We start from the raw sequence: 220559 nt of genomic DNA on the forward strand, positions 1-220559 counted from the left end.
CGTTCTTCTTGGGTATTTCGGATAGGGCGAGCCGTCGCGGTGGAAATAGCCGTCGACGCCGGCGTGCAGCACCATGTCGATGTCGGGATAGTCGGCGGGGGTGATTGTCGGGCTGCGCGTGCCGACTTCCAGCAGAACCGCCTCGCGGCCGGATCGGTTCTCCAGCTTATGGCCGTTCGGCACGCCCGCCTTGAAGCCGGCGCAGTCGCCGGCGCGCAGAACCGTCTCGCCATCGTCCTCGATCAGCACCACCTCCCCCTCGACCACCATGACGAACTCGTCCTCTTCGGCATGCCAGTGGCGCTGGCTGGACCAGTCGCCGTCGGGCAGGTGCAGCAGGTTGACGCCGAACTGGCTCAGCCCCGCCGCATCGCCCAGCCGCCAGCGGCGGCGCGGCTTGCACGGGCCGGCGTATTCCTCGGGATAGGTGGTGCCGTTCGTCGTCGGCGCACTGTCGATGTCGATCTTGGGCATGGCTCTTCTCGCCTCCGCACGATTTCCGTAAAGCATAGCCACATGAGCCGCACATCAACTCCCGTTATCGATCCTGTCGAACTGACCCGCGACCTGATCCGCATCCCCTCCGTCACTCCCGCCGACGAGGGCGCGATGGATGTGCTGGAGCGGCACCTGACGGCGCTGGGCTTCACCTGTCGCCGACTGGCCTTCGAGGGACCGGGCGGAGAAGGCGTCCATGCGCGGATCGAGAACCTGTACGCCCGGCGCGGGACCGCTTCGCCCAACCTGTGCTTCGCCGGCCATACGGACGTGGTCCCGACCGGCCCCTCGGACCAGTGGTCGTCGCAACCCTTCGCTGGCGACGTGCGCGACGGCGTCCTGTACGGACGCGGCGCGGTGGACATGAAGGGCGGGATCGCCGCCTGGGTCGCCGCCGTGTCTCAGGTGCTGGCCGAAGGCGAACCCGCCGGCTCCCTCTCCTTCCTGATCACCGGCGACGAGGAAGGCCCGGCGCTTCATGGCACCAAGCGGGTGGTCGAGGCCCTGGCGGCCGAGGGCGAGATCATCGACGCCTGCGTCGTCGGCGAACCCTCCTCGTCGCAACAGTTGGGCGATATGATCAAGGTCGGGCGGCGCGGCTCGTTGAACACCTGGATCACCGTCCACGGCAAACAGGGGCATGTCGCCTATCCCGAGCGCGCCGCCAACCCCGCCCCGGTGATCGCGCGGTTGATGGCCCGCCTGAACGACCACGTCCTGGATGAAGGCTACGAGAACTTTCCCCCGTCGAACCTCGAAATCACCACCATCGACATCGGCAATCCGGCGACCAACATCATCCCGGCCCGGGCGACGGCGCGGCTGAACATCCGCTTCAACCCCAGCCATACCGGCGACACCCTGATCGACTGGCTGAACCGCGAGGCCGGCGCCATGCAGGCCGAGACCGGGCTTCAGATCACCCTGGAGCACCTGTGCTCGGGCGAGGCCTTCCTGACCGAGCCGGGCGCCTTCGTGGAGGCGGTTCAGGACGCGGTCGAAGCCGTGGCGGGCCGCCGCCCCGAGGCCTCCACCACCGGCGGCACCTCCGACGCCCGCTTCATCCGCGCCCTGTGCCCGGTCGTGGAACTGGGCCTGGTCGGCCAGACCATGCACCAGATCGACGAACGGGTGCCGACGGCGGAGCTGGAGACGCTGACGGCGGTCTATCGCCGGGTGATCGAGACGGTGTTTGAGCGGTTGTAGCGAGACCTGTGTGACAGATTTTTGCTGAATATGCTTCTACTTGGTCCGCCCTAAACCGGGCCTTCGGATAGTCCGAAAAGGGTGGAAAGCGGACCTGAGCTTCGGCTCGCGATCAGCGTTCTGAGGCCGACTCAGGCCAGCATTCACGTGATACTGAGTTCACAAAGTTAAATGGGATTGGGACGGATATCCTCAAGCGGAGACAGGGGAATTCCTTGGGCCAAAAATAAGGTTTCAGAACTCGATTACAGAGTTTGAAATCAGAATTGATTTACAATTGGTTTTGTAAAACGGCGCATGAGGTGGATAACCGGGTGGATAAACGGGAGTCCAGACCATGACCGCAGTGTCGCTTTATGTGGAACTTAAAGCAAAGCCCGGGAAGGAAGATGCGGTCGCCGCATTCCTAGCCAGCGCGCAGAGCTTGGTTGAAGGCGAACCAGGCACGATCGCTTGGTTCGCGGTCCGCTTCGATCACAGCACGTTCGCGATCTTCGACGCCTTTGATAACGAAGCTGGCCGAGAGGCCCATCTCGGCGGCAAGGTGGCCGAGGCGTTGATGGCGAATGCGGACGAACTCCTCGCCGCTGCGCCACAAATCCGCAAGGCGGATGTCCTGGCCGACAAGCTGCCGGGGTAATAAACTTGCGCGGTTTGCAAGGTGCGGACTCTTGCACCTTCGACCGCCAGCAACTCTACCACGCGCTAGACCATCCGCTGGTCAGTCAGACCAAGCCCGAGCGGGGACAGCGGCCGGCAGTCTAAGTTCCGTCGCTTCGCGCCTTCTAGTCAACCTTCGGACGCGTGCGGGGCCGCTCGCCGCTCGACGTCCCCTCCCGCCGGGCTGAAACCAGGCACTTACAGCCCCTCATCGGTCTTTTTTGTCGAGACGTCAAAAGGGGACCTTCCGAAGGTCGCAGATGGGTCGCTCTGCGACATTGGTTTCCGGCAGCCATCGCACGCCTCGCCTAGCTCCGCTCCAAAAACCGCAACGCCGTCAAAACGTGCGTCTTCATCCCCAGCGGCAGAACCTTTTCGTTCGGTGAAAACTCCGGCGAATGGTTGGGTGCGGATTGGGCGGGGTCCACGCCGTCGGGACTGGCCCCGAGATGGTAGAAGACGCCGGGGATGACCTGCTGGAAATAGCTGAAGTCCTCGGCCACCGTGGTCGCGGGGGTGGCGGGGTTGACGTTCCCCTTGCCCGCCGCCTCGGTCAGGACCGGGGCCAGCCAGGCGGACAGGGCGGGATCGTTAAACACCAGGGCGGCGTTCTGTTTGACGCCGAACTCGGCGGTGGCGCCGTAGGCCTCGGCCACATGATCAATGGCGGTCTCGGCGCGGGCGACCAGGGCGTCGCGCTGGGCCGTATCGAAGGTGCGCAGGGTGCCTGACAGCGTCGCGCTGTCGGGGATGATGTTGTAGCGGACGCCGGCGTTGATCGTGGCGATGGTGAAGACGGTCGGGGTCGTGGTCGGATCGACCGTGCGCGCGGTCAGGGTGTTGACCGTCTCCACCACCTGACCCGCCACCGCGATCACATCGACGCCGCGCCAGGGCCAGGCGCCGTGCGTCTGCTTGCCCTTCAGGCGGATGTCCACACGGTCGGAGGCGGCCATGAAACCCTCGGGCCGATAGAAGACGCTGCCCGGACGGCCCGGCACGACGTGCAGACCGAAGATGGCCTCAGGCTTGGGATCGTTCAGCGCCCCTTCGGCGATCATCAGGGCCGCCCCGCCCTTGGGCTCTCCCGGAGGCGCGCCCTCCTCGGCCGGCTGGAAGACGAAGACCACCGTGCCGGCGATCCGGTCCTTCATCCCGGCCAGCACCTCGGCCGCGCCCATCAGCATGGCCATATGCATGTCGTGGCCGCAGGCGTGGGCCACAGGCACCGTATTGTCCATATAGGTCCCGGTCGCGCTCGAGGCGAAGTCGAGGCCCGTCGCCTCCTGCACCGGCAGGGCGTCCATGTCGGCGCGCAGGGCGACCGTGCGCCCGGGCCTTGCGCCGCGCAGGATGCCGATCACGCCCGTCTTGCCGACCCCGGTGCGAACCTCCAGCCCCAGCGAGCGCAGATGGTCGGCGATCACGCCGGCCGAGCGGGTCTCGGCGAAGCCCAGTTCGGGATGCTGGTGGAAATCGCGCCGCCAGGCGACGACCTCTGGCATGACGCGCTGGACAGCGGCGTCCACGCTGGCCGTATCGACCTGCGCCTGAGCGGCGCCGGCGGCAAGCAACAGCGCCAGTGTGGAAGCGGCGAACAGTCGGCGCATGTGAAGATCCCATGAAATTTTCAGCCCGACGACAGGTGACGGCGCCGCACCCGCTTGTGCAAGCCGTCGCGAACGCCGATTTCTCTCCGCATGGGTGAGAAGGCCTTCAAGAGCGCAAAGACCGAATGGCGCGACGTCGTTCTGGTCTGCCGCAAATGTTCGAAGAAGCTGGACGGCGGCTTCGGCCCCGGCGGCGATCTGACGCTGAAGAAGGCGTTGCGAAAATATCTGCACCTGAAGAAGGGCAAACAGGGTCGCAAGGGCGAGCTGACGGTCGTCGGCGCCGACTGTTTCGACATCTGCCCAAAGGGCGCCGTCGTCGCCGTCAACACGGCCCAGCCCAAGAAGCTGCTGATCATTCCCGCCGGCGCCGACCTGTTCGAGGTCAAGACGCGGCTGGCGCTGGACGACGGGCGGCGGCTGAAGCGGATCGACGCCGCCGACTGATATCCGGCGCCTTTCTTCCGGCGGCCAGCCGTGTCAGAGCGAAACCATGGATGACACTCGCATCGAAAAACGCGTCGGCGTTCAGGCGACCTCGGACCGCATCTGGGATCTGGTCGCGGACCTTTCCGGCTGGAGCGCCTGGAACCCGATCGACAGGGACGTCGAGGGCGCCATCGCCTATGGCGGCCGCCTGACCATGACCGAGGCGTGGCCCGATATGGCCGAACGCCAGGCGGCGGCCCAGGTGGTGGAGTGGCAACCGCGCGCGCGTCTGGTCTGGGCCGAACGGCGCGGCTTCCTGTTCCAGAGCCTGCGCTATATCCAGATCGAGGAACTGGCGCCCGGCAACTGCATCGTCGCCATCGGCATCCGCTTTTCGGGCATTCGCGGCGAGCTGTTCCATGACAAGCATCGCCCGGCGATCAAGGCGGCGTTCGAAAGCGCCGCCCATGGACTGAAGGCGGCGGCGGAGCGCGCCTAACGCCCGTCCTTCATCATGTCGATGACGTTCAGGATCGCCGGACCCAGGATGACGATGAACAGGACCGGCAGGAAGAACAGGATCATCGGCACGGTCAGTTTGGCCGGCAGGGCCGAGGCCTTCTTCTCGGCGGCGGACAAACGTAGGTCGCGGTTTTCCTTGGCCATAACGCGCAGCGCATTGGCCAGCGGCGTGCCGTAGGTCTCGGCCTGAGTCATGGCGGTTGCGACCGCCTTCACCCCTGGGTGATTAGTCCGCTTTCCAAGGTTCTCATAGGCCAATCGACGGTCAGGCAGATAGGACAACTCAGCCGACAAGAGCGACAACTCCTCGGCCAGATCGATCGACGATGGCCCCATTTCCTGACTAACCTTGGTGATTGCGGCTTCGATCGACATGCCGGCCTCCACGCAGATCAGCATCAGATCCAGCGCGTCCGGGAAAGCCTGCATGATGGAGACGCGACGCTTGTCGATCCGGTTCTTCAGATAAATGTTCGGCGCGTAGAAGCCGGCGACCGCTGCCGCCATGGTCGCCGTCACCTTGTTCATCGTGGGCCAGTCCACGACCTTGAGGACGAACAGATAGAAGGCCACCACGATCATGAAGATGAAAGGCGAGGTAAAGCGGAAGAAGTAGAAGGTTGTTAGCGGTTTGGGTCCACGAAGACCGGCCTGCACCATCCGTTCTGCGATCGTCGGGTCTTCAAGCAGTTTGGTTAGATTCAGCCGATCGACGATCCGCTTCTTGAAGCCTTCGTCCGTGTGCCGCAGCCCCCCCTGCCCAATGGCCATGTTCGCCCGCGATCGGCGTTTCAGGTCGTCACGGCGTTCAGCAACGGCCTTCATCCGTTTATCCAGCGCAACCCCGCCCGTCAGGGACGACAAGAGCGTGATCACGGTGGCGAACACCAGCACGCCCACGCCGATGCTGAGCAGGTTCTGGGCATCAGTGATGAAACGGATGAAGGCTTCCATGACCCCGGCCTCAGAACTTGAATGAGATCATGCGCTTCATCACGAAAACGCCCGTGGCCATCAGCCCGACCGCCATCAGCAGCATAAAGTTGCCGCGGAAATCATTGAACAGCGGCATCATGTAACCAGGAGTTGTGAACATGACCATTGTCATGACCGCTGGCGGCAGGGAGGCGATGATGCCGGCCGAAGCGAGCGCTTCGGACGACAGCGCCTTGATCTTTTCGCCCATCATCCGACGGGCACGAAGCACGGTCGACAGATTGGTGAGCGCCTCGGCCAGGTTGCCGCCGGTCTTCTGCTGGATGGCGATGACGATGGTGAAGAAACGCAGCTCGGACGTCGGCATCCGGCCGTACATCTTCTCCAGCGCCTGCTCCAGGGTCAGGCCGACGCCCAACCCCTCGACCAGTGTCTGAAACTCCGGCCCCAGCGGAGCCGGGCTCTCGCGGGCGATGATCTTGAAACATTCGTGGACCGGCAGGCCCGACTTGATGCCGCGCACGATCACGTCGACGGCGTTGGGGAACTCCAACGAGAACTTCTTCATCCGCGACTTGCCGAGGAAACCCACGATCCAGCGCGGCAGCCCCAGACCGAAGATCAGCGCGATGCCGATGACCACCAGGATCGGCAATCCGAAGATCAGCGCGCCCAGGCCGGTCACCAGCCCGACCACAGCCGAGATGATGTAGAAGGTCGTCACGCTCAGGCTTAGGCCTGCCTGTTTCAGGCGCGACGCCAGGGTCGTGCGCGCCTTGCGCTCTCGCCGGTCGGCATCCTGAAGCTGAAGCAGGATCTGCTTGCGGCGCGCCTCGGGCGTGTTGGCGGCGGCGGCCTTGCGGGCGATCGCGGCGCTCTTCTTGGGTTCGCCCAAGCTTTGCGCGCGCTTGACGGCCTGGGCCGACGAATCGTCTCCGCCGACGAAGACCCAGCCCAGTCCGCCGATGGTGATGAAGGCCAGAACGGCGGCGAGAATCGGAAGCATCGTCCTACTCCGCCGCGTCCAGGGCGTCGGCCAGTTCGCGCTCCAGCCCGTAGTATCGGGCGCGGTCCCAGAAGCGGGGACGGGCGATGCCGGTCGAGCGGTGACGGCCGATGATCTTGCCGTTCTCGTCCTCGCCCGTGATGTCGTAGACGAACAGGTCCTGCGTCACGATCACATCGCCTTCTAGGCCCACGACCTCGGTGATGTGGGTGATGCGGCGCGACCCATCGCGCAGGCGGGCGGCCTGGATGATGACGTCGACCGAGCCGACGATCATCTCGCGGATCGTCTTGGACGGCAGGCCGTAGCCGCCCATGGTGATCATGGACTCCATCCGGCTGATGGCTTCGCGCGGGCTGTTGGCGTGCAGCGTGCCCATCGAGCCGTCGTGGCCCGTGTTCATGGCCTGCAACAGGTCGAACGCCTCGGGTCCGCGCACCTCGCCGACGATGATCCGCTCGGGACGCATCCGCAGGCAGTTCTTGACCAGATCCCGCATGGTGATCGTGCCCTGCCCTTCCAGGTTCGGCGGGCGGGTTTCCAGACGCACGACGTGCGGCTGCTGGAGCTGCAGTTCGGCGGCGTCCTCGCAGGTGATGACCCGCTCGGTCGGGTCGATGAAGGCCGTCAGGGTGTTCAGCAGCGTCGTCTTGCCCGAGCCGGTGCCGCCCGAGATGACCAGATTGCATCGCGACGCGCCGATGACGCCCAACACGCGCGCGCCCTCGGGACTGATGGAGGCGTACTCCACCAGATTCTTCATCGTCAGCTTGTCCTTCTTGAACTTCCGGATCGTCAGCGTTGGGCCGTCGATGGCCAGCGGCGGAGCGATGACGTTGACGCGCGAACCGTCCGGCAAGCGGGCGTCGCAGATGGGGCTCGACTCGTCCACCCGGCGGCCGACCTGGCTCACGATCCGCTGGCAGATGTTCATAAGCTGGGTGTTGTCGCGGAATCGGACGTTGGTCAGCTGGACCTTGCCCGCGACCTCGATGAAGACGCGGCCTGCGCCATTGACCATGATGTCGGCGATGTCGTCGCGGCTCAGCAACGGCTCCAGCGGACCATAGCCCAGGACGTCGTTGACGATGTCCTGAACCAGATGCTCCTGCTCGGCGACCGACATGGAGACGTTCTTGATCGCCACCAGTTCGGCGACGATGTCGCGGATCTCTTCCGACGCCGCCTTCTGGTCCAGATGCGCCAGCTGGGCCAGGTCGATGGTGTTCATCAATGCGTTGAAGATCGTCGTCTTCGTGGCGTGATAGTAGTCGCTCTGTTCGCGGACGATCTCGGCGACCGCCTGAGCCTTCTTCAGCTGCTCGAGACCCGCCGTGGCCTTCGGGCCCGTGCCGGCGACGTTGCCGGTGGGACGCGAGGCCTCAGGGGCCGGCTTGGGCTTGGGACGCGACGCCAGAGCGTCCAGACGATCGGCCGGCGCCGGCTGGGTCGGGGCAGACGCGCGGTCGAAGGCGTCGGCCGCCGGCTCCAGATCGTCGTCGGCATAGGCAAAGGCCGATGCGTTGGTCGACGCCGCCATCGGCGCGGCGGCTGGCTGCATGCTGAACACGGACACAGGTTCGCCGCCGGGCGCGGATGCCGGCGCGGGAGCCGGGGCTAGCCGCAGGGGCGCAGGGGCGGCGCCGGGCTGACCTGTGCGTTTGCCGAACATCCGTCAGCGCTTCTTGAACATATTGGCGAACAGGGATTTCGACGCCCCATCCGCCGGCTTGGCCTTCTCCGCCTTGCCAGCCTTCGCCGGCTTGGCCTTGGGTCCCGCCACCATCGGCAGTTCGCGCCGCGACACGATCTGGGCCAGGGTCTGGAAGGCTTCGGCCGACTTGGTCTTGGCGCCGGCGTCCAGGATCATCTGGCCGTTGTTGGCGGCCGCGCCAAAGGTCTTGGCGTCGAACGGAATGATCAGGCTGGGATGCACGCCGAGCGCCGCGCCGAAGTCCTTGGCCGGAATCTCCGGGCGACCCGGCACGCCGACCTGGTTCAGCACCAGGCGCGGCGGCGCGTCATTGGGGCGGCCCTGGCGGATCAGGTCGATCATGTTCTTGGCGTTGCGCAGGGACGCCAGGTCCGGCGTGGCCACGACCACCACCTCGTCGGCGCTGATCAGGGTGCGGCGCATCCACGGCGACCACAGGTGCGGAAGGTCCAGCACGACGAAGGGGGCCGTGGCGCGGATCTGGTTGGTGACCTCCTCGAACGCCTCGGTCGAGATGTCCCAGTCCGTATCGAGGCTGGCGGGCGCCGCAAACAGGCTTAGCTTGTCGGTGCAGCGGACCATCATCCGGTCCAGCAGCGTCGAATCCAGCCGGTCGGGCTGGCCCAGGGCGTCGGCGACGCCGTTCAGCGGGTCCTGGTTGAAGTCCAGGCCGGCGGTGCCGAACGGTAGGTCGTAATCGACGATCACCGTATTGGCGCCGATCCGCTCGGAGATCGCATAGGCGGTGTTGTGCGCCACGGCCGAGGCTCCCGCCCCGCCCCGCGCGCCGACGAAGGCGATGGTGCGCCCGACGAAGGGCTGGGCCGGATCGTTGAACAGGCCGCCAATAGCCGCGATCAGCTGCAGCGGCTGTAACGGCGCGACCAGATATTCACTGACCCCGCGCCGCATCAGCTCGCGGAACAGAATGATGTCGTTGGTCGCGCCGATCACCACGACCTTCGTGCCGGCGTCGCACACCTCGGCCAGCTGATCGACTTCCCACAGCAAAGTCTGAGGGTCTTTCAGGCACTCGACGATGATCAGCGGAGGCGTCGGCTCATGCTGATAGGTCTCGACGGCCGCAAGCACGCCGCCGATGCGGATTTGGGTCGTGGCGCGCGACAGGCGCCGGTCTTGGGCCGCTCGCTCAGCCGAGGCGAGTGTGTCCTGGCGTTCGGCGAAGACATGGATGGCGATGCGCGGCACCGAGACTTCGCCGATGTTGCTGGCGGGGGCCAGACCGGTGAAGGCCAGACCCGTGTCCATCAGACTGGCCTGCGCCTGGGCGACCACGTCACCGACCGGATTGAAGCCGGCGGCGTCGGGCGCATAGGCTGGGGCGGCCGGGACAGGCGCCAAGGGCGCAGCATGAGGCGGCGATTGGGGCTGAGGCGCCGCCCCGGCCGGCATCGCCGACGCCGCGGGCGTGAACTGAAGCGGGCTGCGCGGCGCGGCGACGTCGTCAACCGGGGGCGCGAATTCCATATCGACATCGAACGCGTCGTCGAAGCTGTCGAACTCGCGAGGGGCGGGGGCTGTGCTCATGGGTCAGTTCACCGCGCGGGACACGGCGGTATCCCGGATCAGGTCTTCGCGCTCGGCCGATGTCGGCTTGCCTCCGCGATAGGCATCGAACACTACGGTGCGGCGCCCGGCGTCCGCCGGCGTCATGGCGCGTGGGCGCTGGATATCGCGAGGATCTTCGATCTGGGCCGCCAGATTGGCCGTCACGGCGCATCCGAAGTTCGATGCCGACTGATTGTCGCCTGTCCGGCTCAGATTGCCCCAGTTCGCGCCGCACCGTGGCACCGCCGCACGGATCGTTTGATAGCCCACGACCACAGGAGCGCGCGGATCCGGCGCGGCGTAGCTGACAAGCGTGATCCGGTCCGGCGATACGCCATAGGCTGCCAGGGCCGATTGAACGTCATAGGCGGTCTTCAGCGCCACCGCATCGTTTCCGGCCGGGGCTTCGATCACCATCGGCACGGCATCGACGTAGCGATAGCGTCTGACCAACTCCTGCAGCGCGCCATTCTGCGCCGGGGAAAGGCCGCTGTCGTGAACCGCGAGCGCGATCCGGTCCAGATCAGGCTCGACCTGAAGCTGATAGCGCGATGTCGGCGTCAGCGGCGGCTCGCCGCCCAGGCTGGCGGGGCCGCCGACGCAGGCGCCCAGCGCCAGGGCCGTGGTCGTCAGAAGCGTGGCAATCAGGGTGCGAGTCATGGATGTGCTCACTCGATCACATAGCCCACTGAACCCGCCGGGGGCGCATTCGGCAGCCCGTAGACCTGGTTCAACTGGCCAAAGAGAATGGTCTGGCTGTCCTCGGCGATCCGCAGGCCGTCCGCTGGCGTTTGCATCCGATCGGGCGACGTCGGGCTGACGATATAGGGCTCGACGATGACGACCAGTTCGGTCTCGCCCATGAGGTAGTCGCGCGAGCGGAACAGCGATCCCAGCACCGGCAGGTTCGTGACGCCAGGAAGAGAGTCCACCGTCTGGCGGCTGTTTTCCTGAAGCAGGCCTGCGATCATCATCGATCCGCCCGAGGGAATTTCGATCGTGTTCTCGCTGCGGCGAACCGTCAGACCCGGCAGGGTGATCGACGAAGGCGTCCCCGCGCCAATCGTCAGGCCGCCTTGCGACGACAGTTCGGACACCTCGACCTTGACCTGCAGGCTGATGCGCCCCCCGGACAGAACCACCGGGCGGAAAGACAGGCCAACCCCATAGGGTTTATACTGGACGGTGATCTGACCCTGCGAGTCGCGGCTGGCCGGCACAGGGAACTCGCCCCCGGCCAGGAAGCTGGCGGCTTCGCCGTTGACGGAAGTAAGGTTTGGCTCGGCCAGGGTGCGCAGCAGGCCCACACGCTCGAACGCCTTGAGGGTAGCCTCGCCCTTGTTCAGGCCATCCGATCCAGGCCCCGTGCCGGGTTGAGCGGTATCCCAGTTCACAGAATCCTCCGGGCCTCTGACCGTGAACGGGCACAGGGCTCCGGGCTGCCAGCCCGCTCCAACGCATGGACGCTGCATCTGATAGTTTTTCGTCGTGTCTATCGACGTTCCGGCGCTGATGCCGCCTAGCAGGGCGCCGTTGACGCCCCAGGTCGCCGCATTGCCCAAGAGCCACTGTGCATCACCCAACTGCCCCAGCACCGCCGAGGTATTGAAGCCCAGTTGCTTGATGACATTGCGCTGCACCTCGACCACACGCACCTTCAAGGTCACCTGATCCGAGCCCGGCACGGTAATCAGGTTCAGAACCTTTTCCGGCGCCGAAACGAAGGCGGCGGCGATGCGGCTGGCTTGAGTCGATTGGGCCGGATTTTCGGCGACGCCGCTCAGGATGATGCTGTCGTTGACGGCCTCGGCCCTAACGCCGCCCCCTGGGATCATGCGATCCAGAGTGTCCTGGAGCGCGCTGGTGCCGGCGTCCACCCGAACCCGCAGGCTCAGGATGGTGCGGCCGGCTGCGTCCAAGAAGACGGCGTCGGTCTCACCCGGCGCGATGCCGATGACGGTGATGCGGCGCGGCGAGTGCAGCATGGCCTCGGCCACCTGCGGATTGGACACGATGACATCGCGAGCGTCGGCGGGCAGATCCACCGCGAACGAGGTGCCGCGCGGCAGATTGATCAGACGCTGCGCCGCACCCGTCGATACGGCGGCGCGGGTCTGGGCGACGCCGGCCGGGGCGGCCAAGGTGGCGAGCAGGGCGCAGGCGGCTGCGGCGGCGGCCTTGCGCATCGTGGATCGGCGCATCGGTTGGGTCCTCATGGCACGGCCACCACTTCGGGCGCGCCGCCGCGATAGATGCGCACGGCCTGGGGTTGGGAAACGGCTGCAACGGGGCGGCGCGTGGCGCCGGACGGTCCGGCGGTGTCGGCATAGGATCGCAGCGACAGCGACAGTTCGCCCTCGGACTTGGCCTGGGCGAGCAGAACCGAGTCTTGCGGCCGGACTTCCAGGGTCGCGGTGGCGCCCACCACGGCCTGGGCGTCGTCGCCGACGCGGGTCGCCTGGTCGATGGCCAGGACCTTGATGTTCTGCAGCACGACGCCCGAGGCGAACTTGGACTTGGTCGCGCCCTCGACGGCGCCGTCGCGATTGGTTTCGGCGGTCAGCACCACATCGACGCGGTCGCCCGGCAGGATGAACCCGCCGGCGGCGGATTCCACCGTCACGGCGATGGCCATCGCCCGCATGCCCGGCTCCAGATAGGCGGCCAGATAGCCGCTGTCGCCGGCCCGCACGATCTTGCGCGACACGATCGGCTCGCCGGCCAGAATGGGTTCGCGGACCACCGAGCCGATATAGTCGGACTTGGCGCCGGTCGTGGCCAGCTCCGTCGCCGCCTTTGTCACGCGGTTCACGGCGTCCGTCGCCTTCTCTGCCGCGCTTTCCGCAGCGGGCTTGGCCGGAACCGGGGTAGAGCCGTCGGTGATGAAGACGGGATTCACTTCATCGACGGGCCAATCTTTCCATTCCAGGTCAGCCTCCACCAGACGCTTGCCGGGTTCCAGGTCCTTGGCGGCGACCAGAACCTTGGCCATCGGACGGACTTCAACGGGCGCGGCGGCGGCGGGTGCAGCGGGTTCGTTTGACGACGACCCCATGGCCCGGACCACCAGGGCCAGACCGATTGCCGAGACGGCGGCGATACAGATGACGACGATGCGGGCGGGCTTCATCCAGGATGTCTCCAGCAGGCGCTATGTTTCGGATTCATCCCCCGACGCCTACCGTTAACGATCATGGGCCTTGCGGGTTAACGCTTCCTAAGCGCCGCGAACGCCGGTCAACGGGGTGTCAGCGACCCGAGGCGAAGGTCAGCAGCAGCCCGCTCTCGGGCAGGGCCAGCAGGGCGCCGATGGCGATGGCGACGCCGTAAGGAATATCGCCCTTGGGCTGCATCAGATTGATGACCCAGCCCTGCGACACCGACGGGGCGACCATCGGAAAATACTGACGCGCGGTCATCAGCAGCAGGCAGAAGGCGCCGCCCGCAATGCCGGTGTAGATCAAGAAGGGCGCGACGCCGCTCATCCCCATCCACAGACAGCTCGCGGCCAGCAGCTTGGCGTCGCCGCCACCGATCCAGCCGGCGGCGAACATGCCCATGCCGACCAGCAAGGCCGCGAACCCGATGCCGACATGGATGGCGACATCCATCGGCGCGGCGCCGATCAGAAAGGCGATGGGGAAGAAGGCTCCGATCAGGGCCAGCGAGATCCAATTCGGGATCTTCATGGTGATCAGGTCGTGCAGACCGCCGACGATGACCAGGGCCGGAAAGACGCCGAGCAGGGTGAGCAGCAGGATATCCATGACCGGCATCTTGTTCGACAGGACTTAAGGTTGGGTTTCCACAACGCAAAAAGGGCCGGGACTTGCGTCCCGGCCCTCGCAATGTCGCAGTATTCGCTGTTATGCAGCGTTGTTTGCGGCGTCCAGCTTGGTCGAAACCTTCGTAAAGGTGTTCTTCAGGCTGCCGCTCATGGTGCCAAGGACGGTGATCAGGGCGACGGCGATCAGAGCAGCGATCAGGCCGTATTCGATGGCGGTGGCGCCCGATTCGTCTTTGGCGAAGCGCGAGATGAACTTGGTCATGGGTTGTTCCTTTTTCAAATGGTCTAGCGAGCAACTTGGCGGGGGGAGCCGGTAGCCCGCTTGACCCCCAAACGCAGGATCAAAATGCACGAGGCCCGTTAAATCTGAGTCACGAGGTTTGGTTACGCGCAGATTTACCAAAGAAAATTCTCATACCTGCGCTTCAGCCTTTGTTGAGGATCACGGCTGCATCATGCGCGCGTTCGCGTTCACACGCGCCACTATCAAGAGCCGCCGATGTCTCGCATCCCGTCCTTCCTGATCGCCGCCGCCCTCATCGTCGCTCCCGTCGTCGCCAGCGCCCAGGACGGCGCGCTGAATGTCGAGATCGATCGCTCGACGCGTGTCCAGCTTCGCGGGGCCGCCGCCTCTATCATTGTCGGTAACTCTCAGATCGCCGATGTGTCACTGGTGGACGCAAACACCATGTTCATCGTCGGCAAGGGTTATGGCGTCACCGAGGTGGTCGCTGTCGACGGCGTGGGCCGCACCCTGTTTAAACGCGAAATCGTAGTGACCGGCGGCTCGACCGGTTCGGTTCGAGTCTGGCGGGGCGCCCAGGCGACCGAAATGGCCTGCGGCGCCTCCTGCACGCCCAGCGTCCGATCCTCATCCTCGTCGGCCGCCGCCGCTTCGACCGCGCCCTGACTTCTGTCATGCCGGCCTGGAGATCATCGACATCGCATCCGGCGCGCTCGAAGCGCAAACGCGAAGGCGCGGCTGCGGTCGAGTTCGCCATGGTCGCCATTCCCTTCTTCCTCATGATCTTTTCGATCTTGGAACTGGGCGTCGTCTTCATTCTGGATTCCGTTCTGGAAACGGCGACGATGGAGAGCGGTCGCCTGATCCGAACGGGACAGGCCGAGGCGAAGGGGTTCGATAAGGCGGCGTTCAAGACCGAACTTTGCAATCGCATGATCCTGTTCAAGAACGATTGCACCAGCCGCGCCACCGTCGATGTGCGGGTCATCCCGGCGTTCTCGAAGCCGGACACCACCGATCCGGTTGCGAATGGCGGACTGGACGACACCAAAACTATCTACAATGGCGGCAAACCAGGAAACATCGTTCTGGTGCGTGTCTGGTATGTCCATCCCCTCGCCACACCCTTCGTTAGCCAAGCCGTGTCGCGTGTTGGCACCGGCAAAGTTTTGCTGACGGCTGCCACTGCTTTCCAGAACGAGCCGTGGAATGCGTCCTAAACCCAGCAGGCAGTTTGGCTGGCGTATGCTAGCGCTCGATACCCGCGGTGTCGCTGCAACCGAATTCGCCTTCCTCGCCCCGATCCTGATCATCATGTATTTCAGCATGGTCGAATACTGTCAGGCCTATATGGCGTTAAAACGTACTGACCACGTCGCGGCGATGGTCGCCGATCTGACATCGCAGAATGACAGGATTACTAAGGCCCAGATGGGTGACGTCTTCGCCATCGGCAATGTAATTATGTCGCCCTTTGCTGCAACGACCCTGAGGCAGAGGGTGAGCAGCGTCACCCGCGTAGACACCAACAGCTACCGGGTCGATTGGAGCATTGGGGATGGGATTACGACCAAGTTGACAGTGGCGGAGGCGAAGATCCCCGCCGACATGCTGGCCGCCAACGAGTCGGTCATCATCGCCGAGGCCAACTACGATTTCGACTCGCCCTTCGATCAAATCGCGCCCTCAGCCACTCGCTTCAAGCGAATGGCCTATTTGCGTCCTCGCACCACAGATTTGATCGTCTGCACTGACTGCTAGGCTCAGACGCCGAGCAGCGCCTGTAGCATCGCTGAAATCTTGACGTCCGTTTCCGCCTCTTCGGCGGCCGGATCGCTGTCCGCGACGATGCCGGCCCCGGCGAGGGTGCGATAGTTCCAGACGCCGTCTTTCCGTTCGAAACCGGCGGTTCGGATCAAGACCGATGCGGTCAGGGCGCCGCCGTCCGCGATCAGGAACAACGACCCGCACCAGGGACCGCGCGGCGGTTCGTGCGCGGCGATCACCTTCATCGCCTGATGTTTGGGCGCGCCGGTGATCGAGCCTGGCGGGAAGGTCGCTTCCAGCAGCTCGGCCGGCCCCACCGCTGTCTTGGCCTCCCCCGTCACGGTCGAGACCAGATGATGCACCGTCGGGTGGTGCTCGACTTCGAACAGCGTCTCCACCTGGACCGAGCCGGGCCGTGAGACGCGCGCCAGATCGTTGCGCATCAGATCCACGATCATCAGGTTTTCCGCTCGATCCTTGAGGCTGGCCCGAAGCTCGCTCGCCAGGGCCTGGTCCTGATCGGGGTCGCTCGCACGCGCGCGCGTGCCCTTGATCGGGCGCGCCTCGATGTGGCGGCTGGCGGGATCGAAGGCGAGAAACAGTTCGGGGGAGTTCGACACCAGCACCCGATCCCCGACCCGCCAATAGGCCCCGAACGGCGACGCCCGCTCCTTTTGCAGTCGCAGGAACACCTCGAACGGATTGCGGCCGGGACTCAGCTTTCCGGACCAGGCCCGGGCGAGATTGGCCTGGAACAGCTCCCCCGCCCCGATGCGCTCCACCACATCCGCGACCGCGTCGCGGTAGGCGCTTGCCGGCGCCTCGGCCTCAAACTGGTCGGCCGGCGCGGATGGGGTCACGACCCGCGCGGCCGTCGCCAGCCAGGTCAGGGCCCGCTCGGCCGCCGCTGTGGCCTTCTCCGCCGTCGCGCCTCTTCCCGTGGCGAACACCGAGCGCTCAAGATGATCGAAGCTCAGCATGGCGGGATAGCGGGCCAGCATCAGGTCGGGCCAGATCGTCTCGCGCGGTCCGGTGGCCGGCCGGGCGCCGGCGTCATAGGCGGCCAGACCGACGACCCCGGTGGCAAACAGCGGATCCCGCAGCGCCTCGAACGGCGCGGCGTCATCCACCGGGCCGACCCGGACCACGTCCGGCGCCTGGGCGACGTGGGACCACCGGCCGCCCGGCCCGCCGCCCGACAGCAGGGCCAAGGCGCCGTCATCGCCGCCGAGACCCGCCGCCACCGCGACCGGATCGATCCAGGGCGCGGCGCGCGTGACGGTGTGGCTGAAAACCTCGCTCACGCGGTCAGCCGCTCCAAAATCCGGTCGCGACGCGCCGTATCGACGCCCAGCGCCTCTTTCAGATAGGCGTCCACCGAGCCGTGCCGCGCCTCGACCTCGGCGAAGGCGACCTCCAGATAGGCGGCCTCGACACCCAGGAAGGCGACGATCGCGTCGTCCGACGCGACCCGACCCGTCATCCTGTGCAACTGTTTGGCGATGCCGGGCGCCCGGCCCGCCAGATCGACGGCGGTGTTGGTCAGCAGATAGTCCTCGACCATGTCGTCGCGCGACACGCCCAGCAGATGGTGGGTCAGGGCGGCGAGAAACCCCGTCCGGTCCTTGCCCGCCGCGCAGTGGATCACCACGGGCCGGTCTTGATCCGCCAGCGCCTGAAAATAGCGGCCGAACACATCCTGATGCGACGAGTCGAACGGAAGGCTGCGATAGGTCTGGGTCATGAAGCGCCGGCCGGAGTCCGGCGTTAGGTCGGCGGTCTTCAGAAAGGTGAGGTGCGGCGCCTCGGCCCCGTCGTCCACGCCGCCCTCAATGACCTCCCCGCTGAAGCCTTCAGGCCGGCGCGACGGCTGATCGCGGCGCTCGCCGGGTCGGCGCAGATCGACCACGGCCCCGATGTCCAGCGCCCTCAGCCGCTCCAGATCCGCCTCGCTGGCCCGCGCGTGGTGGGCCGAACGCAGCAGACGGCCGGGCTTTACGCGCCGCCCGGCCGCCGTGGCGTAGTCGCCATAGTCCCGAAAGTTGTCGATGGCCTCGAAGGCGTGAAGGCGGTCGGTCATGACCGCGCTTCTAGCCTATGTTCACCGCTCTGGCAGCAGGCCCGCCATCGCATCCAGATAGGCGACGAAGGCGTCGCGTCCCTGATCAGTCAGACTGGCCTCAGTCAGCGGCTTGCGCCCGTTGAAACTCTTGGAGACGGCGACGAACCCCGCTTCTTCCAGCTTTCGCAGATGGACCGACAGATTGCCGTCCGTGGTCTGCAACCGGGTCTTCAGGGTGGTGAAGTCCGCCGATCCGGCCCCGGACAGATAGGCCATGATCCCCAGCCGGATGCGCCCGTGAATGACGTCGTCGATCCGGCTGATGTCGAAGTCGTCGGCCATGCTCAGACCACCTCCGATGGTTCCTGACGCATCAAGACGATGCCCGGGACCAGGGCCACCGCCAACAGGATCACGGCGAAGACCGGATAGATCGTGGCGCTGCCCATGAACCAGGCGACGGCGACCGCGCCGACGTAGGAAGCCAAGGCCGTGTAGGACATCCAGCGCGTCCGTGTCATCGCCGCGCCGATCATCCAGGCCGAACCATAGGCGACCAGAACCACCGTCGGCATCACCGCCATCCAGGACCACTGGCCGGTCTTGAAGGACAGAGCGACGAGCGCCAGCCAGGTGACGAAGATCCCGTAGCCCACGCCCTCCCAAGCCGCGCCGACCGCCTTGTTTCCGGCGGAGTTGACGCCGGGCTTGGTCTTGATGCGGCCGATCAGGACAGTCAGGGCGACGGCGAACACGACCGCTGCGACGATCCACACCCACAGCTGGGACCAGGGATTGAGCTGCACGAGGCCGGATTGGATGGCCCATTGGACCAGACTGGTCATTCCGAACACGATGCCGGCCGTCACGAGGATCGGGCCGGCTAGAAGCGGCGCATGCCGCCCTTCGTGGGCCAGGCTGCGCATATAGGCGATGTCGTCCTGAATGGCTTGGGTCTCGCGGGTCATGATGCTCTCCTCCTCGAACCGTTGAGGCAGCATCGCTCATTCTCTTTGTTTTGTAAAGTTCTTTCTTTTTAGGCCGCGTTGCGTATGAAAAAAGGGCGAAGCCTTCGGCTCCGCCCCTCGTTCGACTTGGCGTCTTTAGCCTATAGTCGCGGCGCGCCGCGTCCACGCAGTCCGCCGGCCACCAGGGCGATGACGAACAGGATAATGGCCACGACGGCGACGAACTTGGCGATCTCGAACGAGAAGTTCGCAATGCCGCCGAAGCCGAGAACGGCCGCGACGAGGGCCACGACGAGGAAGATAATTGCCCAGCGCATCATGGGTTTAGCTCTCCTGAGTTGATGTTGCCGTCGGCGACCCGGGAGCCGTTCGTCGGTCTGCATCATCAACGCCAGGGTCGCCCGGCCGTTCCATCGCCTATCGACGGCGACGCCGCGAATAGCCGCCCTGATCCATCTTGCGATCCGCGACCATGCTGGCGACGATCGCCGCCAAGGCCGGGTTGCGCAGCAGCAGGAAGGCCGCGCCCAAACCGCCCACGGCGCCCACGACCGGACGCTCGCGCACGATGTGGATGATCTTGCCCAGCAGGCCTTCGGGCTCGTCCTCTTCGTCCGCCTCGTCGTGCTTGTCGCCCTTCAGAAAGACCAGCGCCACGATCAGGGCGACCAGGGCGAACAGACCGAACGTCACGGCCGCCGCGCCGAGCGGCGTCAGCGTCAGGCTGAGCGCATAGAAGATGGCCACGCCCAGAAACACGACGGCCAGAAACACGCTGGCGGCGACGACGGCCGTCGCCACCAGCTTTTTGACGATGCTCTTGAACATCAGCGGCGGCGGCCGGCCAGAAGCATGCCCAGGATGACGCCGACGCCGAGCGCCACGGCGGTCGATTGCAGCGGACGCTCCTGCACGCGTTCGACGACATAGCGTTGCGCCTCGTCGAAGCGTTCGGCGGCGTCGTCGTAATATTCGCGACCCTTCACGCGGGCCTCGTCATAATAGCTGCGGGCCTGCTCGCGGACTTCGTCGCTCTTGGCGCGCAGCTTGGCTTCGGCCTCGGCGGCCTTGTCGCGCAGGCGTTGGGTCTCTTCGCGGGCGCCGGTCTTCAGATCCTCCTTGAGGGTCTTCAGGTCGGCCTTGATGTCTTCTCGGGCCTTGGTGGTGGCCATGGTGCGCGCTCCGTTGAAAGCTTGGCGGTAGAATAGAGAACCCCGTGTTGCAACGCCACATGCGCAACGAGGTTCCTTTAGTTGGGTCGGGCGTGCGCCTCTCGCCACGGGCTTTTCGCCGCACTAGAACGGTGACCATGACCCAATGGCTGTTCGCGCCCCGCCCCGCCCCGTCCTTGCCGATCGTCGGATCGGACCAGCGGTTCCCCGTTCGCCGCATCCTGTGCGTGGGCCAGAACTACGCCGCCCATGCGCGCGAAATGGGATCGGACCCCGACAAGCAGACGCCCTTCTTCTTCACCAAGCCGGGCGACGCCATCGTCTCGGACGGCGCTAATCCATCCTATCCGTCGGCGACCGCGAACCTGCACTACGAGGCCGAACTGGTCGCCGCGATCGGGCCGAGTGAGGACGGCGGAGTCGCTATTGTCGGCTGGGCCGTCGGCTGCGACCTGACCCGCCGTGATCTTCAGGCCGAGGCCAAGAAGGCGGGCCGCCCCTGGGACGCCGCCAAGGGATTCGATCAGTCCGCGCCCTGCGGCCCCATCACCCTGGGCGCCCTGCCGTCGCCCGACGGCGCCATCCGCCTCAGCGTCAATGACGAAACCAGACAGGACAGTGTCCTGAACGACATGATCCTGAACCCCGACCGGATCGTCGCGGCCGCCGCCGCCCTGTGGTCGCTGCAAGCCGGCGATCTGATCTTCACCGGCACCCCGTCCGGCGTCGGTCCGGTCAAGCCGGGCGACCGCGTCGTCGTGACCATCGAAGGGCTTGAGACGCTCAGCTTCGAGATCCAGCCATGATCCTGCACGGCTATTGGCGCTCGGGCGCCAGCTACCGCGTTCGCATCGCCCTGAACCTGAAGGGGATCACCTACGACAACGCCGCTCACGACCTGCGCAAGGGCGAACAGAAGACGCCCGACTATGTGGCGTTGAACCCGCAGGGCATGGTTCCCGCGCTTCAGGACGGCGACCTGATCCTGACCCAGAGCCCGGCCATTCTGGAATGGCTGGAGGAAACCCACCCCGAACCGGCCCTGCTGCCGAAGGGGGCGAACGACCGGGCGACCGTGCGCGCCATGGCCGCGCTGATCGGCTGCGACATTCATCCGCTCAACAATCTGCGCGTGTTGAAGGCCATCCGGTCTGAGTTCAACGCCGATCAGGCCGCCGTAGACGCCTGGGCCGCAGGATGGATCGCGCCGGGCTTCGACGCGCTGGAGGCGCTGGTCGCGCGTCACGGCGCCGGCTGGAGCTTCGGCGACGCCCCGACCCTGGTCGATTGCTATCTGATTCCACAGATGTATTCGGCACGACGCTTCAACATGGTCCTGTCGCCCTGGCCGCGCCTGCTGGCGGTCGAACAGATTGCCATGGCCCACCCCGCTTTCGCCTCGGCCCACCCGGACTTGCAGCCGGACGCCGACGCCTGATTTTCGCCTCAGTGCGCATATCAGCGGTGGATAAGTAGGGTTCGCTTAAGGTCTCGCTCAGCGTCCCTTAAGCATTGGCGATCATAGTGTCGGGCGTGTCGTATTCCCCCGCCACACCTTCGGCGTCGTCGCCCATCCATCGCCTGGCCCTCGCCGTGGTGACCGAGCCCGAGCGCGCGCCCGGCGCCTTCATGAGCGCGCCCTCCGGCGCCCGCGAAGAAGCCATGCGTTTCCTGCTGCAAACCGGGGCCGACGCCGGGGTCAAACTGATCGCCACCCGGCCCGAGGGCGACGGCGAACGCCTGCTGGGTCAGGCCTGGCCCTTCCCCTCGCCTTTCCAGGTCACGGTCCGCACCGTTGCGCTCAACGAAGGTCTGGACCGGGTCGAGGCCCGCGCTCGCCGTTCGCTGGAGCGGATGGGCCTGCCGCGCGGCGATGTTCTGCTGATTTCCAACGCCGCCGATCTGGCCGGCGCCGAGGGCCGCGCCCTGTGGGACCGGGCCCGCAGCTTGAAGGATCGCGGCCTGTTCCGCCGCATTGGCTTCTGCGCCACGATTGAGGACGGGCCTGCGCTTCTGGCCCGTCGCCTGGAAGCCGATGTGGTCCAGGTGCCGTGCAGTCTGCTGGACCAGCGCGCGGCGCAGGACGGCGTGCTGGAAGCCATCGCCGACACGGGCGCCTCGGTCCACCTGTCTTCGGTCTTCGCCGGCGGCCTGCTGTTTGCGGGCGGCGACGATCTGCCCGCCGAACTGGCCAGTCATGCCCAGGCCTTGTCGCGCACGCGCCGGCGTCTGGCCGAGCAGCGCTGCGATCCGATGCAGGCGGCTCTGGGTTACGCCCTGGCCCTTCCCGGCGTCGACAAGGTCGTGGCCAGCGTCGCCTCCGCCGCCGAACTGCGCGCCATCCTGGCCGCCGCCCACGCCCCCTGTCCCAATCTGGACTGGGCGGCTTTGGCGCTCGAGGCGCCGGCGGCCTTCACCGCCGACGCCCGCGCCCGGATCAGTAGCGCAGCCTGATCCCGACATAGCCGGACCGTCCCGGCTCGCCGTATCCGAACACCTGCTGATAGTGTTCGTCGCCCAGGTTCTCGATCCGCGCCGTCAGGGTGACCTGATCGGTCAGTTCATAGGCCGCGTTCAGATTGGCGGTGACGAAGCCGTCGCGCGCCACGGTCGAGAAGCCGCCGCTGTCGTCCTGATCGCCTTCCGCCCGCACCGTCAGGGCGCCGGACAGACGGTCGCCCGTCCAGCCCAGGGTCGCCGAACCCGCGTGTTCCGGCACGCGCAGCAGGCGCGCGCCTGTCGTGCGGTCCGTCGCGTCGGTCCAGGCATAGGCCAGGGTCAGGTCGAACCCGCCGCCCAGAAGGGCGCGGCCTTCCAGCTCGAACCCGTCCGAACGCGTCTTGGCGACGTTGATGTAGCGACCGGCCGAATAGGTGATCTGGTGCTCGACGTTCAGGCGATAAAGGGTCGCCCGCCCGTCGAACCGACCGTCGGCCGAGGCCCAGCCCAGGGCGATCTCGACGCTGTCGGCCGTTTCCGGCTTTAAGTCGGACCGAGGCGCAAAGCAGAAGTCGCAGACCGCCTGGCTGACCGTCGGCGACTTGAAGCCCGTGCCGTAGGCGCCCGACAGGATGAAGCCGCCGGCCAGATCATAGGCCGCCGACACCCGCCCCGTCGTCTTGGAGCCGAAATCGTCGGTGTCGTCATAACGCAGTCCGCCGGTCAGGTTCAGCGCGCCGACATCGTATTGGGCCACGCCGAACACCGAGGTGATCGACAGGTCGCGCGACAGGCCCGACGACAGGGCCGCCGAGGCCTCGTTCCGCTCCACGCCGAACGCATAGTCGATGTCCTGCGCCTGGCCGTTCGCCTGCCAGCGATAGGCCTGACGGTCGCCGGTGAAGGTCGAGCCGAAGCCGCCGCTGACCGAGCTGCGATCCAGATCCGACGCCGAAACGCTGAACTGATGCGTCAGGCCGAACGCCTTGGCCGTCACCCGGCCGAAGCCCGACCACTGCTCGCCTTCCTGGGTGTCGTCGGTGTCGGCCAGCGCATAGTTCGGCGCCGGGAACCCGTCGATATCGGCCTTGGATTTGTTCCAGCGCACCGATCCATCGACCTTGACCGCATCGGACAGGACATAGCGGCCCTTGGCGCCGAGCGTCGTGCTGCGGAACCCGTCGGCCTCGGTGTTGCCGTCCGCCTCGTCCGCCGCCGAAATCCCGTCAGTGTCGAACCGTGAGGCATAGGCGCTGAAGGCGTAGGTCTCGTTGGCAACCCCGGCCGACAAGCGGCCGCGCACGGTGTCGAAGCTGCCGGCCTCGGCTTCGGCGCGCAGGCCGTCGATTTCTTGCGTCGTGAAGGAGATCACCCCGCCGATGGCGTCGGATCCCCACAACGACGACTGCGGGCCGCTCAGCACTTCGATCCGCGCGATATCGGCCAGTTCGAAGCTGGAGAAGTCATAGGCGCCGTTCGGCTCTGCCGCATCGTTGACCGGCGCGCCGTCGACCAGAACCAGGGTCTTACCCGGCGTCGCACCGCGCATCCGCACCTGGGCCACGCCGCCGAAAGCGCCCGAACGCGTCACCGACAGACCCGGCACATCGGCCAGGATGTCGGCGGCGAAGATCGCGCCGCGCTGTTCGATGGTCTTGCCGTCGATGACGCGGGCGCCGGGCGTGTCGGCGACAATGGCCGGGATGCGGGTGGCGGTGACGATCACCTCGTCCAGCTGGGTCGCGTCCTCGGCAAAGGCAGGCGCGGCGAAGGCGGCCGCAATCGCCGCCGTCGAAAGAAGAATGGAACGCTTCATTGAGCGATACCCCGTGTTCGGTCCCGCGAGTGCGCGCGAGAGACCGCCATGAGCGAACCGACCCGCCAGACCGCTTGAGGGTCTGGACGGCGCAAGATCGGGTCGCTTCCACGGAGAAACCGCGCTGCTGTCTGGTCCCGGACAGGAGCGAGCGACGTCGGCGGCCAGGTCTCCTGGCTTGCGGGTCGTAAACCGCCATCCTCGCCTTCCCAGTCACCCAGTGGCGCCGGGATCGAAACCCCGGACGGACGACGCTCTCGCCGCCTACAGTTGCGGGCACAGCCACGGCGTCACACCGTGTTCCCTTAACCGCCTGAAGCGGCCTATCGCAGGGCCGACAAGCCTGTGCAAGAGCCGGTTAACGGCCTTGAGCCGCCGGGCGCGATCCGTCACCCTGTGGCCACATGAACGAGCCCGTCTCCCACCCCCCTGAAATCGCCGCCTCGCTGGAAGGCGCGACGCCGTTCATGGCGCAATATCTGACAGCCAAGGCGGGCCAGCCGGACGCCATCCTGTTCTTCCGCATGGGCGACTTCTACGAGCTGTTCTTCAAGGACGCTGAGGTCGCGGCTGCGGCGCTCGGCATCACCCTGACCAAGCGGGGCAAGCATCAGGGCGAGGACATTCCGATGGCCGGCGTGCCGGTCCATGCGATGGAGGGCTATCTCGCGCGGCTGATCCGCATCGGCCACAAGGTCGCCATCTGCGAACAGCTGGAAGACCCCGCCGAGGCCAAGAAGCGCGGCGGAAAGGCCGTGGTGCATCGCGGCGTGGTCCGGGTCGTCACCCCCGGCACCCTGACCGAAGACAGCCTGCTGGACGCGCGCGGCGCCAACCGTCTGGCGGCGGTCGCGGTGCGTAAAGGTCGGGCGGCCGTCGCCGTGGTCGAACTGTCGTCCGGTGCGGTCGACAGCGTCGCCTGCGCCATCGAAGATCTGGGCGCGGCGCTGGCCGCCTTCCGGCCGTCCGAAGTCCTGGTCACCGACCGGATGTATTCGGACGAAGCCACCCGCGACGCGCTGGACGGCTCAGGCGGCGTGGTCCAGGCGCTGGCCAGCGCCATCGCCGAACCGCAGGCCGCGCGGGCGCGGGTCGAACGCCTGTACGGCGTCTCGGCGCTCGACGGCTTCGGCGCCTTCGAGGAGGCCGAGGTCTCGGCGCTGGGTCTGATCGCCGCCTATCTGGAGACGACCCAGGCCGGCAAGGTCCCTGCCCTGGCCCCGCCGCGCCGTCTGGGCGAAAGCGGCTTTCTGGCCATCGACCCGGCGACCCGCGCCAGCCTTGAGATCGACCGCACCCAGCGCGGCGAGCGCGAGGGCAGCCTGCTGGCCTGCATCGACCGCACCGTCACCTCGGGCGGCGCCCGGGCCCTGGCCGAACGCATCGCCCGGCCCCTGCGCGATCCTTTGGCCATCAACGAACAGCTCGACGCCGTCGAATGGCTCTTGGAGCGCCGCGACCTGCGTCGCGACCTGCGCGATGCGCTGAAGGCCTCGTCCGACATCGCCCGCGCCGTCGGGCGATTGGCGCTGGGTCGGGGCGGCCCACGCGATCTGGCCGCCGTGCGCACCGGCCTGTCGATCGCCGAGGGCGTCGCTGGCTTGTTCGTGGGTCAGGTCGATCCCCTGACCGGCCAGCCGCGCCGCATCGCCTCGGCGCTGGACCGCCTGACCCTGTCGCCAGACGTCTCGCGGCTGAAGGCCGACCTGATCGACGGCCTGGTGGACGAGCCGTCCCATCTGGCGCGCGACGGCGGCTATGTGCGCCCCGACTATCGCCCCGAACTGGACGCCGCCCGCACCCTGCGCGACGACAGCCGCCGCGTCGTCGCCGATCTTGAGGCCCGCGCCGTCGCCGAGTCCGGCGTGCCGTTCAAGATCAAGCACAACGCCGTCCTGGGCTATTTCCTCGAAACCAGCGCCAAGGCCGCCGAATCCTTGCTCCGCGCCGGGCCCGACAGCCCCTTCATCCACCGCCAGACCCTGGCGGCCCAGGTTCGCTTCACCACCGTCGAACTGTCGGAGCTGGACGCCAAGATCAGCCAGGCCGGCCACCGCGCCCTGGCCATCGAAGGCGAGACCTTCGAGGGCTGGCGACGCGAGGCCGCCCGCCTGGCCCAGCCGCTGCAGGCCGTCGCCGAGGCGCTCGCCGAACTGGACGCCCACGCCGCCCTCGCCGAATGGGCCCAGGAAGTTGGGGCGACCCGCCCGATCGTGGACGACACCCTGACCTTCTGCGTCGAGGCCGGCCGCCACCCGGTGGTCGAGGCGGCGGTCAAGGCGGGCGGCGATCCCTACACCCCCAACAACGCCCGGCTGGACGGGTCGGGTCAGGACGGATCGCGCCTGGCCATCGTCACCGGCCCGAACATGGCGGGTAAATCGACCTTCCTGCGCCAGAACGCGCTTCTGGTGATCCTGGCCCAGGCCGGCGCCTTCGTCCCCGCCCGTTCGATGCAGCTGGGCGTGGTGGACCGGCTGTTCAGCCGCGTCGGCGCCGGCGACGACCTGGCCCGCGGCCGCTCCACCTTCATGATGGAGATGGTCGAGACCGCCGCCATCCTGACCCAGGCCACGCCGCACAGTTTCGTCGTTCTGGACGAGATCGGGCGCGGCACCGCCACCTACGACGGCTTGGCCATCGCCTGGGCCACGGCCGAGGCCCTGCACGAGACCAACCGGGCGCGCACCCTGTTCGCCACCCATTATCACGAGCTGGCCCAGCTGGAGACGCGGCTGGACCACGTCTGCAACCTGTCCATGGTCGCGCGCGAGTGGAACGGCGAACTGGTCTTCCTGCACGAGGCGGCGCCCGGCGCGGCCGATCGCTCCTACGGCGTCCAGGTCGCGAAACTGGCCGGCGTGCCCGGCTCCGTCGTCGCCCGCGCCCGCTCGGTGCTGAACCGGCTGGAAGGCGAAAAGGCCGCCGCCGCCCGCCTGGACGACCTCCCCCTGTTCGCCGTCGCCGAGCCCGAACCGATGCGCGGCCCCTCTCCCGTGGAACTGGCCCTTCGCGACGTCGACCCCGACGAATTGACCCCCCGCGAGGCGCTGGAGGCGCTCTATCGGCTGAAGGGCCTGGCCTGATGTGACGAAGGCCCGGACGTCGCCGTCCGGGCCTTGCTTGAAGTGTCGATCCGTTTCGGATCAGGCCTGCATCATCCAGCCTTCGACATCCATCGCCGCCTGACGGACGGCTTCCGAACGGGTCGGGTGAGCGTGGCAGGTGCGGGCGATGTCCTCCGACGCGCCGCCGAAGCTCATGGTGATGGCGGCCTCGTGGATCATCTCGCCGGCCTGCGGGCCCATGATGTGGACGCCCAGCACCTTGTCGGTCGCGGCGTCGGCCAGAACCTTCACGAAGCCGTCGGTCTCGTGATTGATCTTGGCGCGGCTGTTGGCGGTGAAGGGGAATTTGCCCTTCTTGTACTGAACGCCGGCCGCCTTCAGCTGGTCCTCAGTCTGACCGACCCAGGCCACTTCGGGGAAGGTGTATACGACGCTGGGCACCAGCGCATAATCGACGTGGCCATATTTGCCGGCGATGGTGTCGATCACGGCGACGGCGTCCTCTTCCGCCTTGTGCGCCAGCATCGGACCATGGGTCACGTCGCCGATCACCCATACGCCGTCCGCGACCTTGAAATGGTCATGGTCGATGAAGCCGCGCTTGTCCGGCGTCACGCCGACGCTCTCCAGACCCAGACCGTCCGTATACGGACGACGGCCGATGGCGACCAGCACAACGTCGCCCTTGATCGTCTCGGCGGCGCCGCCGGCCGACGGCTCGACGGTCAGTTCCACCCCGTCCTTGCCCGACTTGGCGCCGGTGACCTTGGCGCCCAGTTTGAAGCTCATGCCCTGTTTGGTCAGGGTGCGTTGGAAGGCGGTGGCGACCTCGGTGTCCATGCCGGGCGTGATCCGGTCCAGGAACTCCACCACCGTGACCTCGGCGCCCAGACGGCGCCAGACCGAACCCAACTCCAGACCGATGATGCCCGCGCCGACCACGATCAGCTTCTTGGGCACGGCCGGCAGCGACAGGGCGCCGGTGGAATCGATGACCTTGCCGTCTTCAAAGGCGACGCCGGGCAGCGGGGTCGGCTCCGAGCCGGTGGCGATGACGATGTTCTTGGCGTCCAGCGTCTGGACCGAACCGTCGGCGGCCGTCACCTCGACCCTACCCTTACCGACGATCTTGCCCTTGCCCTTGATCCAGTCGGCCTTGTTCTTCTTGAACAGGAACTCGATCCCCTTGGTCAGGGCCGTGACGCTGTCGTCCTTGGCCTTGTGCATCTGGTCCAGGTGCAGCTTGGGCTGGACCTCGATGCCGATCTTGGCGAATTCGGTGTTGGCGGCGTTCCACAGTTCCGACGCATGCAGCAGGGCCTTGGACGGCATGCAGCCGACGTTCAGGCAGGTCCCGCCCAGCGTCGAACGCATCTCAACGCAGGCGACCTTCAGGCCCAGCTGGCCCGCCCGGATCGCGGCGTTATAGCCGCCAGGGCCTCCGCCGATGATGACGACGTCGTAGGCGGCGGTGGCTTCGGCCATGGTATCCTCTGGTCTTCTGGCGCGCGGAGAAAGGCGCGCGGACACTAGCGCCGACCCCGCACGGGTCAACCGCTGGAGCCCATATGGGACCGCGTTTCGACCAATTGGAGAGGCGGATACCACGAAAAAGGGCCGGACGTCGCCGCCCGCGCCCTTCGATCATGCCTGACCGGCGCGCTCAGAGCTTGAAACGCACGCCCAGGAAGACGTTGTAGCCGAACTTCTCGTACTCGTAGGTCCGCTCCTTGACGCCGTAGTAGCGCACGCCCGCGCTGTCGGTCAGGTTCTTGGCCTCGCCGAACACTTCCACCCCATTGCCGAAGTCGTAGCTGGCGGTGAAGTCCAGCTGGCCGCGACCCTCGACATAGAGGTCCTTGCCGGGGTTGGTCGCGTCGATCGCCTCGAGGAAGTCGCTGCGGTGCGTATAGGAAACGCGCGCGCTGAAGCCGTACCGTTCGTAGAACAGGGCGGCGTTATAGGTCTCGTCCGACTGACCCGGCAGCACGAAGGTGTCGCGACCGGCGAAGGCGCGGCTGGTTTTGATCTCCGCATCCGTCAGCGTGTAGTTGGCGAAGACGCCAAAGCCCGACGCCCAGCCCGGCAGGAAGTCGAACGTCTGCTGCCAGTTGAACTCGATGCCGGCGATATGGCCGTCACGGGCGTTGCGGGCCTCGGTGACCTGGGCGACCGTGGTGGTCGGGGTGACATAGGGCACGCCGTCCGTCACCAGAGTGAAGCGGTAGTTCGACAGGTCCTTGTAGAAGGCGTTGGCCGAAATCACGCCCAGCGGACGCAGATAGTATTCCAGCCCCGCATCGACGTTGTTCGACAGGGTCGGCTTCAGATCGGGATTGCCGCGCGTCACCGTCGTGCGGCCGCTGTCGGTGGTTTCCAGAACGCGCGGAACGATGTCGGTATAGTCCGGGCGCGAAATGGCGCGGGTCAGGGCGAAACGACCGACCAGCTGATCGCTGAAGCTGTGGCGCAGCGTCAGGTTCGGGAAGACGTCGGTCTGGTCGCGCTCGACCTTGACCGGGCTCTGGGCGCCGGACAGCGCCACGCTGGTCGCCGCCCCTTCAAAGTCGGTCTTCTCGACACGCAGGCCGACCAGCACATTGGTCGCGCCGATATCGAACCGGGCCTGGCCGTAACCCGCCAGAATGTCTTCCTGCGCCGTATAGTCGGCGGTGATCGACTGCGGAATGCGGCGCACGCCGGCGGCCGGGTCGGGGTTGGTCGAGCCCGCGCGGACGCGATCGAAATAGTCCGTCACCAGACTCGCATCGAACTTGAAGCCCAGATTGTAATCGTAGTTCTGCGACGGACGATCGCTCAGCAGCGGGGCCAGGGCGCCGGAGCTGGCGGCCGCGCTCCGGTCGCGGAACCGCTCTTCATCGGCCGTGACGTCGCGGGTGCTGTATTTGGCGCCGAACTTCAGCTCGACCTCGCGGCCGCCGATCACGGTCGGCAGTTCGAGATTGGTCTTGAACGCCACATCGTCCTGCTCGGTCGTGTTCGAGCGGAAGGTGTTTTCCCGGAAGCTGTAATTGTTGGCGTTCAGATAGAAGCCGGTCGGCTCGCTGAAGGCCGAATAGGTCGGATGATAGTGATCCGCCGTGTTGTAGGACAGGGTCGTCGCGCTGGAGCGATAAACCAGCTCGTCGCGGTGCGGATAGGTCTGTTTGCTGTTGGCGAACGACAGGGCGCCGTCCCAGACCGCCCCATTGCCGAACGTCTGCTCGCCGCCCAGCACCAGGGTGGAGATGTCGTTCTCCTGGATGCGGTGACGCAGCTGCTTGTAGATGCGGGCGTTGGTGAAGGTCGCGCTTGTGTCGGTCGAACCCGGCTGAAGCGTTCCGTCGCTATAGGTGAAGTTCAGCGTATTGCGGAACTCGTCGTCGCGGAACTGGGCGTAGGAGCCCTTGACCCACAGACGGATCGCGTCGCTGGGCCGCCATTCAAGCGCGCCGGTCACGGCCTTGCGGGTCCGTTCGGTCTCGTAGTCCTTGAACAGGGTGTTCTCCAGACCCCAGACCTGGCCGCCGCCCTGCGCGGCGTTGCGGTTGATCAGGACCCAGCCGTTCTCGACGTTATCCGGCCGGCGGTTGGTCTCGGAGAAACTGACCGACACCAGGGCGCCGAAGGTCTGGTCCGGACCGAAGACGTTGGAGACGTTCGCGCCCGCACGATAGTCCTGGCCGCCGTAGTCGTTGTAGCTGCCGCCCGCATAGCCGCTGACGGCCAAGCGGCGCTTGTCGAAGGGCGAACGGGTCTTGATGTCCACGGCGCCGGCGATGGAATCGGCGTCCTGGGCGGGCGTCAGGGTCTTGGACACCTCGACGCTGGAGACGATGTCCGAAGGCAGGGTGTCCAGATCGACGGCGCGGGTCGTGGGCGACACCGCCGGAATGGCGACCCCGTCCACCGATACGGCGGTGAAGGCGGCCGGCGCGCCGCGCACGTTGATGTAGCGGCCTTCGCCCTGGTCGCGCTGGATGGCGATGCCCTGAACGCGTTGCAGCGATTCCGCCACGTTGGGGTCGGGGTAGCGGCCGATGGCGTCGGCCGACAGGACGTTGACCGTGCCGTCGGCGTTCTTCTGCTGGTTCAGCGAGCGGGCGACGCCGTCGGTGATGACGCCCGTCACGATCACATCGGCCACGTCCGTCGCAGATTGGACGCCCAGCACGATGGCGACATTGGCGTCTTCGCCCGGCGTCGTCACGACCGTCTGGCTGGTCGAGGGCAGGCCCAGATAGTTGACCTCCAGCACCATGGCACCGCTGGCGGTCGGCAGGGTGAACTCGCCCTGGGTGTTGGTCACGGCCCGCTGGCTGGTCCCGCGCACCAGAACCTCGGCGCCCGGCAGGGGTGCGCCGGCGGCGTTGGTCACCCGGCCGTAAATCACGTCGCCGGCGACCGCAGTTGATGCCGAGGCCACGGCGTCGACATCGGCATGGGCGGGCATGGCCAGCGGCGCCAAAATCATCGGCGCCAAGGCAGCGCCCATCAGCAGGTTCAGTTTCATGTCAGGTCCCCTTCGGCGAGCGACGTTTCGCTTCAGCCGATGGAGGGGCCGCTTAACCTTCGGCGGCGACGCGACCGCGACGATTTCGCGACGCCTCGTTCGCGGTTTTCCGACGGAACGGCGACGCTTGATCCCTTGGCGGAACATCAGTCACTGAACCGACGCCGAACCGTCACGCCCACGCCGTTGACCCACAGGCGGCTTGGCCACAGGGACGCGTCCAGATCGTCTGGAGACCGACATGCGCCCTTCCCTCACCCGCTCGCTGAGCGCCTGCGCCGCCTTGGCCCTGCTCGCCGCCTGCGCCACGCATGAGGTCGATTATCAGGGCGAGGGCGCAGGCTTCGTCGGTCCGGGCGCCCCGGTTATGGCCGTGCTGGAAACCCCGTCGGTCGGCACGGCGGGTCAGGACGCCGCCGACGACCCCGCCGTATGGGCCAGCGCTTCGCCGGTCACGATCATGGGTCAATCCACGCCCGGCTTCGTCGCCGGCACGGACAAGAAATCCGGCCTCTACATCTACGGCTTCGACGGCAAGATCCTGCAGTTCCTGCCCGAGGGCCTGCTGAACAACGTCGATGTGGTCGAGGGCCTATCGGTCGGCGGCCGTCCGCAGGTGGTGCTGGGCGCCAGCGACCGCACGCCGGGCAAGACCGGCATCTCCCTCTACACCTTCGACCCGGCCGGGACCGGCCAGAACGGCGTGCGCTATTGGGGCGCGGTCGCCACCGACGTGGTCGAACCCTACGGCTTCTGCTTTGCGCGGCGCGGCGCCGAGGTTCACGCCATCCTGGTCGGGCACGAGGGCGAGCTTCGCCAGTTCATCCTGGGCGTGGACGCCGCCGGCCAGCCCACGGCGCGCCTGGTCCGCACCGCCGAGATCGGAACCATCTCCGAAGGCTGCGCCGCCGACGAAGCCTCCGACGCCCTCTATATCAACGAGGAGAACGTCGGCCTGTGGCGCTATAGCCTGAACCCGGCCTCGGGCGCGGCCCGCACCCTGATCCAGCCCATCGCCAAGGACATCCTGGTCGCCGACGCCGAAGGCCTCACCACGATCACCGACGCCTCGGGCCGCTACCTGATCGCCTCCAGCCAGGGCGATTCCACCTTCCCCGTCTGGCGCATCGACGGCGCGTCGCCCGAATACAAGGGCCGGTTCAAGGTCGTGGACGGCGCGGTAGACGGCGTCACCGGCACCGATGGCCTGGCGGCCGCCAGCGGTCAGGTCGGCCCCTTCCCCGACGGCCTCGTCGTCATCCAGGACGACGTCAACGATGTCGGCACGCAGAACTTCAAATACATCGACTGGCGCGACATACGACGGGCGCTGGGGCTATAGCTCATTTGCTCAGTCCTCAGACAGGATCGCAGGTTTCGCCATTTTCCTAGTCTGGCTCGCTGTCGATGGGATCGAAGACGTAGTCGAGAAGGTCGCCAGGGCGGCAGTCCAGTGCGGCGCAGAGCTTGGCCAGGGTGCGAAAGCGGATTCCCTTCACCTTGCCTGAACGGAAAAGCGACAACTGGGTCTCGCTGAGCCCGACCTCTGCGGCGAGGTCGCGGGCTTTGAGCCCCTTCCTGACGATCAGGGCGTCGAGGGTTACGCGAACAGGCATCAGATCATCTCGTCGAGTTCGGCCTGCACATGGTCCGCCTGGTCCACGACCCGTCCAAGCAGGAACAGGGCGCCGCCGATCATGCCCAGGGTCATGGCGCCGACATCCCAGTAAAGATAGCCGCCCCGGCTCTCGGCAATCAGACGGAGCAGGTTGGTGACGACAAAGACCTGCAAGACGCCGCCGATGACCAGCATCAGCCCCACCCGACGAAGGGCGCTTGCCAATGTCGGCTGGATCAGGCGGCCCTCCTGCAGTTGCCCCATTGCGCGACCGATAGACCAGACGCCGAACAGATAGCAGATCGACGGCGCCGCCCGGATGATCTGGCCGAGGATGACGTGGCCGAAATCCGGAATCACGCCACGCAGGCCCAGCACCAAGGGGCCGATCACGTGCACCAGGGCCAGGACCACGCTCACGCTGACAACCATGAAGATTGCTAGCCAGCGGAAGCGGCCGCAGAGGCGGCGGAAGCCGGCGATATCGTTTTGAGCCATGTCGGCGCCCTCAAAATCTGAACTCTCTTTAATCTTGACTTAAAGACTCACGATCTGCAACTTTATCTAAGAGTTAAACGGAAACGGGTGGAGAAAGATGGGCGCAGCGATCGAGACGCGTGACCTGACACGCCTGTTCGGACGTCGGACGGCCGTGGATCGGATTTCGATGACTGTGCCGGAACGCGCCTTCTATGGCTTTCTCGGACCGAATGGGGCGGGCAAGACGACGACGCTCAGGATGCTGCTGGGCCTTGTCCGACCCAGCGCCGGCTCCGCCGTGATCGACGGTATGGACGTCGCCCTCGACCGCATCGGCGCCGCGCGCCGGGTCGGGGCGCTGCTGGAGGCGCACGGGTTCTACGCCAATCTTACCGGGCGCGAGAACCTCGAGCTGACGCGCACCCTGTTGGGCGTCGCCCAGACGGAAGTCGATCGGGTGCTGGAGGTGGTCGAGATGGATGACGCCGCCGGGCGCCGAATGTCCGATTATTCTCTGGGCATGCGACAACGGCTCGGCCTCGCACGCGCCATGCTGGGGGCCCCGCCGATTTTGGTGCTGGACGAACCGACCAACGGCCTCGATCCCGACGGCATCGCCGACATGCGTCGGTTCCTGAAGGCGCTGCCGGAGCGGACCGGAGCGACCGTGCTGCTGTCCAGCCACCTGCTGGGCGAGATCGAACAGACCGCCACCCACATCGGCATCGTCAACGAAGGCCGGCTCGTGCTGGAAGGGGAGTTGTCGCGACTGAAGTCGGAACTGGCGCCTGAGATCGCCGTACGCATCGACGATCCGGTCAAGGCGACGGCGGTGCTGCGGGGCTGGGACCTTGCGGTGGAGGCGGGGCAGGACGACGGCGGGCTGACGGCCCGACTGCGCTCAGGCGATGATGCAGACCGCAAATCCGCAGAGTTGAACCGAGCACTGATCGACGCCGGCTTGTCCGTCTTCGCCATCGGGCCGCGCGCCCGCTCGCTCGAAGGGATTTATCGCGACGTCTGCCGACCGACAAGCAACCGCCAACCGGAGACCGTGCGATGATCGCCGTCCTGTCCGTCGAAGCCCGCAAACTCAAACGCTCGCTGGCCGCCCTGCTGGCTCTGGCCGCGCCGACGCTGATCGCCATCTTCCTCTTCTTCAACATGCTGAGAGGCGACAGGCCGCCGTCCTGGGAGATGGTGATGCAGGGATCGATGGCGATCTGGGCCTTCTTCATGCTGCCCATGAGCGTGACGGCCCTGACCGCGCTCGTCGCCCATATGGAGCATGGGCCGCGCGCCTGGGATCACCTGCGCGCTCTCGCGGTGGCGCGCTGGAAAATCTACGCCGCAAAAGCCGTCTGCGTCATCGTCGTGGTTGTTGCGATGAGCCTGCTCAACCTGTTGCTGTCGATGGGCGCAACGGCGGCGGCGGCGGCGATCAAACCCGTGCTGACGCCCACCGGAGCGTTGGATATCGCCGCACAGGTCGCGACCGTCGGAAAGGTGATGTTGGCGGCGATCCTGCTGATCGCGATCCAGCTTTGGACGGCCTTGCGCTATTCGAGCTTCGTCCCGGCGCTCGCGCTCGGGATCGGCGGAACCTTCTTCTCGGTCGTCGCCACATCGGCCAAGCAGGGTGCGTTCTTCCCCTGGCAGATGCCGATCAACGTTCTGGCGGGCGACCTTTGGCGCGTGCACACCGCCCTGGCGCTTGGAGGCGGTCTGGGAACCGTCGTGCTGCTGATCGCAATCGCCCACCTCGCCAGGCGAGAGGTGCTGTAGTCAGACGCCAGGGTCAAACCGGAGGAAAACGATCTTGCTTTACTGATCCTCGTCGAACTTGCGCGCGACCAGATCGGTCAAGGCCTCCATCGCCTCTTCGGCGTCCGGGCCTTCGGCGGAGACGTCGATGCTGCAGCCGATGCCGGCGCCCAGCATCAGCAGGCCCATGATCGAGCGCGCGTCCACCGTCACGCCGTCGCGGGTGACGTGGATCTCGCTTTCGAAGCTGGAGGCCAGTTTGACGAACTTGGCCGAGGCGCGGGCGTGCAGGCCGCGCGTATTGCAGATGTTCAGGGTCGCGGTGACGGTCATTTTTCGCCTGCGAGCACCCAGGACGCGACGGAGATGTATTTGCGCCCGGCGTCCTGCGCATGGGCGACGCAGGATTCCAGCGTCTCGCGCCCGCGCACGCTGGCCAGCTTGATCAGCATGGGCAGGTTCAGGCCGGCGATGACCTCGGCGCGCGTCTGTTCCATCACCGAAATCGCCAGGTTCGATGGCGTTCCGCCGAACATGTCGGTCAGCAGGATGACCCCTTCGCCGTCGTCTACGGCCGCGGCCGCATCGACGATGTCGCGACGCCGACGCTCCATGTCGTCGTCAGGGCCGATGCAGATGGCCGCGACGCCGCGCTGCGGGCCGACCACATGCTCCATGGCGGAGAGAAACTCGGACGCCAACCCGCCGTGGGTGACGATCACCAGACCGATCATGAGGACTTCACTCGCATCCCGCCCCGAACCGTTCCAGGCATTCCCCCGCCCGGCAAGGGAGGCCGGACGCCGCCCTCTATGGACCGCAAGGGGCGTGTCATAGACCCGTCTTTCGGGGTTTCAAAGCGTCTCCAACGCCGCTGCGACCACATCGACGGCCGAAGCCGGTCGAGGGTCCAGCGTCAAAAGGGGCAGATCGACCCCCGCGAAAGCCCGTGTTCGCGGCTCCGGAAGCCGTTCGATCCCTTCCGCGATACAGGCGACGGCCAGCGCCACGCGACAGACCGGGCGTGTTCTGGCGGCCACGATTCCGAGGCCGCGCACCTCGATCCGACCGGCGATGGAGGCCGGCGCTGACGCATGAACGGCCCCGTCCGAGGCCCAGACCTGGGTGTAGTCGTCGCTGACCAGCCGCCAGCCGCGCCGGATCAGCCGCAGCGCCAGATCGCTCTTGCCCGCGCCTGACACCCCCAGGATCATCACACCCTGCCAAGCCCCGCGCCGGCGCACGGCGACGGTGGTGGCGTGGACCGGCTGGCCAGGGCTCACGACCAGCGGCCGACCGCCGGGAAGACGATCTCGAACCGCGCCCCGCCTTCGGCCTTGTTTTCGGCGTGGACGCGGCCGCCATGCGCCTCGACGATCTGACGCACGATGGACAGCCCAAGGCCCGAGTTGGAGCCGAACACCGCCCCCTTTGGCCGCGAGGTGTAGAACCGCTCGAACACCGTCTCCAGGTTCTCGGCCGGGATGCCCGGCCCTTGGTCCTCGACCCGCACGCGGATCGGCAGATCGTCCCCGATGTCCTCCAGCGTCACCCGCACCACGCCGCCTGCGGGGCTGAACGAGCGGGCGTTGTCGATCAGGTTGCGGAACACCTGCCCCAGCGGCCCGTCTCGCCCCATGACCCGCAGGGCCTGTTCGGGCGCCGTCAGCACGACCGGAATGTCGCCCGGCTTGGCCGTCGTCTCATAGACGCCGACGATATCGACCAGCAGCCGGTTCAGATCGACCGGCCGCGGCCGATCGCGCGACAGCTCCGCATCCAGCCGCGAGGCGTTAGAGATGTCGGTGATCAGCCGGTCCAGCCGACGCACGTCCTGCTGCAACAGCGCCGTCAGCTTCTCGCGGTGCGCATCGGTCTTGACCAGGGGCAGGGTCTCCAGCGCCGACCGGATCGAGGTCAGCGGGTTCTTGATCTCATGCGACACATCGGCTGCGAACCGTTCGATGGCGTCCATCCGCGTCGACAGGGTGTCGGTCATGGATTCCAGCGACCGCGCCAGGTCGCCGATCTCGTCCTTGCGATCCTCGAGGTCCGGTAGGGAGATGGCCCGCGCGCGCTGAAGTTTCACCTGATCCGCCGCCGCCGACAGGCGCATGATCGGCCGCGCCACGAACAGATGCAGCAGCAGCGATCCCAGGAGATTGACCCCCAACGCCACCAGGGCGAACGGGAACAGGGCCTGCCGCTGGGCGCCCAGGATTTCGTCCACGTCCCCGGATTCGACGGTCAGCACGCCCAGCACCTGACGCACATGGCGTACAGGAATTGATACGGAGACGACGCGGTCGCCCGATTCATTGCGGCGCAGCGTCGATTGGGGCGAGCCGTCCAGCGCCGCCGCCACCTCGGCCGCCAGTTCGCTGTCGGCGCGGGCGACCCGGCGCTCGGACAGCAGATTAGCCTTGGCGGCGTCCTCGGTCGCCGCCCCCGCCGGCTTCGCATCGGGCAGGGGCCGCCCGCCGATGGCCTCGGTCACCTGATAGCTGTCGACCAGCAACAGGCCGTTCACATCATACAGCCGCACCCGCTGGCCCGCCGGAATGAAGCGATCGGTCAGCCAGATCGATGCGCGGATAGGGTCCAGTTCGGGCGTCGGCTCGCCCCGCGTCACGCCTTCTTCGCGCAACACATTGGCCAGCAGCTCGGCCTGGACCGTCAGCGATTCCTGACGCGCCTCGATCAGGCCCGGACGCCATTCATTGATCGCCAGCGCCCCGCCGAACAGGATCAACAGGCTGAGCAGATTGAGCACCAGGATGAAGCCGCCCAGCCGCGATCCGCCGAAGCGGAACAACGGCCGGCGCTGGGGCTCCTCGTCGGGCTCGCGCCCGCCCGGTTCAGCTCTCGCGGTAGCGGTAGCCGACGCCATACAGGGTCTCGATCGCGTCGAACTCATTGTCCACGGCGCGGAACTTCTTGCGCATCCGCTTGACGTGGCTGTCGATGGTGCGGTCGTCGACATAGACCTGGTCGTCGTAGGCGGCGTCCATCAGGTTGTCGCGGCTCTTCACGAAGCCCGGACGCTGGGCCAGGGCCTGCAGCAGCAGGAACTCGGTCACGGTCAGCTTGACGGGCTTGCCGTCCCAGGTCGACTCATGGCGCGCCGGGTCCATCGACAGCTTGCCGCGCTTGATCGCCCGGCCCGAGACTTCGGCCGCCGATTCCGGCTCGCCGCCGTCGGCGCCCGTGCGGCGCAGCAGCGCCTTGACGCGCTCGATCAGCAGACGCTGGCTGAACGGTTTGTGGATATAGTCGTCGGCGCCCAGGTTGAAGCCCAGGATCTCGTCGATCTCCTCGTCCTTGGACGTCAGCATGATGACCGGAATCTGGGAGGTCTGGCGCAGGCGACGCAGCACCTCCATCCCGTCCATGCGCGGCATCTTCACGTCCAGGATCGCCAGATCGGGCGGCGAGGATTCCAGCGCGGCCAAGCCCGAGGCCCCGTCGTGATAGGCGGTGATCTTGTGGCCATGGCTTTCCAGCGCCAGCGAAACGGACGCCACGATGTTCTCGTCGTCATCGACCAGAGTGATGTTGGCCAAGGGTGTCTTCTCCTGAACTTTACGTTCCCGCGAGCAAGAACGCACAGCAAGCGTAACCGTTCGATCTCGGTCACATTAGGGCTAGAGCGTTTCGGCTCGAATGAAAATCGCCTGCAACCCGAAAGCGGTTCGGTGACAGCCAGATGGTCACGGCGGCGCCTCTTTTCAACGCGCACGCGCCGTCCTTCCGGAGCGCCTGGAAACATTCCGGCTTCGAAAACCTCGCCTTAAAGGCTTGGGGTGCAGGATCGGCCCATGGCGGGTCCGATCCATTACGAAGTCTATGTCCGCAAGAGCGCCCCGTCATCGTGGACGCTGCTGATCGCGACCGAAGACCGCAAACACGCCATCGAGACCGCCGAGGAGCAGCTTCGCGACCGTCTCGCTATCGCCTCGCGCGTAACCAAGGAGACGCTGGACCCCGAAACGATGGAGTTCAGCTCCCTGACCATCCTGACGCTGGGCGCGCCGGAGGAGCGAAAGAAGAAGGTCGCCGACAAGGCGGTCCCGCCGGCCTGCAGCAGTCCGGCCGAACTCTATTCGCCCCATGCCCGCGCCCTGATCGGCCGGGTGCTGGAGGACTGGCTGAAACGCGAGGGCGTGACCGCCTTCGAACTGCTGCATCGCCCGGATGTGGCCGAACGGCTTGAGGCGGCCGGGGTCGAGCTTCAGCACGCCATCCAGAAGGTCGCGGTCCCCGAAAGCCAGGCCACGGGCCAGGAGGTGCACGGCGTCGTGCGCCACTACCAAAAGCTCACCGAACAGGCGATGGCCCGGCTGCGCAAGGCCGGACGCGACGGCCTGTTCCCCGCGCTGGACGACCGCTCCATCGCCGATCTGGCGCATCGGCTGACCGGCGCGCCGGATCGGGCGCTGCGCATGGGCGGCGTGATCGCCGGCGCGCTGAAGGATCGGCGCGGCGCCCGCGATCGCCTGACCGTGCTGATGGATTTGATGGACGCCGCGCCCGCCGACGGCCCGCCGCGCGCTCTGGTCGTGGTGGTGGTCGAGCAGATCGTCGCCGAAATGCTGGCCGTGCGCACCAATCTGACCGAGATTCTGGGTCCGTCGCTGGACCAGGGCGCCAATCTGGCGGCCATCGTCCGCATGGTTGCGCCGGAGGAGATGGACGCCCTGTTGCGGATGGACCCGCGCCTCGCCCTGATGATGCCCCAGGTCGAGGGACCGGCCGCGCGCCTGGGCCTGCATCTGGCCTCGGGCGAGTTTCCGCTTCTGGCCGCGTCCCTGGCTCGCCTTGTCACCCGCGAACTGACCAGCCAGCGCCGCCTCCGCCCCCACGATCCGGTCGGAGAGATCGACATCCTGCGTCTGCTGGCCATGGCCCTGACCGCCTCGGCCGGTCGTCTGCTGACGCTGGAAGAGGTCCAGATCGCCTTCGTCGAACGCTCCAAGAGCCTGGTCACGGCCGATTTCGTCGGCGCCTACGTCAATCCTTGCCCGACGGTTCTGGCCGAGGCCGAGCAGCTGACCCGCCTGTGCGAGAACGTCACCGGCGGGGCCAACAAGCGCGCCGCCGCGCGCTGGCTCAGCGCCTGTATCGGCTCGCTGCGTTTCGAAACCGAGATCCGCCAGTCCGTCCCGGGCGGCCCGACCGCCTCGCACAAGCTCGCGACCCTGGCCCGGCTTCAACGCTCGGTTCAGGCCGCGCATCTGGCCGATCACGACCAGACCCAGATCATGGACGCCATCGGCGCGGTCGGCGCCAATCTGGAGGCCGACGCCCATCTGATCGCGCAGATCGTCCGCGCCCAGGCGGCTGCGCCTCAAAAGCTGACAGCCCTGCTGAAACTGGCCACCGGTGAAGCCGGCCCGCTCGGCCCCGTCGCCGACCGCGCCCGCGCCGAGGCCATCAAGCTGCTGCGCTCGCCCGATGTCCGCACCGCCCTGACCGCCGCGCCGCAAAACGTCGCGGCCTTGCGAGGCCTGATGCAACAGGCGGGCCTGGCGGCCTAGCCGGCCTCAGTCGAAGATGTCGAAGATGCTGTCGCGCTTCTTTTTCTTGTAGCGATAGTCGTCGTCGCGATGCCGGTCGTCGCGGTATTTGTCGCTCCGGTAGCCTCGATCGTCGCCGCGATACGGCTGTGACGCCCCGCCGCCCCACGGTTGGGCCTGAGGTTGGGACGGGGGCTGGGCATAGGGCTGAGGCGGCGGCGCATAGGCCTGCGGCGCGGGCGCGACCGGGGCTGTGGCGCGGCCCTCCTCGACGGCGGCGGCCATCAGCTTCTCCAGCTCGCCGCGATCCAGCCAGACGCCCCGACACTCGGGGCACATGTCGAACTGGACGCCGTTGCGCTCCAGCGTCTGCATGGCGGCGTTGTCGTTGGGGCACATCAGAAGAGGCATGTCGGGCTCCGATCGAAAAAGAATGGGCGGTCGATGCGACAGGCCAGGAGGGGAAAGCTTCGCCGCATCGACACGCCCTTGCGGTCCGACATCGCGTCGCACGATCCGGCGCAAGGAAGGGGGACGCCGGACCGCGAGAACGCCAGAGGGGCCCGTTCCGCCTCTTCAAGCTAGGCGCCGTCGCTTCCCGCCGCCATGCGTCGCGGGGCCGCAGGGGGCTTGGCCGCCCCTGCCATCCTATGGGCGATGACGATTGCGCGCCTTTACCGTGCCTTACGACCGACCAGCGACCCTTTGCCGGCCATGGTCGTAAACCGTGTTAGAATGGCGCCCCGGTCTTTGACATCTTCGCGCGCCGCCAGAACCCGCGCCGAATTAGACAGATTAGACGAATTAGACGGTGTTTTTGTCAGCGGACCCGCCTGCCAAAGCGCACGGATTGCACTCGAAAATTCTAGCAGACTTGTCCGGCGGCCCAGCCCGACGACCAGGCCCACTGGAAGTTATAGCCGCCCAGCCAGCCGGTCACATCGACCGCCTCGCCGATGAAATACAGCCCGGGAACCGCCCTGGCCTGCATCGTCTGCTGGTCCAGCGCGGCCGTATCGACCCCGCCCAGCGTCACCTCGGCGGTCCTGTAACCTTCGGACCCCACCGGCTTGACCGCCCAGGCGTTGACCGCCTGATCCAGCCGCCGCAGCACCTTGTCCGACAGGTCCGCCAGATTGCCCGACGCCCCTTCGCGCTGGCACAGGCTCTCGGCCAGACGACGCGGCACGATATGGCCCAGCGCCGTGTGCACGGCCTGTTTGCCGTTCGACGTCCTGGCCGCCTTCAACTCCTCGAACACGTCGCGGTCGGGCGCCATAGAGGCCACCACCGCTTCGCCCTCGCGCCAGTAGGAACTGATCTGAAGAATGGCCGGACCCGACAGGCCCCGATGGGTGAACAGCATGGCCTCGTTGAAGCTGGCCTTGCGCGCCTTGGCCCCTTCGGGCGCCGAGGCGACCGAGGCGTCGACCGCCACCCCCGCCAGCGGCGTCAGCGTCTCCAGCAGTCCCGCCTCGAACGTCAGGGGGACCAGCGCCGGCCGGGTCTCAGTGACGCGAATGTCGAACTGGCGCGCCACCTCATAGGCCCAGCCGGTCGCCCCCATCTTTGGGATCGACTTGCCGCCGGTCGCCACGACCAGCGACGCCGCCGTGACCTGCGATCCGTCCGACAGGATCGCCGTAAAGCTGTCGCCGGATCGTGCAATCCGCTCCACCCCGGTCTTCAGGCTCAGGGTCACGCCCGCCGCCGCCATGTCGTCGGTCAGCATGCGGACGATCTGCTTGGCGCTGTCGTTGCAGAACAGCTGACCCAGCGTCTTCTCGTGCCAGGCGATGCCGGCCCTATCGATGCGCTTGACGAAGTCGTGCTGGGTGTAGCGGCGCAGGGCCGAGGTCGCGAACCGGGGGTTCTCGCCCAGGAAGTTCGCCGGCCCGCAGCCCAGATTGGTGAAGTTGCAGCGTCCGCCGCCCGAGATGCGGATCTTCTCGCCCGGCCGGTCGGCATGGTCCACCACCCTGACCCGGCGTCCGCGTCGCCCGGCCTCGATGGCGGCCATCATCCCGGCCGCGCCGGCCCCGACCACAAGGACGTCGACGAGGGCGTCCGAAGACGCCCTCGTCACTGGGAACCTCGCGGTTCCAGCCTCGGGGAGAGCTTAGTAACGGTAGTGATCCGCCTTGAACGGGCCTTCGACCGGCACGTTGATGTAGTCGGCCTGGTCCTTGGTTAGGACGGTCAGCTTGGCGCCCAGCTTGGCCAGGTGCAGCATGGCGACCTTCTCGTCCAGGTGCTTGGGCAGGGTGTAGACCTTGTTCTCGTACTTGTCGGCATTGGTCCACAGTTCGATCTGGGCCAGCGTTTGGTTGGTGAAGGACGCCGACATCACGAAGCTGGGGTGGCCAGTGGCGTTGCCCAGGTTCACCAGGCGGCCTTCCGACAGCAGGATGATCTTCTTGCCGTCCGGGAACTCGACGTGGTGGACCTGCGGCTTGATCTCGTCCCACTTGAAGTTCTTCAGGCCGGCGACCTGGATCTCGGAGTCGAAGTGGCCGATGTTGCAGACGATGGCGTTGTTCTTCATCTGCCGCATGTGATCGACGGTGATGACGTCCTTGTTGCCGGTCGTGGTCACATAGATGTCGGCGCGGCCGGCGGTGTCGTCCAGCGTCTGGACCTCATAGCCTTCCATCGCGGCCTGCAGGGCGCAGATCGGGTCGATCTCGGTCACGATCACGCGGGCGCCGCCCTGGCGCAGCGAAGCGGCCGAGCCCTTGCCCACGTCGCCGTAGCCGCAGACCACCGCGACCTTGCCCGACAGCATGACGTCGGTGCCGCGACGGATCGCGTCGACCAGCGATTCACGGCAGCCGTACAGGTTGTCGAACTTGGACTTGGTGACGCTGTCGTTGACGTTGATGGCGGGGAAGGGCAGCTCGCCCTTTTCGGCCATCTGATACAGGCGGTGCACGCCCGTGGTCGTCTCTTCCGACACGCCGCCGATGGCGTCGCGGATGGCCGAATAGAAGCCGGGCTTCTCAGCCAGATAGCGCTTCATGACCTTGAAGAGGGCCTCTTCCTCTTCGTTCTGCGGGTTCGCCAGAACCGAGATGTCCTTCTCGGCCTTCGGACCCAGCACGCACAGCAGGGTCGCGTCGCCGCCGTCGTCCAGGATCAGGTTCGGATAGCCGCCGTCGGCCCATTCGAAGATCTTGTGGGCGTAGTCCCAATATTCTTCCAGCGTCTCGCCCTTGGTGGCGAAGACCGGCGTGCCGTTGGCGGCGATGGCGGCGGCGGCGTGGTCCTGGGTCGAGAAGATGTTGCACGAGGCCCAGCGCACTTCGGCGCCCAGGGCTTCCAGCGTCTGGATCAGGACCGCCGTCTGGATCGTCATGTGCAGGCTGCCGGCGATGCGGGCGCCCTTCAGCGGCTGGCTGGCGCCGAACTCGTCACGCAGGGACATAAGGCCCGGCATTTCGGTTTCCGCGATCTCGATTTCCTTGTTGCCCCAATCGGCCAGGGTGATGTCGCGAACGATGTAGTCGGTCATGGCTTGGGCTCCTGGCCGCAATGAGTTTGGGCCCTCATAGCCCGGCGCGCGCCGAGTATCAACAAACACATAAAGATATCCTTATGCGATCCAGGCTCAGCAGTTTCTTAAATCCTGGCCGGTAGAGACCTCACCATGGAACGCCGCGCTCTTCTCGGTCTCGCCGTCGTCGCGACGGCCGCCGCCTCGACCTCCGCCCGCGCTTCGAGCGGCGGCGCGGCGCCGTCGGCCGACACCTATATCCGCCTGCCGGTCATCACCGCCTCGATCCTTCAGGCGAACGGACGTCGAGGCGTGCTGACCATCGAAACCGGGGTCGATGTGCCCGACGCGGCCCTGCGCACCCGCGCGCAGCAGTCTGCGCCGCGCCTGCGCGCCGCCTACAACACCGCCGCCCAGCGCTTCGCCAACGGCCTGCGCCCCGGCGTCGCGCCCGACATCGACCAGCTGTCGGCCGCGCTTCAGGCGGCGACCAACGCCACCCTGGGCCGCCCCGGCGCCCGTCTGCTGCTCGGCACCGTCATGGCGGTCTAAGTTCCGCCTCTACAGGAACGAATAGGGGTCCACATCCACCGTCAGGCGGACGGACCCCGGCACCTTCACCCGCTGAAGCCAGGCCCGCAGGAAGGCCTGGAGGTTCACGTCCCGATCGGCTCGCACCAGCAGCCGTTTGCGCCGGCGTCCCCGCACCAGGGCGAGCGGCGCATCGGCGGGGCCATAGACCTCCAGCCGCTCGGCGTTGGGAATGGCCTGGGCCAGGTCGTTCGCCGTCTTCTCGACCGCGGCCGCATTCTCGCTGGACAGGATGATCGCCGCCAGCCGGCCGTAGGGCGGCAGGGACGCCGCCTCGCGCTCGGCCATTTCCGCCTCGACGAAGGCGTCGCGGTCGCCCGCCGCCAGCGCCATCAGCACCGGGTGCTCGGGCGTCCAGGTCTGAAGCAGCGCCCGCCCCGGCCGATCCGCCCGACCCGCCCGACCTGTCGCCTGGGCCAGAAGCTGATAGGTCCGCTCGGCCGCGCGCAGGTCGCCGCCCCGCAGGCCCAGATCCGCATCCACCACGCCCACCAGCGTCAGGCGCGGGAAGTTGTGGCCCTTGGCCGCGGCCTGCGTCGCCACCAGAATGTCGATCTCGCCGTCCGTCATCTTCTGGATCAGGGCGCGGGCCGATCGGGCGTCCGGCGCGGTGTCGGAGCTGAACACCGCCGTGCGCGCCTCGGGGAACAGCTGGCGCACCTCTTCCTCGACCCGCTCGACCCCCGGCCCCACCGAGACCAGCGAATCCTCGGCTCCGCATGAGGGACACAGTTTGGGACGCGCCATGGAGAAGCCGGTCAGGTGACAGACCAGCCGCCCGGTATAGCGATGCTCGACCAGCCAGCTGTCGGTGTCCGGCGCCGTCAGCCGATGGCCGCAGACGCGGCACAGGACCACGGGCGCATAGCCGCGCCGGTTCAGGAACAGCAGGGTCTGCTCGCCCCGCGCCAACGTCTCGCCGATGGCCAGGCGCAGCGGCTGCGACAGCCAGGTCTGCGGGTCGGGCGTGTTCTGTCTCAGATCCAGCAAGGCGATTTCCGGCAGGACCGCCGTCCCGTGCCGCGCGCCCAGCTTCAGCCAGTCGTAGCGCCCGCTCTGCGCATTCCACAGCGTCTCCAGCGATGGCGTCGCCGAGGCCAGGACCACCGACGCCCCCTCGATCCGCGCCCGCGCCACGGCCAGGTCGCGGCCGTGATAGACCAGGCCTTCCTCTTGTTTGAATGAGCCGTCGTGCTCCTCGTCCACCACGATCAGGCGCAGATTGACGAAAGGCAGGAACAGGGCCGAGCGCGCTCCGACCACGATGTTGCAGCGCCCGGCGACCACCGCCTCCCACACCTGGCGGCGGCGTGGCGGGGCGACGCCGGAATGCCATTCGGCCGGGGCGGCGCCGAACCGCGCCGTGATCCGCTCGATCAGGGCCTGGGTCAGGGCGATCTCGGGCAGCAGGATGAGGATTTGCGCGGCCGGATCGGCCCGCAGCACCCGCGCGATGGCCTCCAGATAGGCCTCGGTCTTGCCCGATCCCGTCACCCCGTCCAGCAGGAAGGGGCGAAAGCCGCCGCCGCTCACGCCGTCCGCCATCGCCGTCGCCGACGCCGCCTGGTCGCCGTTCAGCGCGGCGGGCGCGTGGTCGGGATCGGGCCGGTCGAACGCCGCCTCGGCCGCGATCTCGATGATCTCCAGCACGCCCTCGTCGATCAGACCCTTGACCACGCCCGACGACACGCCCGCCGCCCGCGCCAGATCGGCCGGCGGCATGGCGCGATCGCCCAGGGCCTCCAGCACGCCGGTCCGCGCCGGGGTGGCGCGCGAGGGCGACCGCTCGCCCACCCGACGCACCCGGCGCTCCGGCCGGGGCCGGGGCGCGCGCAAGCCCTTCAACGCCGTCGCCGCCATCTCGCCCGGCGCCGACAGGGTCCAGCGCCCGGCCCATTCCACGAAGTCCATCACGCCCGCCGGCAGGGTCGGATCGTCCAGTCGGCTGTCGATCGCCTTCAGCCGCCGGTTCGATCCCGTCGTCTCGAACACCTCGGACACCACGCCCCGGATCAGGCGCGGCCCCAGCGGCACGGCGACCTGATCTCCCCGCGCCAAATCTCCGTGGGCCAGGCTCAGCGTCTCGGGAACCTCGTAGTCGAAGGCCTCCGGCACCGGCAGGGGAATGAGGACCGAGGCGACTTTCACCGAACTGCGCCCTCGGCTATGAAGCCGCCCATGAAACTCTTTCTCGATACCGCCGACGTCGCCGTCATCAAGGACATGGTCCCCACCGGAATGGTGGATGGCGTCACCACCAATCCGTCGCTGATCGCCAAGTCGGGTCGGAACATCGCCGAGGTCATCGCCGAAATCTGCGCCCTGGTCGAGGGGCCGATTTCCGCCGAGGCCGTCTCGCTCGATTTCGAGACCATGGTCAAGGAAGGCGACAAGCTGGCCGCCATCGCCCCGAACGTGGTGGTGAAACTGCCCCTGACCTGGGACGGCCTGCGCGCCTGCCGCGTCTTCACCGACAAGGGGATCAAGACCAACGTCACCCTGTGCTTCTCGGCCGCCCAGGCCCTGCTGGCCGCCAAGGCCGGCGCCACCTTCGTCTCGCCGTTCGTCGGGCGTCTGGAAGACAATGGCGCCGACGGCATCGGCCTGCTGGAAGAAATCCGCGTCCTGTATGACGTGCACGGTTTCGAGACCCAGATCCTGGCCGCGTCCCTGCGCAACGTGGGCCATGTCGCCGCCGCCGCCGTCGCCGGGTCGGACGCCGCCACCTTCGGCGCCGACACATTCAAGGCCTTGGTGAACCACCCGTTAACCGACAAGGGTCTTGATGCCTTCGTGGCGGACTGGGCCAAGACAGGCCAGTCTATTCTGTAGCATCGCGGTTCCCGGAGAGGTCTGTTTGAGCGGCTCATTGGACCTTTTCGAAACGTCGGAATCGGACGCAACGCCCCACATCGGCGACGGCTTGCATTGGCCGGACGTGCGCGGCTGGCTGCAGACCCATCCTCAGACCCTGCTGGACGACCGCTCCCTGCTTGAAGAGATCGGTCTGCGTCCGCACGGCCGCAACGTCGTCGAGTTCGGCGCCGCCGCCCTGACGCGGCTGGAGGCCGTGGTCGAGCGCGAGACCGGCGCCCGGCGCGAGATCGAACTGGTCGCCCGCGCCAACTTCGCCGCCCAGACCCAGACGCACGTCGCGACCCTGGATCTGATGGAGGCCAAGAACCATTCCGACCTGGCCCGGCGACTGGATGCGGCGGCGCAGGGGCGGTTTGGGTTGGCCGGCGCCGCTATCGCCCTCGAAAAGCCCGGCGGCGTGCCCTTCGGCTGGCGCGCCTTGGAAGAGGGTGACGTCGACAATCTGCTGGGCGAGCACGGCCTGACCTGGCTGGGCCCGATGATCTCGGGACTGAATTTCTTCGGTACGGCCGAGGATCAGGTGCGATCCATCGCCCTGGTCCGCATGGCCCCGCACCTGACGCCGGGCGGACCGCCGCGCCCCTGCATCTGCGCCTTCGGCTCGCCCGAGCCCGAGGGCTTTACTCCGAACATGGGCTGCGAACTGGCCGCCTTCCTGGCGCGGGTGACGGAGCGGATGGCCGAGCGATGGCCGGTTCTGAACTAACAGCCTCCGACGCCCTGCGCGCCTGGCTGGACCATCTGGCGCACGAGCGTCGACTGTCGCCGCGCACGCTGGAGGCCTATGGCCACATCGGCCGGCTCTATGTCGCCTTCCTCGAACACCATCGCGGCGAGGCGCTGTCGCTCAAGGACATGGGCACGATCACCGCCGCCGAGGTCCGCGCCCACATGGCCGAGCGCCGCTCAGGCGATCATGCCCTGGCGGCCCGGTCGCTGAGCCAGAGCCTGTCGGCCATTCGCGGATTTCATGCCTTCCTCGATCGGCGGTTGGACACCCCCGCTTCACAGCTGGCCCTGGTGCGCGGCCCCAAGGTCAAGCCGTCCCTGCCCCGGCCGGTGACCGAGGATCAGGCGCGCGGGCTGTTGACCGAACCGGACGCCGATCCCGACGCCGAACCGTGGGAGGCCGCGCGCGACCGGGCGGTGCTGACCCTGCTCTACGGCTGCGGCCTGCGCATTTCCGAAGCCATGTCCCTGACCCGCGCAGATGCGCCGCTGGGCGAGACGCTGCGCATCGTGGGCAAGGGATCCAAGACGCGGATCGCGCCGATCCTGCCCGCCGTGCGCGAGGCGGTGGACGCCTATCTGGCCCTGCTGCCCTTCCCGCTCCAACCCGCCGACGCCCTGTTCCGCGCCCGACGCGGCGGCCCCTTAAGCCCCCGTCATGTCCAGGCCTTGGTCCAGAAGCTGCGCGGCCGGCTGGGCCTACCCGAACGCACCACGCCTCACGCATTACGCCACAGTTTCGCGACCCACCTGCTGGGCGCCGGCGCCGACCTGCGATCCATTCAGGAACTGCTGGGCCACGCCAGCCTGTCGACGACCCAGAAATATACCGGCGTCGACGCCGATCGCCTTTTGAACGCCTATGCGGCCGCCCATCCCCGCGCCTAGCGACGCGGCGCGGGCGGAGCCGGCGGCGCGCCGACGTCGGGCTGGGACGGCATCAGGTTTCGACCCAGCGCCCGTTGATCCGGCACGGCGTAGCTGATCGGCAGGGGACAGTTGTTCTGGTCGCGCCGGTCCAGCAGCAGATAGCGCCGGACCTGTCCGTCATCGAGCGAGCGATCCAGCGTCATGGCGTCGGCGCCGCCTTGCCGAGCCTGCATCAGTTGATCGCCACAACGCTGCGTGTCCGCCCTTGGTGCGGAAACAACAACAAGATCACGGCCGGTGATCGCGCTGGACGACGCCGCCGCAGGGTCGGAAAAGGCCAGCATCAGCAAGATCAGCATCGCATCCTCCTGTTTCAGCTGGGACGATACGCCGACAACCCCCGATTGGCCAGACAGCGCCGAGCGCCGGGCGGGAAGAGGCAGCCGCGCTGAGACACGACGGACAAGAATATGTCTCAGGCTCTTCGCCAAAAGCGCGTAGCCTACCCTGCCCTGGCGAATGCCCGAGGAGGACAGCCAAGTGCGGCCAGGGATTGGCGAAGGATCGAGCGTGAAAACGTCGCGGCGCAAGACGCTGGGCCTGCTGGCGGCTGTTCCTTTTGTATCCGCCGAGACCGCCGTCCCGGCGGACCCGCCCGATCAGGTCCGGCTCTTGCAAAATCTGCTGACGCGGATGGGCGTCGGCGTGCGTCTGAACGGAAGCGTCCAGCAGGTCTTCGTCATCGACACCGGCGCCGAGCGAAGCGCGGTCTCGGCCGAGCGGGCCCAGGCCTTGGCCCTGCCGCCCGGCCGCCCCGTCGTGGTGCATGGAATCACGGCGGCCGAGGTCACGCCGACCGTCGAACTGGCGCAGATCGAGATCGGACGCCGACGCTTCACCGATCTGACCCTGCCGGTCTTTCCACGCGACGCCCTGGGCGCCGACGGCCTGCTGGGGCTGGACCTGCTGTCTCGCTTTCGCCTGACGCTGGACGTCAACGCCCGCCAGGTCGCCCTGTCGCCGTCAGGCTCGACCAGCATCGCGCTGACGACCAGCCCCGACGCCACCCGGCCTCAGCAACAGGACGTTCTGGTCGCTGGTCGTCGCGGTCGCTTCGGTCAGCTGATCCTGACCCGGATCGAGGTCGCCGGCGTGGAGGTCGCCGCCTTCATCGACAGCGGCGCGCAATATTCGATCGGCAATCTGGCCCTGATGCAGGCGATCGACATCGGCCAGGCCGCCGCCCCGTCCGAGCCTGTGCGCATGGTCGGCATCGTCGGCGGCGCGGTGACGGCCCGCACCGGCACGACGCCCGCCCTGCACATCGCGGGACGATCGCTGGGACCGACCCCGCTGCTGTTCGCCGAACTGCATGTGTTTCGGGTCATGGACCTGATCGACAAGCCCGCCCTGCTGCTGGGCGCCGATATCCTGAGCCGGTTCAGCCGCATCACCCTGGATTACGGCCGCAGCCGGGTGGCCTTCGGCGGCGTGCTGCGCCGTCGTGCGCCCATCTGATCAGATCGCCTTGATCGCCCCGCCGTCCAGTCGGATCAGAGAGCCGGTGACATAGGCCGCCAGGGGACTGCACAGGAAGGCGGCGGTCGCGCCGAACTCCTCGGTCGTGCCGATGCGGCCGACGGGGATGGATTTGACCGATTCCGCCCGTGCCTCTTGCGGCGTCGTGCCGGTGCGCTCGGCGGTCGCCTGGTCCAGCCGTTCGATGCGCGGCGTATCGATCCGCCCCGGCAGCAGGGTGTTGACCGTCACCCCGTCCGGTCCGACCTCGTTCGCCAGCGTCTTGGCCCAGGCCGCGACCGAGGCCCGCAGGGTGTTGGACACGCCCAGCGCCGCCGACGGCTCGACCACCGTGATCGAGGCGACGTTCAGGATCCGCCCCCAGCCGGCCGCCCGCATGGCCGGCAGCACCCGATCGGTCAGGCGGAAGATCGACAGCACCATCGACTCGAAATGATCGCGCCACACCGCAGGCTCCAGTCCCGACACGCCCGACGTCGGCGGCCCGCCGGTGTTGTTCAGCAGGATTTCGATCGGCCCGCCCAGCAGATCCTCGGCCCGATCCACCGCCTTCAACAGCGCCTCATGATCCGCCAGGTCCGCCGCAACCGCGATCGCCTTGCCCGGTCCCGTCGCGTTCAGCGCATCCGCCACGGCCTGAAGCTTTTCCGCATCGCGCGACAGCAGGGCGACGTGCGCGCCCTCCGCGACCAGGGCCGTCGCCACGGCGCGACCCAGGCCGGATGAGCCGCCGCAGATCAAGGCGCGCTTGCCGTTCAGTTTCAGGTCCATGGTCGATCTCCGGCTCCGGTTTCCAGCTCCGCATATCGGACGCCGGCCCGTCCGGCGCAACGCGGCGTTAACCGACGCGGCGCACCTTCGTGTCCGAGCGGCCGCCAGCACCCGTTTGGACAGGCCGGGAAGGGCCCGCCCATGCCGACCAAGATGACCTCCAGCATCCGCCGCCACAGCGATCATTTCGAACCCCAGGACACCGATCCGCACGAGCAGCGTCGCCTGCGCGGCCAGCTGGAGCAGATCGACTACGCCGCCTACATCGCCAACAAGGAGGTGATCGGTCACGCCCTGACCGGCGTGGACGCCGCATCGCTGCAAAAGCTGGCGGTCATGACGGCCACGGCCCGCGCCAAATGGGTGGCGGAATCGCTGCGTCTGGCCCACTCCGGCTCGGCCGTCACGCCCGATCAGGTCGCCCGCCTGACCGCCGCCCGCACCGCCTTCGACGAACTGGCCGAAGCCTATGAGGCGCTGCGCCGCATCATCGAACGGGGCTACGTCGCCCTGAGGTGACCGCATCGCCGGGCGTGTCCGGAACCGGGCGCCCTCATCATCGTTCTGCGGCCATGAAAATCGCTCGCATCGCTTCCATCGCCCTGATCGCCGGCGCAGCCCTGACGATCGGCGCCTGCGCCACCCTGCAACGCGGTCCCGTCGGCAACGCCGCCGTGCCTCAACCCGCAAAGCCGGTTGACCTGAACCGCTACGCCGGCCTGTGGTATGAGATCGGGCGCTACGAAAACGGCTTCGAGCGCGACTGCGAAGGGGTGACCGCTCAATATACGGTGCGCGACGACGGCCTGGTCGGGGTGCTGAACACCTGCCGCCAAGGCGCGGTCGACGGTCCGGAAAAGACCTCCGAGGGCAAGGCGAAGATCGTCGAGGGCAGCGAAAACGCCAAGCTGAAGGTGTCCTTCTTCGGCCCCTTCTACGTCGGCGACTATTGGGTGCTGGACCACGCCGACGACTATTCCTGGTCCATCGTCGGCGAACCGTCGGGCCGCTACCTCTGGCTGCTCAGCCGCACCGCGCAACCCTCGGCCCAGACCCGCGAAACCATCCTGAACCGCACCCGCGCCCTTGGCTACGACCTGACGCTGGTCCGACCGACCCAGCACTGATCGCCCGCCTCAAGCCGCCTCGTCGCCACCTTCAAGGATCATCCATGCGTATTGCAGCGCTCGCCGCCCTGTCGGCCTTTCTGATCTCCGCAGGATCGGCCTCGGCCGAGACCATTTCGACCCACGTCCTGGATTTGGCGCGCGGCGTCGGCGGCCGCGACGTGCCCGTCACCCTGGCGATCAAGCACGGCGACGGCGGCTGGCGACAACTGGCGACCGCGCGCACCGACGAGAACGGTCGCGTCCGCTCGTTCGGCGATCAGGTCACGACCCAGGCGGCGACCTACAAGCTGACGTTCGACATGTCGCGATACGGCGACAAGGACGCCCAGCCCTTCTTCCCCGAGATCGACGTGGTGTTCCAGGTCCGCGACCCCAGCATCCACTACCACGTGCCCGTCGTCGTCAGCCCCTACGGCTACAGCACCTACCGCGGCAACTGAGCCGGGGGGCGGACGGGCGGATTGTATTTGGAGAGGGGCCGATCAGGAACGTCTGGTGGAGCCTAGGTCCGTCTAATCCGACTCCATATTCGTCTGTATCAGTCGTAGGGGCCATTGATCCCATTTCCGTTTTTTCGCCATTACTCCGTATTGTTTCATAGTGCTCTACCGCAATCCAGAGCCGAGGTTAGGGTAACGGTTAGGGTGAGGACCACGCCAGCGAACCCCGGTTCATCCAAGGTTCTCCTTTGGCCCGGCCCATCAACCTACTGAGCGCGCGCTTCGTCGCGACCACTAAGAACGTTGGACTCCATTCGGACGGCGGCGGCCTATACCTCGAAGTCGACAAGGGCGGCGGAAAGCGCTGGACCTTCACCTGGCGAACGGGCGGGACGCGCCGCCAGATGGGCCTGGGCGGCATCCTGCCGACCGACTTGGTCGAGGCGCGCGAAATGGCCGACGGCACCAGGAAGCAGATCGCGCGAGGCCTGGACCCTATCGCCGAGAGAAAGACGGCGCGGGCGAAAGGGCGCACCTTCGGGGAGGCGGCAGACGCCCCCTCGAAAGCGCTGGCGCCGGAGTGGCGTAACGACAACACGCGTATCAGAGGGAATATAGCCTGGGGACTTTGGCCGCGCCCATCCGCCCCCCCCTGTTAGTTGCCCTTGTCACCACGGCCGACGTGATAAGCGTGCTCAAGCCGATCTGGACGACGACGCCGGAGACGGCCTCTCGCACGCGGGGACGGATAGAGCGGGTGCTCAATGCCAAGCGCGCGGCTGGTAACCGAACATGCGAGAACCCGGCGCGCTGGAAGGGGCACCTCTCCACCCTCTTCCCAAAACGGCAGAAACTGACCAAGGACCACCACCGAGCCATGCCGTTCCAAGAGATCGGCGACTTCATTCCCCTGTTGCGCAGCCGTCCGGCGCTGTCGGCGCAGGAGCTGGAGTTCACAATCCTGACGGCGGCGTGGACGAACGAGGTGCCAGGTGCCCGGCGTGCAGAGTTCGACACGGCAAGAAGGTTGGAGGGTGCCGGCCGAGCGCATGAAGCTGGGCGTCGATCACAGGGTGCCCTTATTCGCGCGCGCCGTCGTCCTGCTGGAGCGCGTCTTCGCCGAGATGCCGGATCCTGTTGGGCTGGTGTCTTCGCTGACGCCAAGGGCGACCAGCTATCCGATGCGGCGATGTCGCGCCTGCTGAAGGTGCGGAAGGGCTTTTCGGCCTACAGCGTCCACGGCTTCCGCTCGACGTTCCGCGATTGGGCAGGCGGGGCGACGACCTTCCCCGAAGCTGCGGCTGAAGCTGCCCTATCGCATCAGGTCAGCTCCGAAGTGGAGCGCGCCTACAAGTGGGGCGACGTGCTGGAGAAGCGCCGAAAGATGATGGAGGCATAGGCGGGGTATTGTGATCGGCCGAAGGCTGCCAATGTTTTGGAGATGAAGCGCGCATGATGGACCTTCCGCGCCCGCCACCGCCACCGCCACCGCCACCGCCACCGCCACCGCCACCGCCACCGCATGTTCAGCAGATCATCAGCGAGCCAAGCGATAGCTTCGCACGCCAGCCAACTGACGCGGAAAGACAACTCGCCCAAGCCGAGAGAGCGAACGATTTGGCGGCTGAGGCGAACAACATCGCCCAAGACCAAAAGTGGTCGGGCTTGCTGGGCGTCGCGGACGGTTTGGCCAGCGCGCTTTTCGCGGGTTGGGCTGCGCTTGCTGCGTCCAGGGCGGCTAAAGCCTCCGAGCAATCAGTCCTGTTCGCCAAGGCTCAAACGCAGCCTCATGTCACCGCAGTGTCTGCCCACAAAGTCGCCTCACCGCGGAGCAGAGCCCGCAGTGCCATGTCCTATTACGAAACATCGGACAGGCACCGGCATTTGAATTCTCCTGCCTATCAGCCGTGATCCTCCGACCCGTGAGATCGGCTGTAAGTTTGCCAGCCGCTCCCGACGAAGTCGTTCCGACCACCACACTCGGCGTCGGAGGGAAAAGCGAGATCAAAGCGGATCGTCCGTTTGCACTAAGCGAAAGTTAGGTGGCGGACATCTCGCAGAAAAAGCAGGCTGTGTTCGTGATCGTGCGGACGAGTTATCGAAACACGTTTGGCGATTTGACGATCGAAGAGTTCGCGCTTGAGAGCGGCTGGCGAGACGGGGATCCAAAGTTCGTGCCCGCCAGACTATTTTACTGATGAGCAAGGGAACGTAGCTGGGCAGCCCGCACAGCCGGTGCGTGGCTAAGCACACTCTCCAGCTCCTCGCGAGGAACAAGCGTCCGTCCGCGCCCCATGCCCGGGTTTATGCTGGCGGCTCCGTCTCGGGAAGCATCCGCACCCTCAAGCCCGAGAACGGTCCGATTCCTACGGTTTATACCGACGACGCCACGGTTAATAACCTGGGCGCCGAGGTCACTGAACAGCGTCTGGCCATCATCGACTTAGAGACCCAGCAAGCGCTGGCTTCCTATCAGCTGATCGCGGCGGCGACAGGCGGCAAGCCCGTGGAAACCTGTTGGAATGGTGGGGTCGGCTAGCGTTGCTCTGAGGAGGCATGACTACGGCGCTGGCCCAATCTGCTCGGCGAGTACTTGTTCTACGAAACTATCGGAATGGACAGCGTGTCGATGTGCTGAAGGCCGATTGCTTCGCCGCCGTGCTGCTCAACTTCAATCGAGACTGATGGAGCTACAGGTCTTTCGCCGGTCCGTTCGGTTCGTCCGGCTCGCCGTCACCATCCTTGTCGGTGAAGCGACCAGACCCGCCCCAGCTCTCAAATTGGGCTGAGAAGGCGAACAGCGCGCCAGCTAGGACGACCGCGCCGACTAATAGCAGGATGATTTCCATATCAGGCCTCGCCGTCTTCGTGCCGGTTTGGCTGAAGCGACATGGCGCCAATCTGCGTTACGGCGATCAGTATCAGAAGAAGCATCGTAGTCATGTCCATGAGAGGCTAGCGCCTCACGGCCCCGCCAGGTTCCCCCAAAGCCGCCAACGACTGTTCCACCACGGCATGACTATCGAAGGGGCGGATGCTCGACCAGCGTGAACTGCCTCTGTTCTGGGGCCTGTGCGGCGGCTTCGGCATGATTCCGACCTACGGGTTGAAAGGCGCAACGAGCGAGGCGCGGGTGCGGGCCTGGCTGTCACTGCGCATCGGCGTCTTCGCCGGGCCGGTGGCGGCCGAGGCCGCGACGCCGTCGATCGTCGCCCTGGTAAAGGTGCTGGACTTCCGCGTAGTGGCGCTCGCGATCGGCTGGATGGCCGCCAACGACCCGCGCGGCTTTTTCAATCTGGTGGGGCGCATCATCAAGGCCGGCCTTCGGGCGGCCGTGGAAAGCAAAAAGGCGTCGTCATGACGCATCATGCATGGGTCGTTCTTACGGGGATGCTCTTCCTGTCGGCAGGTGAGTGATGACGGTCGTGTTCCGACTACTTGGGCCGACCTATCACACACGGATCTCGAGCAGCTTGTTCCTGCGATCCGTCGTCTTACTGATCGCGATCTTCCTGATGGTCAGGGGGGCAACGACAGTGTTTCCGGGGCGGCTGGTCCGCGTCGAGCATATGTCGCCTCTGCTGCCACTTGGCGCGCTTTGCTCGCTGGCTTTCTCCCTCATCGTTCTGGACTTCGTGCAGCGCGATCGCAGCCCTCCGCCGTAGAGCGTCATGGCGATCCGCCTCTTCACCTTGATCCGCCGCGACGATTGGGCGGCCGAGGCAGCGATGAAGATGCCGCCGGCAGGCCTGCTCGATCGGCCCGTTTCAGATCAACCGCACCAAGGGCTGCGCATCACCGTCATCTGCTTCGCCCTGGTGATGTTCGCCGCCGCCCTGACGATCTGGTTCAACAGCCTATTCGCCTGACGAACCCAGTTCGCCACATTGACAATCTAGAGTAGGTGCAGACAAATAACCTAAATCAGGAGAGTGGGTCATGAAAATTGCAGTCGTTGGCGTAGCGCTTGGCGTTCTAGTCGCTGGACCGTCTCTAGCTCAATCCAATCCCACTCAACCTGAGCCTCCGCAGATTGTTAGCCTGTGCGACCGCAGTTCGGATACGATAATCGGATAGCTAATGTGGCGATGGACCGCGTCCGCCTTAGCGAGTCGGAGTTGCAGGATTGGCCGACTGGCAACGAATGGCGTGAGCGCAAACAGCGCATGGATCGCGCAGAAAGATTAGCTCACCTAGTGAACCAAGGCCGGTGTCATAATGCTCACAGCGTCGCTTTGTCGGAAGGGGATAGAGCAATGGCCAACCGCATCGCTTCCGTTTGCAGAGGCGAGCCCTAGCCGGCCTGTTCAGCTGACGAACCGGGTTCGTTCGCGGTCGAGGTTTCGAACGCCAAGGTCCAGCCCCCCGTGCAGATAGTCTTGCTCAGTCGTAATGAGGGCCATCTACCTCGGTTGCGGAAAGGTCGAGGCCGCTCCGTTGGGCGACGAGATCGAACCGTTTAAAGAACGCCAGGGCCTCGTTCGGAGTTATAGTGATGTCGAACGCGCGCAGCGTTTTGGCGCCGGCTCAAATGCCTGGCGTCTGTCAGGTACGCAACCAGCGACAGGTCGGTGACAGGTTTGTCCGCTGATCCCACTCGAACTGATACTGAAGGCGACGACCGGTTCGTCATGCTTGGGGTTACCCATGACGACCAGATGCTCGCTGATCGAGAGCTTGTCCGAGACATCTGCGGCTACCGAGCCTTTGAAGTCGTCGTAATGAACGCCTGCGGTGAAAGTGCTCATGTCAGAACTCCTCGGCGTTGATAACCTGATCCTCATCTGAGGTCAGTTCCGCGAGGATAGTCGTTAGGACCGCGCGAATGTCGTCCGAGGGCAGTTTGGAGCTGCTCTGAAGATCTGCCAACTGCTTCTTCATCGTTCGATCTCCGAACGCGAAGGCGAAGGTAGTAAGTCGATCCGCGAACGATCAGGCCAGAAGATTGCCGTCGCCGACCATGGGGTGGCCGTGGAGACGGTCGAGGTGTCCGTTCAGGCGGTGTGTGCGGCGAGGTGGTGCCGCAGCCTTGAGTCGGTGAACTGACTGTAGGCGAACGCTTTTTCGAGGGGTCTTGGAAGCCGTATGTAGCAATGTGGTGTCTGATTTATCGCCTGTTTCCGTCCAACCCCTTGTGGAGCAAGGATTTGGTGGAGCCGAGGGGATACGAAACACCCCTTGATTTCACAGGGCTTTTTTCCGGCAGGTGTTACAGGTGAGGCAGGCAGATGTAGCAGTGATCGCGGATCGCGGAAAGCCTACAGCCTGCAAGTCCGCACGAGTTCGGCGTAGTCGAACCCATCGGGCGCACCGTTCAGGAAGTCCAAAATCCTTTCGGGATCGCTGGCGATGTCGCTCATCATCTCGTGCTCGCGGTCCTTTCTCTCGGCAAGCTGCCGAAATCGCGGGTCCGCGTAGATCGCCTCCAGAGCCCTAAGCGCCGCCTCGTCCTGGGCGCGGTGATAGGTGTAGGCGCGGCCTTCCTTGAGGACCTGATCGAGGACAATCAACTGGCCCTGAAGCTGCACCGATGGCTCGTCGGTGATGGGAGGCTGATGTCAGTCTTCTTCCCATCGAACTCGATCCAGGCGTGAGAGGTCATCACGTCGCCCGTGCCATCATTCACATAGCCCACGACGACCGGGGCGGTGATCGAGTGCTCACGCAGGAGGTATGTCGAGAGGAAGAACGCCATCCGGTAGCACATGCCTGTAGCCTGCGTGGCGACAATGAACCGCTCATAGGTCTGCATCGCGGCATTTGCGACAAGCCGCTCGGGGGCGCTCAATCCGCTCCGCCATTCGGCTAGGCGTGCGGCTCTCTTCTTCGCTTCGCCCACGGCAGCCCCCGTTTTCAGTGATTGTCGAAATCGTTGTAGGGCGTCTCCAACGCCACGGCGCAGTAGATTTCCAGCACGGCCTGCCGAACTGGGTCGCGCTCTTCGACGTAACGGAACTCCATCGCACGCACCCTCGCCTTGGCCTCAAGGAACGCGAGCTTGAAATCAGGGTCTGCCGCAAGCGCGGCCCGGCTACCTTCGCCTGCTCGGTACGTCGCTTTGAGTTTCCCGGTCGCCTCCCGAGCAAGGCGGAACGCGAAGGCGGCGATCCCGTGATGCGCGCCCGGTCGGCAATGGCCACCGTAACGCGCCTTCACGTCATTGGTCCGACCTACGTACAGGTGTCGGCCATTCTCGGAGAACACGTACACCCCAGACACCTTCTCACGGGGCCACGGCTGGTCGGTACGTCGGGGCTCCTGTGCCATCAGGCGTTCAAAACTTGGATGAAGGGCCTCGGCCACGGCGGCGAAGTGCGGGTGCATCTCTAGGCTCCGACTGCCGCTCTTGAGCGACGCTTCGGCTTGGCCGCTGGCGCGAGAGGAACCGCCCGCTTCTCGTATAGCTCGAAGAGATGTTCCACCCGCTCGCGCTCGGATTTGAACGCGCTGCGCCGGTACAACCGATCTACCGCAACGTCTAAGGCCAAGTGGGCGCGGCGAAGATCGGGGTGCATTAGGTCCGCGTCATAAAGATCGGCGAGCGAGTTCCCAGGAAACTTGTTGCGGGCGTCCAGGACGGCCTGAGCGAGCTTCGCGATAGCGGCCTTCTTGGGAGCGTCCATCTCAGGCCAAGGGAAGCTATTGTAAATCGAAGGAGAGTAGCTGTAGTCGCTCTTGAGCCTACCTCCGACCGTTCGCATCCAGGCCATGTGCATCGCGGACGATAAGACGCCGAGACAGGTAAGGTCTGCGCCAGGGATGATCTGAAGTTTATTTGACGCGATTACATCAGCTCCTAGCATCGCGACAGGAACGTACTCGCGCGTCTCGGACGACACTTCGGGAAGACACAGGTATCCTACGCTAGGCTGGCGATCCTGAGTGAACAAGGTCGGAAACTTGGCAAACGCCTTCACGCTCGCCGTGGGGCTCGCGAGCCGCGCCGCCTTCACCCGCTCAAGACGGACGACTATCGGCGGGGAAGCTTTCAGTTCAGCCGGGTCCGCATCCTTCAGCCAGAGGCACCACCGCCACTCTCCCGACACGAGTTCGTCGCCCCCGACATAGGGACGGAGCCACTTCTTCGCCTTCGGGTCTTCGGCGAGCAACCTGGTCCGCTCCTCCTCCGTCAGGATCAGGTTGCTGTTTGTGATGTAGCCGCCGCCCGGCTTTTTCAGGCGAGCGCCATCGGTCGGCTGACTTCCCTTGTGCATGGGCAGGCGGTCCGGAGGTGTCCGACCCCGATGCGGGAGTGCGTACTGGGGGCTGTCAATGAGGTAGCCGTTGATCCGGCCAACCGTCGAAAGGTGCGGCTCGCCTCTCACGCTCTCATAGTCGTAGATCGCATAGGACGTAGGCGGCTTGAGCGTCATGCCAATGATGACGCAGTGAACCGCCGCCTTGCCCCGTGCCTCGCTATTCCATTGAAAGGTTCGGTGGGCGAAGTTGATGAAGGCACCCGCAGCGAACATGGGGGGCCACAAGATGCTCGCCTGCTCGCCCTGCGTGATGGAGTTGGTCGATACCAGCGCGATGCGGATGTCGCGGTTGCCTTGGGCGTAGTCCACCGCCTTCTTGAACCAGCAGGTCACATAGTCCAGCCGGTTCACCTGGCCCTTGGTTCCCCACACCGCAGCCATGTCTGCCTGTTGCGCCTTGCTGCGCCACTGATGACCCACAAAGGGCGGATTGCCGACGATGTACCTGCACTCACTCGCGGGCAGCACATCCTGCCAGTCGAGCGCCAGTGCGTTCCCTGGGTGGATGTGCGGAGACTTCTTGAGCGGGATGCGGGTGAACACCTGCCCGAACTCCAGGCCAAGGCGCGTGTTCATAATGTGGTCCATCATCCACATGGCCACTTCGGCAATGCGAGCGGGGAACTCCTCGAACTCGATCCCGTAGAACTGGTCTACATCGACCCGCGATAGGGCGGTCGCGTCCAGCTGAAGCTGTCCTGTGTCATCCAGCGCGCGGATCGCCGCGAGTTCCAACAGGCGGAGTTCGCGATAGGCAATGATGAGAAAGTTTCCACAGCCGCAAGCCGGGTCGAAAACCTTTATTTGACCAAGCTTGTCCAGAAAGGAGTTAAGTTCTTTCGCCTTGTTTCGCTTAAATTGAATGATCCTTTGCAACTCTTCCTTTAGTTCATCGAGAAACAGAGGAGAGATAGATTTCAAAATGTTCTTCTCGCTCGTATAGTGAGCTCCAAGGCGACGCCGTTCCTCCTTGTTCATCACAGATTGAAACAGAGAGCCAAAGATTGCTGGAGATACTGCCTCCCACTTGAACTCGGACGCGTCAATCAGCGCCTTCCGCATGGTCGCATTGAGGGCAGGTATCTTCAATGGTTCCTTGAACAAGTCTCCGTTGATGTAAGGGAACCGAGCCAAGTCTTCATCGAGCGTCTTTGGGCGGTCGGCTTCAGGTTGATCTAGAACTTGGAACAGTTCGGAAATCTGCGCGCCGAGGCCGTAGCCGTCTTCGCTGCTCCGATCCTTCAGCCAAGTCTCGAAGATGCCGCGCGGCTCGAAGATGCCGGTATCATCAGCAAACAGGCAGAACAACAGGCGGACTAGAAACCGCTCAAGCTCGTGTCCCTTGTAACCCGATGCCTCCAGCGCATCGTGTACAGCCCCCATCAACTCCGAGGCTTTGATGTTTACATCTGGCTGGTCGAGAAAGGTCCGCTTCTGTCGCCCAAGGATGAACCCAAACGCCTCCACATACTTAGGAAGATCCTTAAGCTGGAACTTCCACTCTTCCCTCTCTTGCAGATCGTAAAGTTCAAAGTTCTGAAAGTCACAGAGGAGGATGTACCTGGGATGCTCATTTGGCTTTAGGCCGCCACAATAGTCTAGCGCCTGCGTCTGTGCCTTGGACAAATCCTTCCCGGCGCTCTTTTGTTCAACAACTAGATATCCAGGCCAAAAAAGGTCGATAAATCCCTTCGAGTTGTCGAGCTTGTTTACCTGTTTCTCGTAAACAGCAACTCGCTTGCGCGCGACGCCAAAAATCTCGAAGAACTCATTGTAGAAGGTTTGCGTCTCGCCCTTTTCATAGGATGACTTTGCGTGTTCGTTAGCGAACGTCGCTGCGCGAACCCGCACTTCATTCCAGCTAAGCCGCATACCGAACCCCCACGCCCGCCGCCGAATAGGCGCGGGCCACGTCAATGCACATCGGGAAAAGTCCCCCGGCTGGAACATAGCCCGAGGCCAACGAGAACCGCCAGAGTGCGCGTGGCACACTCAACGACCTGTGGTTGCTGCGCCATCGCGAGCCCCCACCCTGAGGCCCAGACAAGCGCCGTTCCCCCACGTCCCCCAGGCTAGATGTCGTGGGCGACGATCAGGCCCTCGCGGCGCATCTTGGCAACGAAGGCCGGGGCGTCGCCCGTGAGATGACTTCCGTCTTCCTGGACCTGCCCATCGTTCTCTGCGGCGAAGATCGCCATGCCCGTCATCTCGATCATGCGCCGTAGCATTTCGCGGCCTATTCCCTGCCGTCGATAGCTACCGCCCATCCCGTCGAGAAAGGCGTGAACCAGCTTGAGGCTGTAGCCAGAGGGGTCTTCCATAAGGCTGAAAGCCAGCGCCCCTATGCGCTCCCCTCCTTGGTCAGTGGCGACTGCCTCGTATGCATCTTCGTCAATGAGGATGCTCACGACCCTGCCATCCCGACACACAAACTCTTCTTCCATGGCCACCTCCCTGCTTCAGAAGGGTATACCCCGGCGAGACAGCGGCGTGAGACGGCGCAAGCGTACCAATAGGGTTGACTTCGGATTTTGAGACAGGGTAATTCTCAAACTCAAGAGCCTATTGAGACAGGAGGCCGCAATGGCGACCGTCGGTTATGCCCGTGTCAGTTCCACGGGACAGAGTTTGGAAGTCCAGAATGAGCAACTTCGCGCCGCAGGGTGCGGCAAGGTGTTCTCAGAGAAGGTCACGGGCACCACCACCGAGGGCCGCGACCAGTTGGAGGCCGCGTTGGACTACGTGCGGGAGGGCGACGTGCTGATCGTCACGCGCCTTGATCGTCTGGCGCGCTCCCTTGTCGATCTGCGCAAGATCATCGACCGGCTTACCGCCAAGGGCTGCGCTTTCCGCGCGCTACAGCAGGGAGCCATTGACACCACCCGCTCCGATGGCCGGCTCATGCTCAACATCCTCGCCAGCTTTGCGGAGTTCGAGACGGACATCCGCAAGGAGCGGCAGATGGAAGGGATCGCCAAGGCGAAGGCCGCAAACGTGTACAAAGGACGCAAGCCATCCGTCCCGGTGGAGGAAGTGCGGCGACTGGCAGGCGAAGGCGTCGGTCCCACAGACATTGCGAAGCGGCTGGGGATCGGGCGGGCGTCGGTCTATCGCGCATTGTCACCAGAGGCCGCGTGACCCAGACACTTCACGACCTGGAGCCGGATGGGCCACGTCCGTCCGCAGCCGAACTCTTCCGGCGTTCACAGTTCACGGGGAGCGAGCTTCGGAACTTCCGCCACCTGGACCCCGAGCGGACCTTGGCGGGCGACACAGGCGCGGCGCTCCTGTCCCGCATGGTGGCGCTGGCAGAGGCCCATGAGGTGCGGCAGCGGGCGCTACAGCCCGACGCCGTGAAGTCCAGGGGCCTGACCGCATCAACGCTGCTGGCGAACCTCGCGAGCCTCGCGCTCAACCGTGTGGACGACACGCGCTTCCTTGCCGTGCCGTTCAATCGGAACGCCTACGCGAACACTGACCTCAGCCTGTCGGCCATGTCGCTGCTGCGGGACGCCATGCTTGCGAACGGACTGATTGAAGGGAGCGCGGGCGGGCAACGTATCAGGCCGGACGATACGTCCTTCGGATGGCTGACGCGCATGAGGGCGACACCGGCGCTCCGCGCGATCTTCGCCGATTGCCGCATTAGCTACACCTCCATACGGCGAACTGTGGGCGACGTGCTGATCCTGCGGGATCGGAAGGCGGGCGTTCCCATCGAGCCGCCGGTTGACGTGGAGATGACGCGTCAAACGCTGGCGAGCATGAACAAGCGCATTGAGGCCGCCAGGATCGAACTGCCGCAGGACGCTTGGGCGCGTGTGACCCCTGGCACAATCGACGCCATGCACCTTGACGATGAGGACCGCGCGCCCGCCGGTGATCTTGCGGGCAAGTCTCTGGTCCGGCTTTTCAAATACGATTGGAGGCAGGGCGGACGGCTCTACGGCGGCTGGTGGATGAGCTTGCCCAAACGGGAACGGAAGCTGCTGACCATCGACGGCGAGCCCGTGGCGGAACTCGACTACGGCCAGCTTCACCCTTCGATCCTCTATGCCCGCATCCACGAAGAGCTAGACGGCGACGCCTACACGGTCGGCGATTGGACATCCCCGCCGATGCGGGAGCTTGGGAAGACGACGTTCGCCAGGATGTTGAACACGACCACCGAGGATGGAGAACCACGCGCGATCCAGATGGCAGATGGGGATGCGGACAAGCTGCCACCCGGCGTCACCTGGGAAGATTACCTTCCCACCTTCCAGCGGAAACTAGCGCCGATTTCCGAATGGTTTTGGATTGGCGAGGGCCTGCGACTGCAACGGGAAGATAGTGACGTTGCGGTTTCCGTTCTGGAGACAATGGAAGAGCACGGCGTCACAACATTGCCGGTACATGATAGCTTCATCGTGCCTAAGCAGCATAGGCCAATCCTGCGCTATGCCATGACGAAAGCCTATAGAGAGAAGTTCTACTATCACCCCATCATCAAGTGAGGATTGAGAACCAATCGAGCCGGGGGGGAGGGAACGCCGGGGGGGGACATAACTAAGAGACGTAAGCCATCCCTCGCGCCCGCCTCACTCCACAATCTGAAACCGGCCCCGAGCCGCGCTCCCGGTCCATCCCCGCCAAGCCCCGCAGAAGCCCGCTGGAGCCCTGTCCGTCCACCCGCGAGGCAGGTACATGGGGCGAAGTTTGCGCCCGTCTGGAGCCCTCCCCTGCCGAACCACGACCGTCCCTATGGACCGAACCACGACGCCCGGTTCGCCCTCCACCAGCGCCAGCCCCGCGCCGACAAGCTGGACGCCCGGCAGCGGACCATCTGCCAAGCCGACCCGGCCTATGCGCAGGCCCTACGGAAGCGCGTCTCCAACGAAGGCCGGTTCTCAGCGTTCATGGCGGGCCTGCCGTCCTACATCGACATCAACGGCCTGTGTCCGCGATGCGGCAACTTCCGGCGGCGTACCCGTGACCGATCCTGCTACGCCTGCCATCTCGCCCGCAGCGGCGCGAACTTTGAGCGGATGAAGGCGGGGCTCGCGCCCGTGGTCCAGCGGAGCCGGGACAGTCACCTTGACCTGTTGGAGCGGCGGCGAGCGGAGCGGGAGGACGATCACACAGTCCGCCAGTTCGGCGACATCACCGCGAAGTGGTGGCCAACGGGCAAGCTGGAGGTCACGTTCGGCGACGGCTACACTGAACCCGACTTCACCAAGCTCAAATGGCAGGAGTGCATGAACGCCCTGGAGATATACCCCGGCCTTCGTGACGTGCTGCGCTGGGCGGGTTGGTCCGTGGATTAGGCTGCGGTGAACACGCCCAGGCTCAACCCGCCAGGTACGCGGCCCGCAGCCTCCTTCCATCGCCGGTCGGTCCCAAGCGTGCGGGCGAGATGGGTTAGAAACTGGTGATCGTAGTCCGTCAGGCTGGGCTCATTGGCAGGCGCGAGGGCGAGGCGAACGAGTAAGCCCAAGGCCTCGGCACACGCGGCGCGGGCCTCATCTGCGATGTCGAGATAGGTGTAGCCCGCCGTCAGCGCCTCCGCTGCGTGGGAGGTGATGCCGACGCCACCGCCCACCGTCTGGCCCAGGAACTTGGGCGCATCCCCGTTGAAGGATTGCTCCACGATCACGCGCGCCAAGTTCGCGGGTTGGCTGCGCCCGAAGTGCTTCGTGTAGATCGGCTCCAACACAGAACGGACCAGCGCAATGGTGTTCTGTTGCTTCTTCCGCTTTCCGAACCCGAACATTCACGCCCCCGAGATGGCGCACCGCTTAGCCGTCGCCCCTGACGAATGGTGCATAGATCAGGTGGTGCGTAAATCCAACATGCGGCGACCGTCGCCCTCGTGCCGAAGGTCGCAGACACGTCCGAACATGAGCGCGACCTCGGGAAGCTGGGGGACGCTATCCGCGCGCGCCGCCAAGCCCTCAAGATGTCTCAGGAGGCGCTTGCCGACGCCGCAGGTATCAACCGCACCCACATGGGCGAAGTGGAGCGCGGGAAGCGGAACATCAGCTTCATGAGCATCGTGAAGATTGCGACGGCGATGGATGCAAAGGCATCCGACATCATCGCCGAGGCGGGCTTGTAGCGCCCTCACTTCACGGCCTGAAAATGCACCCCTAACCCGCGCCCATTCCTGGAGCTAAGCCGCCTCCCGCTCCCGATAGGCGGGCGGTGGCGCGGGAAGCTTCAGGCCGGTGACGCGATACTTAGCCATCGCGAGCACCATTGGACGAAGAGGATACGCCAGCGACGATCCGTAGCGGCGCGCGACGGCCTGTCCTCTATGCCCCGTGAACGCGTCATTCACGTCCTCAGGGATTTCCGCCTCACGCGCATAATCCTTGAAGGCGTGTCGGAACGAGTGGAACCGCATTCTGTCGTCCGTCACCTTGATCGTGCCGCGCAGGTAGCGCCCGAACCACTTGGACCAGTTGGCGGTAATGGTCCCGTACTTGTCGGGCCGTAGCTCGGGGAAGATGCGCGTCTGCCCGGCCTCGCGGGCAGCATCCACGAACTTGAGGAAGCCCAGAGCGATCAGATCGGCGTGGATCGGGACACGGCGCGCGCTCCACGCGTTCTTGAGCTTCAGGCCGTCCTTCTTGTCGGCGACGATGCGGATGCACCACACCTCCTGTTCCTCGCCGTCCTGGTCCAGGTACGGCATCTTGAGCACGTCAGAGGGGCGAAGCTGGCCCACTTCATTTAGGCGTGCGCCAGTGTACATCGCTAGGAGCGGCAACCAGTAGGCGGCCTCACCGGCCCCGGCCTCGGGGCGCTCATCGCTGGTGTAGATCGGCGACGCGAAGATCGCCTTCAGGGCCGGAAGATCGAAGGGTTGAACGTCTTCCTCGGGGTCGCCCTTAACGTCGATGGTCACGCCCGACGCCGGGTTTGACGGGATGAGGCGAGCCTTCAACCATGCCACGCGAAGCAGGGCTTTGAAGTTCGACAACTTGGTCCGCGCATTGGCGGGCGATGTCTTCTTCAGCAGCTTTTCGACCCAGCTATCCACCGTCTCGGGTGTGATTTCCTCCACCGGGACGCGGCCCATGTCGTCTTCAAACCACTCGACCACCTTCTTCATCCGGTCGATGGTCTTTTGGTTGTTCTGGTTCGCGGCCCACCTATCGACAACCGCGCTCAGCGGCGTTCCTCGGGCGGGCGTTGGCGCTGGTGCGTTCGCCTTTGTCGCTGCTGCCTCGGCAAGGCGCTCCTGCCGGGCAAACTCGCGCTCCTCGCGCTGATTGTTCTCCCAACGCTCGCGCGCGGCCTCCACAGCATCACGGATGCGCTGCTCTTCCGGGGTCAGGTCCTCATAGTCGGGGTAAGTCTCGGCCCAATAGGCATCGTTCTCCCGCTCCCACTCAAACTGCTGTCGCTCGCTCTCCTCACGCTCGGCAGGGGTCATCGTTCTGCGCGGCAAGGCGGGCTTGTCGGAGGTGGGGGTTAGCTTCGCCCGTTCGGCGGCGAACTCCTCATCCCATGCGATCTGCTGGAGACGTTCGAGCGGCTTCGCCGCCTCGAAATCCATGGTCCCCAGGGATTTCCATTTTTCCCGCGTGGGAGCGTAGATTTTTCGGAGGTCTTTGGGGATCGCGCGGCGGGCGTAATAGACGGCGCTACCGGGACGGCGGGTGGGCTTCGACATGCTGCTACATCCTATAACAGACGTAACACCCGACCGTCATAAGGCCTTGGCAAGGGGGCTTTTTCCAGGTTCCCCGAGGGGGAGAAGGTGCCTGGTGGAGCCGAGGGGAGTCGAACCCCTGACCTCGTCATTGCGAACGACGCGCTCTACCAACTGAGCTACGGCCCCGTTTCCAGCGTGGGATCGGGTTTCACAGGCGTGGCGGACATAGAAGGCGGGCGGGCGTGGTGTCAACGGGCTTGTGCGCGCAAAGCGCGCAGGTCGGACACGGACGTTGTCGGAGCAGGGGCGAACAGGCTAGAAGCGCCGATCCAAGCAGGAGTTACCGTTCATGGGCTATGCGCTCGTCTGGTTGATCAACACCATCATCAGTCTGATGATCTGGTTCATCATCGCCCAGGCCATTCTGAGCTGGTTGGTGGCGTTCGACGTCGTCAACTACCGCAACCGCTTCGTCTATTCGGTCGGGACCTTCCTGGACCGGGTCACCGCGCCCCTGCTGGAGCCGTTCCGCCGCATCATTCCGAACCTGGGCGGCATCGACATCTCGCCCATCGTGGTGATCCTGCTGCTGCAGTTCATCAGCGTGCTGTTCAACCGCACGGCGGCGCCGGCCCTGATCCAGTTGCTCGGCTGAGGCGACACGGCGGGCGGAAATCTGATGCGAGAGGGTTGATCCGCTCTTGCGCCGCGCGCCTTCCTTTCTAAAGGTGCCCGCCCGACCACTTTCGACCACGGTTCATGACCTCGATCACCACAGTCGCCATTCTGGGCGCCGGACAGATGGGCGCAGGCATCGCGCAGGCGGTCGCGCTCGGGGGCTATTCGGTTCGCCTTTATGACGTCGTCGCCGACCGGCTGCCGCTGGCGCAGGGCGAGATCGCGGCCAGCCTGGCGCGTCATGTCGGACGCGGTCTGGTCGATCAGGCCGCCGCCGATGCGGCCCTGACCCGCATCACGACAAGCGACGGAATGGCCGAGGCCGTCGCCGGCGCCGATCTGGTCATCGAGGCGGCGCTGGAAGACGAGGCCGTCAAGAAGGCCATCTATGCGCAGGTCGTGCCGCACCTGGGGCCGCAGACCCTGTTGGCGTCCAACACCTCTTCGATCTCGATCACCCGCCTGGCGTCCTCGACGGACCGACCGGACCGCTTCGTCGGCCTGCACTTCATGAAGCCGGCGCCGGTGATGAAGCTGGTGGAGATTATTCGCGGCATCGCCACCTCGGCCGAGACGCATTCCGCCGCCGTCGCCTTCGCCGAGAGCCTGGGCAAGACGACCACGGACGCCGAGGATTTTCCCGCCTTCATCGTCAACCGCATCCTGGTGCCGATGATGAACGAGGCCATCTTCGCCCTGTACGAAGGCGTCGGCAACGTCGCCTCGATCGACAAGGCGCTGCGCCTGGGCGCCAATCATCCGATGGGGCCGCTGGAACTGGCGGACTTCATGGGTCTGGACGTCGTCCTGGCCATTATGAACGTGCTGTATGACGGCCTGGCCGACAGCAAATATCGTCCCTGCCCGCTGCTGGTGAAGTATGTCGAGGCCGGCTGGCTGGGCAGGAAGAGCGGCCGCGGCTTCTATGACTATTCCGGCGCTGCGCCGGCGCCGACGCGATGAGCCGGTTCGAGAGCTATTCCGATCTGCCGGGTCAGGCGACCATCGCCGCGCGGCCTGGCCGGACGCCTCGGATTCTGGCGTGCCTAGCCGGCGCGGCCTGGCCGCCCCTGTGGTTGACCCTGCCCTTCTGGCGGCCGCACGCCTATCTGCCGGGTCGCGACATGGATTGGCGGCTGGTGGTGATGCTGATCGGCCTGATCACCGTGCCGCTGGCGCTGTATCGCGTGCTGAACGAGCGCAAGCGCGACGGCCGGCCCGGCACGCGACTGGGCGTCGTCTGGCGCTTCATGATGTACGGCGGCCTGGCGGCGGCCCTGGTTCAGATCGTCGTCGCCCTGGGCATGAGCGTAATGGGCTGGTTCGAGGCCGGCGATGTGATGCAGGCCCTGGGCGCGACCGAGACCACCCTGCTGATCTTCGGCGTCGGCGGCCTGCCCATCGCCATGATCGTGGGCGTCAGCTACGCCTTATGGGCCGGGCTCTGCGCTGCCTTCATCGCCTTTGAGGCGCGGCCGGCGGTCAAGGACAGACTGGGCCTGATGCCCAAGGGCTGACAGGCGCACACGACGCCTGAATTCGAGGATTGGGGGATCCGAGAATGACCATGGACGACACGGACAAGGATGCGGCGGAGATCTTGTCGCCCGTTGCGGCGACCTCGCGCATCGCCAGCCTGGACGTCATGCGGGGCTTGGCGGTGCTCGGCATCCTGGCCGTCAATGTCGTCTCGTTCGGCCTGCCGGTCATGGTCTATCAGGACGCGAGCCTGAGTCCATTTCCGGTCACCGGCGCGAACGCCGTAGCGCGCTGGACGATGGACGTCTTCTTCCATCAGAAGTTCATCACCCTGTTTTCGATGCTGTTCGGGGCCTCGATCTATCTGGTCGGGGGGGACCGGGTCGATGCGGCGCGTGGCAAACTGCTGCGGCGCCGCCTGTTCTGGCTGGCCGTCATCGCCCTGATCCACGGCTTGGCCTTCTGGTATGGCGACGTCCTGTTGCTCTACGCCTGGTCGGGCCTGTTCGTGATGCTGATGCGGTCGATGCGGGCCGGGACGTTGATCGGGATCGGCCTGGGCGTGACCCTGTTGCTTGGCGCGATGCAGGCGGGCGCGACCTGGCTGATGGTCGCCGGGCCGCCGGCGATCACCGAGGCGATGAACCAAGGCGGGCCGCACTACACCGCCGCCATGGTGACGGAGTCGATCGCCGCCTATCGCAGCGGCTGGGCCGGGGCGATGGGTGAAAACGCGCAGAACTGGCTGCTGCTGCAGGGCGCCAGCCTGACGATGTTCGTGTTCTCGACCGTGGCTCTGATGATGCTGGGAATGGGCCTGTTCAAGGCCGGCGTGTTCAGCGGCCGGGCACCCAACGGGGTCTATGTCGCCTTGATCGGTGTCGGCGGTGGTGTGCTGGCCCTGCTGGGCTTGCTGGAATGGACTGAGGCGATGGCGCCGGCCGGAACCCACCCGACGCGCGGCCTGGCGGAAGTCGTCGCCTCCTTCCCCGTCTTCGTCACCCTGGCCTATGTCAGCCTGATCGTGCTGGCCACGACGCGAGGGGCGGCGTGGATCACGGCGGCGCTGCGGCCGGTGGGACAGATGGCCTTCACCAACTATCTGACCCAGACCCTGATCATGACGTCGATCTTCTACATGCCGTGGGGGCCGCGCCTGTTCGGACAAGCCGACTATGTGCAGATGTGGGGCCTGGTTCTGGCGGTCTGGGCGCTGCAACTGATCTGGTCGCCCCTGTGGTTGTCCCGGTTCAGCATGGGGCCGCTGGAGTGGGTTTGGCGCTGTCTGACCTATGGCCGGCGGGTGCCGATTTCAAAAGGCGGCTGACGGCGCTTTTATCGCAGGCGCGAAGCGATTAACTGAGGGCCATGGCCGCCCCGGATACTCCCGCCGAAACCTTCAAGCGCGCGCTGGGTCATGCCGCGCGGGCGCTGGCCGAACAGCCCGAGCTGGAGGTGGTGTTCGGGTCCGACGGGCCCAAGCTGTCGAACGGCGTCCTGACCCTGCCCCATCCGCCGCGCGATCCCTCCGGGCCCGAGAGCGCGTCCTTGCGCGGCCAGGCCGACCGGCTGGCGCTGCGTCTGGCCAATCACGATGCGGCGGTGAACAGCCGGATGCGGCCGGCGGACGCCAAGGCGGCCGAGGTGTTCGACGCGGTCGAACAGGCGCGCGTCGAGGCCTTCGGTTCGGAACATCTGGCCGGGGTGCGTGACAATCTGGGCGCCGCCCTGATCACGCGACTGGAAAAGACCGGCGCCCTGCGCATCAATGAGGCCGACCGCGTGCCCGTGTCCGAGGCCGTGGCGCTTCTGGTGCGCGAACGGCTGACGGGGCACCCCGCCCCCGACGGTGCCCGGGCCATGCTTGATCTGGTGCGCGCCAACATCGAGGCCAAGGCGGGCGCCAAGCTGGACGCCCTGGCCGGCACGGCGGGCGATCAGGAAGGCTTTGCGCTGAAGATGCGCGAGGTGCTGCGCGCGCTGGACCTCGACCCCGGAGACGGGCGCGGCGAGGATACGTCCGAAGATCCCGGCGACGAGGAACCGGACCCCCAGGACCCCGCGGCTGACGACGATCAGGACGAGGAAGAAGAGCAGGACGGAGGCGAAGGCTCCCAGTCGATGGAGGGCGACGCCGACGACCAGTCTTCCGAGCAAGAGCGTGAAAGCCGCCCCGAAGGCGCGCCCGCCGATCCCGACGGCGAAGGCGCCGACGACGGCCCGGAACTTCAGGAAGGCCAGCAGCCCAATCGCCAGCAGACGGCCGACGACGGCCGCGCGGTCGATTTCTACCGCGTCTTCACCACCGCCTTCGACGAGGTGGTGGACGCCGCCGACCTGTGCGACCCGGTCGAGCTGGACCGGCTGCGCGCCCTGCTGGACGGCCAGCTGGCCATCCTGTCCAGCGTCGTGTCGCGCCTGGCCAACAAGTTGCAACGCCGTCTGCTTGCCCAGCAGAACCGCTCGTGGGTGTTCGATCTGGAAGAGGGGATGCTGGACACGGCGCGGCTGACCCGGATCGTCACCGACCCGACCGCCCCCCTGTCGTTCAAGGCCGAGAGCGAAAGCCCGTTCCGCGACACGGTCGTGACCCTGCTGCTGGACAACTCCGGCTCGATGCGCGGGCGGCCGATCATGGTGGCGGCGGTCTGCGCCGACATCCTGGCGCGGACGCTGGAACGCTGTGGGGTGAAGGTCGAAATTCTGGGCTTCACCACCCGCGCCTGGAAGGGCGGACAGAGCCGCGAAGCCTGGATCACCGCCGGCAAGCCGCAAAATCCCGGCCGCCTCAACGACCTGCGCCACATCATCTACAAGGCCGCCGATGCGCCTTGGCGCCGGGCCAAGAAGAACCTGGGCCTGATGATGCGCGAAGGTCTGCTGAAGGAGAATATCGACGGCGAGGCCCTGCAATGGGCCCACGGTCGTCTGCTGGCCCGCACCGAACAGCGCCGCATCCTGATGGTCATTTCCGACGGTTCGCCAGTCGACGACTCGACCCAGTCGGCGAATGCGGCCCTCTATCTGGACAAGCACCTGCGCCAGGTCATCGCCGAGATCGAGGATCGGTCGCCGGTCGAACTGCTGGCGATCGGCATCGGCCATGACGTGACCCGCTGGTATCGCAAGGCCCTGACCATCGTCGATGTGGAACAGCTGGCGGGGGCCATGACCGAGAAGCTGGCCGAACTGTTCGAGAACGAGGGCGCGGCCGGTCCCACCCGTCGCACCAAGCGAAAGCTGGCGGCATGAGCCGTTTCGGCCGGTTGGCCAGTGTCTGGATCGCCCTGTCTCTGTCGGCCTGCGCCGCCTCGCTGGGCGCGCCGCGTCCCTATCCGTTGTCGTCGGACGGCTGGACGCCCCAGGTCGCGGAACTGCGAAGCGTCAGCCTGGGCCTGCCCGGCGGCACGCAGTTGGCCGACGGCGTAACGTTCGCCGGCGGCCTGCAGGTCAGCGCCGCGCCGACCTCGCCGCTGCACAGCCTGTCGGACCTGAAACTGACCGGCGACGGCGGCTTCGTCACGGTATCGGACACCGGTGATCTGGTGCGCGGCGACATTCGCCTGGACGCCCGGGGACGGCTGATCGGCCTGGATCATTTCCGCTCGCGTCGGCTGACGCTTCAGGACGGCGCTGCGATTTCCGACAAGTCGGACGGCGACGCCGAGGGCTTGGCCATCACCCCCTCCGGCGATCTGCTGGTCAGTTTCGAGCGGCGTCACCGGATCTGGAACTACGGCCCCTTGTCGGCGCTGCGGACCCGGCCAACGCCGGTGCGCTCGCCCGACTTCGCCTTCACCGAGAACGACGGCATGGAGGGGTTGGCGACTGCGCCCGGCGGCTGGCGCGTTTCTGGCGAGGCCGGCGGCGTCTGGGATTGCGCGGCGGCGAGGTGCATGGTCGTGAGCGCGCCGCCTGCAACCCCCATCCCCGACAGCGAATACCGCATCACCGGCCTGGATCGCGATCCGTTCGGCTACGGATGGTTCGTGGTTCAGCGCCTGTATCGCGCGCCCATCGACATGCGCGCCCGCGTGCGCCGCATGACCCCCGACGGAACGCTGGGACCGGTGTTGATCGAGCTGAAGCTGCCCGGCACGACCGACAACTTCGAGGGGATCGCCGCAGAGACACGCAACGGCAGGACCCGTCTCTACATCCTGTCCGACGACAACTTCAATCCGGCCCAGCGCACCCTGATGCTGGCCTTCGACCTGCGTTAGGCGTCAGGCCGCCCCGGCCCACTGCGTCGGTTGGGACGTAGATTCGTCGGCTTGCAGGGCGCGCACGAAATCGTCGCGCCAGATGCCGACATCGGTGGCGCGCACCACATCCATCAGGGCTTCCCATTTCCGGATCCGCTCGGCCAGCGGCATGGTCAGCGCCTTCTGGATGGCGTCGGACAGCTCTTCGCGACTGTAGGGATTGACCAGCAGCGCCTCACCCATCTGTTCGGCCGCGCCGGCGAAGCGCGACAGGATCAGCACGCCGGGATCGTCCGGGTTCTGGGCGCAGACATATTCCTTGGCCACAAGATTCATGCCGTCACGCAGCGGCGTCACCAGACCGACTCGCGCCGCGCGGTAGATGCCCGCCAGCTGATCCCGGCGGTAGGTGCGGTTCAGATACCGGATTGGCTGCCAGTCCATGTCGGCGAAGGCACCGTTGATCCGTCCCGCCAGGGCGTCCAGCCGTGACCGAATGTCCTGATAACTGTCCACGTCGTCGCGCGAGATGGGCGTGACCTGCAACAGGAAGACCTCGCCCCGCATCGAGGCGTTGTCGTGCAGGAATTGTTCGTAGCCCAGCAGCCGCTCTTCCAGCCCCTTGGAATAGTCCAGCCGATCCACGCCCACGATCATCGACCGGAAGGCCGACGACGCCGCCATCCGGTCATAGGTCCGCGCCCCAAGCTGCGAGTTCCGCGCCGCCAGGAAACCATCCACGTCGATGCCGATGGGGAAGACGCCCGTTTGGACCTTGCGCCCGAAACACTCCAGCCCGCCGACGCCATCCAGCTCGCCCTGGGCCTCGGACACCACATAGTCGGTGAACAGATCGCTCCATTCCTGCGTATGGAAACCGATCAGGTCGAAGTCGAACATCGACTCCACCAGCCGCCGGTGATGCGGCAGGGTCACCAGCAACTGCCGCGCCGGCCAGGGCGTGTGCAGGAAGAAGCCGATCCGGTTGCGAACGCCAAGGCGGCGCAGATCCCGCGCCATCGGGATCATGTGATAGTCGTGGATCCAGATCATGTCGTCCGGCTGGATCAGCGGCGCCAGGGCTTCGGCGAAACGCCGGTTCACCCGCTCATAGCCCTCGCCGTAGGAGCGCTCGTACTGGGCCAGGTCGATGCGGTGGTGGAACAGCGGCCACAGCGTCTTGTTGGCGTAGCCGTTGTAGTATTCGTCGACGTCCTGCCCCTCCAGATCGACGAGCCCTACGGTGACGCCGGCCCGGTCCTCGATCTTCACCTCGCCGGTGTAGTTGTCCACCCGCTCGCCCGACCAACCAAACCACAGGCCGTCGTATTTTCTAAGGGCGGCGGACAGGGCCATCGCCAAGCCGCCGGCGGACCCGGCGGCGGGGTCGGTCGGGGCCGAAACCCGGTTCGAAACAACGATCAGGCGGCTCATGACTTCACTTCACACGGCGACCCCAACCCCGGGGTCCAGACATTAACGCACATCGGTCCAGGAACGGCTCAACAGCACGGCGCAATTGATGATGCCGACGAGGGAATAGGTCTGCGGATAGTTGCCCCACAGCTCGCCATCGTCGATCGAGATATCCTCGCTCAACAACCCTGCAGCCGTTCGCCGGCTCAGCATCTCCTGGAAGATGGTGCGCGCTTCCTCGATGCGGCCGTTCTGGTGCAGGGCTTCGATGAACCAGAAGGTGCAGAAGTTGAAAGCGGTCTCCGGCTCGCCGAAGTCGTCTGGTTCGACATAGCGGAACAGATGGCTACCCTTCTTCAGATCGCGCTCGATGGCGTCGAAGGTCGCGACCTGACGCGGATCGTGGGCGTCGAGGAAGCCCAGGTCGGTCATCTGCAGCAAGGAGGCGTCCAGCTCGCGCCCGCCGAAGCTGGCGGCGAACCGGCCCTCGTCGGGCAGATAAGCCTCCGCCTCGATCCGCTGACGTATGATCTGCGCCCTCTCACGCCAGAAGGCGGCCCGCTCCGGCAGGTTCAGATGGTCGGCCGCCTTGGCCAAACGGTCACAGGCGGCCCAGCACATGACGGACGAATAGGTATGGACCCGCGCAATAGTGCGGAACTCCCACAGGCCCGCGTCGGTCTGATCGTGCATAGCGAAGGCGCGCTCGCCGATCGCTTCGAGTGCGTGGAAATCCTCCAGCGTGCCCGGACGCAGCAGACGCGCGTCATAGAAGGCCTGGACCAGGGGAAGCACGATCTGTCCGTAGACGTCGTGTTGCAGATGTTCGTGCGCCTGGTTGCCGATACGCACCGGCTTCATGCCACGATAGCCCTCGACGCTGTCGATGATGCTCTCGCCGATTCCGGGTTCCAGGCCGACACCATAGACCGGCTGGACGTGGCCGCCCGCGGAATCGTCGACCAGATTCCTCAGATAGACGAGGTAGTTTTCAAGGATGTCGACCGCGCCCAGACGGTTCAACGCCCTCACCGTGTAATAGGCGTCACGAATCCAGCAGTAGCGATAGTCCCAGTTACGCCCGCTCTCCTTGAACTCGGGCACCGAAGTCGTCATGGCGGCGACGATGGCGCCGGTCTCTTCATAGGCGCACAGCTTCAGCGTGATCGCCGCGCGGATCACCGCCTCCTGATAGTCGAGCGGCAGATAGAGTTTGCGAACCCAGTCCTGCCAATAGGCTACCGTGCGATCCAGCGCGCCCTGAACGCCGTGGCCGACATCCTGGTCGTAGCCCTCGTCCGGGCCCAGGAAGAAGGCGTGCGACCGCTCCAGCCTGAATACGCGCTCTTCCAGCACATGCGACACGGGACAATCGGTCGTCAGGCGGAAGGTGACGTCGGCGCACATATAGCGGATGTGGTTGGATCCGGAGGTGTGCGGCGCCCGGCGCGCGCCCCAGTCTGTCGAGGGCCGCAACCGCACCCGAACACGCGGCGTGCCCGACAGAGGCCGCACGATACGGGCGAAGGCCAGCGGCCGATAGGTGCGCGAATGTTTCGGGTGACGCGGGGCGAAGTCGATGATCTCGGCCGACGAACCGTCCTCGGCCGTCATCACCGTGCGCAGAACCGGCGTATTGCGGACATAGGCCTGATCGATCGACTTCACGTCCTCCATCTCGATGGCCCAGAAGCCATGGGCGGGCTCCATGCCGTCCATCAGGGCGGAAAAGACCGGGTCGCCGTCCACCCGCGGCGCGCAGGCCCAGACGAAGCGGCCCTGACGGTCGATCAGGGCGCTGACGCCGCAGTTGCCGATGGGGAACAGATCCAGATTGGGCTTCATCGGTTCAGGCCTTCGCTACGGCTTCAAGCCAGGTGAGCACAGCATCTACATCATCCAGCCGGTATCGGGCCGCCGTCTCACGCTCGGGTCCGACCAGCACGCCGTATCCGCCCAGCGCCGCCGCAGCCTCGAACCCGTATTCGTCGGTCAGATCGTCGCCCAGCATGACCGGGACGGCGCCCTTGAAGGGCGCCTCCTTCATGAAGGCCGTGACGGCCGTACCCTTGTCGGCGCCGGGCGTCTTCAGCTCCAGCACCATATGACCGGGTTGGAGCGTCAGTCCCGTCTCGGCCTGAAGCTCGGCGGCCAGACCCTTGGCGGCGCCGGCCTCATCCGGCGCCTGACGATAATGCAGACCGACCGAGACGCCTTTGTCCTCGACGATCACGCCGGGGCGATCGGCGGCGAACTCCTCGAACGCATCCAGCGCCTGGGCGACGCCGGCGTCGGGCGTCTTGCGTTCAATGGAGCCGTCCTTCAGACGCCGCTCCAAGCCATGCACGCCCGAGCCCGAGACAAGGGCGTGATCGGAAATACGGTCGATCTCGGCGAGAGTGCGTCCGCTGATGATGGCGACGCGGCCCGCCAGTCGCGCCTCGACAGCCTTCAGCGCCGCCGTCCGACGCGCGGTAGGCACGACGGCGTCGGGCGTCGGGGCCATCGGGGCCAACACGCCGTCCATGTCCAGAAACAGGGCGATCCCGTCGGCGACGACGGGAGGTGTCGGGAGCAATAGCGAAGCGGCTCCGGCATCAGACGGCATTGACGATCAAACTCTTTGTTTTAGTTCCCCAGTCGGCGTAACGCGCCAGAGCGGCAAAGGTTGACCAGAAACCGACAAAGTCGTCTGAAAGGGAGGCGGCGCGCGAAACGCACTCATGGCGGATCGCGCTCGTCAAAGAAGGAGAGCCCGGCTGCGGGCCAGAACACTATGACCGAGATCGCTCACTCGACCCCCGACGACATCGCCGTAATGACCGACCGCGCCCGTGAGGTCGTGCGCCTGAACATCGAGGCGCTGGAGGCGCTGGAACGCTCGATCGACGTTTCGCTGGCGCGCGCAGTCGATGTCATCATGAGCCGGCCGGGCTATGTCGTCGTCACCGGCATGGGCAAGTCGGGCCATATCGGCGGCAAGATCGCCGCCACCCTGGCCTCCACCGGCACCAACGCCTTCTTCGTCCACCCGGCCGAGATGAGCCACGGCGACCTGGGGATGCTGCGTCCCGACGTGACGGTGCTGGCCATCTCCAACTCGGGCGAGAGCCGCGAGCTGCGCGATCCGCTGATCTATTGCCAGCGCAACGGCATTCCCGTCATCGCCATCACCCAGCGGCCGGCCAGCTTCCTGGGCCGCAACGCAGCGGTCTGCCTGACCATGCCGAAGGTCGCCGAGGCCTGCCCCAACGGCTTGGCGCCCACCACCTCGACCCTGATGACCCTGGCCCTCGGCGATGCCTTGGCCATGGTGCTGATGGATCGCCGCGAGTTCACGGCCATGGACTTCGGCCTGCACCACCCAGGCGGCGCCCTGGGTATGAGCCTGCAAAGCGTGCGCGAATGGATGGGCGACAATGCCGCCGTCCCCGCCAGCGTCCCATTGAACGCCAGCTTCGGCGACGTGGTCTCGGCGATCACCGAAGGTCGAAAAGGTGCGGTGGCCGTGCTGGACGCCGATGGCGCGCTGGCTGGCATCGTCACCGACGGCGACCTGCGCCGGGCCTTCCAGCGCGACACCACCCATTTGACGGCGGCCGACATCATGGGCGCCAACCCCATCACCGTGGATCCGGATGCGCGGATGAGCGACGTCGTCGATCTGTTGACCGCCAACAAGATCGCCAATCTGTTCGTGGTCGAGGACGGCAAGCCCACGGCCATCGTCCATATCGCCGAACTTATGCAGGCCGGCTACGTCGCCTAGGATGCGCATTCTCTACGACGCCAGCCGGCTTATGAGCCGGGCCGAACGGTCGGCGCCGACGGGCGTGGACCGGGTGTGTCTGGCCTATGCCGAATGGCTGCTCGCCTCGCCCGATCTCACGACCATCCCGGTGCGTGGCCGCAAGAACCGGTTGGTCGCCGTAGAGATCGGCTGGTTCCGGCGGTTCGTGGCCGACCTGCGCGCCAAATGGAACGGCGCCGCCAGCACGGCGGCCGATCTGGCGCACGAGCAGCGGCTGCTCGCCGCCCTGACTTCAGAGCGACGGCCGGCAGCCTCGGTGCTGTGCCCCGCGCCCGCGCCCGAGAAGGAGAAGCCCGCCGACAAGACGCGGGTGTTCAAGCAGTTCTTCCGTTCGCGCCACGTCGCCCCGCTGCCGCAGGCCGACCTGTATCTGACCGTCGGCCACACCACCCTGCACGAGCCGACGGCGTTGGAAGATCTGAAGGCCGCCGGGATCGAACGCGTCGTGCTGCTGCACGATCTGATCCCGGTCACTCACCCTGAATTCTGTCGGCCCGGCGACGGCGACAAACATCATGCGCGGGTCTCAAACACCCTGCGTCTGGCCAGCCGGATCATCGTCAACTCCGCCTATACGGGCGACGAACTTCGCGCCTTCGCCGAGCGCGAGGGCCTGCCGCTGCCGCCGGTCCACGTCGCCCACCTAGGGCTAGAGCCGGCCTTCGTCGCAGGGGACGCCTTTGCGGCACCACGCCCCTATTTCGTCCACGTCGGCACGATCGAGGCGCGCAAGAATTTGGCCTTGCTCTTGACCCTCTGGCGGCGCCTCGAAGAACGGATGGGCGATCAGACGCCGTCCCTTGTGCTGGTCGGTCGCTACGGCTGGGAGAACGAGGCGGTGCTGGATCATCTGCAGCGCTCGCCCAATCTGCAGGGGGTCGTTCACCAGGCGGCGAATCTGTCCGATGCTGTCTTGGCCAGGCTGATGCGCGGGGCCCGCGCCATACTCGCCCCTTCGTCCGTCGAAGGCTTCGACCTGCCCGCCGTAGAGGCCTGCGCCATGGGTCTGTCGCTGATCGCCTCCGACATTCCGCCCCACCGCGAGTTGACGCCGAACGCCGAACTGATCGATCCGCTCGATGGCCTCGGCTGGCTGGCCGCCATCGAGCGCGCGACCAAGGCGGCGCCGATACCCTCGCCCTCCTACAGGGCGCCGTCCTGGACCGAGCATTTTCGCAGCATCGCAGACGCCATCGGCCTTCAGCCCGTTTCGCCACTGGCGAGCGCGCCCAAAGGCTTGTAATCAATCCGCGAACGAGGGCTTTCCAACTTCATGACGCGCACCATCCTGCCGCTTGCCATTGTCGCCATTCTCGGCGGCTGCTCCACCCTGCCCAGAGACGGGCCCTCGGGCGCCTCGGTCAACGCCGGGGCCACGACCGCCTCGGCCCTGGGCAGCTACGCGCTGGTGCCGTTGACGTTCGAAGCGACCGAACGGATGAAGCAAGTTCCGCCGCAGTTCTTCGGTAGTCTCGCCGCAGGATCGAGTGATCAGCCCGCCGACGTGATCGGCGAGGGCGACACCCTGGCGATCTCGATCTTCGATCCGTCCGGTTCGCTTTTCGGAGGAACCCTGGGCGCCGGCTCGGCGTCGGGCCGTAACGCCGCAACCATGTCCGGCGGCAATCAGGCTCTGCCCGGCGCTACCGTTGACCGTAGCGGCTCAGTGACCATTCCGTTCGGCGGGCAGGTTCGGGTTCAGGGCCTGACCTCCACCCAGGCGGCGGCGGCGATCCGGCGCGCCCTGGTCGGCAAGGTCGCCAATCCGCAGGTGCTGGTGTCCATCGCCGGCAATGCCTCCAACACGGTCAATGTGCTGGGCGACGTGCGTCAGCCGGGTCGCGCGCCCTTGGGCGTCAACAGCGACCGCATCCTGGACGTGATCGCTGCGGCCGGCGGCTCGGCTCGCACCACCGACGACCTGACCATCTCGATCCAGCGCGAGGGCCGCACCTATACCGCGCCCCTGTCGGCGGTGACGACAGAGTTCGGCGAGAACGTGCGTCTGCAACGTGGCGACGTGGTCAATGTCCAGTACAAGCCCCGTCGTTTCTCGACCTTCGGCGGCCTGAACGCCGTAGCCCAGGTCGACATGCCGGCCGGTCCCGTGACCCTGACCGGCGCCCTGTCCAAGGTCGGCGGGCTGAACACCAATACGGCCAATGCGCGTCGCGTTCTGATTTTCCGATTCGAACGTCCCGAGGTCGCCCAGGCGCTGGGGATCAATCAGCCCACCACCCCGCGCGGCGTGCCGGTCGTCTATGAACTGGACTTCAGCGACGCCGCCAACGTTTTCGCCGCCACCAACATGGAGGTCATGCCCGAGGACGTGATCTATGTGCCCCTGGCCGGCGCCGCGGAGATGCGCAAGTTCTTCGAGGTCGTTCAGAGCCTGACCCGCGTCGTCTATGACGTGTCGGTGACCAGCACGCTCAACAACAACTAACGTCATGGCCAGACGGCGGGCGCTGCTTTCGGGACTGTTTTCGCACAAGTCACCGGCTGCGCCCGCCGAGGACACGATCGACCCGTTCGAGCGGCCGACCGATCTGGCGCAGGAGCAATCCGACGCCTTGAGCCTGGCCTTGGCTGAAATCGAAGCCGGGGCGCTGGAGATCTACGCCCAGGCCGGGCTGCCCACCCAGCCGGGCCACTATCGTAGCGATCCCGAGACGGGGGACTGGATTTTCTTGGCCCGTCAGATCGAGCCGTCCGAACGCTTCGCCCTGGCCCTGCGGTATCCGCCCGAACAGGGCTGGCGCTTCGCCCGGCTGGAGGATTTGGGCGCGAGGTCGGACCGCGAGGATGTTCAGGCCGCAGCGCGTCTCATGGCCGATGTCGCGACCTTGCGGGCGTCTCGGCGCGTTGTGTTGACCCAGGATCATCTCCTGACCGCCATGGAACTGGGCACCGCCTGGCGCGCCTTGCGCGATGCACAGGCGTTTCGCACATCCCGCCTGACCCTGTCCGTGCCAGAGCCCGCGCGTCCCAAAACGCTCAAGGGCGACAAGCCGCCAAAGCCGCGCTAGAGAGCCCGCCTCCCCGAACTGCAGGCTGCTTCTATGTCCGACGCCCCCGAATATCCGCCCGAAGATCAGCCCGTCGGTCGCATCATCGCCATGCCCGCCGACACCAACCCCGAGGGCGACATCTTCGGCGGCTGGCTGCTGGCGCAGATGGACCTTGCGGGCGCGACCCCGGCGTTCGAACTGGCCTGCGGTCGCTGCGCCACCGTGGCGCTGGACGGCATGGTCTTTCACCAGCCGGTCTCGGTCGGCGACGAGGTCAGCATCTACGCCCACGTCATCGGTTCGGGCCGCACCTCCATCCGCGTCCAGGTCGAGGCCTGGAAGCGGGCGCGGGGACAGCCCCAGGCCGCTTCGGTGCGCGTGACCCAGGGCGTCTTCACCTATGTGGCCATCGACGAAAACCGCAAACCCCGCGCTCTGCCCGGCAAGGCGTAAAGCGCGGCAAGAGGCGCAAATCTTGACCTTGCGCCGGGGCGGGCCTACGTCCCGGCCATGGCCATTCGACGCATCCTCACCATCGACAACGCCGCCGACCTGGCGATCCTCAAGCAGGTATCCAAGCCCGTCGCAGCCGTGGACGACGCCGTCCGCGCCCTGATGGATGATATGCTGGAGACGATGTACGACGCGCCGGGCATCGGCCTGGCCGCCGTTCAGATCGGCGCCCTGGACCGCGTGATCGTCATGGACCTGGGCGACAAGGACGGCGTGGTCTGCGAGACCGAGCAAGAGGCGGCCGAGAACGCGGAGGCGCGCAAGAACCCGCGTTTCTTCGCCAACCCGGAAATCCTGTGGACCTCGGACGAGCTCTACACCTACGAGGAAGGCTGCCTGTCGATCCCCGAGTATTTCGACAAGGTGGAACGCCCGGCCCGCGTCCGCATTCGCTATCTGAACCGTGACGGTCAGTCGGTGGAGGAAGAGGCCGAGGGTCTCTACGCCGTCTGCATCCAGCACGAGATGGACCACCTTAACGGCGTGCTCTTCATCGACCATCTGTCGCGTCTCAAGCGAGACCGCGCCGTGACCAAGGTCAAGAAGGCCGCACGCGACAGGATCGCCGCCTGATGACCAAGATCGTCCGCCCCGAACGTATCGAACGTGCTGCGCGCCGGATCGCGCCGTCCATTCCGCGCGGCCGCTCGCTGATCATCGACGCCTCGGGCCGTCGTCGCCTGACGCGCAGCCAGAAGGTCGGCGTCGCCGGCGTCGCGACTCTGGCCGGCGTGGCCTTGCTGGGCGTGGTGGCGGGCCTGCTGCTGGACCGCCTGCTTGATTTCGACGACGCCCTGGACGCCGGCGGCGAATGGGACGAGGGCGGCGGCGTCTTCACCCGCTGGCAGTAGGCGGCCTAAACCTCTAAAGGCCTGCCCATGCGCCTTGCCTTCATGGGAACTCCCGACTTCGCCGTGCCGTCCCTGGCCGAGCTGATCGCCTCGGGTCACGAGATCGTGGCCGTCTATTCACAGCCGCCACGCCCCAAGGGCCGGGGCCAGAAGCTGACGCCGTCGCCCGTCCACGCCTTTGCCGAGACCATGGGCCTGCCCGTCTTCACGCCCGAAAGCCTGAAGGACGCCGAGGCGATCGACACCTTCAGAAGCCTGGATCTCGATGCGGCCTGCGTCGTGGCCTACGGCCAGATCCTGAAGACCGAGGTGCTGGAAGCGCCACGCCTGGGCTGTCTGAACCTGCATGGCTCCCTGTTGCCGCGCTGGCGTGGGGCCGCCCCGATCCAGCGGGCCATCATGGCCGGTGACAAACAGACCGGCGTCCAGATCATGCAGATGAGCCTGGGTCTGGACGAAGGCCCCATCCTGCTCAGCGAACTGATGGACATTCTGCCCGACGACACAGCCGCCAGCCTGTCCGAACGGATGGCTCATGTCGGCGCGGCCCTGTGGCCCCGCGCGCTGGCCGCCATCGACCGGGGCGGCGTCACCCCGTCCGAACAGGTCGGAGAGCCGACCTACGCCAAGAAGATCACCCCGGCCGAGGCCCGGATCGACTGGACCCGCCCCGCCGCCGAGGTGGACGCCCACATCCGAGGCCTCTCGCCCTTCCCCGGTGCCTGGTTCGAGGCCCCGTCCGAGGCTGGACCCGTGCGGATCAAGGCGCTGCTGTCGGGCATGGCGGACGGATCCGGCGCGCCCGGAACCGTGCTGGACGACGCGCTCACCGTGGCCTGCGGCGACGCCGCCGTGCGTCTGATCCGCGTTCAGCGCGAAGGCAAGGCGGCGCAATCGGCCGAGGAGATGCTGCGCGGCTTCCCCCTGCCCGTCGGGACCGTGCTCGGCTGATGCCGCGCTACAAGCTGACGATCGAATACGACGGCACGGCCTATAACGGCTTCCAGGCCCAGGACGGCCAGCCGACGGTGCAGGGCGCGCTTGAGGCGGCGATCCACGCCTTTTCCGGCGAGCGGATTCGCATCGCCGCCGCCGGCCGCACCGACACCGGGGTCCATGCGACGGCCCAGGTCATTCACGCCGATCTGGACCGCGACTGGCCCGTCGATACGGTGCAGAACGCCATGAACGCCCATCTGGTGCGTCAGGACGTCTGCGTCCTGACGGCCGAATATGCGCCCGACCCCGACTGGCACGCCCGTTTCTCCGCCACGGGCCGGGGCTATCTGTACCGGATCCTGAACCGTCGGCCTCAACCCGTGCTGGAGCGGGACCGGGTCTGGCACGTCAAGAAGACCCTGGACGCCGAGGCCATGCATCGTGCGGCCCAGGTCCTGGTCGGGCTGCACGACTTCACCACCTTCCGCGACGTGGGCTGCCAGTCCAAGTCGCCGGTCAAGACCCTGGACGTGGCCCGCGTCAGCCGCTTCGGCGAAGAGGTGCATCTGGTCTTCCAGGCCCGCAGCTTCCTGCACCGCCAGGTCCGGTCCATGGCCGGGACCCTGGTCGAGGTGGGTCTGGGCCGCTGGACCGCCCACGACGTCAAGGCCGCGCTGGAGGCGAAGGACCGCGCCCGGTGCGGCCCCGTCGCCCCCTCGGCAGGGCTCTATCTCAGCGGCGTGCGCTACGACTGAACCCGCCGGTCAGCCTCGCTGCCGGACCAGCACCTCGGCGATCTGGACCGCGTTCAGGGCCGCGCCCTTCCTCAAATTGTCGTTCGAGATGAACAGGGCGAGACCATGCTCAACCGTCGGATCGGGGCGGACCCGGCCGACGAAGACCGGGTCTTGACCCGACGCCTCCAGCGGATTCGGCACGGCCGTCACCACCACGCCCGGCGCCTGGCCCAGAATTTCCAGCGCCTGCGCCGCCGACAGCGAGCGCTCGAACTCGACATTGATCGAAAGAGAATGGCCGGTGAAGACCGGCACCCGCACGCAGGTGCCCGAAACCGGCAGGCCGGGGATCTCTAGTATCTTTCGGCTTTCGTCGCGTAGCTTCAGCTCCTCGTCGGTATAGCCGTCTTCGCCCAGCGTGTAGTTCAGGGCCACGACATTGGCCGCGATCGGCACAATCCACTTCTCGGGCGCGCCGAAGTCCACGGCCCCGCCGTCGCGGGCCAGGGCCGCGCCCTGCCCCACGGTCGCGCGCGACTGCTCCTCCAGCACGCGGATGCCCTCGATCCCGCCGCCCGAGACGGCCTGATAGGTGGAGACCGTCAGGCGCTTCAGCCCCGCCGCGTCGTGCAGGGGCTTCAGCACCGGCATGGCGGCCATGGTGGTGCAGTTGGGGTTGGCGATGATCCCCTTGGGTAGATTGGTCAGGGCGTGGGGGTTCACCTCGGCGACCACCAGCGGCACCTGCGGGTCAGAACGCCAAGCCGAGGAGTTGTCGATCACCACCGCCCCGGCCGCCGCCGCCTGGGGCGCCAGGGCCCTGGACGTCTCGCCGCCCGCCGAGAAGAAGACGATGTCCAGACCGGCGTAGTCGGCGCTCGCCGCATCCTCGACCACGATGTCGGTCTGGCCGAAGCGGATGATCTTGCCCGCCGACCGGGCCGAGGCGAACAGGCGCAGCGAGGCCAGCGGGAAGTTCCGCTCGGCCAACAGGCCGCGCATCATCTCGCCGACGAGGCCGGTGGCGCCGACGATACCCACGTGGGGCGGGTTGGACGGGGAAAAGGACATGATGGCGTCTCCTGGGAAGGGTGGAGGCGCGGGGTTCAGCCGGATCGACCGCCCCGCGCATCGGCGGGGCTTGGGATCGGGTTGTCGCTAGATCGCGCGCGCACCCGAAACCGCCCCGCCGAAGCCGGTGGTTTTCGAGGTCATCGCTTTAATCGGGCGCTGCGTCACGGCGACGCTCTCTAAGGGTGAGAAACGGTCGTGTAAACGGGCAGTGACGAAAGAATTCACGCAGAGAGAAGGAGAAGCGCCCTCCACACGCAATAAAGCCGCTACCCCTAAGCCCTCCCATCCGTCATCCGCGGGTCAAGCCCGAGGATGACGGACGCGTGGAAACCTCAGACCTTCGACAGGATCAGCGTGCCGTTGGTGCCGCCAAAGCCGAAGCTGTTGGACATGACGTGGGTCAGTTCGCCATCGTAGCGTTGGCGCAGGATCGGCATGCCTTCGAACGCCGGATCGAGATTTTCGATATGGGCGCTTTCGGCCGCGAAGCCGTTCTGCATCATCAGCAGGCAGTAGATGGCTTCCTGGGCGCCGGCCGCGCCGAGCGAGTGGCCGGTCAACGACTTGGTCGAGGAGATCATCGGCATCCGGTCGCTGAAGACGGCGCGCACGGCCTCCATCTCCTTGGCGTCGCCCACGGGGGTCGAGGTGCCGTGCGGGTTCAGATAGTCGATCTTGGGATTGCCGGCCTGTTCCAGCGCGATCTTCATGCAGCGCTGGGCGCCCTCGCCCGAGGGGGCGACCATGTCGTAGCCGTCGGCGTTGGCGCCATAGCCGGTGACCTCGGCGTAGATGGTCGCGCCGCGCGCCTTGGCCCGCTCATACTCTTCCAGCACCACGATGCCGGCGCCGCCGGCGATGACGAAGCCGTCGCGGTTGGCGTCATAGGCTCTGGAGGCGACCGACGGATTGTCGTTGAAGTCCGACGACATGGCGCCCATGGCGTCGAACATATTGGACATGGACCAGTCTATGTCCTCGCACCCGCCGGCGAAGACCACGTCCTGCTTGCCCCACTGGATCTGTTCGACCCCGGCGCCGATGCAGTGGGCGCTGGTCGCGCAGGCCGAGCTGATCGAATAGTTGATGCCGCGCATCTGGAACCAGGTCGACAGCACCGCCGACGGGCCCGACGCCATCGCCTTGGGCACAGCGAACGGGCCGATGCGCTTGGGCGCGCCCTTCTCGACCGTGGTCGCTGCCGCCTGCAGGATCACCTGGGTCGAGGGGCCGCCCTCGCCGACGATAAGGCCGATCCGGTCATCCTTGATCTCGTCCGCCGTCATGCCCGACGACTTCAGCGCCTCTTCAAAGGCGATGTGGCCCCAAGCCGTGCCGTTGGCTAGGAAGCGCGCGGCGCGACGATCGACCAGCTCTTCCCACGGACCGATCTTGGGCGGCGCCCAGACCTGGCTGCGGAAGCCGTATTTGGCGTGGTCGGGGGCATGAACGACGCCCGACCGGGCTTCGCGCAGGGACTGGGTCACCTCCTCGGCGCCGTGGCCGATGGAAGAGACGATGCCCAGGCCGGTGACGACGACACGACGCATGGTGTTTCCTTCTTGATGCTTCCTGGTCCGAGGACCGTCCGCCTTGTTCGCGGTTATATAGGGGCGTTAGCCGCCCGCCGCCTCATCCTTGGCGCCGAACAGGCCGACCCGCATGTCGTTGCAGGTGTAGATGACCTGGCCGTCGGCCTCCAGCACGCCGTCGGCGATGCCCATGACCAGCTTGCGGTTGATGACGCGTTTCAGGTTGATCTTGTAGACAACCTTCTTGATGTCCGGGGTGACCTGGCCGGTGAACTTGACCTCGCCGACGCCCAGGGCGCGGCCGCGACCGGGACCGCCGATCCAGCCCAGATAGAAGCCGACCAGCTGCCACATGGCGTCCAGGCCCAGGCAGCCCGGCATGACGGGGTCGCCGATGAAGTGGCACTGGAAGAACCAGAGGTCGGGATGGATGTCGAGTTCGGCCTCGACATAGCCCTTGCCGTGCTCTCCGCCGTCCGCATTGATCGTGGCGATGCGGTCGAACATCAGCATCGGCGGGGCGGGCAGCTGGGCGTTGCCGGGACCGAACAGCTCGCCGCGGCCCGAGGCCAGCAGGGCCTCATGATCGAAGGACGAAGGATATTGGGACTGGGTCAAGGCGCTTCCGTTTCTTGATACGTTGCGCGCGGGTTACACGACCGCGCCGCTTCGCTCAACAGCGTGCGGTCAGTTGCGACCCGTGCCTGCGGGGCGATTGGCGTTGCACAGCGCCCGCTCCTGGGTGCCGAACACCGCCCGCTGCGCCACGAAACCCTCCAGTCGTCGCGCCCGGACCTTGCACCAGCCCTCTTCGCATTCGTCCAGCATCACCAGGGCGCGCGGCGACAGGCGCGCCCGCACCGACGCCGTCTCGGATCGGCCCGACCGGATCGGCACTTCCTCGGCAGTCGTGTTGAAAACATAGCGCCGGCCCGACGACACCGTGCGGTGGATCCAGGCCACGGCCCCGTCGGGATCGCAGATCTTGCGCCATTCGGTCGTCTCGGCGATCACCTGAACCGGCAGGCCGGCGGCGCGGTATTCCCACAGGATCGGATAATCCAGGCCCGGCCCCTGGCGCGCGCGGACGTGCGAGGACTTCAGCGAAATCCAGCGCGGCACCTCAAGCCCGGTGGGCGTCGGGCGGCCGTCGGGCATGGTCGCGCCGGCGCTTGCCATCACGCCGAGGCCGAGAATGGCTCCAACGAGGGCGATGCGGCGTCGCAGGCTTTGGAAGATGGCGGCGGCTTTGCTAGACACTGATTGGAACGACCCGTCGCGCGGGCTTTGATCCGTCTGAATCGCCGCCCGCTAACCAAGGCCGAGAATGTCTCCCCGCAAGCTTAAGGTCGTATTAACCAGACGCCTGCCCGACGCGGTCGAAACGCGCATGCGCGAGCTGTTCGACGCCGAGCTGAACCTGAAGGATCAGCCGATGGATCGCGCCGCCTTGCAGGCCGCCGTCCAGCGGGCCGAGGTTCTGGTGCCCACCATCACCGACGTCATCGACGCCGACCTGATCAATGGCGCGGGCGAGCAGTTGAAGATGATCGCCAACTTCGGCGCCGGAGTGGACCATATCGACGTCGATGCGGCCGTGGCGCGCGGCATCATCGTGACCAACACGCCCGGCGTCCTGACCGAGGACACCGCCGACCTGGCCATGAGCCTGATCCTGGCCGTCAGCCGCCGCATCGTCGAAGGCGCCCAGGTCGTGGCCGAAGGCCGGTTCGAGGGCTGGACCCCAACCTGGATGTGCGGTCGCAAGCTGTGGGGCAAGCGGCTGGGCATCGTCGGCATGGGCCGGATCGGCCAGGCCCTCGCCCGCCGCGCCAAGGCCTTCGGGCTTCAGGTCCACTATCATAATCGCAAGCCCGTCCCCGCCCTGATCGAGGAAGAGCTGGGCGCGACCTACTGGGACGATCTGGACCAGATGCTGGCCCGGATGGACATCGTCTCGCTGAACTGTCCGGCGACGAAGGACACCCACCATCTGCTGTCGGCCGAGCGGCTGGCCCGGCTCCAGCCCCACGCCATCCTGATCAACACCGCGCGCGGCGAACTGATCGACGAGGCGGCCCTGGCTCAGGCCGTGGCCATGCGCGCCCTGTCCGGCGTCGGCCTGGACGTGTTTGAGAACGAGCCCGCCATCCATCATGGTCTGCTGGGCCAGTCCAATGTCGTGCTGCTGCCTCACCTGGGTTCCGCCACGTTGGAAGCGCGCCAGGACATGGGCGACCGCGTTATCGCCAACGTCATGACCTACCAGAACGGCCACCGCCCGCCGGACCGGGTCATCCCCGCAATGCTTTAGGGCGCAGCCAGCAACCGCTCGGCCGCATCGGGATATTTCTGCGCCAGCCGCGCCGCCCAGTCGGCCTTGAGCGGCAGCGGCGCGCGTACCTCGCGAATGCGGCGTTCGACCAGGGCGGCGGCCTCGCGGTGTGCGGGCCAGTCCATCAGAAATCCCAGCGCCGTCTCGACATCGGCATAGGTCGCGGCGTGAGCCAGGGCGCGGTCCAACGCCTCCACATCGTCGAAGTCTGGCAGGCGCGCCAGATAGGCCCGCAGCACCGGCGCGGACAGGTCGCGCTCGAACATCGCCCAACGCAGGTCTTGCGCCTCGTCCTTGCGGCCCTCGGCTTCCAGAAGGTCTATCGAGGTCGCCTCCCATGCCGGCGTCAGGGCAGGCGGTCCGGCCTGCGGCGATCGCCCGAAGGTCCAGCGTCGATTCCCCGCCGACGGTTTCAGCGCCGCCTCCAGCACCTGACGCGCTTCTGCAATGCGATCAGCGACCAGCAGTCGCTTGGCCATCACCGCCGCGAAATCCGGCGAGCCCCGCTCCTCCGGCGTCGTCATCGACAGCCACAGGTCCAGATCGCCCGCCCGGTCTGCCAGCCGACGCACGACCGTCCGCATGCCGCGCGCGCTGGATGCGGTATCGAGACGATCCAGCAGCCGCCTGGCCAGGTCCGCCGTCAAATCATCGCCGCCCGCGCCGATCCACCGAGCGTATTCGAGCGGTTGCCGCGCCACCGCCTCCGCCAGCAAATCCAACGTGTTTTCATCCGTCCGAACCGCGTCCTCAGCGATCCGCCAAAGGTCCGAGGCCGCCGTTTCGAACGCGTCGGCCAGTTCGCCCTTCTGATCCTTGACCCGCGACGCCAAGCCGCGAAACAGATCGAACCAGCCGATCAATCGCTCCAACCCGATCGCCGGCGCGGCCTGGGCCAGATCCTCGACGATTGCAGCCCGCAGAATCTCCAGATCGCGCAGCAGGTCCGGCCGCTTTCGCCATGACACGCGCGCGCGGCTTGCGGCGATGGTCGTCAATCGCTTGTCGATTTCCACGGCCAGCAGATCCGGCCCGGCCTCGGCCGCCATCACCAGCCTGAGCCGCCGCTTCAGGATCGCATCCGCATCCGCCGCCTGCATCAGCAGTTCGCCCAGACGCTCAGCCCCCAAAGCGCTGAGATTCGCAGCGTTCAGCCGTTTGGGCGAGGCGGGACGTCGGGCCATCGGGCCTCCTTTTCACAAGTCTGTCGGACCGAACTCACACGGCTGTCGAAAACCGCTGGCAGGGGAGGAACCGTCGTAAACGCGCTTCGTTTCCGGCGTCCTGTTCGAGGAAGTGTGCGTTGGACTCCTACTACTGCATCGTCAACCTGCCCGGCGTTCCGGTGAGGGACATCTGCGTCCTCGACGCGGCGAACGACACGGCGGCCAATCAGGCGCTGGAGGGGATCGCCCGCAACTGGGTCGGGTTCGAGACCCTCTATCTTTATTGCGGCGAGCGTCTGGTGACGGTGCTCAGCAACCCGGCGCTGGGCTTCGCTCCGCCGTTGGCTGACTTGGATTTGGCCGACATCCGTTTCGCGACGGCCGCCTGAGCGTCAGCCGCCGCAGACCGGGCATTCCGGATCGGCGGCGACCCGCACGGTCCGCGCCGTGCCCGCCAGACCATCATAGAGCATCAGTCGTCCGGTCAGCGCCTCGCCCGCGCCGGTGATCAGCTTGATGACCTCCAGCGCCGCCATCGACCCAATCACGCCGGTCAGGGCGCCCACGACGCCGACACGCGCACAGGTCTCCGCATCCGGCGGAATCTCGGGCACCAGGCATTGATAGCAGGGCTTGCCTGCGAACACCCCGATCTGCCCGTTCCAGCGGCCCAGCGCGCCCGACACCAGCGGCTTGCCCGCCGCCACGCAGGCCGCATTGACCCACAGCCGGGTCTGGAAATCGTCGGTCCCGTCCAGAACGATGTCGAAGGCTGCGATCCGAGCCGCCGCATTCTCGGCGGTGATCCGCTCGGCGAAGGTTTCGACCGCGACATGCGGATTGAGGCCGACCAGCCGTTCCGACGCCGCCTCGACCTTCGACCGGCCGACCTCCGCCGTCGAAAAGGCGATCTGCCGTTGCAGGTTGGACAGGCCCACGACGTCGTCGTCGATCAGGCCCAGCGTCCCGACGCCCGCCGCGGCCAGATAGAGCGCCGCCGGCGATCCCACGCCGCCGGCGCCGACGATCAGCACCCGCGCGCGCTTCAGCGCCTGCTGCCCCGGCCCGCCCACTTCGGACAGGACCAGATGGCGCGCATAGCGTTCGACTTCGTCTTCGGAAAAGATCACCGCCCCATCTAGCGCCGCAGAGCTTCCGGCGCGAGGGGTCCTTCGCCTATCGTCTCAGGCGGCCATCCGCACGTGTTCGCACGACAGCAGCTTTTCCAGACCGGCGCTGGACAGATCGCTCAACCGCCGTCCGCGCAAGATGTCGGCGGCCTGCTGGGTGCTGAGGGCGCACAGCCGCGCGGGTTCGCGCATCCGCCGCTGCATGACGGGCCGATCATCCAGGACGCGGATGTTGTGATGGCGCGGGTCTTTCCATAGGCGCGACAGCAACCGGTCCACATCCGCACGGGCGCCTTCGATCACCTGGGCCGCCTCGCCCTCGTGGAACAGCATGGCGCTGCCGATCTCGTCGCGGCGGTTGTTTCGCTCCGACGCGCCGAGGATTTCGGCAAGCGATTGGGTCGTGTGGTTGGCGCCACCGATCATTTCACTCACGAAAACGACGCGATAAAGCAAAACCTGTCCCTCGATTTCAAAGAACCGCGAAAGCGGATTGCGCCTTCTAGCCAATATTGGGGTCAAAATAAGACAGCGTTATACCGAGGCGCGGCAGACTTGATGCCGGCTCCCGGCCGCGCCATCTGATCGTCATGACCCAGACCGCATCCAACTTCCCCGACTGGCACGGCACCACCATTCTGGCGGTGCGCAAGAACGGACGCACCGTGATCGCCGGCGATGGCCAGGTCTCGATGGGCCCGACCATCGTCAAGGGCGCGGCCCGCAAGGTGCGCACCCTGGCGGGCGGCAAGGTGCTGGCCGGCTTTGCCGGCGCCACGGCCGACGCCTTCACCCTGATCGAGCGGCTTGAGGCCAAGCTGGAGCAGTATCCTGATCAGCTGGCGCGCGCCTGCGTCGACCTGGCCAAGGACTGGCGCACCGACCGCTATCTGCGTCGGCTGGAGGCCATGCTGCTGGTGGCGGACAAGTCGTCCATCTTCACCGTGACCGGCGTCGGCGATGTGCTGGAGCCAGAGTATGGCGTCGCCGCCGTGGGTTCGGGCGGCAACTACGCCCTGTCGGCCGCCCGCGCCCTGATCGAGGAAACCGATCTGGACGCCGAACAGGTCGCACGCAAGGCCATGAAGATCGCCGCCGAAATCTGCGTCTACACCAATGGCAATCTAACCGTGGAAACGCTTCAGGCCTGACCCGTCAGGCGGGTCAGATCACTTCGGCGATCAGGCCCAGCGCCTTGGCCTCCTGGGCCTCGATGTACCAGTTGGCGGGGGCGCGTTTCAACACCTCCTCCATCGTGACCGACGATCCGCGCACCAGATTCTCGAAACCTTCGTTCTGGATGGCGATGGAGTGTTCCAGCTCGTTCAGCATGGCGCGAACCGAGGCGATGCAGGTCGTCAGCGGCCCCGAGACATGCAGTTGCTTATCCATCTTGCGCTCATGGATCATCACTCGCGCGCCCCGCGTCAGATAGCGGTTCTCCACTGCAAAGAAGCTCATGAAGGTGGCGCCGGCGGAATAGATCGCCGCCTTGCCCAGAAAGACCAGCCGGCGGGACGGATTGATGTCGCTTTGAAAGCGCACGTCCTCGCCCATCATTCGCGTCACCTCCGGATCACCGCCCAGGGTGGACAGTTCGATGACGGTCAGCCCGGTGTCGGGCGCCTCCGCCATCTGCTGGCGGAAGCGGTCGTACATGGCGTAATCGACCGCGCCGGCGAGAAGAATGCGCGGCGTATCGAAAGCTTCGGCCGTCAGAACGCCGCTCGGCGCCGCCTCTGACATCAGAGCTCGGCCGCGGCGGCTGCGTCGTCGCTGATGGGATAGCCCTGGGCCGACGCCCAGGATCGGGCTTCGCGGATCGAGAAAAAGGCCTGGTTCTGCATCCGCCGCGACCCCGCGTCATCGACCAGCTCGCACTCCCACCACCGGATCGTGCGACGATCGGAGGTGTTGCAGGTGCGCGGAACGAGAAGGGCGTGGGGCGTCATGCGCCACTAACGAAACATTGTCCCGGCGGTTCCTTCGAAGCCGAGATTTCGCCTTTAGGAACAAATCATTGTGCGACGCACGAGGGCACGGCACCCGCACCGAGGTGATGGGACAATTTGCGATCAAAGGCCCCTTGGCTTAAGCGCGCGCCATGACCGACGCCGCGCCTCCCCGCCCCCTCGCCCGCAACCCGCGCGGCTTCGCCGACAAGCGCGGCCGTGACCTGACCGCCGAACGGCGCATCGTCGCCAGGGTGTCCGAGGTTTATGAGCGTTGGGGCTTCGAGCCGCTGGAAACCCCGGCCTTCGAATATGCCGATGCGCTGGGCAAGTTCCTGCCCGACGCCGACCGCCCGAACGAGGGCGTCTTCGCGCTACAGGACGACGCCGGATCGGACGAGCCTGGCGAATGGATGGCCTTGCGCTACGACCACACCGCGCCCCTGGCCCGGTTCGCGGCCCAGACCTGGGAAACTCTGCCCAAGCCGTTCCGCCGCTATGCCTATGGTCCCGTCTGGCGCAACGAGAAGCCCGGCCCCGGTCGCTTCCGCGAGTTTTGGCAGTGCGACGCCGACACCGTCGGCTCCGACCGGCCCGAAGCCGACGCCGAAATCATCGCCATGGGCTGCGAAGGCTTGCGCGCCGCCGGTCTGGACGCCGGCCAGGCGCAGATCCGCGTTTCGAACCGCAAGCTGTTCGACGGCCTGTTCGACGCCGGCGGCGTGACCGAGGCCGGTCAACGGCTGACGGCGCTTCGCGCCATCGACAAGTTCGACCGCCTGGGCTGGGAAGGCGTGGTCCAACTGCTGGGCGAAGGGCGTCTGGACGACTCGGGCGACTACACCAAGGGCGCCCAGCTGCCCGCCAAGGTCACGGCCGCCATCGAGGCCTTCCTGGCTTCGGCCAATACCCCCGGCCTGTCGCGGGCCGAAACGCTGGACGCCGTCGCGCGCTCCGGCGACCTCGGCGCGGCGGGCGAGGCGGCGCTGAACGAACTGGCCGCCATCGACCGGGCGCTGGCCGCCATGTCGGTCGGCCAGGACGCCGTGAAGTTCGATCCGACCATCGTGCGCGGCCTGGAATATTACACCGGCGCCGTGTTCGAGGCCGAGCTGTTGCTCGACACGGTTGACGACAAGGGCCGCCCGGTCCGCTTCGGCTCCATCGGCGGCGGCGGTCGCTATGACGATCTGGTCGCCCGCTTCACCGGCCAGAGCACGCCGGCGACCGGCTTCTCCTTCGGGGTTTCGCGTCTGGCCTCAGCCCTGCGCGCGGCGGGACGGGGCACCGAGGACGCCGTGCGCGGCCCCGTGGTCGTCATCGTCTTCTCCGAGGACGACATGGTCCATTATCTGACCGCCGTCGCCGAACTGCGCGCCGCCGGGATCGCCGCCGAGCTTTATCTGGGTCGCGCCGGCATGAAGGCGCAGATGAAATACGCAGATCGACGCGGCGCCCCGGCTGTCGTCATCCTGGGCGGAGACGAGATCGCCGCCGGAGAGGTCACGATCAAGGATCTGGACGCCGGCCGCGTCGCCGCCGCCGCCATCACGGACAACGACGCCTGGAAAGCCCAACGTCCCGGCCAGATGAAAATCCCCCGCGAAGGCCTGGTCGCCGCCATCAAGTCCATTATCGAATAAGCTTCGATAATGACCGGCCCTTGAAATGGGTTATCAGTGATAAGTCGAAGAAAGTTCGACTCTCGCCAAACCGGGCGTTGACGACCGACCGGCCCTTGCGTCAAATGACCTCACTCGAGGGCAAGCGTTGCTCAAGCGCGCAGCACTCGAAGGCGTTTCGGGGAGGAAACGTCCGCTCTTTAAAGAGCGCGAAAGCCCGCTGCGATGTATCCCCCGCAGCGGGCTTTTTCGCGTCTGGTGCTCAGACAAACGCTTATGAAACCTCGACAAATTCTAGATGCGACGTCGAGATCGAGCAGCCCGGTCTCGATATGAAAAAGGCCGGGGCGAACCCCGGCCTTTGCATTCTCGAACAAGCGTCGCCCTACCAGAGGCGGACGCGTTCCTCGGGCGTCAGATAGTATTTCGTGCCCGGCTGAACATCGAAGGCGTCGTACCAGGCGTCGACGTTGCGCAGCGGGCCGATGACGCGGAACTGGGCGGCCGAGTGCGGGTCGGTGGCGACCTGCTGCTTCAGCGCCTCGTCGCGGTACTTCGACTGCCAGACCTGAGCCCAGCCGTAGAAGAAGCGCTGGTCGCCCGTCGCGCCGTCCAGAACCGGCGCCGGCTGGCCGTTCAGCGACAGGTGATAGGCTTCAAGACCCACGGCCACGCCCGAGGCGTCGCCGATGTTCTCGCCCATCGTGAGGCCAGGGTTGATGTGATAGCCGGCGATCGGCTCATAGGTCGCATATTGCGCGCCCAGACGCGCCGTCAGGGCCTCGAAGTTGGCCTTGTCTTCCGGCGTCCACCAGTTGCGCAGCACGCCGTCGCCGTCGGATTTGGAGCCCTGGTCGTCGAAGCCGTGGCCGATCTCGTGCCCGATCACGCCGCCGATGCCGCCATAGTTGACCGCCGCATCGCCATTCGGATCGAAGAAGGGCGGCTGCAGGATCGCGGCCGGGAAGACGATCTCGTTGTTGGCCGAGTTGTAGTAGGCGTTGACGGTCTGCGGGGTCATGCCCCACTCCGACTTGTCGACCGGCTCGTTCAGACGGGCCAGATCATAGTTCCACTCGAACAGGCCGCGGCGCTCGGCGTTGCCGACCAGGTCGTTCGCGCGGATGTCCAGACCGGAGTAGTCGCGCCATTTGTCGGGATAGCCGATCTTGACGGTGAACTTGCGCAGCTTTTCTTGCGCCGCCGCCTTGGTCTCGGTCCCCATCCAGGTCAGGTTGTCGATCCGGTGCGACAGGGCGGTGCGCAGATTGGCGACCAGTTCTTCCATCTTGGCCTTGGATTCGGCCGGGAAATACTGGGCGACGTAGAGCCGGCCCGTGGCTTCGCCCAGCGAGCCTTCGGCGAAGGAGATCGCGCGCTTTTCGCGGGTGCGCTGCTCAGGCTGACCCGACAGATCGCGCGAACGGAACTCCCATTGGGCGTCGGCGAAGCGCTTGGACATCAGCGGCGCCATGTCGTCGGCTGTGTGGAAGGCCTGCCAGGCCTGCAGCAGTTCGACCGGCGTCTCGGCGTAGATGGCCGCGATCTTGGGCATGGCCGTATCCTGACGCACGATCAGGCGCGGCACGTCGCCCAGCTTGGCCGCATCGTAGTAGGCCTGCCAGGCGAAGCCCGGCGCGTCCTCGGCCAGTTTGGCGATGGTGAACTCGTTATAGGTCCGGTCGCGGTTGCGGTTCTCGACCGGGGTCCAGTGGGCCTCGGCGATCTTGGTTTCCAGCGCGACGATCTGGGCGGCGGTTTCGATCGGGTTGGTCCAGCCGATCATCTCCAGCATCCGGCCGACGTAGGCCTGATACTTCTCTTTCTTGTCGGCGAAACGGGCGTCCAGATAATAGTCGCGGTTCGGCAGGCCGATACCCGACTGGCCCGTCGAGACGACGTAGCGGGTCGGTTGCTTGGAATCGATCGTGATGCCGGTGCCGAAGAAGGACGAGCCGAAGCGGCCGGCCGTCTGGCCCATATAGACGGCCATCTTATCATGGCTGTCGGCGGCGCGGATGGCGGCCAGATAGGGTTGCAGCGGCTGGGCGTCCAACTGCTCGATGCGCGCCTCGTCGATGTAGGAGCGATAGGCGTCGGCGACCTTGGCCTCGTCCGATCCGGGCGTCAGGTCGGTGCGGTTGGCCAGGCCCAGCACCAGTTCCTTCATGCGGTTATCCGACAGTTCGCGCAGCAAGGCGAACGAGCCATAGCTGGTGCGGTCCGAAGGAATGACCAGTTTTTCCAAGGCCTTGCCGTTGGCGTATTGGAAGAAGTCGTCGCCCGGCTTCACCGAGGTGTCGCGGCCGGCCATGTCGAAGCCCCAGGTTCCGTAGCGGGGCGCGTCGACGCCCTGCCAACCGGCCGCCGTCTCTTCGCCCGAGAACAGCGAAACGAGGGTGCAGGCGTCGTCGATGCAGGCGTGGTCGTGACCGATATCCTGAGCCAGAACCGAGCTGGCGGGCAGAAGAAGGGCGCCGACGGCGGCCCCGATAAGCAGACGTTTCATCACTATGTCCCTGTTCCCACCCGGCATTTGGATGGTTCGGCGCAGACCCTAGTCCGGCGAGGGGGGGTGTCGCCTTAAAAAAAGTTCATGATTCCGATGCGACCTCTCGCCACGGCGCGGGTATCGGGGTCAGATACGCCGACGCGAGGAGGGCGGATGCACGGTCAGGGCGGCGACTATAAGGATCTGGTGGTGTTTCTGGCGGCCGCCGGCGTCATCGTGCCCCTGGTCAATCGGCTGAAGGTCAGCCCCGTGCTGGGCTTTCTTGCAGCGGGCGTTTTGCTGGGGCCGGACGGCCTGGGCCGGTTCGCGCAAAGCCTGCCCTGGCTGTCATGGCTGACCATCGGCGATCCGGGCCAACTGGCGCAGTTGTCGGAACTGGGCGTCGCCTTTCTCTTGTTCATGATCGGTCTGGAGCTGTCGTGGGAGCGGCTGCGCGCCATGCGCCGGCTCGTGTTCGGCCTGGGACTGATGCAGGTCGTGGTCTGCACCGCCGTGCTGGCGGGCGGTTTCATGCTGATGGGCCAGACCCTGGCCAGCGCCGTAGTGCTGGGCATGGGCCTCGCCCTGTCCTCGACGGCCGTGGTCATGCCCGTACTGGCCGAGCGCGGGCGGTTGAAGGGGACGGTCGGCCGTTCCACCTTCGCCATCCTGCTGGCCCAGGACCTGTCGGTCGCCCCGATCCTGATCACCGTCACCGTCCTGGCGGCCCTGGCCCAGCAGGGCGGCGCGCTGGATCCCGTCGTGCTCGGGCGCGCCCTGTTCACCCTGGTTCCGGCCGCCATTGGTCTGGGTCTGCTGGTGCTGCTGGGGCGCGTGGTGCTGCGGCCGATGTTCCGGTCGGTGGCCAAAGCGCGCAAGGCCGACCAGGGCGGCGAACTGTTCGTCGCCGCCTCCCTGCTGGTCGTGGTCGGGGCCGGCCTCGCCGCCCAGGCCAGCGGCCTGTCGATGAGCATCGGCGCCCTTGTCGCCGGCGTGCTGCTGGCCGAGACCGAGTTCCGGCGCGAGGTCGAGGTTTCCATCGAACCGTTCAAGGGGCTTCTGCTCGGCGTCTTCTTCGTCGGCGTCGGCTTGGGTCTGGACCTGGACGCCATCGCCGCCGATCCGGTCGGCGTCTTCGGCCTGGCCCTGGCCCTGACGATCGTGAAGACCGGCGTCATCTTCAGCCTGGCCCGCTTCTGGGGCCTGGGCGCCCGACCGGCTTTGGAGACGGCGCTCGTTCTGGCGCCAGCGGGCGAATTCGCCTTCGTGGTCTTCGCCACCGGCCTCGTCGAAGGCCTCGCGCCGCCGCAGTTGACCAACACCGTGGCCCTGTCGGCGACCGTCAGCATCTTTTCGATCCCCCTGCTCGCCCTGCTAGGCCAGAAGCTGGCGCGCAAGTCGTCCGCCGCAGGCCAGCCCGTCGCGCTTCCGAAGCTGGAGACGGCCGACGGCGCGGTCATCATCGTCGGCTTCGGGCGCGTCGGCCGGCTGATCGGGGAAATGCTGAAGGCGCACGATCAGCCCTTCATCGCCCTGGACACCGATGCGGGCGCCGTCGCTGCCGGCCGACGTGACGGATTCGATGTCTTCTATGGCGATGCGGGGCGGCGCGAGATGCTCCAGCACTGCGGCGTTCAATCCACCCGCGCCCTGATCGTCACCATGGACGCGCCGACGAAAGTGGACGAGGTGGTCACCACGGCGCGGTCGATGCGCGACGACCTGATCCTGATCGCCCGCGCTCGCGACGACCAGCACGCCATCCGGCTGTATGGACTGGGCGTCACCGACGCCGTGCCGGAGACGACCGAGGCCAGTCTGCAGCTGGCCGAAAACACCCTGGTCGATCTGGGCGTGCCCATGGGCCTTGTGCTCGCCTCGGTCCACGAACGTCGCGATCAGTTTCGCAAGGCCTTTCAGTCGGCCATCCCGATCGAGCGTCGCAATCGCCCCAGCCGGGCACTGCGCCGCACGTTGCGCCCGACGCGCGTCGACCCCGCGCCGGAGTAAGGGAAGCCCCTTACAGACGGTCGCCGGACCCATTTTCGTCATGGTTCCGTGATGCAAGCGCGCCTCTCCATGACTGCATCTGCGGAGCAGAAGCGCCCTTTCGGTTCGATCCAAGGGCTCAGATATTCATTCGAGGTCGCTGCCGGGCCCGCCCCGACCAGAGACCGAAAGTAGAGTAAAAGCCTGATTATATGACAGATACCGTCGCCTCCCTCGCTGTCGAGCCCCGCTTGAACCGCCGCCAGGCCGCCAAGATCCGCACGCGACAAAAGGTTCTGGACGCCGCCCGCTCGCTCTTCGCCGAGCGCGGCTATGAGCCCGCCACGATCCGCGACATCGCCAAGGGCGCGGGCATGTCCACCGGCGCCGTCTTCGCCAACTTCCAGGACAAGGCCGAACTGTTCGAAGCGGTCCTGACCGAGGACATGACGCGTCTGGCCGAGGTGGTCGAGGCCGCGGCGCCCGAAGGCGAGCCCGTCCGCCAGCGCCTGGTCAGCGCGCTGAGCGCCGGCTACCACTCCTCGCTGGATCAACTGCCCCTGTTCCAGGCCATCGTCGCCCGCTCGTGGTTCCAGCCCCTGGCCGCCGAAATGCGAGCCCGCGCCGCGACCAAGAACCTGCTGCTCGCCATCAGCAACATCCTTCAGGATGCGGTGGCCAAGGGCGAACTGTCCAAGGACGCCGACAGCCGCCTGCTGGTCGAGCTGATCTGGGACGCCTATCTGTCGAACTACCGCCGCGCCGCCTACGACGAATGGGACGCGCAGGCCCTGTCAGACCATATGGGCAAGCAGATCGACGTGATCCTGGCCGGCGCCATCGCCGCCAAATAAGCTTGGGCAAAGCCGCCTTCGAAAGGCCGGGTCCGCCAGCGCGGGCCCGGCCTTTTTCGTGAGCGTCAGCTCCGGCGTTTCAGGGTGACGTAGAAGGCGCCGTTTCCGCCGTGCTTCTGGTGGGCGATGGTGAAGCCCGACACCACGCCGCGCAATGCGGGCGAATGCATCCATTCCGCAAAGGCCGAACGGATCACCCCGCCGCCCAACCGACCCTGACCGGTGATGACCAGCACTGCCCGCATTCCGCGCGCCTGGCAGGATGTCAGGAAGCCTCGAAGCTGATCCTCGGCCTCGAACCGGCCGAAGCCATGCAGGTCGATGCGCGCCTCGATGGGATCGCGTTCGCGCGACAGCCGCTGCTTGCGGCGCGGCTCCAGATCCTCGGGCGCGGGCTTGGGCTTGTTCGGCGAAGGTCGCTTTTCCGCCGGCGGCGCGACAGCGGTGCGTTTGGGAGACGCCTTGACCAAGGGGCGCGGGCGCTCGATCGGCGTCACCACGATCTCGGGCGGCGTTTCGGAGCCGGGCGTGACGCGGGCGGCCTTGCGCGTCCTTGGCGTCACGACCGATCCGGCCACGCGGGTCCAGATGCGACGGTCCTCGGGCGTCAATCCGTTCTCGTCACGGCTCGGGCCCTTTCGCCTCATGCCTCGCTGTCGTCCTCGATGGTGTCGCCGGGGCCGGGCTCGTGCGCGAGCAGATCGCCGGGCTGGCAGTCCAGTTCGCGGCACAGGGCGTCCAGGGTCGAGAAGCGCACCGCGCGGGCCTTGCCGGTCTTCAGGATCGACAGGTTCGCCACCGTCACCCCGACCCGGTCGGCGAGTTCGGTCAACGACATGCGGCGTTCCACGAGGACGCGGTCGAGCTGGACGCGGATGGCCATGCGCAAATCCTACTTCGAAACGGCTCAGATCGTCAGTTCGGATTCGCGACGCAGGCGCGCACCCTCGCGGAACACCTCCGCCAGTACGAAGACGATGAGCACGGAAAAGATGGGGGTCAGCAGTTCGCCGAAGCCCTGCGGATCCATGACGCCGGGCGCCAGCCGCTTGGCGACGAAGCCCTGGGCCACCCAGACGCCGCCGGTCACGACCGCCAGGGTCAGGCCGATCTGGCGCAGACGGCGCACATTATCGGGCTGGAACGGATCGCCCATGGTCAGGGTGCGGATGATGCGGCGCAGGCTGCGCAGGATCAGCATGAACCCGCCGAAGTAGGCGGTCGCGGCGCCCAGGCCGAACAGCAGCAGGGTGCGCGTCAGCGGCAGTTGCTTGCCGCCGGAATCTCCGCTGACGGTGATGTTCACATTGTCCAGGGGAATGAAGATCGCGGCGATGACCAGCAACAGCAGCACGCCGGTGATCAGCCAGAGAAGGATGTAGGCGACGTCCAGCACCACCTTCAGCACGCTGGACACCGAACCCGGGCCGAGCGCTTTGATCGGCGCGCCCAGCCAGTTCGGAACGCTTGCCTCGCCTCGCTTCAGCGGATTTGGCGGCAGGGGCAGGCGCATGGTCTTTTTGATCTCAAGCCGGGGAAGGCGGGGCGATGGCCACGCGGGGTCCGGCGAACCCGCGCGCGGCTCTATACATCGCGGTCTTCATACAGGTCGTCAAAGCTCCAGTGATCGAAAAGAAAGGGATCAAAGGGCTTGGAACAGGGTGACGACCAGGGCGGTGGGCAGGGCGGCGATCAGAACGGTGCTGACAAAAGCAGCGCCGATCTTGTCGAGCCACATCGAGGTGTTCATCGTATGCATTGTGGTTCTCCGTCTTTCTTGTTTGGGCGATTATCGCCGTTTGGATTTGTTAGCCGCATGATCGTTCCCGGTTTTCCGGAAGTCCTGAACGCTGCGACCTCGTTCCTGACGATCAATAGATAGGCCGTGCGGGCGAAAGAAGCACGTTACATATCGTTTAACGATATTAAACTTTGGCAATAGACTGTTTCAGGAGCGTGATCGACGATGAATCTCAAGCTTATCAAAGGGATGCGGATCGTCGTGGCGACGCATAACGCCGGCAAGGTTCCCGAAATCTCGGCGTTGCTGGGCGGAAATTACGAACTCGTCACCGCCGGCCAGCTAAACCTGCCCGAACCCGACGAAACGGAGAGCACCTTCACCGGCAACGCCATGCTGAAGGCGCGCCACGCGGCCGAACTGTCGGGCAAGGTTTCCCTGGCCGATGATTCCGGCCTGTCTGTCGCGGCGCTGGATGGCGCGCCGGGCATCTTTTCTGCGCGCTGGGCCGGACCGGGCAAGGATTTCGCCGTCGCCATGAAGAAGGTGGAGGAGCGGCTGGAAGAGATCGGCGCGACGGACCGCGCCGCCTGGTTCACCTCGGCCCTGGCGGTCGCCTGGCCGGACGGCCCCTGCGTGGTGGTCCAGGGCGAGGTTCACGGCCAGCTGACCTTCCCCCCAAGCGGCGATCGCGGGTTCGGCTACGACCCGCTCTTCATTCCGATTGGCGGCGACCAGACCTTCGGCGAGATGGAGCCGGCGGCCAAGGACGCCATCAGCCACCGCACCGTCGCATTCGCCAAGCTGAGAGCCGCCCTGATTGACTGATCCGATTGATCCGGGATCGGACGTCGGCCTCTACGTCCACTGGCCCTATTGCGCGCGCATCTGCCCCTACTGCGATTTCAACGTCGTGCGCGATCGCGGACGCACCGAGGAACAAGCCGGGCTGGTCGAGGCGATCCTGACCGATCTGCGCGCCCAGAGCGCTCTGACAGGCCCGCGTCGCCTGGGCTCGATCTTCTTCGGCGGCGGCACGCCGTCGCTGATGGCGCCCGACGCCGTCGCGCGGATCGTGGCGGCGGCCCGCGACCTGTTCCCGCCCGCCGGCGACATCGAGATCACGCTGGAGGCCAATCCCACGGACGCCGAGGCCGGCCGGTTCGCCGCCCTGGCCGACGCCGGGATCAACCGCCTGTCGATGGGGGTTCAGGCGCTGGACGACGCCGCCCTGCGTTTTCTAGGTCGCGACCATTCGGCGGCCGAGGCCCTGCGCGCGGTCGATCTGGCCCGACGCGCCTTCGACCGACTGTCCATCGACCTGATCTACGCCCGCCCGGACCAGACGCCTGAAGATTGGGCCGCCGAACTGACGGCGGCGCTGGCGCTCGGGTTCGAACACGTCTCGCCCTATCAACTGACCATAGAGCCGACGACCGCCTTTGGTCGGGCCTTCGCACGCGGAACCCTGACCCCGCCGGACGAGGACCGGGCCGCCTCCCTCTACGAAACCACCCAGGACGTCCTCTCCGCCGCCGGCTTTGAAGCCTATGAGGTGTCCAACCATGCGCGCGGTCCCGCCGCCCGGTCGTCGCACAATCTGCATGTCTGGCGCGGCGGCGACTATCTGGGCCTCGGCCCCGGCGCCCATGGCCGGCTGACGCTGGACGGCGTCAGGACCGCGACCGTCGCCCACCGCCGCATCGCCGACTATGTGGCGGGCGTCTCGGGCCTCACGCCCTGGTCCGAGCGCGACGCACAGACTGCAGCCGACGCCGCCGAGGAACGGCTGCTGCTGGCCCTGCGCACCACCGAAGGCGCGCCTGTCGCGCTGCTGTCGGCGCTCGGCCTTTCGCCTGAAGGCGCGCCGGTCGCCGACCTCATCGGCGATGGATTCCTGACGCTTAAGGCCGACCGACTGATCGCCACCGAGCGCGGCCGTCCGGTGCTGGACGGCGTACTCAAGGCGCTGCTGACCTAGGCCTTCTTCAGCCCCAGCATCCCTAACCAGCCGCCGCTGGTCAGAAGGGCGACATCAAGCAAGGCCAGAGGCAGGGGCGTCGAAACCGGCGCAGCGATGAAGCGCGAGCGCCAGTCCGGGCCGAACTTGGCCTTGTAGCTGCGCAGACCCTGGAAGCCGTAGAGCGCCCCGCCCTCTTCGAACACCAGGGCGCCGACGCGGGCGAAGACCGGGGCGATGCGACGATCCTCCAGCCCGGCCAGCGGCGCCATGCCCAGGTCGAAACTGGCCAAGCCTTCGGCCTTGGCCCATTGGGCGCAGCGGATGAACAGATAGTCCATCACCCCATGCGGCGCGTCCGGCCGATGGCGCATCAGATCCACCGCCGCCTCGTCGGGCGAAGTCAGCAGATTGGCGAAGGCGACGATGCGGCCGCCCTCCTTGACCACCGCCAGCGGCGTCAGGTCCAGGTAGTCGACGTCGAAGCGCCCTAGGGAGAAGGATTTCTCCGAGCCCTCGTGCATGGCCAGCCAGGCGTCCGAAATCTCGCGCAGTTCGTCCGCGATCGCTGCGGCCGAACCGGGCGGCAGAACCTCGAACGAGGAGCCTTCACGCTCGGCGCGATTGATGGCCGTGCGCAGGTTCTGCTTGCCCTTGCCCTCGATGGAGAAGCGGTGGGCGTCGATCACAGCCGTTTCGCCAACCTTGCGCACCGCCAGCCCCATGGTCGCCAGATCGCCCAGCACCTCTCCGCTGACCGAATAGAAGACCGCCGCCCCGCCATAGCTGTCTGCCATCTCGGCAAAGGACCATAGCAACTCCAGCCGTTCGCTCTTGAGCCCCGCCGGTTCGCCCATGGCGATCCAGCGCCGTCCCCGCACGCGATAGGCCAGGAAGCTGGAACCCGACGGGCTGAACATCAGCGCCTTGTCGCCCAGCATGGCCAGCCAGGCCTCGGGCGTGGCCGTATCGGCCGTCTGCAGCGCCTGAAGCGCGCGCTCGATGTCGGCCTTGCTGGCCGGTCCGTGACTGTGGGCGCCCGGCGAGCTCAGCAACGAGCGGCCGGCCACCACCAGCGTCAGGATGGCAAGCACCAGTCCCGCTCGCAGAAAGCCGGACGCTTGGCGATCACTCAGGAAGCGCCACCACAGCTCATCATTATAGGCCACGTCGCGATAGGCGAAGAAGCCCAGCCACAGCATGGCCGCCACCACCGCCGTCAGCAGCAGCAGCCAGCTGGGCCGCAGCGGCTCGCTGAGCCGCGAGCGCCGGTTGAAGGCCGTGCGGCATGGCGCCAGCAGGGCGGCGACGACCAGCAGATCCGTCGCCTGCTGCCAGTCCAGACCCTTCAGCACCGAAAACACCGCTCCGGCCGCCAGGACCAGCAGGGCTGCCCAATAGGCGCCGCGCCGACGCCGCCAAAGACCGGCCGACAAGAGCAAAAGAAGGAAACCGGCGATGCTGCCGACGAAGTGCGACAGGTCGATCAGGATCGGAGAGACGACGCCCGTCAGCTGGCGCAACCGACTGTCGAACTCGGGCGTCACCGCAGAGGCCAGCATCAGCGCGCCTGCGCCGAAGGCCAGCACCGCAAAGATCTGGGGCGTCAGCTCGAAGGCCAGACCCGCCAGTCGGCGGATCAGACCGGATGTGTGCCGGGGGCGGCTGGACAAGCGTGGCCTCTCGAATCGCGGATCGCCCGAACATAGACCAAGAATCGTCCAACCGGGGCGCTGCCAAGGTCATTTCGGGGCATACGAAACAATCCGTAACAGAGGGAGTATATAGGGGTGCGGGCGTCGGGTCCGCGTAACTGGGGATGACCCATGAATATCAAGACCGTTCTTCTGGCTGGCGCTGCAGCCGCCTTCATGACCGCCGCGCCGGCTCTGGCGCAAGAAACCACGCCCGCTCCCGCCGCCGCGCCTGCCGCGGCCGCCTCGTCGCAGCAATCGCTGTCGCTGAACCCCGGATCGAGCGTTTCCGGTCCTGACGGCGAGCTGGGCAAGCTGGAAGGCGTTCAGAACAATGCCGAAGGCAAGCAGGAGCTCACCGTTCGCGGCGCCGACGGCCAGCTTCGCGCCGTTCCGCTGAGCGGCATCCGTCAGGAAGGAACCGGCGTCGTGGTCGCCTACACTAAGGCCGAGTTCGACGCCGCCGCTCCGATCGCCGGCGCTCCTGCGGCCCCTGCCGCTGATCCGGCCGCCGCTACCGCGCCGACAGCGGAGCCTGCGGCTGAACCGACCGATCCGGCGACCACCGAACCGGCGACCCCGGCTCCGGACAGCGCCACGCCGGCTCCGACCGAGCCGCAATAAGACAGTCTCCTCAGGCTGAATGACCAAGGGCGGTCGGGTTTCCCGGCCGCCCTTTCGTCTGTCCGCAACCCAGCGGCGACAGTGGCGCAGCAAAAAGGGCGGCTCGTGAGAGCCGCCCTTTTCCTTGTCGACCGACTATCGGATCAAGCGCGACGCTTGACCAGTCCCAGAAGGAACAGCAGCAGGCAGGCACCAAGGAACGCCACGATCAGGGTGACGAAGTTGAAGCCGCCAACCGGCGTGCCGAAGATGTTGTTCGAGATGAAGCCGCCGAGCAGAGCGCCGATGACGCCGACGATCAGGTTCGTCAGCAGGCCGTGATTGCGACCCATGACCTTTTCAGCCAGCCAGCCGGCGACGATGCCGATGACGAGCCAACCAATGATTCCGAGACCCATGCTGTGGTTCCTTCCTTTAAAAGCCAAGCTGTTGCAGTAAATGCGGCTCGGGCCATACGGTTGCGTCATCGTTCAAAGCTTGCCGCAATAAGGTCGAATTCGCCTCTGGCGCGATCCGGCACGGCGATTGCCGTGATCGACGTGTGTCGTCCCGCATCGGGACAGACGTTGAGACGAGGATCACCGTCATGGCCGACGACATCGACCTTCATCTGGGCCGCCGCCTGCGCCGCCGTCGCCGCCTGCTGGGCCTGACCCAGCAGCAGTTGGCCGTCCAGGTCGGCATCCGCTTTCAGCAGATCCAGAAGTACGAATGCGGCGCCAACCGCATCTCCGCCGCGCGCCTTTGGCAGTTGGCGGAGGCGCTGGAAACGCCCGTCGCCTATTTCTACGATGGCTTGGCCGAGGCGATGGAGGCCGACGCGCCGACGCCCAAGGGCGGCGAAGTCTTTTCGCGCAAGGAAACGCTGGATCTGATCCAGGCCTACTATCAGTTGGACGAACGGCCCCGCCGGCGTTTGCTGGATCTGGCCAAGTCCCTGCATGCGGGCGACGCGGCCGCCGCCTGATCTGCGCGTCTCCCCGATCTGCACGTCTCAAGGGGCGCCCATGCCGGCGAAAGCGCGGTAAGGGAATCCCATGACCGAATACGAAGCCTTCGCCATCGAACTGGCGCGCGAAGCCGCGCGCGTGACCCTGCCCTTCTTCCGCTCGGACATCGGGCATGAGGACAAGGGCGGCGCGGCCGGCTTCGATCCCGTCACGGAAGCCGACAAACAGGCCGAGGCCGCCATCCGCCGCCTGATCGCGGCCCGCTATCCCGACCACGGCGTCATCGGTGAGGAGTATGGCGAGGACCGACCGGACGCCGAGCACGTCTGGGTGCTGGATCCCATCGACGGCACCCGCGCCTTTATCGCGGGCCTGCCGCTGTGGACGACGCTGATCGCCCTGCGCACCAACGGAAAGCCCACGGTCGGCGTCATCGCCCAGCCCTATCTGGATGAAATCTTCATCGGCGGCCCGTCCGGCGCGCGCCTGTTGCGCGGCGATACCGAGACGCCGCTGGCCGTGCGGTCCTGTGAGACGCTGACCGACGCCGTGATTTCGACCACGGACCCCGACATCTTCAATGGCGCCGAACTGGGCGCCTGGACCCAAGTGCGCGCGACCGCCCGCCTGGCGCGCCTGGGCTGCGACGCCTACGCCTACGCCATGGTGGCGGCGGGCAAGATGGATCTGGTCGCCGAGACCAGCCTGAAGCCCTGGGACTGGTCGGCCCTCGTACCCGTCATCGAGGCGGCGGGCGGCAAGGTCGTGAACTGGCGCGGCGCAGCGCCGGACGACAGGGGTCAGGTCCTCGCCGTCGGCGACGCGCGTCTGATCGACCAGGCCCTGGTGACGCTGAAACGCGCGGCCGCATGAAGCTCTCACCTGGCGCATATTGACGCAGGTCGAGAGACGGCGTCAGGGTGCGAACGGTTGAGGGGACGGATTTCGATGACTGGGCAGTCCAAACTGGTTGTCGGCGTCGACGTGCCCTGGGTCACGAGTTGGAGCGGCGAAGAGATTACGGGCGCCGCGCCATGCCGAACCGTCGGCGGCCGTCTCGCCCTGATGCAGGCCAGTGCGCCCGGCGCCGGCAAGCCGCAATATTCGAAGAACCATCTGGTCCGACAGCGCCTCACCGTCGCGCGCATGCTGTGCCCGATGTGCGGCGAGCCGACCCAGGAGGGCGATCGCTGGACCCAGATCGCCGCGCGACGTTGCGCCGGTCAGCTCAGGGCGCGCGGCGGTCAGGTTCGAGCGGACATCGCCGACGACCGCGTGATGATCGACGCCGGCTCAATCGCGCCCCTGCACCGTCGCTGCGTCGACCGCTCGATGAAATACTGCCCGCACCTGCGCGCCAGCGACGATGTGATGGTCATGCGCTTCCCGCGCGAATGGATCGTCCTGCCGCTGCTGATCAAGGCCGAGACCGGCCCCGGCGTCGCCGTCGCCTTCCTGCAGCTATGCGGCGTCACCCAGACGATCGACCGACGCTGGCGCGCCGAAACCGCCGCCTAAGCGATCAGACCGCCTTTACGTCCGCCGTCCTCACCGACGGATCGGTGAGCGCGTCGGCCGCAGGCGCGACCAGATCGGCCATGGCGTCGAATTCGTTCAGGAAGACGGCGCGCAGATCGTCAGCCTCCATGATGACCTCGTGCTTGGCGCCGGCGACCTCGACGTAGCGGCCGCGCGGGATGCGTTTAGCGGCCCATTGGTTGGTCTGTTTCCACACCACGTCGTCGGCGCTGGCCTGGACGATCACGACCGGCGCCTTGACCGCCTTCAGGGCCTTGGGCTTCAGCGCGCGCTCGCCGGCGTCCAGCGCAAAGGCCAGCCAGCCATAGGTAGGACCGCCGATGGCCAGGTGCGGACAGGCGTACAGCTGCTGACGCCACATCTCATAGCGGGTCTCGTCCGAGGTCAGGGCGTCCTCGGCGAAGTTGTGGTCGAACGGATCGTCGGGGTCGCCCAGGATATAGTCGCCCGCCTGGCCGTGGCGGATGTTCCAGCGCACCACCAGCTTGACCGACCACATCGACCGTTTGCCGGTCTTGATGCGCAGCATGGGGCTGGACAGGACCGCGCCGGCGAACCGGTCCTCGCCGCTTTGCAGCGACAGCAGATTCAGGCACGCGCCCATCGAGTGGCCGACCATGATCCACGGCTTGGGGCACTGATCCTCATAGGCGTTCAGCAGGCGGTTGTAGTCGTCCAGAAACTCCTCGACCGCACGGGCGTGACCCTTCAGCCGATCCGGCAACAGCCGCGCCGACAGCCCCTGGCCGCGCCAGTCGTGGGTCAGAACGCACCAGCCGCGCGCCAGGAAGTTGCCGATCACCTCATAGTATTTCTCGATGGGCTCGGTGCGGCCGGGGCTGAGCACGACGGTGCCGCGCACCTTTTCCGCTGCGAGATGCGACGGCTTCCACAGCCCGGCGCGCAGGCGCATTCCGCCCGCGCCGCGAAACCAGTCGCCCTTTCCGCCGGGTGGCGGATAGGCGCCGGGAACCCCCATCAGCGGGGCGTTGGCGGCGAAGGCTTGGGCGCGGTTCACTCGGGCTTCCTGAACTTCAAGGTCATGCGATCGCTCTCGCCGATCGCGTCGTATTTGGAGCGGTCGAAGGCGGGGTCCGCCGGTTCGCCGCGCGGCGCCGTCAGGCGCGTGGGCGCCAGGGTGTCGACGCCGAACGGGTGATCCTTGGTGTCTTCCGGATTGGCGTTGATTTCGGACGCCTCGACGAAGACGAAGCCCGCCTCGGCCGCCAACTGGCGCACGAAGGCTTCCTGCACATAGCCGTTGGCCGCGACCGGATCCTGGTCCTCCGCCGGGGACAGTCGATGTTGCTCGACGCCCAGGATGCCGCCCGGGCGAAGGGCGGCGAAGGCGTCGGCGAAGGCCTTTTCCGCAATGCCAGCCGCCATCCAGCCATGCAGGGTCCGCATGAACAGACACATCTCGGCCGTACCCGCCGCGATCACCGGACCGGACCCCGCGCCGAAAACCGAAAACTGCGGCTCGCCATAGAGCTTCTTGTCGCTGGAGAACCGGGTGCGGAACGCGGCGTTCAGCACGGCCTGGGCCGGCTCGGCGGTCGGCCCCTCGGGGAACAGGGCGGCGACATAGGTTCCCGCGCCCTTGGCCAGATAAGGCGCCAGGATTTCGGTGTACCAGCCGCTGCCGGGCCAGAACTCGACCACCGTCATCTTCGGCTGCAGGCCGAAGAACCGCAGCGTCTCCATCGGATGGCGGAAGGCGTCGCGCGCCTTGTCCTGCGCCGTGCGCCACGGCCCCTCGACCGCCCATTCCAACGAGCCTTCCGGCGGCCCGGCCGGCGTGGGCGGCGCGGCCGGCGCCTTTGCGGCCTCGTCCTTGCGCCCGCAAGCCGCCACGCCGGTCAGCCCCAGCGCCGCAGCGCCGCTCAGCAGAAACCGACGCGACAATTCGCTCGCGCTCGCCAGACGATCAGCCATTCAAAACCTCCGCAGGACGCCGGGACCCGCGTCCGACGCACCCTGACGCCTTGGGCTTAATCGGGTTCGCAGGTCCGGTCAAAACGCAAGACGGCCTATTCGGGCTTGCGGAAACGCAGGGTCATCCGATCGCTCTCGCCGATGGCGTCGAAGGCGGCGCGTTCCTCGGGCGTCAGGGTGCGGCCGGACGGATCGTTGCGCGCGGCCGACTGGCGGATGGGCGGCAGGGTCCAGACGCCGAACGGATGATCGTGATCGTCCTTGGGATTGGCGTTCAGTTCGCTGCGCGCCTCCAGCACGAAGCCGGCGTTGCGCGCCTCATGGATCACATAGCTTTCAGGCACATAGCCGGTGGAGGCGACTTCAGCGACATTCAGACCCTCCGCGCTGCGGTGCTGTTCGACGGCCAGCACGCCGCCGGGCTTCAAGGCCTTGAAGAAGGCCTGCAGATACGGCTGGGTCCGGCCGTCGCGTGACCAGTTGTGGAAGGCGCGGGCCACCAGGATGAAGTCGGCGGTTCCGTCCGCCACGCCCATGCTTTCCAGCGGGCGATTGACCGGCACATAACGCCCGCCGGTCGCCGCCGCATAGGGTTCGAGGATGTGCCGCCACCAGCTGGCGCCGCCCGGCTCGATCTCCACCACCGTCATGCTTGGCGTCAGCCCCCAGAAGGTCAGGGATTCATACGGATGACGATAGACGTCGCGCGCCCGGTCGGCGGCGGGCCGGGTCTCGGCGGCGATGGCGGTCTGCAAGGCCGTGTCGTCGGAGAAGGTCGGCATGGCGCTGGACAGGGCCGAGCGCGGCGGCGTCCACGCGCCTTGGGTCTGGGGCGACTGTTGGGCCAGGGCGGGGGCGGCGGACAGCAGGACGGCGACTAGGCCGTAGACGGCAGGGCGCATGATCGAGGGCTCCAGGTTCAGGTCGTTCTCCATAGGCAGGCGGGCCGCCCGCGCAAATGAACTTCGCGAGACACAGGCGGATTTGACGCAAGCAAAATCGTGCGGGCGGCGCCCTTGACGCCGTTTCGCCGGTTCCCATCTTGGCTTCCGAGGACGCCGATTTCGGGTTCTCCAGACTGACGGCGCCGGTTTCGGGTCGTCGATCTGATCTCCCACCGTCCGGGCCAAAACGCCGGGCGGCTCAACCTTGCTGATCCTCAGGAGGATGCTGATGCGTACCTATGATTTCACCCCGCTGTACCGTTCGGCCGTCGGCTTCGATCGTCTGGCCAATCTGCTGGAAAACGCCTCGCGCGCGACCAGCCAGGACACGGGTTATCCCCCCTACAACATCGAGACCACGGGCGAGAACGCCTATCGCATCGAGATCGCCGTCGCCGGCTTCAGCCCCGACGAGTTGAACATCGAGGTGAAGGAAAACCTGCTCACCGTGACCGGCCGCAAGACCGCCAACGACGATACGGCGACGCAGAAGACCTATCTGCATCGCGGCCTGGCCGAGCGCGATTTCGAGCGCCGCTTCCAGCTGGCCGACTATGTCGTCGTCAACGACGCCAACCTAGTCAACGGTCTGCTGTCGATCTCGTTGAAGCGCGAGCTGCCCGAGGCGCTGAAGCCCCGCCGCATCGAAATCGGCGCAGTCCAGCCGCTGATCGAAGGCCAGGCCGAGAAGAAGGCCGAAGCGGCCTAAGCCGCTTCAAGGCGAACTATCAAAGGGCGGCGTTCGCGCCGCCCTTTTTTATGCCGCCAGGTGCGCAAAGGCGGCGACGACCTGTTCATAGGCCGGGCGTTTGAACGGCACGATCAGGTCGCAGGCGTCCGACAGCGGCCCCCAGCGCCAGGCGTCGAACTCGACCTCGTCGTCGGCCGCAAGATCGATCTCGGCCTCGTCTCCGGTGAAGCGGAAGGCGAACCACTGCTGCTTCTGACCCTTGAAACCGCGCCAGGCCTTGGCGTTGTTCATGGCTTCGGGCGGGAAGTCGTACAGGATCCAGTCGTCCGTCCGCGCCAGCAGTTCGATCGAGGTGACGCCGGTCTCCTCATGCAGTTCGCGGCGGGCGGCGGCTTCCAGATCCTCGCCCGCATCGACGCCGCCTTGCGGGAACTGCCAGTTATGCGGACCGGGCGTGGCATGCCGCTGGCCGTACCAGACCAGGCTTTCGCGGTTGAACAGCACGACCCCGACGTTGGGGCGGTAGAGGGAGAGGTCTGTCATCGAGTGGCGAGTGGCGAGTGGCCAGTGGCGAGCCGCTGCGACGAAGAACCGTCTGGCGGTTCAGCGGGGCGCCGCGTGACATGGTCGGTGGGACGGACAAAGCCGCCACTCATCACTCGCCACTCGCCACTCGCCACTTTCCTAACGCCCCGGCCGCATCGACATGGACGAGGCTGGCGCCAGTTGCAGGCCGCGCTGTTCCAGACCGGCGGTCCAGCGGGCGGCGGCCTCGACCGTCACCGGATAGCTGAAGCCGGCCCCCAGGGCCGAACCACGCAGCTTGGCCTGGGCTTCCAGACCGTTCAGGGCGGCGACGATGGCGGCGGGCGACTGGGTCCGGTCGATGACGCGGTCGGCGCTGGCCCGCGCCCAGGCGCCCGGCCGACGCTGGAACGAGCCGTCGTCCAGGAAGGCGACGCCGCGCTGGCGCAGAACGCTCAGGAAGGCGTTCATGCCGGTGTCCGAGCCGGCGAACCGGTCGCCCAGATAGTTGGTCACGCCGAAATAGCCCGTGGCGCGGCTCAGAAGCCAGTCCATCTTGGCGGTCACGTCGTCGGCGCCGCCGTCGGCCAGCAGCGTATACGGGCCGGGGTCGTTGTCGGGATAGCCGGTCGGCTCCATCGGCATTTCCAGCATGACCTCATGGCCCTGCGCGCGCGCCTGGTCGATCCAACCCTGCAGATTGTCGGCATAGGGCACGAAGCTGAGCGTGACCTCCGGCGGCAGGCGTTCAATGGCCGCCCTCGTCGTGACGGCGTTCAGGCCCAGGCCGCCGACGATCAGCGACACGCGCGGCTTGCCGTTCGGTCGGAACGGGCGAGCATAGGCCTGGGCCGGCACACGGCCGTCGGGCGCGATCATCGGCAGGGGACCGTTCGATCCGGGCTGCGAGAGGCCGGCGATGGGAGCCTTGGCCAGGGGCGAGGCGGCATGGACCGGCGCGGTGATGGGCGCGCCCTGACCTGAGACGCTGCCGCCGTCCGGCAGGGTGATGACGGCGTCGCCGCCTGCGGTCGGATCGGCGCCACCCGCCAGATTTTGATATAGCCCCATCGCGCCCATGGAGAAGGCTTCGAAGCCCGTCGGGGCCGGCGCTTGCGGTGCGGGCGCGTCGCGTTCCAGCGCGACATGGGCCGAGGGCGTTCCCGCCTTGGGATCACCCAGAACCGTCAGGAACAGGGCGCTGGCGCTGAGCAGCAGCAAGCCCGCCAGGCCGGCCGCGACCGGCGGCTTCTTCAAGGCGTCGACGACAGGTTTCAGGCTCGGGCCGTCCTTGGCGCGCGGGGCGGTCCCGGCGGTGGCGGCGAGTGCGGATTGGCGTTTGGCGAACATGGGCAAGAGTGGAACCGATCTGGAATCCTACGCCCGCATCATCGCGCGCCGTCGGTTAAGAAACCCTAACAGGCGGTTCACCATGATCGACGCGGTGATTTCTGGGGGCGGCTGTCACGGATCGTGCGTTGACGCGGGCGACTTCGCCCTTCCAGATGCCGACCTCCCCGCGCCGACCCAGGATATTTCAGATGATGAGCCCCGCCGCTGACGACGCCCTGCGTGACGAAGTTCGACTGCTGGGCGGCATTCTGGGCGACATCATCCGCGACGAGGGCGGGCAGGCCCTGTTCGACCATGTCGAGGCGGTGCGCCAGGCTTCGATCGCCTATCACCGCGACCCGGCCTCGCACCCGGCCAAGCGTCTGGAGAAGCTGCTGACCGCCATGTCGGTGGATCAGGCAGCCGGGCTGGCCCACGGATTCGCCCTGTTCTCCCTCTTGGCCAATATCGCCGAAGACCGCTCGACCCGCAGGCGCGCCCAAAGCCAGGCCGAGGCCGGCGCTCGTCCCGACACGCCCGAAGGCGCGCTGAAGCGTCTGGCCGACCAGGGCGTGGATCGCGAGGCTGTGCGCGCCCTGCTAGACCAGTCGCTGATCTCGCCCGTCCTGACCGCCCACCCGTCCGAGGTCCGGCGCAAGAGCGTCATCGACCGTATCGCCGCCATCACCGACCTGCTGGACGCCTGCGACAAGGCCGGCGACGCCTGCACCCTGGACGCCATCGCCGAACCGCTGCGCCGTCAGATCGTCATCCTGTGGGCCACGCGTCTGGTCCGCACCCAGGGCCTGGTGGTGCAGGACGAGATCGACACGGTCGTCTCCTTCCTGGACCGCATCTTCCTGCACGTCGCGCCCAAGCAGTTGTCGGCCTGGCGGCGTCTGCTGGACGCGCCCGAGCTGAAGCCCTTCATGCGCGTCGGCACCTGGGTCGGCGGCGACCGCGACGGCAATCCCAACGTGGACGCCACGGTCATGGCCGCCGCCTTCCGCACCCAGGCGCGGGCCGTGCTGACCTTCTATCTGGACGAGGTCCACGCCCTGGGCGCCGAACTCAGCCTCGCGGCCGAACTGGCTCAGGTGTCGCCCGCGCTTCAGGCCCTGGCCGACGCCGCCCATGACCCCTCGCCCCATCGCGCGGACGAGCCCTATCGCCGCGCCCTGACCGGCGTCTATGCCCGCCTGGCCGCCACCCACGAGAAGCTGGGCGACGCCCCGCCGCCCCGTCGCCCGGCCGTTAAGGCCGAACCCTATCCCGGCCCCGACGCCTTCGAGGCCGATCTGAAGACGCTTCACGACAGCCTGGTGTCGCACCACGGCGGCGTCTTCGCCGACGACCGGCTCAGCGACCTGATCACGGCGGTCGAAGTCTTCGGCTTCCATATGGCGACCCTGGACATGCGCCAGAACGCGGACGTCCATGAACGCGTCGTCGCCGACCTGCTGAAGGTCGCCGGCGTCCAGTCCGACTATCTGGCGCTGGACGAAGAAAGCCGCCTGAAGGTGCTGGCCGCCGAACTGGCCTCGTCGCGCCTGCTGTTCAGCCCCTATGCCGACTACGAGCCGGAAACGCTGAAGGAGCGCGCCATCCTTCAGGCGGCCGCGACCGCACTCGCCGCCTTCGGGCCCCAGGCGATCCGCACCCATATCGTGTCCAAGACGGATGCGGCGTCCGATCTGCTGGAAGTCTATCTGCTGCTCAAGGAGGTCGGTCTCTACCGGCCCGAAGACCCGGCCGCCTGCCCCATCCAGGCCGCGCCCCTGTTCGAAACCATCGAGGACTTGCGCGCCGCGCGCCCCACCTTGGAGCGGCTGCTGCAGGAGCCCTCCGCCCTCGCCGTCGCCCACGCGCGCGGGGTGCAGGAGGTGATGATCGGCTATTCGGACTCCAACAAGGACGGCTCCTACCTGACCTCGGGCTGGGAGCTGCACGAGGCCTCGCGCGCCCTGGTCGAGGTCACGCAGAAGCACGGGCTGAAGCTGCAGCTGTTCCATGGGCGCGGCGGCACGGTCGGGCGCGGCGGTGGTTCGTCCTTCGCCGGCGTCCTGGCCCAGCCCGAAGGCACGGTCCAGGGCCGCATCCGCACCACCGAACAGGGCGAGGTCATCGCCAACAAATACGGCGAGCCGGAGATCGCGCTGCGCAATCTGGACGCCCTGACCTGCGGCGCCATGCTGGCCTCCCTGGGCAAGGGGACGGATCACGCCTTCACCGCCGAACACGGCGCCACCCTGTCGGACCTGTCGGCGCGTTCGATGGCCGCCTATCGCAAGCTGGTCTACGAAACCGACGGCTTTGTCGACTACTACCGCGCCGCCACCCCCATCGCCGAGATCGCCGATCTGAAGATCGGCTCGCGCCCGTCGTCGCGCACCGCCTCGACGCGGATCGAGGATCTGCGGGCCATTCCCTGGGTGTTCAGCTGGTCGCAAAGCCGGGTCATGCTGCCCGGCTGGTTCGGCTTCGGCTCGGCGGTGCAGGGCAAGGACATGGCCGAGCTGAAGGCGATGGCCGAGGCCTGGCCCTTCTTTAAGACGCTGGTCCAGAACATGGAGATGGTTATGGCCAAGTCCGACATGACCATCGCCCGCCGCTACGCCACCCTGGTGCCCGATGCGTCGCTGGCGTCGCGCATCTATGGCGAAATCCGCGCGGAGTGGCAGCGCACCCATGACGCCATCCTGGCCATCACCGGCCATGACGCCCTCTTGGGCGGCCAGCCCGAGCTGGACCGGCTGATCCGGCTGCGCATGCCCTATGTCGAGCCGCTGAACCACGTCCAGGTCGAGCTGATCCGCCGCCGCCGCGCAGGCGACGACGACCCCCGCGTCCGCGAGGGCATCCTTCTGGCCATCAACGGCGTGGCGGCGGGGTTGAGGAACAGCGGCTGACTACAGCCACTTCGTCCGTTTGAACGTCACATACAGCGCCGCGCAGATGGCCGCGATCACGCCCAGAACCGCATAGTATCCGTATTCCCAGCGCAGCTCGGGCATGTGTTCGAAGTTCATGCCGTAGATGCCGGCGATGGCAGTCGGCACGGCCAGAATAGCGGCCCAGGCGGCGAGTTTGCGGGTGATCAGGCCCTGGCGTTGCTGCTCCAGCAGATTGGCGACCTCGAACACCGACGACAGGATGTCGTTCAAGCCCCCCAGCCGGCTGTTCACCCGCCGCACGTGGTCGCCCACGTCGCGGAAGTAGGGCCGCATGTCCGGATCGATACAGGGCAGGTCCAGAGACTGAAGCCGCCCCAGCACCTCTTCCATCGGCCCCAAAATGCGACGGAACTTCAGCAGTTCGCGGCGCAGGGTGAAGAGCCGGCGGATTTCCAGGCGCGACAGGAAGGCGTCCAGCGTCCGCTGTTCCATCTCCAGAACGCTGTCCTCGACATCGTCGACGATGGGAGCATAGGCGTCGACGATGAAGTCCAGAATGCCATGCAGGACGAAGTCCGGACCCTTCTTCAGCTGCAGGGGCGAGGCTTCCAGCTGTGTACGCAGATGGTTGTGGGCGCGAGCCGAGCCGTGCCGGATGCTGACCACATGGTCGTCGCCGACGAAGACGTGCGTTTCGCCATAGGCCAGCCGGTCATCGATCTTCATCGCCGTGCGCGCCACGACGAACAGCTCGCGGCCATAGACCTCAACCTTGGGCATCTGGTGCGCCGCCAGGGCGTCCTCGACCGCCAGCGGATGCAGCTTGAACCGATCGACCAGGATCTCGATCTCGGCGTCCGTGGGATCGTAAAGGCCGATCCAGACGAACTCACCCGGCTTCAACGCCAGCCCCTCGGGCGTCAGCGGCGCCTCACGCACGCGCTGACCGTCGCGATAGACGTAGGAGGCGACGACGGTCATGCGGGGTTCCGGGATCTGCGCGGGTCTCGACCTGCTCTAGGCCAGGTTTCAGCCAAACGAAACGGCCGGCGGATCGCTCCGCCGGCCGTCAGGTTTACGAATCGCTCAAGTCGCGCGAAGCGCGGTAGCGCCCTCGATCAAGAAACAGGGAAGCCCCGGACCTTCAGCAGGGCCGCCACGTCCGGGTCGCGACCGCGGAAGGCGCGATAGGCTTCGGCGCGATCGGTGGTGTTGCCCGGCGCCAGCATGATCGACTTGAAGCGGCCGGCGATGTCCGGATTGAACACGTCGCCCGACTCTTCGAAATAGGCCCAGGTGTCGGCGTCCATCGTCTCGGACCACAGATAGCTGTAGTAGCCCGCCGAATAGGCGTCCGACGTGAACAGGTGATTGAACTGCGGCAGGCGGTGCCGCATCACGATCTCCTTGGGCATGCCGATCCGCGCCAGGCTGGCCTTTTCGAACGCGTCGATGTCGGTCGGCGGCACGGCCTGAGTGTGCAAATCCATGTCCACGATGGCCGAGGACAGATAGCTGACGGTCGCATAGCCCTGGTTGAAGGTGGCGGCGGCCTCGATCTTGTTGACCAGTTCGGCCGGCATGGCCGCGCCCGTCTGATAGTGCTTCAGATAGCCGTCCAGGATCGGGCGGCTCAGCACCCAGTGCTCGTGCACCTGCGACGGATATTCCACGAAGTCGCGTGGCGTATTGCCGTACGACGGATAGGTCACCACCGACGACAGATAGTGCAGGGCGTGGCCGAACTCGTGGAACAACGTCTCGGCGTCGTCCAGCGAGATCAGCACGGGCTCGCCCGGCTCCGGCTTGGTGAAGTTGTTGTTGTTCGACGCCAGGATGACCTTGGAGCCGTCCAGCTGCGAGAAGGACCGATAGGTGGTCATCCAGGCGCCCGAACGCTTGCCCGGACGGGCGTAGTCGTCGGTGTAGTACAAACCGATCAGGCGGCCGTCGCGGCTCTTGTCATAGACCTCATAGGCCTCGACGTCCGGCTCGAAGGTCGGCACCGAACCCTTGGGCAGCTTCCTGAACTGGAAGCCGTACAGGCGCTCGGCCATGGCGAAGGAGCCGGCGCGGACCGCGTTCAGCTCGAAGTAGGGCTTCAGCTGGTTCTGATCCAGGTCGTACTTGGCCTTACGCACCTTCTCGGCGAAGTAGAGGTAGTCCCACGGCTCGATGTCGAAGCCGGCGATCGCCTTCATGTCGGCGACTTCCTCGGCGACGCGGGCCTTGGCCGGCGCCCAGACGCGGTCCATCAGGGCCTGAGCATTGGCCGGGGTCTTGGCCATCGTGTCCTGCATGCGCAGTTCGGCGTGGTTGCGATAGCCCAGCAGCTTGGCGCGTTGGTCGCGCAGCTTCACGATCTCGGCGATGGTCGAGTTGGTGTCGTTGACGTCGCCGTTGTCGCCGCGATTGACGAACTTCTTCCAGACCTGCTCGCGCAGGGCCCGATCGTCGGCGAAGGTCAGGAAGGGATCGACCGCCGATCGCGTGTTCAGGATCGCCCAGCCCTGCAGATTGCGGCTGCGCGCCGCGCTGGCGGCGGCCGCCTTGTTGGAGTCCGGCAGGCCTCGCACGCCCGCCTCGTTGGGGATCAGCGTCCAGGCGTTCTCATCGGCGACGACCTTCTGGCCGAAGCGGGTGAAGGCGTTGGACAGGGCGGTGTTGATCCGGCCCAGCTCGGCCTTGCCGGCCGCGTCCAGATTGGCGCCCGAACGGATGAAGGCGTCGCGGCGACGCTCGGCCAGACGCTTCTGCTGGGCGCTGAGACCCGCCGCGTCCGCGGTGTCGGCGACGGCCTTGACCCGCTGGAACAGCTTCTCGTTGAAGGTGATCTCGTCGGAAGCCGCGGACAGCAGCGGCGACAGCTCGGTGTCGACCGCGTCATAGGCTTCGCCGCCGATGTTGGAGGTCATCACGCCATAGACATTGGACGCCCGGTCCAGCGGCTCGCCGGCCAGCTCCAGCGCCGCCATGGTGTTGGCGAACGTCGGGGCCTCGGGGTTGTTGGCGATGGCGGCGATATCGGCGCGTTGCAGTTCGATGCCTTCCAGCATGGCTTCGCGCAGCTTGGCCGGCGTTACCTTGTCGAAGGGCGGAACGCCGTCATACTTCCCGGTCCAGGCCTGCAGCAGCTCGGCGCGCGGCGTCTGGCGGGGCAGGACGGCGCGGGCAATGCGCGCTTCCTCGGCGACGCTGGCGGCGGACGGCGCCGCAGCAGACCCGCCCGAGGTCGCGCCCGTGGAAGCGCAGGCCGACAGGGCCATCAGGCTGCCGCCCGCAATGAGAAGCTGGCGTCTATGCATGGAATGCTCCGAAACAAGATCATGGTTGCGATACACTTAGGCGCACGGATCGCCCCCGTCACCTGACGCGGGGATAAACTTGTCGCCAATCCGGTTGGATACGTCGTCGCACTGTTCTAAAGCCGGGCCATGGCTATTGGCGTTTTCGACTCCGGCGTGGGCGGCCTGACCGTCCACCGCGAACTGACCCGACGCTTCCCCCAGCGGGACTTCGTCTATCTGGCCGATCAGGCCCACGCCCCTTATGGCGGGCGCGGCGGCGAAGACATCGTCGAACTGACGAAAACCGGTTGCGAGCGTCTGTTCGCGGCCGGCGCCTCCGTCGTCGTCCTGGCCTGCAACACCGCCAGCGCCATTGCGCTTCGCCGCCTGCAACAGACCTGGCTGCCGGGTCTGCGCGAGCGTCTGGGCCGCCCGGTCAACATCCTGGGCATCATCGTCCCGACCATCGAGGCGGCGACCGGCAAGCCCTGGAGTTTCGAGGCCGAGCGCCCGCAGGAGGGCGAAAAGGTCGCCTCCATCGACATCACCGGCGTCTTCTGCACCGCCGCCACGGCCATCAGCCGCGTCTACGAGATCGAGATCGACAAGCGGCGGGAGGACATCGCCGTCTTTTCCGAGCCCTGCCCCGGCCTGGCGGGTCTGATCGAGCTGGGCGCGCCGCCGGAGGAGCTGAAGGTGGTGATCGACGACCACGTCGACGCCCTGCGTCGCCGCATCGGCCGCCACCCGGACAAGGCCATCCTGGGCTGCACCCACTATGAGATCGTCGCCGAACTGTTCGCCCAGGCCCTGCCGGCCGGCACCGTTCTGATCGAACAGCCGACGGCGGTGGCGGATGCGCTGGAGCGCTATTTCAAGGCGCACCCCGAATACGATCTGGGCGACGGCGGGCGTCGCGACTTCCTGACCACCGGCCAGGCCGGGCCTCAGTCGGAACTGGTGTCTCAGTTTTGGGGCGCGCCCGTGACATTCGAACAGGCCTGAGGGCTCAGCAGCCCGGGCAATCCGGCAGCGGCTCGGTCTCCAGCTGCAAGGTCGTATGGCCAATGGCGTAGCGCTTCGCCACGGCCTGGGCCTCGCAGATCAGGGCCGCCGTGTCGGCGCGGTCGTGGACAAGGTGGGCGGTCAGGGCCGTCTCGGTCGTCGACAGTCCCCAGACGTGCAGATCATGCACGGCTCGCACGCCCGGCAGGCCGACCAGCGCCTGTTCCAGAGCCGGCACGTCCACGCCCGTCGGCGCGCCGTCCATGGCCAGATTGACCGAGTCCTTCAGCAGGCCCCAGGTCGACCACAGGATCACGACCACGATCGCCAGGCTGACCAGCGGATCGACCACCGACCAGCCGGTCATCATGATCAGCCCGCCCGCCAGTACCACGCCCAGCGACACGCCCGCGTCGGCCATCATGTGCAGATAGGCGCCGCGCGCATTCAAGTCGTGCTGCGACTTCATGAACAGCAGCGCGGTGCCCAGGTTGATGACGAAGCCGATGCCCGCGACCGCCATGATGACGCCCGACCCGACCGGGGCGGGCTCGTTGAACCGCCGCACGGCCTCGAACGCGATGGCCCCGCAGGCGAAGATCAGCAGCAGCGCATTGGCAAGCGCCGCCAGCACCGTCGCCTTGCCGAAACCATAGGTGCGCCGACCGCCCGCCGCCCCATGTGCGCCGCGTCGCGCCAGCCAGGCCGCGCCGCCCGCCATGGCCAGACCCAGCACGTCCGACAGATTATGCCCGGCGTCGGCCAGCAGGGCGGTCGAGTCCGCGATCAGGCCCGCGCCGAACTCGCACGCCACGAACAGCAGATTGACCACCAGGCCGACGGCATAGCGCCAGTCGCCGGTGTCCACCGGACCGTGGCTATGGCCGACGTGGCCGTGGCTGTGTCCGTGGTGACTGTGAGAATGCCCATGGCCATGATCCGCATGATCGTGGTCATGCCGGTGGCTGGGGCTGTGGTCGTGTGCGGCGTTCATGGCTCGCCTATAAGCCCTCTGGCGAAACAGCCAAGCCGCTACATGATAACGCATTGAATGTTATCATGTAATATCGCGTCAGTGCTGGTGCATGGCGACAATGAGGCCGAGAGCGATCAGGGCCACGCCCAGCACTGCTCCCTCATATCGCGCCCATCGCTCCAGCCGCAGGATCGAGGCGCCGGCGCTGGCCAGGGCCGTGAAGACCGCCATGCCGGCGATGGTCCCCGCCGCGAACACCACCGTCAACAGCGCCAGGGCGCCAAGACCCGCCGAGGCCGAAGACAGATAGATGGGCAGCAGAACTTCGCCCGGCGAGACCGCCATCATGGCGACCAGACCGAGGAAGGCGGCCTTGTCGGACACGGCCGGCTCGGGCGTCTCGACCGCAGGACCACCGGCCATGGCCGGACGCTTCAGGGTCGCGCGCGCCAGATAAAAGGCGCCGAACAGGAACAACAGCACGGCCGCCAGGTGGGGCAGGACGCCTTGAATCCACTGGTCCAGCGCCAGACCCGCCGCCACGATCAGACCACCGACCACCGCCGTCGTGGCGATATGGGCCAGACCCGCCGCCGTCACCGCCATCAGGATCCGCGACGCTCGCCAGCCTTGCGCCCGTCCCACCAGGGTGAACGGCAGCCAGTGGGTCGGCAGGGCCGCATGCAGGAAGGCCGCAACGAAGCCGCCACCCAGCAGGGAAAGCATGACGGACTGTTCAGGGCCAAGGGACATGACCGGCCCTATAGCGTGTTACTTTATAACGGTCGAGAAGAATCGGCGATCAAAGCCAATCGGCGAACGGCTCGCGGTCCAGCATCTCTTCATAGGTCGGGCGTGGCCGGATCACGGCCCACTGATCGCCGTCCACCAGCACCTCGGGGATCAAGGGCCGGCTGTTGTATTCGCTCGACATCACCGCGCCATAGGCTCCTGCGCCGGTAAAGACGATCAGATCCTCGGCCTCCAGCGGCGGCAGCGCGCGGTCCCGCGCGAAGGTGTCGCCCGTCTCGCACACCGGCCCGACCACGTCATAGGACGTCGGCGCGCCCCCGCGCGGATTGACCGGCTGGATGTCGTGGAAGGCGTCGTACAGCGCCGGCCGCATCAGGTCGTTCATCGCGGCGTCCAGCACCAGAAAGCGCCGTCCGTCCGAGCGTTCGTTGACCTGGATCACCTGGCTGAGCAGCACGCCGGCGTTGGCGGCCAGCAGCCGGCCCGGCTCAAACGCCGCCTCGACATCCAGCCCGTTCAGAACCCGCGCGGCCATGGCGACATACTCGGCCGGCGACGGCGGCTCGGTCCCGCCGGAATAGGGCACGCCCAGGCCGCCGCCCAGATCCAGTCGGGTCACGGCATGACCCTGCGCCCGCAGTTTGCGCGTCATATCCGCCAAGACCTCGAAGGCGGCCTTCAGCGGCTTAAGGTCGGTGATCTGGCTGCCGATGTGGCAGGCCAGTCCGACGGGCGTGACATGGGGCGAGGCCGAGGCGCGGGCATAGAGATCCATCGCCTCCTCAACCGGCACGCCGAACTTGTCGCCCTTGCCGCCCGTGGTGATCTTGGCGTGACCGCCGGCCCCCACGTTCGGATTGACCCGAACGGCGATGGCGGGCGACGCGTCCATCATGGCCGCGACGGTGATCAGCCGATCCAGCTCGGCGCCGGATTCGACGTTGATCTGACGCACGCCGACGCTGATGGCGAAGGCCATTTCCACATCGGTCTTGCCGACGCCGGAGAAGATGATCCGGTCGGACGGCACCCCGGCGGCCAAAGCGCGGCGAATTTCGCCCTCGGAGACGGTGTCCGCGCCGGACCCCAGTTTCGCCAGGGTCGCCAACACCGACAGGTTGGAGTTAGCCTTGACCGCAAAGGCGATCAGGGCCTCGCCCAGAGCGTCCCCATGCGCATCTGCGGCGGCGCGCAGCAGGCCGTAATGCCGCTTCAGCGTCGCGGTCGAATAGACATAGGCCGGCGTGCCGACCTCGTCCGCGATCAGCTCCAGCGGCACGCTCTCGGCATGCAGGGCGCCGTCCTTCAGGTCGAAATGGTGCAACTTACCGCGGGTCGTTCTGGGCGGCGCCGGCGCCGATCGGGTTGGACGGGCCGCCGTCGATCGGCACGCTGCTGGACGGACGGTTCATGGTCGCCGGCTCGGGCAAGCCCGGCGCACGGCTGCTGCGCGGCGCACGCTCGGTCTCGCGCACCGGCGATTCCAGATCGGCCATCCGGCCGCAGGCGGAGGTCAGAAGGGCAAGCGCGCCCGCGACGATGAGGGTCTTTTTCACAGGCGGTCTCTCCAGTCGGCGATGCGCGCACGGACCTGTTCCGGCGCGGTTCCCCCATAGCTTTGGCGGCTTTGGCACGAAGCCTCGGCGGTCAGCACCTTGTAAACCGCTTCGGTGATCCCCGGCTCCAGTTTCTGCATTTCTTCCAGCGGCAGTTGCGACAGATCCACGCCCAACCCTTCCGCCCGTTTGACCGCGGCACCCGTCACATGGTGCGCCTTTCGGAACGGCAGGTTCAGTTCACGCACCAGCCAGTCGGCCAGGTCCGTCGCGGTCGAAAAGCCCGCGCCCGCCGCCTGGGCCATCCGTTCGGTATTCGGTTGCAGGGCCGACACCATCGCCGTCATGGCGACAAGGGCCAGATCCAAGGCGTCGAACGCCTCGAAAACCGGCGGCTTGTCCTCCTGCATGTCCTTGGAATAGGCCAGCGGCAGGCCCTTCATCACCGTGGACAGGGCGACCAGCGACCCCATGATCCGGCCCGTCTTGGCCCGCACCAGTTCGGCGGCGTCGGGGTTGCGCTTCTGCGGCATGATCGACGAGCCGGTGGTCAGGTCATCGGGCAAGCTCGCGAAACCGAACATCGGCGTCATCCACACCACGATCTCCTCGGCCAAGCGCGACAGATGCCCGGCCGTGATCGAGGCGGCGGCCAGGCTTTCCAGCGCGAAGTCGCGGTCCGACACGGCGTCCAGGCTGTTGGCCATCGGCCGGTCGAATCCCAGATCCGCCGCCGTCGCCTGACGATCGATGGGGAAGGGCGAACCGGCCAGGGCCGCCGCCCCCAGCGGGCTTTCGTTCATCCGGACGCGGGCGTCGGCGAAACGTCCGGCATCACGGCCGAACATCTCGACATAGGCCATCAGATGGTGACCCAGGGTCACGGGCTGGGCGGTCTGCAAATGGGTGAAGCCGGGCATCAGGTCGCCGGCATGCTGTTCGGCGCGCGTCAGCAGGGCGGCCTGCAGCGCCTTCAACTGCGCCACCGAGCGATCGCAGGCGTCGCGGACCCACAGGCGGAAATCGACCGCGACCTGATCGTTGCGGCTGCGCGCCGTGTGCAGCCGGCCGGACGGCTCGCCGATCAATTCATTGAGGCGCGCCTCCACATTCATGTGGATGTCCTCGAACTGATCGCGGAAGGGGAAGGTCCCGGCCTCGATCTCGGACTGGATGGCGTCCAGCCCGCCCAGGATCGCGTCCGCATCGGCCTGCGCAATGATGCGCTGTTTGGCCAGCATGCGGCAGTGGGCCCGTGACCCGGCCAGATCCTGACGCCACAGGCGCTGGTCCACGCCGATGGAGACGTTGATCGCCTGCATGATCTCGGCGGGGCGCGACGAAAAGCGTCCGCCCCACATGTCTTGACCCGCGGGCTTCACCGGCGCAGTCGAACCGCCGGATGGATTGGCGTCGGAAGAAGGTGTTTCGGTCATGAACGGCTCAAGAAAGGCGATCTGGGCGGTCGTCGGCGCGGTCGTCGTCGTCAGCACCATCGCCGGCGCCGGCGGCATGGCGATGTCGCTATACGCCAATCATCGCCAGAAGGCGCAAGTCGAACAAACCACAACCGCCGCTGCGGCGCCAAAAAGCGACCTGGCGCGCTTCGCGGTCGGCTCCCTGGCCGCGCTGTCGACCCCGGCCGAGGCCAAATCAGCGCCCGAATACGCGTTTCGCGACCGCACCGGGACGGCCGTTCGTTTCTCGGCATTTCAGGGAAAGGTCGTGGTCGTGAATCTTTGGGCGATGTGGTGCGCGCCGTGCAAGGCGGAGATGCCCACGCTTCAGGCGCTGGCGAAGGCCTATGAGACGAACGAGGATCTGGTCGTCCTGCCGATCAACGTCGACGCCACGCCCGAAGCCGCAGCCGAGGCGAAACGCTTCTTGGCCGTCCACACGCCCCTGCCCTTCTACAGTGACGCCAAATTCCAGCTGCCGTTCGAGTTTCCGGGCAAGGGCGCCATGCCGCAGACCATCGTCCTGGACCGTCAGGGCCGCATTCGCGCCGTCATTAAGGGCGAGGCGGACTGGTCCAGCCCGGAAGCCCACGCCCTGATCGATGCGATCCTGGCGGAGGGCGCAGCGCCGCCCCCCGCCTGATCCACCTTAGTTGTTGTTGGCCGGCACGCGCTGGTCGGTCGCGGGATTGATCGCGCCGGGCTTGCCCTCGGCCGCCGCTTCCGCCTGTTCGTTTTCCAGCTTGTCGGCGACCTTGCCGGCGCCGCTCTCGACCGCCTGCGCCGCCTTCATCGCGCCGCCCTCGATCACTTCCCCGGCCTGAGACGCGACATCGGCCGTCTTGTCGGCGGCAGCCTCGGCATGCGCCTCGGTCTTTTCCTGCTCGGCCTGGGTGCAGGCGGCCGCGCCCAGCGTCATTGCGGCGACGGCCGCCATCAGGGCTTTGGTTCGGATCGTCACGACGAAACTCCGGTCAAGGTTGAAAGCTCGACCGGAAAACGCAGCACAACGGCGCAGGTTGCAGGGGGTGTGAGGTGGTGACTGGAGGCGGGATCGAACCGCCGACCTGTGGGTTATGAATCCACCGCTCTAACCATCTGAGCTACCCAGTCCCGGGCCCTGCGCGCGGCCGGGGCCAGCGCGAAAGAGGCGTGCCTATATCGCCGTCGGGCGCGCGGTTCAAGTCGTCTCGGACCAGAACCTGCGGCGATAGAGCGCAAGACGCCTTGCGGCAGGAACGGTAACGCTGGCCTCGCCGTTTCGTAACGACTGCCCAAAGCCCAGCCGGAGTTCGCCCTTCATGCGCCTGATCGTCGCCGCCGCCTCGACATCCCTGCTCGTTCTCGCCGCCGCCTGTGGCGCAAATAGCGAGAGCGCCGGCGCCACGCCTCAGGCCGGGGCCCCGCTGGAAACCCGTCCGGCGAACAATCCCGATCAACAACCAGCCTTCGCCGGCCAGACCCGCGCGCCGGGCGTCAAGACCGAACAGGCCATGACCCACACGGTGGTGGCCTCGGGCCTTGTCCACCCCTGGGGTCTGGCGGCCCTGCCCGATGGTCGCTGGCTGGTGACTGAAAAGCCGGGCCGTCTGCGCATCATCACCGCCCAGGGCCAGGTCGGCGAACCCGTCACGGGCCTGCTCGCCGTCGATGCGCGCGGTCAGGGCGGCCTGCTGGACGTCGTCGTCGGACCGAGGTTTGCGCAGGATCGCATGATCTATTGGAGCTATGCCGAACCCCGCGAGGGCGGCAACGCCACCTCAGTCGCGCGCGGGCGTCTGTCGGACGACGGCTCGCGTGTCGAGAACGTCCAGGTCATCTTCCGCGCCCTGCCCGTCTATGACGGCGACAAGCATTTCGGGTCGTCCCTGGCCTTCGCGCCGGACGGCAAGCTGTTCATCACCCTGGGCGAACGCTCGGACAAGCCGATGCTGCCCCAGGCGCAGGATCTGGGCTCGCACATGGGCAAGACCATCCGCATCAACGCCGACGGCACGGTCCCGCAGGACAACCCCTTCGTCGGCCGCGCCGGCGCCCGACCGGAAATCTGGAGCCTGGGGCACCGCAATGTTCAGGGCGTCGCCGTCCAACCGGGAACGGGCGCCATCTGGACCATCGAACACGGCACCCGCGGGGGCGACGAGGTCAATCTGGACAAGGCCGGCGCCAACTACGGCTGGCCGGATGCGGCCTACGGAGTCGAATATGCGGGCGGCGCGATCAACAGCGGCGCGACGAAAAAGGACGGCACCGAACAGCCCGTCTATTACTGGGATCCGGTGATCGCGCCCGGCGGCGCCACCTTCTATCAGGGCGCTATGTTCCCCGGCTGGGACGGCAATCTGCTGGTCGCGGGCCTGAAGGAAAAACATATCGCGCGTCTGGTCATCCAGAACGACCGGGTGGTGGGTGAAGAGCGCCTGCTGACGGACCTGGGCGAACGCATTCGCGACGTGGCGGTCGGCGCCGACGGATCGGTCTGGGCCATCACCGACGAGCAGAACGGCAAGCTGGTCAGGCTGTCGGCGACGCAGTAGTCTTCGAGGGCCGGGGGACTATGCGGAGCGGTTGACGCTCCAAAGGGAGCAGCGAACCATGCGTATCCTCATCCTTTCCGCCGCCGTCGTCCTGCCGCTGCTTTCGGGCTGCGGCACGATGGGGACGACCAATAGCTATCAGCAGGAGCTGGGCTCTGGAAGCCGCGTGCACGCGCGACCAAGGCATTCTGACACCGACCGGCGTTCAGACAGGCCGTCCGCAGACCGAATACGCCTGCAAGATCACTGGCGCCGCGACCCGTATTCCACCCCGCTGACAGCGAGCACTCGGCCGGCGTTCCCACGCTCTCATACCGCCAGTCCGTCGAAGCATCCGCCTCAAGCGGCCGCGATCACGCGGCTTATTACTTGACGTTGACGTAAACGTAGGGTTCTTGGCGTCCACGCTTGGAACCGCCCTGCCCGTCGTGCCGCGACCTGCCGCACGTTGAGGATGGGCCCAAAGATGGAGACGCACTTCCATGGCTGACGCCTATATCTACGACGCCGTCCGCACGCCGCGCGGCAAGGGCAAGAAGGACGGCTCGCTGCACGAGATCACCGGCCTCAGCCTGGCGACCCAGGTGCTGGAAGCCCTGCGCGACCGCAACGACCTGGACACCTCCAAGGTCGATGACGTCATCCTGGGCTGCGTCACGCCCGTGGGCGAACTCGGCGCCGACATCGCGCGCACCGCCGTGCTCTCGGCCGGCTGGTCGCAATATACGGCCGGCGTCCAGATCAACCGCTTCTGCGCCTCGGGCCTGGAAGCCGTGAACATGGCGACGGCCAAGGTGAAGTCCGGCGAGGCCGACTTCGCCGTCGGCGGCGGCGTCGAGGTCATGAGCCGCGTGCCGATGGGTTCGGACATGGGCGCCTGGCCGACCGACCCCTCCTCGGCCTTCCCGACCTACTTTGTGCCGCAAGGCGTCTCGGCGGACATGATCGCCACCAAATACGGCTTCAGCCGCGACGACGTGGACGCCTATTCGGTCGAGAGCCACAAGCGCGCCGCCAAGGCCTGGGCCGAGGGCCGGTTCAAGAACTCGGTGATCGGCGTCAAGGACCAGCTGGGCCTGACCATTCTGGATCATGACGAGACGATCCGTCCGAACACGGACATGCAGGCGCTCGGGGGTCTGAACCCCTCCTTCGCCATGATGGGCGAAATGGCCTTCGACGGCGTGATCAACCAGCGCTACCCCGAGGTAGAGCGCGTCAATCACGTCCACACGCCCGGCAACTCTTCCGGCATCGTCGATGGTTCGGCCGGCGTGCTGATCGGTTCGCTTGAAGCCGGCCAGGCCCTGGGCCTTAAGCCGCGCGCCAAGATCCTGGGCGGCGCCTCGATCGGCTCCGAGCCGTCGATCATGCTGACCGGCCCTGAGTATGTGACCCGCAAACTGCTGACCAAGCTGGGCATGACGCCCGACGACATCGACCTGTGGGAGCTGAACGAGGCCTTCGCCGCCGTCGTCCTGCGCTACATGCAGGCGCTCGACATCGACCACGCCAAGATGAATGTGAACGGCGGCGGAATCTCGATGGGCCACCCGCTCGGCGCCACCGGCGCCATGATCACCGGCATCGCGCTGGACGAGCTGGAGCGCTCGAACAAGTCGACCGCCCTGGTCACCCTGTGCATCGGCGGCGGCATGGGCACCGCCACCGTCATCGAACGCGTCTGATCCGGGAGCAAATGGATATGGAAAACTTCAAGATCGACGTCGACGCCGACGGCATCGCCCTGATCACCTTCGACGTTCCGGGCCGTTCGATGAATACCCTGACGTCCTCGGTGATGAAGGAAATCCCCGAGCTGGTCGAACGCATCAAGACCGACGACGCCATCAAGGGCGCCGTCATCACCTCGGGCAAGGCCTCGGGCTTCTGCGCCGGCGCGGACCTGGGCGACATGGCCGGCGGCGTGCTGTCGGGCGGCGGCGACCTGCAAAAGGCGTTCGACGCCGGCTGGAAGCTGAACGGCGCCTTCCGTGCGCTGGAAACCTCGGGCAAGCCGATCGCGGCCGCGATCAACGGCCTGGCTTTGGGCGGCGGGCTGGAGTTCACCCTGGCGGCCCACTACCGCGTGGTCGAGAATGACAACAAAATCCAGCTGGGCCTGCCCGAGATCAAGGTCGGCCTGTTCCCCGGCGGCGGCGGCACCCAGCGCCTGACCCGCCTGGTCGGCGTCCAGAACGCCATGATGGCGATGAGCGAGGGCAAGTCCTTCCGCCCGAACGACGCCAAGGGCGCCGGCATCGTCCATGAAGTCGTCGAAAAGGGCCAGTCGGTCGAGGCCGCCAAGGCCTGGATCAAGAACGGCGGCAAGGCCGTGCAGCCCTGGGACGAGAAGTCGTTCAAACTGCCCGGCGGCGGCCCCTATCACCCGGCCGGCATTCAGAACTTCATGGTCGGCAACGCCATGCTGCGCAAGCAGTCCTATGGCAACTATCCGGCCGTGGTGAACCTGATGAAGGCCGTTTACGAAGGCGCCCAGGTGCCGATGGACGCGGCCCTGCGCATCGAGACCCGCTACTTCATCAAGACCCTGATGACGCCGCAGGCCCAGGCCATGATTCGTTCGCTGTTCCTGTCCAAACAGGAACTGGACAAGGGCGCCGTTCGCCCGGCCGGCGTGCCGAAGTCCGATCCGAAGAAGGTCACGGTCATCGGCGCCGGCATGATGGGCGCAGGCATCGCCTATGTGCAGGCGCTGGCCGGCATCGAAACCATCCTGATCGACCAGACCCAGGAAGCCGCCGACAAGGGCAAGGCCCACGTCGAGGAACTGCTGAAGAAGCGCCTGTCGCGTGGTCAGCTGACGCAGGAGAAGTACGACGCCCTGCTGGGTTCGGTCACGGCGACGACCGACTATGACCTGATCAAGGGTTCCGATCTGGTCGTCGAGGCCGTGTTCGAAAACCGCGAGATCAAGGCCGACGTGACCAAGCGCGCCGAGGCGCAACTGGCCGAGGGCGCCGTCTTCGGCTCCAACACCTCGACCCTGCCGATCACCGGCCTGGCCGAGGCCTCGGTGCGGCCCGAGGACTTCATCGGCATCCACTTCTTCTCGCCCGTCGACAAGATGATGCTGGTCGAGATCATCCTGGGCGAAAAGACGGGTCAGGCCGCCATCGCCAAGGCGCTGGACTATGTGCTGAAGATCAAGAAGACGCCGATCGTCGTCAACGACAGCCGCGGCTTCTACACCTCGCGCTGCTTCTCCACCTTCCTGATGGAGGGTATGGCGATGCTGGAAGAGGGCTACGGCCCCGCCCTGATCGACAATGTCGGTCGCATGACCGGCATGCCGCGCGGCCCTCTGGAGATGCACGACGACGTCGCCCTGGACCTGTCCTACAAGATCGCCAAACAGACGGCGTTGGACTTGGGCGACAAATATGTCCCGTCGGAAGGCGCCGACATCGTCGCCAAGATGGTCGAGGGCGGACGCTTCGGCCGCAAGAACGGCAAAGGCTTCTACGACTACGATCAGAAGCCCAAGACGATCTGGAAGGGTCTGGGCGAACTAGCCCCCACCACCAAGGGCATCGATCAGCCGGAAGAGCCGACCGCCTTCGCCCAGATCGACGAACTGAAGACGCGCCTGCTGTATCGCCAGGCCGTCGAAGTGGCCCGTTGCTGGGAAGAAGGCGTCATAGACGATCCGCGCGAAGCCGATCTGGGCGCCATCCTGGGCTGGGGCTTCGCGCCCTGGACCGGCGGTCCGATCAGCATGATCGACGGCATCGGCCTGGCCAAGTTCGTCGAAACCGCAGATCGTCTGGCCGCGACCTACGGCGACCGCTTCAAGGTCCCGCAGTTGCTGCGCGACATGGCCGCGAAGGACGAGACCTTCTACGGCAAGTTCGCCCCGGAGAAGGCCGCCGCCTGATCGGTTGCGGACATGGATGGACTACGGAACGGGCGGCCTCCGGGTCGCCCGTTCTCGTTTAAAAGGCGTTGCTAACCGCTGTACGCCACGATCACGCGTTGCTCAGCCGGAGCCACGATGACGACGCTCCCACCTCGCCCATGGGCGTAAAACGCGTGGTCAGAGCTTATGATCGCATTGACCTTCGACACGGTTTTCGGATCGAGTTTGCAGCGGAAATCATTGCGATCCAGAAAGGCCCCGATGCCGGGCTCTCGGCCGCAGTTATGCTCCCCATGTCCAGACCACAATGGAACGATCGGAGTGCGCTTCCAGTCCCAGTAGGTTCGACGCTCATTCGCCTTTCGCTGAGATGCATTCACCAGCACCGGGCTTTCAGAAGCGTCAGACAGATAAGCCAATCCTCCTTCTTCGACCTTTGAAAGCGAAGCCTTCTCCAGCCGATATATGATGAGTCCGACCTCGTCGGCGCCAGGTCCGAAGCCCCAAGCCGCTTGCTTACGATATTCGATCCATTTTGCCTCGACGCCATGAGGCAAGAGGCTTTGACACCAGACGTATTGGTAGGTCTGCCAACCCGCGAGAGGCGCGCAGACCAAGAGGGCGAGCAAAGCCAGACACCCAAAGCGGTTTCGCATGGCCATCGTTATTGCGCGGCCCTGGGCCAATCGCAATCGCGACCCCGGACAAGAAAAAGACCCGCCCGACACGAGGTCGAGCGGGTCGCTCCGCCGCCCTTCGCGGGGTCGGTGGCGGGTCGCTAGGGGCGACGGAGTAGCGGTGAAAAGACCGGACCGAGGCCGGGACAAACTTTGACAGTCCGCCCAGCCTCGGAGGCTGGCGTCAGCCTTCCAGGTCCTGGCCTTCGTCCGGCTCGGGCGTGCCCAGCAGTTCGTCGGCGATCTTGTTGGTCGAGGCGCGCACGGCCTTTTCGATCGAGGCGGCGATGTCCGGGTTCTGTTTCAGGAACTCGCGCACATTCTCGCGGCCCTGACCGATCCGGGTGGAGTCATAGCTGAACCAGCTGCCCGACTTCTCAATGATGCCGGCCTTGACGCCCAGGTCGATGATCTCGCCCAGCTTGGAGATGCCCTCGCCGTACATGATGTCGAAGATCACCTCGCGGAACGGCGGGGCGACCTTGTTCTTGACCACCTTGACCCGGGTGGTGTTGCCGACCACCTCGTCGCGGTTTTTGATCGCGCCGGTGCGGCGGATGTCCAGACGCACGGAGGCGTAGAACTTCAGCGCATTCCCGCCCGTCGTTGTCTCGGGCGAGCCGTACATCACCCCGATCTTGTGACGGATCTGGTTGATGAACAGGACGATGCATTTCGACTTGGAGATCGAGGCCGTCAGCTTGCGCAGCGCCTGGCTCATCAGGCGCGCCTGAAGGCCCGGCAGGCTGTCGCCCATCTCGCCCTCGATCTCGGCGCGCGGCGTCAGGGCTGCGACGGAGTCGACGACCACGATGTCCACGGCGCCCGACCGGACCAGCGTATCCACGATTTCCAGCGCCTGCTCGCCGGTGTCGGGCTGCGACACCAGCAGGTCGTCCAGATTGACGCCCAGCTTCTGGGCGTAGACCGGGTCCAGCGCGTGTTCGGCGTCGACGAAGGCGGCGACCCCGCCCTTCTTCTGCACTTCGGCGACGGTGTGCAGGGCCAGGGTCGTCTTGCCCGAGGATTCCGGGCCGAAGACCTCGATCACCCGGCCGACCGGCAGGCCGCCGATGCCCAAGGCCATGTCCAGGCCCAGCGAACCGGTCGAGACGCTCTCGATCTCATTCACCTGCCCGGCCTTGCCGAGCTTCATCACCGAGCCCTTGCCGAAGGCGCGATCGATCTGCGCGATCGCCGCCTCCAGGGCGCGTTGCTTGTCGCCGTCGTCCTTGCCCACCAATTTGAGTGCCGCCTGTGAAGCCATTGCCTTCGTCTCCCTTGCCATGATTCCTGTCATTAAGCTTGGGAGAGACCCGCCTGGACCCGCCCCCGTTTCGTGAGGCCGACTATGTGCATGGTTTGTTCCGGTTCACAAGATGTTCTCATTGATCAAAACGAGAACAAATAAATCCTACGACCGTTTTTGACGCAGACTAGAGCGGAAGACGCAGGCTGAAACTGGCGCCCTCGGGGTCGTACGTCATGACCGCCGAGCCGTGCAGCGAACGGTTGATGGTCGAGTCGATCAGGACCGAGCCAAAGCCCTTTCGCCGAGGCGGCGACACCGCCGGCCCGCCGCTTTCGACCCAATCCAGCAGCAGATGGCCTTCCGCCACGGACCAGTCGACCCGCACGCAGCCCGAGGCGTTCGACAGGGCGCCGTATTTGGCGGCGTTCACCGCCAGTTCGTGAAAGACCATCCCCATCCCCAACGTCTGTTGCGCGTTCAGATCGACGGCCGGACCGGTCAGGCGAACCTGTTCCTCGGCATAGGGGGCCAGTTCCTGAGCCAGCATGGCGCGCAGATCGACACGCTCCCAGTTCGCGGCCGTCAGCAGGTTCTGCGTGTTGGACAGGGCCACCAGCCGCGCCTCGAACAGGGCGGTGAAGGTGGCGACATCCGGCGTGCGCCGCGCCGTCTGATGGGCGATGGACTGCACCGTGGCCAGGGTGTTCTTCACCCGGTGATTCAGTTCGTTGATCAGCAGTCGCTGCAAGCGTTCGCTGTCGGCCAGGGCGGCGAAGGCCTCACGGCGATCGGTGATGTCGGTGATGACGCCCGACATCTTGATCGGCCGGCCCGAACGACTGCGGATCAGGCGCCCCCTCAGATGGATCCAGCGGCCCGAGGCCGGCAGACGCCATTCCTGATCATATTCGCCCTCGCCCGCCAGGGCGCGCTCCAGCGCCTGACGATGCAGCGGCAGATCCTCGGGCGACAGACGGTCGCCGATCTCGGTGGCTCCCAGACGGCTGTCCGCGTCGATGGACAGGATTTCGCGCGCGCGGCCTGACATCATCGTCGTCTTCATCGGCAGGGTCGCTTCCCAGAAGCCGACGCCGCCCGCGTCCACGGCCGCCAGGACATTGGCGCGCTGATCCACGATCGAGGCGCCTAGCGCGAGAAACAGCAACGTCACCGCCCCGGTTGTCACCGCGACCGCCAGTACGACCGGCGACGCCCCGCCCTCCACCGGCCCTGCATCGGCGATCGGGGTCAGGATCAGGGCCGCCATGCCGACATGGTGCATGGAGACAATGGCCAGACCCAGGATCACGGCGGCGACCGCGCGCCAGGCCAGGCTCCGCTCCTGGCGAGCCGCAATCAGGGCGGCATAGGCGGCGGCGACCGCAACCAGCACCGACAGGGCGACCAGCACGGGCTGGTAACTCAGGACGGCGTTCATCCGCATCGCCGCCATCCCGACGTAGTGCATGGCGACGATGGATCCGCCCATCAGCAGGGCCGCCGGCGCCAGTCGCAAGGGGCTGGCCTGCGCCGTCCCCGCCGTCAGGAAGGCCGCGGACGTGCCGGCCGTCGCCAGCAGGAAGGAGATCAGCGTCAGGCCGGGATCATAGAAGACGGGTCCTTCGACTTCGAACCCCAGCATGGCGATGAAATGCATCGACCAGATGCTGACGCCCAACGCCAGGGCGGCGACGCCTAACCATCGCAACCGCGTGGCGCCGATCTGGTCGCGGGTTCGATTGAACAGATCCAGAGCCGTCCACGCGCCCAGGATCGCTATGGCCAGCGACAGGACGGTGAACGGATTGACGTGAAGATGGTGCAAACGCGCCGAGGCCCCGAGAAACAGCAGCGGTATGCTTAGCCCGGTTTCATCGCTCGGACGACTGCGAAACGCATCCGGATCAAGCGACCAACCTGGCCCCAACGGCGGTCGCAACAGCCAGCGCCAGGCTCGCCGCGGCGAAGATCGGCAAGGCCCGCCCCGATCGAGGCGCCAGCGGGCGGACCAGCATCGCGATCATCAGGGCGATTGGCCCCACCGCGCCAGGCATATCCATGCCGACCCCCAGGAAGACGCCGTGCCCCTGAACCAGCAACCACCCGCCGACCAGGGCTGTGGCGACGACGGCGGGCGCGAAGGACGCCCACGACCCGAAGCGCGCGCCGATCACCGCCGTCGACGCGGCCGCCAGGGCGGCGATCAGACCGGGCCAAAGCAGCAGGAAGGCGGCTTCCGGCGCCGCCGCCTGCACCCCGCCGCCCAGGATCAGGACCAGGACGATCAGCCCCAGCCAGCCGCCCCAGACGGCGTCTGCGTCCTGCGGTTTCGGCCTCGTCAGGCTGAGCGCCAGAGCGATCACCGTCGCCCCCAGGACCGGCAGGCTGAAACCGCCCAGCGCCGCTGCAATCGCGAAGGCCGCCAGGACAACCCCGGCCGCGCCCCATCGACCCAGCAACCGTCGCCCTGCGGTCAGCATCAGAACCAGGCCGAGCATGGCCAGGACCACGGCGATTTCGAGAACCGGCAGGCGACGCAGCAAGGTGTAATAGAGGTCGGACGAATCCACACGACGGCCGATCGGCCCGGCCAGGACGCGCACCGCCTGTCCCACCACCACCGCACTGGCCAACAGCCACAGGCCATCCGCCGCGCCGCGTAGGACCGGCAGGGCTCTCAAACCCGTCGCATGGCGCGCGCCCCAGGCGGCGAAGGCCGTCGCCAGAACCGCCACGGCCAGCAGCAGCCAGCCGATCTCCGGCGAATGCTGCATGACGAACAGGCCAAAGACGTCGGCATAGACGGCGTTCTGCGTCGCCTGCGGCAGGGCTGGCGCCCGCAGAAGGTCATCGGCCATTTCCAGCGCCTGGGAGCCGATATGCTGCACGCTGCCCTGATCCAGCGCCTGTGGCGTCGAGGACGGCGAATGGTACTGAGCCGGGCGGCCGATGAAGGCCAGGTTGATCCCCGCCAGCTTGCGATCCGCCGCCACGGTGAAGTCCGTGCCGTTAGGCATCAGCCGATAGACGAAGATGGCCAGGGCGTTGCTGGACGGCCCGCCCGTTGCCCTTTGGGTCGCCTCAGCATAGCGGGCGATGGTCTGGGCGTTGCCGGGTCCGGTCTCGAACATCATCGCGCGCCCGCCGCCGCCCCGCGCCTCCAGATTGATCACCGCGCCGATGTCGTCGCGCAGCGGATGTTCGCTGAAGAAGGCCCGCGCCCCGTCCAGATTCAGCTCCTCGGCGTCGGTGAACAGGACCACCAGCGTCCGTTCGGCCCCGCCCCGCGCCCTGATCGCGCGCACGGCCTCCAGAATGGCGGCCACCCCGGAGGTGTCGTCGGCGGCGCCGGGCGAGGTCGGCGAGGTGTCGTAATGCGCCATAATGGCCACGGCAGGCAGGGCCGGATTCCGTCCCGGCAGGACGCCGATGACATTGACGGCCTGGACGCCGCCCGCATTTCCACCCTCCCGCTCGAGCCGCGCGACGGCGGCGGGCGACAGGGCGCCGGTCTGCAGGCTGGGCTGAAGCCCCAGCGCCGTCAGCCTTTGGACAAGATAGGTCTGAACCTGCCGATGCTCGGCCGAGCCGACCGGATGCGGCGCTCTTGCGATCCGGTTCACGTCCATCATGGCGCGCGCGGCCGAGAACTGAACCGCAGGCGCCGAGGCGGGCAGGGGTTTGGGCGTCTGCGCGGTCAGCACCGCCAAGCCCAGGGCCGCCGCAAGGGAGGCCAGAAACAACACCCAACGCATATCCAATCCCCCGATCGCTCTGTTCCGCAATCAGCCCCGAACCGCCGGTGCGTGCAAGGCCTCTATCAGCGTCGCACGACGTTTCGCGCCGTCAGATTGCCCGTGGCCCCGTCGCCGTCGTCCGCGCTGGACCCGAACGGCCAGCCCCGGTCGTCGCCGCAGTAGCGTCGCCCGCCCTCACGCGACCCGATCACCACCGCGCGCGGCCTCAGCCAGCCCGCGCCGGTGAACAGATTGTCCGTAATCTGATTATAGGACGGCGTCTGGTGGCGGATCACGCCGTCCTCGCCGCAGTTGCGGTATAAGAACACCCCGCCCTTGCCGTGCAGCGCCAGACGGTTGCCGACGATGCGGTTGGCGCCCGACCCGTCCACCGCGATCTGTTCGCGCCCGGTGCGAATATCGAAATCATTGTCCTGGATCAGCGCCCCTGCGCTCTCGGCGTCGAGATAGACGGCGGTCGAGGTCGAACGACCCACAAAGCGGGACCGCGTCACCGTGGTGCGTGTCACACCCGGCCCGACGTAAAGGGGAATGGTCCCCACGCCCTCAAACCGAACCCGATCCAGGGTGACGCGGATCGGTGCGGCGGACTGGGCGGCTTGCGTGTGTCCGGCGGTGCGTGACGAGGCCAGCAGATCCCGCATCGATCCCCCCGCTCCCATGCCCCAGATCCGCACATTGCCGACGACGGTGCAGTTTCGGATCGTCACATCGACCGGCCGCGACCACTGATCGCCCTCGCGGCGAGACCAGACGGCGATAGTCGGGGCGATGGTGGTCGCCGGAGCCGGCGCACGGATCGTCCCGCCTCCGCAATCCAGCGACGCTCCTGAACCTTCCGCGCCCTCGATCAGCACGCGGCGGCGAACATCGACGCCTGACAGGTCGGCCTGGCACGTCAGGCGATACGGCTGCGTCGACGGAGCCGTCAGCGCCGCCACCTCTTGCGGCGTGCACGGTCTGTCGGCCGGCGTCTGAAAGGTCAGCAGGGCCAGGGCCAGCGCCGCCGTCATCAGGGCAGAGGGATCGCCAGGGCCGCGCGCTCAGCCGCGCAGCCGGGATTGGTCAGGCCGCTGCGACGCGCGGCCGCCAGCTCGCCCCGCGCCGCCGCCATGTCCGCCTGAAAGGCCGGGGTGGCGACGGCCCTGGCCGCAACATCCCGCCCGATCTGTTCGCCGACCGCGACATCCGTCGGATAGTGCATGGCGCAGACCAAGCGGCTGACCCCGATCTCGTGCCCGATCCGGCGCACGGCCTCCGCCCGGTCCGGCTCCAGCGCCGCAAAAGCCTCGCCATAGGCCGTCGCGACCGCTGCGCTGCCGGACGGATAGGAGGCGCTGCGTCTCGCCGCCGGCGTCAGGGTCTGGCAGGCGCGCCGGTTGGGATCGTCGCCGACCGGCCGCAGCCGCGCCTGGCGCGCCTTGACGCGTTCGGCCGCACTGTTTGCATCGTAGAAGATCCGCGCCATCACCCGGTCCAGCGCTGGCGTCTCGGCCGACCCCAGACGAACACCCAAGGCGCAATCGAAATGTTGCAAGGCCAGCGGCGGACGCAACTCGGCATGGGCGGTCGCCAGCAGCCAACGGTCGCCGTCTTCCAGAGCCACAAGACGCGCCGAGGCCCCCTTGTCCGCAATATCCGCGACAGACCCCGGAGCCGGGGCCGGCGGGACTGCGTTCGTCAATTGGACGACAACTTCATCGCTCAAATAGCCTTCAGCCGGAATCGCGCCGTCCGGCTTGGGCGCCCCGGCGCACCCCACGGCCAGCAGGATCGCCGTCGCCACACCCAGGGCGGCGACCCGCTTCACTGACCGGCGCTCCAGCCCAGCTGGACCGAGGTTTCGCCGGTCTCGGTCGGCGTGGCGACGACCTGCAGCGAGGCGCCGTTCACCGCGTCCGCCGCCGCGCCATAGGCGCGCGTGTCGCCCTGGTTCATTCCGGCGACGGACCGCAGGCCCGCCTTCTCGGCGCGCTCGCGATAGAAGGCGACGACATCGTCCGGCGAAGCGGTGGTGGTGAAGGTCACCAGGCCGCCCGGCCCGGCCTCGCCGCCAGCGGCCAGCGGCTGTCCGTCCACCTGTGCGCCGGGATACACGACGGCGAAGGACGGCGGCCCGTCGGCGGCGGCGGGCGCAGCCCCCCCTACGACGGCGGGCGCTTCGGCTGCAGGAGGCGCCGCATCGGCGACGGTCGGCGCCGACGCTTCAGGCGCAGCCTTGGCCTCGACCGGTTGGGCCGAGCGATCACATCCTGCGAGGCAAAACAGAACCACGACGGCGGAGGCCGCCAAGCGAAGCGTCATCGAAAGGTCGTCCTTGGACCGATGGAAGGTCAGAGCGCCACCGTGGCGCATGGTTGCGGCGGCGGCAAGGCGCCCGCTCAGTCTGCGGCGTCGTCCTGGTCCTCCGAGCCTTCCTTCGCCAGCCGGTCGTTGATCTCGGCGGAATCGGGGTCGTCATCCGTACCCGCAGCCGAACCGCCGCGCAGCGAGCCTGCCCGCGTGTCCGATCCCGAATCGCTGCCGTCCAGCGCGTCAATCAGCGTATCCGCCTTGTGACCCAGATCCGGCTTTTCGCCCATGTCGGCGGCTTCGCGGGCGTCGTCACAATCCGCTTCGGACTTGGGGGAATCGGTGTCGGTCATGGCGCATCGCTCCGCTTGTCGAGATCAGTTTAAAGCGCCTGATCCGGTTGCGGTTCCAGCCCCTCGCCCTTGAACCCCGAGGGACAGACCCGATCTAGGCGTCATGATCCCGTTTTCAGTTCTCGATCTCTCCCCCATCGTCGAAGGCGGCGACGCCCGGCGCGGCCTGGATGAAACCCTGGCCCTGGCCCAGGCCGCCGATCGACTGGGCTATGAGCGGTTCTGGCTGGCCGAACATCACAATATGCCCGGCATCGCCAGCGCCGCCACCGCCATCGTCATCGGCCATGTCGCGGCGGGGACCGAGCGCATTCGCGTCGGCTCCGGCGGCGTCATGCTGCCCAACCATGCGCCCTTGGTCGTCGCCGAACAGTTCGGCACGCTGGAGACCCTGTTTCCCGGCCGCATCGATCTCGGCCTGGGCCGCGCGCCCGGCACGGACGGCGCCACCGCCCGTGCGCTGCGGCGCTATTTCGAAGGCGCAGACCAGTTCCCGCGCGATGTCGTCGAACTGATCCAGTGGTTCGAACCGGCCACCGAAAACCAGCCCGTCCGCGCCGTGCCCGGCGCCGGCCTGCGCGTGCCGATCTGGCTTCTGGGCTCCAGCCTGTTCAGCGCCCAGCTCGCGGGCCAGCTCGGCCTGCCCTACGCCTTCGCGAGCCACTTCGCGCCCGAACTGCTGCTGGAAGCCCTGGCCTTGTACCGGCGCGAGTTCGTCCCCTCGGACCGCCTGGCCAAGCCCCACGCCATGGCCGCGATCAACGTCTTCGCCGCCGACACGGACGCCGAGGGCGTGCGCCTGTCCACGTCGATGCAGCAGAGCTTCGCCCGCCTCTCGACCGGCAAGCCGGGCAAGCTTCCGCCGCCCGTCGACGACATCACCACGATCCTGACGCCGCAACAGATCGCCGGCGCCAAGGGTCGGCTGCTCTATTCCGCCATCGGCGGCCCGGAGACCGTCAAGCGCCAGCTGACCGACTTCATCGCCCTGACCGGCGTGGACGAACTGATGGTCACCGGCATGATGTTCGACAACAACGCCCGCATCCACAGCCTGGAGATGGTGGCCGAGGCGCGTGATCAGATGGCGACGAAAGAGGCGGCCTAGAGGCCCTTCAGGAAATCCAGCAGCAGGCGGTTGATCTCGTCCGACCGTTCCTGCTGGATCCAGTGACCCGCGCCCGGCACGACGATCGAGCGGATCAGGTTCGGCGCCCAGTCCTTCAGACCCGCCTCGTGCCCGCCGGCGTAGTGGCGCACCGGATCGTCCTCGCCGACGATGAACAGGGCGGGCGGGGTGATCTTCTGGTCCTGCACGAAGGCCGTCAGCGACCAGTTCAGGTCCATCGCTCGATACCACTTCAGGGGTGCTTCGAACCCGCCCGCCGAAAAGGCCTGAATGTACTCGTCGAAATGCGCCTCGCTCATCCACGGCGGCAGGATCGCATCGTCGGCGATGGTGTCGAGCAGGGCCACGCCGTCGGGCATGAAGCCGGTCGATCTGCGCTCGGCCGGCGTCGCGCCGTCATAGGCGTAGAACAGTTTCCTCAGCGCCATCGTCGGATCGGCGTCCAGCGCGCGGTGCGCGTCCGGCGCCTGGAACCGGCTGATGTAGAGGTCGCCCAGCCCGGCCCGTTTCGAGATGGCGGCCATGGCGGCGGTGGGCGGTCCCTTGGGTCGGCGCGGCTGGAACGGCACCGACAGGCCCGCCACCGCCGTGAACAGATCGGGTCTCAACAGGGCGCAATGCCACGCCACCGGCGCGCCCCAGTCATGCCCGACGACGATGCAGGACACCTTGCCCAGCGCGCGGACCAGATCGACCATGTCCCCGACCAGATGCAGGATGGAATAGGCCTCCACTCCCTCCGGCTTGTCCGTCCCGCCATAGCCGCGCATGTCCGGGGCGACGACATGATAGCCCGCCTGCGACATCGCCTCGACCTGGGCGCGCCAGCTGATCCCCAGTTCTGGAAAGCCGTGGATCAGCAGGACCAGCGGCGCGTTGTCATCCTCGAACCCGGCCTCCAGAACCTGTTGGACCAGACCGTCGGTCTTGATATGCCGGGTTCGCATCGCTTCCTCCGACGGCGTCTTCGCCGCTCATTATCGTCAGGACGGACATGACCCGCCTCGTCACCTTTGCGGACGGTACGACCGTTCCCGCCCTCGGCCAAGGCACCTGGGAGCTGGGCGACGACCCGGCCTGGCGCGATGAGGAGCAGCAGGCCCTGGCGCGCGGCATCGACCTGGGCATGACCCTGATCGACACGGCCGAACTGTACGGCGACGGCCGCTCGGAGCGGCTGGTGGGCGAGGTCATCGCCGGACGCCGCGATGAGGTCTTCGTGGTCTCCAAGGTCCGGCCCGAGAACGCGTCCGAGATGAAGATGATGCTGGCCTGCGAGAAGTCGCTGGAACGGCTCGGCGTCGAGCGGCTGGACCTCTACCTGCTGCACTGGGAAGGCCATGTTCCGCTGGAAGAGACCGTTGGGGCCTTCCGCGATCTGATCGACGAGGGGATGATCGCCCGCTGGGGCGTGTCGAACCTGGATCTGCGCGCCATGGAGCAGTTGATGGAGATCGAGGGGGGCGAGGACTGCGCCGCCAACCAGCTGCTCTATAATCTCGCCTCGCGCGGGGTGGAGTTCGACCTCTTCCCTTGGATGCAGGCGCGCGACATGCCGATGATGGCCTATTCGCCGCTGGGTCGCGGAGAACTGCTGGAACAGCCCCTGATCCGCGACATCGCCAATCGCCATTCCGCCAGCCCGGCCCAGGTGGCGCTGGCCGCCGTCCTGCGCCACGACGGCGTCATCGCCATCCCCAAGGCCAGTTCCGTCGAACACGTCGAGGCCAACGCCGACGCCCTGGAGATCCAGTTCGACCTGGAGGATCTGGAACGGCTGGATGCGGCCTTCCCGCCCCCGAAACACGCCGTGCCGCTGGATATTATCTAACCGCCGGCGACGATCGCCAGCCGCCGCGCCCGCTCATCGTCTGTATACGGAACAACTGGCCCGCGACCCCAGACCGGATCAGGCCACAGACTGTCGTCGCGGCGGCGGCCGACCACATGGACATGCAGCTGCGCCGTCACATTGCCGATGGCGCCGACGTTCAGCTTTTCGACCGCACTCAGCCGGCGCAACAGCGCCCCGGCCCGCACCGCCTCCTCAATCAACGTGGTCCGCTGTTCGATGCTGAGGTCTTCCAGCTCCACCGCCCCCTCGACGCGCGGGATCAGGATCAGCCAGGGAAAGCGGGCGTCGTCCTGAAGCCGCACATGGCACAGCGGCCATTCGGCGGCGGCCACCGATCCCGACTCGAAGGCTTGCGCGACGGAAAACCCCATCAGTTCAGCCCGTAGATGACGCAGGCGCTGTCGCTCATCACCTGCAAAGGGGGTTGCAGCGCCAGCCGCGCCGCCTCGATCTGGGCTTCGCTGGGCGCCCCTCCTCCGGGCGGAGGGGGCGGGGCTGGCGGCGCGGCATATTCCATGCGCGCTTCCGACCGCGACCCCGTCACCACGATGTCGTCCACCGTCGTCTCCTGCCCGCCGCCTGCGGCGTACGAAGGCCAGCCCGCCAGCACGTCCGTCTGACAGACCCGGCCCGACGGATCGATGATCTTGACCCGGCCCAGGGTCGCGCCCGCATTGGTCGCCGCCGCCTCGGCCCGGCGGCGCGCATCCTTCATCGCCTCGGCCTGCAGATTGGCCTTCCAGCTGTTGTCCGGCTCCAGATTGAAGTTCACCTGTCCGATCGCGGTCGGACGCGAGGCCACGATGGTCGCATAGACCCGCTCGATCAGGCGCACCTCGCGCACCGTCACATTGACCGAAGCGTCGGCCTGATAGCGGGCCACGCGGTCAGCGCGGGTGTTGTCGCGCATCACCCCGTTTTCGTCGCGGTACTGGTCATAGAGCGGGCGCGTGGTGACGCTGGTCTCGACCCGCACCTTGTCGGCGCCATAGGCCGACAAGGCCTGGCTCAGCGCCCGCACCTGATCGGCGGCGGCGCGCGAGGCCTCGGCGACGCTGCGGTCCACCGACTGGAAGCTGGCCGAGACGAAGGCGCGGTTGGCCTGGATCTCGACCCGGACCTGGCCGAGCGACGCGATCACCGGATCGCGCATCCACCAGGGTGCGGGGATATAGCGGTCGCCGATCGTCGCGGGCGGCGTCTGGGCCAGCACAGGCGTCGCGACCGACGCCAGCAGCAGGGCGAAAGCGAATGAACGGCGCATCGAAATCCTCCGGTTGTCGCCGGACCTTCGCAAGCCTGACCAAGGCCGTAAAGCGAGGTTCTTGCGACAGCCGCGCGAGGGGTCTAGACCGCCCGCACGATTAATCCCCTTTCGCACACGCAATAAACGGAGACATCCATGGCTCGCGCGAAGATCGCCCTTATCGGCGCCGGCATGATCGGCGGAACCCTGGCCCACGTGGCCGCGCGCGAAGCCCTGGGCGACGTGATCCTGTTCGACATCGCCGAAGGCACCCCGCAGGGCAAGGCGCTGGACATCGCCGAGGCCTCGGCCGTCTTCGGCCAGGACGTGGCCCTGAAGGGCGCCAATGACTATGCCGACATCGCGGGCGCCGACGTCTGCATCGTCACCGCCGGCGTGCCGCGCAAGCCGGGCATGAGCCGCGACGACCTGATCGGCATCAACCTGAAGGTCATGAAGGCCGTCGGCGAGGGCATCAAGGCCCACGCCCCCAACGCCTTCGTCATCTGCATCACCAACCCGCTCGACGCCATGGTCTGGGCTCTGCAGAAGTTCTCGGGCCTGCCCAAGGAGAAGGTCGTCGGCATGGCCGGCGTACTGGACTCGGCTCGATTCGCCTACTTCCTGGCTGAAAAGACCGGCGTGTCGGTGCAGGACATCCACGCCTGGACCCTGGGCGGTCACGGCGACGACATGGTGCCGATGGTGCGCCACTCGACCGTCGGCGGCCTGCCCCTGCCGGACGCCGTCGCCGCCGGCTTCCTGTCGCAGGACGAACTGGACGCCATCGTCGAACGCACCCGCAAGGGCGGCGGCGAGATCGTGGCCCTGCTGAAGACCGGCTCGGCCTTCTACGCCCCGGCCGAATCCGCCATCGCCATGGCCAAGTCCTATCTGCTGGATCAGAAGCGCGTCCTGCCCTGCGCCGTCTGGCTGTCGGGCGAGTACGGTCTGTCGGACCTCTACGTCGGCGTTCCCGCCCTGATCGGCGCCGGCGGCGTTGAGAAGATCGTCGAGTTCACCACCAACGACGAAGAAAAGGCGATGTTCGAAAAGTCCGTCGCCTCGGTCCAGGGCCTGCTGCAAGCCTGCAAGGACATCGATTCCTCGCTGGCTTAAGCCGCGCGACCATCGAATGACGAAGGGCCTGCGGAGCGATCTGCAGGCCCTTTTTCTTTTCCCTTCTCCCGTTGGGGGAGGCAGCTCATCGCGGCGCGACGTAGCCCATGCCTGCCGCAAACTTGGGCAGCAGTTGCAGCCAGACCGTCAGAGGGTCCGCCAGTTGCGCCACGCCTTCGCCCGACAGCACGACGACGTCGTACTGCACCGTCGCCGTCGGCGTTTCGGCGGCGGTGTGGAAGGCCTTTAGATAGCGGTTGTCGCGGTTCCAGGCGTTGACCGCATCCAGCGTCGCGCCGGCGCCCGGCACCACGGCGCTGAACTGGACCTCGCCGCAGCCAGACGCCTCGCAGCCATAGAAAAAGACCGCCCAGGTCAGGCCCGCATTGGTCACGGTGAAGAAGGTCAGGCCGTTCTCGGTTTGCACAGGCCCGACCCGCCCGCCCAGCCCGGTGATCCACGTCGCGACCTCGGCCGGGGTCAGACCGCGACTGGCCGTCGCCGGCGCCGTCTGGGCGAACGCTCCGCCCGCCGTCAGCGGCGATAAGGTCAAAGCAAGGGCGGCGGCGAGGGCGAGACGGCGCATGAAGACACTCCGAAGGTCAGCCGACACCCTAGCCATCACTCGCGGACGTGCGCCAGCCAGTCCTTGCTTTGCATTTCGTTGAAGCGCGACACGGTGCGCTCGAACTCGAACGCCCCCACCCCTTCGGTATAGAGGGCCTCCGGCTTTGCTGCCGCCAGCACGATCAGCTTGGTCTTGGCCTCATAGAGGGCGTCCACCAGAGTCACCAGACGCCGCGCCTCGTGGTGGTTGGCCGAACTCAGGATCGGCACGTCCTCCAAGAACAGAGTGTGGAACCGCTGGGCGATGGCCAGATAGTCCTGCGGCCCCAGCGGCCGGGCGCACAGGTCATTAAACGTCGCCCGCGCCATCGATCCCACGGTGCGCTGCACCACCACATCGCGGCCCAGTACGCTCAGATGCGCCGCCGCCTCCGGTTCGCCCCCCTTCAACTCGCGCCATAACGCCTCGAACGCCGCGCGGTCGTCCGGCGTGTGCCAGACCTGGGCCGAGGTCATCCGGTCAAGCCGCCAGTCCCGCGCGCCGGCCGTCTCGACCACCACGCAGCGCTCGCGGATGATGTCGATGAAGGGCAGGAAGAGCTGACGGTTGATGCCGTTCTTGTAGAGGTCCTCCGGTGCGCGGTTCGAGGTGATGGCCAGCACCACCCGATCCTCGAACAGGGCTTCGAACAACCGGCCCAGGATCATGGCGTCGGCGATGTCGGTGACCTGCAGTTCGTCGAAACACAGCAGCCGGGCTTCCGACGCGATCAGCTTGGCGATCGGCGGGATGGGGTCGTCGCCCTTATGCGTGCCGAACACGGCCTTGCGGGTCTTCGCATCCCCCTCGCGCCACTGTTTCACCAGGTCGTGGATGCGGGCCATGAAGGCGTGGAAGTGCGCGCGCGTCTTTCGCGGCTCGGGCGTCGCCGAATAGAACAGGTCCATCAGCATCGACTTGCCGCGTCCGGGCGGGCCGTAGAGATAGACGCCCCGCACCTCCGGCGCCTTGCCGAACAGGCCGCGTTTGGCCAGATCGACCTCCAGCCGCTCCAGCGCCGTGATCACGCTCTCCTGCGCCGGATCGGGCGTCAGCACGCCCTCTTCCACGCGGATGTCGTAGGCGTTGCGGATACGGGAGGTCATGGAAGGACTGCTTAAAGCCCGGCACAGTGAAAAGCGATTGCTTCACAGCCCTGAACGCCTATTTGCAGGGCTATCACTACAATGCGCTCAAGCAGCGAGGCCCCGTGGGCCGAGCGGTAGCGCGTCCGAAGGACAAGAAACATGGGTTATCGCGTCGCCATCGTCGGGGCCACGGGCAATGTGGGCCGCGAAATGCTGAACATCCTCGAGGAGCTGGAATTCCCCGTCGATGAAATTCACGCCATCGCCTCGCGCAAGTCCAAGGGCGTCGAGGTCTCCTTCGGCGACAAGACCGTCAAATGCCAGGACATCGAACAGTTCGACTTCTCAAAGGTCGACATCGTGCTGATGTCCGCTGGCGGCGCGGTGTCCAAGGAATGGTCCGAGAAGATCGGCAAGGCCGGTCCCATCGTGATCGACAACTCCTCGGCCTTCCGCAAGGACGCCGACGTGCCGCTGATCGTGCCCGAGGTGAACCCGGACGCCATCAAGGACGCGACCAAGAAGAACATCATCGCCAACCCCAATTGCTCGACCATCCAGCTGGTGACGGCGCTGAAGCCACTGCACGACGCGGCCAAGATCAAGCGGGTGGTGGTCTCGACCTATCAGTCGGTGTCCGGCGCCGGCAAGGAAGGCATGGACGAGCTGTGGAACCAGACCAAGGCCATCTACGGCCTGGGCGACGCCACGCCCAAGAAGTTCCCCAAACAGATCGCCTTCAACGTCATCCCCTACATCGGTTCCTTCCTCGAGGACGGCTCGACCGACGAGGAGAAGAAGATGTCGGACGAGACGCACAAGATGCTGGACCGCGACATCCAGGTCACCGTCACCTGTGTGCGCGTGCCGGTCTTCGTGGGTCACTCCGAGGCCGTGAACGTCCAGTTCGACCGCCCCATCGAACCCGACGAGGCCCGCGCCATCCTGCGCGAGGCGCCGGGCGTCCTGGTGATCGATAAGCAGGAGCACGACGGCTATATCACCCCCGTCGACGCCGCCAGCGAACACGCCGTCTATGTCAGCCGCATCCGCAAGGACCCGACCGTCGAGAACGGTCTGAACCTTTGGGTCGTGTCCGACAACCTGCGCAAGGGCGCCGCCCTGAACGCCGTTCAGATCGCCCAGCTTCTGGACGAGACCGGCGTGATCAAGTCGTCGTCGGGATATCGTTCGATCACGGTCTGATCCTCCACCCCGTCATCCTCGGGCTTGACCAGAGGACCGGATGTTCCGCCGCTGGTGCGAACGAGCGACGCATAGACGCCCGCCGCGCCCGATCCCCGGGTCAATCCCTAGGATGACGGCAAGGGGGTGAAAGGAATACGCGCCATGAGCGCCACCCCCTCTCCCAACGACCCCCGCGCCGTCGGCACGGCCATCGCCTGCTACACCCTGTGGGGACTGCTGCCGCTGCTGTTCATGGCGATGGCCGCGCACGGCTTCGGCGCGCCCGAAATCCTGGCGCACCGGGCGGTCTGGTCGGTCTTCGTTGCCGGCCTGGTCCTGCTGCTGGCCGGGCAATGGGGCGAGGCGCGCCGGGTGCTGGCCACGCCGCGCACCCTGGCCTGGCTGGCCCTGTCCGCGCTGCTGATCGGCACCAACTGGAGCCTCTACGTCTTCGCCACCACCCATCATGCGACGCTGGAGGCCAGCCTCGGCTACTATATCAATCCCCTGCTCAACATGGCGGCCGGCGCCGTGCTGTTCCGGGAGAAGATCGACCGCTGGAGCGCGCTGGCCATCGGTCTGGCCGCCGTCGGGGTCGTGATCCAGACCATCGCCCTCGGGCATGTGCCGATCATCGGCCTGACCCTGGCCGTCACCTTCTGCGCCTATGCGGTGATCCGTAAGCGCGTGCCCGCCTCGGCCCAGACCGGCCTGTTCGTGGAATGTCTGGTGCTGCTGCCCATCGGTGCGGTCTTTCTGGCCTGGTTGACCACCCACGGTCAGGCGGTCGGATTCGCCTCGCCCTCCGGCCTGATCTGGGCGCTGGTGAACGGCCCGGCGACCGTGATCCCGCTGGCGCTGTTCGCCTGGTCGGCGCGGCGTCTGCCCCTGTCCACTGTCGGCTTCATCCAGTTCCTGGCCCCGACGCTACAGTTCGCCTGCGGCGTCGCGACCGGCGAGCCGCTGACCCTGCTGCGGATCGTCTCCTTCGTCTTCATCTGGGCCGGCGCCGGCGTCTTCGCCCTGGCCGCCTTCAATCGCAGCCGCGCCGCACGCGAGGCGTTGAAGACCACGGTGGAACCGGCGTAGCCTTCGCCCATACGGAGGCGAGGCCATGACGACCGCCCAACCGGGCCCCTGCGAAGGCGGACAGGTCCATGCCGCCGCCGAACCGGCCCACCCGCTTTCGGCGGCGCGCAAACGCTGGGTGCTGGCCGCGACGGTGCTGGGCTCCAGCCTGACCTTCATCGACGGCTCGGCCCTGGGCGTCGCCCTACCCGCCGTGCAGCGGGATCTGGCGGCCGGCACGGCGGCGGTGCAGTGGGTGTCGAACGCCTATCTGCTGACGCTTGGCGCCCTCGTTTTGATCGGCGGCGCGGCCGGCGATCGGTTCGGTCGCCGACGGGTCTTTCTGATCGGGGTCGCGATCTTCGCCCTGGCCTCCATCGGCTGCGCCGTGGCCCCCACCGTCCAGGCTCTGGTCGCCGGCCGGGCGATCCAGGGGATCGGTGCGGCCCTGCTGACGCCCGGCGCCCTGGCGGTGATCGGCGCGACCTTCCCGCCCGAGGAGCGCGGCAAGGCCTTTGGAACCTGGGCCGGGTTCGGCGCCCTGACCGGCATGGTCGGGCCGTTGATCGGGGGATGGCTGGCCGACGCCGCCGACTGGCGCGCCATCTTCTGGATCAATGTCCCGCTGGCGATCCTGACCGCCGTCGTGACGCTGGCCGCGACGCCCGAGAGCCGCGATCCCGACGCGCGCGGTCTGGACGGTCTGGGCGCGGTTCTGGCCGTCGCCGGCCTGGGCGCCCTGACCTGGGCCCTGACCGCCGCGCCCGATCTGGGGTTCGCATCGCCCGTGATCCTGGCCGGACTGGTCGGGGGCGCGGCGCTGCTGGCCGCCTTCGTCTGGGCCGAGGCGCGCCAGACCCACCCGATGATGCCGCTGGGCCTGTTTTCGTCCTCGGTGTTCAGCGGAATCAATCTGCTGACCCTGCTGCTCTATTTCGCCCTGGGCGGAGCGATGTTCTTCCTGCCCTTCGATCTGATCCGGGTCCACGGCTGGAGCGCGACCGAGGCCGGCGCCGCCATGCTGCCCTTCGCCGCCGTCATGGGGCTGTTCTCGGGCCTGGCGGGACGGGTCGCCGATCGGTTCGGCGCGCGTCTGTCGCTCAGCGTCGGGCCGGCCCTGGCCGGGATCGGACTGGCGCTCCTCGCCGTGCCTGCGCCGCGCGCGGGCTATGTCGACGGACCGCTGGCGGGCATGACGGTGCTGGCGATCGGCATGACCCTGGCGGTCGGCCCTCTGACGGCGACGGTCATGGGAGCGGTCAAGGCGGGCCACACCGGCGTGGCCTCGGGCGTCAACAATGCGGTGGCGCGCGTGGCCAGCCTTCTGGCTGTCGCCCTCTTGGGCCTGGTGCTGTCTGCGGTCTTCGCCGGGGTCGCCAACCTGCCTGACGCCCGCGCCCAGCTGGCCCAGGTCATGTCGGGTGGAGACATCACACCCGTCGTCCGCGACGCCTTCCATGCGGCGTTCCGGGCCGTGATCCTGACATGCGCCGCCTGCGCGGGCTTGGCCGGCCTGATCGGCCTGCTGACCGCGCCCGGCCCGGTTCAGAAGGCGGCGTAAAGCGCGTCCAGCAACCGCCTGGGCCGGGGGTCGCCGATCAGGTGCGGCGACTGGCGCGTCATCACATAGGCCGCCGACAGTTTCCGCGACGGATCCGCCATGGCCATCGACCCGCCCCAGCCATAATGGCCGAAGGCTTCGTTCGGCCCGAACACCTTCAGCCCGTCATTGCGCATCAGACCGGCCGCCCAGCTGATCGTATAGGGCAGCACCTTGTCCGGCCCATGGATGCGCTCGCGCGTCAGCTGATCCAGCGTCCCCGCCGACAGCACCGACCGGCCGTCCAGCACGCCGCCATTCGCCACCACGCCCAGTATCTTCGCCAGCCCCAGCGCCGTGCCGTGCAGATTGGCCGACGGAATCTCCATCTCGCGCCAGGCCGCCGAACCGCGCCCGCCCGGCGCCGAGCCGCGATCCAGGAAGGCCGCCTGTTTGATCGGATCGATGGTTCCCAGGCTGGGCGCCGCCGTGGGCTTGCGCATCTGCGCCACCCGTCCATGCTCGCTTTCCGGCAGGCCGATCCACAAGTCCAAGTCGGGGAAGTCCTGACGGAGCGCCTGGCCCATCGTCCGGCCGGTCGCGCGGCGATAGACCTCATTGGCCAGATAGCCGACGGTGATCGGGTGATAGCCAGACGCCGTGCCCGGCTCCCACATCGGCGCCTGGGCCGCCAGACGCGCCAGCACCGCGGACACATCGAACCATATCGTCGGATCGACCGCCTCGGAAAAGCCCGGCAGCCCCGACTGGTGGCTCATCAGCTGAGCGACGGTGACGTCCGCCTTGCCCGCCGCGCTGAACTCGGGCCACAGCGAGGCGACCGTCTGGTCATAGTCGATCTGCCCGGCCTCGACCGCGCTCGCCATCAGAATGGCCATCACCGCCTTGCCGGTCGAAAACACCGAGGTCAGGGTCGTATCGGTGAACGGCGTCGTCCTGACCGTATCCGCATGGCCCGCCCACAGGTCGACGACCGCCTCGCCTTCGACCAGCACGCTGAACCGCGCCGCCTGCTCGTTCAGCCCCTCGGGCGCCTCGGTGAAGTTGGCGGCGAACGCGTCGCGCACGGCCTCAAAACCGGGTGCGCAGACGCCGTGGATGTCGATGAGATCGGTCATGGGCCGGTCCTAGCGCGCCCGCCGCCCACGAAAAAGGCCTCCCGCCGAAACGGGAGGCCTCAAATCGTTCGATCCATCGACAGGCTCAGGCCGCGACGACCTCGGTGGCCTGTTCGGCCAGAATGGTCAGGCCTTCGCCGTTCACGTCAGCGAAGCCGCCGTGAACGTCGTACTGGGTCTTTGAGCCGTTGTTATAGACGGTCACCAGACCCTCGCGCAGGGCGGTCATGAAGGGCGCATGGTCCGGCAGAACGCCGAAGTCGCCCTCGACGCCCGGTGCATCGACCTGGTCCACGAGGCCGGAAAAGACCTCGCGTTCCGGCGAGACGAGAGAGAAGTTCAGCTTGCCGGCCATGATCAGGCTTCCGACGCCATCTTCTCGGCCTTGGCGACGGCCTCTTCGATGGAGCCGACCATGTAGAAGGCGGCTTCCGGCAGGTGGTCGTAGTCGCCGGCGACGATGCCCTTGAACGAACGGATCGTGTCTTCCAGCGAGACGAACTTGCCGGGCGAACCGGTGAACTGCTCGGCCACGAAGAAGGGCTGCGACAGGAAGCGGCTGATCTTGCGGGCGCGTGCCACGACCAGCTTGTCCTCTTCCGACAGCTCGTCCATGCCCAGGATGGCGATGATGTCCTTCAGGCCCTTGTAGGACTGCAGGACTTCCTGGACCGAACGGGCGACGTTGTAGTGCTCTTCACCGATGACCAGCGGGTCCATGATCCGCGAGGTCGAGTCCAGCGGGTCCACGGCCGGGAAGATGGCCTGGGCGGCGATGTCACGCGACAGAACGGTCTTGGCGTCCAAGTGGGCGAACGAGGCGGCGGGCGCCGGGTCGGTCAGGTCGTCGGCCGGGACGTAGATGGCCTGGATCGAGGTGATCGAACCCTTCTTGGTCGAGGTGATGCGCTCTTGCAGGTTGCCCATCTCGGTGGCCAGCGTCGGCTGATAGCCCACGGCCGAGGGGATGCGGCCCAAGAGAGCCGACATTTCCGAACCGGCCTGCGTGAAGCGGAAGATGTTGTCGACGAACAGCAGAACGTCCTTGCCCTCTTCGTCGCGGAAATATTCCGCCTGGGCCAGGCCGGTCAGGGCCACGCGGGCGCGGGCGCCGGGGGGCTCGTTCATCTGGCCGTAAACCAGGGCGCACTTGGAGCCTTCGGTCGAGCCGCCGTTCTTGGTCGGGTCCACGTTCACGTTGGACTCGATCATTTCGTGATACAGGTCGTTGCCTTCGCGGGTGCGCTCGCCCACGCCGGCCAGAACCGAATAACCGCCGTACGCCTTGGCGATGTTGTTGATCAGTTCCTGCATGGTGACGGTCTTGCCCACGCCGGCGCCGCCGAACAGGCCGGTCTTGCCGCCCTTGGTGTAGGGGCACATCAGGTCGATGACCTTGATGCCCGTGACCAGGATTTCCGACGAGGTGGATTGTTCTTCGAACGACGGCGCCTCGCGGTGGATCGGGCGATACAGGTCGGTCTTGATGGGGCCCTGTTCGTCGATCGGCTGGCCGACGACGTTCATGATGCGGCCCAGGGTGCCGGGGCCGACGGGCGCCTGGATCGACGAACCGGTGTCTGTCACGGGCTGGCCGCGCGTCAGGCCTTCGGTCGTGTCCATGGCGATGGTGCGGACCATGTTCTCACCCAGGTGCTGGGCGACTTCCAGCACCAGTGTGAAGGGCTCGCCCGTCTTCTGGTCGACGTTCTGGGTGTGCAGGGCGTTCAGGATCGCCGGCAGCTGGCCGTCGAACTCGACGTCCACGACGGCGCCGATGACCTGGGCGATCTTGCCCGTGCCGGCGGCGTTGACGGGAGCGGCGTCCGGAGCGGCCTTCTTGGCGGCGGGCTTGCGGGCTGCGGGTTTCTTGGCGGCGACGGTGTCGGTCATGGTCAGGGTCCGTATCGGAATGTCTGTTCGGTCGGGATCAGAGGGCTTCGGCGCCGGCGATGATCTCGATCAGCTCGGTGGTGATCTGGGCTTGGCGCTTGCGGTTGTACTGCAGCGTCAGGGCGTTGATGAGGTCGCCCGCATTACGCGTCGCGTTGTCCATCGCCGCCATCTGCGAGCCGAAGAAGCCGGCCTGGTTCTCGTATAGCGCGGCCAGGATCTGGGTCGTCAGCGCGCGCGGCAGCAGGGTTTCCAGGATTTCCTCTTCCGACGGCTCGTATTCGTAAACCGCGCCGTTCAGGTCGATCGGCTGGGCATCGCCATCAACCACGGCCGGGATCAGCTGCTTGCCAGTCGGGACCTGTTGGATCACCGACTTGAACTGGCTGTAGAACAGGGTGACCACATCGGCCTGACCCTCTTCGAAGGCCGTGGCGATCATCTCGGCGACCGGCTGGGCCGACGGCAGGCCGACGGTCTTGTGCTCGCTCAGTTCGAAGGTGTGGATCACCTTGTCGCCGTACAGACGCGCCAGCTGGTCGCGCGACTTCTTGCCGACGGCGATGATCTTCACGTCCTTGCCGGCGTTGATCAGGCTGTTGATCCGTTCGCGCGCGGCGCGGATGACGTTGGTCGAGAAACCGCCCGCCAGACCCTTGTCAGCTGTGGCCACCACGATCAGGTGACGCTGGTCCTGGCCCGTGCCGGCCAGCAGCTTGGGCGCATCGGCGCCCGAGACGCCGGCGGCCAGATTGGCGATGACCGAGGCCATCTTCTGCGCATAGGGCCGGGCGCTTTCGGCCTGGTCCTGGGCGCGCTTCAGCTTGGCCGCAGCGACCATCTGCATGGCTTTCGTGATCTTCTGCGTGGCTTTCACGCTTCCGATCCGATTGCGCATTTCCTTGAGGCTGGCCATCCGGCGCTACTCTCTCAGCTTACCAGACGGGTTCAGGCGAAGGTCTTGACGAAGGCGGCCAGGATGTCCTTCAGCTCGGCTTCGAGGTCCGAGGTCAGGTCCTTCTTGGTGCGGATGCCTTCCAGCAGGGAAGCGTGGTTCGCATGGATGCGCGCCAGCAGCTCCTTCTCGAAACGACCCACGTCGCTGACGGCGATGCCGTCGATGTAACCGCGCGTGCCGGCGTAGACCGAGACCACCTGCTCTTCCATCGCCAGCGGCGAATACTGTGGCTGCTTCAGCAGTTCCGTCAGACGGGCGCCGCGCGCCAGCAGCTTCTGGGTCGAGGCGTCCAGGTCCGAGCCGAACTTGGCGAAGGCCGCCATCTCGCGATACTGGGCCAGCTCGCCCTTGATCGAACCGGCGACCTTCTTCATCGCCTTGGTCTGGGCCGAGGAGCCGACGCGCGACACCGAGATGCCGACGTTCACGGCCGGGCGGATGCCCTGATAGAACAGGTCCGATTCCAGGAAGATCTGGCCGTCGGTGATCGAGATCACGTTCGTGGGGATGTAGGCCGAAACGTCGTTGGCCTGGGTTTCGATGATCGGCAGGGCGGTCATCGAGCCCGAACCGTAATCTTCGTTCAGCTTGGCCGAACGCTCCAGCAGGCGGCTGTGCAGGTAGAAGACGTCGCCCGGATAGGCTTCACGGCCGGGCGGACGGCGCAGCAGCAGCGACATCTGGCGATAGGCGACGGCCTGCTTGGACAAGTCGTCATAGACGATCAGGGCGTGCATGCCGTTGTCGCGGAAGAACTCGCCCATGGCGGTGCCGGAGAACGGGGCCAGGAACTGCAGCGGGGCCGGCTCCGAGGCGGTGCAGGCCACGACGATCGTGTATTCCAGCGCGCCGGACTCTTCGAGGGTCTTGACGATCTGGGCGACGGTCGAACGCTTCTGACCGATGGCGACGTAGATGCAGTAGAGCTTGGCGCTCTCGTCGTCGGTCTTGTTGACGTTCTTCTGGTTCAGGATGGTGTCGATGGCGACGGCGGTCTTGCCGACCTGACGGTCACCGATGATCAGCTCGCGCTGGCCACGGCCGACGGGGATCAGGGTGTCGATGGCCTTCAGGCCGGTCTGCATCGGCTCGTGAACCGACTTGCGCGGGATGATGCCCGGCGCCTTGACGTCCACGCGGCGGCGCTCGGTGAATTCGATCGGGCCCTTGCCGTCGATCGGCTCGCCCAGCGGGTTGACGACGCGGCCCAGCAGGCCACGGCCGACCGGAACGTCCACGATCTCGCCCAGGCGGCGCACGTCGTCGCCCTCGGCGATGGCGGCGTCGGCGCCGAAGACCACGGCGCCCACGTTGTCGCGTTCCAGGTTCAGGGCCATGCCCTTCACGCCGGCCTTGGTGAACTCGACCATTTCGCCGGCCTGGACATTGTCCAGACCGTGGATGCGGGCGATGCCGTCGCCGACCGACAGCACGCTGCCGACGTCGGAGACATCGGCTTCGACGCCGAAGTTAGCGATCTGCGACTTGAGGATGGCCGAGATTTCAGCGGCGCGGATGTCCATGACGGGCTCTCTGTTCTTCAGTCTTCTGCGGGTGCGCCGTTCAGGCGCGCATTCTGGGTGGCGGGAGCGCGTTTAGGCGCGCAACATTTTGGTTTCTGAAACGAGCCTAGGCTCGTTTCAGGGCGAACTTCATCTGGTCGAGCTTGGTCTTCAGCGAGGCGTCGAACAGTTTCGAACCGACCTTGACCTTCAGGCCGCCCAGGATCGACGGATCGACGCGTGCGGTCAGTTCCGGCGCCTTGCCCAGGCTCTTGGACAAGGCGCCGGTGATGGCGGCGACCTGTTTGTCGTCCAGCGGCTGGGCCGAGACGACCTCAGCGGCGACGACGCCGGCGTGTTTGGCGTAGCGGGCCTCAAACCCGGCGATCACGGCCGGCAGGTCCTTGGCGCGGCCGTTCTGCGACAGCAGGCCCAGGAAGTTCGTGGTGGTCTGCTCGAACTTGGCCTTGGCGGCGATGGCGACCAGACCCTTGGCCTGATCGGCGGCGGCGATGACGGGTGAGACAGCCAGGCGACGCAGGTCGGCGCTTTCGGTCCAGGCCGCCTTCAGCGACTTCAGGTCGGCGCGGACGGCGTCCAGGCGGCCGGTTTCCAGCGCCAGGTCGAACAGCGCCTGTGCGTAGCGATCGCCGACTTCCGTCGTTCTGAAATCATCAGCCACTGATTAGGGTCCGAGGTCGTTGTGTCAGGGTCGCAACCGACTGCGAGGCTCGCAACGGTCAAAAGCTTGAAATGCTTACGGAAAGCACGACGGAGGCCGTATTCGTAAATACGCCCCCTTCAAGCCGGGCGCCTGATAGCACGGGGTTTCGCCGCTCGCAACATTGCGTGAAGGCGCACCGATGCCGCAGGGCGAGAGCGCGCCGCCGTTTCCTTCCACACAGCGTAGGAAGGGCGACTGCGCCAGGGGGGGGTGCGACCATGACGCAGCACCCCATCGCTTGCTTGGAACCCGCGTCGGCCCTAGCGCTTTCCGCTCAAGCTTTATCCGCCATCTGGAACCCCAATGCTCGACAGCATAACCCCCCTGCTCTCCGATCCGGCCGCCTGGGCCGCATTGGTGACCCTCATCGTGATGGAGGTCGTGCTCGGCATCGACAACCTGATCTTCATCTCGATCCTGTCGAACAAACTGCCCGAGCATCAGCGGCAGAAGGTGCGGCGCATCGGTATCGGCTTGGCGCTGGTCATGCGTCTGGCCCTGCTGTCGATCATCGCCTGGCTGGTCGGCCTGGTGCAGCCGGTCTTCACCGTCATGGGCAATGAATTCTCGTGGAAAGACCTGATCCTGATCGCGGGTGGTCTGTTCCTGGTCTGGAAGGCGACCAAGGAAATCCACCATACGGTCGATCCCACGCCCAGCCACGATGTCATGGACAAGAAGGACGTGGTCATCGCCAACGCCGGCGCGGCCATCTTCCAGATCATCCTGTTGGACATCGTCTTCTCGATCGACTCGATCCTGACCGCCGTCGGCATGACCGAGCACCTGCCGATCATGGTCGTCGCCGTCCTGGTCGCCGTGACCGTCATGCTGCTGGCCGCCGACCCGCTGGCCAACTTCATCAACAAGAACCCCAGCGTGGTCATGCTCGCGCTCGGCTTCCTCCTGATGATCGGCATGGTGTTGATCGCCGACGGCTTCGGCTATCATGTGCCCAAGGGCTACATCTATGCGGCCATGGCCTTCTCGGCCGGTGTCGAGGCGTTGAACATGCTGGGTCGCAAATCCGCATCCAAGAAGGAAAAGGCCGAACTGGCCCGCAGCGAGGCGAACGCCGCCGAGGCCCGCGCCCAGAAGGCCGAGGCCGAAGCCGCCGCCGAGCGGGGCTGAGGCTCATGATGCGCCTGTCGTCCCGGCTCGCCGGCCTTGTCGCCGGCCTGCTGCTGACGACAGGCGTCGCCCTGCCGGTCAGGGCCGAAGTCCCGGTCCAGTCTTACGAGGTCGTGCGGGCCTATCCGCACGACCGGTCGGCCTTCACCGAAGGCCTCTTCTTCCACGACGGCGACCTTTACGAGAGCACGGGCCTTTATCCGTCCTTCATCCGCAAGGTCGATCTGGAGACCGGCCGCGTGGAGCGTCAGCGCGACCTGCCGACCATCTATTTCGGCGAGGGCATGACCACGCTGAACGGCAAGCTTTACAGCCTGACCTGGCGCAACCACATCGGCTTCATCTGGAAGCTGGACGATTTCTCGCCTCTGGGCGGTTTTTCCTATCCGGGCGAGGGCTGGGCCCTGACCACCGACGGCCGCCGTCTGATCATGAGCGACGGCACCGATCAGTTGCGCTTCCTCGATCCCGAGACCCTGGCCGAGACCGGCCGCGTCTCCGTTACCGCCGACGGCCGGCCGCTGGATCAGATCAACGAGCTGGAATGGATCGACGGCGAGGTCTTCGCCAATATCTGGCAGGACAACCGCATCGCGCGCATCGATCCCGAGACCGGCGTGGTCAAGGCCTTCATCGACCTGACCGCCCTGGTCCCCAAGGGCGCCAACCTCGACCCCAACGACGACGTCCTGAACGGCATCGCCTGGGACGCGGCGGGCAAACGCCTGTTCGTCACCGGCAAACGCTGGCCGCAGCTGTTCGAGATCAGACTGCGCTGATCCGCACGAAGAAAAGGCCGGACGCTGCGACGCGCCCGGCCCTCTTCTTTTTCAGCCTCTGCCTGGCTCAGCCGTGCAGGTCGAACCTGTCCAGCTCCATCACCTTGGTCCAGGGGGCCACGAAGTCCGAGACGAACTTCCCTTCGGCGTCGGCCCCGGCATAGACCTCGGCCAGCGCGCGCAGGACGGCGTTGGAGCCGAACACCAGATCGACACGCGTGCCGGTCCACTTGGCTTCGCCCGTCTTGCGATCGCGGCCTTCGAACACGTCCTTGGCGTCCGAGGTCGCCGCCCACTTCACGTCCATGTCCAGCAGATTGACGAAGACATCGTTGGACAGCACGCCGGGCCGCTCGGTCAGCACGCCATGCGTCGCGCCGCCCGTATTGATGTTGATCGCTCGCAGGCCGCCGATCAGCACCGTCATCTCCGGCGCCGTCAGCGTCAGCCGCTGCGCCTGATCGATCAGCAGCGACTCGGCCGGCACGGCATAGCGGGCCTTCTGGAAGTTGCGGAATCCATCGGCGACCGGCTCCAGATAGCCGAAGGATTCAACATCCGTGTCCGCCTGGCTGGCGTCCGTCCGGCCGGGCGTGAACGGCACGCTGGCGTCGTGGCCCGCCGCCTTGGCCGCCTGCTCGACGCCCGCATTGCCGGCCAGCACGATCAGGTCGGCCAGGGACACCTTCTTGCCGCCCGTCTGCGCCTGGTTGAACTCGGTCTGGATGCGCTCCAGCGTCTTCAACACCCGGTCCAGCTGTTCGGGCTGGTTGACGGCCCAATCCTTCTGCGGCGCCAGGCGAATGCGGGCGCCGTTGGCCCCGCCCCGCTTGTCCCCGCCGCGGAAGGTCGAGGCCGAGGCCCAGGCCGTGCCCACCAGTTCGGCGGTGCTCAGGCCCGAGTTCAGCACCTTGGCCTTCAGAGCCGCCGCGTCCGTCGCGTCGATCAGCGGATGATCCACCTCCGGCACCGGATCCTGCCACAACAGGACTTCGCTCGGGACTTCCGGCCCGACGTAGCGCGAACGCGGCCCCAGATCGCGGTGCGTCAGCTTGAACCAGGCCCGCGCAAAGGCGTCGGCGAACGCTTGCGGATCATTCAGGAACCGGCGCGAGATCTTCTCGTATTCCGGGTCGAACCGCATCGACAGGTCGGTCGTCAGCATCGTCGGCCGCTTCTTCTTGGCCGGATCGTGGGCGTCGGGGATGATCTCGCCCGCGTCCTTGGCCACCCACTGATGCGCGCCCGCCGGGGACTTCTCCAGCTCCCATTCGAAGCCGAACAGGTTTTCGAAATAGAAGTTGCTCCACTGGGCCGGCGTCTGGGTCCAGGTGACTTCCAGGCCGCTGGTGATGGCGTCGGCGCCGTGTCCCGTGCCGAAGCTGGAGGTCCAGCCCAGGCCCTGCGCCTCCAGGCCGTCGCCTTCCGGCTCTGCGCCGACGTGGTCGGCAGGGCCCGCGCCGTGCGTCTTGCCGAAGGTATGGCCGCCCGCGATCAGGGCGACCGTCTCCTCATCGTTCATCGCCATCCGGGCGAAGGTGTCGCGGATGTCGCGCGCCGCCGCGATCGGATCGGGATTGCCGTCCGGCCCTTCCGGATTGACGTAGATCAGGCCCATCTGCACGGCGGCCAGCGGGTTCTCCAGATCGCGCGAGTGCTTATCGCCGTCCGCATTGTCATCGCTGACAAGTACGGCCTCATCGCCCGGCTTCACCACCCCGTCCGAGCCGTGGGCATAGCGTTCGTCGCCGCCCAGCCAGGTCGTCTCGCGACCCCAGTAGACGTCCTGATCCGGCTCCCAGGTATCGGCGCGGCCGCCGGAGAAGCCGAAGGTGCGGAAACCCATCGTCTCCAGCGCGACGTTTCCGGTCAGGATCATCAGGTCGGCCCACGAGATGGCCTGGCCGTATTTCTGCTTGATCGGCCACAGCAGGCGGCGCGACTTGTCGATATTGACGTTGTCGGGCCAGGAGTTCAGCGGCGCGAACCGCTGCTGGCCCCGCCCGCCGCCGCCCCGACCATCGCCGACGCGATAGGTGCCGGCGCTGTGCCAGGCCATGCGGATGAACTGGGGGCCGTAATGGCCGAAGTCGGCCGGCCACCAATCCTTGGAGTCCGTCATCAGCGCGCGCAGATCCGCCTTCAGCGCCTCATAGTCCAGCTTGGAAAAGGCCTCGCGGTAGTCGAACGACTTGCCGAGCGGATCGGACTTGGCCGAATGCTGGTTCAGCAGATCGACCCGCAGCTGGTTGGGCCACCAATCGCGGTTCTGAACGCCGCCGCCTGCGACCGACCGGGGCGTCCGGCCGGAAAAGGGGCATTTGGCTTCGTCGGTCATGGTGTTTTCTCCCTGCTGCTCTGGCGCACGACGGCGAGCGATTTTCCATCGCCCTGTAGATGATGGGGTCATACGACACGGGTCAAACGGATAAAGCCAATCGATTATCCTTGGCGTCAGCATAGGACGGGCCTATTTCGCTCCCATGCTCCCCACCCTGCGTCAGCTTCAGTATCTCAAGCTCCTGGCCGAACACGGCAGCTTCTCGCGCGCCGCCGAGGCCGCCCACGTCAGCCAGCCCGCCCTCAGCGCCGGGGTGCAGGAGCTTGAGCGCATCCTGGGCGCGCCGGTGGTCGAACGCGCGCGCGGCGCCGTGATCATGACCGCCGTCGGAGCGGAGGCCGTTCGCCGCGCCGAGGACGTCCTGGCCCGCACCGAGGATCTGGTCGAGGCGGCCAAGAACGCCGGGCGTCTGCTGTCCGGCCGATTCCGCCTGGGCGTCATTCCGACCGTCGCTCCCTTCCTGCTGCCGGCCAAGCTCCCGTCGGTGAAGGCCGCCTATCCCAGCCTGAAGCTGTTCATCCGCGAGGATTTGACGCCCCGGCTGATCGCGGCGCTGAAGGCGGGTCAGATCGACGCCGCCGTCATCGCCCTGCCCTATGATGCACCGGGCATCGCTCACGCTCGCATCGGCGATGACGAGATCATGGCCGCCGCCCCCGCCGACCATGCCCTGGCCGCGCCCGGCCCGATCCGTCCCGGCTCGCTGCGGGCCGAGGATCTGATCCTGCTGGAGGACGGCCATTGCCTGCGCGACCACGCTCTGGCGGCGCTGGACATCGAGGCCCCGCGCGGCGACGACGTCTTTGCGGCCACCAGCCTGCACACGCTGGTCCAGATGGTCGGCTCGGGCCTCGGCGTCTCCTTCCTGCCGAAGATGGCGGTGCAGGCCGGTCTGGCCGACAACCCTGCCGTCGCCATTCGTCCCTTCGAAAACCAGGCGGACGGCGCCCCGCCCCATCGCGAAATTGTCGTCGCCTGGCGCGCCGGCTCCAGCCGCGCCGCCGAGGCCCGGCTGCTGGCCGAGGCCCTGAAGCTAGAGTGAAGCTAGAGTGAAGCTTGAATGAAACTGGGCTGACACCCGATTGATCGATTGACCTGAGCGCCGAACAGGTCGCTTGGAAGCGGATGGCAACCGAAACCGTCTATATCGTCCAGGCCTATGTCCAGGGCCGGGGCAAGGCCCTGCGCGCAGAACCCCAGGTCGGCTGCAAGGACGCCGAAGAGGCGCGTCGCAAGGCCGAACGGCTGGCGCCGTTGCGTCTGGGCGTCGTCGCCTTCGCCGTCTCGGCCGACACCGAAATGGGCGACTACGACGAAGAGCCGACCATCCTCTTCAAATCCGGCCAGCTGCCGCCGCCGTTCAGCGATCCGGACTGACGGCCAGGCAACCCGCCCCGACAGGTCGCGTTTGCCTTCCTGACAACGGATCGGCGCCGCCCCGGGCGTCCGACCGAAGCCCCAGGACGCCCCATGGCCTATCGCACCCTCAATCCCTTCACCGAACAACTGGTCGAGGACTATCCGGAACACACCGAAGACGCCGTCGAGGCCGCCTTGGCCAAGGCTGACAGCCTGTTCCATTCGGATTGGTCCAAGGGCGACATCCAGCCGCGCCTCGCCGTGCTGAAATCCCTGTCGGGCCTTCTGACCGCAAACCGCGACGACCTGGCCCGCACCATGGCCGAGGAGATGGGCAAACCCCTGGCTCAGGGGCAGGGCGAGATCGATCTGTGCGCCGGTATCGCCGCCTACTATGCCGACAAGGCCGCCGACTTCCTCAAGCCCGAAAAGATCGACAGCGAACTGGGCGAGGCCTGGGTCGAGTTTCACCCGATCGGCGTGCTGCTGGCGGTCGAGCCGTGGAACTTCCCGATCTATCAGCTGATCCGCGTGGTGGCTCCCGCCATCGCGGTCGGTAATCCCGTGCTCTACAAGCACGCGGGCATCGTGCCGCGCTGCGCCGCCCGGTTCGCCGAACTGGTGCGCGAGGCCGGCGCGCCCGAAGGCTTCGTCGCCAACCTCTACATCTCATCCGAAAAGGTCGCCGAACTGATCGGCGACGACCGCATCCAGGGCGTGGCCCTGACGGGTTCCGAGGGCGCCGGCGCCAAGGTTTCGGCCCGCGCTTCGGAAATGCTGAAGAAGTCCACGCTGGAACTGGGCGGCAGCGATGTCTTCGTGGTTCTGGACGACGCCGACCTCGAAAAGGCGGTCGCGGCGGGCGTCGAAGGCCGCCTGTCCAACGCCGGACAGGTCTGCACAGGCTCCAAACGCTTCATCGTTCAGAAGTCGGTCTCCGACGCCTTCATCGCCGGCTTCGTCGAGGGCATGAAGACCGCCGTCATGGGCGACCCGCTGGACGAGGCGACCGACCTGGGTCCGCTGTCGTCCGAGGATGCGCTGAAGACCCTGACCAAACAGGTCGAGGAGGCGATCCAGCACGGCGCCAAGGCGGTGACCGGCGGAAAGCCCGCCGACCGCACCGGCTTCTTCTACGAGCCGACCGTCCTGACCGACGTCGCGCGCGACAACCCGGCCTTCTATCAGGAGTTCTTCGGCCCGGTGGCTCAGGTGTTTGTGGTCGAGGACGACGATGCGGTCGTGGCCCTGGCCAACGATTCCCACTTCGGCCTGGGCGGCTCGATCTTCTCGGGCGACACCGACCGCGCCCGCAAACTGGCCTCGCGCATTGAGACCGGCATGGTCTTCATCAACACCACCACGACCTCCATGCCCGAACTGCCGTTCGGCGGCGTCAAACGCTCGGGCTTCGGCCGCGAGCTGGGCGATGTCGGCATCAAGGAGTTCGTGAACCGCAAGCTGGTGGTCGTCAGCGCCGACTGACCACCGCCTTTCGGCAAACGGAAAGGGCCGGCGGATCGCTCCGCCGGCCCTCTTTCTTGTCTGGACGAACCGCGACCTATTCGGCGGCGATCGGCGCTTCGGTTTCCGGGCCGCGCGCCAGGTTGCGCAGCACATAGGGCATGACGCCGCCGGCCAGCAGATAGTCCAGCTCGGTCTGGTTATCGATGCGGCAGCGGACCGGGAAGCGGGCCATCTTGCCGTCCGACGGGCGGAACAGCTCGACCCACAGGTCCTGACGCGGCTTCAGCTTGCCGATGTTGGCGTCCGACAGGCCGCGGATCGTGACGATCTCCTCGCCCGTCAGGCCCAGCTTCAGCCAGCCGTCCTGCTTGAACTGCAGCGGCACGACGCCCATCCCGACCAGGTTGGAGCGGTGGATTCGCTCGAAGCTTTCGGCGATGACGGCGCGCACGCCCAGCAGACGCGTGCCCTTCGCCGCCCAGTCGCGCGACGAGCCGGTGCCGTATTCCTTGCCGGCGAAGACGACCAGCGGACGGCCTTCCGACTGATACCGCATGGCCGCGTCATAGATCGACATGGTGTCGCCCGACGGGAAGTGCTTGGTCACGCCGCCTTCGATCTCGGGCGTGATGCGATTCTTGATGCGGATGTTGGCGAAGGTGCCGCGCATCATGACTTCGTGGTTGCCGCGACGGGCGCCGTAGCTGTTGAACTCGGCCGCCTCGACGCCGTGGTTGGTCAGATAGACGCCGGCGGGCGAGGTCTTCTTGATCGAACCGGCCGGGCTGATGTGATCGGTGGTGATCGAGTCGCCGAAGATGGCCAGAACGCGCGCCTCGACCACGTCCTGAACCGGGGTCAGGTCCATCGACAGGCCGTCGAAATAGGGCGGGTTGGCGACGTAGGTCGAGCTGTCGTCCCACTCATAGGTCTGACCGCCGGTGACCTTGATGGCCTGCCAGTGCTTGTCGCCCTTGAACACGTCCTTGTAGCGTTTGGCGAACATGGCCGGGGTGACGGACTTGCGCTGGATGTCGGCGATTTCCTGCGTGGTCGGCCAGACGTCCTTCAGGAAGACGTCGTTGCCCTTCTTGTCCTGACCGATCGGATCCTTGGTGATGTCGATCCGCATCGAGCCGGCGATGGCGTAGGCCACGACCAGCGGCGGCGAGGCCAGATAGTTGGCCTGGACGTCAGGGTTCACGCGACCTTCGAAGTTGCGGTTGCCCGACAGGACCGAAGTGGCGACCAGGGCGTTGTCGTTGATCGCCTTGGAGATGGCCGGGTCCAGCGGACCCGAGTTGCCGATGCAGGTGGTGCAGCCATAGCCGACCAGGTTGAAGCCTAGGGCGTCCAGGTCCTTCTGCAGGCCGGCGTCGGTCAGATAGTCGGTCACGACCTGCGATCCGGGGGCCAGCGAGGTCTTGACCCAGGGCTTGGCCTTCAGGCCCAGCGCATTGGCCTTGCGCGCCACCAGACCGGCGGCGATCAGCACCGACGGGTTGGAGGTGTTGGTGCAGGAGGTGATGGCTGCGATGACCACGTCGCCGTCGCCGACGGTGAACTTCTCACCCTCGACCTCGGCGCGCGGGGCGTCGGCCGGGCGGGCGAAGACGTCGGTCAGTGCGGTTTCGAAGGCCGGGGCGGCGGTGGTCAGTTCGACGCGGTCCTGCGGACGCTTCGGACCCGCCAGCGACGGCACGACGGTCGAGATGTCCAGTTCCAGCACGTCGGTGAAGACCGGGTCTTCCGAATTCTCGTCGATCCACAGGCCCTGGGCCTTGGCATAGGCTTCGACCAGGGCGACGCGCGCCTTGTCGCGGCCCGTGGCGGTCAGATAGCCGATGGTGGCGGCCGAGACGGGGAAGAAGCCGCAGGTGGCGCCGTATTCCGGGGCCATGTTGGCGATGGTCGCCTGATCTTCGATGGTCATGTTCGGCAGGGCGTCGCCGAAGAACTCGACGAACTTGCCGACCACGCCCTTCTTGCGCAGCATCTGGGTGACGGTCAGCACCAGGTCGGTCGCCGTCGTGCCTTCGGGCATCGTGCCCGTCAGCTTGAAGCCGATGACCTCGGGGATCAGCATCGGAATCGGCTGGCCCAGCATGGCCGCCTCGGCCTCGATGCCGCCCACGCCCCAGCCCAGGACGGCCAGGCCGTTGATCATGGTGGTGTGGCTGTCGGTGCCGACGACGGTGTCGGGATAGGCGACGGTCTTCTTGCCTTCGTCCAGGGTCCAGACGGTCTGGGCCAGGTTCTCCAGGTTCACCTGGTGGCAGATGCCGGTGCCGGGCGGCACGACGCGGAAGTTGTTGAAGGCCGACGAGCCCCAGCGCAGGAAGTTGTAGCGCTCGATGTTGCGCTCGTATTCGCGCTCGACGTTCTGGCCGAAGGCTTTCGACGTACCGAAGTTGTCGACCATGACCGAGTGGTCGATGACCAGATCGACCGGCACCAGCGGGTTGATCTTGGCGGCGTCGGCGCCCAGGGCCGACATGGCGTCGCGCATGGCGGCCAGATCGACCACGGCGGGCACGCCGGTGAAGTCCTGCATCAGCACCCGGGCCGGACGGAAGGCGATCTCGTGCTCGACCGAGCCCTTGTTCTCGACCCAGGCGGCGACGGCCTTCAGGTCGTCTTCGGTGACGGAAACGCCGTCCTCGTTGCGCAGCAGGTTCTCCAGCAGCACCTTCATCGAGCGCGGCAGGCGGGAAATCCCGGTCAGACCGGCTTCCTCGGCGGCGGGAAGGCTGTAATAGGCGTATTTCTTACGCCCGACGGAAAGGTCCTGGCGGGTCTTGAAGCTGTCGATCGACGGCATGGAGAGTTCCTCTGGTCAGCGCCGCCCGACAATCCGGTTGCGCCTTCGCGCGGCAGACGCAGCGGCTCACAGGGCCCCTGCGCGCGCGGCGAAAGCCTGCTGCGGCGACCGTGCCTATAGCCCCGCCGCGCCGCACCGTCCATGTGTCCACACCCCTGACGTGGACATTGAGAAGGGTTCGCAGATTTGGCGTGGCGGGTGAAACGCGATGATCCACGCCCTGACCCTCGCCGGCTTGACCGTGTCGCGCGGCGAGCGCCGATTGTTCGACGGTCTCGACCTGACCTTGCGCGCCGGCGAAGTCCTGGCCCTGACGGGTGCAAACGGGGCGGGCAAGACCAGCCTGCTGCGCGCGATCGCGGGCCTGTTGCGGCCCGACGCCGGGACGGTCGCCTTCCAGGACGGCGACGGCAATCGGCTGGACGAACGACAGGCGCGTGGACGCGAAACCCATTTTCTCGGCCATCTGGACGGGCTGAAGGGCGGCCGAACCGCGCGCGAAGAGTTGGGGTTTCAGTGCGACTGGTTGGGCCACACCCAGTACGGTGTCGACCACGCCGTCGAGGCCTTCGGCTTGAAGCCCCTGCTGGACCTGGAGGTCCGGCGTCTTTCGGCCGGTCAGCGCCGTCGTCTGGCCATGGGGCGGTTGGTCGGATCGCCGCGCGCCCTGTGGCTGCTAGACGAGCCGATGGCGCCGCTGGACGCCCGCTGGCGCGAAGCCTTTGCCGAGCAGATGCAGCGGCATCTGGACGCCGATGGCCTGATCGTCGCCGCCGTCCACGACCCCCTGCCGCTGCCGACCCGCTCTCTCGATCTGGGGGCGCTGAAGTGAGCCGCCGCGATGTCGATCAGGAACCGCGCCCGCCCGGCCTGCGCGGCGCGACGCGCGTGCTGCTGGAGCGCGAACTGGATCTGGCCTGGGGCGGGGGCGGCGGCCCCTTGCTGGCGTGCGGCTTCTTCGCCTGTCTGACCGCCATTCTGCCGCTGGCGGCCGGCGGCGATCCGCGCACGCTCGGCCCCGTCGCCGGCGGCGTCGCGTGGTTGGCCCTCGCCCTGGCGTCCCTGCTGTCGCTGGAGCAGCTGTTCGAGCGTGACATGGAGGACGGGGCGCTGGATCTGCTGGCCCTCGGCCATCTGGCGCTGGAGCAGGTCGTCCTGATCAAGGCCTTGGCCCAGTGGATCGCCGTCGGTCTGCCGCTCGCCCTGACCGCCCCCGTCGCCGCCCTGGCGCTGGGACTGCCCGCATCGCTGACGCCGCTCGTCGCCGTGACCGCCCTGATCGGCGGCGCGGGCTTCGCCTTCACCGGCGCGCTGGGCGCCGCTCTCGCGCTGGGAGCCAGGCGTGGCGGGCTGCTGATCGCCGTCGTCGTCCTGCCGCTGTTCATTCCGCCGGTCGTCTTCGGCGCCGGGGCGTTGGAGCGCGCCGGATCGGGCCAGCCGGTCGGCCCGGCGTTGGCCTTGCTGTGCGCCTACGTCCTGTTCGCCGCCGTCGTCGCGCCCTTCGCCGGGGCCGCCGCCGTTCGCAACGCGCAAGGGTGAGCTTGCCCGCCGCCCCTTCGCCGCGTAAGCGCTGAACCCATGTTCGGCCTGTCCAATCCGCAGCGCTTCATGGCCTTCACCGGCCCGTTGACGCCCGTTCTGTGGGGGCTCGCCGCCGTGCTGCTGGGCGTCGGCGCCTGGCTCAGCTTCACCGTTCCGGCCGATTATCAGCAGGGCGACACGGTGCGGATCATGTTCGTCCATGTGCCTGCCGCCACCCTGGGCCTGGGCGCCTATGCGGCGCTGGGCGTATCCAGCTTTTTTGCGCTGGTCTTCCGCCACGCCCTGGCCGACGCCGCCGCCCGCGCCGCCGCCCTGCCGGGCGCCGCCTTCACGGCGCTCGCCTTATTCACCGGCTCGCTGTGGGGTCAGCCGATGTGGGGGACCTGGTGGGTGTGGGACGCGCGCCTGACCAGCGTTCTGGTGCTGTTTCTCTTCTACCTCGGCTATATCGCGCTGAGAGCCTCGATCGACGACGAGCAAAAGGCCGGACGCGCCGCTGCCGTCCTGGGCCTGGTCGGCCTGATCAATCTGCCGATCGTGAAATTCTCGGTCGACTGGTGGAACACCCTGCATCAGCCCGCCAGCTTCCTGACCCCCGGATCGTCGGGGCTGGACCCCGTCTATCTGCCGCCCTTTCTGACCATGCTGGCGGCCTACGGGGTTCTGTTCCTCGCCCTGTGGCTGACCGCCATCCGCACCGAAATCCGCCGCCGCCGCGTCATGACCCTGCGCGCCCGTCTGGCTCAGGAGGCCTGACGCCATGCTCGACCTCGACATGACCCCCTACGCCGCCTTCGTCTGGCCCGCCTGGGGCGTCAGCGCCCTGGTGCTGATCGTCCTGACCATCCGCGCCGTCGTCGTCTCCCGCAAATGGAAGCGCGAACTGGCCCGGCTGGAAGCAGACCAAGCTCTCTCGTCAGAAGCGGCAGACTCAACCCGTCCTCAAGTAGCGCGAAGCGCGGTAGGACAACAAAAATGAACCGCTGGCTGGCTCTGATCCCGCTGGCGGTCCTCGCGGCGCTGGCGGCCCTGTTCGTCGGCTGGTCGCTGAAGCGCGATCCGGCGTTTAAGCCCGACGCCTTGGTCGGCCAGACCATCCCCGAGACGGTCCTGCCCCTGCTGTCGGGCGATCAGGCGGGACCTGGCAATCTGGACCTGAAGACCGCAGGCGTCGGCCGGCCCATGCTGGTCAATGTGTTCGCCTCCTGGTGCGCGCCGTGCCGGATCGAACATCCCAAGCTGCTGGCGCTGAAGGCGCGCGGCGTCGCCGTGGTCGGCATCGCCTACAAGGATGAGCCGGTCGCCACTCGCGCCTTCCTCGACGAACTGGGCGATCCTTATTCCATGGTGCTGGTCGACCGCGAAGGTCGCGCGGGCCTGGATCTCGGGATCTCCGGCGTGCCCGAGACCTTCGCCGTCGACGCCATGGGCCGCATCACCGCCAAACAGTCCGGCCCCCTGCTGGACGACGCCGACATCGACCGACTGGTCGCCTCCATGCAGGCCCCGCCCCGTCCCGCGCCGACCAGGCGGTGAGGCTGCGTTAACCCTTTTTCGAGGGTTTCCGTTAACCATGTCGGCATGAGCGCGATTCGTCCCGGCCTGCCGCTGAACACGCCCGCCCAGGGTCTTGATCTGCCGAGCGCCCGCAGCGCCCAGGCGGCCTTCTTCCGCGCTGCCCTGAACCAGAATGCGGTGGATCAGACTGCGGCTCCGAAGCCGCCGGTCCCGGCCGCCGCTGTCATGTCCACGATCCGAACCGCCAACCCGGCCCGGCCGGTCGAGGCGCCCCCCGCCCCGGCCCAGCGCGAGGAGCCGCGGATCATGCGTCCCGGCTCCTACCTCGACATCCGGGTCTGATCAGTTCCAGCCGCGGCTGGCGATATACTGCTGCAACGCCTCGATCCGGGTCGCGTCCGACGGGTGGGTCGAGGCGAACTGCGGCGTCTGGGTCTGACGCTGCGCCGCCATCAATCGCCATAGCGCCACCGCTTCCGAAGGCTTGAAACCGGCTCCGGCCATATAGTCCACGCCCAGGCGGTCGGCCTCCAGCTCGTCGCGCCGCGAATAGGGCAGCAGAAGCCCGTATTGGGCGGCCAGACCGCCATAGGCATTGACCGCATCCCCGTATCGACCCGCCGCCCCGCCGACGGCCGCCAGACCGACGCTGGTCACCGTCTGGTTCGAGGCGCGCTCGGCCGCATGGTTGGCGACGACGTGCCCGATTTCGTGACCGATCACGCTGGCCAGCTGGTCGTCGTTCTGGACCAGGGCCAACAGGCTGGTCGTCACGCCGATCTGGCCGGACGGCAGGACGAAGGCGTTGGGGCTGGCCTCCGTGAACACCGCATAGTCCCAGGTCCGACCGCCCAGACCCGCCGCCTGGACCAGACGATCGCCGACGCGCCGGATCCGGTCGACCTGGGCGCCGGTGGTCATCACGCCGGGCTTGGCGATGGCCTCGCGCCAGGCCGCGGTCGATTGCTGCGACAGGGCGGCGTTGTCCACCAGCAGCAACTGATTGCGGCCCAAGGCTTCGTTATAGGCGCAGGCGGACAGGGCCGAGGCCGCGACGGCGGCGGCCAGGACAAGGGCGGAACGGCGGGGCAGGGTCACGGAGCGGCCTCTTCGAGCACAACGAAACAGCAAGGCAAATGGTCGCGCTGGGCTTGGGGTTCCACCGTCAATCGATCGGCGTCGCGCCCAGCAGGGTCCGGCATGCCTCCGCCTCGGCCGCCAGGGCCTTGCGCTTGGCCTCCCCGAACTTCTCCAGCGTGCGGTAGGGCATGGCCAGCCGCACATTGTCCCGCAGCCGGCCGCGATTGCGCTCCAGAAAGCCCCAGTACAGCCGGTTGAACGGACAGGCCGCATCGCCGCTCTTGCTCTTCACGTCATAGCGACACGCCCCGCAATAGTCGCTCATCCGGTCGATATAGGCCCCCGAGGCCGCATAGGGCTTGGACCCCACGATGCCCCCATCGGCGAACAGGGCCATGCCGCGCGTATTGGGCATCTCGACCCATTCATAGGCGTCGGCATAGACGCACATGTACCAGTCATCGACCTGATCGGGATGCACGCCCAGCAGCAAGGCCAGATTGCCCGTCACCATCAGCCTCTGGATATGGTGGGCGTAGGCGTTGTCGCGTGTGGTCTTCACCACGTCGGCGACACAGGCCATGTCGGTCTCACCGGACCAGTAGAACCACGGCAGCTTGCGGTCCGCATCCAGGAAGTTGCGCGCCCGATACTCCGGCGCCTTCAGCCAGTAGATGCCGCGCACGAACTCGCGCCATCCCAGGATTTGCCGGATGAAGCCTTCGACCGCATTCAGCGGCGCCTTGCCCGCCCGATAGACCGCCTCGGCGCGCTTGCAGACGTCCAGCGGGTCCAGCAGGCCCAGGTTGATCGAGGTCGAGATCAGCCCATGCCACATCCACGGCTGACCCTCCGCCATCGCGTCCTGCCAGTCCCCGAACGACGGCAGGACGTCCTTCAGGAAATGCTTCAGCGAGGCCTCCGCCTCCTCCGCCGTCGTGGCCCAGCCGAACCCGTCCAGCGATCCGAAATGGTCGCCGAACAGCCGCTCGACATCCGCCATCGCCTCGCGCGCCACGGCGTTGGGCGGGATGCGCAGGCGATCGGGCGGCGTCACGCCCTTGGCCAGCTTCTTGCGGTTCTCGGCGTCATAGTTCCAGCGCCCACCCTCCGGCTGATCGCCGTCCATCAGAATGCCCGTCGCACGGCGCATCTCGCGATAGAAGAACTCCATGCGCAGCTGCGACTTGCCCGAGGCCCAGCGGCGAAAACGGTCGTGGCTGCTGATGAAGCGGCGATCCTCGCGAATCTCGACCGGCAGCCCCGCCCCTTTCGCAAAGGCGGCCAGATGCTCGGCCAGCCGCCACTCGCCGCATTCGGTCATCACCACCGTTTCATAAGCGCCGTTGTCCAGCGCCCGGGCCAGTTCGCCGGTGATCGAGCCGCTGTTGTCCGCGTCGTCGATGCGCACATAGCGCACATTGACGCCCCGCCCCTTCAGCCGCTCGGCGTGATTGCGCATGGCGGCGAAGACCAGGGCCAGCTTCTGCTTGTGATGCCGGACATAGGTCGCCTCTTCGCGAACCTCGGCCATCAGAACCGTGTCGACGTCCGGGTTCAGATCCTTCAGCGCCGACAGGTCGTCCGACAGCTGATCGCCCAGCACCAGCCTAAGCACGGACATGCGTTATTCCCATCACCGGGCCCATTTGCGAGCGAGAGACTGAAGTCGAGGACGCAGGCGAAGGAACACCCGGTACGCCTGCTCCAACGCCGCAAGGACCAAGGGGATGCGTGCGGCCAGGCCCAGCGGTCGCAACAGCGGGATCGCCCGCCACATCGCCGCGAACGCCGCCGCGCCCGACAGCAGTCTTCCGTTCTCCGTCGCGTGGAATCGCGCCAGCAGCGTCTCGCGATCCAGCGGGCAGCTTGTCTGACCGTCCGACACATCGACGAAGCGGATCGCGCCGCGTCGATCCAGCCGGCGCATCAGGGCGATCTCGCGTCGACACAGGGGGCAGCCGCCATCATACCAGACGAGCAAGGGAGTCATGACGGGCGAAGGCTCTCGGCGACGGCGAACGGGCTCGCCATCCTATACGGCCGTCCTCTACAGTCTGGATCGCAACCCGCCTCGACAGGTGTCCGATGACGATTGAATCCACCGGCCGACATCGCTTGCCGCCGCTTGCCCGCGTTCTGGGTTTCGCTGGCCTGCTGCCCCAGGCGGCGGCGGTCGCCGTCCTTCTTGCAGGCGATGCTGACCAGCAGACCGCCGCCCTCGGCCTGGCCTACGCCTACGCCGCCCTAATCTTCAGCTTCCTGGGCGGCGTCTGGTGGGGACTGGCGGCTGCGACGGGCCTGAAGGCGCCCAAATGGGTCTGGATCGCCTCTGTGGCGCCCTCGCTTCTCGCGCTGGCGACCAGCGTCGTCTGGGCGGCGGGTTCCGATCCGGCCGTGCCGCTTGTCCTGCTGGGCGTCTTCATCGCCGCCAGCGTCCTGGTCGATCTGAAGCTGAAGGCGGCCGGTCTGACCCCCGAGGGCTGGCTCGCGCTGCGCGCGCCGCTGTCGATCGGCCTGGGCGCGCTGACGCTCGTCGCCGGACTGATCTGAAAACATCTCAGGCAGCGGTCAAAAAAAGAATCGGGGCCTGCCGCAACCGACAGGCCCCTGATTTTATTCGTCTCGACTTGGAGCGGGCGAAGAGATTCGAACTCTCGACCCCAACCTTGGCAATGTTGGGGATCAGCATTTCCAGGCTTTTCAGGACGTTCCAAAAATCTGCCTTGTATTTTGTTTTACATAGGTTTTCTTATTTATCCGGTTACGGAGCGTTTCGCCCGGTTTCACTTGAGTTGGTAGCGGAGTGGTAGCGGTGGCTCGGAAATGAGCGTATCTTTGTGTCACCATGACGAAGCAAAAACTCACCAAGCGCGTGGTTGAGAGCGCGCCCGTTCCGGAGACCGGCGAGAGTCGAATCTGGGACAGCGAGATCGCAGGCTTCTGCCTCCGGATCTATCCTGGGACCGAAACCCGACAGGGCCATGCCGCCAAGCCTGTCCGAAGGATGTTCGCCATCAAGTATCGGGTCCGCGGGATCCAGCGCTGGCTGACGCTCGGCGAGCATGGGGATGGGCCGGACAAGCTTACAGCGGATCGGGCTCGCAAGGAGGCGGCGTCGGTGGTGGTCGATGCGCGGCGCGGCATCGATCCCGGCGAAGCCCGCAGGCGCATCGAGGGTCTCACCGTCAAAGGCCTGGTCGAGTTGTATCTGGACAAGGGACCGGACGACAAACCGACCAAACGGGATTCGTCATGGGCCATGGACCGGACGAACCTCGAGCGCCACGTCGTGCCCCTGCTTGGCAAGATGGCGCTTGATACGGTCACCCGCGACCACATCACCGGGATGATCCGATCTATCACGGCCGGGAAGACCGCCAAGGATGTGAAGACCAAACTTCGTGGTCGATCCATCGTAAAGGGCGGAGCAGGCATCGCTGACCGCACCTATTCCACCCTGCGGGCGACCTTCAACTGGGCGATCGACAAGGGCCATTTCGCCGGCCAGAACCCCTGCGCGAAGGTCGAACGCAAGCTCCGACCGGCGGTAGAGCGCTTCCTGTCCGAGTCCCAGGCCCAGGACCTGATCGCCGCGCTCGACGCTCTGGAAGCGGATGCGACGATCTCCGAACGGCAGGGCGCGGTCTATCGGCTTCTGCTTCTGACGGGCGCGCGGCGCAACGAGATCGCAGGCCTGCGATGGACGGAGGTCGACTTCGACCGGCGCCGGCTCGTGCTGCCGCCGAGCCGCACCAAGGCCGGTGGTCGCACGGGGGATCGTCGGATCTCGCTCAACGACATGGCCTTCGGAATCCTGCAGCGTCTCTACAAGACCCGTGGTCGAAGCCAATTCGTCTTCCCGGCCACCAAGGGCGACAACGGATATGCGACCTCCGAGTCCAAGATCTGGCGCGACAAGGTGCTCCCCAAAGCCAAGCTGGAAGGCGTCCGCATCCACGACCTGCGCCACAGTTTCGCAAGCTTCGCCCTGGCCGACGGGGCCAGTCTCCCAATGATCGGCAAGGCGCTGGGACACGCCAACAGTCGCGCCACGGAACGGTATGCCCATCTGAGCGATGACCCGGTTCGGGCCCTCGCGGAGCGGATCGGCGAGCGGTTCAGCGGGAAAAGCTAAGGCGGCCGGAGCACGATTCGCGGTCAGATCAGTATGGCACTATACCCAGAGGATGTCCGGCGACCTGCACACGGCAGGCCCTTGTCATTGAGGAAACCGGGAGGCCGAACCCACCCCGGCCTAACTCGACGGGCCTCCGCCGACACCTGCTCCGAGCCAAGCCCGGGCGACTTGCGCTTCCTTCTACCCAAATCCTAACTAGGCGCACCGGCGGGGAGCGGCGGCCCTCCGGGACTTTTGTGGAGACATCAGGACCCGTAGGTCACGGTTTTCCGCTTAAGAATATCTCTGCCCGAGCGCCTGCATGGTTGTTTCGGGTCACAAGGTTTGCTGCTTTGCCCATCAATCATTATGTCTGGATGCGGGGAGAACACGTCCTCAACGCGATCGCGGCGGTTGCAAAGACCAAGGGCTCCTGAATCACATGGCAATCGGATGGTCCTCGATATTCGAGAATTTCGGTCTGAAACTCGTATCGTCGACGGACAAGAGCAAAGGAGCCTATCTGCCCAATGAAGACCAGCGGGTCGCGCTGGCTGCTGCCGGCTTCACGCCGGGCGATGCCGAGGCCGAAAAGCTGATCGAGATCGAGGTCCTCGGGGAAAAGGACGCTTCGCTTTTGACGTCCTACTACAACTCGTTCCGGAAGGGTTCCGGAAGGGATCCAGAACCTCGCATGGGACGCGGGATCATCAACTGGGCTGAACCCGGCGATACGCTCGTTCTCGGGAATATCGGCACTCGCGTCTATGTCGCTAATGTCGATAAAGTCACTCCAGAGGCCGCCAGAGCCGCATTCGACCGTCGTATAAACCAAGCCTTCAAGCCGAGGGCACGTCTGCTGCAGCTTCTGGGCGACCAGCTCATTGGATCATCCAAGCTTGCAGTATTCGAGCTCGTCAAGAACGCTTACGACGCGGATGCGAGCGAGGTGACAATCACGTTGGGAGATCTTGGCACAGCCGACCCCTGGATCAGGGTGCAGGATAATGGCCAAGGGATGTCACTCGACACCATCCGCGACATCTGGCTTGTCCCTGGAGACGACCATCGGGAAAAAGACCGACAGCAGGACCGTCGTTCACCGCGTTTTCGCCGCCTTCCGCTCGGCGAAAAGGGTGTCGGAAGATTTGCGGTTCACAAGCTGGGCGGCCGAGTACGCATGATAACGCGCGCGGCCGACAGTCGCGAATGTTTCGTCTCGATCGACTGGTCCGATCTGATGTCCAGCAAGTTTCTGGAGGACGCAGCCGTCACCGTCACGGAACGGGAAGCCAAGATCTTCAAGGGCGATGAAACCGGCACCCGTATACGGATAGATGCGCTGAACCAAAAGGACTGGTCCCGGGCTGACGTACGGGACCTCTATCGACAGGTCACCTCGATCTCGTCTCCGTTCTCGGACAGGGGCGACGAATTCACGATCGATTTCAGGGTGCCGGGATTTCAGGCCTGGATTTCGGAACTGCCAGACGCCTCCGAGCTGCTCCAGCGAGCTCCGTGGAAGTTCAGATTCAACTTCGACGGCGACGCACTGACGTACGACTATCACTTCCGGGGCGTCCCGGGCGTTCCTCTCGAGCCACGCCGGGTGAAGCTGACCGAACCTCTCCAGGTTCTGGCGGAACGAGAGCCCGACGATCTCGATGCCGCCACGGGCCCCAGACCCAAACGGTCCGTCAGTCTCCTCGCCGATGAATCCACAGTTCATGGGATCGGGCCCATCAAGGGCACCTTCTACGTCTTCGACCGCGACCGCGAGATCATGTCGCGCTACGCCCAGTCTCGCCTGATTGACCGTTTCCTCGACCAGAACGGCGGCATCCGCGTCTATCGCGATGACATCCGGATTTACAACTACGGTGAGCCGGGAGACGACTGGCTTGGCCTGGATCTCCGCCGGGTCAACAGTCCCTCACGCAGTCTGAGCCGCAACATTGTGATCGGACTGGTTGACCTCGACCTGGAGCAGAGCACCGGACTTAGGGAAAAGACAAACCGGGAGGGGTTTGTCGAAAACGGTCCATACCGCCGACTGAAGCAGGTCATCCTTGGCGCCATCAGCGTCTTCGAAACCGAGCGACGCTTAGACAAGCAGAAGCTGCGGAGTTTGACCGGCAAGGCCCCGAGCGTGGATCGCGAGGTCACTGGTCCGATCCGAGATGTCCGGCGCGTGGCGCGATCCAAGGGATTCCTAGCCGACATCGAGCCTTCGCTGAAGCGGGTGGAACAGGAGTTTCGTCAGCTCAGGGACGACTTCCTGCGCGCCGGCATCTCCCAAGTGGGCCTCGCCGTTGTATTTCATGAGGTGGAACGGGGCATCGGTGCCCTCGCGACCGCCCTGTCGGGGGGGGCTGACATGGCTGACCTTAGGAAGCAGGTCGGCCAGTTGCAGGGTGTTCTGGAAACCTCCGCCCAGTTGCTGCGGAAGGGCGACAAGAAAGCCTATTCGCTCCGGCAGCTCGTTCAACGGACCCGAGATATTACAGCCGTACGATTCAGGGTGCACAATGTGAAGCTGGTTTGCCCCGCGCTCGAGGACGGCGCCGATGATGCAAGCCCGGTCTTTGCCTTTGGGCTCGCGCTAGGCGCAGCGACCAACCTCATCGACAACGCCATCCACTGGCTTAAGGTCAGTATTCCGGACGACAGCCCCCCCGGCTCCCGAAAGATCTTCATGAATGTCATTGCCGGCGAAGGGGGTCGTCCCGTTCTGGTGATTGCAGACAATGGCCCAGGCTTCCGCGACCCCCCTGAGCAGGTCGTTGAGCCGTTCTTTTCGCGGCGGCCAGACGGTATGGGACTGGGTCTCTACTACGCGAACCTCGCCATGAACCTGAACGACGGGGAACTTCTGTTCCCGTCGATGGACGACTACGACATACCTGAAGAGTTTAGCGGGGCTGTGGTTGCGCTCGCTTTCCGCGGGGGAGACTGACCGATGTTCACACCGGCCCGCTATGTGATTGTCGACGACAACCCAACCGAGCTGAGGCAACTTGCGGACAGTCTTCAGCAGGTCGGTGCCCCATGTCTGCCTCTTGTTTACGACGAGGTGAGTGGCATCGATTCCCGGCACCTGCGGGGGGTTCGCCTGCTGTTTCTGGACCTACACCTTACGACCGGCGGTCAGTCAGGCAATGTGGCGCAGGTCGCCGCTGTGATCATTGCGATGCTTGAGGGCGGTATCTCACCGGGCACCCCATATGTGATCATCCTCTGGACGAAACACGCTGAGCAGAAGGACGAGGTCACAACCTATTTGATGGAGAACCTCGAGCCCCTGAAGCGGCCGATCGCCATCCTCAGCCTGAACAAGAACGACTATCTGACCGGTGAGAATGAGGCGATGTCCGCCGAAAACGGTGCGAAGCTGACTGCGGACGTGGCGCGCATTATCGAGACGGATCCCCGCCTGCGAGCCCTGTTGGACTGGGAGCGGGAAGTTCTCAGAGCCGCAGGCTCCACGCTAGCCGAGATCGGCAATCTGGTCGCGGCAGAGGACAGGACCGCGACGCGTTTCTCTGACCGGCTGGACGAAATTCTGAGCCTCCTTGCGTTCGAAGCCGTAGGCAAGTCGAAAGCGAAGGACGACCCCTACAGCGCCGTCAACGCCGCGCTGATGCCGATTTTGTCAGACCGGCTTGGAAACCAGAAAATGACGCCGGAAAGTCGTACGATCTGGGCAGCAGCGGTCACGCGGACAGAAAATGTGCCCTCGCCATTGCTGGAGGAAGCCGCTCGGCTCAACACAATGCTGCATGTGGCCAGCCCGACGGCGGAGGACATCAGTCCAGGGGCCTGGGGTGCAGTCACTCTGATCCCGGAAGCGGAGCTTGCGGATGGGCCCATGCTGCACCGGTTCGTCCAGACTTCGAAACCCATGCTGTCCCAGACTTTCTGCTTGACCGACAAGGCGGAGAAGGCGGCGAGCAAACTGTGCCTGCTTCGCGTCGGCGCGAGCTGCGACTACGCACAAGGCCGCAATGGGCCTGTTCCTTTTGTGTTAGGCGCTATCGTGCCGGCCGCCGCCGCTCGGCGCGAGAAACAGATCCCGCAGGCCGAGATCGCGACACCACCCGTCATAATGGAAGGGTTCGACGGTCCGGTCAGGATACTCTTCAACACCCACCTTCAGATTACGATGGCACCCGACGAGTTCAGCGGTTGGCCCGCCCTTGGTCGATTGCGCGAGTCGCTTCTTATGCAGGTCACGACCTATGCCGCGAGACATTCGACCCGCCCTGCCATCATAAGTTTCCGGCCGGATAAGCCGTTGGTTGTTCCCGAGCCCTGTCCCGTCAGTCAGGAATGACCGGAGCGGGGAGGCGCGCTGGTGTCCGGCAAAAACGCGCAGCGCGTTCTCGGCTTGTTCTTTGTGTCGAATGACGCCACGGTGTCGGAAATCGACCCAGAGGTGATTCATGTCAGACTTCCATACGCTCCGCCTTCAGGCCGGACTTTCGGTCGCCGAGGCCGCCGATCTGGCCGGGTATGACGAGCGAACAGGCTATCGCTGGGAGCGCGGCGAAGCGAAGCCGAGGAAGGCCGTGCTGGAGGTGCTGCGCGCCCACACACCTGCGCCGCCAGAGGACTTGTCGAAGCCAGCCTTGTTTCGGTTTATCGATCTTTTCGCAGGCATAGGCGGACTCCGCCGCGGGTTCGAGAGTATCGGCGGCCGGTGTGTGTTCACAAGTGAATGGGACAAGTTTTCCCAGATTACCTACCAGGCCAATTTTCCTCACGACTCCCACCCCATCGCTGGCGACATTCGCAACGTAGCCGAGGCCGACATCCCGGAGTTCGACGTCCTGCTGGCGGGCTTTCCGTGCCAGCCGTTCTCGCTCGCCGGCGTGTCGAAGAAGAACTCGCTGAACCGGGCCCACGGCTTCGCCGACGAGACGCAAGGGACCCTGTTCTTCGACGTGGCGCGGATCATCGCTCACCACCGTCCGGCGGCCTTCCTGCTGGAGAACGTCAAGAACCTGACCAGCCATGACAAGGGCAAGACCTTCGAGGTGATCAAGGAGGTCCTGCAGGAGCGGCTTGGCTATCACATCAGCTACCGCACGGTGGACGGCCGCGCCTGGACGCCGCAGCATCGCGAGCGGATCTTCATCGTGGGCTTCCGAGATCCGACGGCCTTCTCGATGCTCGATCTGCCCATCCCTGACGCGAAGCCGACCCTCGCCTCCATCCTCCATGGCGCCACCGGCTTCGAGACCCCGCCGATGGAGGACTACAGCGAGGGCTCACAGGGGCCGGCGGCCGCAAAATACACGCTCAGCCAGCACCTCTGGACCTATCTGCAGGACTACGCCGAGAAGCATCGCCTGAAGGGCAACGGCTTCGGCTTTGGTCTGGTGGGGCCAAAGGACGTCGCCCGCACCTTGTCGGCCCGCTACCACAAGGATGGTTCGGAGATTCTGATCGATCAGGGCAAGGGAAAGATCCCGCGCCGGCTGACCCCGCGCGAATGCGCCCGGCTCATGGGCTTCGACCAGCCCGGCCGGCCGCCTATGAAAATCCGGGTCTCGGACACCCAGGCCTATCGCCAGTTCGGCAACGCCGTCGTGGTGCCGGTCATTGAGGCGATCGCGAAGCACATGCAGCCGCATCTGATGACGGCCCTGGCCCGGCAGGAGCCCGAGCGCGAGGTTGCCTGACGTCGTCGACGCCGCAACCCGCAGCCGGATGATGTCCGGCATCCGGGGCAAGAACACAAAGCCCGAGATGATCCTGCGGCAGGGCCTACATGCGCGGGGCCTGCGCTACCGGCTGCATGCGAAGGACCTGCCGGGGAAGCCGGACCTCGTCTTTCCGGCGCGGCGGGCGGTGTTGTTCGCCCACGGCTGCTTCTGGCACGGCCACGACTGCCACCTGTTCCGGATGCCCTCCACGCGACCGGATTTCTGGCAAGCGAAGATCGCCCGCAACCAGGTCGTCGACACGCGCTCGACAGCCGCGCTGGAGGCCGCCGGCTGGCGGGTGGGCGTGGTCTGGGAATGCGCCCTGAAGGGTCGGACCAGGCTGCCTCTGGAAGCGGTGCTGGACGAGTGCGAGGCGTGGCTTAGAGGAAGCGAGCCTGCCCTTGAAATCCGGGGCGCATGACGCGTTCTATCCCGCCGCTCATGCTGCTGGCGCGCATCCCGCCGGTCGCCTATCACAGCACAGACCTCCGGAGAGCCGATGCCGCCACAGCCCGACCTGTTTGACCGGGACGATGCGACCGGCGCCATGCTGGTGGATCTGATGGCCCGCGCGCCGCAGGTGCTGGTCAAGAAGCTGTCGAACAACGACCGGGACTGGGCGCGGCTGCCGAACAAGCACCAGGCCGGCGTCTACATACCGCCCGCGCAGCGCGACGGCGGTTTCTTTCCACCGCTGGCCGCCAAGGCGCGGGACGGGGACGGCGCCGACGAGATCCGCGAGGTCTTCTTTCTGACCGACTGGCCACAGGTCGACGAGCAGCGGAAGACCCGTCTCGTGAACTACACGAGCAAGGGCGCCGAGACCCACATGACCGGCGTGCCGAAGGCCGCGTTCGGCGATCTGGGGCCGGCATCATGGCTGGTCATGGCGCCAAAGCCCGGCGCGGCTGAGCCGACCTACCTGTGTCTGACGATCGATTCCGGCTCTGATGCCGCCGGCGTCCTGACCGAGACCCTGGGCCTCGGCGCCGACTTCGTCGTGGGGGTGTTGTCGCCCGCCGCGGTCGTTGCGGAAGAACGCGACCTGATCATGGATTTCGCCGGGGAAGTCGCCGCCGCCTGGCTGGGCGGTGACGTCGCGCGGTTCGCCGGTGACAGGGCGGTCATGCCGAACACCACTGTGTTGGCGGAGTCGGCGCGCACCGCCTTCCTGCAGGGCCGTGGCATGGCCGCTCTGGATCCATTCGCCCTGGACGCCCCCGGCGACGCTATCCGCGAGATCAGTCGCGTCATCGAGTGGGACCTGTTCCGGGCCTACCAGCGCAAGGAACGCGCGGTCGAACTGGTGCGAGCCGTGTTCGGGGACCAGCCCGCCGAGATGGACATGCGGTCGGTCGTCCGGCGGATGGTCGACAGCGTCGGCGAGATCGACCGCATCATGCTCTCGGCCAGCCAGCAGCGCAAATCCCGCGCCGGATACTCCTTTGAGCACCAGATCGAGGCGATGCTGGTGGCGGGCAAGATCCCGTTCGCGAAACAGGTGGTCATGGACGCGAAGAAGCGGCCGGACTTCGTGCTGCCGTCGCTGAAACACCTTCGGGCCGATCTAAAGGGTCCGGCGAAGGGGTTAATCCTAAGCGCCAAGACGACGCTGCGCGAACGGTGGAAGCAGGTAGAGCGGGAAATGGGCGGCAGCGACCTGTTCCTGGCCACCGTAGACGAAACTATTGCGGCCAACGCCATTGAGGACATGGCCTCGATGAACATCACCCTGGTCGTACCCGAGAGCCTGAAGTCGTCGAAGTCCACCGAGTATGTACGCCACGCCAATGTGGTGGATTTTGCGTCGTTCTTCGGAAGTGAACTGCGCACTATTCGCATGCCCGCCTGGGCTTAACGTAGGACGGTGCTGCGGTGCCCCACCTGCCACCTTTCAGACCTCACTGGATCCGATCGTCGGGGATGGCGCTTTCGATTTCCGGAATTAGTCGAGAGCGATCTGAGGCTTTTTGAAGCCAATGTCTCCCTCGTGCTCTTAGACGTCCCAGACGGATCAGTTCAGTTGTTCCTAACCTGGCCGCCCTATGAGCACGCGGTGTGATGTGGAATCCGCAGCTGTTTGAAGCCTTTAAATGTAGTGCTTGAAGGGCAAAGGCGGCAGGTTGGCGATTGGCGCGGCCGTCAGGATTTCGCCGACGTCGTCTGCAAACCTCAAGGTCACCGGCGTGCCGTCCCCGTAGATGCAGGCGTTGAAGTTTAGCTTGGTGAGACCGAGGACGTCCTGCATGACCTGGGTCAGATCCGCGTCGCCCTTGGTCACCTCGATGGACAGTGGGTTGGGCGCTTCGCGACCTGGATAGGTCTGGAGATCGGGCACGAAGCCGACGGTCCACAAGTAGCCCTTGCGCGGGCTGACCGTCAGAGCCGTTCCCCGCAGGACAGGGCTCCGTCCCTGACGGAAGAGTTTGATCTCTCGCGTCGTCTGAATCCGCACGCCGACGAGCCGTGTGTCAGCTCCCACGGCGCTGGAAAAGCCCCGCCATTCAGCCTCATTGAAATGCTGCTTGGCGTGAATGAAGAGCTCCTTGGGTGGGCGGCCGTGCTTGGCGATGTAGGCCTCGACCACAAGGCCGGCGATCTCCTTCGCCTTCGCCTCATCGAGGTGAAACTCGGACGTCGTCAGGGAATACCAGGGCCCCACGGCGCCCTTGAACACGACGCCGTCTCCGGATCCGAGAAACATCTGGGCGCCGCAGCAGGCGTTCCCTGGCGATCCGGCGGTATCGGTCTTCTTGAAGACGAGACCGATGTAGCAGACGTCCTCTCTGACACCTGCTAACGCCCAGGGACGCCCCCCGGCCTTGAAGAAGGCGGTCGTCGACAGGTTCCAGGCGATGTTGGCGGGATCCTGGAGCATCCGCGGCTTGCCGCCGAGCGCATTGACGCCCTCCGGATCGATCGTTGATTCCCGGACGATCTGAAGAACCACTTTCTGATCGAGCAGCCGCGCCTTGAGCTGGTTGTGGAAATCGACCTCGTACCGGTAGGGCTCGGCGGCGGCGTTGTCCTCTGCGAACATCGACGGCGCCTGTACGAAGTTCCGCGCGGTACGGGCGGAGAACCGTTGGCTGGTTCGGGTCCGTTCGGGCAAGGGAACGATCGACTTCGGCCGACAGAAACGGTGTACGTCGTCCGGTATCACGACAAACCAGACTGCCGGAACGCTGTCCTCCTCGCGGAGGAACTTGCGAATGGCCTGGTCGAAGAGATCGACGGTCTTGTACACGCGCTCGTGGCCGTCCGGGATCCGGATTGTGCTCGATAAGGCCGCCGCTGAAATCGAGATGGTCGCGACGGGGTTGGCGGGCCATTTGGTCTTGAAGGCTGCTTCGAAGCCCGGAAACGCTAGGTGATGCTGCTCCGCCTTGGCGGCCGGGATATATCCCGTGATCTGGGATACCCACTTCTTGTACCGCGCGATCCCTTCGTCCGTGCCGATGACGCCGACTCTCATTTCAGCGGGTTTGGCCTCGTCGATCATGGGGCCGAAAAGGAACAGACCATCCTTAGGGTCGGGCAGCATCTGGCCGTGTCCGAACTGGAGTAGCGGCTCCGTCAGGATCTGCAGGCCCTGGATCGGCTCAGTCATCTGCGGACTCCGCCAGGCCCGCGATCTCGAAGGCCTCGTCCGGTTCCACAGGCGCCTCCGGAGGCGTCTCGTCCTCATCGTCCGGGACCACGGCCCGGGATTTCACGGCGGGATCGGCGCAAGAGACCGGCGATTCAAACAGGACTGGCCGCGCATCCACGACCACCTCTGCGAAATCGCCCATCGGCAGCTTCAGACGGCCGTCCTCGTCACCGATCCAGGCCACGTAGGCAAGCATCAGGTCGCGCCATTGTCCGTTCCACCAGTTTCGGCAGAAACCGCGCCGGAGCTTGTGCATCTTCTCCACGCTATCGAGCGGCGTCTTGCCGTCGTGCGAGAAGATGATGGCCGCCTTCATGACGAAATGGGGCGTGTCCGTCATGACGGGCTTGGCGATGAAGCCGAGGTGCCAATAGACGCCCCGCTTCTCACTCCGGCCCACCATGGCCTTGCGCCTGCGTTTGCCGGTGTGATCGACAAAATAGGCGGTATCCTTTTCGATCAGGTCCTTGGTGAAGAACCATGCGACCGAGTTGTCGGCCATCTCGAACGCGGACAATCCCCTGGCCGCCATGGCGTTGTTCCAGGATTGCCGTAGGAGATTGACGACCATGCGCCGGGCGTCCGCGCGTTTGACGCCGGGCATCGCCGCCGGCATCCCGGCTAACATGTCTTCCAGCGGCAAGGTGTAGCGACGCTCGATGACCTGTTCCGGCAGCGCGAGCGTCAGGTCCACTTCCGTGCCGAACGTCCCCACCAGCCTGAAGTATTTGAACCAGGGGAGACGGGTCTCGGCCATGACGCCCGAGACCGCCGTCTCGGCGACGCCGAGCGAAAAAAGCGACACTTGCGGGGGGAGCGAGACGATAGGGAGCCAGTTCGAGTACAGCTGCTCGGGCTCGATCCGGGGCATTTGATCGGCGTCGGACCGTCGGAGGCACCAGGCTGCGACGTCAGCCGGAGCGATTGCGCCCTTCGGCACGCCGTCACGCTCAAGGACCTGAAAGACTCTCGCCAGGGCGGGAGCCCACCCGGCCTTGAAGTCGATGACGTTCTTGCGGGCGATATTGGCTTTGAAGTCCGAAAAGGGGACATCGTCCACCCTGACCGGCAGGAGGAAATTGGCGATCTTGTCGCTGCGCTCCACCGTGACGGCGAGGTGGATTTCGTCTTTCACGCCCTCCTTGTTCAAGGCGGCGGCGGAAACGACGAGGATGAATTTCGCCGTGTGATGGCGAATGGCGTCTTCGATGTCGTCCCAGAACAGCTCCCCACCGATCAGCTTGGTGACATCCGACCAGACTTCATAACCGGCGCTGGCGAGTTGAACGCCGAGCCATTTTACGAAGTCGTTCTCTTCCGGGTTGGCATGGCTGATGAAGACGAGGCGACGGCCAGGTCCTGCGGGCATTTGAGACGATGGCGAAGTCACGGATGATGGAATCACTCAGGAACCATAGCGTGATTTTCAAAACTCTTCCTGTTTTGTTCCGCCGCGCTGTTTGTTGATCCGTCGCATGCTTCGCCGTCGCGATCTCGCTAGAGGTTGTAGACGGCCTTGAGCCGCGCGACGAGTTGCCCCGCGTCAGGGGGCGTGAGTTTCAGCGCTTTCGGATCAAAGGTTTTGTCCGCCTCGACCGCTTCGACAAAGGCCCGCAGATCGGCGGCGATCCCATCCGGGAGCACTAGGGTCACTGCCGGCCCCAACAGCTGAAGGAGCTTGAACACATCATTGCGATGCTTGGTGACATTCCGGCTATCAACCGGCTGGCCGTCCGCCCGGTCGCGCGCCAGATTGTTGTAGGCGAACGCCTTGAAGGGAATGAGGGTCTGGACGTCGATGACAGGGACGCCCTCCATCTCTGTCGTTCCGTCCTTGAGCAAGGCGTAATAGGCGTCGTCCAGCAGCATGGCCGACAGGCTCTCGACCGTTCCGTCAAGCGGTATGGGCGTGAGGCGCGCGCCCTCCGGCACGGTGATGACATCGGGCAGCCGCGAGAACAGCTCGATCATCGCCGGATAGGTTTTGTCGGAAGGATGGGTGAATCGGAAGAAATCCCTCGCGCCGTCGCTGCGTTCACGGGTCTGATAGCCGCCGGCGTCGATGAAAGCCCAGAAGGCCTGGACGAACTCCGGTTTCAGGGCCTCGAGACAGAGGACCAGATCGAGATCCTTTGTGGCCCGGAACGGCAGACCGGCGCCGGTCATGTGGATCTCGGCCGCCGCGCCGCCGATCAATGTGTACTGGTCCTCGAAGCCCGCGAAGGCCGCCTTGAACACATCAATGCCTACGACCATCCGAAGGGCTCCATGAGGGTGTCGATGGCCTGATCGAGGCGTTCGTCATGACGATCCTCCAGGCTCAGATACAGGGAGAGGCGATCCACTACGGGTCCGTGATGGCAAAGCAGACGGGGATCGTAAGACCAGGTTTCGATGCGGATGGCTTCCGGGTCCCGATCGTCGGCCGGCTGAAGGTCGTGCTGGTAGACCAGCCCCTTCCACTGACGTGCGGAGACCGCCCGGGTTTCATGAACGGGAGGACCGAGGAGGGTGTACTCCGACAAGGCGGATTCCCCGGCCAGCGGCAGCGCCTGGGCCTCGGGAAACGGCCTGACCAGGCGACGGGCACGGACGGGCGACTGAAGCAAATCACGGACCGCCCGCCAGAGGTCGTCGCCCTCCTGCTTGAAAGTGATGCGACGCTCCCGCCCGCGAACATCGATGTTGAGGATGTCATGCCGCTGCAGTTCATCGACCACCCGCCCGGTGCTCATGGCGGAATATTGAAACCGCTCGGCCAGGGACTTGGGCGTCTGGCCATCGAGGTCCTCACGAAGCAACGAGGCCAGGACCACGACCTGGGCGGCCGGGGTCAACTGTTCCACGGCCGGCCGGACCTCTGACCGGAAATACTCACGCAGATCGGCGCCGAGCTCGGGCAGGAACAGCTGATTGCCGGGGACGATGAAGTTGACGCCCTGCTGGATAAGACGCTGGCGATTGGCCGAGCTCAGGGCGTCGGTCAGAAAGACAACCACGAACGCGTCCGATGTCGAGCGGGCGGTCTGGATATGTTTGGCGATCGTCGCCGGCGTTTCTGCGTCCTGGCCGGGCGTGGCGAGAATGAGCAGCTTTCGGCCGAACAGGCTCGTTTCGGCCAGACGATAGCGATCCGTCAGGAAGAACGGCAGGAGGCCCACGTCGGCCTCCTTGAACGTCAATCGGATGTCGAACAGCTGCGTGACGTAGGCCGCCGCATCGTCGAAGAGACGGCCCAGGCTCCCAAAAGATGTCGCGTTCGATAACATTGGACTGCACGATAACACTGGCAATGTTACCATTCAATCTAATGTTATTATTGTTGTCGTGGCGGCGTTTCAGCCACCGGTCCGCCGCCAATCGCCAACGTCAGGCTCGGGGCTCCATTGGAAGAAGGTCCGCGTCACGTTCGAGGTCTTCGCGCCTGAGCCGACGCCCCTCCAGGAGCAGCCAGTCGAGTCGTTCCCGGAGTTGATCGTCAGAAAAGCCGGGCGCCCAGGCGAGCGGCCTCAGTTCGATGAGCGCCTCCTCCTGGCCCATCCGGAACTCCCCCGTCAGGGTGGTCAGTTCGATGGTCAGGCTGATGCTCTGGGACCGATGCCGGTTGTAGTCGTCGATCAGCCCCAGATACTCATAGTTCTGATCTGCGCGCGCTCGCGCAGCGGGGATGTCGACGTCGTGTTTTCGGTTGGGCGCGATATCGGTCACGAGATCACGAAGATCGGAGACGCTCAGCGCATTCTCCGAATACGAGGCGTCGATCGATCGCAGGTCCGTCACGACCTGGCGGCAGTCCTGACAGATGTATACGACCCGATAGGATCGGAACGCCCCCATCCAGCTCTCATCCCCGACACGCCAGAACAAGGCCTGGGGATCGCGCTCGGCCGTGAAAACCATGTGACGATGCAGGCGTCCCGTCCATTTGCCCTTTCCCGAAAGTCGGAGCGCCTCGCTCCGATCGCGCCGGCAGACCTCGCACCGCCAGTCCGGGACGACCCGCCGCCAGGGTGTCTCGACGCCTTGGGAGGTCCTGAAGGCCGCGAGGTCTTCCAGGCTCGGTCTTCGCGAGGCGGTCCGCTTGAGACGGGGCGAAACGCCAAAGCCGTCGTGACGCACCGAGCGTTCCGAAACGATGCCGGGTATCCGATAAAGGCTTTCTGCGTCGTGGCCCTGCTGCGATGCGAGGCGGGGCACGATCGACGTCAGGACGTGTGGGCTCCAGAACTGCGGTGGATTGCCCTGGATGCGATGGCCTCCCGCTTTCAGACGCCCCGCAAGGATGTCGAGAAAGGCGAGGCGGTCCGCAACGTCGCGCTCGACCTCGTTCCAGACGACACGGACCGCCTCATTGTCGATCCCATGCATCCGGTTGGGCTTCACCTGGATGAAGCGCATGATCTCGCGGGGCGAGAAGCTGAAATAGCTGGGGATCAGGTCGCCCAGCCGGCTCTTGGCCTTCCCCTCGGCGGTATTGCAGTCGTTGCAGATGAGCGTTGTGAAGAACCGCATGGTGAGGTCCTTGCAGGCGTCGACGCCGCGCCGGAGGTCCCGGGCTCCCGGGGTCCGGTCTTCCGTGTTCACCAACGGGCGAAGCATCTTTTTGGCGTGGTCGCGCAGGTGGTCGTGATGCCATTCCAGCTGGCACAGAAGGACACCGTTATCGCTGACCCGCGCGATCTCGGGCTTGCGGCGCTGACAGGCCTCACAGACCCAGTCACGCCGGACCTCGGCCCAGTTGCTGTTCAGATTGAGCTTCTGCGCGCCCAGGCTGAGCATCAGGGCCTTGGTTTGCCGGCTCCAGGCGCCGTCTGCCTGGGGCAGCAAGGACTCAAGGTCCTCGTCGGAAACCGCTCTGAGGTCGGGCATGACAAGAGAGAAGGATGCGGTCATCGAGGAATCCGGATGTTCAGGACGAACTGCCTCGAGTGTGCGCCAGATTCGGACGTCCGCTCGCCTTCAACTCTGGGATCTCCAATTCCGAAGCTCGGGGGTCAGGCGCGCCCTGCCGGCGCGCCGCCCGACTCTGCCAAGGGCAGCTCCATCGCGTAGCACCAGTAGATCAACAGGGCCGCGGTCAGCGCCTTGTCGTCCAGTCCCGACGGAAAGGTCGTTCCTGCACGCTCGCCAGCGATTTCATTGACCTGCATCACTGAAAGCGCCTGCGTCAGGCGAGAGCCCAGCACCCGGCCGGCCTCCGGCGAAACCCGAGTCCAGCGCTTGAGGCGGACGCGATTCTCAATCGCCGCGTCGGCTGCGGGTTCCGATGCCGGGGCATAGGCGACATCGCGCCACGGAGCGAAATACTGCGCCTCCGGCCAGAGCAGCCGAGACTGGTCGCTCCACGAAATGACGCCCGGCCTGCTCTGTTCCGGTCGCGAGATCGCGCTTTCGCAGAACGTCCTCAGAAGCTCGAACTTGTCCATATCGGTCTCACCAGGCCCTGAAGAACGACGCCGTCATCGCTGTCTGAGGTTCGGCGCCGGAAGGTCGTTGAGCTCACAAATCAGGGCCCGACAGCGATCGAATATGATCGCTGCAAGGTTCGGCGGATAGACGTGCTCGCTTCCGTGGGCGATCTCGTTGCGAATATGGACCAGCAACTGATGATCGTCGCCCCACTGACTTTTCTGCGGCGGCGATAAAATGTTCCGATCAACCGCATAGCCCAGACGCCTTGCGAGGCCGGGCATCTTCCTGGCGTCAGCACCCAGTCGGGTCTTCAGAGCGAACTCGAGACTGGCCAGGGCCTGGCCGGCGGCGACCACCATCAGTTCATAGTCGAGCCAGCCGTAGATCAAGGCGTTCAGGGCGCGCGCGTAGATCCTGACCACGACGTCCGGCGCGCCCGCAGGCAGCTCCAGATCCGCGACCATGTCGTAGTGGTCGCGGAAGCTCAACGGGCGCAGGCCGTCGACCGGGTCATCCGTCATCACGATCCGGTATCGGGCGTCGGGCTCCAGGGCCTCAGCGTAAGTCTTCATTCGCGCCTGTCCCTTGGCAATGACGCCGCTGTCCGGCTTTGTAGGTCAATGGGCAAGTATGATCCGCTTCGGGACTATCTCCGCAAACTGAAGACCGATGAAGTCGAGCTCTCTTTCGCCGAGATGGAGCGAAAGATCGGCTATATGCTGCCCAAGAGCGCCAGCCTGCCGCAGTGGTGGGCGAACACAACCGACCCGGCCGCGACCCACGTTCAACGCAAGGCCTGGGGCGACGCCGGCTTCGACGCCTTTCTGATCGCCGGCGCCGACCGCGTCCGTTTCAAGCGGGTCCAATCGACCCGGTCCGCCCCCTAGCCTCCGAAGTCGAACGCAGCCTGGTTCTCCGGAACACCAGATTTCCGTTTCCGACGGCTCCTGACGGGCTGATCCGAACCGGTCGCAACCTCAGGCGCCGGTGATCTAGGCGGCTCTTCCAGGGTTCTCCTGACTGGCCGTTTAACCGGCTCCGGCGCCGCCACTATGGCCCGGGGCTCCGGCAAACGCTTTGGTGTCCTCGCCCGTCGCCACGCCAGCAGCTCGCTCTGCCACCATCCGACCCGGTTTTGCGAGACCTGGACGCAGGCCGGGAAATCTCCGGTCTTCTGCATACGCCAGACCGTTGTCCGGCTCAGACCGCAGATCACCTTCACCTGCGACCAGGGGAGAATCCGGTCTTCCAACGCGTCGAAAGGAGGCGGCTCGCTCACACTGTCCATGACACCGCCTCGTCCGCCCGGCGCTCCAGAACCTCGGCCAGCAATCGGGCGTCTCGCGCCGCATCCACCGGATCTCGAACCTCCCAGGTGCGAAGAACGTCCTTCAGGGCGAAACTGACCGCCGGGTCGATCAGCAAGTCCGCCACGCTGGGCGCCCACTCCGTTCTGAACCCTTCCAATCCCGCCTCAGCCATGACGCCGACCCCTGGCCGCGGGCGGGGCAGACGCGCGAAGGTCGCTGACCTGGTTCAAGGCCCAGGCGCGCAGCACGCCGCGCGGATAGTAGGGCCTGTGCCGAACGTGGAGACAGGGAGGGCCGTTGCCTCCGGTGGACCACAGCCTGGCGAGGGTCTCGGGCTTCATGCGGATGCCGAACTGCACCAGGAAGGCGGACGCTTCCTTGCGGGTCAGCAGATCCTCATCGGCGGCGTCAGTCACCGCCGCCACCGGTTCTGTGGCGGGGATCATCGATCAGTCTCCGGCGCACGGCACTCCCGGGAACTGCGGGCGCCCCGCCCGGCCGAGAGCGCGAGGTAGCAGTCAACGGCTGCGGCCACATAGGCTTGCGTCTCCGCTATGTTCGGTATGCGCCCGAGCCGGGCGACGCGATCCGGTCCCGAATTATACGCCGCGAACGCAAGCCGGACGTCCCCAAAGCGGAGCAGCTGCCGGGCCAGATAGTCCGCTCCGCCGTTGAGGTTCTCGATGGGATCGAACCGGTCCCTGACCGCGAGATCCGCCGCCGTTCCCGGCATCAACTGCGTCAGGCCGCCGGCCCCGACCGGAGACACGGCATCGACCCGGTATGCGGATTCCACGATCACCAGGGCATGAAGCATCTTGGGGTCGATGCCGTGGCGCTCGGCGGCGACGGCGATCGCGTCCATGAACGGCTGTGACAGGGGCGGAAGTCGGGGCGTGAGGTCATCGACGCCGGCCACGTCCGACATAGGATGCGCGGCGGGACGGCCGAACAGATCGCCGCCGGCGTTGCGCCAGTCGACCGTTTGAGCGGATGCGTTGCCCGCTGCAAGCGCCAGAGCCAGAACGGCCAAAAAGGATCTCACCATGTCAGGGTCTCCCGAAACACCCCCTCCAGGTCTCGGGTCCGGACGGGTCCAAAATAACGACTGTCGAAACTTCCCGGCGTGTCGCCGAGCAGGAAGAGCTCGTCCGGCGCGAGCCGACGGCAGCCGGTCCAGCCGGGCAGAACCGCGCCGCGCCGATCACGATCCAGAACGTGAGCCACGCGGCCGGGCATTCGAACCGCACTTCCCTGCCGGCAGACGGGATCGCCGCCGACGGCCGCGACCCGTTTGATCAAAAGGACCTCGTCCGGCATGCCGAGCGCGCCCAGGTAGCGCCGGGCGATCGGGGGTTGGGGCAGAGCGACCATCGCGCCCGTCTCCAGCGCGCCGCGCGGATGTCGCAGATACAGGCCACGCGGGACGCTGGGGCTCTCGTTGACCAAAGCCAGGGCTGGCGTCTGCTCGGCAATCAGAGCGCCCAGGGTGAGGAAGAAAACGGTGACGCCGAGCACGGCCCAGCGGTTTCCAGTATCGAGAGGTGTCCAGGTCATGGCCGGTACGGCTCCAGGATCAGGTCGCGGGTGATCATCACGCGGACCGGCGCGCCGGCGCGCAGACGGATCGACGGCCGAACGTCGAGCTCCCGGTCCACAAGCCGCCCCCCGACCTGGGAGCCCTCGATGGCGGCGGCGTCCCCGGCGTCGCCGAGCAGGCCACCTGATCCCTCGCCATCGCCGTCGCGTGCGATCTGACCCAGGGTGGTGATCGCGCCGGCGAACAGGGTTCCGACCAGCAAGGGGAACAGCCGCCGATCGACATGGCCGCGCACGCCCACGGCGCCTTGCGCATCAACGCCGGGCTCACCGGTCAGCACCAAGCTCTTGCCGTTGGGCAGGATCAGCCGGTCCCAGGTCAGGAAGGCCCTCCGGTCGCCATAGGCGCTTTCGCCCTCATGACGGCCGATAAGCCGGGTCCCCTGGGGCAGGACGAGATGGCGGCCGCTGACGGTGTCATAGACATTCTGCGACACCGTCGCGACGACCGGCCCGGCGCGCGCGGTGTCCACCCCGGTCAACAGGACCGCAGGAATGATCGCGCCAGCCTTCAGCTCATAGGGCGACAGCGGCGCCGTCAGGGTGTGGCCATTATAGGTGGCGCCGATGTCCGCAGTGTCCGCACGAGCGCCGGCCGTCGCTGGACCCGTCCCGGCACGCGCGGCAGGAACGGCCCCGGTCGATTGCCCCTCGAAGAACAAGCCCGATCGCGCCGCCTGGTCGCCCGGACTTTGTCCGGTCGCGCGGGTCGTCCGCGATGGCGCATAACCGGCGCTATACCGGGCCGGCGCGGGCGGCGGCGGCTGAACACCAGGCTCAGCCGTCTCGGGCTCGCCCCCATTTCGCGGCTCGGGCAGCCGGTCATAGGTCGCGGGCTGGTCGGTGACAGCTTCGGAGGGTCGAACGGAGCCCCGGGCCTGCTCTTCCCGACCCTCGACAGCGCGGAGCCGGGCGCTGTCGCGCAGTTCCGGCTGGACGACGAAGGCCCAGGCCAGGGAGCCGGAGACGAGGATCACGCCGCCGATCACGATCGTCTGGACGACCGACTTGCGCAGCCGGGTGACCGGCGGACGCGGAGCCCGCATCGATAGGCCAGGCGGCGGCGCCTTGGCCGCGCTGGTCAGGTCGGGTCTGACCTCAGGGCCGACGCCAGACCCTGCCGAAGAAGCGACATCGTCGGGATTGTGGGGGCTATCCTGGAACGCGGTCATCGGGCGGCTCCCTGGAGACGGCGGATACGAACGATCTGGGGGCGTCGATCGCCGAGCCTGAGCTCGGCGCGATCGAAGACGCGATCGACGATGAACAGACCTCCGGCCTGGCGGTAGTTGACCATCTGGGTCTCGCCATCGGCGGCGATCACGAACAGGGCCGGCGCCTCGTCGATCTGAAGATCGGGATCGAAGGTGATGAAGGTGCGCTGCCCGTCGTTGAAGACCGAAGCCGGCGTCCACCGTGCACGGCGCCCTTGCGGCTCTATCCGGTAGCGGGCGTCGATCGGTCCCTCCGGCATCGCCACAGGGTGCGACACGCGGATCTCTGCGGGCTCGACGATCGGCGCCATGGCCGGGGGATCCATCGCCCCGGTGTCCCACGCGATCGCGGCATTGAAGCCTGAGGGGTCACCGCTCTTCAGGTCGATGAAATAGACCCGTCGGTTGGTGGTCAGGACCAGGTTGGTCTCGAGTCCTCGTTGCAGCGGCTTGAGCAGGACGTGGGTTCGCTGACCTGCGCCGTCGCCTGAGCTGGTCTCCCCGATCTGCCAACGGATGGTGTCTCCCGCCGCCTTGGAGATGAGGGTCTCGCCGGCCCCCAGGGTCAGGGTGGTGACCCGCAGAGGCGCGGTCCAGACCTCGAACACCCGACCCGGAGACCAGGCGAACACCTGGACCCCGCCGACGAAGGCGTCCGATCGCGAGGCGGCCCGGGCGTCCAGATTGGCGGCGACGATGGCGCGGCGGCCGGTCATCCCCGTCGTTGGCGCCACGGCCGTCGGCTGCGCTTCATAGGGCGTGCCGACGGGAACGGCGGGCGCCGGGGTCGCATCGGCGACCAGCGCATCATCCATCGGCACTGTCGATTGCGGCAAGGCGACGGCTTCGGCGATGACGGCAGCCTCGGCCATAACGACAGGCGGGGGCGACACCTGCGGCGGCCCGGATGTTCGGCCGAACACGGCGCAGCCGGACAGGCTGAGTCCCAGGCCGGCCAGGATCAGGAAGCGTCGGGGGTCCATGATACGTCCTCGATTTTCAGTCCAAGGGGGTTCTTCATCAGCTCGGCCTCGGTACGGGGCGGCTGGGTCGTGGTGGTGATCAGGGCGCGCCAGCGCTCGACGCCGGCCTGCTGGCCGTTGACGAAGCGGGTCTCGCGCCATTGCAGATCGTAGGTCCGCTCGGTGCGCCGCACGACGTTGAGCACCTCGACGTTGACGGCCTCGCGTCCGACCTCGGCGAACGGGTCATGGCTCTGGGCCCAGGCGTTGAGGAAGCTCGCCGCCTTGGGGGTCATCAGGTCGTAAGCCCGAAGCCAGTTCTGCCGGATGACGATGGGGTCGATGGATTTGGAGCGGACATCGCGCACCCAGCCGGCCAGCGCGTGGCCGATCTGGGCTTCGGTCGGTTCGTAGCGGCCGCCGATCGCCGTGATCCTCTGGGTCTGTCCGAGATCGGAGACCTCGACCACAAAGGGTTTGACGACAGCCCTGTCGGCCTGCACCCACCAGCCCGCTCCGAGGAAACCGGCGAGGACCAGATTGGCGACGGCGATACGGCGCCAGTTCCGGGCATGGGCCAGGGACAGGCCCATGCGGTCGTCCCAGATCTGGCTGGCGCGCTGATAGGGGGTCGTCTCGGGCGCCGAGGCCAGGGCGCGTTTGGGACGAAAGAAGGGGTGCATGGTCAGGACTCCTCGGTTCTCAGGTTGGGAGACAGGACGCCGCTGGTTTCGCCAGCAGGCATGAGGCCGCGCCCGGCGTTGGCGACGAAGAAGGCTTGCAGGGCCTGGGCGCGCGCAGGCGGCTTCGACCCGCCGGACGCAGCCGACCGAGCGGCGGCCTGATGGAAGTCGGACCGGGCGGCCTGGGTCTCCGCGGCGATCTTCTCGGCCGGCCGGCCCGGACGCGCCCCGCCGCCATCGTTGGCCGCGCCGCCGGATCCTGTGGCTTCGCCCGAAGCCGAACCCGATGCCTGGCGAGGCTGCCAAGCCACGGCGGGCTCAGACACGCCGCCAGGGGAAGGCGAGGGCGCGGCTGACATCGCCCCGCCCGATGGTCGACGCGGACCGGACGGCGACGGATTGTCATTGGAGGGTTTGGGAGGCGTCGAGGGCGGAGGCGACATTGGCGGGGTCGGGGATCGGCCGCCTCCAGCGCCGGCCGCGGCCCGGGCCGGGCCAGACATCTTAGCCGCGCCGCCTGCGACCGCCGTGCCCGCACCCGCGATCCCGGCTCCGGCCAAAGCGGCGCTGCCGCCGACGGCGATTCCGGCCGTGATGGCGGCCCCGGCGCCCAGGGCCGGCCCGCCCGTCACCAGGGCCGAAGCCAGATTGGGGATGAACATCGCCAGCATGGCCAGAAGGATCGAGGCGACGAGGATGCTCAACGCTTCGTAGATGTCGGGATTGGCCGAAGGCTGGAGCTGGTCGAAGACGGTTCGGGCCCCGGAGATCACGATGGCCAGGGCGAGCACCTTCAGGCCCGACGACACGACGTAGCCCAAGGGCCGTTCGGCCAGAAAGGCGGACTTGTTCCAGATGCCGAAGGGCAGGAGGATGAACCCGCCCAGAGTGACGATCTTGAACTCGAGCAGGGCGACGATGATCTGCAGCGCCAGCACGGCGAAGGCCAGCATGATGCCGATCATGGCCAGGCCCAGGATCAGAGCGTCTGCCATGTTGCCGACCACGTCGAGCGGATTGTCGACGGGCGCAGGGGTCTCGCCCAACGCCTTCACGATCTCCCAACCCTGGGCCAGGATGGCCCCCGGATTGAGGAAGTCGGCCCGGCTGAGCGATCCGCCCCCGGCCGTCAGACCCAGTTCAATGAACCCGGCGTAGATCGTCTCGGACAGCTGTTGCCAGTCGTTGATCAGCCAAGCGAAGGCTCCGATCAGCAGCACCTTTCCAAAGCCGGAGGCCAGCACTTCGCGATTGGAAGACATCGCCCACTGGATCCCGGTCAGGGCGACGACCAGGACAATCAGGAGCCCGAAGACGCCGTTGACCGCGCCCTGCAGGGCGTCGAACCCGGCCGAGATGGTGTTGGAGAACACCACCATCAGCTCATTGGGGGTTTCCACTCCGACCGACATCGTTCCGCTCCTCAGTCCCGCGCGTGCGACAGGGGATCGAAGGTTGGTGCGGCGGGCGTTCCGGCCGAGCCCGCCCAGCGGCGGCGACGGCCCTCGTCCCCCGAAGCCTGGGTCGCGGCGTCTCTGGCCGTCGCCTCGGCCAGAAGCCGGGACTGGGCCAGCATGATGGTGCGCAGCGCCGCCAGATCCTCGGCGAGGACGGCCAGCATCTGGTTGGAGGACTGGATCGCGGCGGTCTGGCCTGAAGCGGCCTCGCTGGCCGAGAGGGCGCCTGTCAGCCTCTGATTGCGTCCTTGTCCAAGACGTTCGAGCTCGGCCGCCGTGCGCGCAACATCCTCGGCCGTGCGCCTGGCGTTGGCGGTCCGGGCCTGACCCTGTTCCAGAAGTCGCAGCATGTCTGAGCCGGACAGGTCATCGGGATAGAGGCTCTGGAACTGCTGCTCCAGGCCGCTGACCGAGCTGGCGATCCCGCGCGCCGTACGGGCCAGTTCGGCCATGTCGCGCAACGACTGGCTGTTCCCGGTCAGGTGGCTGTAAGGCGAGGCCGCAAGGCTCTTGGCCTCGTTGGCCAGGCTCTCCAGCTGGCGCGCCGCCTGGAGCGCATTTTCGATGTGGTTGCGGGGGTCAAAGACGACCTGTTGTGCAGGCGCCGGGGTCGCGGTCGCCAGCAGGCTGACGGCGACGAGGCCGATGGCCAGTATCTGGACCGGCCTATTCGGCCGCGAGCGGTCGGGCGAAGGCGTCGAAAACAGCATCAACATTGTGCACTCCCTTGGCTGTGAGAAATTCCCGCGCGAATCCGACCTCTCCGGAGGCGGCGAGGATGTCGTCGATGAGGGTCTGGTCTTCCGGCGCGCTGGCCCCGCACAGGGCGAGGGCCACGCCGGTCAGGCGCAGATCGAACAGGCGTCGGCCGCGCGGCTGGCGCCAGTAATAGGCCCGCTTTGGCGTGGCGAAGGCGATCAGCTCAAGCTGGCGGCGGTTCAGGCCGAACCCCTGATAGAGGCGCGCCGAAGACGGTTCGAGCGCGCGGGGGTTGGGGAGGAAGACCTGAGTCGGGCAGCTCTCGATGAGACTGGTCGCGATCGGCGAGGCGGCGACGTCGTCCAGGCTCTGGGTCGCGAACACGACGGCGACCCGCTTCTTGCGCAGCGTCTTGAGCCATTCCCTGATCTTGGCGGCAAAGGCGGTCTCGCCGAGGAAGAGCCAAGCCTCGTCGAGCACCAGCAGTGTGGGTCGACCGTCGAAGCTGCCTTCGAGATGATGGAAGAGCGCCGAGAGGACCGGCGCCACGGCCGAGGGTGTGGCCATCAGGCTTTCCAGCTCGAAGGTGTCGAACCGACTGGGAACCAGCACCTCGCCCTCTCCGTCGAGCAGGGCGCCGTGCGGACCTTTGAGTGTCAGGGGCTCCAGCGCGGCGGCGACCGCCTTGTCCTGCACCAGGGCGCAGAAGACCGTCAGGGTGCGCTGCGCCACGGGGGCGTCGGCCAGGGCCGCGAGCGCCGCCCAGATCTCTTCACGGATCCTTGGCACAGGCTCCAGCCCCGCGAGCCGGACGGTCTCTGCGATCCATTCCGACGCCCAGGCCCGTTCGATCTCCTGGTCGATGCCTGCCAGAGGCTGCAGCGAAAACCGGGCGCCGGGCTCCAGCGCGCGCCAGCAGCCGCCGGCGGCCAGCGTCGCGGCCCGGGCCGAGCGGCCCTTGTCGAAGAAAACCACCCGCGCTTCGGGATAGCGGAACCACTGCAGGGCCAAAAACGAGAGTAGCGCGCTCTTGCCCGAGCCCGTTGGTCCGACCACCATGGCATGGCCGACATCGCCGACGTGGAGCACCAGCCGGAAAGGTGTGGACCCCGTCGTCCGGGCCGTCGCCAGCGGTGGGCCGTCCAGATTGAGGTCCACGGACGGGCCGGCCCAGACCGCCGAAACCGGCAGCAGATCGGCCAGATTCAGGGTCGAGACGAGCGGTCGGCGGACGTCGGCATAGGGCTCGCCCGGCAGGGAGCCAAGCCAGGCCTCCACGGCATTGAGGTCCTCGATCCGGGCCAGCAGCCCCTGAGCGTTCAACGCGGCCTCGATGGCCCGCGCCTTGGCGGCGGCGCCGGCCTCCGTCGCGTCAAGCACGGTCACCGTCAGGGTCAGATAGCCGAAGGCGCAGGCCTCGGCACCGAGGGCGGCCAGCGCCCCATCGCACTCCTCGGTCTTGGAGGCCGCGTCGGTATCGAGGAGCGGCACCTCCTCCTTGGTGATGGCTTCGCGCAGCAGGACACCGACGCCCTTTCTCTTGGCGAACCAGCGCTTCCTCAGTTTGACGATCTCCCGCTCGGCCTCCGGCTTGTCGAGACCGATCCAGCGGGCCGTCCAGCGGTAGGGAAACGGCAGGGCGCCGAGCGCATCGAGCAGGCCAGGCCGGGTGACCGACGGCAGACCGCGTACGGACACGACCTTGAGCCATCGATCGCCCAGTCGCGGAGCGATCCCGCCGGAAAGGTCGGCGTCCGCCAGCCAGGCGTCCAGATACATCGGTGAATCCGGCGCGGCGACCGGGAAGGTCCTCGGCGACACACAGTCGTGCAACCAGGTCAGCAGTTCGGTGTCGTCGAGCGGATCGATCTCGGGCAGGGCGTCCGACAGGAGGTCGAGCGTGGTCGCCGCCTCACGGGTGAAGACCGCCACGGCCTGGCGCCAGTCCGCGCCGCCCTTGGCCAGGCCGTCGAACAGCCAGCGCTCCATTCTCCGCGTCTCGTCGGCCGGCGGCAGCCAAGTCAGGGCCAGGCGAAAATCCGTCTCGAAGGCCGGGTCGCCAGCCTCGAAGCGGCTCCGACGTTCCTCGTCGAGAAGCCAGGCGACATCCAGGTCGAACGCGCTCTCCGGATAGGGGGCGGCCTCACGGCGGCGCGCCTCCATATGCAGGCACCAGCCCGTCCCGAGACGCTTCAGCGCATTGTTCAGACGCGCCCGGACGGCCATCAGCTCGTCCTCGGTCGAGGATTCCAAGTCCGGTCCCCGGAACCGGAAGCCGGTCGTGAACGAGCCATCCTTGTTCAGCACCACACCGGGAGCCACGAGGGCGGCCCAGGGCAGATGATCGGCGAGGGCCGCCGGGCGTCTGCGATGTTCTTCGAGAAAGCGCATCTGCCCCTCACGCGTCCAGATGGCCAGGCAGGGCGAGGTGGCGCCGAAGCACATCGAAGAACCGGCGGTCCGCTCTGGCCGCCCACAACCCGATCGCGTGGGCAACGGCCCACCACAGAAGGCCGAGCCACCAGATCCGCAGGGCAAGGCCGAGCACCACCGCGATCGTCCCCATGGCGATGGCGTAGTCCCGAGGCATCCCCGCCATGAGGACCGGCTCGGTCAGGGCCTGGGCGACCGGAAGATCCCAGCCCTCCGGTCGGCCGTCTTCGAGGGAGCCGGCCATCATCCGATCTCCGCACCGCCGGCGAAGCCGAAGAAGTCGAGGAAGAAGGTCGAGGCCGCGAAGGCGATGCAAAGGCCGAACATGATGCCCAGACCGCGCCGCATCGAGGATCCGTTCTCGCTCATCGCGATTCCGGCCCCGAAGACGACCACCGCAACGACCGCGGCGGCCTGGACCACGGGCCCGGTGATGGACTGGACCACCTGCTGGAGCGGCCCTTCCCAGGGCATCCCTGAACCTCCGGCTAGGGCCGGCCCGGCCATCATCAGGCCGCACGTCATCATCGCGCCGAACAGGCGGCGCCCAAGTCTTCCACGCATGTCTTGCTTCCTGTGTTCAGCGCGTCTCAGCGCGATGCACCACATTGCAAGCAAATATATCCACAGGTTGTCAACTCTGTGGATCGATTATTTTACGCGACTTACAAACGACTATCGAACAACTCGCATAGACTCAAATTACGACTTGTGATGACTTGCGGGCCAAAAGTCGCCCCGACTTCGACGACGACTTCCCACGACTTGGGTTTCGTGTCCGACAGCGCTCGTTGCCAAACGACGCCGCCTCAATTTCAGGTGAAAGATTGGCCTTAGGCCGGGATGCTTATCGCGTAGCCGTCGTCGCCCAACGGCTCGACACAGAGCACAGCCTGGACCTTCCATCCGGTGGCGGTCCGCCAGATGTGGACATCCAATCGATGCCTGGATGATCGTGCGGCGAGGTATCCAGGTGAAAACATTAGACGACTGGCTCCCCCAACTACCCTTTCAAGGTGAGATAGTGGGAGCTTGAAGCAAGACCTCTGAGACGCGCCTTGGGTCTGAAATGCGCCAACAGCGGACTCGCCTGGGCTGCCGGGGAACGCGACATCTAGCGGTCTGTCGCTGTCCGGTCGTCAATGGCGCTATCTGAGTCGCCTGCGAAGGCTTTTGACCGACCGGCGTCGTCGACCGCCACCATAACGAACTCGGCAGTCGCCGACCGACGTCGCTCCCCCGTCAGCAGCCGCTCGGCCCACAGCTGAACCTCGACCGACAACGACGTCCTCCCCACCATTTTCACGCGCGAGACCAGTTCGACCATATCGCCGCCGTCGATGGGCGTCCGGAAGTCGATACGGTTGGTGGCGGCCATGACCATGACCTGGCGCGCATGGCGGGTGGCGGTGACGAAGGCGGCCTTGCCGAGCAGCTTGAGCGCATCGCCGCCGAACAGGGTGCCGTAGTGGTTCGTCGTGCCGGGAAAGACCATCTCAGTCGTGCGGAGCCAGCCGTCGTCAGCCGGCCCCTCGTCTATCGGAGCGGCGAGAGGGGCGTCGTCGCCATCGCCCCTCAGCGCCACCATGTTGAACAGGCCGCGCGTGCACAGCCTGCGTTCGCCGCTCAGCAGGGCCTCGGCGTGGAGCTCGACCTCCACGCCGAGGGACGACCGGCCGACCCTGACGACACGGCCCACGGCCTCGACCATCTCGCCGATCCGGGCAGGCGCGGCGAAGTCGATCCGCTCGCACCCGGCAGTCACCACCGACCGTCGCGCATGACGGCTGGCGGCCAGGAAGGCGACCTTGTCCAGGTGGGCCAGACCGACGCCTCCGAACAGGGTCCCGTGGTGGTTGGCGTCCCCGGGGAACACCATGTCGATCAGGCGGACCATCAGGCGCTCACGGCTTGCGGGTGATCCATGGGCGCCAGGGTGTGGAAATCGCTGGAGTGAAACACCAACGGCAGGATCCCGTCGGCGACCGCCGCCCGGTGAAGGCGGAAGAGGACGATGTCGTGATCGCCGGCGGCGATCTCCTGCTTGACCGAGCACTCCAGCCAGGCCGTCGCGTTTGTCAGAAAGACAGCGCCATCGGGGGTCGCCTCGTAGGCAAGTCCGAGGAAGCGGTCGGTGGTCTTCTGCGCCAATTGCCGTGCAGTTGCGGCGTGGCCATTGCCGAGGAACGAGATCCCGACGCGCTCTTGCGTCCGCAACTGCCGCCAGGTCCCGGAGCCGCGCTTGATGCACACCGACACCAGCGCCGGGTCGAGCGAGACCGCCACGAAGGCGCTGGCGGTCATGCCCACCGGCTCGTCCCTGTCCTTGGCGCACAGCGCGGTGACGCCGGTCGGGAACCGGCCGAAGAGCCGGCGCAGGTCCGCTTCTTCGCTGATGTCGTCCAGAAGGGTCATGGTCTCTGATCTTTGTGGGACGGGCGTCATGCGGGCGCCGTGGCCGTCGAAACGGGCTCTTCCGGTCTCTGGCCGTAGCGCCGCGCGAGAGCGGCGCAGACCATCAGCTGCATCTGATGGAACAGCATCAGCGGCAGGACGATCAGGCCGACGGTTGCGGCCGGGAAGAGGATGTTGGCCATCGGCAGACCGCTCGCCATGCTCTTCTTCGAGCCACAGAAGACGATGGCGATTTCGTCCTCGACGCTGAAACGCAGCAGGCGACTGGCCATCGTCGTGAAGACCAGAACGATCGCCAGCATCACGAGGTCCAGAACGACGACCAGCCCCAAGCTCTGCGGCGTCACCTGGCTCCAGATGCCCGCGACGACACCGGCGCTGAACGCCGAATACACGACCAGCAGGATCGACCCGCGATCGACCAGCATCGTCAGCGTCTTCTGACGGGCCAGCCAGTCGCCGATGAGGGGCCTGGCGCACTGGCCGACGACGAAGGGCAGAAGGATCTGGAGTGCGATGTCCGCCACTGCCTCGAACGACAGGCCGCCGGGGCCGGTGCTCAGCAGCATCGTCACCAGCAGGGGCGTGATCACCACGCCGGCCAGGTTCGAAATCGACGCACAACAGAGCGCCGCCGCCACATTGCCCCGCGCGATCGAGGTAAAGGCGATCGACTACTGCACCGTCGAAGGCAAGAGGCAGACGAACATCAGGCCGGTGGCCAGACCGTTGTCCAGAGAACCCCGTGTCAGGGTCACGATCCCGAGGCCGATCAGGGGAAAGACGACGAAGGTCGTGGCGAAGACCAGACCCTGTAGCCGCCAGTGGGTGATCCCCGTCCAGATCGCCTGCGGAGAGAGCTTGGCTCCATAGATGAAGAACAGCAGGGCGATGGCGGCGTGCACAACCACATCGAGCACGTCCTTGCCCACTCCGCGCGCGGGAATGAGGGCCGCCACCGCCACCATGGCCATGATCGCGAGGATGTAGGGATCGAGCCGCAGCCGGCTCAGAAAACCAGTCATCGCAGTCAGGCCGCGAGTTCTTGCCGAATGATCTCCGCGCCCGCGCCCAGAGCCCTCAACTTGCCGTTGGCGACCGTGCGAGACAGGGGGGTCATGCCGCAGTTGGTGGAGGGATAGAGTTTGTCGGCGTCCACGAATTGAAGCGCGTTGCGCAGGGTGTCGGCGACCTCCTCAGGCGTTTCGACGGTGTCGCTGGCCACGTCGATGGCGCCGACCATCACCTTCTTGCCCCGGATCAGTTCGATCAGGTCCATCGGCACGCGGGAGTGGTGGCATTCCAGCGAGATAATATCGATGCTGGACTTCTGCAGGTTGGGGAAGGTCTCCTCGTACTGCCTCCACTCGGAGCCCAGGGTCTTTTTCCAGTCGGTATTGGCCTTGATGCCGTAGCCGTAGCAGATGTGGACGGCCGTCTCGCATTTCAGCCCTTCGGCCGCCTTCTCCAGGGTGGCGATGCCCCAGTCGTTGGCCTCGTCGAAGAAGACGTTGAAGGCCGGCTCGTCGAACTGGATGACATCGACGCCGGCTGCTTCCAGTTCCCGCGCTTCCTGGTTGAGGATTTGGGCGAACTCCCAGGCCAGTTTCTCGCGGCTCTGGTAGTGGGCGTCATAAAGGGTGTCGATCATCGTCATCGGCCCCGGCAGGGTCCATTTTATCGGCTGATCGGTCTGGGCCCGCAGGAATTTCGCGTCCTCGACGAAGACCGGCCGGGATCGCGATACGGCGCCGACGACGGTCGGCACGCTGGCGTCATAGCGATTGCGGATTCGGACCGTCTCGCGTTTCTCGAAATCGACGCCGTCGAGATGCTCGATGAAGGTCGTGACGAAATGCTGGCGCGTCTGTTCGCCGTCGCCGACGATGTCGATGCCCGCCCGCCGTTGATCGTCCACGGCCAGGCGCAAGGCGTCCTGCTTGCCGGCGACCAGTTCCTCGCCCTGGAGCTTCCAGGGCGACCAGAGCGTCTCCGGTGTCGCCAGCCAGGCGGGCTTGGGCAGGCTGCCGGCGGTCGAGGTAGGCAACAGGGTTTTCATGGCGGATGACTTTGTAAGTTTGGAGAGGGTCAAGCGGCGAACTCGGCGGACCATTGGTCGAGGACGGCGCGGTAGGGCTTGATGAAACGCTCCTCGACGAAGCGGCCCTGTTCGACGGCCAGTCGGCTGCGCTCTTCGCGATCATAGACGATCCGGGTCAGCGAATAGTCCTGCGCCTTCAGGCTCGGCTGGTACTGTTCGGTCGCCGGAGAGTTGGCGTTGTAGATCTCGGGCCGGTAGATCTTCTGGAAGGTCTCCATCGTGCTGATGGTGCTGGCCAGCTCAAGGTCCGTGTAGTCGCCGGTCAGGTCGCCGATGTGGTAGAAGGCGAAGGGCGCGACGCTGTTTCTGGGCATGAAGTAGCGAACCTTCATGCCCATTTTCGCGAAATACTGATCCGTCGGGGAGAACTCGTCGTTGCCGTATTCGAGCCCCAGCACGGGGTGTGCGGTTCCTGTGCGATGGTAGGTCTTGTTGCTCGACACACTCAGGCAGACGACAGGGGCCTTGCGGAAATTATCCCGATAGGCGGCCGAATTCAGGAAATGCCTGAACAGCTTGCCGTGCAGGTCGCCGAAGCCTTCCGGAGCACCGGTATTCGGGTGGGCCTTCATATGCTCGGGCAGGACCACGCTGAAATCGTAGTCACGGACGTAGGAGGAGAAGTTGTTCCCCACGATCCCGTCGATCCGCTCGCCCGTCTGACTGTCGACTATGGTCGTCTGAAGAATCTCGATCAGCGGGAAGGCGTCGCCGCTTTCGTCAGGAGAGACGCGCATCTCGGCGGACACGATCTGGAGCTCCAGCGCGTAACGATCCCCCTTGGGATTGTCCCGATCCATCAGGGAGTTGAAACGGTTGTCGATCATCTGAAGGGTATTCCGCAGGTTCTCCTGACGGCTCTCGCCTCGGGCCAGGTTGGCGAAATTGGTCGTGATCCGCGTGCTCTCTGCGGGACGATAGTCTTCGTCCAGCGCGGTGCGCTTGATGTCGAATGTGAGTTCGCTCTTGAGCATGGTCTCTGCCGCTGATGCTGTGGCGAGACAGCGGACAGGGACGCGCGACCGCCCGCGCGGAATCGTCCCGTCGCGGCGCTCATGCGACCTGACCGGACACCCCGCCGGAGGACGTTATCTGTCGGGGCAGGTCTCCTGGCTCACGGGTCACGGCTTCCGGTCCGGCCTTCCCAACGTCCGAAGACGTCAGTGACACGAGATGGACCTTCGGCTCGCCGCTTACAGTTGCGGGGGCAGCGCCGGCGTCGCACCGGCTTCCCTCTTAGCCACACGCCATCCGAAGACGACGTGCGGACCACGACAGCCTGTACGAAAGCCGACCTGCCAGCCGATGTCAACGATCATATAAAGATATCCTTATAGGTTTATATGACCTCCTCGGCCCGCCGCCCGGATGGACTCGCCCAAAGCGGACCTTACCAAGGTCGCAGATGGGTCGAGGCTGTGTAAAAACGCCTTCCGTCCGAGCGAATTAGGTTAGTCTGCTGAGGTCAGCAGGAGGTGGGCATGAGCCGCTTCGTTCAGGGTGCAGATCGCCGGCAGCCGACGCTGCTTCCCGAGAGTCTGGACGATTACGTGTCCGCGGATAACCCGGTTCGGGTGGTCGACGTCTTCGTCGACGAACTGGATCTGAAGGGTCTGGGCTGCGAGGGCATGACCCCGGCGATGACGGGGCGTCCAGCCTATCATCCGGCCATGCTGCTGAAGCTCTATGTCTACGGCTATCTGAACAAGGTGCAGTCCAGCCGGCGGCTGGAGCGGGAGGCGCGGCGCAATGTCGAGCTGATGTGGCTGACGGGACGGCTGGCTCCGGATCACAAGACCATCGCCGACTTCCGCCGTGAGAACGGCCCGGCGATCCAAGCGGCGTGCGCTCAGTTCGTCGTGTTGTGCCGCCAACTCGGGCTGTTCGGCGCGGCGCTGGTCGCCATCGATGGTTCGAAGTTCAAGGCGGTGAACACCCGCGACAGGAACTTCACCGTCACCAAGCTGAAGAAGCGCATGGAGCAGGTGGCCGAACACATCGCCGGTTATCTCCAGGCCCTCGACACGGCGGACCGTCAGGAGGGCGAGGCCGCCGAGGCCCGATCCGGTCGGCTGGTGGAGAAGGTCGAGTTGCTCCGCGCCCAGATGGCGAAGCTGAAGACCATGGAAGCGCAGATCGAGGCCGCACCCGACAATCAGGTCTCCCTGACCGACCCGGACGCGCGGTCCATGGCCACGTCCGGTCGGGGCAGCGGCATCGTCGGCTACAACGTCCAGTCCGCCGTCGAGGGCGAGCATCACCTGATCGTCGCCCACGACGTGGTCATGACCGGCCACGATCGCGATCAGCTTGCCCGGATGGCGGCAAAGGCCCGAGACGCCATGGGCGTGAAGACGCTCGATGTGCTGGCGGACAGAGGCTACTTCTCCGGCGAGGAGATCCTGGCCTGCGAGGCTCTGGACGTGACGCCCTTCGTGCCAAAGCCCCTGACCTCCGGGGCCAAGGCGGACGGCCGGTTCGGCAAGCAGGACTTCGTCTATCTGCCCGACAAGGACGCCTATCGCTGCCCGGCCGGTGCGCTGCTGCCGCATCACATGACGACCGTCGAGCGAGGCCAGAACATCCACCGCTACTGGGATCGGGCCAGTTGCACCGGCTGTCGCCTCAAGCCTCAATGCACGCCGACCCTGGAACGGCGGATAAGGCGCTGGGAGCACGAGGCGGTCATCGATGCCCTCCAGACCCGCATGGACCTGACGCCGCGCGCCATGCGCATCCGACGAAGCCTGGTCGAACACCCGTTCGGCACCATCAAGGCCTGGATGGGCCACACCCACTTCCTGATGAAGCGCCTGCCCAACGTGAAGACCGAGATCAGCCTCCACATCCTGGCCTACAACATGAAGCGGGTCATGGCGCTGCTGGGAACGAAGCCGCTGATGGAGGCGATCAGGGCCTGAGACGAAGGCGCTCTGCGCCCCCTCCCACTTCCGCCCCGCCGGAGCTCAGCACGTTTTTACACGGCCTCAGTCAGAACCGGCCACTCACAGGTGGCCGGAAAGACGACATTCAGACATGGCGTCATAGTGCAGGGACCGTCGCCGGCGTGTTCTAACGACGCCAAGCTGAGCGATTGGTCCAATGACCGGTTCGCCCCCCGACTGCCGATAGTCCAGGAGATCCGTGATGCGATGTCCGCTAGCCAGTCTTCGCTGACGCCGCCTTGGTCGGCGAAGACTGGCGAAAGTCTATCGACGCCCCCCTCAGAACCCTTTTCTAGGCCGGCGGGCGGCATGGGGGCCTGGCGAAGTGGTGACGTGCACCCTGAATTCCTTGATCAGATCGACTGAGCATTCATTGTGTGTCCATGGCTCCATCCGATCAGCCTCGTTTGTGTCCTAACGGGAGTCCAGTCAGTTCGAGCCGTAGTAGCCCGAGCCTCGCAGGATGTTGGCCCACCGTTCCTTCGAAATGACGTCGATCTTGTCGGGCCAGGAGGAGACGCCAGGACGCAGTTCCGACGCCTTGATGACAACGGCAGGCCAAGCCGCCTGGCCGCCCTCGTCGCGCAGTTCGAACCGGACCGTTGGATCGGCCGCGGTCATGTCGAAATCGACCACGCCGAAGTTCACATCGGCGGCGTAGGCCTGGCGGACGCGGAGCACGGGCCTACCGGTCAGGTAGAGGTCCACGGTGTCCTGAGCCAGAGGCGAACTGACGAACTCGTAGAGGTCGTAGCCGCCACGCTCCGACCACGGCAGGCAGTTCATCTCGCCGAAATGGGTGTCGCCGGACAGCAGGACCACGCCGCCGATCTCCTCGGTCATGATCTGGTCCAGGATCGCGTCGCGCTCGTGGGTGAACGAGGACCAGGAATCCGCCCCTTCGACCTTGCCGTCGTTCCAGCCCGAGCCCGAGATCAGCACCTTGAACGGCGCACGACTGGTCCTCAGTCCGCCCAGCAGCCACTCCCGCTGCGCCTCGCCGAGCATCGTCTTGCCGGCGACATTCGGGTCCATGTTCGGGTCGCGGTAATAGCGGACGTCAAGAAAGAAGAAATCGACACCCCCCTGCGACCAGCGGAAGAAGGCGCCTGGCGTTCCGGGCAGGCCGGCGGACGGGTTGGGCCAATACCGTGCGAACGTCTCCAGGGCGGCGACCTTGCCGGGATGTCGACGATCCTGGTCGTTCAGCCCGTAGTCGTGGTCGTCCCAGATGCAGAACTGGGGCGTGGTCGCCATGAAGCGCCGGATTTCAGGAAGATCGCGCTGGCGGCGGTACTCTTCGGCCAGGATTTCGGGATCCAGACTATCGGCGTAGACGGCGTCTCCGGCCCAGACAAAGAGGTCGGGTCGGGCGGTCTCGACGGCGCGCCAGATCGGCTGAACAGGATAGCGGGCGCGGCGGGCGCAGGACCCGAAAGCCAGCCTGAACCTGGCCGCCTGTTCGGGCGCCGTCGTTATCGCCCAAGGCTCCAGTCCCTGGTCGTCCGGATTCGGTTTTCCATCGACAATGACGCGGTAGGCGTAGGTACGGCCAGGCTCCAGCCCTTCAAGCCGATGGACCTGGGTGAAGTCCTCCACGACATCGGCGGCCAGGACCGGGCTGCGACGTGGGTCCGGGAACTGGGGATCGACGTCGTATTCGATGCAGATCGGCCACGGGCCGCTTGCACGGGTCCAGACGACAGCCTCCTCGCCGCGCGCCCAGCCGAGCACAGGCCCCTGCATGAGACGCTTGATGCCGACCCAGTCGAGGTTTGACTGGGCGGCCGCGACGGCGGGCGAAAGGGCGAGAAGGCTCGCGCCCATCAGGGTACGGCGGTTCAGTGGCGGCATGAGGCGTCCTGTCGCGCGAAGGTGGGTCCGCGCCGCCGCCGGAAATGATCGAGGCGGCGCGGAGGGTCGTCAGAAGGCGTAGCGCAATCCGACGCCATACGTCGCGGGTGCGCCGACCAGACGCGATGCGCCGTTTAGCTCCGGGAAATAGACCTCGTCGGTGATGTTGCGGCCGTAAGCGTAGACCGCCCAGTCGGCCGTCGACGCCAGCTCGACCCGTGCGTTCAATAGGGTATAGGCCTCCGCCGTATTGCCGGGGATGGCGTTCAGACGGTTGGACTCCTCGCCGTGGTGCGAGACGCCCAGGCGCGAGTTGATCCTCCAGCCGTTCGACAGGGTCAAGCCGTGGTTGAACGACAAGGTGGCGGTCACGTCGGGGGCGCCCGGCAAGGGGTCGCCCACCGTGGCCAGGACATCGGCCACACGCGCCGAACTGAACGAGATGATCTCGGAGTCCAGGAAAGCTGCCGACAGATCGACATCCAGGGTCTGGGTGTCGGTCTCGAACAGCACCGCATTAATGGCGAAATCGATGCCCGAGGTCTCGGCCTCGCCGACGTTGGCCCGGCCGTTTGTGTCGTTGGCCAGACGGGTCGTGGCCTGGAGTTCCTCGAACTCATAGGCGAAGGCGTCCAGCGACACGCGCAAGCGGCCGGTGGTCCAGCGCAGACCGGCCTCATAGGCGGTGACCGTCTCGGACTCGAACGGCAGGGTCTCGGCCTGAGTGAAGATCGAAGTGCCGTCGAAGCCGCCGGCCCGATACCCGGTACCGGCCGAGATGAAGACGTTGAGGTTCGAGGTGACGTCGTACTTGGCCGTGATCCGGCCCGAGACGTTGTCGTCCTCGAACTCGCGATCCCAGATGAAGGGGTTGGTGGTGGCGAAGGTGGTGGTGAAGGTCGAGATCCCCCACGGGTTGAGGTCGTCGTTGCGGCCGCTGAACGTCGATTCATCCCGGGTGTAGCGTAGGCCGCCGGACAGTTGCAGCCGGTCGGTGACGTGGAAGTCGATCTGGCCGAACGCGGCGACGCTGTCGCGGGTCTGCTTGTGCAGGTTGTCGTACATCGTTCGCGCCGTGTAGCTGGTCCAGCGGGTGTCGAAGTCGATCTCGTCGGAGACGAGGAACCCGCCGACGATCCAGTCGAACCGGCCGCCTGTATCGTCGCCCAGCCGGACCTCCAACGAGGCCTGGCTCAGCTCTTCATCGGCGTCGAAGCGGGACGCGGGATAGGGCGAGCCGTCGCCGTTGCCTTGGACCGATCGCGTGGTGGCTTGGGCGCCCGCAACGATCGTGAGGTTGAGGTTGTCGCCGAGCTCATGCTCCAGGGTCGCCGACAGACCGTAAATGTCGATGTCCTGCGTGGGATATTCGGCCGAATAGAACTCGTAGGGGTCATCGTTCTCGCCGGCGTTGGCGATGTTGGTGTCGAGCGCCGCCGAGATCCGGTCGTACTGGCGCGTCTCGCCACGATCCCGACTGCCGAACAGTTTGATGGTCAGATCCGTCTGGGGCGCGAGTTCGATCGCCACCGTCGCGCGACCAGCGACGAGGTCCTTGTCGCCGAACCCTTCGCGACGGCCGGGATCGAGGATCGGCGGCATCTGGTTCTGCACCACCCCGCCGACCGAGAGGCGGAAGCCCGCAAGATCGCCGGCCCCGGCGCCGTCCATGAAGCCGCCGCCCTGCTCAGCCAGGATCGCCACCCGCACGCCGACCCTTTCCGTCACCGGGCCGCCGAAGGCGGTTTCGAAGGCGGTGTAGTCATAGCTGCCGTACTCGACCCGGGCGCTTCCCTCCCGCACGTCGGTCGGACCGCGGGTGATGGCGTTGATGACGCCGGCGGTGGTGTTGCGGCCATACAGTGTGCCTTGAGGCCCCTTCAGGACTTCCACGCGCTCCAGGTCGAACAGAGGCATACCCAGATAGGCGTTGGAGGTCTGGTAGACGCCGTCGATGTGCAGGGCGACCGAGGGGTTGCCATTCGGCTTATAGTCATCGGCGCCGCCGATGCCGCGGATGGAGATCAGGCCGTAGTTCGTTCCGCCGAAGGCGTAGTTGACCGAGACGCCCGGAACCTCGTCGACCAGACCGGTGACGCTGTCGATTCCGCGCCGTGCGGCGTCATCGCCGTCGATGACCGTCACCGCCAGAGGCACGTCCTGGATGCGTTGCTCGCGCTTCTGCGCGGTGACGATCACATCGTCGAGTTGGGCCGCGTCGCTCGTCTCGGTTCCGCCCGCTGAAAGAGAAAAGGTTCGCTCGCCCACCGGCGTCGCGATTAGGCCGGATCCGGCAAGGATCTGGCTGAGGGCTTGGGACGGCGACATCAATCCCGAGACTCGGTTGGCGCGCTTTCCACGAACCAGTTCAGGGGCGAAGAGCACCTGAACGTCGGCGGTGCGCGCAAAGCTCGTCAGAGCCGTTTCAAGCGGCTGGCTGTCGATAGAGAAGGCGACCGGCTGATTGGCGGCTGTCTGGGCCATGGCGGGCGCCGAGACACCGAGCGCGGCGACGGCGACACAGGCGAGGAGGCCGCGCCTGAGGGCGCCGGCGAGCGGAGTGGTGTTGGTCATTGTAGCCCCATGAGATGCAGTGCCGGACGTGCGCCGGCTCACTCCCAGGAACGGAAGGCACTGCCCTGATCCCCACCCCGTCTTGGAAATTTCATCGAAGCGTCGCCGTTCAGTCAGAGGCGTCGATCCGCCATGTTCCGTCCGGGGTCTGAACAACGTCTAGATTGAAGCCGTTGGCCAGACCCTGGGCGAACTCCCGCCCTCCGTCGTAGCGGAACGACCCGGAAATCCGCACCTTGCCGGCCCTGTCGTCGCCGATCACCAGATGATCGGAGGAGTAGCGATTGAAGGTCTCGACCACCTCGCTCAAGGGCTTATCGCGAACGACCAAACGCCCCAGGCGCCATGCCGTGGCGCTCTCGACGTCGACAGAAGCAATGCGCAGTTCGGCGCCCTCCCCGGTGCCCCGCTGTCCGGCCGCGAGATTGGCCACTATGCGGGAGCCGTTGCGCCGGTCGGCGACCGTCAGGGCGCCCTCCTCCACGACGATGTCCGGCCCCTCGTCCAACAGGCTGACCTGGAACCGGCTGGCCCCGGCGCTCATCGCCCGATCCCCCGCGATTACCGTCAACGGACGATCGCCATCGGCGAGGACATTGAAGTAGGCCTGCCCTTCCTCGAGGCGAACGCGACGGCGATCAGAGGCATAGTCGAGCCGCAGACGGGTCAGGGGCGCCAAGGTCACCTCCGATCCGTCTGGCAGGGGCGCGGTCATTCTCTGCCCCGCCCCGGTGACGATCAGGGCACTCGCTGGGGACGAAGCGGACAGGACCCAGACACCGGCCCCCGCCGCAGCGACCGCACCTCCGGTCAGGCCGAACAGGGCTCGCCTGCGCGTCACGGCGCCGGATTCAGATTTCAGCGCCCGCGCGCGAAGCGTCAGAACATCCGGCGCGCCCGCTTCAACGCCCAGCGCGCCCCAGGCGACCTGGCATTGGCGATAGGCCTGCCTGTTTTCCGCGTCTGCCTCGATCCAGGCGCGAAAACCCTCTTCGTCTGCCTGGCCGGGTCGCGCACCGCTGTTCATCCGCGCGAACCAGAAGGCGGCGGGGTCGTCATGGTCATCGTTGTCGGGGGTCGGCGGGGCGGGAGACATCAGTCGGAAATCTTTCCCAGATCCTGTCGCAGCGCCGACATCGAGCGCACCATATGCTTTTCTACCGCGCTCACGGAAATCCCCAGCCTTTCGGCGATCTGGGCGTAGGTCAGGTTTTCGAACCGGCGCAGGATAACGATCGTGCGGGCGCGGGGCGGCAGGGCGTCGAGGGCGGCCAGCATCCGTGTCAGCCTCTGACGGCCGGCGACGATGCGCTCAGCGCCCGGCTCCTCGCTCTCGGCAGACAGGGTATCGATATCGACATGTCGCCCTCCTCCGCGTGAAAGCTCATAGCGTCCTCGGTCGCGCGCGATGTTGGCGGCGGCCTCGAAGACATAGCCATCGACGTTGTCCAGGGTCAGCAGATCGGCCCGGCGCAGCAGACGCACGAACAGATCCTGGACCATTTCCTCGGCGTCCGTTCGGGAGCCGGATCGTCGTGCGAAGAAGTTGAGCAGGGGCAGACGCAGTCGCCGAACGAGCGCCGCGAAGTCGTCCGTCCTATCGATCTCTCTGGATCGACCATCCTCGTTCTCGACCTGCTCGATCACCTGGACCATGGCCAGCTGATGCCGGAGATGGGTCACGGTGAAATGTCGTTCTCGCGACAATCCCATAACGGCGTCATCGACGACGGCTTCGGGCCATGGAATGGGGTTTGATCAGATTGCGCGGTTGATCCCGCAATCCCGGCAGTATCTCCTCGCCGCAGCCTGGTTCAAGCGTCGATGTCGCGACCCAGTCGAGGCATAATGCGGATGTAGACCAGTTCTGCCAGCAGCTCGATCAAGGTTTGGGTGACGATGATGGCGGGGACCAGGGGGATGGCCCCGGGCACGACGAGCGCCAGCGGCAAGACCACCAGCGAATTGCGGGTGCCTGCGCAGAAGGCAACCGCTCGACCGGCCTTGGGGGTCAAGCGCGCGACACGCGCCACCACCCAGCCAATCAGCGGAGCCAGCACGGCAAAGGCGATGTAGACCGGAACCACACTCAGGGTTCTGTCGAGGGTTTGCCCGAGTTGCGGCACGACGGCGGCGACCACGATGAACAGAACGAGTGCTGTCGCCGGCACCGGCGCAAGGCCCAGCCCCGACGAGACCCGCTCGCCCGTCGCACTCCGCGCGGCCCAGGCCTGAACCAGAGCGGCCAGAACGAAAGGTATGACGATCAGCCAGATGAAAGCATGAACGAACGGGCCGGGCTGGACGTAGGCCGCCGCCTCGGCCCCTAGGAACAGGCGCAGATAGATCGGCAAAAGCACCATCTGCGCGATCAGCAGAACCGGTGTCGAAGCCAGCAGCAGCCGGGCGTCTGCCTTCCCCAGGTGGGCAAATGTCACGACGTAGTCTATGCACGGGCAGAGCAGCACTATCAGCACGCCAAGACGGATCAGAGGATCGGCCGGCAGGAGCTGGACCAGGCCGAGGACGAGCAAGGGCACGGCGATGAAGTTGACGGCCAGCAAGGCGCCCATGAATCGCAGTTCGCGAAGCGCACGGCCGAGCGCCGCGACCGGAACCTGGAGGAAGGTGACGAACAGCATCAGGGCCAGCGCCGGATTGATTGCGCCTTCCAGGGCCTCGGTGCCCGGGATCAGCAGGCCGACCGCTACGGCCACCAGCACGGCGGCAAAATAGATCCAGACCTGGCGCGTTTCCAGTGTTTCGCGGAGTTCGGCTGTCTTCATGTCAGATCCTTGGTCTTTCGCGTCGCCACGATGAAACCGAACGCCAGCGCAGCGATGGCCAGGAGTTGGGCGAGAACGCCTTCAAGGGTTGGATAGAAGCCCAGCCAGTCGAAACGCGGCAAGGCCAATGGATGCAGGCTGATCAGCCCGGCTTCCTGCAAGGCCGCTACCCCCTTGCCGGCGAGAACCACCGCGAGGGCCGCCATCAGGATCGCGCTGTATTGGAAGAATTTCGCGATCGGCAGGCTGCGGCTGAGGCGCAGCATGATCCAGGTCACGACCACGAGAACCATGGCCGCGGCGCCGATGCCGGCCAGCATCGCCGCACCGCCGCCCTGGGTCCACAGGGCGGTCAGGAAGAGGATTGTCTCGAACACTTCGCGGTAGACCACGACGAAGGCGAGCAGGAACAGGAACCAGGCCGACTTCTTCGACAGGGCCGTCGACAGCTTCTCTCGGATGTAAACCTGCCAGGCGTCGGCCTGCGCCTTGCCGTGCATCCAAAGGCCCACGGAGATCAGCACCACCGAGGCGATCAACGAGCCGAAACCCTCCGTCAGCTCGCGGCTGGCACCGCTGATGGTGATGAGATAGGTCGCCGCTGCCCAGGTCAGTCCGCCGGCGAGCAGCGCCGCCACCCAGCCGCCATGCACATATGGAAGCACATCGGTGCGCTCCGCTTTGCGGAGAAAGGCGATCATCGCCACCACGATCAGCAAGGCTTCCAGCCCCTCGCGCAGGAGGACCGCGAACGCGCCCACGAAGCTGGACGCGTTGCTGGCCTGATCGGGTGCCAAGGCGCGAGCGGCCTCGGCGAACAATCCGTCCAGTGTCTCGATCTCGCCTCGCACTTCGGCGACGGGCGCGTTTCGGCTGATCGCGCCGCGCACCTGGCCCATGGCCGTTTCGATGCGCAGCATGAGGGCGTTGTTGCGCGCCGTCAGCGACGGTTCGACCGGCTCGAAGCCGTCGAGATAGGCGGCGAGCGCGAGATCGGTCGCCTTGCGCTTGTCGCCCGACTCATAGGCCGCCAGACTTTCGCGGAGCTTCTGACGTGCGATGTCGAGTGAGCCCGTCGTCTGTTGGACGACAGCTTCGGGATGCCGCCTCAGATAAGCGGTCAGGGCGTCAGCCTTGGATTGCCCCACGGCGGCGGCCAGGGCGGCCGGCGTGATCTGCGACAGCGCCTTCAGGTCAGGGGTCGTTTGCGGGAGGGGGCGGAATCCTACGCTAAGGCTTTGGCCAGCGATATTCTCCGGTGAGATTGATGTGTTCCCATCCGAGCGGCGAAACATGGGCCAAGAGATCGGGCGATAGCAGCTTTCCATCGCGTTTCTGGTTTGCAACGACCTCGCCGAGCTTCATGGTGTTCCAGAAGATGATGATGGCGGCGAGCAGATTCATGCCGGCGATGCGGTAATGCTGGCCTTCGGCGGAACGGTCGCGGATTTCACCGCGGCGGTGGAAGCTGATTGCCCGCTTCAGCGCATGATGAGCTTCGCCTTTGTTGAGCCCGATCTGGGCACGCCGTTGGAGTTCGGCATCCAGAATCCAGTCGATCATGAACAGGGTGCGCTCGACGCGACCGACTTCCCGCAGGGCTGTCGCGAGCTCGTTCTGCCGCGGATAGGAGGCGAGTTTCCGCAGAATCTGGCTTGGCGCGACGGTCCCGGCAGCAATGGTGGCGGCGATGCGCAGGATGTCGGGCCAATTGCGCTCGATCATGGCTTGGTTGACCTTTCCGCCGATCAACGCTCGCAGGTGCGCCGGGGCGGCCGACGGATTGAACGCGTAGAGCCGTTTGGATGGCAGGTCGCGGATGCGCGGAGCGAACCGGTAGCCGAGAATGGCACATGCGGCAAAGACGTGATCGGTGAAGCCGCCCGTGTCGGTGAACTGCTCGCGGATATGGCGTCCAGCATCGTTCATCAGCAGGCCATCGAGGATGTAAGGCGCTTCGCTTGCCGTTGCAGGAATCACCTGGGTTGCGAACGGCGCATATTGGTCGGAGACGTGGCTATAGGCTTTCAGGCCCGGGGTATTGCCATATTTCGCGTTGACCAGGTTCATGGCCTCACCTTGCTCTGTAGCGACGAAGAACTGTCCGTCGCTCGAAGCCGACGTGCCCATGCCCCAGAACCGGGCCATGGGTAACGCTGCCTGTGCCTCGACCACCATGGCCAGCGCCCGGTCATAGGCTTCGCCCTCGACATGCCACCGTCCAATGCGGATCAATTCCCAGAAGGTGTGGGTGTTTGTCGCATCCGCCATTTTGCGCAAGCCGAGGTTGATCCCTTCCGCCAAGATAACGTTCATTAGCCCGATCCGGTCAGCGCAGGGTGCTCCTGTGCGCAGATGGGTGAACGCTTCGGTGAAGCCGGTCGCCGCATCCACCTCCAGCAGGAGATCGGTGATGCGCGTGGGCGGGATCTGCTTGTA

General features: G+C 66.3%; 224 protein-coding genes, 2 tRNA genes, 1 pseudogene and 2 riboswitches (3 of these 229 running past the window's edge). Of the genes and pseudogenes, 93 read left to right on the forward strand and 134 right to left on the reverse strand.

The features are described 5' to 3' along the window. On the reverse strand, position 1 holds a 1-nt sliver of the coding sequence (locus tag Q9R14_RS10980; protein ID WP_306002405.1) for an MFS transporter. 1304 nt of this gene lie to the left of the window's left edge; only 1 of the gene's 1305 nt is visible here; only part of the start codon is in view: it crosses the left edge, with 1 base visible at position 1; its stop codon lies beyond the left edge, outside the window. Further along, positions 1 to 474, reverse strand: the 5' portion of a protein-coding gene (locus Q9R14_RS10985; protein ID WP_306002406.1) for a cupin domain-containing protein. The gene continues 3 nt to the left of window position 1, outside the view; only the first 474 of its 477 coding nucleotides appear in the window; its start codon is at positions 472 to 474; its stop codon lies beyond the left edge, outside the window. Before Q9R14_RS10985 ends, Q9R14_RS10980 begins: the two co-directional genes overlap by 4 nt. A gap of 42 nt (positions 475 to 516) precedes the next feature. On the opposite strand from Q9R14_RS10985, the gene dapE reads away from it, so the two are divergent. Together dapE and Q9R14_RS10995 are read left to right on the forward strand one after the other, a co-directional pair. Next, positions 517 to 1704: a succinyl-diaminopimelate desuccinylase gene (dapE, locus tag Q9R14_RS10990; protein WP_306002407.1), complete on the forward strand. Its 1188-nt coding sequence runs from the start codon at positions 517 to 519 to the stop codon at positions 1702 to 1704. Positions 1705 to 2041: 337 nt separating this feature from the next. Further along, the gene (locus Q9R14_RS10995; RefSeq protein WP_306002408.1) at positions 2042 to 2344 is read left to right on the forward strand and encodes an antibiotic biosynthesis monooxygenase; all 303 of its coding nucleotides are present in this window, start codon (positions 2042 to 2044) and stop codon (positions 2342 to 2344) included. A gap of 328 nt (positions 2345 to 2672) precedes the next feature. Here Q9R14_RS10995 and Q9R14_RS11000 read toward each other — a convergent pair whose 3' ends face one another. Then, on the reverse strand, positions 2673 to 3974 hold the full coding sequence (locus Q9R14_RS11000; RefSeq protein WP_306002409.1) for an amidohydrolase: 1302 nt from the start codon (positions 3972 to 3974) through the stop codon (positions 2673 to 2675). Positions 3975 to 4064: 90 nt separating this feature from the next. On the opposite strand from Q9R14_RS11000, the gene Q9R14_RS11005 reads away from it, so the two are divergent. Then, the gene (locus Q9R14_RS11005) at positions 4065 to 4421 is read left to right on the forward strand and encodes a hypothetical protein (protein ID WP_153922879.1); all 357 of its coding nucleotides are present in this window, start codon (positions 4065 to 4067) and stop codon (positions 4419 to 4421) included. Between the two features lie 46 nt (positions 4422 to 4467). Beyond that, entirely contained in the window at positions 4468 to 4902 is a 435-nt protein-coding gene (locus Q9R14_RS11010) for an SRPBCC domain-containing protein (RefSeq protein ID WP_306002410.1), read from the forward strand. On the opposite strand, the gene Q9R14_RS11015 is transcribed toward Q9R14_RS11010, so the two are convergent. The 9 genes from Q9R14_RS11015 to Q9R14_RS11055 form a co-directional block, all read right to left on the reverse strand. Then, on the reverse strand, positions 4899 to 5879 hold the full coding sequence (locus Q9R14_RS11015; RefSeq protein ID WP_306002411.1) for a type II secretion system F family protein: 981 nt from the start codon (positions 5877 to 5879) through the stop codon (positions 4899 to 4901). The two genes, Q9R14_RS11010 and Q9R14_RS11015, sit on opposite strands and share 4 nt — an antisense overlap. A 10-nt stretch (positions 5880 to 5889) precedes the next feature. Beyond that, on the reverse strand, positions 5890 to 6867 hold the full coding sequence (locus Q9R14_RS11020) for a type II secretion system F family protein (RefSeq protein WP_306002412.1): 978 nt from the start codon (positions 6865 to 6867) through the stop codon (positions 5890 to 5892). A 4-nt stretch (positions 6868 to 6871) separates the two neighbouring features. Further along, positions 6872 to 8539, reverse strand: coding sequence for a CpaF family protein (locus tag Q9R14_RS11025; protein WP_306002413.1), 1668 nt, complete (start codon positions 8537 to 8539; stop codon positions 6872 to 6874). A gap of 3 nt (positions 8540 to 8542) precedes the next feature. Beyond that, entirely contained in the window at positions 8543 to 10129 is a 1587-nt protein-coding gene (locus tag Q9R14_RS11030) for a cellulose synthase operon protein YhjQ/BcsQ (RefSeq protein WP_306002414.1), read from the reverse strand. Between the two features lie 3 nt (positions 10130 to 10132). Next, the gene (locus Q9R14_RS11035) at positions 10133 to 10810 is read right to left on the reverse strand and encodes a CpaD family pilus assembly protein (RefSeq protein ID WP_306002415.1); all 678 of its coding nucleotides are present in this window, start codon (positions 10808 to 10810) and stop codon (positions 10133 to 10135) included. A gap of 8 nt (positions 10811 to 10818) precedes the next feature. Beyond that, complete coding sequence (locus tag Q9R14_RS11040; protein WP_306002416.1) at positions 10819 to 12351, reverse strand: type II and III secretion system protein family protein; 1533 nt, start codon at positions 12349 to 12351, stop codon at positions 10819 to 10821. Between the two features lie 11 nt (positions 12352 to 12362). Further along, positions 12363 to 13280 (reverse strand): Flp pilus assembly protein CpaB, encoded by a 918-nt coding sequence (gene cpaB, locus Q9R14_RS11045; RefSeq protein WP_185225269.1) that lies wholly within the window; start codon positions 13278 to 13280, stop codon positions 12363 to 12365. A gap of 118 nt (positions 13281 to 13398) precedes the next feature. Further along, positions 13399 to 13917 (reverse strand): prepilin peptidase, encoded by a 519-nt coding sequence (locus Q9R14_RS11050; RefSeq protein ID WP_039244111.1) that lies wholly within the window; start codon positions 13915 to 13917, stop codon positions 13399 to 13401. Positions 13918 to 14016: 99 nt separating this feature from the next. Further along, the gene (locus Q9R14_RS11055; protein WP_045810664.1) at positions 14017 to 14199 is read right to left on the reverse strand and encodes a Flp family type IVb pilin; all 183 of its coding nucleotides are present in this window, start codon (positions 14197 to 14199) and stop codon (positions 14017 to 14019) included. 237 nt (positions 14200 to 14436) lie between these two features. On the opposite strand from Q9R14_RS11055, the gene Q9R14_RS11060 reads away from it, so the two are divergent. From Q9R14_RS11060 to Q9R14_RS11070, 3 genes are read left to right on the forward strand one after another with little or no spacing between them, the layout of a single operon-like run. After that, on the forward strand, positions 14437 to 14847 hold the full coding sequence (locus Q9R14_RS11060; RefSeq protein ID WP_306002417.1) for a pilus assembly protein N-terminal domain-containing protein: 411 nt from the start codon (positions 14437 to 14439) through the stop codon (positions 14845 to 14847). 8 nt (positions 14848 to 14855) lie between these two features. Next, positions 14856 to 15401 (forward strand): TadE/TadG family type IV pilus assembly protein, encoded by a 546-nt coding sequence (locus tag Q9R14_RS11065; RefSeq protein WP_045810666.1) that lies wholly within the window; start codon positions 14856 to 14858, stop codon positions 15399 to 15401. Beyond that, positions 15391 to 15942, forward strand: a complete 552-nt coding sequence (locus Q9R14_RS11070) for a pilus assembly protein (protein WP_306002419.1) — start codon at positions 15391 to 15393, stop codon at positions 15940 to 15942. Before Q9R14_RS11065 ends, Q9R14_RS11070 begins: the two co-directional genes overlap by 11 nt. A 2-nt stretch (positions 15943 to 15944) precedes the next feature. Here Q9R14_RS11070 and Q9R14_RS11075 read toward each other — a convergent pair whose 3' ends face one another. The 7 genes from Q9R14_RS11075 to Q9R14_RS11105 all read right to left on the reverse strand — a co-directional run bounded on the left by Q9R14_RS11075 (position 15945) and on the right by Q9R14_RS11105 (position 20150). Further along, positions 15945 to 17252 (reverse strand): anthranilate synthase component I family protein, encoded by a 1308-nt coding sequence (locus Q9R14_RS11075; protein WP_306002420.1) that lies wholly within the window; start codon positions 17250 to 17252, stop codon positions 15945 to 15947. Then, complete coding sequence (locus Q9R14_RS11080; RefSeq protein WP_306002421.1) at positions 17249 to 18028, reverse strand: tyrosine-protein phosphatase; 780 nt, start codon at positions 18026 to 18028, stop codon at positions 17249 to 17251. The genes Q9R14_RS11075 and Q9R14_RS11080 overlap by 4 nt, the downstream gene beginning before the upstream one ends. 21 nt (positions 18029 to 18049) lie before the next feature. Then, a complete protein-coding gene (locus tag Q9R14_RS11085) occupies positions 18050 to 18352 on the reverse strand; it encodes a transcriptional regulator (protein WP_039243973.1) in 303 nt (100 codons plus the stop codon). A 2-nt stretch (positions 18353 to 18354) separates the two neighbouring features. Next, the gene (locus Q9R14_RS11090; protein ID WP_306002422.1) at positions 18355 to 18978 is read right to left on the reverse strand and encodes a hypothetical protein; all 624 of its coding nucleotides are present in this window, start codon (positions 18976 to 18978) and stop codon (positions 18355 to 18357) included. Between the two features lie 140 nt (positions 18979 to 19118). Continuing rightward, positions 19119 to 19298 carry a DUF1328 domain-containing protein gene (locus Q9R14_RS11095; RefSeq protein WP_039243970.1) on the reverse strand — a complete coding sequence of 60 codons (180 nt, stop codon included), beginning with the start codon at positions 19296 to 19298 and terminating at the stop codon, positions 19119 to 19121. A gap of 97 nt (positions 19299 to 19395) precedes the next feature. Continuing rightward, the gene (locus Q9R14_RS11100) at positions 19396 to 19806 is read right to left on the reverse strand and encodes a hypothetical protein (protein WP_242077850.1); all 411 of its coding nucleotides are present in this window, start codon (positions 19804 to 19806) and stop codon (positions 19396 to 19398) included. After that, positions 19806 to 20150: a YqjD family protein gene (locus Q9R14_RS11105; protein WP_017506144.1), complete on the reverse strand. Its 345-nt coding sequence runs from the start codon at positions 20148 to 20150 to the stop codon at positions 19806 to 19808. Before Q9R14_RS11105 ends, Q9R14_RS11100 begins: the two co-directional genes overlap by 1 nt. Before the next feature lie 137 nt (positions 20151 to 20287). On the opposite strand from Q9R14_RS11105, the gene Q9R14_RS11110 reads away from it, so the two are divergent. The 3 genes from Q9R14_RS11110 (at position 20288) to Q9R14_RS11120 (ending at position 22604) form a co-directional block, all read left to right on the forward strand. Next, positions 20288 to 20956 carry a fumarylacetoacetate hydrolase family protein gene (locus Q9R14_RS11110; RefSeq protein WP_306002423.1) on the forward strand — a complete coding sequence of 223 codons (669 nt, stop codon included), beginning with the start codon at positions 20288 to 20290 and terminating at the stop codon, positions 20954 to 20956. Then, the gene (gene maiA, locus Q9R14_RS11115) at positions 20953 to 21588 is read left to right on the forward strand and encodes a maleylacetoacetate isomerase (RefSeq protein WP_306002424.1); all 636 of its coding nucleotides are present in this window, start codon (positions 20953 to 20955) and stop codon (positions 21586 to 21588) included. Before Q9R14_RS11110 ends, maiA begins: the two co-directional genes overlap by 4 nt. A 95-nt stretch (positions 21589 to 21683) precedes the next feature. Continuing rightward, positions 21684 to 22604: an aldo/keto reductase gene (locus tag Q9R14_RS11120; RefSeq protein WP_306002425.1), complete on the forward strand. Its 921-nt coding sequence runs from the start codon at positions 21684 to 21686 to the stop codon at positions 22602 to 22604. Here the strand turns inward: Q9R14_RS11120 and Q9R14_RS11125 are convergent. Beyond that, the gene (locus Q9R14_RS11125; RefSeq protein ID WP_306002426.1) at positions 22588 to 24405 is read right to left on the reverse strand and encodes a TonB-dependent siderophore receptor; all 1818 of its coding nucleotides are present in this window, start codon (positions 24403 to 24405) and stop codon (positions 22588 to 22590) included. The two genes, Q9R14_RS11120 and Q9R14_RS11125, sit on opposite strands and share 17 nt — an antisense overlap. A 144-nt stretch (positions 24406 to 24549) precedes the next feature. Beyond that, a riboswitch (cobalamin riboswitch) is annotated at positions 24550 to 24759 on the reverse strand. Between the two features lie 50 nt (positions 24760 to 24809). Here Q9R14_RS11125 and mutS point away from each other — a divergent pair. Further along, a complete protein-coding gene (gene mutS, locus Q9R14_RS11130) occupies positions 24810 to 27491 on the forward strand; it encodes a DNA mismatch repair protein MutS (RefSeq protein ID WP_306002427.1) in 2682 nt (893 codons plus the stop codon). A gap of 60 nt (positions 27492 to 27551) precedes the next feature. Here the strand turns inward: mutS and lpdA are convergent, their stop codons facing one another. Both lpdA and Q9R14_RS11140 read right to left on the reverse strand, forming a co-directional pair. Then, complete coding sequence (gene lpdA, locus Q9R14_RS11135; protein ID WP_306002428.1) at positions 27552 to 28958, reverse strand: dihydrolipoyl dehydrogenase; 1407 nt, start codon at positions 28956 to 28958, stop codon at positions 27552 to 27554. A 178-nt stretch (positions 28959 to 29136) separates the two neighbouring features. Then, positions 29137 to 31986 carry a TonB-dependent receptor gene (locus Q9R14_RS11140; protein WP_306002429.1) on the reverse strand — a complete coding sequence of 950 codons (2850 nt, stop codon included), beginning with the start codon at positions 31984 to 31986 and terminating at the stop codon, positions 29137 to 29139. 241 nt (positions 31987 to 32227) lie between these two features. Between Q9R14_RS11140 and Q9R14_RS11145 the strand changes: the two genes are divergently transcribed. Beyond that, entirely contained in the window at positions 32228 to 33328 is a 1101-nt protein-coding gene (locus Q9R14_RS11145; protein ID WP_306002430.1) for a phytase, read from the forward strand. A 46-nt stretch (positions 33329 to 33374) separates the two neighbouring features. Here the strand turns inward: Q9R14_RS11145 and Q9R14_RS11150 are convergent, their stop codons facing one another. Beyond that, entirely contained in the window at positions 33375 to 33602 is a 228-nt protein-coding gene (locus Q9R14_RS11150) for a helix-turn-helix transcriptional regulator (protein ID WP_306002431.1), read from the reverse strand. After that, the gene (locus Q9R14_RS11155) at positions 33602 to 34102 is read right to left on the reverse strand and encodes a DUF2975 domain-containing protein (protein ID WP_306002432.1); all 501 of its coding nucleotides are present in this window, start codon (positions 34100 to 34102) and stop codon (positions 33602 to 33604) included. Before Q9R14_RS11155 ends, Q9R14_RS11150 begins: the two co-directional genes overlap by 1 nt. 97 nt (positions 34103 to 34199) lie before the next feature. Between Q9R14_RS11155 and Q9R14_RS11160 the strand changes: the two genes are divergently transcribed. Next, positions 34200 to 35147, forward strand: a complete 948-nt coding sequence (locus Q9R14_RS11160) for an ABC transporter ATP-binding protein (RefSeq protein ID WP_306002433.1) — start codon at positions 34200 to 34202, stop codon at positions 35145 to 35147. Then, positions 35144 to 35869, forward strand: a complete 726-nt coding sequence (locus Q9R14_RS11165) for an ABC transporter permease (RefSeq protein WP_306002434.1) — start codon at positions 35144 to 35146, stop codon at positions 35867 to 35869. Before Q9R14_RS11160 ends, Q9R14_RS11165 begins: the two co-directional genes overlap by 4 nt. A 39-nt stretch (positions 35870 to 35908) precedes the next feature. Here Q9R14_RS11165 and Q9R14_RS11170 read toward each other — a convergent pair whose 3' ends face one another. From Q9R14_RS11170 to Q9R14_RS11190, 5 genes are all read right to left on the reverse strand, one after another. Then, a complete protein-coding gene (locus tag Q9R14_RS11170; protein WP_017506134.1) occupies positions 35909 to 36181 on the reverse strand; it encodes an HPr family phosphocarrier protein in 273 nt (90 codons plus the stop codon). Further along, positions 36178 to 36582 (reverse strand): PTS sugar transporter subunit IIA, encoded by a 405-nt coding sequence (locus tag Q9R14_RS11175; protein ID WP_017506133.1) that lies wholly within the window; start codon positions 36580 to 36582, stop codon positions 36178 to 36180. The genes Q9R14_RS11170 and Q9R14_RS11175 overlap by 4 nt, the downstream gene beginning before the upstream one ends. Positions 36583 to 36702: 120 nt before the next feature. After that, positions 36703 to 37131 (reverse strand): serine kinase, encoded by a 429-nt coding sequence (locus Q9R14_RS11180; protein ID WP_306002435.1) that lies wholly within the window; start codon positions 37129 to 37131, stop codon positions 36703 to 36705. Next, a complete protein-coding gene (locus Q9R14_RS11185) occupies positions 37128 to 38738 on the reverse strand; it encodes an ATP-binding protein (RefSeq protein ID WP_306002436.1) in 1611 nt (536 codons plus the stop codon). The genes Q9R14_RS11180 and Q9R14_RS11185 overlap by 4 nt, the downstream gene beginning before the upstream one ends. After that, on the reverse strand, positions 38707 to 39411 hold the full coding sequence (locus Q9R14_RS11190) for a response regulator transcription factor (RefSeq protein WP_039243953.1): 705 nt from the start codon (positions 39409 to 39411) through the stop codon (positions 38707 to 38709). The genes Q9R14_RS11185 and Q9R14_RS11190 overlap by 32 nt, the downstream gene beginning before the upstream one ends. Positions 39412 to 39666: 255 nt before the next feature. Between Q9R14_RS11190 and Q9R14_RS11195 the strand changes: the two genes are divergently transcribed. Continuing rightward, a complete protein-coding gene (locus Q9R14_RS11195; RefSeq protein WP_306002437.1) occupies positions 39667 to 41385 on the forward strand; it encodes a hypothetical protein in 1719 nt (572 codons plus the stop codon). Positions 41386 to 41391: 6 nt separating this feature from the next. On the opposite strand, the gene Q9R14_RS11200 is transcribed toward Q9R14_RS11195, so the two are convergent. The 3 genes from Q9R14_RS11200 to ahcY all read right to left on the reverse strand — a co-directional run bounded on the left by Q9R14_RS11200 (position 41392) and on the right by ahcY (position 44875). Further along, positions 41392 to 41775: a zf-TFIIB domain-containing protein gene (locus tag Q9R14_RS11200; protein ID WP_306002438.1), complete on the reverse strand. Its 384-nt coding sequence runs from the start codon at positions 41773 to 41775 to the stop codon at positions 41392 to 41394. 454 nt (positions 41776 to 42229) lie between these two features. Then, positions 42230 to 43450, reverse strand: a complete 1221-nt coding sequence (locus Q9R14_RS11205) for an NAD(P)/FAD-dependent oxidoreductase (RefSeq protein ID WP_371929718.1) — start codon at positions 43448 to 43450, stop codon at positions 42230 to 42232. A gap of 33 nt (positions 43451 to 43483) precedes the next feature. Then, positions 43484 to 44875: an adenosylhomocysteinase gene (ahcY, locus tag Q9R14_RS11210; protein WP_017506126.1), complete on the reverse strand. Its 1392-nt coding sequence runs from the start codon at positions 44873 to 44875 to the stop codon at positions 43484 to 43486. Between the two features lie 135 nt (positions 44876 to 45010). Between ahcY and Q9R14_RS11215 the strand changes: the two genes are divergently transcribed. Then, positions 45011 to 45409 (forward strand): Tat pathway signal protein, encoded by a 399-nt coding sequence (locus Q9R14_RS11215; protein ID WP_306002439.1) that lies wholly within the window; start codon positions 45011 to 45013, stop codon positions 45407 to 45409. Positions 45410 to 45418: 9 nt separating this feature from the next. Here the strand turns inward: Q9R14_RS11215 and Q9R14_RS11220 are convergent, their stop codons facing one another. Further along, a complete protein-coding gene (locus Q9R14_RS11220) occupies positions 45419 to 47596 on the reverse strand; it encodes a primosomal protein N' (RefSeq protein ID WP_306002440.1) in 2178 nt (725 codons plus the stop codon). A gap of 30 nt (positions 47597 to 47626) precedes the next feature. Between Q9R14_RS11220 and fsa the strand changes: the two genes are divergently transcribed. Genes fsa through Q9R14_RS11235 form a run of 3 tightly spaced genes read left to right on the forward strand, consistent with a single transcriptional unit; the run spans position 47627 to position 49942 of the window. Beyond that, complete coding sequence (gene fsa, locus Q9R14_RS11225; RefSeq protein WP_026108568.1) at positions 47627 to 48280, forward strand: fructose-6-phosphate aldolase; 654 nt, start codon at positions 47627 to 47629, stop codon at positions 48278 to 48280. A 37-nt stretch (positions 48281 to 48317) separates the two neighbouring features. Continuing rightward, positions 48318 to 49031 (forward strand): DUF484 family protein, encoded by a 714-nt coding sequence (locus Q9R14_RS11230; RefSeq protein WP_306002441.1) that lies wholly within the window; start codon positions 48318 to 48320, stop codon positions 49029 to 49031. After that, the gene (locus Q9R14_RS11235) at positions 49013 to 49942 is read left to right on the forward strand and encodes a tyrosine recombinase XerC (RefSeq protein ID WP_306002442.1); all 930 of its coding nucleotides are present in this window, start codon (positions 49013 to 49015) and stop codon (positions 49940 to 49942) included. Before Q9R14_RS11230 ends, Q9R14_RS11235 begins: the two co-directional genes overlap by 19 nt. Here the strand turns inward: Q9R14_RS11235 and Q9R14_RS11240 are convergent. Then, positions 49939 to 50283, reverse strand: coding sequence for a hypothetical protein (locus Q9R14_RS11240; RefSeq protein WP_306002443.1), 345 nt, complete (start codon positions 50281 to 50283; stop codon positions 49939 to 49941). The two genes, Q9R14_RS11235 and Q9R14_RS11240, sit on opposite strands and share 4 nt — an antisense overlap. A 211-nt stretch (positions 50284 to 50494) precedes the next feature. On the opposite strand from Q9R14_RS11240, the gene Q9R14_RS11245 reads away from it, so the two are divergent. Further along, positions 50495 to 51442, forward strand: coding sequence for an aspartyl protease family protein (locus Q9R14_RS11245; protein ID WP_306002444.1), 948 nt, complete (start codon positions 50495 to 50497; stop codon positions 51440 to 51442). Here the strand turns inward: Q9R14_RS11245 and Q9R14_RS11250 are convergent, their stop codons facing one another. Beyond that, positions 51443 to 52234: an SDR family oxidoreductase gene (locus tag Q9R14_RS11250; protein ID WP_306002445.1), complete on the reverse strand. Its 792-nt coding sequence runs from the start codon at positions 52232 to 52234 to the stop codon at positions 51443 to 51445. 141 nt (positions 52235 to 52375) lie between these two features. Here Q9R14_RS11250 and Q9R14_RS11255 point away from each other — a divergent pair, with 141 nt between their 5' ends. The 6 genes from Q9R14_RS11255 (at position 52376) to Q9R14_RS11280 (ending at position 56343) form a co-directional block, all read left to right on the forward strand. Next, entirely contained in the window at positions 52376 to 52753 is a 378-nt protein-coding gene (locus Q9R14_RS11255) for a hypothetical protein (protein ID WP_306002446.1), read from the forward strand. A gap of 53 nt (positions 52754 to 52806) precedes the next feature. After that, positions 52807 to 53361 carry a lipocalin family protein gene (locus Q9R14_RS11260; protein WP_306002447.1) on the forward strand — a complete coding sequence of 185 codons (555 nt, stop codon included), beginning with the start codon at positions 52807 to 52809 and terminating at the stop codon, positions 53359 to 53361. Positions 53362 to 53405: 44 nt separating this feature from the next. Next, the gene (uraH, locus tag Q9R14_RS11265) at positions 53406 to 53804 is read left to right on the forward strand and encodes a hydroxyisourate hydrolase (protein ID WP_306002448.1); all 399 of its coding nucleotides are present in this window, start codon (positions 53406 to 53408) and stop codon (positions 53802 to 53804) included. Between the two features lie 248 nt (positions 53805 to 54052). Next, positions 54053 to 54463, forward strand: a complete 411-nt coding sequence (locus Q9R14_RS11270) for an Arm DNA-binding domain-containing protein (RefSeq protein WP_306002449.1) — start codon at positions 54053 to 54055, stop codon at positions 54461 to 54463. Next, positions 54433 to 55203 carry a tyrosine-type recombinase/integrase gene (locus tag Q9R14_RS11275; RefSeq protein ID WP_371929719.1) on the forward strand — a complete coding sequence of 257 codons (771 nt, stop codon included), beginning with the start codon at positions 54433 to 54435 and terminating at the stop codon, positions 55201 to 55203. Before Q9R14_RS11270 ends, Q9R14_RS11275 begins: the two co-directional genes overlap by 31 nt. An 840-nt stretch (positions 55204 to 56043) precedes the next feature. After that, complete coding sequence (locus tag Q9R14_RS11280; protein ID WP_306002451.1) at positions 56044 to 56343, forward strand: hypothetical protein; 300 nt, start codon at positions 56044 to 56046, stop codon at positions 56341 to 56343. A 151-nt stretch (positions 56344 to 56494) separates the two neighbouring features. Here the strand turns inward: Q9R14_RS11280 and Q9R14_RS11285 are convergent, their stop codons facing one another. Next, on the reverse strand, positions 56495 to 56653 hold the full coding sequence (locus Q9R14_RS11285; RefSeq protein WP_306002452.1) for a hypothetical protein: 159 nt from the start codon (positions 56651 to 56653) through the stop codon (positions 56495 to 56497). Between the two features lie 185 nt (positions 56654 to 56838). Here Q9R14_RS11285 and Q9R14_RS11290 point away from each other — a divergent pair, with 185 nt between their 5' ends. The 3 genes from Q9R14_RS11290 to Q9R14_RS11300 are packed head-to-tail and all read left to right on the forward strand — an operon-like array spanning position 56839 to position 57673. Further along, complete coding sequence (locus Q9R14_RS11290) at positions 56839 to 57165, forward strand: hypothetical protein (protein ID WP_306002453.1); 327 nt, start codon at positions 56839 to 56841, stop codon at positions 57163 to 57165. Between the two features lie 55 nt (positions 57166 to 57220). Next, entirely contained in the window at positions 57221 to 57469 is a 249-nt protein-coding gene (locus tag Q9R14_RS11295) for a hypothetical protein (protein ID WP_306002454.1), read from the forward strand. A 6-nt stretch (positions 57470 to 57475) separates the two neighbouring features. After that, positions 57476 to 57673: a hypothetical protein gene (locus Q9R14_RS11300; protein ID WP_306002455.1), complete on the forward strand. Its 198-nt coding sequence runs from the start codon at positions 57476 to 57478 to the stop codon at positions 57671 to 57673. Positions 57674 to 58291: 618 nt separating this feature from the next. On the opposite strand, the gene Q9R14_RS11305 is transcribed toward Q9R14_RS11300, so the two are convergent. The 7 genes from Q9R14_RS11305 to Q9R14_RS11335 form a co-directional block, all read right to left on the reverse strand. Continuing rightward, complete coding sequence (locus Q9R14_RS11305) at positions 58292 to 58552, reverse strand: hypothetical protein (RefSeq protein ID WP_306002456.1); 261 nt, start codon at positions 58550 to 58552, stop codon at positions 58292 to 58294. Between the two features lies 1 nt (position 58553). Continuing rightward, positions 58554 to 58685, reverse strand: a complete 132-nt coding sequence (locus tag Q9R14_RS11310) for a hypothetical protein (RefSeq protein ID WP_306002457.1) — start codon at positions 58683 to 58685, stop codon at positions 58554 to 58556. Positions 58686 to 59062: 377 nt separating this feature from the next. Beyond that, the gene (locus tag Q9R14_RS11315) at positions 59063 to 59332 is read right to left on the reverse strand and encodes a hypothetical protein (RefSeq protein ID WP_306002458.1); all 270 of its coding nucleotides are present in this window, start codon (positions 59330 to 59332) and stop codon (positions 59063 to 59065) included. Next, on the reverse strand, positions 59311 to 59643 hold the full coding sequence (locus Q9R14_RS11320; protein WP_306002459.1) for a lasso peptide biosynthesis protein: 333 nt from the start codon (positions 59641 to 59643) through the stop codon (positions 59311 to 59313). Before Q9R14_RS11320 ends, Q9R14_RS11315 begins: the two co-directional genes overlap by 22 nt. Positions 59644 to 59657: 14 nt before the next feature. Next, positions 59658 to 60128, reverse strand: coding sequence for a hypothetical protein (locus tag Q9R14_RS11325; RefSeq protein ID WP_306002460.1), 471 nt, complete (start codon positions 60126 to 60128; stop codon positions 59658 to 59660). 2 nt (positions 60129 to 60130) lie between these two features. Next, on the reverse strand, positions 60131 to 62935 hold the full coding sequence (locus tag Q9R14_RS11330) for a DNA methyltransferase (RefSeq protein ID WP_306002461.1): 2805 nt from the start codon (positions 62933 to 62935) through the stop codon (positions 60131 to 60133). Positions 62936 to 63135: 200 nt separating this feature from the next. Then, the gene (locus Q9R14_RS11335; RefSeq protein ID WP_306002462.1) at positions 63136 to 63507 is read right to left on the reverse strand and encodes a hypothetical protein; all 372 of its coding nucleotides are present in this window, start codon (positions 63505 to 63507) and stop codon (positions 63136 to 63138) included. A 139-nt stretch (positions 63508 to 63646) separates the two neighbouring features. On the opposite strand from Q9R14_RS11335, the gene Q9R14_RS11340 reads away from it, so the two are divergent. The 3 genes from Q9R14_RS11340 (at position 63647) to Q9R14_RS11350 (ending at position 66369) form a co-directional block, all read left to right on the forward strand. After that, the gene (locus Q9R14_RS11340) at positions 63647 to 64201 is read left to right on the forward strand and encodes a recombinase family protein (RefSeq protein ID WP_306002463.1); all 555 of its coding nucleotides are present in this window, start codon (positions 63647 to 63649) and stop codon (positions 64199 to 64201) included. Beyond that, entirely contained in the window at positions 64198 to 65559 is a 1362-nt protein-coding gene (locus Q9R14_RS11345; protein WP_306002464.1) for a hypothetical protein, read from the forward strand. Before Q9R14_RS11340 ends, Q9R14_RS11345 begins: the two co-directional genes overlap by 4 nt. A gap of 402 nt (positions 65560 to 65961) precedes the next feature. Beyond that, complete coding sequence (locus Q9R14_RS11350; RefSeq protein WP_306002465.1) at positions 65962 to 66369, forward strand: hypothetical protein; 408 nt, start codon at positions 65962 to 65964, stop codon at positions 66367 to 66369. Here the strand turns inward: Q9R14_RS11350 and Q9R14_RS11355 are convergent. Next, complete coding sequence (locus Q9R14_RS11355; RefSeq protein ID WP_306002466.1) at positions 66366 to 66815, reverse strand: hypothetical protein; 450 nt, start codon at positions 66813 to 66815, stop codon at positions 66366 to 66368. The two genes, Q9R14_RS11350 and Q9R14_RS11355, sit on opposite strands and share 4 nt — an antisense overlap. Positions 66816 to 66914: 99 nt before the next feature. Between Q9R14_RS11355 and Q9R14_RS11360 the strand changes: the two genes are divergently transcribed. Beyond that, positions 66915 to 67160: a helix-turn-helix transcriptional regulator gene (locus Q9R14_RS11360; protein WP_306002467.1), complete on the forward strand. Its 246-nt coding sequence runs from the start codon at positions 66915 to 66917 to the stop codon at positions 67158 to 67160. Positions 67161 to 67214: 54 nt separating this feature from the next. Here the strand turns inward: Q9R14_RS11360 and Q9R14_RS11365 are convergent, their stop codons facing one another. Further along, positions 67215 to 68723 carry a site-specific integrase gene (locus Q9R14_RS11365; protein ID WP_306002468.1) on the reverse strand — a complete coding sequence of 503 codons (1509 nt, stop codon included), beginning with the start codon at positions 68721 to 68723 and terminating at the stop codon, positions 67215 to 67217. A 92-nt stretch (positions 68724 to 68815) separates the two neighbouring features. After that, a tRNA-Ala gene (locus Q9R14_RS11370) sits at positions 68816 to 68891 on the reverse strand. A gap of 163 nt (positions 68892 to 69054) precedes the next feature. On the opposite strand from Q9R14_RS11370, the gene Q9R14_RS11375 reads away from it, so the two are divergent. The 6 genes from Q9R14_RS11375 (at position 69055) to Q9R14_RS11400 (ending at position 75085) form a co-directional block, all read left to right on the forward strand. Next, on the forward strand, positions 69055 to 69360 hold the full coding sequence (locus tag Q9R14_RS11375; protein ID WP_017504977.1) for a YggT family protein: 306 nt from the start codon (positions 69055 to 69057) through the stop codon (positions 69358 to 69360). A gap of 104 nt (positions 69361 to 69464) precedes the next feature. Then, on the forward strand, positions 69465 to 70346 hold the full coding sequence (locus tag Q9R14_RS11380) for a 3-hydroxybutyryl-CoA dehydrogenase (protein WP_039243933.1): 882 nt from the start codon (positions 69465 to 69467) through the stop codon (positions 70344 to 70346). Continuing rightward, complete coding sequence (locus Q9R14_RS11385) at positions 70343 to 70900, forward strand: phthalate transporter (RefSeq protein ID WP_137720670.1); 558 nt, start codon at positions 70343 to 70345, stop codon at positions 70898 to 70900. Before Q9R14_RS11380 ends, Q9R14_RS11385 begins: the two co-directional genes overlap by 4 nt. A gap of 44 nt (positions 70901 to 70944) precedes the next feature. Continuing rightward, positions 70945 to 72189, forward strand: a complete 1245-nt coding sequence (locus Q9R14_RS11390; RefSeq protein WP_306002469.1) for a DUF418 domain-containing protein — start codon at positions 70945 to 70947, stop codon at positions 72187 to 72189. 41 nt (positions 72190 to 72230) lie between these two features. Beyond that, positions 72231 to 74114: a cobaltochelatase subunit CobT gene (gene cobT, locus Q9R14_RS11395; protein WP_306002470.1), complete on the forward strand. Its 1884-nt coding sequence runs from the start codon at positions 72231 to 72233 to the stop codon at positions 74112 to 74114. Next, complete coding sequence (locus tag Q9R14_RS11400; RefSeq protein ID WP_306002471.1) at positions 74111 to 75085, forward strand: esterase-like activity of phytase family protein; 975 nt, start codon at positions 74111 to 74113, stop codon at positions 75083 to 75085. The genes cobT and Q9R14_RS11400 overlap by 4 nt, the downstream gene beginning before the upstream one ends. Positions 75086 to 75088: 3 nt before the next feature. Here Q9R14_RS11400 and Q9R14_RS11405 read toward each other — a convergent pair whose 3' ends face one another. Genes Q9R14_RS11405 through otsB form a run of 3 tightly spaced genes read right to left on the reverse strand, consistent with a single transcriptional unit; the run spans position 75089 to position 79061 of the window. Next, the gene (locus tag Q9R14_RS11405) at positions 75089 to 76501 is read right to left on the reverse strand and encodes a trehalose-6-phosphate synthase (RefSeq protein WP_306002472.1); all 1413 of its coding nucleotides are present in this window, start codon (positions 76499 to 76501) and stop codon (positions 75089 to 75091) included. A gap of 42 nt (positions 76502 to 76543) precedes the next feature. After that, complete coding sequence (locus Q9R14_RS11410) at positions 76544 to 78328, reverse strand: glycoside hydrolase family 15 protein (RefSeq protein ID WP_306002473.1); 1785 nt, start codon at positions 78326 to 78328, stop codon at positions 76544 to 76546. A gap of 4 nt (positions 78329 to 78332) precedes the next feature. Beyond that, positions 78333 to 79061: a trehalose-phosphatase gene (gene otsB, locus Q9R14_RS11415; RefSeq protein WP_306002474.1), complete on the reverse strand. Its 729-nt coding sequence runs from the start codon at positions 79059 to 79061 to the stop codon at positions 78333 to 78335. A 198-nt stretch (positions 79062 to 79259) separates the two neighbouring features. On the opposite strand from otsB, the gene Q9R14_RS11420 reads away from it, so the two are divergent. The 9 genes from Q9R14_RS11420 to truA are packed head-to-tail and all read left to right on the forward strand — an operon-like array spanning position 79260 to position 86363. Then, positions 79260 to 80252, forward strand: a complete 993-nt coding sequence (locus Q9R14_RS11420; protein ID WP_161639950.1) for an SIS domain-containing protein — start codon at positions 79260 to 79262, stop codon at positions 80250 to 80252. A gap of 1 nt (position 80253) precedes the next feature. After that, positions 80254 to 81537 (forward strand): glycosyltransferase family 1 protein, encoded by a 1284-nt coding sequence (locus Q9R14_RS11425; RefSeq protein ID WP_306002475.1) that lies wholly within the window; start codon positions 80254 to 80256, stop codon positions 81535 to 81537. 30 nt (positions 81538 to 81567) lie between these two features. Continuing rightward, positions 81568 to 82740, forward strand: coding sequence for a polysaccharide biosynthesis/export family protein (locus Q9R14_RS11430; RefSeq protein ID WP_306002476.1), 1173 nt, complete (start codon positions 81568 to 81570; stop codon positions 82738 to 82740). 4 nt (positions 82741 to 82744) lie between these two features. Continuing rightward, the gene (locus Q9R14_RS11435; protein WP_306002477.1) at positions 82745 to 83323 is read left to right on the forward strand and encodes a hypothetical protein; all 579 of its coding nucleotides are present in this window, start codon (positions 82745 to 82747) and stop codon (positions 83321 to 83323) included. A 33-nt stretch (positions 83324 to 83356) separates the two neighbouring features. Next, positions 83357 to 83758, forward strand: a complete 402-nt coding sequence (locus Q9R14_RS11440; RefSeq protein ID WP_242077814.1) for an acyl-CoA thioesterase — start codon at positions 83357 to 83359, stop codon at positions 83756 to 83758. Between the two features lie 57 nt (positions 83759 to 83815). Next, positions 83816 to 84391 (forward strand): peptide deformylase, encoded by a 576-nt coding sequence (gene def, locus Q9R14_RS11445; protein WP_306002478.1) that lies wholly within the window; start codon positions 83816 to 83818, stop codon positions 84389 to 84391. Continuing rightward, positions 84391 to 84669 (forward strand): hypothetical protein, encoded by a 279-nt coding sequence (locus tag Q9R14_RS11450; RefSeq protein ID WP_017504962.1) that lies wholly within the window; start codon positions 84391 to 84393, stop codon positions 84667 to 84669. The genes def and Q9R14_RS11450 overlap by 1 nt, the downstream gene beginning before the upstream one ends. Positions 84670 to 84696: 27 nt before the next feature. Beyond that, a complete protein-coding gene (gene fmt, locus Q9R14_RS11455) occupies positions 84697 to 85620 on the forward strand; it encodes a methionyl-tRNA formyltransferase (RefSeq protein ID WP_306002479.1) in 924 nt (307 codons plus the stop codon). After that, entirely contained in the window at positions 85620 to 86363 is a 744-nt protein-coding gene (gene truA, locus Q9R14_RS11460) for a tRNA pseudouridine(38-40) synthase TruA (protein ID WP_306002480.1), read from the forward strand. Before fmt ends, truA begins: the two co-directional genes overlap by 1 nt. 9 nt (positions 86364 to 86372) lie before the next feature. Here truA and Q9R14_RS11465 read toward each other — a convergent pair whose 3' ends face one another. The 4 genes from Q9R14_RS11465 to Q9R14_RS11480 all read right to left on the reverse strand — a co-directional run bounded on the left by Q9R14_RS11465 (position 86373) and on the right by Q9R14_RS11480 (position 90211). After that, positions 86373 to 87416 (reverse strand): aspartate-semialdehyde dehydrogenase, encoded by a 1044-nt coding sequence (locus Q9R14_RS11465; protein ID WP_306002481.1) that lies wholly within the window; start codon positions 87414 to 87416, stop codon positions 86373 to 86375. 335 nt (positions 87417 to 87751) lie between these two features. Next, complete coding sequence (gene fabB / locus Q9R14_RS11470; RefSeq protein WP_306002482.1) at positions 87752 to 88969, reverse strand: beta-ketoacyl-ACP synthase I; 1218 nt, start codon at positions 88967 to 88969, stop codon at positions 87752 to 87754. A gap of 66 nt (positions 88970 to 89035) precedes the next feature. Further along, positions 89036 to 89569, reverse strand: a complete 534-nt coding sequence (gene fabA / locus Q9R14_RS11475; protein ID WP_306002483.1) for a 3-hydroxyacyl-[acyl-carrier-protein] dehydratase FabA — start codon at positions 89567 to 89569, stop codon at positions 89036 to 89038. Positions 89570 to 89638: 69 nt separating this feature from the next. Next, positions 89639 to 90211 (reverse strand): SH3 domain-containing protein, encoded by a 573-nt coding sequence (locus Q9R14_RS11480; protein WP_231868706.1) that lies wholly within the window; start codon positions 90209 to 90211, stop codon positions 89639 to 89641. 67 nt (positions 90212 to 90278) lie between these two features. On the opposite strand from Q9R14_RS11480, the gene Q9R14_RS11485 reads away from it, so the two are divergent. Next, positions 90279 to 91265 carry a D-glycerate dehydrogenase gene (locus Q9R14_RS11485; protein ID WP_026108384.1) on the forward strand — a complete coding sequence of 329 codons (987 nt, stop codon included), beginning with the start codon at positions 90279 to 90281 and terminating at the stop codon, positions 91263 to 91265. On the opposite strand, the gene Q9R14_RS11490 is transcribed toward Q9R14_RS11485, so the two are convergent. Next, positions 91262 to 92470, reverse strand: coding sequence for a DUF6880 family protein (locus Q9R14_RS11490; protein WP_306002484.1), 1209 nt, complete (start codon positions 92468 to 92470; stop codon positions 91262 to 91264). The genes Q9R14_RS11485 and Q9R14_RS11490 overlap by 4 nt on opposite strands. A gap of 119 nt (positions 92471 to 92589) precedes the next feature. On the opposite strand from Q9R14_RS11490, the gene Q9R14_RS11495 reads away from it, so the two are divergent. After that, positions 92590 to 92841 (forward strand): hypothetical protein, encoded by a 252-nt coding sequence (locus tag Q9R14_RS11495; protein ID WP_039243907.1) that lies wholly within the window; start codon positions 92590 to 92592, stop codon positions 92839 to 92841. A gap of 3 nt (positions 92842 to 92844) precedes the next feature. On the opposite strand, the gene Q9R14_RS11500 is transcribed toward Q9R14_RS11495, so the two are convergent. Continuing rightward, complete coding sequence (locus Q9R14_RS11500) at positions 92845 to 93582, reverse strand: molybdopterin-synthase adenylyltransferase MoeB (RefSeq protein WP_306002485.1); 738 nt, start codon at positions 93580 to 93582, stop codon at positions 92845 to 92847. Positions 93583 to 93636: 54 nt separating this feature from the next. Then, a complete protein-coding gene (locus tag Q9R14_RS11505) occupies positions 93637 to 94104 on the reverse strand; it encodes a BLUF domain-containing protein (RefSeq protein WP_371929720.1) in 468 nt (155 codons plus the stop codon). 68 nt (positions 94105 to 94172) lie between these two features. Between Q9R14_RS11505 and hslV the strand changes: the two genes are divergently transcribed. Continuing rightward, positions 94173 to 94733 (forward strand): ATP-dependent protease subunit HslV, encoded by a 561-nt coding sequence (gene hslV / locus Q9R14_RS11510; protein ID WP_017504950.1) that lies wholly within the window; start codon positions 94173 to 94175, stop codon positions 94731 to 94733. A 13-nt stretch (positions 94734 to 94746) separates the two neighbouring features. Here hslV and Q9R14_RS11515 read toward each other — a convergent pair whose 3' ends face one another. Next, positions 94747 to 95328 (reverse strand): ClpP family protease, encoded by a 582-nt coding sequence (locus Q9R14_RS11515; RefSeq protein WP_306002487.1) that lies wholly within the window; start codon positions 95326 to 95328, stop codon positions 94747 to 94749. Continuing rightward, positions 95328 to 95534 (reverse strand): hypothetical protein, encoded by a 207-nt coding sequence (locus Q9R14_RS11520; RefSeq protein ID WP_265151161.1) that lies wholly within the window; start codon positions 95532 to 95534, stop codon positions 95328 to 95330. The genes Q9R14_RS11515 and Q9R14_RS11520 overlap by 1 nt, the downstream gene beginning before the upstream one ends. Positions 95535 to 95686: 152 nt before the next feature. Between Q9R14_RS11520 and hisS the strand changes: the two genes are divergently transcribed. After that, positions 95687 to 97177 (forward strand): histidine--tRNA ligase, encoded by a 1491-nt coding sequence (hisS, locus tag Q9R14_RS11525; RefSeq protein WP_306002488.1) that lies wholly within the window; start codon positions 95687 to 95689, stop codon positions 97175 to 97177. A gap of 364 nt (positions 97178 to 97541) precedes the next feature. Here hisS and Q9R14_RS11530 read toward each other — a convergent pair whose 3' ends face one another. After that, positions 97542 to 99665, reverse strand: coding sequence for a M13 family metallopeptidase (locus Q9R14_RS11530; protein ID WP_306002489.1), 2124 nt, complete (start codon positions 99663 to 99665; stop codon positions 97542 to 97544). Positions 99666 to 99821: 156 nt separating this feature from the next. On the opposite strand from Q9R14_RS11530, the gene Q9R14_RS11535 reads away from it, so the two are divergent. Together Q9R14_RS11535 and Q9R14_RS11540 are read left to right on the forward strand one after the other, a co-directional pair. Then, the gene (locus tag Q9R14_RS11535; protein ID WP_371929788.1) at positions 99822 to 101657 is read left to right on the forward strand and encodes a cation:proton antiporter; all 1836 of its coding nucleotides are present in this window, start codon (positions 99822 to 99824) and stop codon (positions 101655 to 101657) included. 191 nt (positions 101658 to 101848) lie between these two features. Continuing rightward, positions 101849 to 102490 carry a TetR/AcrR family transcriptional regulator gene (locus Q9R14_RS11540; RefSeq protein WP_039243898.1) on the forward strand — a complete coding sequence of 214 codons (642 nt, stop codon included), beginning with the start codon at positions 101849 to 101851 and terminating at the stop codon, positions 102488 to 102490. A 65-nt stretch (positions 102491 to 102555) separates the two neighbouring features. On the opposite strand, the gene Q9R14_RS11545 is transcribed toward Q9R14_RS11540, so the two are convergent. From Q9R14_RS11545 to Q9R14_RS11555, 3 genes are read right to left on the reverse strand one after another with little or no spacing between them, the layout of a single operon-like run. Further along, a complete protein-coding gene (locus Q9R14_RS11545; protein WP_306002491.1) occupies positions 102556 to 103137 on the reverse strand; it encodes a Smr/MutS family protein in 582 nt (193 codons plus the stop codon). Then, positions 103134 to 103373 (reverse strand): helix-turn-helix transcriptional regulator, encoded by a 240-nt coding sequence (locus Q9R14_RS11550; protein ID WP_306002492.1) that lies wholly within the window; start codon positions 103371 to 103373, stop codon positions 103134 to 103136. The genes Q9R14_RS11545 and Q9R14_RS11550 overlap by 4 nt, the downstream gene beginning before the upstream one ends. A gap of 24 nt (positions 103374 to 103397) precedes the next feature. After that, entirely contained in the window at positions 103398 to 104003 is a 606-nt protein-coding gene (locus Q9R14_RS11555; RefSeq protein WP_055807460.1) for a DUF2975 domain-containing protein, read from the reverse strand. Positions 104004 to 104456: 453 nt separating this feature from the next. Between Q9R14_RS11555 and rdgB the strand changes: the two genes are divergently transcribed. Beyond that, complete coding sequence (rdgB, locus tag Q9R14_RS11560; protein ID WP_306002493.1) at positions 104457 to 105059, forward strand: RdgB/HAM1 family non-canonical purine NTP pyrophosphatase; 603 nt, start codon at positions 104457 to 104459, stop codon at positions 105057 to 105059. Beyond that, a complete protein-coding gene (gene hemW / locus Q9R14_RS11565) occupies positions 105052 to 106212 on the forward strand; it encodes a radical SAM family heme chaperone HemW (RefSeq protein WP_306002494.1) in 1161 nt (386 codons plus the stop codon). The genes rdgB and hemW overlap by 8 nt, the downstream gene beginning before the upstream one ends. Here the strand turns inward: hemW and Q9R14_RS11570 are convergent. After that, entirely contained in the window at positions 106209 to 107864 is a 1656-nt protein-coding gene (locus Q9R14_RS11570) for a GNAT family N-acetyltransferase (protein WP_306002495.1), read from the reverse strand. The genes hemW and Q9R14_RS11570 overlap by 4 nt on opposite strands. A 153-nt stretch (positions 107865 to 108017) precedes the next feature. On the opposite strand from Q9R14_RS11570, the gene Q9R14_RS11575 reads away from it, so the two are divergent. Then, positions 108018 to 108509, forward strand: a complete 492-nt coding sequence (locus Q9R14_RS11575) for a hypothetical protein (protein ID WP_242077793.1) — start codon at positions 108018 to 108020, stop codon at positions 108507 to 108509. 143 nt (positions 108510 to 108652) lie between these two features. Here the strand turns inward: Q9R14_RS11575 and Q9R14_RS11580 are convergent, their stop codons facing one another. After that, a complete protein-coding gene (locus tag Q9R14_RS11580) occupies positions 108653 to 108907 on the reverse strand; it encodes a GlsB/YeaQ/YmgE family stress response membrane protein (RefSeq protein WP_055754335.1) in 255 nt (84 codons plus the stop codon). A gap of 188 nt (positions 108908 to 109095) precedes the next feature. On the opposite strand from Q9R14_RS11580, the gene Q9R14_RS11585 reads away from it, so the two are divergent. The 3 genes from Q9R14_RS11585 to Q9R14_RS11595 all read left to right on the forward strand — a co-directional run bounded on the left by Q9R14_RS11585 (position 109096) and on the right by Q9R14_RS11595 (position 110977). Next, a complete protein-coding gene (locus Q9R14_RS11585; protein WP_055754334.1) occupies positions 109096 to 109476 on the forward strand; it encodes a helix-turn-helix domain-containing protein in 381 nt (126 codons plus the stop codon). A gap of 70 nt (positions 109477 to 109546) precedes the next feature. Next, positions 109547 to 110332, forward strand: a complete 786-nt coding sequence (hisN, locus tag Q9R14_RS11590; protein WP_306002496.1) for a histidinol-phosphatase — start codon at positions 109547 to 109549, stop codon at positions 110330 to 110332. A gap of 75 nt (positions 110333 to 110407) precedes the next feature. After that, positions 110408 to 110977 (forward strand): hypothetical protein, encoded by a 570-nt coding sequence (locus tag Q9R14_RS11595; protein WP_306002497.1) that lies wholly within the window; start codon positions 110408 to 110410, stop codon positions 110975 to 110977. A gap of 4 nt (positions 110978 to 110981) precedes the next feature. Here Q9R14_RS11595 and Q9R14_RS11600 read toward each other — a convergent pair whose 3' ends face one another. From Q9R14_RS11600 to Q9R14_RS11610, 3 genes are all read right to left on the reverse strand, one after another. Continuing rightward, positions 110982 to 112016 carry an alpha/beta hydrolase gene (locus tag Q9R14_RS11600; RefSeq protein ID WP_306002498.1) on the reverse strand — a complete coding sequence of 345 codons (1035 nt, stop codon included), beginning with the start codon at positions 112014 to 112016 and terminating at the stop codon, positions 110982 to 110984. After that, entirely contained in the window at positions 112013 to 112933 is a 921-nt protein-coding gene (locus tag Q9R14_RS11605; protein WP_306002499.1) for a methyltransferase, read from the reverse strand. The genes Q9R14_RS11600 and Q9R14_RS11605 overlap by 4 nt, the downstream gene beginning before the upstream one ends. A 95-nt stretch (positions 112934 to 113028) precedes the next feature. Continuing rightward, the gene (locus Q9R14_RS11610) at positions 113029 to 113835 is read right to left on the reverse strand and encodes a methyltransferase (protein ID WP_306002500.1); all 807 of its coding nucleotides are present in this window, start codon (positions 113833 to 113835) and stop codon (positions 113029 to 113031) included. 271 nt (positions 113836 to 114106) lie between these two features. Between Q9R14_RS11610 and Q9R14_RS11615 the strand changes: the two genes are divergently transcribed. Then, entirely contained in the window at positions 114107 to 114586 is a 480-nt protein-coding gene (locus tag Q9R14_RS11615; protein ID WP_306002501.1) for an Hsp20 family protein, read from the forward strand. Between the two features lie 48 nt (positions 114587 to 114634). Here Q9R14_RS11615 and Q9R14_RS11620 read toward each other — a convergent pair whose 3' ends face one another. After that, a complete protein-coding gene (locus Q9R14_RS11620; protein ID WP_306002502.1) occupies positions 114635 to 115111 on the reverse strand; it encodes an RNA pyrophosphohydrolase in 477 nt (158 codons plus the stop codon). A 141-nt stretch (positions 115112 to 115252) separates the two neighbouring features. Beyond that, on the reverse strand, positions 115253 to 116443 hold the full coding sequence (locus Q9R14_RS11625) for a divergent polysaccharide deacetylase family protein (protein ID WP_295172837.1): 1191 nt from the start codon (positions 116441 to 116443) through the stop codon (positions 115253 to 115255). Between the two features lie 191 nt (positions 116444 to 116634). Here Q9R14_RS11625 and ppc point away from each other — a divergent pair, with 191 nt between their 5' ends. Then, positions 116635 to 119334 (forward strand): phosphoenolpyruvate carboxylase, encoded by a 2700-nt coding sequence (gene ppc, locus Q9R14_RS11630; RefSeq protein ID WP_371929721.1) that lies wholly within the window; start codon positions 116635 to 116637, stop codon positions 119332 to 119334. Here ppc and Q9R14_RS11635 read toward each other — a convergent pair whose 3' ends face one another. Together Q9R14_RS11635 and Q9R14_RS11640 are read right to left on the reverse strand one after the other, a co-directional pair. Next, a complete protein-coding gene (locus Q9R14_RS11635; RefSeq protein WP_306002503.1) occupies positions 119335 to 120300 on the reverse strand; it encodes a magnesium and cobalt transport protein CorA in 966 nt (321 codons plus the stop codon). Between the two features lie 137 nt (positions 120301 to 120437). Further along, positions 120438 to 122624, reverse strand: a complete 2187-nt coding sequence (locus tag Q9R14_RS11640) for a M3 family metallopeptidase (RefSeq protein ID WP_306002504.1) — start codon at positions 122622 to 122624, stop codon at positions 120438 to 120440. 129 nt (positions 122625 to 122753) lie between these two features. Between Q9R14_RS11640 and Q9R14_RS11645 the strand changes: the two genes are divergently transcribed. Further along, positions 122754 to 123611, forward strand: a complete 858-nt coding sequence (locus Q9R14_RS11645) for a glutamate racemase (protein ID WP_306002505.1) — start codon at positions 122754 to 122756, stop codon at positions 123609 to 123611. A gap of 4 nt (positions 123612 to 123615) precedes the next feature. On the opposite strand, the gene Q9R14_RS11650 is transcribed toward Q9R14_RS11645, so the two are convergent. The 5 genes from Q9R14_RS11650 to argH all read right to left on the reverse strand — a co-directional run bounded on the left by Q9R14_RS11650 (position 123616) and on the right by argH (position 128332). Next, positions 123616 to 124605, reverse strand: a complete 990-nt coding sequence (locus tag Q9R14_RS11650) for a cation diffusion facilitator family transporter (protein ID WP_306002506.1) — start codon at positions 124603 to 124605, stop codon at positions 123616 to 123618. Positions 124606 to 124683: 78 nt separating this feature from the next. Continuing rightward, on the reverse strand, positions 124684 to 125340 hold the full coding sequence (locus Q9R14_RS11655; RefSeq protein ID WP_306002507.1) for a hypothetical protein: 657 nt from the start codon (positions 125338 to 125340) through the stop codon (positions 124684 to 124686). Positions 125341 to 125389: 49 nt separating this feature from the next. Beyond that, the gene (gene lysA / locus Q9R14_RS11660; RefSeq protein ID WP_306002508.1) at positions 125390 to 126664 is read right to left on the reverse strand and encodes a diaminopimelate decarboxylase; all 1275 of its coding nucleotides are present in this window, start codon (positions 126662 to 126664) and stop codon (positions 125390 to 125392) included. 1 nt (position 126665) lies between these two features. After that, positions 126666 to 126896: a hypothetical protein gene (locus Q9R14_RS11665; protein ID WP_066628127.1), complete on the reverse strand. Its 231-nt coding sequence runs from the start codon at positions 126894 to 126896 to the stop codon at positions 126666 to 126668. Beyond that, on the reverse strand, positions 126893 to 128332 hold the full coding sequence (gene argH / locus Q9R14_RS11670) for an argininosuccinate lyase (protein ID WP_371929722.1): 1440 nt from the start codon (positions 128330 to 128332) through the stop codon (positions 126893 to 126895). Before argH ends, Q9R14_RS11665 begins: the two co-directional genes overlap by 4 nt. On the opposite strand from argH, the gene Q9R14_RS11675 reads away from it, so the two are divergent. After that, positions 128331 to 128996, forward strand: a complete 666-nt coding sequence (locus tag Q9R14_RS11675; RefSeq protein ID WP_306002509.1) for a TlpA disulfide reductase family protein — start codon at positions 128331 to 128333, stop codon at positions 128994 to 128996. The genes argH and Q9R14_RS11675 overlap by 2 nt on opposite strands. Before the next feature lie 6 nt (positions 128997 to 129002). Here Q9R14_RS11675 and Q9R14_RS11680 read toward each other — a convergent pair whose 3' ends face one another. After that, positions 129003 to 129314, reverse strand: coding sequence for a hypothetical protein (locus Q9R14_RS11680; protein WP_091750925.1), 312 nt, complete (start codon positions 129312 to 129314; stop codon positions 129003 to 129005). Positions 129315 to 129389: 75 nt separating this feature from the next. Next, positions 129390 to 129466 (reverse strand) — tRNA-Met (locus Q9R14_RS11685). Positions 129467 to 129654: 188 nt separating this feature from the next. Here Q9R14_RS11685 and Q9R14_RS11690 point away from each other — a divergent pair. The 3 genes from Q9R14_RS11690 to Q9R14_RS11700 all read left to right on the forward strand — a co-directional run bounded on the left by Q9R14_RS11690 (position 129655) and on the right by Q9R14_RS11700 (position 134788). Beyond that, on the forward strand, positions 129655 to 130890 hold the full coding sequence (locus Q9R14_RS11690; RefSeq protein ID WP_306002510.1) for a PQQ-dependent sugar dehydrogenase: 1236 nt from the start codon (positions 129655 to 129657) through the stop codon (positions 130888 to 130890). Positions 130891 to 131372: 482 nt separating this feature from the next. Continuing rightward, on the forward strand, positions 131373 to 132578 hold the full coding sequence (locus Q9R14_RS11695; RefSeq protein ID WP_306002511.1) for an acetyl-CoA C-acetyltransferase: 1206 nt from the start codon (positions 131373 to 131375) through the stop codon (positions 132576 to 132578). Positions 132579 to 132595: 17 nt separating this feature from the next. Then, positions 132596 to 134788: a 3-hydroxyacyl-CoA dehydrogenase NAD-binding domain-containing protein gene (locus Q9R14_RS11700; RefSeq protein ID WP_306002512.1), complete on the forward strand. Its 2193-nt coding sequence runs from the start codon at positions 132596 to 132598 to the stop codon at positions 134786 to 134788. Between the two features lie 71 nt (positions 134789 to 134859). Here Q9R14_RS11700 and Q9R14_RS11705 read toward each other — a convergent pair whose 3' ends face one another. From Q9R14_RS11705 to Q9R14_RS11740, 8 genes are all read right to left on the reverse strand, one after another. Then, positions 134860 to 135456, reverse strand: a complete 597-nt coding sequence (locus Q9R14_RS11705) for a hypothetical protein (protein ID WP_306002513.1) — start codon at positions 135454 to 135456, stop codon at positions 134860 to 134862. A gap of 175 nt (positions 135457 to 135631) precedes the next feature. Beyond that, positions 135632 to 136714, reverse strand: coding sequence for a recombinase RecA (recA, locus tag Q9R14_RS11710; RefSeq protein ID WP_306002514.1), 1083 nt, complete (start codon positions 136712 to 136714; stop codon positions 135632 to 135634). Between the two features lie 169 nt (positions 136715 to 136883). Then, a complete protein-coding gene (locus tag Q9R14_RS11715; protein WP_306002515.1) occupies positions 136884 to 138524 on the reverse strand; it encodes an MHYT domain-containing protein in 1641 nt (546 codons plus the stop codon). A gap of 79 nt (positions 138525 to 138603) precedes the next feature. After that, positions 138604 to 140454, reverse strand: coding sequence for a M20/M25/M40 family metallo-hydrolase (locus Q9R14_RS11720; protein WP_306002516.1), 1851 nt, complete (start codon positions 140452 to 140454; stop codon positions 138604 to 138606). Between the two features lie 65 nt (positions 140455 to 140519). Next, positions 140520 to 141470, reverse strand: a complete 951-nt coding sequence (locus Q9R14_RS11725) for a right-handed parallel beta-helix repeat-containing protein (RefSeq protein ID WP_306002517.1) — start codon at positions 141468 to 141470, stop codon at positions 140520 to 140522. Continuing rightward, positions 141470 to 142267 carry a PA-phosphatase gene (locus Q9R14_RS11730; protein WP_306002518.1) on the reverse strand — a complete coding sequence of 266 codons (798 nt, stop codon included), beginning with the start codon at positions 142265 to 142267 and terminating at the stop codon, positions 141470 to 141472. The genes Q9R14_RS11725 and Q9R14_RS11730 overlap by 1 nt, the downstream gene beginning before the upstream one ends. Then, positions 142264 to 142761 carry a hypothetical protein gene (locus tag Q9R14_RS11735; RefSeq protein WP_306002519.1) on the reverse strand — a complete coding sequence of 166 codons (498 nt, stop codon included), beginning with the start codon at positions 142759 to 142761 and terminating at the stop codon, positions 142264 to 142266. The genes Q9R14_RS11730 and Q9R14_RS11735 overlap by 4 nt, the downstream gene beginning before the upstream one ends. A gap of 77 nt (positions 142762 to 142838) precedes the next feature. Further along, complete coding sequence (locus Q9R14_RS11740; RefSeq protein WP_306002520.1) at positions 142839 to 143102, reverse strand: ribonuclease; 264 nt, start codon at positions 143100 to 143102, stop codon at positions 142839 to 142841. A gap of 103 nt (positions 143103 to 143205) precedes the next feature. Here Q9R14_RS11740 and Q9R14_RS11745 point away from each other — a divergent pair, with 103 nt between their 5' ends. Further along, on the forward strand, positions 143206 to 144210 hold the full coding sequence (locus Q9R14_RS11745) for an LLM class flavin-dependent oxidoreductase (protein ID WP_306002521.1): 1005 nt from the start codon (positions 143206 to 143208) through the stop codon (positions 144208 to 144210). Here Q9R14_RS11745 and Q9R14_RS11750 read toward each other — a convergent pair. Continuing rightward, positions 144207 to 145178 (reverse strand): alpha/beta hydrolase, encoded by a 972-nt coding sequence (locus tag Q9R14_RS11750; protein ID WP_306002522.1) that lies wholly within the window; start codon positions 145176 to 145178, stop codon positions 144207 to 144209. The genes Q9R14_RS11745 and Q9R14_RS11750 overlap by 4 nt on opposite strands. 47 nt (positions 145179 to 145225) lie before the next feature. On the opposite strand from Q9R14_RS11750, the gene Q9R14_RS11755 reads away from it, so the two are divergent. Then, complete coding sequence (locus tag Q9R14_RS11755; protein ID WP_306002523.1) at positions 145226 to 146062, forward strand: aldo/keto reductase; 837 nt, start codon at positions 145226 to 145228, stop codon at positions 146060 to 146062. Here Q9R14_RS11755 and Q9R14_RS11760 read toward each other — a convergent pair. Both Q9R14_RS11760 and Q9R14_RS11765 read right to left on the reverse strand, forming a co-directional pair. After that, positions 146059 to 146457 (reverse strand): HIT family protein, encoded by a 399-nt coding sequence (locus Q9R14_RS11760; protein WP_306002524.1) that lies wholly within the window; start codon positions 146455 to 146457, stop codon positions 146059 to 146061. The genes Q9R14_RS11755 and Q9R14_RS11760 overlap by 4 nt on opposite strands. Continuing rightward, positions 146457 to 147350: an SIMPL domain-containing protein gene (locus tag Q9R14_RS11765; RefSeq protein WP_306002525.1), complete on the reverse strand. Its 894-nt coding sequence runs from the start codon at positions 147348 to 147350 to the stop codon at positions 146457 to 146459. The genes Q9R14_RS11760 and Q9R14_RS11765 overlap by 1 nt, the downstream gene beginning before the upstream one ends. A gap of 138 nt (positions 147351 to 147488) precedes the next feature. On the opposite strand from Q9R14_RS11765, the gene mdh reads away from it, so the two are divergent. Further along, positions 147489 to 148451, forward strand: coding sequence for a malate dehydrogenase (mdh, locus tag Q9R14_RS11770; RefSeq protein WP_045809972.1), 963 nt, complete (start codon positions 147489 to 147491; stop codon positions 148449 to 148451). An 85-nt stretch (positions 148452 to 148536) separates the two neighbouring features. On the opposite strand, the gene Q9R14_RS11775 is transcribed toward mdh, so the two are convergent. Then, positions 148537 to 149037, reverse strand: coding sequence for a YbjN domain-containing protein (locus Q9R14_RS11775; RefSeq protein ID WP_306002526.1), 501 nt, complete (start codon positions 149035 to 149037; stop codon positions 148537 to 148539). Between the two features lie 35 nt (positions 149038 to 149072). After that, positions 149073 to 150164, reverse strand: a complete 1092-nt coding sequence (zapE, locus tag Q9R14_RS11780) for a cell division protein ZapE (protein ID WP_306002527.1) — start codon at positions 150162 to 150164, stop codon at positions 149073 to 149075. A gap of 141 nt (positions 150165 to 150305) precedes the next feature. Between zapE and Q9R14_RS11785 the strand changes: the two genes are divergently transcribed. From Q9R14_RS11785 to Q9R14_RS11795, 3 genes are all read left to right on the forward strand, one after another. Next, entirely contained in the window at positions 150306 to 151352 is a 1047-nt protein-coding gene (locus Q9R14_RS11785) for an aspartate-semialdehyde dehydrogenase (protein WP_306002528.1), read from the forward strand. 144 nt (positions 151353 to 151496) lie between these two features. After that, entirely contained in the window at positions 151497 to 152423 is a 927-nt protein-coding gene (rarD, locus tag Q9R14_RS11790) for an EamA family transporter RarD (RefSeq protein ID WP_306002529.1), read from the forward strand. A 25-nt stretch (positions 152424 to 152448) separates the two neighbouring features. Continuing rightward, positions 152449 to 153963, forward strand: coding sequence for a DHA2 family efflux MFS transporter permease subunit (locus Q9R14_RS11795; protein WP_306002530.1), 1515 nt, complete (start codon positions 152449 to 152451; stop codon positions 153961 to 153963). Here Q9R14_RS11795 and Q9R14_RS11800 read toward each other — a convergent pair. From Q9R14_RS11800 to Q9R14_RS11825, 6 genes are all read right to left on the reverse strand, one after another. Then, a complete protein-coding gene (locus tag Q9R14_RS11800; RefSeq protein WP_306002531.1) occupies positions 153948 to 155081 on the reverse strand; it encodes a serine hydrolase domain-containing protein in 1134 nt (377 codons plus the stop codon). The genes Q9R14_RS11795 and Q9R14_RS11800 overlap by 16 nt on opposite strands. Before the next feature lie 85 nt (positions 155082 to 155166). Continuing rightward, positions 155167 to 155436 carry an ATP synthase F1 subunit epsilon gene (locus Q9R14_RS11805; RefSeq protein ID WP_039243854.1) on the reverse strand — a complete coding sequence of 90 codons (270 nt, stop codon included), beginning with the start codon at positions 155434 to 155436 and terminating at the stop codon, positions 155167 to 155169. A 2-nt stretch (positions 155437 to 155438) separates the two neighbouring features. Then, positions 155439 to 156974, reverse strand: a complete 1536-nt coding sequence (gene atpD, locus Q9R14_RS11810) for a F0F1 ATP synthase subunit beta (RefSeq protein ID WP_242077758.1) — start codon at positions 156972 to 156974, stop codon at positions 155439 to 155441. Between the two features lie 37 nt (positions 156975 to 157011). Next, entirely contained in the window at positions 157012 to 157890 is an 879-nt protein-coding gene (locus Q9R14_RS11815) for a F0F1 ATP synthase subunit gamma (protein ID WP_242077757.1), read from the reverse strand. A gap of 32 nt (positions 157891 to 157922) precedes the next feature. After that, positions 157923 to 159455, reverse strand: a complete 1533-nt coding sequence (gene atpA, locus Q9R14_RS11820; protein WP_306002532.1) for a F0F1 ATP synthase subunit alpha — start codon at positions 159453 to 159455, stop codon at positions 157923 to 157925. Positions 159456 to 159561: 106 nt separating this feature from the next. Next, positions 159562 to 160116, reverse strand: a complete 555-nt coding sequence (locus Q9R14_RS11825; protein WP_306002533.1) for a F0F1 ATP synthase subunit delta — start codon at positions 160114 to 160116, stop codon at positions 159562 to 159564. Between the two features lie 345 nt (positions 160117 to 160461). Between Q9R14_RS11825 and Q9R14_RS11830 the strand changes: the two genes are divergently transcribed. Then, entirely contained in the window at positions 160462 to 161289 is an 828-nt protein-coding gene (locus tag Q9R14_RS11830; RefSeq protein ID WP_066629030.1) for a TerC family protein, read from the forward strand. A 5-nt stretch (positions 161290 to 161294) separates the two neighbouring features. Then, positions 161295 to 162068: a glutaminyl-peptide cyclotransferase gene (locus tag Q9R14_RS11835; protein ID WP_306002534.1), complete on the forward strand. Its 774-nt coding sequence runs from the start codon at positions 161295 to 161297 to the stop codon at positions 162066 to 162068. Positions 162069 to 162135: 67 nt separating this feature from the next. On the opposite strand, the gene katG is transcribed toward Q9R14_RS11835, so the two are convergent. Beyond that, positions 162136 to 164406, reverse strand: a complete 2271-nt coding sequence (gene katG / locus Q9R14_RS11840; RefSeq protein WP_306002535.1) for a catalase/peroxidase HPI — start codon at positions 164404 to 164406, stop codon at positions 162136 to 162138. A gap of 145 nt (positions 164407 to 164551) precedes the next feature. Between katG and Q9R14_RS11845 the strand changes: the two genes are divergently transcribed. From Q9R14_RS11845 to Q9R14_RS11855, 3 genes are all read left to right on the forward strand, one after another. After that, positions 164552 to 165451: a hydrogen peroxide-inducible genes activator gene (locus Q9R14_RS11845; RefSeq protein WP_306002536.1), complete on the forward strand. Its 900-nt coding sequence runs from the start codon at positions 164552 to 164554 to the stop codon at positions 165449 to 165451. An 83-nt stretch (positions 165452 to 165534) separates the two neighbouring features. Then, positions 165535 to 165786 carry a hypothetical protein gene (locus tag Q9R14_RS11850; protein ID WP_055807296.1) on the forward strand — a complete coding sequence of 84 codons (252 nt, stop codon included), beginning with the start codon at positions 165535 to 165537 and terminating at the stop codon, positions 165784 to 165786. A gap of 93 nt (positions 165787 to 165879) precedes the next feature. After that, the gene (locus Q9R14_RS11855) at positions 165880 to 167253 is read left to right on the forward strand and encodes an NAD-dependent succinate-semialdehyde dehydrogenase (RefSeq protein ID WP_306002537.1); all 1374 of its coding nucleotides are present in this window, start codon (positions 165880 to 165882) and stop codon (positions 167251 to 167253) included. Between the two features lie 76 nt (positions 167254 to 167329). Here Q9R14_RS11855 and acnA read toward each other — a convergent pair whose 3' ends face one another. After that, positions 167330 to 170056, reverse strand: a complete 2727-nt coding sequence (gene acnA, locus Q9R14_RS11860; RefSeq protein ID WP_091751475.1) for an aconitate hydratase AcnA — start codon at positions 170054 to 170056, stop codon at positions 167330 to 167332. 208 nt (positions 170057 to 170264) lie between these two features. On the opposite strand from acnA, the gene ccmA reads away from it, so the two are divergent. From ccmA to Q9R14_RS11890, 6 genes are read left to right on the forward strand one after another with little or no spacing between them, the layout of a single operon-like run. After that, on the forward strand, positions 170265 to 170888 hold the full coding sequence (ccmA, locus tag Q9R14_RS11865; RefSeq protein ID WP_306002538.1) for a heme ABC exporter ATP-binding protein CcmA: 624 nt from the start codon (positions 170265 to 170267) through the stop codon (positions 170886 to 170888). After that, positions 170885 to 171595, forward strand: coding sequence for a heme exporter protein CcmB (gene ccmB / locus Q9R14_RS11870; protein ID WP_306002539.1), 711 nt, complete (start codon positions 170885 to 170887; stop codon positions 171593 to 171595). The genes ccmA and ccmB overlap by 4 nt, the downstream gene beginning before the upstream one ends. A 39-nt stretch (positions 171596 to 171634) precedes the next feature. Next, positions 171635 to 172354 (forward strand): heme ABC transporter permease, encoded by a 720-nt coding sequence (locus Q9R14_RS11875; protein ID WP_242077748.1) that lies wholly within the window; start codon positions 171635 to 171637, stop codon positions 172352 to 172354. Positions 172355 to 172358: 4 nt separating this feature from the next. Continuing rightward, positions 172359 to 172577 carry a heme exporter protein CcmD gene (ccmD, locus tag Q9R14_RS11880; protein WP_242077747.1) on the forward strand — a complete coding sequence of 73 codons (219 nt, stop codon included), beginning with the start codon at positions 172359 to 172361 and terminating at the stop codon, positions 172575 to 172577. Continuing rightward, positions 172574 to 173134, forward strand: coding sequence for a DsbE family thiol:disulfide interchange protein (locus Q9R14_RS11885; RefSeq protein WP_199060160.1), 561 nt, complete (start codon positions 172574 to 172576; stop codon positions 173132 to 173134). The genes ccmD and Q9R14_RS11885 overlap by 4 nt, the downstream gene beginning before the upstream one ends. Positions 173135 to 173179: 45 nt before the next feature. Further along, the gene (locus Q9R14_RS11890) at positions 173180 to 173458 is read left to right on the forward strand and encodes a hypothetical protein (RefSeq protein ID WP_039243838.1); all 279 of its coding nucleotides are present in this window, start codon (positions 173180 to 173182) and stop codon (positions 173456 to 173458) included. On the opposite strand, the gene Q9R14_RS11895 is transcribed toward Q9R14_RS11890, so the two are convergent. The 3 genes from Q9R14_RS11895 to Q9R14_RS11905 all read right to left on the reverse strand — a co-directional run bounded on the left by Q9R14_RS11895 (position 173459) and on the right by Q9R14_RS11905 (position 176189). Then, complete coding sequence (locus tag Q9R14_RS11895) at positions 173459 to 174214, reverse strand: M48 family metallopeptidase (RefSeq protein WP_306002540.1); 756 nt, start codon at positions 174212 to 174214, stop codon at positions 173459 to 173461. A gap of 67 nt (positions 174215 to 174281) precedes the next feature. Then, positions 174282 to 175820: a cryptochrome/photolyase family protein gene (locus tag Q9R14_RS11900; protein ID WP_306002541.1), complete on the reverse strand. Its 1539-nt coding sequence runs from the start codon at positions 175818 to 175820 to the stop codon at positions 174282 to 174284. A gap of 12 nt (positions 175821 to 175832) precedes the next feature. Further along, positions 175833 to 176189, reverse strand: coding sequence for a DUF393 domain-containing protein (locus Q9R14_RS11905; RefSeq protein WP_306002542.1), 357 nt, complete (start codon positions 176187 to 176189; stop codon positions 175833 to 175835). A gap of 95 nt (positions 176190 to 176284) precedes the next feature. On the opposite strand from Q9R14_RS11905, the gene Q9R14_RS11910 reads away from it, so the two are divergent. The 7 genes from Q9R14_RS11910 to Q9R14_RS11940 all read left to right on the forward strand — a co-directional run bounded on the left by Q9R14_RS11910 (position 176285) and on the right by Q9R14_RS11940 (position 185882). Further along, positions 176285 to 176749, forward strand: coding sequence for a DUF3429 domain-containing protein (locus tag Q9R14_RS11910; protein ID WP_306002543.1), 465 nt, complete (start codon positions 176285 to 176287; stop codon positions 176747 to 176749). Positions 176750 to 177044: 295 nt separating this feature from the next. After that, on the forward strand, positions 177045 to 178334 hold the full coding sequence (locus Q9R14_RS11915; protein ID WP_306002544.1) for a site-specific integrase: 1290 nt from the start codon (positions 177045 to 177047) through the stop codon (positions 178332 to 178334). A 424-nt stretch (positions 178335 to 178758) separates the two neighbouring features. Further along, the gene (locus tag Q9R14_RS11920; RefSeq protein WP_306002545.1) at positions 178759 to 181272 is read left to right on the forward strand and encodes an ATP-binding protein; all 2514 of its coding nucleotides are present in this window, start codon (positions 178759 to 178761) and stop codon (positions 181270 to 181272) included. 3 nt (positions 181273 to 181275) lie between these two features. Next, on the forward strand, positions 181276 to 182649 hold the full coding sequence (locus Q9R14_RS11925) for a hypothetical protein (protein ID WP_306002546.1): 1374 nt from the start codon (positions 181276 to 181278) through the stop codon (positions 182647 to 182649). Positions 182650 to 182758: 109 nt separating this feature from the next. Further along, positions 182759 to 184000, forward strand: coding sequence for a DNA (cytosine-5-)-methyltransferase (dcm, locus tag Q9R14_RS11930; RefSeq protein WP_306002547.1), 1242 nt, complete (start codon positions 182759 to 182761; stop codon positions 183998 to 184000). Beyond that, the gene (locus Q9R14_RS11935) at positions 183993 to 184445 is read left to right on the forward strand and encodes a very short patch repair endonuclease (RefSeq protein WP_306002548.1); all 453 of its coding nucleotides are present in this window, start codon (positions 183993 to 183995) and stop codon (positions 184443 to 184445) included. Before dcm ends, Q9R14_RS11935 begins: the two co-directional genes overlap by 8 nt. A 78-nt stretch (positions 184446 to 184523) precedes the next feature. Continuing rightward, positions 184524 to 185882, forward strand: a complete 1359-nt coding sequence (locus Q9R14_RS11940) for a type II restriction endonuclease (protein WP_306002549.1) — start codon at positions 184524 to 184526, stop codon at positions 185880 to 185882. A 231-nt stretch (positions 185883 to 186113) separates the two neighbouring features. On the opposite strand, the gene Q9R14_RS11945 is transcribed toward Q9R14_RS11940, so the two are convergent. The 7 genes from Q9R14_RS11945 to Q9R14_RS11975 all read right to left on the reverse strand — a co-directional run bounded on the left by Q9R14_RS11945 (position 186114) and on the right by Q9R14_RS11975 (position 193660). Beyond that, entirely contained in the window at positions 186114 to 187634 is a 1521-nt protein-coding gene (locus Q9R14_RS11945; protein WP_306002550.1) for a hypothetical protein, read from the reverse strand. After that, positions 187627 to 189045 carry a toll/interleukin-1 receptor domain-containing protein gene (locus Q9R14_RS11950; protein WP_306002551.1) on the reverse strand — a complete coding sequence of 473 codons (1419 nt, stop codon included), beginning with the start codon at positions 189043 to 189045 and terminating at the stop codon, positions 187627 to 187629. The genes Q9R14_RS11945 and Q9R14_RS11950 overlap by 8 nt, the downstream gene beginning before the upstream one ends. Before the next feature lie 128 nt (positions 189046 to 189173). After that, complete coding sequence (locus Q9R14_RS11955) at positions 189174 to 189872, reverse strand: hypothetical protein (protein WP_306002552.1); 699 nt, start codon at positions 189870 to 189872, stop codon at positions 189174 to 189176. 50 nt (positions 189873 to 189922) lie between these two features. Then, positions 189923 to 190945 carry a hypothetical protein gene (locus Q9R14_RS11960; RefSeq protein WP_306002553.1) on the reverse strand — a complete coding sequence of 341 codons (1023 nt, stop codon included), beginning with the start codon at positions 190943 to 190945 and terminating at the stop codon, positions 189923 to 189925. Between the two features lie 100 nt (positions 190946 to 191045). Further along, a complete protein-coding gene (locus Q9R14_RS11965) occupies positions 191046 to 192569 on the reverse strand; it encodes a hypothetical protein (protein ID WP_306002554.1) in 1524 nt (507 codons plus the stop codon). A gap of 101 nt (positions 192570 to 192670) precedes the next feature. Next, on the reverse strand, positions 192671 to 193102 hold the full coding sequence (locus tag Q9R14_RS11970; RefSeq protein WP_306002555.1) for a hypothetical protein: 432 nt from the start codon (positions 193100 to 193102) through the stop codon (positions 192671 to 192673). A gap of 33 nt (positions 193103 to 193135) precedes the next feature. Continuing rightward, positions 193136 to 193660 carry a hypothetical protein gene (locus tag Q9R14_RS11975; RefSeq protein WP_306002556.1) on the reverse strand — a complete coding sequence of 175 codons (525 nt, stop codon included), beginning with the start codon at positions 193658 to 193660 and terminating at the stop codon, positions 193136 to 193138. Between the two features lie 48 nt (positions 193661 to 193708). Between Q9R14_RS11975 and Q9R14_RS11980 the strand changes: the two genes are divergently transcribed. Next, complete coding sequence (locus tag Q9R14_RS11980; protein ID WP_293827613.1) at positions 193709 to 193975, forward strand: hypothetical protein; 267 nt, start codon at positions 193709 to 193711, stop codon at positions 193973 to 193975. On the opposite strand, the gene Q9R14_RS11985 is transcribed toward Q9R14_RS11980, so the two are convergent. The 18 genes and pseudogenes from Q9R14_RS11985 to Q9R14_RS12070 all read right to left on the reverse strand — a co-directional run bounded on the left by Q9R14_RS11985 (position 193972) and on the right by Q9R14_RS12070 (position 208935). Continuing rightward, positions 193972 to 194376: an AlpA family transcriptional regulator gene (locus Q9R14_RS11985; RefSeq protein ID WP_293827611.1), complete on the reverse strand. Its 405-nt coding sequence runs from the start codon at positions 194374 to 194376 to the stop codon at positions 193972 to 193974. The two genes, Q9R14_RS11980 and Q9R14_RS11985, sit on opposite strands and share 4 nt — an antisense overlap. Further along, complete coding sequence (locus Q9R14_RS11990; protein ID WP_106489357.1) at positions 194364 to 194570, reverse strand: hypothetical protein; 207 nt, start codon at positions 194568 to 194570, stop codon at positions 194364 to 194366. The genes Q9R14_RS11985 and Q9R14_RS11990 overlap by 13 nt, the downstream gene beginning before the upstream one ends. Then, positions 194563 to 194844 carry a hypothetical protein gene (locus Q9R14_RS11995; protein ID WP_293827608.1) on the reverse strand — a complete coding sequence of 94 codons (282 nt, stop codon included), beginning with the start codon at positions 194842 to 194844 and terminating at the stop codon, positions 194563 to 194565. The genes Q9R14_RS11990 and Q9R14_RS11995 overlap by 8 nt, the downstream gene beginning before the upstream one ends. Further along, a complete protein-coding gene (locus Q9R14_RS12000; protein ID WP_306002557.1) occupies positions 194841 to 195431 on the reverse strand; it encodes a lytic transglycosylase domain-containing protein in 591 nt (196 codons plus the stop codon). The genes Q9R14_RS11995 and Q9R14_RS12000 overlap by 4 nt, the downstream gene beginning before the upstream one ends. Before the next feature lie 8 nt (positions 195432 to 195439). Further along, the gene (locus Q9R14_RS12005) at positions 195440 to 195955 is read right to left on the reverse strand and encodes a S26 family signal peptidase (RefSeq protein ID WP_306002558.1); all 516 of its coding nucleotides are present in this window, start codon (positions 195953 to 195955) and stop codon (positions 195440 to 195442) included. Continuing rightward, positions 195952 to 197169, reverse strand: coding sequence for a TrbI/VirB10 family protein (locus Q9R14_RS12010; protein WP_306002559.1), 1218 nt, complete (start codon positions 197167 to 197169; stop codon positions 195952 to 195954). The genes Q9R14_RS12005 and Q9R14_RS12010 overlap by 4 nt, the downstream gene beginning before the upstream one ends. After that, the gene (locus Q9R14_RS12015) at positions 197166 to 198194 is read right to left on the reverse strand and encodes a TrbG/VirB9 family P-type conjugative transfer protein (protein WP_306002560.1); all 1029 of its coding nucleotides are present in this window, start codon (positions 198192 to 198194) and stop codon (positions 197166 to 197168) included. Before Q9R14_RS12015 ends, Q9R14_RS12010 begins: the two co-directional genes overlap by 4 nt. Next, the gene (trbF, locus tag Q9R14_RS12020) at positions 198173 to 198856 is read right to left on the reverse strand and encodes a conjugal transfer protein TrbF (RefSeq protein ID WP_306002561.1); all 684 of its coding nucleotides are present in this window, start codon (positions 198854 to 198856) and stop codon (positions 198173 to 198175) included. Before trbF ends, Q9R14_RS12015 begins: the two co-directional genes overlap by 22 nt. Before the next feature lie 2 nt (positions 198857 to 198858). Continuing rightward, on the reverse strand, positions 198859 to 200268 hold the full coding sequence (gene trbL / locus Q9R14_RS12025) for a P-type conjugative transfer protein TrbL (protein WP_306002562.1): 1410 nt from the start codon (positions 200266 to 200268) through the stop codon (positions 198859 to 198861). 11 nt (positions 200269 to 200279) lie between these two features. Beyond that, complete coding sequence (locus tag Q9R14_RS12030) at positions 200280 to 201029, reverse strand: conjugal transfer protein TrbJ (RefSeq protein ID WP_306002563.1); 750 nt, start codon at positions 201027 to 201029, stop codon at positions 200280 to 200282. Beyond that, complete coding sequence (trbE, locus tag Q9R14_RS12035; RefSeq protein WP_306002564.1) at positions 200980 to 203403, reverse strand: conjugal transfer protein TrbE; 2424 nt, start codon at positions 203401 to 203403, stop codon at positions 200980 to 200982. The genes Q9R14_RS12030 and trbE overlap by 50 nt, the downstream gene beginning before the upstream one ends. Before the next feature lie 7 nt (positions 203404 to 203410). After that, a complete protein-coding gene (locus tag Q9R14_RS12040; RefSeq protein WP_293827632.1) occupies positions 203411 to 203689 on the reverse strand; it encodes a VirB3 family type IV secretion system protein in 279 nt (92 codons plus the stop codon). Beyond that, complete coding sequence (locus Q9R14_RS12045) at positions 203689 to 204009, reverse strand: TrbC/VirB2 family protein (protein ID WP_164952685.1); 321 nt, start codon at positions 204007 to 204009, stop codon at positions 203689 to 203691. The genes Q9R14_RS12040 and Q9R14_RS12045 overlap by 1 nt, the downstream gene beginning before the upstream one ends. Before the next feature lie 550 nt (positions 204010 to 204559). After that, positions 204560 to 205342, reverse strand: coding sequence for an acyl-CoA thioesterase (locus Q9R14_RS12050; protein ID WP_306002565.1), 783 nt, complete (start codon positions 205340 to 205342; stop codon positions 204560 to 204562). Continuing rightward, entirely contained in the window at positions 205342 to 205860 is a 519-nt protein-coding gene (locus Q9R14_RS12055) for a flavin reductase family protein (protein WP_293827584.1), read from the reverse strand. The genes Q9R14_RS12050 and Q9R14_RS12055 overlap by 1 nt, the downstream gene beginning before the upstream one ends. A gap of 26 nt (positions 205861 to 205886) precedes the next feature. After that, positions 205887 to 206885, reverse strand: a pseudogene (locus Q9R14_RS12060) (bile acid:sodium symporter family protein). Between the two features lie 5 nt (positions 206886 to 206890). Further along, positions 206891 to 207919 (reverse strand): methionine synthase, encoded by a 1029-nt coding sequence (locus Q9R14_RS12065; protein ID WP_293827581.1) that lies wholly within the window; start codon positions 207917 to 207919, stop codon positions 206891 to 206893. 29 nt (positions 207920 to 207948) lie between these two features. Next, positions 207949 to 208935, reverse strand: coding sequence for a DUF1852 domain-containing protein (locus Q9R14_RS12070; protein WP_293827580.1), 987 nt, complete (start codon positions 208933 to 208935; stop codon positions 207949 to 207951). Positions 208936 to 209042: 107 nt separating this feature from the next. Then, a riboswitch (cobalamin riboswitch) is annotated at positions 209043 to 209250 on the reverse strand. A 192-nt stretch (positions 209251 to 209442) separates the two neighbouring features. Here Q9R14_RS12070 and Q9R14_RS12075 point away from each other — a divergent pair. Then, positions 209443 to 210882: an IS1182 family transposase gene (locus Q9R14_RS12075; RefSeq protein WP_293827578.1), complete on the forward strand. Its 1440-nt coding sequence runs from the start codon at positions 209443 to 209445 to the stop codon at positions 210880 to 210882. Between the two features lie 453 nt (positions 210883 to 211335). Here Q9R14_RS12075 and Q9R14_RS12080 read toward each other — a convergent pair whose 3' ends face one another. From Q9R14_RS12080 to Q9R14_RS12110, 7 genes are all read right to left on the reverse strand, one after another. Continuing rightward, positions 211336 to 212760 carry an alkaline phosphatase gene (locus Q9R14_RS12080; protein ID WP_293827575.1) on the reverse strand — a complete coding sequence of 475 codons (1425 nt, stop codon included), beginning with the start codon at positions 212758 to 212760 and terminating at the stop codon, positions 211336 to 211338. Between the two features lie 69 nt (positions 212761 to 212829). Then, complete coding sequence (locus tag Q9R14_RS12085; protein WP_293827573.1) at positions 212830 to 215334, reverse strand: TonB-dependent receptor; 2505 nt, start codon at positions 215332 to 215334, stop codon at positions 212830 to 212832. Positions 215335 to 215443: 109 nt separating this feature from the next. Next, positions 215444 to 216430 carry a FecR domain-containing protein gene (locus Q9R14_RS12090; RefSeq protein ID WP_293827572.1) on the reverse strand — a complete coding sequence of 329 codons (987 nt, stop codon included), beginning with the start codon at positions 216428 to 216430 and terminating at the stop codon, positions 215444 to 215446. Then, positions 216430 to 217017: an RNA polymerase sigma factor gene (locus tag Q9R14_RS12095; protein ID WP_293827569.1), complete on the reverse strand. Its 588-nt coding sequence runs from the start codon at positions 217015 to 217017 to the stop codon at positions 216430 to 216432. Before Q9R14_RS12095 ends, Q9R14_RS12090 begins: the two co-directional genes overlap by 1 nt. Positions 217018 to 217148: 131 nt before the next feature. Next, on the reverse strand, positions 217149 to 218120 hold the full coding sequence (locus Q9R14_RS12100) for an arsenic resistance protein (protein WP_293827567.1): 972 nt from the start codon (positions 218118 to 218120) through the stop codon (positions 217149 to 217151). Beyond that, positions 218117 to 219268 (reverse strand): FTR1 family protein, encoded by a 1152-nt coding sequence (locus Q9R14_RS12105; protein ID WP_306002566.1) that lies wholly within the window; start codon positions 219266 to 219268, stop codon positions 218117 to 218119. The genes Q9R14_RS12100 and Q9R14_RS12105 overlap by 4 nt, the downstream gene beginning before the upstream one ends. 82 nt (positions 219269 to 219350) lie before the next feature. Further along, on the reverse strand, positions 219351 to 220559 hold the end of the coding sequence (locus tag Q9R14_RS12110; protein WP_306004149.1) for a Tn3 family transposase. The gene runs 1665 nt beyond the window's last position; the window shows 1209 of its 2874 coding nt (coding positions 1666–2874); its start codon lies off the right edge, out of view; it ends in the stop codon at positions 219351 to 219353.

It is taken from the genome of Brevundimonas sp. C43 (assembly GCF_030732185.1).
In the GTDB taxonomy this organism is placed as follows: domain Bacteria; phylum Pseudomonadota; class Alphaproteobacteria; order Caulobacterales; family Caulobacteraceae; genus Brevundimonas; species Brevundimonas diminuta_C.

Excerpts from the sequence above, each read along its gene's own strand:
- Q9R14_RS11575 (WP_242077793.1), top strand. The coding sequence starts at position 108,018 with ATGAATATCAAGACCGTTCTTCTGGCTGGCGCTGCAGCCGCCTTCATG.
- rarD (WP_306002529.1), top strand. The coding sequence starts at position 151,497 with ATGAGCGCCACCCCCTCTCCCAACGACCCCCGCGCCGTCGGCACGGCC.
- Q9R14_RS11830 (WP_066629030.1), top strand. The coding sequence starts at position 160,462 with ATGCTCGACAGCATAACCCCCCTGCTCTCCGATCCGGCCGCCTGGGCC.
- trbF (WP_306002561.1), bottom strand. The coding sequence starts at position 198,856 with ATGCACCCCTTCTTTCGTCCCAAACGCGCCCTGGCCTCGGCGCCCGAG.
- Q9R14_RS11855 (WP_306002537.1), top strand. The coding sequence starts at position 165,880 with ATGGCCTATCGCACCCTCAATCCCTTCACCGAACAACTGGTCGAGGAC.
- Q9R14_RS11775 (WP_306002526.1), bottom strand. The coding sequence starts at position 149,037 with ATGCGCCGTCTCGCCCTCGCCGCCGCCCTTGCTTTGACCTTATCGCCG.
- def (WP_306002478.1), top strand. The coding sequence starts at position 83,816 with ATGGCCATTCGACGCATCCTCACCATCGACAACGCCGCCGACCTGGCG.
- Q9R14_RS11760 (WP_306002524.1), bottom strand. The coding sequence starts at position 146,457 with ATGGGGTTTTCCGTCGCGCAAGCCTTCGAGTCGGGATCGGTGGCCGCC.
- Q9R14_RS11150 (WP_306002431.1), bottom strand. The coding sequence starts at position 33,602 with ATGCCTGTTCGCGTAACCCTCGACGCCCTGATCGTCAGGAAGGGGCTC.
- Q9R14_RS11170 (WP_017506134.1), bottom strand. The coding sequence starts at position 36,181 with ATGACCGTCACCGCGACCCTGAACATCTGCAATACGCGCGGCCTGCAC.
- dcm (WP_306002547.1), top strand. The coding sequence starts at position 182,759 with ATGTCAGACTTCCATACGCTCCGCCTTCAGGCCGGACTTTCGGTCGCC.
- Q9R14_RS11250 (WP_306002445.1), bottom strand. The coding sequence starts at position 52,234 with ATGGACCTGAAACTGAACGGCAAGCGCGCCTTGATCTGCGGCGGCTCA.
- Q9R14_RS11900 (WP_306002541.1), bottom strand. The coding sequence starts at position 175,820 with ATGTCCGTGCTTAGGCTGGTGCTGGGCGATCAGCTGTCGGACGACCTG.
- Q9R14_RS11585 (WP_055754334.1), top strand. The coding sequence starts at position 109,096 with ATGGCCGACGACATCGACCTTCATCTGGGCCGCCGCCTGCGCCGCCGT.
- Q9R14_RS11330 (WP_306002461.1), bottom strand. The coding sequence starts at position 62,935 with ATGCGGCTTAGCTGGAATGAAGTGCGGGTTCGCGCAGCGACGTTCGCT.
- Q9R14_RS11945 (WP_306002550.1), bottom strand. The coding sequence starts at position 187,634 with ATGACTGAGCCGATCCAGGGCCTGCAGATCCTGACGGAGCCGCTACTC.
- Q9R14_RS11520 (WP_265151161.1), bottom strand. The coding sequence starts at position 95,534 with ATGACGCCCCACGCCCTTCTCGTTCCGCGCACCTGCAACACCTCCGAT.
- Q9R14_RS11595 (WP_306002497.1), top strand. The coding sequence starts at position 110,408 with ATGACTGGGCAGTCCAAACTGGTTGTCGGCGTCGACGTGCCCTGGGTC.
- Q9R14_RS11290 (WP_306002453.1), top strand. The coding sequence starts at position 56,839 with ATGCTCGACCAGCGTGAACTGCCTCTGTTCTGGGGCCTGTGCGGCGGC.
- hisN (WP_306002496.1), top strand. The coding sequence starts at position 109,547 with ATGACCGAATACGAAGCCTTCGCCATCGAACTGGCGCGCGAAGCCGCG.
- Q9R14_RS11065 (WP_045810666.1), top strand. The coding sequence starts at position 14,856 with ATGCCGGCCTGGAGATCATCGACATCGCATCCGGCGCGCTCGAAGCGC.
- Q9R14_RS11985 (WP_293827611.1), bottom strand. The coding sequence starts at position 194,376 with ATGGACAGTGTGAGCGAGCCGCCTCCTTTCGACGCGTTGGAAGACCGG.
- Q9R14_RS11385 (WP_137720670.1), top strand. The coding sequence starts at position 70,343 with ATGAGCCGGTTCGAGAGCTATTCCGATCTGCCGGGTCAGGCGACCATC.
- Q9R14_RS11875 (WP_242077748.1), top strand. The coding sequence starts at position 171,635 with ATGTTCGGCCTGTCCAATCCGCAGCGCTTCATGGCCTTCACCGGCCCG.
- Q9R14_RS11215 (WP_306002439.1), top strand. The coding sequence starts at position 45,011 with ATGGAACGCCGCGCTCTTCTCGGTCTCGCCGTCGTCGCGACGGCCGCC.
- Q9R14_RS11695 (WP_306002511.1), top strand. The coding sequence starts at position 131,373 with ATGGCTGACGCCTATATCTACGACGCCGTCCGCACGCCGCGCGGCAAG.
- Q9R14_RS11675 (WP_306002509.1), top strand. The coding sequence starts at position 128,331 with ATGAACGGCTCAAGAAAGGCGATCTGGGCGGTCGTCGGCGCGGTCGTC.
- Q9R14_RS11140 (WP_306002429.1), bottom strand. The coding sequence starts at position 31,986 with ATGAAACTGAACCTGCTGATGGGCGCTGCCTTGGCGCCGATGATTTTG.
- Q9R14_RS11070 (WP_306002419.1), top strand. The coding sequence starts at position 15,391 with ATGCGTCCTAAACCCAGCAGGCAGTTTGGCTGGCGTATGCTAGCGCTC.
- ccmA (WP_306002538.1), top strand. The coding sequence starts at position 170,265 with ATGATCCACGCCCTGACCCTCGCCGGCTTGACCGTGTCGCGCGGCGAG.
- lpdA (WP_306002428.1), bottom strand. The coding sequence starts at position 28,958 with ATGGCCGAAGCCACCGCCGCCTACGACGTCGTCATCATCGGCGGAGGC.
- mutS (WP_306002427.1), top strand. The coding sequence starts at position 24,810 with ATGAACGAGCCCGTCTCCCACCCCCCTGAAATCGCCGCCTCGCTGGAA.
- Q9R14_RS11430 (WP_306002476.1), top strand. The coding sequence starts at position 81,568 with ATGACGCGCACCATCCTGCCGCTTGCCATTGTCGCCATTCTCGGCGGC.
- fmt (WP_306002479.1), top strand. The coding sequence starts at position 84,697 with ATGCGCCTTGCCTTCATGGGAACTCCCGACTTCGCCGTGCCGTCCCTG.
- Q9R14_RS12085 (WP_293827573.1), bottom strand. The coding sequence starts at position 215,334 with ATGACCAACACCACTCCGCTCGCCGGCGCCCTCAGGCGCGGCCTCCTC.
- recA (WP_306002514.1), bottom strand. The coding sequence starts at position 136,714 with ATGGCTTCACAGGCGGCACTCAAATTGGTGGGCAAGGACGACGGCGAC.
- Q9R14_RS12070 (WP_293827580.1), bottom strand. The coding sequence starts at position 208,935 with ATGCTCAAGAGCGAACTCACATTCGACATCAAGCGCACCGCGCTGGAC.
- Q9R14_RS11000 (WP_306002409.1), bottom strand. The coding sequence starts at position 3,974 with ATGCGCCGACTGTTCGCCGCTTCCACACTGGCGCTGTTGCTTGCCGCC.
- trbE (WP_306002564.1), bottom strand. The coding sequence starts at position 203,403 with ATGCGCTTTCTCGAAGAACATCGCAGACGCCCGGCGGCCCTCGCCGAT.
- cobT (WP_306002470.1), top strand. The coding sequence starts at position 72,231 with ATGGCCGCCCCGGATACTCCCGCCGAAACCTTCAAGCGCGCGCTGGGT.
- uraH (WP_306002448.1), top strand. The coding sequence starts at position 53,406 with ATGCGTATTGCAGCGCTCGCCGCCCTGTCGGCCTTTCTGATCTCCGCA.
- Q9R14_RS11350 (WP_306002465.1), top strand. The coding sequence starts at position 65,962 with ATGGCGGGCCTGCCGTCCTACATCGACATCAACGGCCTGTGTCCGCGA.
- fsa (WP_026108568.1), top strand. The coding sequence starts at position 47,627 with ATGAAACTCTTTCTCGATACCGCCGACGTCGCCGTCATCAAGGACATG.
- Q9R14_RS11785 (WP_306002528.1), top strand. The coding sequence starts at position 150,306 with ATGGGTTATCGCGTCGCCATCGTCGGGGCCACGGGCAATGTGGGCCGC.
- Q9R14_RS11005 (WP_153922879.1), top strand. The coding sequence starts at position 4,065 with ATGGGTGAGAAGGCCTTCAAGAGCGCAAAGACCGAATGGCGCGACGTC.
- Q9R14_RS11410 (WP_306002473.1), bottom strand. The coding sequence starts at position 78,328 with ATGAAGCCCAATCTGGATCTGTTCCCCATCGGCAACTGCGGCGTCAGC.
- Q9R14_RS11335 (WP_306002462.1), bottom strand. The coding sequence starts at position 63,507 with ATGGAAGAAGAGTTTGTGTGTCGGGATGGCAGGGTCGTGAGCATCCTC.
- Q9R14_RS11735 (WP_306002519.1), bottom strand. The coding sequence starts at position 142,761 with ATGACGCTTCGCTTGGCGGCCTCCGCCGTCGTGGTTCTGTTTTGCCTC.
- Q9R14_RS11920 (WP_306002545.1), top strand. The coding sequence starts at position 178,759 with ATGGCAATCGGATGGTCCTCGATATTCGAGAATTTCGGTCTGAAACTC.
- ccmD (WP_242077747.1), top strand. The coding sequence starts at position 172,359 with ATGCTCGACCTCGACATGACCCCCTACGCCGCCTTCGTCTGGCCCGCC.
- Q9R14_RS11405 (WP_306002472.1), bottom strand. The coding sequence starts at position 76,501 with ATGAGCCGCCTGATCGTTGTTTCGAACCGGGTTTCGGCCCCGACCGAC.
- Q9R14_RS11260 (WP_306002447.1), top strand. The coding sequence starts at position 52,807 with ATGAAAATCGCTCGCATCGCTTCCATCGCCCTGATCGCCGGCGCAGCC.
- Q9R14_RS11615 (WP_306002501.1), top strand. The coding sequence starts at position 114,107 with ATGCGTACCTATGATTTCACCCCGCTGTACCGTTCGGCCGTCGGCTTC.
- Q9R14_RS11240 (WP_306002443.1), bottom strand. The coding sequence starts at position 50,283 with ATGCTGATCTTGCTGATGCTGGCCTTTTCCGACCCTGCGGCGGCGTCG.
- Q9R14_RS11925 (WP_306002546.1), top strand. The coding sequence starts at position 181,276 with ATGTTCACACCGGCCCGCTATGTGATTGTCGACGACAACCCAACCGAG.
- Q9R14_RS11605 (WP_306002499.1), bottom strand. The coding sequence starts at position 112,933 with ATGGCTGATCGTCTGGCGAGCGCGAGCGAATTGTCGCGTCGGTTTCTG.
- Q9R14_RS11310 (WP_306002457.1), bottom strand. The coding sequence starts at position 58,685 with ATGAAGAAGCAGTTGGCAGATCTTCAGAGCAGCTCCAAACTGCCCTCG.
- Q9R14_RS11555 (WP_055807460.1), bottom strand. The coding sequence starts at position 104,003 with ATGCGCCTGCCCCTGCCGCCAAATCCGCTGAAGCGAGGCGAGGCAAGC.
- Q9R14_RS12090 (WP_293827572.1), bottom strand. The coding sequence starts at position 216,430 with ATGTCTCCCGCCCCGCCGACCCCCGACAACGATGACCATGACGACCCC.
- Q9R14_RS11020 (WP_306002412.1), bottom strand. The coding sequence starts at position 6,867 with ATGCTTCCGATTCTCGCCGCCGTTCTGGCCTTCATCACCATCGGCGGA.
- Q9R14_RS11160 (WP_306002433.1), top strand. The coding sequence starts at position 34,200 with ATGGGCGCAGCGATCGAGACGCGTGACCTGACACGCCTGTTCGGACGT.
- Q9R14_RS11165 (WP_306002434.1), top strand. The coding sequence starts at position 35,144 with ATGATCGCCGTCCTGTCCGTCGAAGCCCGCAAACTCAAACGCTCGCTG.
- Q9R14_RS11425 (WP_306002475.1), top strand. The coding sequence starts at position 80,254 with ATGCGCATTCTCTACGACGCCAGCCGGCTTATGAGCCGGGCCGAACGG.
- trbL (WP_306002562.1), bottom strand. The coding sequence starts at position 200,268 with ATGTCGGTCGGAGTGGAAACCCCCAATGAGCTGATGGTGGTGTTCTCC.
- Q9R14_RS11905 (WP_306002542.1), bottom strand. The coding sequence starts at position 176,189 with ATGACTCCCTTGCTCGTCTGGTATGATGGCGGCTGCCCCCTGTGTCGA.
- Q9R14_RS11625 (WP_295172837.1), bottom strand. The coding sequence starts at position 116,443 with ATGTTCGCCAAACGCCAATCCGCACTCGCCGCCACCGCCGGGACCGCC.
- Q9R14_RS11400 (WP_306002471.1), top strand. The coding sequence starts at position 74,111 with ATGAGCCGTTTCGGCCGGTTGGCCAGTGTCTGGATCGCCCTGTCTCTG.
- Q9R14_RS12075 (WP_293827578.1), top strand. The coding sequence starts at position 209,443 with ATGAGCCGCTTCGTTCAGGGTGCAGATCGCCGGCAGCCGACGCTGCTT.
- Q9R14_RS11835 (WP_306002534.1), top strand. The coding sequence starts at position 161,295 with ATGATGCGCCTGTCGTCCCGGCTCGCCGGCCTTGTCGCCGGCCTGCTG.
- Q9R14_RS11255 (WP_306002446.1), top strand. The coding sequence starts at position 52,376 with ATGCCGACCAAGATGACCTCCAGCATCCGCCGCCACAGCGATCATTTC.
- hslV (WP_017504950.1), top strand. The coding sequence starts at position 94,173 with ATGACCCAGACCGCATCCAACTTCCCCGACTGGCACGGCACCACCATT.
- Q9R14_RS12030 (WP_306002563.1), bottom strand. The coding sequence starts at position 201,029 with ATGTTGATGCTGTTTTCGACGCCTTCGCCCGACCGCTCGCGGCCGAAT.
- Q9R14_RS11975 (WP_306002556.1), bottom strand. The coding sequence starts at position 193,660 with ATGAAGACTTACGCTGAGGCCCTGGAGCCCGACGCCCGATACCGGATC.
- Q9R14_RS11340 (WP_306002463.1), top strand. The coding sequence starts at position 63,647 with ATGGCGACCGTCGGTTATGCCCGTGTCAGTTCCACGGGACAGAGTTTG.
- Q9R14_RS11750 (WP_306002522.1), bottom strand. The coding sequence starts at position 145,178 with ATGCGAACCCGGCATATCAAGACCGACGGTCTGGTCCAACAGGTTCTG.
- Q9R14_RS11815 (WP_242077757.1), bottom strand. The coding sequence starts at position 157,890 with ATGGCCAGCCTCAAGGAAATGCGCAATCGGATCGGAAGCGTGAAAGCC.
- hisS (WP_306002488.1), top strand. The coding sequence starts at position 95,687 with ATGACCGACGCCGCGCCTCCCCGCCCCCTCGCCCGCAACCCGCGCGGC.
- Q9R14_RS11040 (WP_306002416.1), bottom strand. The coding sequence starts at position 12,351 with ATGCGCCGATCCACGATGCGCAAGGCCGCCGCCGCAGCCGCCTGCGCC.
- Q9R14_RS11100 (WP_242077850.1), bottom strand. The coding sequence starts at position 19,806 with ATGTTCAAGAGCATCGTCAAAAAGCTGGTGGCGACGGCCGTCGTCGCC.
- Q9R14_RS11450 (WP_017504962.1), top strand. The coding sequence starts at position 84,391 with ATGACCAAGATCGTCCGCCCCGAACGTATCGAACGTGCTGCGCGCCGG.
- Q9R14_RS12010 (WP_306002559.1), bottom strand. The coding sequence starts at position 197,169 with ATGACCGCGTTCCAGGATAGCCCCCACAATCCCGACGATGTCGCTTCT.
- Q9R14_RS11620 (WP_306002502.1), bottom strand. The coding sequence starts at position 115,111 with ATGACAGACCTCTCCCTCTACCGCCCCAACGTCGGGGTCGTGCTGTTC.
- Q9R14_RS11025 (WP_306002413.1), bottom strand. The coding sequence starts at position 8,539 with ATGTTCGGCAAACGCACAGGTCAGCCCGGCGCCGCCCCTGCGCCCCTG.
- Q9R14_RS11990 (WP_106489357.1), bottom strand. The coding sequence starts at position 194,570 with ATGGCTGAGGCGGGATTGGAAGGGTTCAGAACGGAGTGGGCGCCCAGC.
- Q9R14_RS11420 (WP_161639950.1), top strand. The coding sequence starts at position 79,260 with ATGACCGAGATCGCTCACTCGACCCCCGACGACATCGCCGTAATGACC.
- Q9R14_RS11995 (WP_293827608.1), bottom strand. The coding sequence starts at position 194,844 with ATGATCCCCGCCACAGAACCGGTGGCGGCGGTGACTGACGCCGCCGAT.
- Q9R14_RS11890 (WP_039243838.1), top strand. The coding sequence starts at position 173,180 with ATGAGCGCGATTCGTCCCGGCCTGCCGCTGAACACGCCCGCCCAGGGT.
- Q9R14_RS11655 (WP_306002507.1), bottom strand. The coding sequence starts at position 125,340 with ATGTCCCTTGGCCCTGAACAGTCCGTCATGCTTTCCCTGCTGGGTGGC.
- Q9R14_RS12065 (WP_293827581.1), bottom strand. The coding sequence starts at position 207,919 with ATGAAAACCCTGTTGCCTACCTCGACCGCCGGCAGCCTGCCCAAGCCC.
- Q9R14_RS11195 (WP_306002437.1), top strand. The coding sequence starts at position 39,667 with ATGGCGGGTCCGATCCATTACGAAGTCTATGTCCGCAAGAGCGCCCCG.
- Q9R14_RS11010 (WP_306002410.1), top strand. The coding sequence starts at position 4,468 with ATGGATGACACTCGCATCGAAAAACGCGTCGGCGTTCAGGCGACCTCG.
- Q9R14_RS11640 (WP_306002504.1), bottom strand. The coding sequence starts at position 122,624 with ATGCATAGACGCCAGCTTCTCATTGCGGGCGGCAGCCTGATGGCCCTG.
- Q9R14_RS11610 (WP_306002500.1), bottom strand. The coding sequence starts at position 113,835 with ATGCGCCCTGCCGTCTACGGCCTAGTCGCCGTCCTGCTGTCCGCCGCC.
- Q9R14_RS11105 (WP_017506144.1), bottom strand. The coding sequence starts at position 20,150 with ATGGCCACCACCAAGGCCCGAGAAGACATCAAGGCCGACCTGAAGACC.
- atpD (WP_242077758.1), bottom strand. The coding sequence starts at position 156,974 with ATGACCGACACCGTCGCCGCCAAGAAACCCGCAGCCCGCAAGCCCGCC.
- Q9R14_RS11035 (WP_306002415.1), bottom strand. The coding sequence starts at position 10,810 with ATGACTCGCACCCTGATTGCCACGCTTCTGACGACCACGGCCCTGGCG.
- zapE (WP_306002527.1), bottom strand. The coding sequence starts at position 150,164 with ATGACCTCCCGTATCCGCAACGCCTACGACATCCGCGTGGAAGAGGGC.
- Q9R14_RS11080 (WP_306002421.1), bottom strand. The coding sequence starts at position 18,028 with ATGACCGACCGCCTTCACGCCTTCGAGGCCATCGACAACTTTCGGGAC.
- Q9R14_RS11545 (WP_306002491.1), bottom strand. The coding sequence starts at position 103,137 with ATGAGGCGAAAGGGCCCGAGCCGTGACGAGAACGGATTGACGCCCGAG.
- Q9R14_RS11145 (WP_306002430.1), top strand. The coding sequence starts at position 32,228 with ATGCGCCCTTCCCTCACCCGCTCGCTGAGCGCCTGCGCCGCCTTGGCC.
- Q9R14_RS12005 (WP_306002558.1), bottom strand. The coding sequence starts at position 195,955 with ATGACCTGGACACCTCTCGATACTGGAAACCGCTGGGCCGTGCTCGGC.
- Q9R14_RS11300 (WP_306002455.1), top strand. The coding sequence starts at position 57,476 with ATGGCGATCCGCCTCTTCACCTTGATCCGCCGCGACGATTGGGCGGCC.
- Q9R14_RS11970 (WP_306002555.1), bottom strand. The coding sequence starts at position 193,102 with ATGGACAAGTTCGAGCTTCTGAGGACGTTCTGCGAAAGCGCGATCTCG.
- cpaB (WP_185225269.1), bottom strand. The coding sequence starts at position 13,280 with ATGAAGCCCGCCCGCATCGTCGTCATCTGTATCGCCGCCGTCTCGGCA.
- Q9R14_RS11940 (WP_306002549.1), top strand. The coding sequence starts at position 184,524 with ATGCCGCCACAGCCCGACCTGTTTGACCGGGACGATGCGACCGGCGCC.
- Q9R14_RS11375 (WP_017504977.1), top strand. The coding sequence starts at position 69,055 with ATGGGCTATGCGCTCGTCTGGTTGATCAACACCATCATCAGTCTGATG.
- Q9R14_RS11960 (WP_306002553.1), bottom strand. The coding sequence starts at position 190,945 with ATGTTATCGAACGCGACATCTTTTGGGAGCCTGGGCCGTCTCTTCGAC.
- Q9R14_RS12080 (WP_293827575.1), bottom strand. The coding sequence starts at position 212,760 with ATGCCGCCACTGAACCGCCGTACCCTGATGGGCGCGAGCCTTCTCGCC.
- rdgB (WP_306002493.1), top strand. The coding sequence starts at position 104,457 with ATGAATCTCAAGCTTATCAAAGGGATGCGGATCGTCGTGGCGACGCAT.
- Q9R14_RS11635 (WP_306002503.1), bottom strand. The coding sequence starts at position 120,300 with ATGACCGTCGTCGCCTCCTACGTCTATCGCGACGGTCAGCGCGTGCGT.
- fabB (WP_306002482.1), bottom strand. The coding sequence starts at position 88,969 with ATGCGTCGTGTCGTCGTCACCGGCCTGGGCATCGTCTCTTCCATCGGC.
- Q9R14_RS11530 (WP_306002489.1), bottom strand. The coding sequence starts at position 99,665 with ATGAAACGTCTGCTTATCGGGGCCGCCGTCGGCGCCCTTCTTCTGCCC.
- Q9R14_RS12015 (WP_306002560.1), bottom strand. The coding sequence starts at position 198,194 with ATGGACCCCCGACGCTTCCTGATCCTGGCCGGCCTGGGACTCAGCCTG.
- Q9R14_RS11795 (WP_306002530.1), top strand. The coding sequence starts at position 152,449 with ATGACGACCGCCCAACCGGGCCCCTGCGAAGGCGGACAGGTCCATGCC.
- Q9R14_RS11325 (WP_306002460.1), bottom strand. The coding sequence starts at position 60,128 with ATGCACCCGCACTTCGCCGCCGTGGCCGAGGCCCTTCATCCAAGTTTT.
- Q9R14_RS11090 (WP_306002422.1), bottom strand. The coding sequence starts at position 18,978 with ATGACCCGCGAGACCCAAGCCATTCAGGACGACATCGCCTATATGCGC.
- Q9R14_RS11980 (WP_293827613.1), top strand. The coding sequence starts at position 193,709 with ATGGGCAAGTATGATCCGCTTCGGGACTATCTCCGCAAACTGAAGACC.
- dapE (WP_306002407.1), top strand. The coding sequence starts at position 517 with ATGAGCCGCACATCAACTCCCGTTATCGATCCTGTCGAACTGACCCGC.
- Q9R14_RS11465 (WP_306002481.1), bottom strand. The coding sequence starts at position 87,416 with ATGTCCTTTTCCCCGTCCAACCCGCCCCACGTGGGTATCGTCGGCGCC.
- Q9R14_RS11755 (WP_306002523.1), top strand. The coding sequence starts at position 145,226 with ATGACCCGCCTCGTCACCTTTGCGGACGGTACGACCGTTCCCGCCCTC.
- Q9R14_RS11200 (WP_306002438.1), bottom strand. The coding sequence starts at position 41,775 with ATGCCTCTTCTGATGTGCCCCAACGACAACGCCGCCATGCAGACGCTG.
- Q9R14_RS11030 (WP_306002414.1), bottom strand. The coding sequence starts at position 10,129 with ATGAGCACAGCCCCCGCCCCTCGCGAGTTCGACAGCTTCGACGACGCG.
- Q9R14_RS11490 (WP_306002484.1), bottom strand. The coding sequence starts at position 92,470 with ATGGCCCGACGTCCCGCCTCGCCCAAACGGCTGAACGCTGCGAATCTC.
- Q9R14_RS12040 (WP_293827632.1), bottom strand. The coding sequence starts at position 203,689 with ATGGCCGGCTCCCTCGAAGACGGCCGACCGGAGGGCTGGGATCTTCCG.
- truA (WP_306002480.1), top strand. The coding sequence starts at position 85,620 with ATGCCGCGCTACAAGCTGACGATCGAATACGACGGCACGGCCTATAAC.
- Q9R14_RS11535 (WP_371929788.1), top strand. The coding sequence starts at position 99,822 with ATGCACGGTCAGGGCGGCGACTATAAGGATCTGGTGGTGTTTCTGGCG.
- Q9R14_RS12055 (WP_293827584.1), bottom strand. The coding sequence starts at position 205,860 with ATGACCCTTCTGGACGACATCAGCGAAGAAGCGGACCTGCGCCGGCTC.
- maiA (WP_306002424.1), top strand. The coding sequence starts at position 20,953 with ATGATCCTGCACGGCTATTGGCGCTCGGGCGCCAGCTACCGCGTTCGC.
- Q9R14_RS11155 (WP_306002432.1), bottom strand. The coding sequence starts at position 34,102 with ATGGCTCAAAACGATATCGCCGGCTTCCGCCGCCTCTGCGGCCGCTTC.
- Q9R14_RS11365 (WP_306002468.1), bottom strand. The coding sequence starts at position 68,723 with ATGTCGAAGCCCACCCGCCGTCCCGGTAGCGCCGTCTATTACGCCCGC.
- atpA (WP_306002532.1), bottom strand. The coding sequence starts at position 159,455 with ATGGACATCCGCGCCGCTGAAATCTCGGCCATCCTCAAGTCGCAGATC.
- Q9R14_RS11850 (WP_055807296.1), top strand. The coding sequence starts at position 165,535 with ATGGCAACCGAAACCGTCTATATCGTCCAGGCCTATGTCCAGGGCCGG.
- Q9R14_RS11110 (WP_306002423.1), top strand. The coding sequence starts at position 20,288 with ATGACCCAATGGCTGTTCGCGCCCCGCCCCGCCCCGTCCTTGCCGATC.
- mdh (WP_045809972.1), top strand. The coding sequence starts at position 147,489 with ATGGCTCGCGCGAAGATCGCCCTTATCGGCGCCGGCATGATCGGCGGA.
- Q9R14_RS11380 (WP_039243933.1), top strand. The coding sequence starts at position 69,465 with ATGACCTCGATCACCACAGTCGCCATTCTGGGCGCCGGACAGATGGGC.
- ppc (WP_371929721.1), top strand. The coding sequence starts at position 116,635 with ATGATGAGCCCCGCCGCTGACGACGCCCTGCGTGACGAAGTTCGACTG.
- Q9R14_RS10995 (WP_306002408.1), top strand. The coding sequence starts at position 2,042 with ATGACCGCAGTGTCGCTTTATGTGGAACTTAAAGCAAAGCCCGGGAAG.
- Q9R14_RS11765 (WP_306002525.1), bottom strand. The coding sequence starts at position 147,350 with ATGCGCCGTTCATTCGCTTTCGCCCTGCTGCTGGCGTCGGTCGCGACG.
- Q9R14_RS11125 (WP_306002426.1), bottom strand. The coding sequence starts at position 24,405 with ATGAAGCGTTCCATTCTTCTTTCGACGGCGGCGATTGCGGCCGCCTTC.
- Q9R14_RS11690 (WP_306002510.1), top strand. The coding sequence starts at position 129,655 with ATGCGCCTGATCGTCGCCGCCGCCTCGACATCCCTGCTCGTTCTCGCC.
- Q9R14_RS11355 (WP_306002466.1), bottom strand. The coding sequence starts at position 66,815 with ATGTTCGGGTTCGGAAAGCGGAAGAAGCAACAGAACACCATTGCGCTG.
- Q9R14_RS11185 (WP_306002436.1), bottom strand. The coding sequence starts at position 38,738 with ATGGCGTCGGCTACCGCTACCGCGAGAGCTGAACCGGGCGGGCGCGAG.
- Q9R14_RS11965 (WP_306002554.1), bottom strand. The coding sequence starts at position 192,569 with ATGACCGCATCCTTCTCTCTTGTCATGCCCGACCTCAGAGCGGTTTCC.
- Q9R14_RS12100 (WP_293827567.1), bottom strand. The coding sequence starts at position 218,120 with ATGAAGACAGCCGAACTCCGCGAAACACTGGAAACGCGCCAGGTCTGG.
- Q9R14_RS11550 (WP_306002492.1), bottom strand. The coding sequence starts at position 103,373 with ATGGCCATCCGCGTCCAGCTCGACCGCGTCCTCGTGGAACGCCGCATG.
- Q9R14_RS11745 (WP_306002521.1), top strand. The coding sequence starts at position 143,206 with ATGATCCCGTTTTCAGTTCTCGATCTCTCCCCCATCGTCGAAGGCGGC.
- Q9R14_RS11060 (WP_306002417.1), top strand. The coding sequence starts at position 14,437 with ATGTCTCGCATCCCGTCCTTCCTGATCGCCGCCGCCCTCATCGTCGCT.
- Q9R14_RS11740 (WP_306002520.1), bottom strand. The coding sequence starts at position 143,102 with ATGACCGACACCGATTCCCCCAAGTCCGAAGCGGATTGTGACGACGCC.
- Q9R14_RS11175 (WP_017506133.1), bottom strand. The coding sequence starts at position 36,582 with ATGATCGGTCTGGTGATCGTCACCCACGGCGGGTTGGCGTCCGAGTTT.
- Q9R14_RS11085 (WP_039243973.1), bottom strand. The coding sequence starts at position 18,352 with ATGGCCGACGACTTCGACATCAGCCGGATCGACGACGTCATTCACGGG.
- Q9R14_RS11285 (WP_306002452.1), bottom strand. The coding sequence starts at position 56,653 with ATGGAAATCATCCTGCTATTAGTCGGCGCGGTCGTCCTAGCTGGCGCG.
- Q9R14_RS11915 (WP_306002544.1), top strand. The coding sequence starts at position 177,045 with ATGACGAAGCAAAAACTCACCAAGCGCGTGGTTGAGAGCGCGCCCGTT.
- Q9R14_RS12045 (WP_164952685.1), bottom strand. The coding sequence starts at position 204,009 with ATGCGTGGAAGACTTGGGCGCCGCCTGTTCGGCGCGATGATGACGTGC.
- Q9R14_RS11435 (WP_306002477.1), top strand. The coding sequence starts at position 82,745 with ATGGCCAGACGGCGGGCGCTGCTTTCGGGACTGTTTTCGCACAAGTCA.
- acnA (WP_091751475.1), bottom strand. The coding sequence starts at position 170,056 with ATGCCGTCGATCGACAGCTTCAAGACCCGCCAGGACCTTTCCGTCGGG.
- Q9R14_RS11055 (WP_045810664.1), bottom strand. The coding sequence starts at position 14,199 with ATGACCAAGTTCATCTCGCGCTTCGCCAAAGACGAATCGGGCGCCACC.
- Q9R14_RS11805 (WP_039243854.1), bottom strand. The coding sequence starts at position 155,436 with ATGGCCGGCAAGCTGAACTTCTCTCTCGTCTCGCCGGAACGCGAGGTC.
- Q9R14_RS11950 (WP_306002551.1), bottom strand. The coding sequence starts at position 189,045 with ATGCCCGCAGGACCTGGCCGTCGCCTCGTCTTCATCAGCCATGCCAAC.
- Q9R14_RS11540 (WP_039243898.1), top strand. The coding sequence starts at position 101,849 with ATGACAGATACCGTCGCCTCCCTCGCTGTCGAGCCCCGCTTGAACCGC.
- Q9R14_RS11800 (WP_306002531.1), bottom strand. The coding sequence starts at position 155,081 with ATGACCGATCTCATCGACATCCACGGCGTCTGCGCACCCGGTTTTGAG.
- Q9R14_RS11050 (WP_039244111.1), bottom strand. The coding sequence starts at position 13,917 with ATGGATATCCTGCTGCTCACCCTGCTCGGCGTCTTTCCGGCCCTGGTC.
- Q9R14_RS11305 (WP_306002456.1), bottom strand. The coding sequence starts at position 58,552 with ATGAGCACTTTCACCGCAGGCGTTCATTACGACGACTTCAAAGGCTCG.
- Q9R14_RS11515 (WP_306002487.1), bottom strand. The coding sequence starts at position 95,328 with ATGTCAGAGGCGGCGCCGAGCGGCGTTCTGACGGCCGAAGCTTTCGAT.
- Q9R14_RS11720 (WP_306002516.1), bottom strand. The coding sequence starts at position 140,454 with ATGCGTTGGGTGTTGTTTCTGGCCTCCCTTGCGGCGGCCCTGGGCTTG.
- Q9R14_RS11580 (WP_055754335.1), bottom strand. The coding sequence starts at position 108,907 with ATGGGTCTCGGAATCATTGGTTGGCTCGTCATCGGCATCGTCGCCGGC.
- Q9R14_RS11390 (WP_306002469.1), top strand. The coding sequence starts at position 70,945 with ATGACCATGGACGACACGGACAAGGATGCGGCGGAGATCTTGTCGCCC.
- Q9R14_RS12050 (WP_306002565.1), bottom strand. The coding sequence starts at position 205,342 with ATGGTCCGCCTGATCGACATGGTGTTCCCCGGGGACGCCAACCACCAC.
- katG (WP_306002535.1), bottom strand. The coding sequence starts at position 164,406 with ATGACCGACGAAGCCAAATGCCCCTTTTCCGGCCGGACGCCCCGGTCG.
- ahcY (WP_017506126.1), bottom strand. The coding sequence starts at position 44,875 with ATGACCGACTACATCGTTCGCGACATCACCCTGGCCGATTGGGGCAAC.
- Q9R14_RS11845 (WP_306002536.1), top strand. The coding sequence starts at position 164,552 with ATGCTCCCCACCCTGCGTCAGCTTCAGTATCTCAAGCTCCTGGCCGAA.
- Q9R14_RS11645 (WP_306002505.1), top strand. The coding sequence starts at position 122,754 with ATGGCTATTGGCGTTTTCGACTCCGGCGTGGGCGGCCTGACCGTCCAC.
- Q9R14_RS11725 (WP_306002517.1), bottom strand. The coding sequence starts at position 141,470 with ATGACGGCGGCGCTGGCCCTGGCCCTGCTGACCTTTCAGACGCCGGCC.
- Q9R14_RS11885 (WP_199060160.1), top strand. The coding sequence starts at position 172,574 with ATGAACCGCTGGCTGGCTCTGATCCCGCTGGCGGTCCTCGCGGCGCTG.
- Q9R14_RS11235 (WP_306002442.1), top strand. The coding sequence starts at position 49,013 with ATGGCCGGTTCTGAACTAACAGCCTCCGACGCCCTGCGCGCCTGGCTG.
- Q9R14_RS11295 (WP_306002454.1), top strand. The coding sequence starts at position 57,221 with ATGACGGTCGTGTTCCGACTACTTGGGCCGACCTATCACACACGGATC.
- Q9R14_RS11700 (WP_306002512.1), top strand. The coding sequence starts at position 132,596 with ATGGAAAACTTCAAGATCGACGTCGACGCCGACGGCATCGCCCTGATC.
- argH (WP_371929722.1), bottom strand. The coding sequence starts at position 128,332 with ATGACCGAAACACCTTCTTCCGACGCCAATCCATCCGGCGGTTCGACT.
- Q9R14_RS11485 (WP_026108384.1), top strand. The coding sequence starts at position 90,279 with ATGTCTCCCCGCAAGCTTAAGGTCGTATTAACCAGACGCCTGCCCGAC.
- Q9R14_RS11910 (WP_306002543.1), top strand. The coding sequence starts at position 176,285 with ATGACGATTGAATCCACCGGCCGACATCGCTTGCCGCCGCTTGCCCGC.
- Q9R14_RS11015 (WP_306002411.1), bottom strand. The coding sequence starts at position 5,879 with ATGGAAGCCTTCATCCGTTTCATCACTGATGCCCAGAACCTGCTCAGC.
- Q9R14_RS11095 (WP_039243970.1), bottom strand. The coding sequence starts at position 19,298 with ATGATGCGCTGGGCAATTATCTTCCTCGTCGTGGCCCTCGTCGCGGCC.
- Q9R14_RS11440 (WP_242077814.1), top strand. The coding sequence starts at position 83,357 with ATGTCCGACGCCCCCGAATATCCGCCCGAAGATCAGCCCGTCGGTCGC.
- Q9R14_RS11650 (WP_306002506.1), bottom strand. The coding sequence starts at position 124,605 with ATGAACGCCGCACACGACCACAGCCCCAGCCACCGGCATGACCACGAT.